Genomic DNA, 227,200 nt, shown 5'->3' with positions numbered 1-227,200 from the left:
TCGTGAAGTACTCGTGACCCCAGTCCACGCTGTCGCCCAAACGGCGCATCTGCGTGGTGATGGTGTTGCCGGATTTCTCCTTCCACTCCCAGACCTTGGCGACGAAGTTGTTGCGACCCAGGTCGTGGCGGCTGACCTTCTGCTCCTGCAACTGGCGCTCCACCACGATCTGGGTGGCGATGCCCGCGTGGTCCGTGCCCGGCACCCACAGCGTGTTGTGGCCGCGCATGCGGTGGTAGCGCGTCAACGAGTCCATGATGGTCTGGTTGAAGGCATGGCCCATGTGCAGCGTGCCCGTGACGTTGGGCGGCGGCAGCTGGATGGCGAAGGACGGGGCGCCGGCCTGCGGCTGGCCCGTGCCACGGACACCCGCCTTGCCGTAGCCGCGTTGTTCCCACTCAGGGCCCCAGTGCGCTTCCAGCGCGGAGGGTTCAAAGGACTTGGACAGACTGGCAAGGCCGGGTTGCTGGATGGCTTCGGTCATGGTGTGGATGCCGTGAGACGAGAGATATGGGAAGAGTGGGGAAAGATGCGGCCAGGCTGGCTGGCATCGCGCAGGGACGGGCGCTTTCTGCGCCGTAGGTGCACCCTCGAAGCAAGGGATTTTAGGACATGGGCCAAAGTCCCTTCCTGGGTGCACGGCCCCAGCCAGACCTGGAGCAGGGCGGGCGGGCATCGGTTTTGAAATAATCCCACCATGCCCTCCCCTCTGGCGCCCTGGCGCGCACGCCTGCCCGCCCTTTTCCCCTTCCTGAACTGGCCACGCCCCACGAGCGCGCTGCTGCGCGGCGAAGCCCTGGCCGGGCTGACCGTGGGCCTGATGCTGATCCCGCAGAGCGTGGCCTATGCCACGCTGGCGGGTATGCCGCCCGTGACCGGCATCTACGCGGCCATCCTGCCGGCCATCATCGCCGTGCTGTTCAGCTCCTCGACCCGGCTGGCCGTCGGCCCCACGGCGCTCACCGGCCTGCTGGTCGGTGCCGGGCTGGCGGGCGCGGTGCCCGGCCTGCAGCCCGGTTCGGCACAGTGGGTGCAGCTGGCCGTCTGGCTGGCCCTCCTGTCCGGGCTGCTGCAGCTGCTGCTGGGCTTCATGCGTTTCGGCTGGTTGCTCAATGTGGTCAACGCCCCCGTGCTGACGGCCTTCACCCAGGCTGCGGCCCTGCTGATCATTGGTTCCCAATTGCGCGCCTTGCTGGGCCTGGGCGCCGGATCGCATGGTGCCTCCGACTGGCTGTCCTTGCTCGCCACGCCCCAAAACGTCATCACCGCGATCGACGGGCGCGCCCTGGCCTACGGCGCGGGCACGCTGGCCTGGCTGCTTCTGGCCCGGCGCTGGCGCCCGGGTTTCCCGGCGGTGCTGCTGGCCGTGCTGGCCACGGCCAGCCTGTCTTACCTGATGGGCTTCGAGACCTCAGGGGGCGCCGTGGTAGGGGCCCTGCCCGCCGGCCTGCCCGCGCTGACCTTGCCCGGTTGGCCGGGCTGGGAGCTGCTGGGCGCCTTGCTGCTGCCCACCTTGGTGATCACGCTGATCAGCTTTCTGGAAACGGCTTCCAGTGCGAAGGTGGACCATGAGCGCAGCGGCACCCGCTGGGATCAGGACCAAGACCTGATCGGCCAGGGCCTGGGCAAGATCGCCGCGGGCTTCTCGGGGGCCTTCCCGGTCAGCAGTTCTTTCTCGCGCTCGGCGCTCAACCTCTACGCGGGCGCGCGCACCGGCTGGGCCACCGTGTTCAGCGCCGTGGTCGTGCTGCTGGCCCTGCTGTTCTTCATACCGGTGCTGCACCATGTGCCGCTGGCCGTGCTGGCGGCCATCGTCGTGGTCGCGGTGCTGGGCCTGCTCAAGCCCCACGAGTTCACGCGGGTCTGGCGCATGGCCCGGGTGGAGGCCGCGATCGCCGCGCTCACCTTCGCCGTCACCCTGCTGGCCGCGCCCCAGCTCTACTGGGGTGTGTTGACGGGTGTCGTGCTCTCGCTCGGCCACTTCCTCTACACGCGCCTGCACCCGCGCATCATCGAAGTGGGGCTGCACCCCGACGGCAGCCTGCGTGACCGCCACCTCTGGCAGCTGCCGCCGCTGGCCCCGCACACCAGCGGCCTGCGCATGGACGCCGCACTGGATTTCGCAAGCGCGGCCGAATTCGAACGTGCCATCGTGGAACACCTGGCCGCCCACCCCGACACCCGACACCTGGTGCTGTTCGCCCAATCCATCAACCGGCTCGACGCCACGGGCGCGGAGACCTTTCTGAAGCTGGCCCAGCATCTGCGCGAGCGCCAGGTGCTGCTGCACCTCAGCGGTTTGAAACTCCCCGTGGAGCAAACCCTGCTGCGCGCGGGCTGGCGAGCGGACGACCCGGCCCACCGGCTGTACCGCACGGACGCGGAAGCGCTGGCCGCCTTGGCCCTGTTGCGTGACGCGGCCGCGCCCTGACGCTCCGGGCAGGGTCGCGGCCTTCGGCTACACTCCCGCCCCAAATTCACTCGATCAGGTTCGCGCATGGCGCTGCCATCCAGCATCACCCCTGCCTTTTCGCCCGATCGGCCAGCACGCTGCACCCTGTCCTGCGTGGTCCCAGCCTACAACGAGGCGGGGCACTTGGCCGCCTTCATCGATGACTTGGCCCGGGCTCTGCAGCCCCTGTGCGCCTCCCTTGAAATCATCGTCGTGAACGATGGCAGCACGGACGCAACGGACAGCGTGATGGCCTCCCTGCTGCCCCGGCCCGGTCTGCGCTACCTGTCGTTGGCGCGCAATTTCGGCAAGGAAGTCGCGCTGACAGCGGGCATCGAACATGCGCGCGGCGACGCGGTGATCCTGATCGACGCAGACTACCAGCACCCGCTGACGCTGCTGCCCGAGATGATCCGGCTCTGGCGCGATGGCTATGACATGGTGTACGGCGTGATGGCCAGCCGGGAGAAGGAAGGCCTGTGGCGACGCTGGGGCGTGGGCATGTTCTACGGCCTGATGGAACTGAGTTCTTCCATCCGCATGCCACGTCATGCGGGGGACTTCCGACTGCTGGACCGCAAGGTCGCCGACGCGCTGCGCCAGTTGCCCGAACGCAACCGCTTCATGAAGGGGCTCTACGCCTGGGTGGGCTACCGCAGCATCGGACTGCCCTTCACACCGGCCGAGCGGGCTTCGGGCCATTCCAGCTTCAACCTGCATCGGCTGGCGCAATTGGCGGTCAACGGCATCATGGCCTTCACCACCTTGCCGCTGCGCGTCTGGAGTGGCATAGGCGCGATGATCTCCTTGGGGGCCTTCTGTTACGGCCTGTACATCGTGGTGGAACACCTGATCTGGGGCAACGATGTGCGCGGCTGGCCCACGCTGGCGGCGGGGCTGATGTTCTTCTCCGGCATCCAGCTGATCTCGATCGGCATCGTCGGGCAGTACCTGAGCCAGGTGTACGACGAAGTCAAGCGCCGGCCCTTGTACCTGCTCGCACGGGACGTGGACGGCGGTGTGGCGGCACATGCGAATCCGGATGCGGGTTCGCATGCAAGTGCCCAAGCCGAAGCGAAACAAGGCCGGGGGCCATGACCCCCATCACCGTCTGCGCGGATGACTACGCGCAGAACACCGCGATCAGCACGGGCATACTGGAACTGCTGGACCGAGACCGCCTGAGCGCGATCAGCTGCTTCAGCACGGCCACGCGTTGGCACGCATGGGCGGCCCCCGCCTTGCGTGAGCGCTTGGCCGAGGACGGGAGCACGCAACCCGTGGCGGACCTGGGCCTGCACTTCAATCTCACGGAGGGTTTCGGCGCGCCCGCCATGGCCTCCCTGCCGGGCCTCGTCTTGCGCAGCCTGGCGGGCGAACTGCGCCGCAAAGCCGTTCGGACGATGATCTCCACGGCCTTGCAACGACAACTCGACGCCTTTGAACAGGGTTTGGGTCGCGGACCGGATTTCATCGATGGCCACCAGCATGTGCACCAGCTCCGAGGCGTGCGCGAGGTGCTGCTGGAGGTTCTGGCGCGACGCTACCCCCGGGGGAGTCCGTCTGGTTCGGGCCTCGCCACGCAGGGCGTGGGCGGCCTCGCCGCTACCGGCCCCTGGGTGCGCAACACGGTGCCGGCCGACCCAGGCTGGCGCGGCAAACCCAGGGTCCTGGCACTGCTGGGCGGTCATGCCTTCGCGACCGAGCTGTCACGCCACGGCGTGCCAAGCAACCGGGGCTTCGCAGGCGTCTATGGGTTTGACCGCCCGGACTATGGCGCCTGCTTCGCGCAGTGGTTGCAAGCCGCCCAGCCGGGGATGCTGATCATGTGCCACCCGGCGCGCGAGGCGCAAGAAGCCGATGGCGCGCCCGACTCGATCGCAGCCCAGCGGCTCGTGGAGCACCGGTATTTCATGTCTTCGGCCTACCCCGAAGCACTGCGCGCCGCGAACGTGCAACTGCGCAAACTGTCGGCCCTGCTGCCATGACGCGGCCAGCGCTGTACCAACCCTTTCAGGATCGTCAGGCACGCAAGACCTGGATGCTCATGTCGTTGGCGCTGCTCGCCTGCTTCGCGCTGATGTGGCCGCTGCAGTGGCTCACGCCCATGCATTCGGACGATTACGCCTACACGCACAAGGGCATCGGCTGGGCCGCGACCTGGAAGCACTACACCAGCTGGAGTGGTCGGCTGGTGGCCGACTTCCTGTCCAGCGCCGTGCTCAGTCAGCGCAGCCATGGCTTTGCCGCCACCGTCAACACCCTGGCCTTTGTCGCATTGATCGCGCTGCTCTGGTGGCTCCCGCGTTTTGAGTGCGCTCCACGCGCTCAGGCCACCCCTGCGGGTCCCTCGTCGTCGCCCTCATCCCAAGCCGCGAACGCAGTCCAGACTTTCGCCCTGCTGTTCCTGCTGTATTGGCTGGGCAACCCCGCTCTGGGTGAAATCAATTTCTGGCTCGTCGGCTCAGCCAACTACGTGTGGACGAACGTGCTGCAGCTGCTGTTTCTCGGCCTCTACCTCCGCGAGGCGCTGGCAGTCAGGGCGGTGGCGCCTGCGAGCCGCGCGGGCAACTCCTGGCGCTCGGTTCTGACGCTGCTGCTCTCCCCCATCGCGGGATGCACCAACGAAAACACCAGCCTCTCGACCCTGCTGCTGATGGGCCTGGTCGGTCTTCATGTGCTGTTGGTGCGGGACGGCGGACGCTGGCGGGCCGTGCATGGCAGGCTCCTGGCCTACGGCGTGGGCTACGCGCTGGGCATGGCAGCCCTGCTGCTCGCGCCGGGCAATGCGGTCCGTCAGCAGATCTTCATCAAGTGGAACAAGCTGGGCTGGGACGACCGGATCCTGCTGCACTTCACCGAGCGCGTGCCCCTGGCCCTGCACCATCTGGGTCTGGTCTTGTTGACTGTGCTGGTGCTCTTGCTGATCACGCAACGACTCACGGCGGCACCCAACCGGCAACACCGTGCCCTGAGCTGGCTTTTCATGTTGGCGGCGGTGTTTTCCTTGGCCATCATGGTCGCGTCGCCGGTGCTGCCGCAACGGTCGCTCGCCGGCACCCACATGTATCTGTTGTTGGCCATCAGTGCCCTGTTGGTCTCCTGGGAACAACACGGCGGCGATGCCGGTACCACGCGTCGCTTGCGGCGTGGCTTGAACGTTTTCACGGTGGGCCTGGCGCTGGTGTTCGCGCTGTCTCATGGCCTGATGCTGCGCGCCTACCACCAGGTGGCGCAGCAGAACACCGTGCGTCAGCAGATCATCCACGAGGGCATGGCGCGCGGTGATGTCTACATCTTCATTCCGAAGTACCACTGGCTGCCACTCTTGCGCGACGAGTCCGAACCATTCACTGAGTTCTTCAATGACGAAATGATGAGCTGGTACGAAGGCACCTGGGCCGCGATACGGCAGTTCGAGGTCTCGGGGCCTTACCGCACGGCCGAGCAGGCGCGGGCCATGCTATCGCCCGGGCAAAAGGCCGCGCAGCAGGCGATGCAAGCCTGGGGCCGGGACATCCGCAAGAGGCCACGTTGATGACACGCAGGACCCAATTCGCCCAGCTCGTCCGACAGTTGACCAGCTTCGTCGCCGTGGGTGTGACGGCCGCCCTCACACATTGGAGCGTGACTGTGCTGCTGGTGACCTGGCTGGACTGGACGCCCCCGCTGGCGAACGTCGCCGGTTGGTTGATCGCCTTTGTCGTGTCCTTCGCAGGCCACCACTTCCTGACCTTCCGCTCCTGTGGGGCACGCTGGAATGTGGCCGCGCGTCGCCTCTTCCTGATTTCGTCCGGCAATTTCGTGCTCAACGAAATCGCCTACGTCGCGTTGCTGCGCGGCACCGACCTGCCTTACGACGGGCTGCTGGCCGGCATTCTGATCGTGCAGGCCGTGCTGACTTTCCTCGCCAGCCGCTACTGGGCGTTCAGGTCTGGGCCCCGTCGTGAAGCGCCCTGAGTCATCCGCATAATCCGCTCCATGCTGTTTCTTCTTTCTCCCGCCAAGTCCCTGGACTACGACAGTCCGGTCGACAAAGACCTGCCCCACAGCCAGCCCCTGTTCATCAAGCAGGCCACCGAGCTCATCCAAGTCCTGCGCGGCTACGCACCGCAGCAAATCGCCGAATTGATGGACCTGAGCGATGCGCTCTCGCAACTCAATGTGGCACGCTACGCGGCCTGGACACCGAAATTCACCGCCAAGAACTCGCGCCAGGCCGTGCTGGCCTTCAACGGCGATGTGTACGAAGGGCTGGACGCGAAGACGCTGCCACGCGAAACCCTGGATTGGATGCAAGACCATGTCTGCATCCTCAGCGGCCTCTACGGCGTGCTGCGTCCGCTGGACTGGATGCAGCCTTACCGCCTCGAGATGGGCACGGCCCTGCCGACAGAAAAAAACGGCAAAGCCTGCAAGAACCTCTACCAGTTCTGGGGTCGCGCGATCGCCGACCACCTGAACCTGCGCCTTGAAGACGAAAAGAACCCCATCGTCGTCAACCTGGCCTCGCAGGAGTACTTCAAGTCCGTGGACCGCAAGGTGCTGCAGGCCCGTGTCGTTGAATGCGTGTTCGAGGACTACAAGGGCGGCCAGTACAAAGTGATCAGCTTCAACGCCAAGCGCGCGCGCGGCCTGATGGCCCGCTACGCCGCCAGCAAGCGTGTCACCACGCCCAAGCAGTTGGAAAAGTTCAAGGTGGACGGGTATGGCTTCGACGCCGCGGCGTCCGAGCCGGACCGCCTGGTATTCCGTCGCAGAGTCCAGGACTGACCCTCATGGCCATGACCCCCCCCGCACCCACGCCCGAAGACTCCCAGCTCGGCAAGGCCTCCGCCTACACCGACCAGTACGACCCCCGTCTGCTGTTCCCGCTGCCGCGCGCGGCCAAGCGCGAAGAGATTGGCATCCCCCAGCTCAAGAAAGGCAGCACCCTGCCCTTCCTGGGGGCGGACCTCTGGACCGCGTATGAGCTGAGCTGGCTCAACGCGCGCGGCAAACCGCAGGTGGCCATCGCCCACGTCACCGTGCCCTGCGAGACGCCCAACATCGTCGAGAGCAAGTCCTTCAAGCTCTACCTCAACAGCTTCAACAACACCAAGTTCACCGACGCCGACGAGGTGAAGGTCAGGCTGCGCATGGACCTGAGCGAGGCTGTCTGGCGCGGCTCGGGCAAGTCCGGCTTCGTGGGCCTGCGCCTGCTCACGCCCGAGCAGTTCGACCAGGAACCCATCCACGAACTCGACGGCCTGAGCATCGACCGCCTCGACGTGGAATGCACGCAGTACCAACCCGCGCCCGAACTGCTGAGCGCCGCCTTCGACGAACAGCCGGTGACGGAAACGTTGACCAGCGGTTTGCTCAAGAGCAATTGCCTGGTGACCGGGCAACCCGATTGGGGCAGCGTGCAGATCAGCTACAGCGGCCCGCAGATCGACCAGGCTGGCCTGCTTCAGTACTTGGTGAGTTTCCGCCAGCACAACGAATTCCACGAGCAATGCGTGGAGCGCATCTACATGGACGTGATGCGCCGCTGCAAACCGACCAAACTGACGGTCTACGCGCGCTACACGCGCCGCGGCGGCCTGGACATCAACCCCTGGCGCAGCAGCCACCCGCAGACCTTGCCGCCCAACGTGCGCACGGCGCGGCAGTGAGGCGGTTCTCGCGCTGCGCGCAGATACCCCGTGAGGCGACCCCACGCCAGGCCCGCGCCTATCGTTTTCCGTGTTCGGCGCCTTTGCCAGCCAGGGCGGAGAAGGCCCGGATGATGTCCCCGACCAGTTTGCGTTGCGACGGGGGCAGATTCAGAAAGGCTTCGAAGGTTTCACGCTCGGTGTAGCCGACGCCATCTTCCCAGCGCTGCTCCCTGGCCTGCAGGCGGGCTCGCGCCTGGACCCCGAAACGCAAGACGCTGGGCTCGACACGCAACAGCTCGGCCAGCACCACCAGCTTGTCCTGGGCGGGAATCGCCTCGCCCTTCAACCAGCGCGACACCGCCTGGAAGGTGACCGAGCGGCCCCAGTAGCGGCTGTTGAACAAGTTCAACAGCACGCTGGGTCTCGAGTCCAATCCCGCCGCCAGCATGGCCTCGCGCAGGCGCCGGGCGAATTCGAGCTTGTTGTCCATGCCCGGAAACTAAATTTCGACGGCATGGGAAATGCACTAGCTGTTGAACCATAAATTCAATTGATAGTTTCAACAAACATGCGTGGCCGCGGTTGAACCCGCTGGCGCGCAGCCACTGCGCGGCACGTCGCTCACGCCTGCGCCAGCGGGGCCAGGCGCCAGCACACGCGCAGGGTCATGCTCTCGCCCTGGCCCAGCACCCGCAGGCCCGGACGGCCTGGCAGGTGGAAGGCATCAATGGGCTGGGTGATGGGCTCGAAGCAGAAGGCCGGCCCCTGCGGCGGGCGATAGATCAGGCAGAAATGCTGGGCCGCGCCGCCGTCCTGCTCGAAATCCGGCATGTGGACGTCCAGCGCCAAGCCGTGCTCCGGCCATTCGATGCGGGCCTGGCCACCCCAGCCCGAGTAGCCGTTGTCAATCAGATCACCATGGGCCAAGACGCCCTGGTTCAGATCCCAACCGTCGGGGTACTGCGTGGTATGGCCCACGGGCAAGGGGTCCTTGCCGCTGAGCCACACCCCCTGCACCGGGGCCGTGACCCGCGTGCGGGGCGTGCGCGGAAACCAGGGGTGCAGGCCGATGCCATGCGGCAGGGGCTGAGCACCGAGGTTGCTCAGCCGCACCTCCTGGTCCAACCCGCCCTGAACCAGACGGAAGGTCTGCACGGCCTCGTAGTCGTAGGGGTTGCCCTGGAAGCCGCGTGAGCGCAGCGACATCTCCAGCGTGTCGGGCGCGGGCTGGCTCAGCGTCCAGGGCTGCAGCCAGCCATCGCCATGGATGGGGTAAGGCTCGCCCGCGCGGTTGGGCTGCATGGGGTGGAAACGGCCGTCCTGCTCGAAGCCACCGCCACTGATGCGGTTGGACCAGGGCACCATCGCGAAGGAGGCGAGGCTGTTCTGGTCCGGCGTGTGGCCGTCCCAGGGACGCAAGAGGTCCAGCCGACCTTGGGGAGCCGAGGGATGGTCCACCTGCCAGGCGGCCATGCCACCACCCAGGGTAGGGACCAGGCCCAGATGCTGCCCCGCGTGGTGCAGCCAGACGACGGGATGGGCGGGGGTACTCATGCAATCACTTTCATCAAGACAAGAAGGTTAAAAACACAATAAGAAAGAAGCAGCGCGAAACCCAAGCGACCTGGGCACACAAAACGATGGGCCAAGTGAGGCCACGGACAGCACCGGCGCGCGAACCGGCTAACCACCGTAGAGGTGGGCGGGCAAGCCCGGACTGTCCACCTCCACCGCGAACAGCCCCCCGGCCAGCGGTTCGGCTGCCAATTGCGCCGACCCCATGCCAACCCGGGCCGTGGAGATGTAGAGCGTGCGCAGGTCCGGGCCGCCGAAGGCGCAATTGGTGACCTGGGCCGTGGGCAAGCTCACGCGGGCCAGTTCATCCGCGGTCTGCGGGTCATGGCAAGTCACCCGGGCGCCGCCCCAATGGGCGATCCAGAGGCGGCCCAACGCGTCCGTGGTCATGCCGTCGGGCAGGCCCTCGTCGGGCGCGAACCGCTTCCAGAGCACCTTGTGGGACAGGGAGCCGGCGACAGGGTCGTAGTCGTAGCGGTAGACGCAGCCCTGCACAGTGTCGTTGAAGTACATGAAACGAGGACGCTGCGGTCCGCCCCCGCTCCAGGTCGGCCCGTTGGTGACGGCAAAGCCGTCTTCGTGGCGCGTGCAACGGCCGTCCGGGTCCAGGCGATAGAGCGCGCCACTGGGCGCCTCGCAGGCGAAATCCATGGAGCCGGCCCAGAACCGCCCCTGGGCGTCGCACTTGCCGTCATTGAAGCGGTTGCCGGTGCGCTCGGGTTCGGGTTGGTGCAGATAACGGGGTTCGCCACCGCTGGCCGGGTCGAACAGGGCGTAGCCCCGGCGCAGGGTCACCACCAGGCCAGGCCCATGAGCGCGTTCGGCCAGGGCAGAGATTTCCTCGGCGAAAGTCCATCGGGTCTGGACGCCGCTGCGCGGGTCCCAGCGGTGCAGCTGGCGCGACAGGATGTCCACCCAGTACAGCACCTGCTCGCGCACCGACCACAGCAGGCCCTCGCCGAGTTCGGCGCCGGCGGCCTGCACACAACGCGGCGCACCGATCACGGGCGCGAGGGACTCAGGCCGCCAGGGCGTGGCGGGAGGATGTTCCAGGGCCGGCATGCATGTCTCCATCTGTTGTTTTGACCTGTTCCGGGCAAGGCTCCGGCGCAGGCCTCTTGACACGGCCCATCTTATCAACGCACATTAATACACGGAATCTATTTTTTTCCTATTGATTGATAACTTAATTGATATGACCACTCTTGCTACCTCTTCTGCTCCCCGCCAGTTCAGCCAGTTTCCCAGCCTGAAAGGCCGCAACGTCTTTGTCACTGGCGGCGGCAGCGGCATTGGCGCCGCCATCGTGAGCGCCTTCGCCGAACAGGGTGCGCGCGTGGCCTTCGTGGACGTGGCCCGTGATGCCAGCGAGACGCTGGCCCAGCAACTGGCCGATGCCGGTCATGCCCGCCCATGGTGGCGCGTGTGCGATGTGCGGGACGTGCGGGCGCTGCAATCGGCGGTCCACGATGCCGAGAAAGAGTTGGGGGACTTCTCGGCCCTGGTCAACAACGTGGCCAACGACGACCGCCACACCCTGGAATCCGTCACGCCTGAGTACTACGACGAGCGCATGGCCATCAACGAACGACCGGCCTTCTTCGCCATCCAGGCGGTGGTGCCGGGCATGCGCCGCCTGGGCGGCGGTTCGGTGATCAACCTGGGTTCCACGGGCTGGCAGGGCAAGGGCGGGGCCTACCCCTGCTACGCCATCGCCAAGTCCTCGGTCAACGGCCTGACGCGCGGGTTGGCCAAGCCCCTGGGGCTGGACCGCATCCGCATCAACACCGTCTCGCCCGGCTGGGTCATGACCGAGCGCCAGATCAAGCTCTGGCTGGACGCGGAGGGCGAGCAGGAAATCAAGCGCAACCAGTGCCTGCCCGACAAGCTGCAGCCGCACGACATCGCGCGCATGGTGCTGTTCCTGGCCTCGGACGACGCGGCCATGTGCACCGCCCAGGAATTCAAGGTGGACGCAGGCTGGGTTTGAATTCGGCTCAACCCCCTGAGGCGCTGCGCGCCTTCCCCCTTCTCTCGAAATGCTGCGCAATTCGGGAAGGGGACACCGCCAGCGCGGCGGGGCGGCCCTTGCGCGGCGGTTCTGGCCTGGGCCGCGCCGCTACCAAGCAGCGTCGACCGGCGTGAGGTCCGGATGAAGGCAACGCCTAGTCGCCAGCGTCCAGCCGGCGCCCATATTGCGCCAGACTGGTCTGCTTGATCGCCTTCATCATCACCTTGGCCGCGGGCGAGAGCAGGCGGTCGGTGCGGGTGATGATGCCGAAGTCGTCCATGTGGCAAGGCAGGTCGATGGGCAGCACCGACATGAGGCCGTGCGCGGCGTAATACTGCGCCACATCGACCGCCAGCACGGCCACCATGTCGCTTTGCTGCAGCATGCGGGTGATGAAGAGCAGCGACGAGGTTTCCACGGTGTTGAGCGGCGGGGGCAGGCCCTCCTGCTGAAACATCAGGTCGAAGCGGTGGCGCAGCACGCTGCCCGAGGGCGGGACGATCCAACCCGCCGACACCACGTCGCGCAAGGTCAGACCGCTCATGCCCAGCAAGGCATGGCCGGGCCGGGCCACGGCGCAGACCTGTTCGCTGGTGAGCGGCTCGTAGCGCAGGTGGGCTTTGTCGTGCTCGGCGAACAGGCGCCCCACCAGGATGTCCAGCCGCCCCTGCTCCAGGCGCTCCAGCAGCACCGGGCTGGTCTCGATGTCCAGAGACACGCGCAGGGTCGGGTGCTCCTGCTTGACCAGGGCCACGGCCGCCGGCAGCACGCGCAGGCCCGGCGAGGTGATGGCGCCCACGCCCACCTGACCGAAATGCCCGGTCTTGAGCGCGCCCAGCTCGTCGTGCGCCTGGTTCAAGCTGGCCAGGGCCATACGGGCGTGCCGAATCATGGTTTCCCCGTACCAGGTCGGCCGCATGCCGCGCGGCAGGCGCTCGAACAGGGGCACCTCCAGCACATCCTCCAGATCCTTGAGCAATTTGGAGGCGGCCGGCTGGGTCATGCTGAGCACTTGCGCGGCCCGGTGGATATTGCCCTCTTCGGCCAGGGCCACCAGCAGCAGCAGCTGGCGGGTTTTGAGGCGGGCGCGGATGAACCAGTGGTTGTAGGTGCTCATCTGGTTTTCCAGAATGCAGATAGTGATATGTATTTTGCACAAAAATCTATTGGATTGATATCAAAATCAACCCTAGACTCCGCCGCCATACCCCGCAAAGGCGACCGTTTCATGAAACCTGGTGAGATCCAACCCAACCCCCGGCACTACATCAACGGGCGCTGGGTCAGTGGCAGCACCACGGGCATCAGCAGCAACCCCTCGGACACGCGTGAAGTGGTGGCCGAATACGCGCGGGCCGACCGCAACCAAGCCGAAGAAGCCGTGCGGGCCGCCGCCGACGCCCTGCCTTCCTGGAGCCTGAGCACGCCCCAACGCCGCGCCGATGCGCTGGACCAGATCGGCGGTGAAATCCTGGCGCGCAAGGACGAGCTGGGCAAACTGCTGGCGCGCGAAGAAGGCAAGACCCTGCCCGAAGCGGTGGGCGAAGTGGCGCGCGCCGGGCAAATCTTCAAGTTCTTCGCAGGCGAGGCGCTGCGGGTGCCGGGTGACACGATCGCCTCGGTGCGCCCGGGCGTGCAGGTGGACGTGACGCGTGAACCCGTGGGCGTGGTGGGCCTGATCACCCCATGGAACTTCCCCTTCGCGATTCCCGCCTGGAAGATCGCGCCCGCCCTGGCCTACGGCAACACCGTGGTCTTCAAGCCGGCCGAGCTGGTGCCGGCCTGCGGCTGGGCGCTGACCGAGATCATCAGCCGCAGCGGCCTGCCCGCTGGCGTCTTCAACCTGGTCATGGGCAGTGGCCGTGAAGTCGGCCAGACCCTGGTGGACCATCCCCAAATCAACGCACTGAGCTTCACCGGTTCGGTACCCACCGGCGAGCGCATCCTGCAGGCGGCCAGCGCGCGACGCGCCAAGGTGCAACTGGAAATGGGAGGCAAGAACCCGCTGGTGGTGCTGGCCGACGCCGAACTGGACCAGGCCGTGGAATGCGCGCTGCAAGGCGCGTATTTCTCCACGGGCCAACGCTGCACGGCATCCAGCCGATTGATCGTGGAAGCCAAGGTGCACGACGCCTTCGTGGCCAAGCTGCGCCAGCGTCTGGTGGACCTGAAGGTCGGCCATGCCCTGGAGCGCGGCATCGAGATGGGACCGGTGGTCGACAAATCCCAGCTGGACCAGGACCTGGCCTACATCGAGATCGCGCGCAACGAAGGCGCCGAACATGTCTGGGGCGGCGAACGCCTGCAACGCGCGACCCCCGGGCATTACATGAGCCCGGCCCTCTTCCTGGCGCGGCCCGAGCACCGCATCGCCCGCGAGGAAGTGTTCGGCCCCGTGGCCTGCGTGCTGCGCGCCGACGACTATGACCACGCCCTGGCCTTGGCCAACGACACGCCCTTCGGCCTGTGCGCGGGCATCTGCACCACCTCGCTCAAGCACGCCATGCATTTCAAGCGGCACGCGGACGTGGGCATGACCATGGTCAACCTGCCCACGGCGGGGGTGGACTTCCATGTGCCCTTTGGCGGACGCAAGGCCTCCAGCCATGGGCCGCGCGAACAGGGCCGTTACGCCGCCGAGTTTTTCACCACGGTCAAGACCGGCTATATGCTGGCTTGATCATTTTTTCTCACTTCAACAACCTAGGAGACAAGACCATGAGATTCAACCGCCGCATCCTCACCATCGCCCTGGCCTGCGCGCCGCTGGGCGCCCTGCTGCCCGCGAGCGCCTGGGCTCAGAAACCGCTGGTGATGGGATTCAGCCAGGTGGGCGCCGAAAGCGAATGGCGCACGGCCAACACGGAGTCCATCAAGTCCGCCGCGAAGGAAGCGGGCATCGAGCTCAAGTTCTCGGACGCCCAACAAAAGCAGGAAAACCAGATCAAGGCCATCCGTTCCTTCATCGCGCAAAAGGTGGACGTGATCGCCTTCTCGCCGGTGGTGGAGTCGGGCTGGGAGCCGGTGCTGCGCGAAGCCAAGGCCGCCAAGATCCCGGTCATCCTGACCGACCGCGCGGTCAACGTGAAGGACACCTCGCTGTACGTCACCTTCATCGGCTCCGACTTCGTCGAGGAAGGCCGCAAGGCGGGCCGCTGGCTGGTTGAGAAGATGAAGAACGAGAAGGGCGCGGTCAACATCGTCGAGCTGCAAGGCACCGTGGGTTCCGCGCCCGCGATCGACCGCAAGAAGGGCTTCGAGGAAATCATCAAGGCCGATCCGAAGTTCAAGATCATCCGCTCGCAGACCGGTGACTTCACGCGCGCCAAGGGCAAGGAAGTCATGGAAGCCTTCCTGAAGGCCGAGGGCAAGAAGATCAACGTGCTGTACGCGCACAACGACGACATGGCCATCGGCGCCATCCAGGCCATCGAAGAAGCGGGCCTGAAGCCGGCCAAGGACATCATCATCATCTCCATCGACGCGGTGAAGGGAGCCTTCGAGGCCATGATCGCCGGCAAGCTCAATGTGAGCGTGGAATGCAGCCCCCTGCTGGGCCCGCAACTGATGGCCGCCGCCAAGGACATCAAGGCTGGCAAGCCGGTGCAAAAGCGCATCGTGACCGAGGAAGGCATCTTCCCCATGGAAATCGCCGCCCGGGAATTCCCCAAGCGCAAGTACTGATCGACTTGATCAAGCGGTGGGCGCAGGCATCGCCCCGCTGATCCACGGATCGGCGGGGTGCGCCGATTGCGCTCCCGAATGAATGGACAGAGCTGGCGCGCCCGCCCGGGCACGCCTGAAACACACCGCCTCGCGCATTCCGCGCGATCAGGCACCAAGAACAACATGCAGGAGATCAAGCCATGAAACGAACCACTCTTCAGGCCATGCTGGCCACCCTGACCCTGGGCGTGCTCGGCACCCTGGGCCTCGCGCACACCGCGTCCGCGCAGGACAAGGGCAGCATCGGCATCTCGATGCCCACCAAGTCCTCGTCGCGCTGGATCGCCGACGGCAACAACATGGTCCAGGTGCTGAAGGCGCGCGGTTACCGCACCGAGCTGCAGTACGCGGAAGACGACATTCCGAACCAGCTGGCCCAGATCGAGAATATGATCACCAAGGGCGTGAAGGTGCTGGTGATCGCCTCCATCGACGGCACCACCCTGTCGCGCGTGCTGCAAAACGCGGCCGACAAGGGCATCAAGGTCATCGCCTACGACCGGCTGATCCGCGGCTCTAAGAACGTGGACTACTACGCCACCTTCGACAACTTCCAAGTCGGTGTGCTGCAGGCCACCTCCATCGTCGACAAGCTGGGCTTGAAGCAGGGCAAGGGCCCGTTCAACATCGAGCTGTTTGGCGGCTCTCCCGACGACAACAACGCCTACTTCTTCTATGACGGCGCCATGAGCGTGCTGCAGCCTTACATCGACAGCGGCAAGCTGGTGGTGCGCAGCAAGCAGACCGGCATGAACAAGGTCGGCACGCTGCGCTGGGACGGCGCGGTCGCGCAGGCCCGCATGGACAACCTGCTGTCCGCCTACTACGGCAAGGACAAGGTGCATGCCGTGCTCTCGCCCTACGATGGTCTGTCCATCGGCATTCTGTCCTCGCTCAAGGGCGTGGGCTACTGCACGGCGCAACAGCCCTGCCCGGTGGTCAGCGGCCAGGACGCGGAGATTCCGTCCATCAAGTCCATCCTGCGTGGCGAACAGCATTCCACCGTGTTCAAGGACACGCGTGAGCTGGCCAAGGTCGCCGCCAACATGGTGGACGCCGTGCTGTCGGGCAAGACCCCCGAGATCAACGACACCAAGACCTACAACAACGGCGTCAAGGTCGTGCCCTCCTACCTGCTCAAGCCGGTGGCGGTGGATGCCTCCAATTGGAAACAGGTGCTGGTGGGCAGCGGTTATTACACCGAAGCCCAGCTCAAGTAATCCGGTACTGTTCGACGGAGCGTTTTCCTCATGCTGCTCGAGATGCGGAACATCCGCAAGACTTTCGCGGGCGTGGTCGCCCTGGACCGGGTGAACCTGCGGGTCCAGGCCGGCGAGATCCATGCCATCGTCGGCGAGAACGGCGCCGGCAAGTCCACGCTGATGAAGGTGCTGTCGGGCATCCATCCCCACGGCAGCTACGAGGGACAGATCTTCTTCGATGGGCAGGAACGCCGTTTCGAAGGCGTCCGTGACAGCGAGCGCCTGGGGATCATCATCATCCACCAGGAGCTGGCGCTGGTGCCGCTGCTCTCCATCGCCGAGAACATCTTCCTTGGCAAGGAAACGGCGCGCCACGGCGTGATTGACTGGATGGTCGCGCACGCCAAGACACAGGCCCTGCTGAAGAAGGTTGGCTTGCGCGAACCCACGGACGCGCTGGTGGGCCACCTGGGCATTGGCAAGCAGCAATTGGTGGAGATCGCCAAGGCGTTGTCGCGCGAGGTCCGACTGCTGATCCTGGACGAACCGACGGCCAGTCTCAACGAGGAGGACAGCCAAGCCCTGCTGGACCTGTTGCTGGAACTCAAGGCGCAGGGCATCACCTGCATCCTGATTTCCCACAAGCTCAACGAGATTGCCCGCGTGGCCGACGCCATCACCGTGCTGCGTGATGGCAGCACCGTGGAGACGCTGGACTGCCGCGCCGGACCGGTCAGCGAGGACCGTGTCATCCAGGCCATGGTCGGCCGCACGATGGAAGACCGCTACCCGCGCCGCCAGCCCCGAATCGGCGAAACGGCCTTCGAAGTGCGCGACTGGTGCGTGCACCATCCGCAACGCGGAGATGTCTTCATCAAGGGCGTCAACCTGCAGGTGAAGCGCGGCGAGATCGTGGGCATCGCGGGGCTGATGGGCGCGGGCCGCACCGAGTTGGCCATGAGCATCTTCGGCCGTTCCTGGGGCCAGCGCATCAGCGGCCAGGTGCTGCTCAACGGCCAGCCCATCGACGTGAGCACGGTGGGCAAGGCCATACGCCACGGCCTGGCTTACCTCACCGAGGACCGCAAGGGCTACGGCCTGGTGCTGGACGAGGACATCCGCTTCAACCTGCCACTGGCTCGCCTGGAGGGCGTGTCCAGCGCTACGGTGATCGACGAGGCGCGCGAGCACCAGATCGCGCAGGACTACCGCGAGCGGCTGCGCATCCGCTGCTCGGGCGTGGACCAGAAAACGGTCCACCTCTCGGGGGGCAACCAGCAGAAGGTGGTGCTGAGCAAGTGGCTCTTCACCAACCCCGAGGTGCTCATCCTCGATGAACCCACGCGCGGCATCGACGTGGGTGCCAAGTACGAAATCTATACCCTCATCGCGCAACTGGCCCAGGAGGGCAAGTGCGTGATCGTGATCTCCTCGGAGCTGCCGGAACTGCTCGGCATCTCGGACCGCATCTACGTGATGGACGAAGGGCGCTTCGTCGCCGAGATGCCCACGGCCGAGGCCTCCCAGGAAAAAATCATGCGAGCCATCGTGAAAACCGCCTGACCATGTCCCAGTCTCCTGCTTCCACCCATTCCTCCATGCCCCAGGCCGCCGCGCCCAAGGCCGCAGCCGGTCGGTCCGCGCTCGATCATCTGAAGCACAACTTCCGCGAGTACGGCATGCTGATCATGCTGATCGCGATCATGGCCTTCTTCCAAGTCATGACCGAGGGCACGCTGATGCAGCCCTTGAACCTGACCAACCTGGTTCTGCAGAACAGCTACATCGTCATCATGGCGCTGGGCATGCTGCTGGTGATCGTGGCGGGCCACATCGACCTCTCGGTGGGCTCGGTCTGCGGCTTCATCGGCGCGCTGGCGGCGGTGCTGATGGTGGAGTTCGAGTGGCACTTCCTGCCCGCGACCCTGGTCTGCCTGCTGTGCGGCGGCCTGATCGGTGGCATCCAGGGTTGGTTTGTCGCCTACTCCCACATTCCCTCTTTCATCGTCACGTTGGCTGGCATGCTGGTCTTCAAGGGCCTGGCGCTGGCCCTGCTGGCGGGCCAGTCGGTGGGCCCCTTCCCCGACGCCTTCCAGATGCTCAGCTCGGGTTTCATCCCCGACCTCTTCAACGCGGAAAACCTGCGCCTCACCTCCCTGCTGCTGGGCGTGGCCGCCGCGGCCGCGCTGGCCCTGGCCGTGCTGCGCACGCGCGCCAAGCGCCTGCGCCATGGCATGCAGGTCGAGCCCGCTTCGCTGTTTCTGCTCAAGACGGCGGTCTTCGTCGCCCTGCTGGTCTATTTCAGCTACCTGCTTGCGTCCTACAAAGGCTTGCCCAATGTGCTGGTCGTGATGGCCGTGCTGATCGTGCTGTTCGACTTCGTCACCAGCCGCACCACCATCGGCCGGCGCCTCTACGCCATGGGCGGCAACGAGAAGGCCGCCAAGCTGTCCGGCATCAAGACCGAGCGCCTGGCTTTCTACGCCTTCGTCAACATGGGTGTGCTGGCCGCGCTGGCGGGCCTGGTGTTCGCCGCGCGCCTGAACACCGCCACGCCCAAGGCCGGCCTGGGCTTCGAGCTGGACGTGATCGCAGCCTGCTTCATCGGCGGCGCCTCGGCTTCGGGCGGCGTGGGCAAGGTGCTGGGCGCGGTGATCGGCGCCTTCGTGATGGGCGTGATGAACAACGGCATGTCCATCCTGGGTATCGGCATCGACTACCAGCAGGTCATCAAGGGCGTGGTGCTGCTGGCGGCCGTGCTGGTCGATGTCTACGGCAAGAACAAGGCCTGAGCCATGACCCCCATCGACCGAGTGCCCGTACTGGAACTGAGCGGCATCCACAAGCACTTCGCTGGCATCCCCGTGCTGCGCGATGTGCAGCTGCGCCTCTACCCCGGCGAGATCCACGCGCTGATGGGCCAGAACGGCGCGGGCAAGTCCACGCTGATCAAGGTGCTCACCGGCGCGATCCCGCCCAACGGCGGGCAGATGCGGCTGGCGGGAGCTGAGTCAGCCGGCGAACCGATCTCCGCTTGGCCCGAATCGCCCCTGGCGGCGCAACGCCTGGGCATCAGCACCGTCTACCAGGAGGTCAACCTCTGCCCCAACCTGACGGTGGCGGAAAACATCTACGCCGGCCGTTATCCGCGCAAGGGCTGGTTCCAAGGCCGACGCATCGACTGGGCCCGGGTGAACCGGCAAGCACGTGAGCTGGTGGCCCGCGTCGGCCTGGACATCGACGTGACACGCCTGCTCTCGGACTACCCCGTGGCCGTGCAGCAGCTGGTGTCCATCGCCCGCGCCCTGAGCATCGAATCGCGCGTGCTGATTCTGGACGAGCCCACGTCCAGCCTGGACGACGAGGAAGTGCGCAAGCTCTTCGAGGTGCTGCGCCGCCTGCGCGACGACGGCTTGGCGATCGTGTTCGTCACACACTTCTTGAATCAGGTCTATGCCATCTCGGACCGCATCACCGTGCTGCGCAATGGCAGTTGGGTGGGCGAGTGGCCGGTTGCGGACCTGCCCGCACCCGCCCTGATCGCGGCCATGCTGGGCCGTGAGCTGGCCGCTTCTTCGTCCAGCAAACCCGACGCACCTGCCTTCGACGACGCCACGCCCGCGCTGCTACAGGCCGAAGGCCTGGGCCAGAGCGGCCAGCTCCAGCCGGTGGATCTGCGCCTGCGCCCCGGCGAAGTGGTCGGTCTGGCCGGGCTGCTGGGCGCCGGGCGCACCGAGCTGGCGCGCCTGCTGTTCGGCCTGGAACTGCCCGACCGGGGCGTGCTGCGTGTCGACGGTCAGGTGGTGACCTTCTCCAACCCCATGGACGCCATCCGTCAGGGCCTGGCCCTGTGCCCGGAAGAACGCAAGACCGATGGCATCGTCGCCGACCTGTCGGTGCGCGAGAACATCGCGCTGGCCCTGCAGGCCCGCCAGGGCATGGGCCGCTTCCTCTCGCGCGCCGAACAGAGCGCGCTGGCCGAGCGTTACGTGCAGCTGCTGGGCATCAAGACCGCCAGCGTGGAGACGCCCATCGGCCTGCTGTCCGGCGGTAACCAGCAGAAGGCCATCCTGGCGCGCTGGCTCGCCACCGAACCCCGGCTGCTGATCCTGGACGAACCCACGCGCGGCATCGACGTGGCCGCCAAGCAGGAAATCATGGAGCAGATCCTGCGCCTGGCGCAGGCCGGCATGGCGGTGCTCTTCATCTCGTCGGAGATGAGCGAAGTGGTGCGCGTGGCGCACCGCATCGTGGTGCTGCGTGACCGCCACAAAGTCGGCGAACTGCCCGCGGGCAGCAACGAGGATGCCGTCTACGAACTCATCGCCAACGAACATGCCTGAAGAACGCAACTCCCCCTCTTACATCGGCGTGCTGCTGCGCCATCGCCTGGCTTGGCCGATCATCACCTTGCTGCTGCTCTTGGCCGTGAACACGGCCTTCAACGACAGCTTCCTGCGCATCGAGTGGCGTGACGGCCATCTGTACGGCAGCCTGATCGACATCCTGAACCGCGCAGCACCCCTGGTCCTGGTCTCGCTGGGCATGACCATGGTGATCGCCACGCGCGGCATCGACATCTCGGTGGGCGCCGTGGTGGCCATCGCCGCCGCCGTGGCGGCCTGGATGATCGGCGGCTCGGTCGCGGGCGACGAAAGCCGCTTTCCCCTGCCCCTGGCCTTGCTGGCCGCGGTGGGCGTGGCCACCCTGTGCGGCCTGTGGAATGGCGTGCTGGTCGCGCGCATCGGCATGCAACCCATCATCGCCACGCTGATCCTGATGGTGGCGGGCCGCGGCATCGCGCAGCTCATCACCGACGGGCAGATCATCACCATTTACTACAAACCCTACTTCTTCCTGGGTGGGGGTTATCTGGCCGGTCTGCCCTTCTCGCTCTTCATCGTCGCCGCCGTCTTCGTGCTGCTCTACCTGGCCGTCACGCGCACGGCGCTGGGCCTGTTCATCCAGGCCGTGGGCATCAACCCGTCCGCGGCCCGCGTGGCCGGCGTGCGCTCCAAGCGCCTGATACTGGGCGCTTATGTCTTCTGCGGCCTGTGCGCCGGCATCGCCGGGCTGCTGATCAGCTCCAACGTGAAAAGTGCGGACGGCAACAACGCCGGACAGCTGCTGGAGCTGGACGCCATCCTGGCCGTGACCCTGGGCGGAACCTCGCTGCTGGGCGGGCGCTTCAGCCTGGTGGGCAGCGTGATCGGCGCACTGATCATCCAGACCCTGACTTACGCCATCTACTCGCTCGGGGTTCCACCCGAGATCAACCTGGTGGTGAAGGCGGCCGTGGTCTTCCTGGTGATGCTGCTGCAGTCACCCGAGTTCCGCGCCGAGCTGGGTCTGCTCATCCGCCGCAAGACGACGCGGGAGGCCTGGTGATGCACACCGCCTCCCCCCGCACTTCCACGATGGCCGCGAGCAGCCCCGCGGCCACCGAGGCCCAAGCTCTTGCCTCCCCCGTCCGGTCCTCCAGCATGAACGCCAAATACCTGCCGCTGGTCGCCACGATGTCCCTCTTCGTGCTGATGGCCACCCTGGGCTCGCTGCTCTACCCCGGCTTCTTCTCGACCCAGGTGTTCCTCAACCTGCTGATCGACAACGCCTTCCTGATCATCGTCGCCATCGGCATGACTTTCGTGATCCTCACCGGCGGCATCGACCTCTCGGTGGGCTCGGTGGTGGCCCTGAGCACCATGGTGCTGGCCACCCTGGTCGAGCACCATGGTTGGAGCCCGGCGGCGGCCATTCCCGTGGTGCTGCTCATGGGCTCCAGCCTGGGCGCCTTCATGGGTTTCCTGATCCAACGTTACCGGCTTCAGCCCTTCGTCGTGACGCTGGCCGGCATGTTCCTGGCCCGCGGCCTGTGCTACCTGATCAGCATCGACTCGATCACCATCACCCACGAAGGCTATTCGGATTTGGCCCAGTGGCGCCTGTACTTCGGCGAGAGCGCCTCACTGTCGCTGGGCGCGCTGATCGCGATTGCCCTGCTGCTGGTGGCGATCTTCGTCGCGCACAACACGTCCTTTGGACGCGCGGTGTATGCCGTGGGCGGCAGCGAACAATCCGCCCTGCTGATGGGCCTGCCCGTGGGTCGCACCCTGGTGGGCGCCTACCTGCTCTCGGGTTTCTGCTCGGCGCTGGGCGGCGTGGTCTTCACCTTCTACATGCTCTCCGGCTACGGCCTGCACGCGACCGGCATGGAGCTGGACGCCATCGCGGCCGTCGTGATCGGTGGCACCTTGCTCACCGGCGGTGTCGGTTACGTGGCAGGCACCCTGTTCGGCGTGCTGACCCTGGGCATCATCCAGACGCTGATTTCCTTCGACGGAACGCTCAGCTCCTGGTGGACCCGCATCGTGGTCGGCGTGCTGCTGCTCATCTTCTGCCTGCTGCAGCGCGTGCTCGCGCGCCGGCCGGCCCAACACGTCTGATTTCCATCGTCCTTTTTTGTCCCATCATGACCACCCCCACGAAAAAGAAACTCCGTTCCACCGAATGGTTCGGCACCGCCGACAAGAACGGCTTCATGTACCGCAGCTGGATGAAGAACCAAGGCATCCCGGACCATGAGTTCGATGGCCGCCCCATCATCGGCATCTGCAACACCTGGTCGGAGTTGACGCCCTGCAACGCGCATTTCCGCAAGATCGCCGAGCATGTCAAGCGCGGGATCTTTGAAGCCGGCGGTTTCCCGGTCGAGTTTCCGGTGTTCTCCAACGGTGAATCCAATCTGCGCCCCACGGCCATGTTGACGCGCAACCTGGCCAGCATGGACGTGGAAGAAGCCATCCGCGGCAACCCCATCGACGCGGTGGTGCTGCTGGTCGGCTGCGACAAGACCACGCCCGCGCTGCTGATGGGCGCGGCCAGCTGCGACGTGCCGGCCATCGTGGTCACCGGCGGCCCCATGCTCAACGGCAAGCTCGACGGCAAGGACATCGGCTCGGGCACGGCCGTGTGGCGCTTGCATGAATCGCTCAAAGCGGGCGAGATCAACGAGCACCAGTTCTTCGCGGCCGAGGCCGGCATGTCTCGCTCGGCCGGCACCTGCAACACCATGGGCACAGCCTCCACCATGGCCTGCATGGCCGAGGCGCTGGGCACCTCGCTGCCGCACAACGCGGCCATTCCCGCCGTGGACGCGCGCCGTTACGTGCTGGCCCACATGTCGGGCCGGCGCATCGTGGAGATGGCGCACGAAGGGCTCACGCTGTCCAAGATCCTGACGCGCGAGGCCTTCGAGAACGCCATCCGCACCAACGCGGCCATTGGCGGCTCGACCAATGCGGTGATCCACCTCAAGGCCATCGCCGGGCGCATCGGCGTGCAACTGGAGCTGGAAGACTGGACGCGCATCGGCCGTGGCACGCCCACCCTGGTGGACCTGCAGCCCTCGGGCCGTTTCCTGATGGAGGAGTTCTATTACGCCGGTGGCCTGCCCGCCGTGCTGCGCCGCCTGGGTGAAAACAAGCTGCTGCCGCACCCGAACGCGCTGACCGTCAACGGCAAGAGCCTCTGGGACAACGTGCGCGAAGCGCCCCAGTACAACGACGAGGTGATCCGCCCGATCAACAAGCCACTGATTGCCGACGGGGGCATCTGCATCCTGCGCGGCAACCTGGCGCCGCGTGGCGCGGTACTCAAGCCCTCGGCCGCTTCGCCCGAACTGCTCAAGCACCGGGGTCGTGCCGTGGTGTTCGAGAACCTGGAGCACTACAAGGAACGCATCGTCGACGAGAACCTGGACATCGACGCCAGCTGCGTGATGGTGATGAAGAACTGCGGCCCGCGCGGTTATCCGGGCATGGCCGAGGTCGGCAATATGGGTCTGCCCCCGAAGCTCTTAAGACTGGGCGTGAAGGACATGGTGCGCATCTCCGACGCGCGCATGAGCGGCACGGCCTATGGCACGGTGGTGCTGCACGTCGCACCCGAAGCCGCCGCCGGCGGACCGCTGGCCATCGTGCGTGACGGTGACTTCATCGAACTCGATTGCGAGCAGGGCCGACTGCACCTGGACATCAGCGAGGCCGAACTGGCTCAACGCATGCAGGCGCTGCAGAAAACCGACATGGGCGGGCGTGGCGGCTACCAGCGCCTGTACGTGGACCATGTGCTGCAGGCCGATGAAGGCTGCGATTTCGATTTCCTGGTCGGCTGCCGCGGGTCTGCTGTGCCGCGCCATTCGCATTGAGGCAATGAGACACCCCCCTGAGTCGCTTCGCGCCTTCCCCCCGCTCTCGCAACGCTGCGCGTTGCGGGCAGGGGGACGCAGCCAGCGCGGCGGGGCGGCCCTTGCGCGGCTGCCGCGCCTGTTTCGTGGACTACGGGCAGCGCTTAGCGCTCTCGAAAACTGATTGAGCAACAACTCCGCAACCCCATGCCAGCAACACCCCCCTCTCTGTCATCCCCTCGGTATCGAGGCATCTTTCCCGTGGTGCCGACCATCTTCCATGAGAACGGCGAACTGGACCTGGACGGCCAGAAACGCTGCCTGGATTTCATGATCGATGCAGGCGTCGATGGCCTGTGCATCCTGGCCAATTTCTCCGAGCAGTTCTCGCTGTCCGACGAGGAACGCGAAATCCTCACGCGCACCTCGCTCACCCACGTCGCCGGTCGTGTGCCGGTGATCGTCACCACCACCCACTACGGCACCGGCGTCTGTGCGGCGCGCAGTCGTCGCGCGCAAGACATGGGCGCGGCCATGGTGATGATCATGCCGCCCTACCACGGCGCCACTTTCCGGGTGCCTGAAGCGCAGATTCACGAGTTCTACGCGCGGGTCTCGGACGCCATCGACATTCCCATCATGGTGCAAGACGCCCCCGCCAGCGGCACGGTGCTGACGGCGCCCTTCCTCGCGCGCATGGCGCAGGAAATCGAACACCTGGCCTATTTCAAGATCGAGGTGCCCGGCGCGGCCAACAAGCTGCGCGACTTGATCCGCCTGGGCGGCGCGGCCATCGAAGGCCCCTGGGACGGCGAGGAAGCCATCACCCTGCTGGCCGACCTGGACGCCGGCGCCACCGGTGCCATGACAGGCGGTGGCTTTCCCGACGGCATCCGCCCCATCATCGTGGCGCACCGCGAGGGCAAGGCGGATCTGGCTTTCGAGCTGTACCAGCGCTGGCTGCCCCTGATCAACCACGAGAACCGCCAAGGCGGCATCCTGACCGCCAAGGCCCTGATGCAGGCCGGTGGCGTGATCGCCTGCGACGCGGGCCGTCACCCCTTCCCGCCCATGCACCCCGAGGTGCGCCGCGGTCTGCTGGACATCGCGCGCCGGCTCGACCCCCTGGTGCTGCGCTGGGGACGCTGATCGGTCATGGCTCCACGCGACGCGCCCCACGGCAACGGTCTGATCGGACTGGACTGGGGCACCACGTCCCTGCGCGCCTACCGCATGGACACGACGGGCCAGGTACTGGAAACCCGCCAGCGCCCCTGGGGCATCATGCGCCTGCCCCAGCCCAACGAAACGCGCGCCAAGACGGACTCCCCCACATCGGGCTTTGAACTGGCCTTCGCGGAAAGCTGCGGTGACTGGCTGGACGCCGATCCCACGCTGCCCGTGATCGCCTGCGGCATGGTAGGCAGTGCCCAGGGCTGGAAGGAAGCCGCCTACCTGGAACTGCCGCTGCCGTTGACGCGCATCGGCGAACGGCTGACCGTGATCGAACGCCCAGGCCACGCGCCCGTGCATGTCGCACCCGGGTTGATCCAGCGCCAGGGCCTGCCCAATGTGATGCGCGGCGAGGAGACCCAGATCCTCGGCGTGGTGGACGGCTTGGGCAACGAAGCCTCCGCCGACGAGGAGCTGCTGATCGGCCTGCCGGGTACGCATTCGAAATGGGTGAGCGTGAGCCTCGGATCGGCGCCAAGCCGGACCGTGCAAGACGCCCGCGTGACCCACTTCGAAACCTTCATGACCGGCGAGGTCTACGCAGCGCTGCGCGGGCACACCATCCTGGGCCGCACGATGAGCGCGACACCGGACGCCGATCCCGCCGCCTTCGAACGTGGCGTGCGCGTGGCCGCTGAACCCACTGGCGCGGCTGGCCCCTTGTCGACCATCTTCAGCACCCGTACCCTGGGCCTGACCGGTGCGCTGGCTCCGTCCTCCCAGGCCGACTACCTCTCCGGCCTGCTGATCGGCCACGAAGTCGGCGCGCTGGCGGGCTTGCTGCGCGCACGGGGTGCGCACCCCCGCCTGCTGCTCTGCGGTGAACCTGATCTGTGCCAGCGCTACATGCTGGCCTTGCGCCTCCACGGCCTGCCCGAGCCGACGCTGGCGGAGCAGGCCACGGCACGCGGCCTCTGGCGACTGGCTCTCGCGGCCAGACTGATCGAAGCGAGCACCACCGAGACCCCACCATGAAACACCCTGCCCTGCACACCGCCCTGGCCCAATGCGGCTTGATCGCCATCCTGCGCGGGCTGCGTCCGGTCGAAGCCGCCCGTATCGGGCTGGCGCTCTACGATGCGGGCTTGCGCCTGATCGAGGTACCGCTGAATTCGCCCGACCCGCTGGAGAGCATCCGCGCCCTGCGCATCGGGCTGCCCCTGGACTGCCTGATCGGCGCGGGCACGGTGATCGACCCCGCTGACTGCGCGCGCATCCACCGCGCCGGTGGCGAGTTCATCGTGATGCCGCACAGCGACGCCGCCGTGATCCGCGCCGCCCAGGCCGCCGGCCTGGCCTGCTGCCCCGGCGTGGCGACGCTGACAGAGGCCTACGCCGCGCTGGCCGCGGGCGCGGACGCGCTCAAACTCTTTCCCGCCGAACAACTGAGCCCCAAGGTGCTGCAAGCCTGGCGCTCCGTGCTGCGCCCGCCGGTGGCCCTGCTGCCGGTCGGGGGCATCACGCCCGCGCACCTGAACGCCTACGTGCAGGCCGGCGCCAGCGGTTTTGGACTGGGCTCGGCCCTGTACAAACCCGGCTTCGACGCGATGGAAGTGGGGCGGCGTGCCCGCGATTTCGTCGCGGCCTGGCGAGAGACACGCGGCGAACACGAGATACAAGCATGAAGATCACCCGACTCAGCACTTTCATCGTCCCGCCGCGCTGGTGCTTTCTGAAGATCGAAACCGACGCGGGCATCGTCGGCTGGGGCGAACCGGTGGTCGAAGGCCGCGCCCATTCCGTGGCCGCGGTCGTCGAGGAACTGGCCGACTACCTCGTCGGCAAGGACCCGCGCAACATCGAGGACCACTGGACGGTGCTCTACCGCGGTGGTTTCTACCGAGGCGGCGCCCTGCACATGAGTGCGCTGGCCGGCATAGACCAAGCGTTGTGGGACATCAAGGGCAAGCACCTGGGCGTGCCCGTCTCGCAGCTGCTGGGCGGCAATGTGCGCGACAAAATCCGCGTCTATTCCTGGATCGGTGGGGACCGGCCGGCCGACACGGCCGCGGCGGCACTGCGCGCGGTCGAACGCGGCTTCACCGCCGTCAAGATGAACGGCACCGAGGAACTGCAGTACATCGACAGCCACGACAAGGTCGACAAATGCCTGGAAAACGTGGCTGCGGTGCGCGAGGCGGTCGGCCCCTTGGTAGGCATCGGGGTGGACTTCCACGGACGCGTGCACAAGCCCATGGCCAAGGTGCTGATCAAGGAACTGGCGCCCTACAAGCTGATGTTCATCGAGGAGCCGGTGCTCAGCGAGCATTACGAGGCCCTGAAGGAACTGGCGCCGCTGAGCGCCACACCCATCGCCCTGGGCGAGCGCCTGTATTCGCGCTGGGATTTCAAGCGCATCCTGTCGGAAGGTTACGTCGACATCATCCAACCCGACCCGTCGCACGCAGGCGGCATCACCGAGACCCGCAAGATCGCCATGATGGCCGAGGCCTACGACGTGGCCCTGGCCCTGCATTGCCCGCTGGGCCCCATCGCGCTGGCCACCTGCTTGCAACTCGACGCCGGGTGCTACAACGCTTTCATCCAGGAACAGAGCCTGGGCATCCACTACAACGCGAGCAACGACCTGCTCGACTACGTGGTCAACCGCGAGGCCTTCGCCTACGAGAACGGCATGGTGACCATCCCGCAAGGCCCGGGCTTGGGCATCGAGATCAATGAGGACTATGTGAAGGAGCGCGCCGCAGTCGGCCACCGCTGGCGCAATCCGATCTGGCGGCACACGGACGGCAGCTTTGCGGAGTGGTGACGGGGGGGCGCGAGAGGCGCTGCCCCGGGAAGCGATTGCTTGCGATCCAAGTCGAAAGCACTCCGACAGCGCGGCCGACTAGATCCTAGGGGCTGCTTGGCAGCGGTTGCTGCCGTAGGGCGAGGTCAGGTATGCTTACCCTGTTCCCACGAAGCGGCTGTTCAGTTTGTCAACTTCGTGTTAAGACACGTCAACCTGCTCAAATGCCGATGCGTAGATGCCTCACCCACGGGGAAACGTCGCAACCCGTTTTCCCTGGAACAACCGTTTGTAGTGCCCCGGCGTTTGACCCGTCTCGCGCGCAAACAACCTGGAGAATGTCGCCAGGTCGTGGTAGCCAACGGCAACCACGACTTCAGCGACGGACATGGAGCTGAGTTCCAGCAAGTGCTTGGCCTTTTCGATACGGGCCTTCTGCAGCCACTGAAGAGGTGTCATGCAGGTTTCCTGGCGGTAACGTCGAAGTACCGTACGTGAAGTGACGTTGAAGGCGTCGGCCAGAGCGCAGAGGTTGTACGTTTCACTGAGGCGTTGTGCCAGCCACCGATTGACCTGCGTTGAAAACGGCGCGCGGTTCTGTGGAATCAACGCCGTGTCAACGTAGGCCCGCTGACTGACGCGCCCCCCATCGATCAGCGCCAGCTTGCTCACCGCGCGGGCCACAGCGGAGCCCATGCTCTCACGGATCAGGTGCAGGCCCAGATCCATCACGCTGCTCACAGCTCCGGTGGTCGTGACACCACCGTCTGACAGGATCACAGCATCCTTCTCAATCTGTACGTCGGGATACCTGTCTTGGAACTCACTCACAAAGGGCCAGGCGGTGGCGGCGCGTCGACCCTGGAGTACGCCCGCCTCCGCCAGGACGAAGCTGCCGATGCAGACCGAGGCCAGCTCTGTGCCTTGCCCATGGAAGCGGCGAATTGCCTTCAGTTCCTGGCCTAGCCGAGCAAAGCGCTCGTCCCACTCACCGAACCGGGAGACCTCCAAACCGGGAACCACGATCAGATCCGGCTTGCCCCGCAGGCGCTGCGCCGCCACCTTGAACCCGCCTGCGATGGCCACAGGGTTTGGCCGGAGTGTGACGAGCTTGACCCGCAGCGCAGAGAATTTTCCCGGGTGCATGTTCTTGGCCAGGTGATTGGCCATGAGCACCAGGTCCGTCAAGGCAAACACTTCCATGCCCATGCAGCCCGGGTAGACGAGGATGGCGATCTCCTTGATCATTTATTTGTCCGAATGTCTTAAATGCACAAAATATAGTCTGAAACGACACTGGCTGATCACGCTGGGAACGAACAAGATGAAGCCTCACTCAACCACTGAGCAAAGGCCTTGTTATGCGATTGACGATTGTTCTTTTTGATGGATTCACTGCGCTGGACATTGTTGGCGGCTACGAAGTCTTGGCCAACATACCTGGGGTAGAAACAGAATTTGCAGCTTTGCAATGCGGCCCCGTTTGGGCCGATACAAGACGCCTGGCGTTGACAGCGTACAGAAGCTTCGCCGACATCGACAGCACCGACATCCTGTACGTACCTGGTGGCCCGGGTGTCATTCCTGCTATGAGCGACCAGGATGTACTCGACACCATCCGGCGACTGGCCGTCAGTGCCAAATGGACGGTGGGGATCTGCAACGGCGTTGAGCTGCTCGGCGCGGCTGGGCTCTTGTATGGCAAGCAGGTCACCACGAACTGGGCGGTGCGCGACAGGGTTGCCGACTATGGTGCGAATGTCAGCACAAACCGGTTCATCCGCGATGGCCAGCTCATCACCGGTGCCGGCGTCTCGGCCAGCATCGACGCAGGACTGTTTCTGGCCGGTCTGCTGGCCGGCGAGGAGTTGGCCAAGACGCTGCAACTCGGAATCGAGTATTACCCCGACCCTCCCTTTGGCAACGGAACGCCCGACAGTGCATCGGACTTTGCCAAGTCCATCGTCAAGCAATTCGAAGCCGAAGGCGCCGAGCGCATTCGCAGCCTGACCCCGCCGGCCTGAGCCGGGCAATCACTCTGCGGGAACTCCATGGACTACTTCTTCTCGCCTATGGCGTGCTCTTTCGCGGGGCATGTGATCATTCTCGAAGCCTCGTTACCCATCAAGATGCAGCCTGTATCGCTGTTGCGAAAGCAGACAAGCGATGGCCTTGCGTTTGAGACCATCTCGACCAAGAGCCAGGTCCCGGTGCTGCGTTTCGACGATGGTCGCATCCTCACCGAAAACAGCGTTGTGTTGCAGGTGCTCGCCGAGATGGCTCCCGAATTCGGTCACCTTCCGGCGCGATCAAGCCCGAACGGACAGGCCACTCTTGAATGGCTGAACTTCGTGGCTTCGGAATTACACAAGCACTGCCTTTACCCGATCTTCACGAAAGGCGTGCCGGCAGAAGTACAGGCGTGGGCGAAGGTCAATTTGGGAACGAAGCTCGCCTTCGTTTCCAAGCGTCTTTCCCACACCCCTTATCTGGCCGGCAATGCCTTCTCGGTCGCCGACGCCTACTTCGGCTGGGCGCTGATGCTCACCCTGCGCGGCGGGCTGTGGGAGCCGAAGGGCGATTTGCTCGCCTACTGGGGCCGCCTGCTGGAGCGGCCTGCCTTCATAGCGGCCATGGAAAACGAAGAAGAACTGTTCAATCAATTCGCCTGAACCGGGAGACGACCTGTGCCTACCGTGATCGAAGAATTCACCGTCGCCATCGAGCGTTCAAAAGCGCTGAAGAGCCGGCCCGACAGCCCCATGCTGCTCAAGTTGTACGGTCTGTACAAGCAGGGCACGGCAGGAGATAACGCCACTCCAAAACCCGGGTTTGGCGACATGATGGCGCGCACGAAGTGGACAGCCTGGACGGAATGCAAAGGACTGTCTCAAGAGGAGGCGATGCAGCGTTACATCGACTTGGTCGCCGGACTCGAGTGAGTGTTCTCGAAGTAGTTTTTATCAACTGATTTCGCGGTGTGGTCAGGAGATCCGGTCCGGATCGGGCAAGAGAGTAGAGCGGTCATTGGGCATGGCGCAGCTCGTATGACTCCTTCCAGCCTGAAACTGTCATCGCTTTGACAAAGAGTCTGGCGGCAGTAGTCGGCGATAGACTTGGAGCATGCATCGCGCGGTCTATGCCCGAAAAGGGACTCAGGAACAGCAGCGCGCCGGGGGGGCCATGCCCCCAGCCACTTCCACCTACAGCCGGAACACCTGCACCGCGTGCGCCAGCGTGTCCGCACCGGATTTCAGATCGGCAGACGCCGCAGCGGATTGCTCCGCCAGCGCCGCGTTCTGTTGCGTGAGTTCGTCCAAGCGGTTGATGGCGTCGTTGACCTGCGCGACACCCAGGGTCTGCTCGTGCGCGGCGGTGCTGATCTGGTTGATCAGCGCGCCCACCTCGCGCACGGCGGCCACCACGTCGGCGATGGTCTGGTTGGCATGCTGCATGCGTTGCGCGCCGTTGCCGATCTGGGCGGAGGACTGGGCGATCAAGTCGCGGATTTGCTTGGCGGCGGCGCCGCTGCGCTGGGCCAAGGCGCGCACCTCGCTGGCCACGACGGCGAAGCCTTTGCCCGCGTCGCCCGCGCGCGCGGCTTCGACGGCGGCATTGAGCGCCAGCAGATTGGTCTGAAAGGCGATGCCTTCGATGGTGTTGACGATGTCGCCCATCTTGCTGGCCGAGCGCTGGATTTCACCCATCAGCTGACTCAGTTCTTGCACGGACGCGCCGCCCTGGGTCGCGACCTGGGTGCTGCGCTCGCTGTGGCCCAACACCTCGGAGGCGATCTGCGCGGTGTTCTTGATGGTGCCGGAGATTTCCTCCATCGAAGAGGCGGTTTGCTCCAGGCTGCTGGCCTGAGACTCGGCGCGCAAGGCCAGGTTCTTGCTGCCGTCGGCCATCTCGCTGGCAGCTGTGTAGAAGCTGGCGGCCTGTCGGTTCACGTCGCCGATCACGGCCCGCAGGTTGATCTGCACCTGGCGCAAATTGCCCAGCGTGCGCGCCATGTCGCTGTAGGGGCTCGGGTCCAGCTCGGTCTTGAGGTTGCAGGCCGCCAGGTCACGTGCGAAGCGCTCCACCTGCCGCATCGGATGCACGAGGAATTTCTGGAACCAGGCCAGCATGATGCCGACCCCCAACAGCAGACCGAGCAGTTGCACCCCGCCCGTGAGCCCTGGTCCCCAACCCAGCCAAGTGCCGAGACCCCAGGGCAGCATGCCCAGCGCCACCACCATCAGCAAGGCCGCACCCATGCGCAGGGACAGACTGCGCTCGAACCAACCCACCGTCAAGCCACTGACCAGGCCCTTGAACCCGTGCCAGCGTACATGGCCGTGTTCCAGATAGAAGCTGGGCCGACCGGCCTGGGTCTCTTCGTTGAGGCGCTGGTAGAGCGCGGCCGTGGCCTCGATCTCGGCGCGGGAAGGTTTGGTGCGCACAGACAGGTAGCCGATGGGCTTGCCGTCTTCCATGATGGGGGTGACGTTGGCGCGCACCCAGTAGTAACGCCCATCCTTGCGGCGGTTCTTGACCAGCCCCGTCCAGGGTCGACCGCGCCCAATGGTGCGCCAGAGGTCACGAAAGCCTTCGGCGGGCATGTCCGGGTGGCGCACGATGTTGTGGTTCTGGCCGATCAGCTCCTCGGCGGCGTAGCCGCTGATCTCGAAGAAAGCCGCGTTGCCGTGCACGATGTGGCCGCGCGTGTCGGTCATGGACACCAGCATCAAGTGGGCTGGGTAGTCGTACTCCTGATCGATGACGGGCAGATTGACGCGCACGCGGACTCCTTGTTGCTGTTGATACGGCGACTGCTTATCGCTCAGACATTTTCGCTTGGGCGATGTGCAAATTTCTCCTCAGGAATCGATGCTAATGAGGAAATGCCTTGCCGTAAAACCACTTCAGGTCTTGGCGCCAGCAGGGTTTGATCCACGTCAAACTTTGCGCAAACCTCCCACGCGCACGCCGAGCAGGCGAAACCGGCGCTCCAGGTCCACGCGCTTGAGGCACAGCCCCGCGGCGCGGCGGATGGCCCGCGGGTCGGCGGTGTGAAAGTCCAGGGTCTGGTCACGCGTGACGCTCTTGAAGTCCGCGTAGCGCAGCTTGACGCCGATGGTGCGGCCTTCGTAGCCCTTGCGCTGCAGGTCGGCGGCCACGCGCTCGCACAGGCTGGTGAAGATGGCGGCCAGCTCGGCCTTGTCGCGCACGGCGTGCAGGTCGCGCTCGAACGTGGTTTCGCGACTCACGGACACCGGCTCGCTCTCGGTCACCACCGGGCGCTCGTCACGCCCCCAGGCGGCCTCGTGCAACCAGGCGCCATAGCTTTTGCCGAAGCGTTCAATCAGCTCAGCCCGCGGACGCGCCGCCAATTCGCCGATCGTGTGGATGCCCAGGGCCTGCAGCTTCTCGTCGGTCTTGGGTCCGATGCCATTGATCTTGCGGCAAGGCAGGGGCCAGATTTTTTCCTGAAGATCCTCCACCTGCACGATGGAAATGCCGTTGGGCTTGTTGAACTCGCTCGCCATCTTGGCCAGCAGCTTGTTGGGCGCGACGCCGACGGAGCAAGTGAGGCCTGTGGCCTCGACGATGCTTTTCTGAATCAGGCGCGCGAGCACGCGCCCGCCCTCGCGCTGCCCCCCCGGCACCTCGGTGAAATCGATGTAGACCTCGTCCACCCCGCGGTCTTCCATCACAGGCGCGATCTCCCGGATGATTTCCTTGAAGCGGCGTGAATAACGGCGGTATTCATCGAAGTCCACCGGCAGCAGGATGGCTTGCGGGCAGAGCTTGGCCGCCTTCATCAGCCCCATGGCCGAGCCCACGCCAAACTGGCGCGCCGGGTAGGTGGCGGTGGTGATGACACCACGCCCCGTGTAGTCCTTCAACAGCGGAAAAGCCTCGACGGGAATCTCCGACAGCGGCAGGCCCTCGTGCTGTTTCAGCAGCGCGTCGTCGGCGCGCCGGCGCGAACCACCGATGACCACGGGCAGGCCCTTGAGCTGCGGGTAGCGCAGCAGTTCCACGGACGCGTAGAAAGCGTCCATGTCCAGGTGGGCAATGCGCCTCGACGTCGCCTGCGCGGAAGCGGCTCGCTCCGTCAGAGGCGCGTCGTCCTCCGCGTCGAACAGACTAGGCTCGGGCACCTGCACCGTCGCGCTCAGGCCACGGGATAGGTCCCTGGCACCAGGATGCTGCGGTCCACGCCCTGCAGATTGCGATGGCCGCAGAAGGCCATGGTCGTGTCCAGCTCCTTGTGCAGCATCTGCAAGGCCTTGGTGACACCGGCCTCGCCCATGGCACCCAGGCCGTAGACCATGGCACGGCCGATCATGGTGCCCTTCGCGCCCAGGGCCCAGGCGCGCAGCACGTCCTGGCCCGAGCGGATGCCGCCGTCCATCCACACTTCGATCTTCGATCCGACCTCACTCACGATGGCGGGCAAGGCCGCGATGGACGAGGGCGCGCCGTCGAGCTGGCGCCCGCCGTGGTTGCTGACCACGATGGCGTCGGCGCCGCTGGCCACGGCCAGCTTGGCATCTTCCACGTCCATGATGCCTTTGAGGATGAGCTTGCCGCCCCACTGCTCCTTGACCCAGGCCACGTCGGCCCAGGACAGGCGCGGGTCGAACTGCTCATTGGTCCAGACCGCCAGTGACTTCATGTCGCTGACCGCCTGCACGTGGCCCACGAGGTTGCGGAAGGTGTGGCGGCGCGTGCCGGCCATGCCGAGGCACCATCGCGGCTTGGTCGCGAGGTTGAGGATGTTCTTCAGCGTGGGGCGCGGTGGTGCGGTCAGGCCGTTCTTCAAGTCCTTGTGGCGCTGGCCGATGACCTGCAGGTCCAGGGTGAGCACCAGGGCCGAGCACTTGGCGTCCTTGGCGCGCTGGATCATGCGCTTCATGGCCTCGCGGTCGCGCATCATGTAGAGTTGGAACCAGAAGGGCGCGCTGGTGTGCTCGGCGATGTCCTCGATGGAGCAGATGCTCATGGTCGAGAGCGTGAAGGGGATGCCGAACTTCTCGGCCGCGCGCGCGGCGTGGATCTCGCCATCGGCGTGCTGCATGCCCGTCAGCCCCACCGGCGCGATGGCCACGGGCATCTTGGCATCGATGCCGATCATCTTCACCGCCGTGCTGCGGCCTTCCATGTTCACTGCCACGCGCTGGCGGAACTTGATGGCCTGGAAATCCGCTTCGTTGGCGCGATAGGTGCTCTCCGTCCACGAACCGCTGTCCGCGTAGTCGTAGAACATGCGCGGCACGCGCTTCTCGGCCAAGCGGCGGAGGTCTTCAAGGTTCGTGATGACGGTCATGGGAGCTGCGAGGTGATCGAGGAAGCGCGCATTATGTCCGTAGCGGCACGGGCTCCGGACGCGCCCAGAACACGCCTTGAAATGCCACCAAGCGACGATCAGGCCGTCCGCGACACAGCGCCTGGCGCCGCATCCGGCGCGGTCCGGCCCCGGCAGACCGCGGCCAACTTGTTGCCATCCGGGTCGCGCACATAGGCGGCGTAAAAATCGTCGTTGTACTGGGGGCGCAGGCCCGGCGCGCCTTCAGATACACCACCTTGCGCCAGCGCCGCCGCATGGAAAGCGTCCACCTGCAACCATGACGCGGCCTTGAAGGCAACCATGGTGCCATTGCCCGCGCTGGGCGGCTGGCCGTTGTAGGGGCGGCACAACCACAGCGCCACTTCCTGCTGGCCCTGGTCTTCGTAAGTGCCCCAGCCCACCCAGCCGTCCCAGTCTTCCTCACCCGTTGTTGCGCAGCGTTGCAGGCCCAAGGGGCCGAGCACGGCGTCATAGAACCGCGCGGAGCGCTCCAGGTCCGAGGCACCGAGGCAGACGTAGGTAAACATGATCAACACTCAAGAAGAAACGCCGTATCAGCCAAACTGAAGCACTGCGCCGAAGACGAGCACCAATAGCTCTAAAGTGTCCGCTCAACCGAGAAACGGCTTACTTGGCGAGCTGAAACAGAGGCATCTTCTTGCCGTGACAGGCACCGTGGAATGAAAAATCAACCCCTCCGTTGTTCGGCCGCTGCCTCAAGACAAGGGACAGGGCTGTTTTCTTGTCATCACGCTCGGATAGCGGGTCATCAAAAACCCAGACTTCATAGAAAACGGGTACAGCGTATTTCACGACCCTGGTTTCAGAAAGCTGCACGGCATCCAGCCCACATTTGCTCTTGAAACCTCCAAGCACGTCTGCCTTCAACAAGGTGGCGTTCTCAACAATGCTGGGGCCGGGCGTACCAGCCCATTCGGCGGTGGCTTTGCCAGACTGGTTTGCTCCCGCACTGGTAACCAAACGGATGGGCGAAAACTGTTTCTCCAGTTTCTGATTCGCCGCCTGAAGACTCACGTCAGCAAAGGGCATGCCTCCGCACTGATGCGGGCTCTCGCTCTGGATCTCTTGCCCCGTCTTCGCATCCTTGATCGTTATGACGGCCCCCGGCTCCGACATACAGATGGCGTTCTTCACGGTGTAGATACCACTACCTTCCGCCATCATGCTGTTGAGAGGGGTTCCGTCAAAACGATGCGCAGTGATGAGGTATGTACCCGACATCGTGACGCAACCAGACAACAGAAAAATCACGATGAAACTGGCGCCAGCAGCCCAGCATTTCCTCATATCCATGCTTTCCTCTTCGTCAGATTCATTTCGAATGACTTATCTGCTGGCCAAGTGAGGGACAGGTCCCATCTCAAGCGCAGGACTCCCCCGGTGCATGGTGCGTGCAAGCCAGGGTGGCGGATTCGCCCGCCTCACCCGCTTTCGGCGGCCCCGCATGGAAGGCCTCCGCGCTGGTGTCGTAGCCTTTCTCCTGCAGATAGGCCACCAGCCCCGCATCCATCGAATTCGCATGGCCCGGGAACCATTCGACCAGGGCTTCGATCATGCTGCCGATGTACTCGGTCTCTCCGGCCAAGGCACGGCGCTCGACTTCCTTCATCACTTCCAGCACGTTCTTGTGCTGGCTGAAGTGGCAGAAGTCGGGGGCAATGCCGCAAGCCAGCATCCACCGCTCTTCCTGCCCGAAATGCTCGACCGTGTGCGCAAGCAGTTGCTGGTAGACGATGAGCTTGTCCGTGGGCGCGGCGGCGGTCGTGGCGTTGACCAGGTCCACGAACTCTTGGTGCGTGTGGTCGGTGCGGGCGTCGCCGAGCGCGAGTTCGTCGCTCCAGCTCAGGGTGTTGGGAGAGAGAGACATGGTTCCTCCGATGTCGGGTTCAGGCTGCGCCTAGCGGATCGCCTTAGCCCAGGCGCGCGCGGTGACGCGCGATCTGCTGGCGCACCTGGGCTGGCGCGGTGCCGCCCACGGTGTTGCGTGCGTTGAGCGAGCCGCGCAGGCTCAGCACCTCGTACACGTCTTTGTCAATGCTCTTGTTGAATTGCTGCAGCACCGTCAAGGGCAGTTCGGACAGATCGCAGCTGTGGCTGACAGCGGCTTTGACGGCGTGGGCCACGGTTTCATGCGCGTCACGGAAGGGCAGGCCTTTCTTGACCAGGTAGTCGGCCAGGTCGGTCGCGGTCGCGTAGCCTTTGAGCGCGGCCTGTTCCATGGCGGGCGCGTTGACCGTGATACCACCTTCGAGCTTGCCCGTGGCGGGGTTGACCTGGCCACCGACCATCTCGCTGAAGATGCGCAGCGTGTCCTTCAAGGTGTCCACGGTGTCGAACAGCGGCTCCTTGTCTTCCTGGTTGTCCTTGTTGTAGGCCAGAGGCTGGCCCTTCATGAGTGTGATCAATCCCATCAGATGACCGACCACACGCCCGGTCTTGCCGCGCGCGAGTTCCGGCACGTCCGGGTTTTTCTTCTGCGGCATGATGGAACTGCCGGTGGTGAAGCGGTCCGCGATTTTGATGAAGCCAAAGTTCTGGCTCATCCACAGAATCAGTTCCTCACTCAGGCGGCTGACATGCACCATGACCAGCGAGGCGGCGGCGCTGAATTCGATGGCGAAGTCCCGGTCGCTGACCGCATCCAGGCTGTTCTGGCAGATGCAGGCCTGGCCTTGCTCGTCCACCATGCCCAGGGTCCTGGCCACGCGCACACGGTCCAGCGGGTACGTCGTGCCGGCCAGGGCCGCGCTGCCCAGGGGCAAGCGGTTGACGCGTTTCCTCACGTCGGCCATGCGCTCGGCGTCACGCGCGAACATCTCCACATAAGCCAGCAGGTGGTGGGCGAAGCTCACGGGCTGGGCTACCTGCAGGTGGGTGAAGCCCGGCAGGATGGTGTCCACGTTCTGCTCCGCGACGCTCAGCAAGGCTTTCTGCAGGTCGGACAGCAGGCCGGTGATGAGGTCGATCTCGCCGCGCAGCCACAGGCGCACGTCGGTCGCGACTTGGTCGTTGCGGCTGCGGCCGGTGTGCAGGCGCTTGCCCGCGTCACCGACCAATTGCGTCAGGCGCGCCTCGATGTTGAGGTGCACGTCCTCCAGATCGAGTTGCCACTCGAACTGACCACCCTCGATCTCGGCGCGGATCTGGGCCATGCCTTTCTGGATCGCGGCCAGGTCGTCGGCGCCGATGATTTTCTGCGCCGCCAGCATGTCGGCGTGGGCCAGACTGCCCGCGATGTCGGCCTGCCACAGGCGCTGGTCGAAGAACACGCTGGCCGTGTAGCGCTTGACCAGTTCGCTCATGGGTTCGGAGAACAGGGCCGACCAGGCCTCGGATTTTTTGTCGAGTTGATTGGGGGTGGACATAATTGCGTGGATTCTATCGACCCCCCAGCCAATACAAGGAGACAACCATGCTGGAACTCTTGACGGACCCCCAGGCCTGGATCGCATTCGCCACGCTGACCGCGCTGGAGCTGGTGCTGGGCATCGACAACGTGATCTTCATCTCCATCCTGGTGGACAAGCTGCCACCCGCGCAACGCGCGCTCGGTCGCCGCCTGGGCCTGTTCATGGCCATGTTCATGCGGATTGGCCTGCTGCTGGTGCTGTCCTGGATCATCGGCCTCGTGGCACCTCTGTTCACCGTGCTGGGCCAGGAGATTTCAGGGCGCGATCTGATCCTGATCAGCGGCGGCCTGTTCCTGATCTGGAAAAGCACAGGTGAAATCCACCATGCGATGGAAGGCGCCGAAGGCAAGGCCTCGAGCACCGTCAAGACCACCTTCGGCGCGGTGATCCTGCAGATCATGCTCATCGACCTGGTGTTCTCGCTGGACTCCATCATCACCGCCGTGGGCATGGTGGACGAGGTCGCCATCATGATCGCGGCCGTGGTGGTGTCCGTGGCGCTCATGATGGTTTTCGCCAGCGCCATCGGCAACTTCGTGTCCGCCCATCCGACCGTCAAGATGCTGGCCCTGTCCTTCCTGGTCGTCGTCGGCGTGGTGCTGATCGCCGAGGGCTTCGACAACCATGTGCCCAAGGGCTACATCTACTTCGCGATGGCGTTCTCAGTGGTGGTGGAAATGCTCAACATCCGGGTGCGCAAGCGCCTGGGCACACCCGCGCAATCCCCGGCCGATCGCTGAGCGGCAAGCCACTCCTGCCGGAGCGACCTCAGGATTTCAACAGACGCTCACAGCTGCTCAGGGGCGGATGACGTCCGCGCCCGCCGGTGGCGTGAAGCGGAAGGTGTCGGCCGACAGGCTCACATTGACCTGCATGCGGCTGAAGGTCAGCAGAGAGCGCTGCCCGAAGCTGTCCAGGATTTCAAAGGCGCCCAGCTCGACCTGGTTGGGCGTGACGGCACGCAGGCCGACGCGCAGTTGCTGGGTCTGCCCGTCGCGCGCCTTGGGCGTGGCCCGTACCCAGAGCAGGCCATCTTGCGCGCCATCGTTCGCCAACTCGTAGCTCTTCTGCAAGGTGTTCAGGTCCGCAGCGCCCGCGATCAGGGCTGCGGGCGTATCGTCCAGGGCACCCGCCTGAGCGCGCACGGTGACCTGGTTCAGATCCTCGTCGTACAGCCACAGCGTCTTGCCGTCGGCCACGATGGTCTGCGGCAGGGGCGCGGCGTAGACGAAACGGAAACGCCCCGGTCGCTGGAAAGCAAAACTGCCGCTGGAACTGCGCGTGCGCGCCACGCGGGTGCCGCTGTCGCTGGCGCGCGGCGGCAAGGTCACGACCTGGGTGAAATCGGCGCGGCCACTGCGCGTGCTCTGCAAAAACACGGAGAGGGCGCTCAATCCGTCTTGGGGTTTGCTGTCCTGCGCTTGGGCCGCGCCAGATGCGAACATCTGCAGCAGCAAACCCATCAAGACCAAGGCACCGGCCCGAGCGCATGCACCGGTGCAGCGGGCGAGCGCTCCATGCGCGGCAGAGAAAAAGAAATGTCGCTGCATGCTGATGGCAACAAAAGATGGGTTCATCGTCACTCCGAGCGCGCGGGCACCAGGATGTCGCGCTGACCGTTGGTGTTCATGGGACTGACCAGGCCAGCGTTTTCCATGTCCTCGACCAGGCGCGCCGCGCGGTTGTAGCCAATCTTCAGGTGGCGCTGCACCAGGGAGATGCTGGCCTTGCGGTTCTTGAGCACGATCTCCACGGCCTGGTCGTACATCGGGTCTTTCTCGCCGCTGGGGCCACCCTCGCCCCCAAGGCCCAGACCGCCGTCCTCGCCCTCGACCGTGCCACCTTCGAGCACGCCCTCGATGTAGTCCGGCTCGCCCTGGGTCTTGAGGTAACTCACCACACGGTGCACTTCTTCGTCGCTGACGAACGCGCCGTGCACGCGGATCGGCAAACCAGTGCCACTGGGCATGTAGAGCATGTCGCCCATGCCCAGCAGCGCTTCAGCGCCCATCTGGTCGAGGATGGTGCGGCTGTCGATCTTGCTGCTGACCTGGAAGGCGATGCGCGTCGGGATGTTGGCCTTGATCAGACCCGTGATCACGTCCACGCTCGGGCGCTGGGTGGCGAGGATCAGGTGGATGCCCGCCGCGCGCGCCTTCTGCGCCAGGCGGGCGATCAGTTCCTCGATCTTCTTGCCCACCACCATCATCAGATCGGCCAGTTCGTCGATGACCACCACGATGTGCGGCAAGCGCTTCAGAGGCTCTGGGCTCTCGGGCGTGAGACTGAAGGGGTTGTAGATGAAGGCCTCTTTCGCGGCCGCTTCGTCGATCTTGGCGTTGTAGCCCGCCAGATTGCGCACGCCCAGCTTGCTCATCAGGCGGTAGCGTTTTTCCATCTCGACCACGCACCAGTTCAGGCCGTGCGCGGCCTGCCGCATGTCCGTCACCACCGGGGCGATCAGGTGCGGAATGCCCTCGTAGACGCTCATTTCCAGCATCTTGGGGTCGATCATCAACAAGCGCACGTCCTTGGCCTCGGCCTTGTAGAGCAGACTCAGGATCATTGCGTTGATGCCCACGGACTTGCCAGAACCCGTGGTGCCGGCCACCAGCACGTGGGGCATCTTGGCCAGATCGGCCACCACGGGCAAACCCACGATGTCCTTGCCCAGGCCGATGGTCAGCAGACTCTTGGCTTCGTTGTAGACCTGGGAACCCAGGATTTCGGACAGGCGGATGCTCTGGCGCTTGGCGTTGGGCAGTTCCAGCGCCATGTAGTTCTTGCCGGGGATGGTCTCGATCACGCGGATGGACACCAGGGAGAGCGAGCGCGCCAGGTCCTTGGCCAGGTTGACGATCTGCGAGCCCTTGACGCCCGTGGCGGGATCAATCTCGTAGCGCGTGATCACCGGGCCGGGCTGGGCCGTCACCACGCGCACCTGCACGCCGAAGTCACCGAGCTTCTTCTCGATCAGGCGGCTGGTCATCTCCAGCGTCTCGGGCGAGACGGTTTCCTGTCGGCCCTGCGCGCTGTCGAGCAGATCGACCTGAGGCAGCTTGGTGTCCGGCATGTCCGCGAACAGGTTCTTCTGCCGTTCCTTGACCACCCGTGCACTGGGTTTGACGGGCGAGACCACGGGATCCAGCATGGGCTCGGCACGTGCCACGGCCGACCGCGTGGCTTGTGGCACGGTGGACACGGCGAGCGGAACGGGCGCCACCGGGTCCACCCCCTCGTCTTCATCGCTCAGGGCCTGCGGCGCCTGCGCGAACCGCGCGGCCGAGGCGCGGGCCGCTTCTTCGCGTTCGCGTTCACGTGCGGCCTGGGCGCCCAAGGCACGATCCTGCGCGCGCTCGCGCCAGGCGCGCCGCGCATCCACCAGCATCTGCACGAGGGCGCCGAGCCGTTCGGCCACCTCGCCCCAAGAAAAACGGAAGACCCAGGCGACGGCCAGCACCCAAAGGCCAATGGCCAGCAGGGCCGAGCCTGTCGGACCGAGCCAATGGATGGCCAGCGGCCCCATCCAGTAACCGAGCACCCCGCCCGCGTGACCAGGCAGCAGGGATTCGTGGCTGTAAAAGCGCGACCACTCCAAAGAGCTGCTGGCCAGCATCAGCAAGGTCAACCCGCTCCAGAAGCCCCAGCGTCCGGCGATGAACTGGGTGGCGCGACGAGCCCAGCCTGTGGGCGCCTGACCCTCGGCATCGGTGACCTCCTCGTCCCAGCCATCGGCTCGCCTGGCCTCCAGTCGGGGGGAGCGCAAGGCCCGCGCCAGGGCCGAGAACCAGCTGCGCACCGCAGCCGCCCAGCACCACCAGACCGAAAAGCCGAACAGGTAATAACTGGCATCCGCCACCCAGGCCCCCAGCAGGCCACCTTGGTTGCGCACCGATCCCACACCGCTGCCCGAGGTGGACCAGGCGGGGTCGCTCAGGCTGTGCGTGCCCAGCGCCAGGCCCCAATACACCAGCAGTACCAGGCCGAGGAACAGCAGCAGCTCGCCCGCGTAGCGGCTGCGCAAGGCGCCCAGAGCCGTGGGGCCGGGACTCAGCGTGTCGGATCGATCAGTCATGCAAACGAAAAAAACAAACGGCCGGCAAACCGGCCCGGACCGCGCCCCAGCACCAGGCTCAATGACGCGGGGTGGTGCGGCGCTCCTTCACGTAGAGCGCGCCCCCTTCGAGCGGGATCACGAACCCCTGCTCCTCGAAATCCTTCATCACGCGACTCACCATCTCGCGCGAAGCTCCCACCATCTGGGCCAGATCCTGGCGCGAGAAGCGCACGCGGATGATCATGTCGCCCGCCGGCGCGGCCTTGGCCATGTCCAGCAGCACGTTGGCCACGCGACCGTAGACGCTCATCAAGGCCAGCGTGCCGATTTTGCGGTCGGCCTGACGCAGACGCCGCACCAGTCCGCGCATGATGCCGTGCGCCATGGCCGCGCTCTCGCCCAGCAATTGGATGAAGGCCGCCTGCTCCAGCGCCAGCACGTCGAGTTCGGACTCCGCGTCGACCGAGGCCGAGTGGGCCTCGCCGTCGATCAGGCTCATCTCGCCGAAATAGTCGCCCGTCTGCAACGAAGCCAGAATCACCTCGCGGCGCCGGCTGCCACTGCTCATCAACACCCGCGCCCGACCCGAAAGAATCACGAACAAGGCGCCGGTCTTCTGGCCCTGGACGACGACCCGGTCGCCACGCTTGTAGCGCCGCTTGGACACGGAGTCCGCCAAGGCCTGCAATTGTGCTTCGCTCAACAGGGAAAACAACGACACCCTGCGCAACAGATCCAGATTGCTCAACATCGACATGGGTACTACTCGTTTTTCTGCTCACTCGCCAGCCTGGCGCGTCCCGCGAGCATAGACTGACAGACAGCGATGTCTTGCAAGGATTCTTACAATGACAGGTCTGTTGCATCACGACACGAAGTCCATGCACCGGGCTGAATAAAACACCAGTCTACCCTGCCTCGAGGCATGCGCCTCTCAGCCAGGCCCGACCCCGCTTTCCCCATCCATCTCAAGAGTTCCTCCATGACCGCCACCCGCCACGCACAGGTTCTGATCCTCGGTTCCGGCCCCGCCGGCTACACCGCCGCCGTCTACGCGGCGCGTGCCAACCTCAAGCCCCTGCTGATCACCGGCATGGCCCAGGGCGGCCAGTTGATGACGACCACCGAAGTGGACAACTGGCCCAGCGCGGTCGACGGCATCCAGGGTCCTGAACTGATGCAAAAGCTGCTCGAGCACGCCGAACGCTTCAAGACCGAGGTCGTGTTCGACCACATCAACAAGGTCGACTTCAGCAAGCGCCCCTTCACGCTCTGGGGCGACAGCGGCGCCTACACCTGCGATGCACTCATCATCGCCACCGGCGCCTCGGCCAAGTACCTGGGCCTGCCGTCGGAATCGGCCTTCATGGGCCGGGGTGTCTCGGCCTGTGCCACCTGCGACGGATTTTTCTACCGTGACCAAGTCTGCTGCGTGGTGGGCGGTGGCAACACGGCGGTGGAGGAAGCGCTGTACCTGTCCAACATCGCCAGCAAGGTCTATCTGATCCACCGCCGCGACAAGTTCCGCGCCGAACCCATCCTCGTCGACAAGGTGATGGAGCGGGTGAAGGAAGGCAAGATCGTCCTCAAGACCTTCCGCACGCTCGAAGAAGTATTGGGCGACGCCAGCGGGGTGACGGGCATCCGGCTCAAGAGCACGGTGGACGGCAGCACCGAGGACTTGGAACTCAAGGGTTGTTTCATCGCCATCGGCCATTCGCCCAACACGGAAATCTTCCAGGGCCAGGTGGACTTGAAGGACGGCTACATCGTCACGCGCTCGGGCCTGCTGGGTTTCGCCACCATGACCAGCGTGCCGGGCGTGTTCGCGGCTGGCGACGTGCAGGACCATGTCTACCGCCAGGCCATCACGAGTGCAGGCACGGGGTGCATGGCGGCCTTGGATGCGCAACGTTTTCTGGAGCAGCAGGAGTAAGCGGTACTCCGCCCAATCTTGGCGCTTCACGACGCGTATCGGGGGCGGGGCGGGCCGTCCGCCTCATGAGATTTGCTGCGCAAATCAAAATCGGCGGCGCGACCCGCCCCGCCCCCGATACGCTTGAGCCCGCACGACTTTTGCCGTCGCACTTCTGAACCGCGCCCACCCTCTGGCTGGCACCCGGTGCGGTGGGCTTGGGGATCCCGACGATTTCTGATTTGCGCAGCAAATCTCATGAGGAGGGTCCCCAAGCCCGCCGCGCCGGGTGCCCGCAACGGCCGTCTCCCCGCGCCCTGCTCAACCCATCCAGCGCATGCCCCAGCCATCCGCCAAATTGGCTATAATCGCCGGCTTTGCTGGAACTGCAGGCAGTTTTGGCAGCTATGGGGCCACCGCCACCCTACTTGGCGAGGTGAGGCGCTTGCGATTGAGATCGGGTCAACCGGTTTCGGGCCAGCAACCGCCGTTTTGAAGAAAGTGAAAAGTCCACATGGCACGCGTCTGCGAAGTCACGGGCAAGAAGCCCATGGTCGGGAACAACATTTCCCACGCCAACAACAAAACCAAGCGCCGGTTCCTGCCGAACCTGCAATACCGCCGTTTCTGGGTCGAGAGCGAAAACCGTTGGGTGCGTCTGCGCGTTTCCAGCGCCGCCCTGCGACTGATTGACAAGAACGGCATCGACTCCGTGCTCGCCGACCTGCGTGCGCGCGGCCAAGCCTAATCAAGGAGAAGCACCATGGCCACCAAAGGCGGACGCGAAAAGATCAAGCTGGAATCCACGGCCGGCACCGGTCACTTCTACACGACCAGCAAGAACAAGAAGACCATGCCCGAGAAGATGTCGATCATGAAGTTCGACCCCAAGGCTCGCAAGCATGTGGAATACAAGGAAATCAAGCTGAAGTAATTCAGCCCCGGTTTCTCTCTGGGCCCGCCCACCGTTCCGGTGCGCGGGCCTTTGTGTTTTTGGAACTTACCACACGATTCCTCTCCAGGTTCAGGGTCATTCTTATGATTGAGAATAATTCTCAATACAATGACTTCAACTTCTGGAGACCTTCATGTCCTGTGCCACCGATGACCTGACCCCGCCTTGTCTTGAAGCCCTGGTGGCCGGCACGGTGGCCCTGATTAGCTGTTGGGCCGCGCCCCTCGACAGCGGACCGACCTCGCCACGCCAGCAGCGCACGGCCATGGCGCGCAAGATCGTCGCCAACCTCTACCTGCTCAAGCACCACCCACACGCCAGCCCGGGCCTGCGCCACGTGATGGCCATGGCGCACGAGCGCTGGATCCTGGCCAGTGACGCCAGCAGCGACGCCTCGGTCGTCACGCCGCCGGACCCGGCACTGGCTGACCCAATGGGCCTGCTGTCCACCAGCACGTTGATGCACTGAGAGGAACCCCAGCATGTGTGACATCCGTCCCTCGGCGCCCATCGTGGCACTGCCCCAACCCAGCACCGCCGCCCTCGGCGCACCCTTGACCACGACCTCGCCTGCCCTGGGCACACCCTCGGGTTCGCGGCGGCGTCGACTTTGGGAACTCGAAGGCCACGCCTTCTGCCCCATCATCGGCGTCTGCTTGCCTCTGCCCCTGCTTCGCCGCCTGACCGCCAAGTCGCTGGGCACGGTGCCGGCCCACAGCGACTACGAAGTCCACTGCATGGCCGTCACCGAATGCCGGCGCCGCTCCCCTCTGGCCGAGGCCGTGCAAAAAGACCTGGACCAGCGGTATGCCTTGGTGATCAAGGCCGCGCAGCCCCTCAAATCCACCGAAGCCCTGGCCCGCTGGTGGGACGACTGCCGCGACCGCGCCCACGAAGGACGCGCCGACCTGGCCAGCGCGCTCTGGGCTGCCCTGACGCACCCGCGTTGCGACTACCTGCTGGAACAGCGCATCCTGGGCGAAGTGCACATGCTGCAGCACCAGGTGGGCACCGCCAGCCGCGCCGACCTGAGCCGGTTGGAAGCCCTGCAGGACGAAAACGCCATCCTGGCGCGCGAGCTGGCGGGCGCGCAGCAACGCAGCCAGCAGCAGGCGCGTCACTACGGCGCGCAACTGGAAGCGCAACAGGCCGCCGCCTTGCGCCTGCGCGCCGAGCTGATCCAAGCCCAGACCCGTCTGCAGCAGTTGCAGGAAGAACATGAAGCCCTGCGCGCCGCCTCACCCCATCTGCCGGAACGGCAGGCACTGGCACAACGCAACCGGGCCCTGCAGGAAGAACTGCGGCAAGCCCGGCAGGAGCTGCGCGAAGCCCGGGAACTGCGCGAGCAGGAACGCGAGCGCGCGGACCGGGCGAACCGGGCGAACCGGGCGAACCGGGCACTGCAAGAAAGCGCGGAGCTCACGCCCAGGGCAGCGACCACCTCGGACACCACCGACCTGCCTCCCATTCCTCTGCAAGGCTGCGCCGTGCTCTGCGTGGGCGGCCGCCAGGCCAGCGTTCCGGTCTACCGCGAACTGATTGAGCACCGTGGCGCGCGTTTCTTGCACCACGACGGCGGCGCGGAAGACAACGCCAGCCTGTTGGACGCCACCCTGGCCGCGGCCGACCTGGTGATTTGCCAGAGCGGCTGCATCAGCCACAACGCCTACTGGCGCGTGAAGGATCACTGCAAGCGCACCGGCAAGCGTTGCGTCTTCCTGGACCAACCCAGCCGCAGCGCGCTGGAGCGGGCCCTGGGCGACATCGGCTGGGAACTTCCGCCCGAAACACAGACGGCCAGCGGAGCCTGAACCCCCACCCCTAGATGACCACCGGTTCCGGCTCCAGCCGGATGCCGAAGCGCTCGTAGACGCTGGTCTGGATGGCGCGTGCCAGGGTCATGACTTCTCCCCCCGTGGCGCCGCCCGGGGCCTGGGTGGCCGCGCCGCCCCGGTTGACCAGCACCAAGGCCTGCTTTTCATAGACGCCGGCCTGGCCAATGCTCTTGCCCTTCCAGCCGCAGGCGTCGATCAGCCAGCCTGCGGCCAGCTTGACCGTGCCGTCGGGCATCGGGTAGTGCACGATGTTGGGCTCTCGGGCGATGATGTCCGCGCACTGCTCGGGCGTGACGGTCGGGTTCTTGAAGAAGCTGCCCGCGTTGCCGATCACAGCCGGGTCCGGCAGCTTGGCGCGGCGGATCTCGCAGACCCAGTCGAAAATCTGGCGTGGGCTGGGCTTGGTGATGCCGGTTTCGGCCTGCTTGCGTTGCAGGTCCAGGTAGCCCAGGTCAGGCTTCCAGGCCTTGGGCAGGCGCAGGCGCACGCGGGTGATCAGGGCACGGTCCTTCAGGCCCAGGCTGTTCGTCTCCGCCGAGGCGCCGGCCACCGGTCCGTGCTTGAACACCGAGTCCCGATAGGCAAACCCGCACTGCGTGGCGTTCAGCGTGAAAGTGCGCCCGGTCTGCAGGTCAACGGCATCCAGCGACTCGAAGCGGTCCTGCAGTTCCAGGCCGTAGGCGCCGATGTTCTGCACCGGGGCCGCGCCCATGGTGCCAGGGATCAGCGCCATGTTCTCCAGCCCTGGCCAGCCCTGGGCCAGGGTCCAGTCCACCACCTCGTGCCAGGACTCGCCGGCGCCAGCCTCGACGATCCAGGCCCGCTCATCCTCGGCGACCAGGCGGCGGCCCATGATTTCCACCTTGAGCGTGACGGCCTTGACGTCGCCCGTGAGCACGATGTTGCTGCCCCCGCCCAGCACGAACTTGGGCGCGGGTCCCAGCACCGGATCGGCCAGCACTTCGGCCACGTCGGCTTCGCTCCTGACGCGGATCAAGGTTTGCGCCTTGGCGACGATGTGAAAGCTGTTGTAGGGTTCCAGCGCGACGTTGTTCTCGACTAACATAAAGGGCGGCTCATCGTAAGCCCCTGATTTTCTCACCCAGCTACCCCCAAAAACACAATATGCCTTCATTCGACACCGTTTGCGAAGCCGACATGGTCAAGGTCAAGAACGGCGTGGACAACGCCGCCAAGGAGATCGGCACACGCTTCGACTTCAAGGGCACCTCGGCCAGCATCGAGATCAAGGACAAGGAAATCACCCTGATCGGCGACGCCGACTTCCAGATCGAACAGATTCTCGACGTGCTACGCGGCAAGCTGACCAAGCAGTCGGTGGACGTGCGCTTCCTCGACATCGGCGATCTGCAGAAGATCGGCGGCGACAAGGTCAAGAAGATCGTCAAGGTGAAGAACGGCATCGAATCCGAACTGGCCAAGAAGATCCAGCGCCTGATCAAGGACAGCAAGCTCAAGGTGCAGGCCAGCATCCAGGAGGACAAGGTGCGTGTCACCGGCACCAAGCGCGACGACCTGCAGGCCGCGATCGCCCTGCTGCGCAAGGAAATCAGCGACACCCCGCTGGACTTCAACAACTTCCGCGACTGAGGCGAGCATGACGCGCCGCCGCCCCTCCCCCCCTCGGGACGCCGCCGCGCCATGAGCGTCCAGGACGAGCACGAATACGAAGACCTGCTCGGACTCTGGTCCGACCTGGAATCCGGCCTGGGCGTCCTGCTTTCCAACCCGTTGTCCGTGCGCGAGTTCGAGCAGCGCGTGCTCCAGTACGACCGCTGGCTGCGCGACCTGCTGCGACGCGACGCGGACCTGGGCCTGTACCTGCTGTTCCAGCTGGCCACCAATTCCTGGGTCGGCTACAGCGCCTCGCACAGCCTGGTCTGCGCCACGCTCTGCCATCTGCTGGCCAGCGAGCTGCAGCTGGACGAAGGCGAGCACGACAGCTTGGTGCACGCCGCGCTGACCATGAACATCGCCATGACCGAGCTACAGGACCAATTGGCGCTGCAGACTGATAAACCCAGCGCCGAGCAGCAGGAAGCCGTGAGCACGCATGCGCCGCGCGGCGCCCACCTGCTGGCCGAACGCCTGGGCGTGCGCGACCCCCTCTGGGTGGAAATCGTGCGGCGCCACCATGACGTGGACAAAACGCCCCTGCCCCTGCAAGCGCTGCCGCCACTGCGGCGGCTGGTGCGCATCCTGCACGCAGTGGACCGCTACGCGGCGATGATTTCGCCGCGCAAGTCACGCGCCGGACGCAGCACCACCGAATCCGTGCGCGCCATTATGGACGGCGCCCACGCCGCCGCCGACGAAGTCGGCCATGCCCTGGTGCGCGCCGTGGGCCTGTGCCCACCGGGCACTTATGTGCAACTGGAAAACAATGCGCTGGCGCTGGTGGTGCGGCGCAGCGAGCGCGCCAACCTGCCCCATGTGGCGGTGCTGACCGGACCGGACGGCCAGACCCTGCCCCAGCCGCGCCTGCACCACACCTTGCAGGGCCGGCCAGCCATCAAGTCCGCGTTGGCCACCGCCCTGGTGCGATTGCGGCCAAACCACCACCACATCCTGAGGCTCGGCGCGCAGACGCCCTCGCGTTGAGAGTCGGCGCGAAACGGCGCACGGACATCGTGCAAGCGCCTGCCACAGCCCGATGCGGGAGGCTTATTTCTTCTTCTGGCCGAGCCGGCCTTCCTGCCCGCGCGCGAGTCGCCCGATGTTCTCGGCGTGGCGGTAGATCAGCAACAGCGACATCAGGCAGACCGTGAACAAGACGGCCGGATCCATGATCCAGAGTTCACCATTTCCGAGCATGTAATAGAGCGGCGCGGCCACGGCCGCGATCAGCGCCGCCAGCGAGGAATAACGCGACACCACGGCCACCAGCACCCAGGTGAACAGCACCGCCAGGCCCAGCACCCAGTCCAAACCCAGCAACACACCGGCCGCCGTGGCCACGCCCTTGCCGCCGACGAAGCGGAAAAACACCGGGTACAAATGGCCCAGGAAAGCGCCCAGGGCCGCCAGCGCCTGCGTGCCTTCACCCAGGCCATGAGACGGGCCGAAGCTGACCACCAGTGCCACTGGCAACCAGCCCTTGGCGCCGTCCAGCAGCAAGGTGACCACGGCCGCCTTCTTGGAACCGGAGCGCAGGACATTGGTGGCGCCCGGGTTCTTGCTGCCATAGGTGCGCGGATCGTTCAGCCCCATGACACGGCTGACGATGACGGCGAAAGACAAGGAACCGAGCAGGTAAGAAGCAAGAGCCACCAGCGCGGGCAGCAGGTAGGAGGTATAGGTAGCAGTAGTCAAGATGTGACAAGCCGACAAAGAAAGGCCGGTATTGTGCCCGAGCCGCCAGCACCGCCCCGGATTTCAGGCCCCGAGCGGCGCGCCAAGGAGCGGGCGGTCGCAGGGCCGAATGCCACAATCCGTCCCATGACCGATTTTGTTGATTCCCCCCCTGAAAACACCCGAGCTGTGCATGACAAGGTGCCACCGCTCCTGCGCCACAGCCTGGCCGAAGACGCCCTGGCCCTCTTGTTCGGCACCGCGCTGATCGCCCTGGCCGTGGCCCTGTTCCAGCACGAGCGCCTGCTCGGCGGCGGCGTCGCCGGACTGTCTTTTCTGTTGCACTACGGCCTGGACTGGAACTATGGCCTGGTGTTCTTCGTGCTCAACCTGCCCTTTTATCTCCTGGCCTGGCGCCGCATGCCGCGCGCCTTCCTGGTCAAGACCATGATCGCCGTGGCCCTGCTGTCCGCGCTGACGGAAATCACGCCACGCTGCATCGATTTCGGGGAGGTTCAACCGCTGTACGCCGCGCTCATCGGCGGCGTTCTGCTGGGCGTGGGTTTCCTCATCCTGTTTCGCCACCAGGCCAGTCTGGGCGGCGTCGGCATTCTGGCCTACTGGCTGCAGGAAACGCGCGGCTGGCGCGCGGGCCAGGTGCAGATGGCCACCGATGGTCTGGTGCTGCTGCTGGCCTTGCTGACCATGCCAATCGCGCAGGTACTGCTGTCCGTGATCGGCGCCGTGGTGCTCAACCTCACGCTCATCGTCAACCACAAGGCCGGACGCTACATGGCCCATTGAACAAGGTTCACAAACCACATCCAGGCACCGCCAGAGGAGACTGCCATGACCGTCACCCCCCCCAAGCTGCTGCAAGCCGCGCTGCAGACCCAGCGCGACGCTTACCTTGCCGACCCCGTTCCGAGCTACGCCAGGCGCCTGGCCGACCTGAAGCAGCTGGAGCGTTTCGTGCGCGAACAGCAGGAGGCGATCTGCGCAGCCATCAGCGCGGACTATGGCCACCGCTCGCGCCATGAAACACTGGTGACCGAGGTGCTGCCCACACTCCACGCCATCCACCACGCACGCAAGCACCTCAAACGCTGGATGCGCCCCCAACGCCGCGGCATCGACCGCCTGGCCTTCGGCCTGGCCGGCAACCGGGTGATTCCGCAACCCCTGGGCGTGGTAGGCGTGATCGTGCCTTGGAACTTCCCGCTCAACCTGAGCCTGGTACCGCTCTCGGCCATCCTCGCGGCGGGCAACCGCGCCATGGTCAAGATGAGCGAGAACTCGCGCCACTTGGCCGCGCTGATGATGCGCGAGCTGCCGCGTTATTTCCCGGCAAACCAGTTGCAGGTGTTCGATGAAACCGGCGGCGTCGGCATCGAGTTCTCCAAGCTGCCCTTCGACCACCTGCTCTTCACCGGCTCGGGCCAGACGGGCAAGGCCGTGATGGCGGCTGCGGCCGCCAACCTCTGCCCCGTGACGCTTGAGCTGGGCGGCAAGTCGCCCGCCATCGTGCTGGACGACTTCCCGCTGCGCACGGCCGCGGAGCGCCTGGTCTACGTGAAGTTCCTGAACGCAGGACAGATCTGCACCACGGTGGACCATGCCTATGTGCCACGCGCCCGGGTGGAGGAATTCGTGCGACTGGCGCGCGAGATCGTCGCGCAACGCTACCCCGCGCTGGACACGCCGGACTACACCAGCATCATCGACGCCCGGGCCTATACACGCCTGAAGAACGCGATGGACGAAGCACAGGCACGCGGCGCGCAACTGATTCCGCTGATTCCTGGCCCAGCTTTCGACGAGGCGAAGCACCGCATCGCGCCGCACCTGTTGCTGAACGCGCCCGCCGATTGTGAACTGATGCTGCGCGAAATTTTCGGCCCCATCCTGCCCGTCATCGCCTACGACGATCTGGAGACCGAGGTGATCCAGCGCGTCAACGCCGGCCCCCGCCCGCTGGCGCTTTACCCCTTCACGAACGACAAGGCGCAGCAGGAGAAACTACTGACTCGCATCATGTCCGGTGGCGTCTCCCTCAACGATGCCTTGTTCCATGTTGCCCAAGACGAGCTGCCCTTCGGCGGCGTGGGCGCCTCGGGCATGGGGCATTACCACGGGTTCGAAGGTTTCCTCACCTTCTCAAAATTGCGGCCTGTGTTCATGCAGGCACGGTTCTCTACTGCCGCCTTGCTGGCGCCGCCTTATGGGAAGCTGGCGAATCGCTTGCTGAAGTTTCTGCTTCGCTAGCGTTTGGGCGGGCCTGACTAGGTGTTCACACTTGGTTGGCTGTGCGCGAGCTGGGCTGTGTGCCGAGGCGCTCATACGGGAGCGGTCGGCTTTGCCGACTTCGCATCGCCAGGGTGGCACACGCCTGTCCGGCATAACTCGCTGCGCGCTCTACGAGCGCTACGCTCAGACAGTTGCCGGAAATCAGATCACAAAGCGCGCTGACTTCAGCGCGCCACGGCGTGCACCACCCTGACGATGCCGCCCCCGAAATCGCACCACGGCACACAGCCCAGCTCGCGCACGGCAAGAACGCAGGCACGCAGTTGTAGGAACTCCCCCTGGCAGAAAGCGTGAGCCGGGCCGGCCGCCGGGGCGCGATTTCGGGGATGGCCTTGCCCAAAGGGCGAAAAGCCGCTGCGCGCCGAAGTCGGCGCGCTTTGTGATCTGATTTCCGGCATCTTGTCTGAACGGAGCGCTCGCAGAGCGCGCAGTGAGTTATGCCGGAGCGGCTTTTCGCCCTTTGGGCAAGGCGAAGTCGGCGCAGCCGACCATCCCCGTATGAGCGCGCTGGCGGCCGGCCCGGTTCACGCGCCCGCCACTCACTCAAGCACCCGACCTAAAACGTCAATCCCCAATCGCGCAATTCACCACTTTGGCATTCAGCAATTCAAGGCACACCGACGGCGCAATCCCCACCAGATACCCCCGCCGCCCGCCGTTGATGGCGATCTTCGGCAAGGCCAAGATGCTCTCCTCGATGTAGACCGGCATCTCCCGCTTCGTGCCGAAAGGCGAGGTGCCACCCACCAAGTAACCGCTGTGCCGGTTCGCCACCTCGGGCTTGCAGGGTTCGACCGACTTGGCGCCGATCTGCCGCGCCAAGTTCTTGGTGGACACCTTGCGGTCGCCATGCATCAACACAATCAATGGCTTCGCGTCCTGGTCCTGCATGACCAGGGTCTTCACGACCTCGTGCTCCGGGAACCCGAGCTGCCGCGACGATTCCGCCGTGCCGCCGTGCTCCACGTAGTCATACAGGTGCTCGGTGAACGCCACCCCCCGCGCCTTCAACAAGGCCGTGGCGGGCGTTTCCGAAACATGCTCTTTCTTCGCCATGAAAAAACGTCCACTCACACCGCCGGATCGCGGATCTCCTTGCGGATATGGTCGATCGCCTGCAACAACTCGGGCGACAGCGTCGTGCCCCAGGCGTCCAGATCCTCGTCCAACTGCGCCACCGAGGTCACGCCGATGATGGTGCTCGCCACCTGCCACTTGGTGTAGCAGAAGGCCAGCGCCAAACGCGTGGGCGTCAGACCGTGCGCACGCGCCAGTGCGTTGTAACGGCGAGCGGCCTCCAGCGCCTCAGGGCGTCCCCAGCGCTGCTTGCGCGATGACTCGAACTTGGTCAGGCGAGCCTCCTCGGGCGCACCCGGGCCGATGAAACCACTCGCGTCGTACTTGCCCGTCAAGGCGCCAAAACCCAGCGGCGAATAGGCCAACAGGCCCACGTTCAGACGGTGCAGCGTTTCATCCAGGCCATTCTCGACCGTGCGGTTGCTCAGGCAATACGGGTTCTGCACCGTCGCCACGCGCGGCAGTCCGTGCTGTTCGGCCAGGCGCACGAACTCATGCACACCGTAGGGCGTTTCGTTCGACAGGCCGATGGCGCGGACCTTGCCGGCTTTCACGAGCTTGTCCATGGCCTCCAGCTGGGCGAGGATGGGCGTGAGCGCCGCGTCTTCCTTCCTGGACTTCTCCACGTCGAAGTACATGGCACCGAAAGCCGGCACGTGGCGCACCGGCCAGTGGATCTGGTAGAGGTCGATCACGTCCGTCTTCATGCGCTTCAAGCTGCCTTCGCACGCCGCAATGATGTCCTCCGGGGTCAGGTTCGTGGAGCCATTGCGCACCCAGGGCATGCCACGCGAAGGCCCGGCCACCTTGGTCGCCAGCACCATCTTCTTGCGGGCATCGGGGCGCTTGGTCAGCCAGTTGCCGATGATCTTCTCGGTCGCATTGAAGGTCTCGGCCCGCGCGGGCACCGAGTACATCTCGGCGGTGTCGAGGAAATTCACGCCCCGCTCCAGGGAACGGTCCAGGATGGCGTGCGCGTCCGCCTCGTTCACCTGCTCGCCAAAGGTCATCGTGCCCAGACAGATGGGCGTGACGCGCAGGTCGCTGGTGCCTAGCGGGACGAGGTTCATCGCAGGGGTCATGGTGTGTTTCTTTCTCGGGTTCGTAGGAATGCCCGGCGAGTTTACGACCTGCCCTGGGGCCACGCCGAAGTCACGCCATTGACTGAGCCGGCCCTGCGGCCTTCGTATGATCGGTGCCATGTACCAGCCTCGTCGCATCGCCCGCAGCGGCCACGTTCCCGTCCGCACCCTGAACTACCACGTGCTGCGTTGGGGACCCGATTCCCTGCAGGCCGCCGCCCAGCCTCCCCTGGTGTTGATGCATGGCTGGATGGACGTGGCCGCATCCTTCCAGTTCGTGGTTGACGCCTTCGGCGAGGCCTTTGTGCAGGGCCGCCCCATCATCGCGGCGGACTGGCGCGGCTTCGGCCTGACCGAAGGCCCGTCGCAAGACCACTATTGGTTTCCCGACTACCTAGCCGACCTGGATTTCCTGCTCGACCAGATTGCCCCCGGCCAACCCGTGGACCTCCTCGGCCACAGCATGGGCGGCAATGTGGTCATGCTGTACGCGGGGGCTCGACCCGAGCGTATCCGCCGTCTGATCAACCTTGAAGGCTTTGGCCTGCCGGCGACCCGGCCCGAGCAAGCCCCCGCGCGTCACGCGACCTGGATGGACGAACTCAAGCAATTTCATCGCGGCGACATGGCGCTCAAGACCTACGCCGATGCCGATGGGGTGGCCCGCCGCCTCATGAAGACCAACCCGCGTCTGCCTGAGGACAAGGCGCAATGGCTGGCACGGCAATGGGCTCGGCCGATCACGCAGGGGCCGAACCAGGGAGCCTGGGAAATCCTGGGTGACGCGGCGCACAAGATCGTCAACGCCCAGCTCTACCGCGTGGACGAGGTGCGAGCCGCCTATGCCGCCATCACAGCCCCTGTGCTCGTCGTCGAAGCCTCCGACACGCAGATGGAACAGTGGTGGCAAGGACGCTATAGCCTGGCGGAATTCCACGAACGGCTGCAAGCTGTGCCAGGGTTGCGGCGCGAAGTCATTCAAGACGCGGCGCACATGTTGCACCATGACCAGCCCGCGCAATTGGCGGCCCTGATCGAGGACTTCCTGTCCAACTAAAATACCCGGTTCACGGGCGCATGGCATGGAATGGCGCGCCCACTCCTCCCGGACCGCCTCAGAACACGACAGGATTGCCCACCATGGACGCAGAACAGATCAACGCCATCGGCGCTCAACTGGCCGACCTCAGCCAGCGCACGGTTGAACTTCGGGGGTATCTTTGACTACGATGCCAAGGCTGAACGACTGAGGACGGTCAACGCGTCCCTGGAAGACCCCACGGTCTGGAACGACCCCAAGAAGGCGCAGGAACTCGGCAAGGAGAAAAAGTCGCTGGACGAGGTGGTCGTCACGCTCAACCGTCTCACCAGCGAACTGGCCGACAACTCCGAGCTCTTTGAAATGAGCAAGGAAGACGGTGACGAGGCGGGCCTGCGCACCATCCAGGCCGAGGCGGGCAAGCTCGCGGAGATCGTCGAGAAACTCGAATTCCGCCGCATGTTCAACAACCCGGCAGACCCCCTGCCCGCCTTCCTGGACATCCAGGCGGGCGCGGGCGGCACCGAGGCCTGCGACTGGGCCAGCATGCTGCTGCGCCAGTACCTCAAGTACGCCGAGCGCAAGGGCTTCAAGGCCACGGTGGAAGACGAAACCCCGGGTGACACCGCCGGCATCAAGAGCGCGACCATCAAGATCGAAGGCGACTACGCCTTCGGCCTGCTGCGCACCGAAACCGGCGTGCACCGCCTGGTGCGCAAGTCGCCCTTCGACAGTTCGGGGGGGCGCCACACCAGCTTTGCGTCCATCTTCGTCTACCCGGAGATTGACGACACCATCGAGATCGAAATCAACCCGGCCGATGTCCGCACCGACACCTTCCGCGCCAGCGGCGCGGGCGGCCAGCACATCAACAAGACCGACTCGGCCGTGCGCCTGACGCACATCCCCACCGGCATCGTGGTGCAGTGCCAGGACGGGCGCAGCCAGCACAGCAACCGCGACGTGGCCTGGCGCCGTCTGCGCAGCCGCCTGTACGACCATGAGATGAAGAAGCGCATGGCCGAACAGCAGAAGCTCGAGGACACCAAGACCGACGTGGGCTGGGGCCACCAGATCCGCAGCTACGTGCTGGACCAGAGCCGCATCAAGGACCTGCGCACCAACTACGAGACCTCGGCCACCCAGAAGGTTCTGGACGGTGATCTCGACCCATTCATCGAAGCTTCACTGAAGCAGGGAGTCTGAAATCATGCGTGAAGGACAAACCACCGTCATCCGGCGCGAGGACTACACGGCCCCCGCCTTCTGGATCGACAGCGTCGAGCTGACCTTCGACCTGGACCCGGCCAAGACCCGTGTGCTCAACAAGATGCGCCTGCGTCGCAACCCCGAGGTTGCCGCGCAGGCCCTGAAGCTCGACGGCGAGGAACTGAACCTCGCCCGCGTCTTGGTGAATGGCCAGGGAACGAGCTTCAAGACCGAAGGTGACCAGCTCGTGCTGGAAAACCTGCCCACGGGCACAGACGCCTTCGACCTGGAAATTTTCACCACCTGCACGCCCGAGAAGAACAGCAAGCTCATGGGCCTGTACGTGAGCCAGGGCACCTTCTTCACGCAGTGCGAAGCTGAGGGCTTTCGCCGCATCACCTACTTCCTCGACCGTCCGGACGTGATGGCCAGCTACACGGTCACCCTGCGCGCGGACAAGAAGAAATACCCCGTGCTGCTGTCCAACGGCAACCTGGTCGAGCAAGGCGAGCTGGAAGGCGGCCGCCACTACGCCAAGTGGGTCGATCCGCACAAGAAGCCCTGCTACCTCTTCGCCCTGGTGGCGGGCCAGCTGGTCGCGCGTGAACAGCGCATCAAGGCCCGCAACGGCCGCGAACACTTGCTGCAGGTCTATGTGCGCCCTGGCGACTTGGACAAGACCGAGCACGCGATGAACTCGCTGATGGCCTCCATCGCCTGGGACGAGGCACGCTTCCAGCTGCCGCTGGACCTGGACCGCTTCATGATCGTCGCCACCAGCGACTTCAACATGGGCGCGATGGAGAACAAGGGCCTCAACATCTTCAACACCAAGTTCGTGCTGGCCAGCCAAGCCACGGCCACCGACGTCGACTACGCCAACATCGAGAGCGTGGTGGGTCACGAGTACTTTCACAACTGGACCGGCAACCGCGTGACCTGCCGCGACTGGTTCCAGCTCTCGCTCAAGGAAGGCCTGACCGTCTTCCGCGACCAGGAATTCAGCATGGACCTGGCGGGCGAGGCCAGCGCCCGCGCCGTCAAGCGCATCGAGGACGTGCGCGTGCTGCGCACCGCCCAGTTCCCGGAAGACGCGGGCCCCATGGCCCACCCGGTGCGCCCCGACAGCTACATCGAGATCAACAATTTCTACACGGTCACGGTGTACGAAAAAGGCTCGGAAGTCGTGCGCATGCAGCAGACGCTGACGAGTCGCGAGGGTTTCGCCAAGGGTATGGCGCTGTACTTCCAGCGCCATGACGGCCAGGCCGTGACCTGCGACGACTTCGCCCAGGCCATCGCCGACGCCAACCCCGGCTCTGAACTCGCGCGCCTGCTGCCGCAGTTCAAGCGCTGGTACAGCCAGGCGGGCACGCCCCAGGTCGCGGCGCACGGCCGCTACGACGCGACGGCGCAGCGCTACACGCTGACGCTCACGCAGAGCTGCCCGCCCACGCCAGGCCAGGCCGAGAAACTGCCGTTCGTGATCCCCGTCGCCCTGGGCCTGCTGTACGCCGATGGTCGTGAAATCCCCGACAGCGCCCGCACGGTCGTGCTCAGCGAGACGCAGACCGAGGTGGTGTTCGAAGGCGTGGTGTCCGAGCCCGTGCCCTCGCTGCTGCGCGGCTTCAGCGCGCCCGTGGTGCTGCGCTACGACTACAGCGATGCCGAGTTGCTGACCCTGCTGGCGCACGACAGCGACCCCTTCAACCGCTGGGAAGCCGGCCAGCGCCTGGCTCTCAAACGCGCCCTGGCTGCCATCGAGAGCGGCACCGTCGAACGACCGCTGGACGCGGCCTACCTGGACGCGATGGGCGCCGTGCTGCGCCACCCGCAGCTCGACGCCGCCTTCAAGGAACTCGTCCTCACCCTGCCCTCGGAGACCTACATCGCCGAGCAGTTGGACGTGGTGGACCCGCAGCGCGTGCACGCTGTGCGCGAGGCCATGCGTGGCCAGCTCGCGCTGGAGTTGCGCGAGGACTGGGCCTGGGCCTACGAACAGCACCAAGACACGGGCGCCTACCGGCCCGATGCCCTGTCATCCGGCCGGCGCGCGCTGGCGGGCTTGTCGCTGGCCATGCTCTGCCTGGCCGCGCGCGAGACCGGCGACGTGGTCTGGCCCGGCAAGACCTACCAGCGCTTCAAGGACGCGGGCAATATGACAGACCGCTTCAACGCCCTGGCCGCCCTGGTGCAGAGCGGTCACACGCTGGCGCGCGACGCCCTACAGCGCTTCCACACCCTGTTCAAGAACGAGGCCCTGGTGTTGGACAAATGGTTCGCGTTGCAAGCCGGCGCGTCCGACCGCAGCGGCGACGTGCTGCCCGCCGTCAAGCAGCTCATGAAGCACCCGGACTTCACGCTCAAGAACCCCAACCGTGCGCGCAGCCTGATCTTCAGCTACTGCAGCGCCAACCCCGGCGCCTTCCACCGCGCCGACGCGGCCGGTTATGTGTACTGGAGCGAGCGCGTGCTGGAACTCGACGCCCTCAACCCACAGGTCGCCGCCCGCCTTGCGCGCGCGCTGGACCGCTGGAAGAAGCTGGCCGAGCCCTACCGCCACGCCGCCCGCGAGGCCATCGCCCGTGTCGCCGCCAAGCCGGACCTGAGCAACGATGTGCGCGAGGTGGTCACGCGTGCGCTGGCCGAAGAATGAACGAGAACCGAACCATGAGTCAGAAGATTTCCCTCAGCCGATACCTCGTCGAGCAACAGCGCGTCCACGGCCATATCCCGTCCGAGCTGCGCCTGCTGCTCGAGGTGGTGGCGCGCGCCTGCAAGAGCATCAGCCACGCCGTCAACAAGGGCGCTCTGGGCGGCGTGCTGGGCAGCGCCGACAGCGAGAACGTGCAGGGCGAGGTGCAGAAGAAGCTGGACATCATCGCCAACGAGGTGCTGATCGAGGCCAATGAATGGGGCGGCCACCTGGCCGCCATGGCCAGCGAGGAGATGGACAGCATCTACGCCGTGCCCAACCGCTACCCGCAAGGCGAGTACCTGCTGCTGTTCGACCCGCTGGACGGCAGCAGCAACATCGACGTGAACGTCAGCATCGGCACCATCTTCAGCGTGCTCAAGAAGCACCACGATGACCCGAACAAGATCGAACCCGTCACCGAAGCCGACTTTCTGCAGGCCGGTAAGCAGCAGGTCGCGGCCGGCTACTGCGTGTACGGTCCTCAAACCACGCTGGTGCTGACCGTGGGTGACGGCGTGGCCATGTTCACGCTGGACCGCGAGCAGGGCTCCTTCGTGCTCACGCAGGAAAACGTGCGCATCCCCGAAGACACGAAGGAATTCGCCATCAATATGTCGAACATGCGCCACTGGGACGCCCCGGTGAAACGCTACATCGACGAATGCCTGCAAGGCAAGGAAGGTCCACGCGGCAAGGACTTCAACATGCGCTGGATCGCCAGCATGGTGGCCGACGTGCACCGCATCCTCACGCGCGGCGGCGTCTTCATGTACCCCTGGGACAAGCGCGAGCCGGACAAACCCGGCAAGCTGCGCCTGATGTACGAGGCCAACCCCATGAGCTGGCTGGTCGAGCAGGCCGGTGGCGCAGCCACCAACGGCCGCCAGCGCATCCTGGACATTCAACCCAAGAAGCTGCACGAGCGTGTGAGCGTCATCCTCGGCAGCAAGAACGAGGTGGAGCGCGTGACGACTTACCACCAGGCCTGAGGCCGAGGCCACCGTTCCCACCCCGAGGCAGTCCCTGAACGCCGCAGCAAATATCCTATAATCCAGGGCTTCGCCGGTGTAGCTCAGTTGGTAGAGCAGCTCATTCGTAATGAGAAGGTCGAGGGTTCGATTCCTTTCTCCGGCACCAGGTTCAAGCCCGGAAGCGTCCAAGCGCTTCCGGGCTTTTCCTTTTCCCCCGGAAAAACGGCCTCTCGCATTCCGTTTGTGCTCATCAAAGTTTGCCGGTATCCATGGGTATGCGAAGTACAAGCACAGACGGCGCTATGAAAATGAAAAAGTCGGCAAACGCCGACTTTTTCATTTCCCACTCCACCCACGACATCAAACTGTCTTCCATCCGGTGAATGGAACGAATTTCCCATCCCATACGGACCCTCGTTGCGCAGCGGCGTCCGTCCCCATCTCGTAGCGGTTTTCACCCGCTGCTCGCAATTGAGTCTCCCAGCGCCACGTAGGAACGACGAGCATTTTGGGTCGGCTGGGATCGCTATTGTTCATTGCAATCGCAATGCTGAAGGCCGCTTCCGTATTGAATTGCCGACCCAGATCGATCATCTGACTGAAGTTCTCGACATCCAGATGAAATCTCCCCAATCCGGCGCGACCACTCGTGTTGTCACTCATCCCGACGTACTCGATGATGGATTTCGCCAAGTCCCGAGCGTTGTCAGAAAACTCCTTGGACTGATTGGCGAGTGTTTTGATGCTGTCCCTTTGCATCCACGTCAGTTTGGTGTTCTTGCCATCGGTAATGACGACGGAACCATCCTGGGCCAGCGTGAAGCCAAAATCCGTGTTGACGAAGCCATTCTTCACCTTGAAGGCTTCCCACGCATCGCCCGTCGTACTCGTCAATTCCTCGAGTTCAAGTCTCTTTTGCTTGTAGACGGCCTCTTCTTCTGCGTTGCGAGGTCCGGTATAGACCAAAGCCTTGATGGTCGCCTTGGAATATGTCACTTCCGGCACTTGCTCGAGGTTGATCTTCAGGATGGCGCTGCGCTTATCCTCGACCAGTTGCTCCAGTGAGAGCCCATCGGGTGTGGTCTCGGTTTCCGCTACGGTCACCTTGCTGCTGGCGGCCCTGGCCTGCGTCGCCCGCAGTTCCGAAGCCCAATCTTTCACTGCGCTGCTGAATGCAGCAATACTTGTACTCACGCTCATTTTCGTCCCCCTGTATGAGCCTGTTATCAGGTTTCGTCATCGGAGATCGGCACCTTGCGCTGAAACTTGAGTGCATCAACAAATCAAAAGCCCGCCATCCTCGCGGATGACGGGCTTTTTCTTGGTCCTGATCAATGCATCCGGCTTACTCGGCCGTGATCCCCGCTGCCTTGATGACCTTGCCCCATTTGCCGGTCTCTGCCGCCTGGAAGCGCGCGAGTTCGGCGGGGGTGGTAGTCCAGGCCACACTGCCGCTGGACTCAAAGAAGGCTTGGGTCGATGCGCTCTTGACCGCGGTCACCAGCAACTGGTTGAGCTTGGACACCACGGGCGCGGGCGTGCCGGCGGGCGCATAGGCCGCGAACCAATAGCCCATGTCGTAGCCCTTGACGCCGGCCTCTGCGATGGTGGGCACGTCAGGCAGCATGGCACTGCGGGTCGGCGTCGAATAACCCAGGGCGCGCAACTTGCCGGCCTTGACCTGGGGCACGCCGGTGGAGGCATCGGTGATCATCAGGTCGATCATGCCGCTCAGCAGATCGGTGATGGCCAGCGGGTTGCTCTTGTAGGGGATGTGCAGCAGGTCGATGCCCGCCATCTGCTTGAGCATTTCCCCGGCCACGCGGCTGGAGGAGCTGCCGCTGCCGAAGGTCAGCTTGCCCGGCGATTGGCGCGCCGCGGCCAGCAGATCGCCCAGGTTCTGGTAGGGCGAATTGGCGTTGACCACCAGCACCTGCCCACCCTTGCCCAGACCGGTCAGGGGCACGAAGTCCTTGACGGGGTCGTAGGGCAGTTTCTTGTAGAGGTGCTCGTTGGCCGCATGCGTGGTGTTGGTCGTGATCAGCACGGTGTAGCCATCGGCCGTGGCGCGCGCCACGCCAGACGCCGCCGGCATGCCGCTGGCGCCGGCCTTGTTCTCGACCACCACCGCCTGGCCAGTCTGTTCGGTGATGGATTTGCCCAGCGCGCGCGCCAACAGGTCGGTCGCGCTGCCTGCGGCAAAGGGCACCACGAAGGTGATGGGTTTGTTCGGGTAGCTCTGCGCATGGGCTTGGCCCAGGCCAAGGCCCAGCAGCGTGGTAGCCGCCACCAAGGCGAGTTGTCGGGTCCAACGGGACATGTTCATCAAAGTCTCCTCAGGGTTGTGGTGAAAGAAAACACAATCAGTCATCCCTTGCCGGACCGACCAGGTGAGCGGCGTGTTCCACCGGCACCTCGACCACCAGATCCAACAGCAGGTAGGACAGCGCCTTGCCATGGCTGTCCAGGTTGAGCGCATCGTTGACACCGCCGTCCAGCACCTGGTCGATCACGAAGTTCATCGCCTGCAGGCGCGGCAACAGATGGCGCCGCACCGAGGCCGGACGACGGTGCGCGAACTGGCGGGCCACGACTTCTTCCGTGACTTGTTCGACCAACAGCGGCCAGAACACCGGGTGCCAAGCGATCACGCTGATGTTGGAACGGTCGCCCTTGTCGCCGGTGCGGCCATGGGCCAGGCGGTGCAAGGGCACGTGGATCGTGGGCGCGCTCATGCGGCCTCCTCAATGAAGCGGTGTGAGGCCGGCACGCTCTCGCGCGGCACCAGGCAGGACACCGTGCCCAGGCGAGGCCGCAAGGCCGTGCGCACGCCCCCCCCGCCAGCCGGACCGCAGGTGTAGAGCGCCGTGACTTCGCGCGCCAGGCGCTCGGCGCTGCCCTTGTCGGCATGGCGCAGGGCCACCCGCAGGCGCACGTCCCGCGCGTCGCCTGGGGCCTGCGTGTCCAGCCAGCGGCCGGCGTCGTCGCCGAAGATGCTGCTCACGCCAATCAGGTCCACGCGCAACGGCCCCAGGCCCTGCAGGCGCTCGCGCAGCACCTGCGCGGCCAGCCGCGCGCGCGCCTCAGCCCGGGCGCCAGCGTAGGAAATCTCGCCCTCGGCCAGCCAGCCGGTCTCGTGGCAGATATTGACTTTCAAGGTGGCAGGCCGGGGGTGGCCGCGCACGCCCGTCAACCGCACACGGTCGGTTGCAAGCTGCGTGACCTCGGCCTCGCTCAGGTCGGCCACCACGTCGGGCGTCAGGTAGGCCTGCGGGTCGTGCACCTCGTAGAGCAGTTGTTCCTTGACCGTGTGTTCGTCGATGCGCCCGCCCGTGCCGGGCGGCTTGGTGAGGGTGCAATGGCCCTCGGCGTCGATCTCGGCGATCGGGTAACCCAGATTCGCCAGACCGGGCACATCCTTGAAACCGGGGTCGGCGTAATACCCCCCGCTGACCTGGGCGCCGCATTCCAGCAGATGGCCCGCCATGGTCGCGCGGGCCAGGCGATCCCAATCGTCGCGCCGCCAGCCGTAGTGGGCCAGGGCAGGCCCGACGGTGAGCGAAGGGTCCGCGACACGGCCACAGACCACGATCTGCGCGCCCTCCAGCAAGGCGTCGGCGATGGCCTCGGCGCCAAGGTAGGCATTGGCCGAGACCACCTGCAGGCCGGTGGCCGAATCCGCCCACAGTGAGCGGCGGTTGGCCGGACTCAGATCGTCGCCCTCCACCACGGCGATGCGCGGCGGCGGCAGGCCCAGCTCATGCGCCAGGGCATGGATGCGCCGGGCGGCGCCGACCGGGTTGGCCGCGCCAAAGTTGCTGACGATGCGCACGTTGGCACCCAGGCAGCGCGCCAGCACGGGCCGCAGCAATTCGTCGAGCAGAGGCTCGTAACCCCCGTCCGGATTGCCGCGGCGTGCCAGTTGCGCCAGCGCGAGCGTGCGTTCGGCCAGGGTCTCGAAGATCAGCACGGACGGGCCGCCGCTGGCGATCAGCGCCTCCACGACGGGGGCCGCCGCGTCCACGCGGTCGCCGGAAAAGCCGGCGGCGCAGCCGATGCGCAACAGGGGTTGGTTCATGTCTCCTCGCCACCACTGCCCGGCAAGGGCGGAACTCTGGGTGCTTGTCGGAGGAGGACTCTAGGCGCTACGCTGTCATCCGTGAAATCGAATATTCAAATCAATTCATCCACCATTCAGATGAATATCTCATCCCGCGACCTGCGCGCCTTCATGGCCCTGGCCACCGAACGCAACTTCACGCGCGCCGCCGCGGCCTGCCATCTCTCACAACCGGCTTTCAGCGCCCTGGTGCAGCAACTGGAGGAGACCCTGGGCGTGCGCCTCTTCGACCGCAGCACGCGCCATGTCGCGCTGAGCCAAGATGGCGTGGAGTTCGAGCACGCTGCCCGCCGCGTACTTGCCGAACTCGATGCCCTGGTTTCCGGCATGCGCGAGCGGGCCGCGCGGGAACGCGGGCGGGTCTCGATCGCGCTGCTGCCCTCCCTGGCCGCGGACTGGTTGCCGCAGGTGCTGGCGGGTTTTCATGCCGCCTACCCGGGTATCGAGATCGAAGTGGCCGATGTGCTGTCCGAACCCTGCATCGAACTCGTGCGCGGCGGGCGCTTTGACTTCGCGCTCGCGGCCACGCGCGCAGAAACGCCGGAGTTGCGTGCCGAGAAGTTCTGCGGCGACGGCTTCCATCTCGTCTGCCCAGCCGGCCATCCGCTGGCCCAGTTGCGCAATCCACGCCCGCGTGATGTGGCAGCTTGGCCCTTCATCCACCTGTCCCGCACGTCCAGCGTGCGCCAGTACCTGGACGCAGCAACACACCCGCAGCCGCTGCGTGCGGTGCTGGAAGTCGAACAACTGGCCACGGTCGCGGGCATGGTGCGCTCCGGCCTCGGCGTCAGCATCGTCCCGACGCTCACGCTCTACCAATTCCGATCCCCTGGGCTGGAGATCCGTGCCCTGCGCTGGCCGGGTCTGACACGCCAGATCTACCTGGTGCGGCGCCGCGATCGTGGCCTCTCACCCGCCGCGCAGGGTCTGTACGACTGGGTCATGACGCACAAACCGCGGGAAGAAAAATCAGCGCGGCAAGCCTGAGCGACGGCGCGCACCTCAGTGCGTACGGGACGGTGGTGCCTTGTCGGACGAGAGCTTGCCCAGGGCACCGATGGAATGCAGGTGGGCGTAAATCCAGGCCACCCAACTCTTGGTGAACCAGAGCTCCAGCGTGTCGCCGCGCAGCTCGGAAAACTTCTGCGTGTTGACGGCGTGCAGGCCTTGCAGCCTGACAGGGCGCCCTCCATCCCGGGGCCGGACTTCGACCTCGAAGGGCGCCAGCAGTCCTTTCTGTGCCAGGGCGTCGCAGAAGTCACGCGTGCGTCGCATCTCGGTGTCGAACTGACGCAGGAAGGCCAGCACTTTCTCAAGCGACTCGGACTGGCCACTCTCCGTGAACAGCAATTCACCCTCGCTTTCAGAGAGCGCCTGGCTTTTTTCGTCGACACAGACCGTGCCGTCCGCCGCCAGGGCAAAGGGGTAACGCCGGATGAAAGCGGGCACGTAACTGCCCTGCCAATTGCCCTGGACGTCCACCAGCTCGTGACCGCTGTTGGACAGGGACATCATCACCACGGGGAAGAAACGGCCGTCGTCGCCCTTCTTGAACAGCACCGTCATGTCGCGACTGGCCTCGAAGAATTCGATGCCTGCCAGCGGCACGGAATTCACGCCCGCGGAAAACGCAAAACCATCGTCCAAGGCCTTCAAGCGCAGCTTCTTGTGCCGTTCGCGGTTCAGAGCCACGAGTTTTTCGTAAAACAGCAGTTCACTCATCGTCTCAGCCTCTTTCTTTGCTTCGGTTCCTCATCCGTCCCCGTGCATCGCCCCGGGTCAGTTCAGGCGCATCCGCTCCCGGTGCGTCAGTGCGCCTTGTCCCAGTTCACCCCGACGCCGACCTCGGCCAGCAGCGGCACCTTGAGTTGGGCGACACCGGCCATGAGTTTCGGGATTTCACGCTTGAGCCAATCCACCTCGTCCTCGGGCACCTCAAACACCAGTTCATCGTGCACCTGCATGATCATCTTGGTTTTGCGCCCCTCGGCGTCAAGCACGCGCTGCACCGCGTTCATGCTGAGCTTGATGAGGTCGGCCGCCGTTCCCTGCATGGGCGCGTTGATGGCGGCGCGCTCGGCGCCGCTGCGGCGCGGGCCGTTGGGTGAGTTGATCTCGGGCAGGTAGAGGCGGCGCCCGAACACGGTCTCCACATAGCCCTTGGCCTTGGCCGAGGCGCGGGTCTCGTCCATGTAGCGCTTGACGCCAGCGAAACGGTCGAAGTAGCGCTCGATGTAGTTCTTGGCCGCGGTGTTGTCGATGCCCAGGCTCTTGGCCAGGCCGTAGCTGCTCATGCCGTAGATCAGCCCGAAGTTGATCGTCTTGGCGTAACGTCGCTGCTCGCTGGTCACGGCGCTGGTGGGCACACCAAACACCTCCGAGGCGGTGGCGCGGTGTACATCCATGCCGTCATGGAAGGCCAGCAGCAGGGCCGCGTCGCCACTGAGGTGGGCCATGATGCGCAGCTCAATCTGCGAGTAGTCCGCGCTGGCGATGAGGCAGCCGGGCGAAGCGATGAAGGCCTCGCGCACGCGGCGGCCTTCGGGCGTGCGGATGGGGATGTTCTGCAGATTGGGGTCATTGCTGGACAGCCGCCCTGTCACCGCCACCGCTTGCGCGTAGTGCGTGTGTACCCGCCCCGTGCCGGGCAAGGCCATCTGCGCCAGCTTATCGGTGTAGGTGCCCTTGAGCTTGGACAGGCCGCGGTGTTCCAGGATCTTGGCGGGCAGCGGATAGTCGTCGGCCAGCTTCTCCAGCACCTCCTCGTCGGTGCTGGGCGCGCCGGTCGCGGTCTTCTTGATGACCGGCAGGCCCAGCTTGCCGAAGAAGATCTCCCCGATCTGCTTGGGACTGCCCAGGTTGAAGGGCTGGCCGGCCAGCTCATAGGCCTCCTGCTCTAGTTGCAGGATGCGTTGCCCCAGCTCGTGGCTTTGCTGCGCCAGCGTGGGCGCGTCGATCAGCACGCCGTTGCGCTCGATGCGGTAGAGCGTCTCGCTGCTGGCGATCTCCAGCTCGTAGATGCTCTTGAGCTTGCCGCCCTCCTGGGCGTCCTTTTCCAAACGCGGCCAGAGCGTGCGGTGCACGTCCAGGGTCTGGTCGCTGTCCTCGCAGGAGTACTCCGCCGCCTTGTCGATGGCAACCTGGCTGAATGGAATCTGCTTGGCGCCCTTGCCGCACAGGTTTTCGTAGTTGATGCCTTTGCGCCCCAGGTGGCGTTCGGCCAAGCTGGCCAAGCCGTGCGGCTTGTGCACTTCCAGCACGTAACTCTGCAACATGGTGTCGTGCACATACCCTTGCACTTCGATGCCATGGTTGGCGAACACGTGGCGGTCGTACTTGACGTGCTGGCCCAGTTTCTTCTTCGCGGGGTTTTCGAGCCAGGGTTTGAGCTTCGCCAGCACTTCGTCGCGGGGCAACTGCGCGGGCGCATCGGGGTAGTCGTGCATCAGCGGGATGTAGGCCGCCTCGCCGGGCGTCACACTGAAGCTGATCCCCACGATCTCGGCCACCATCTCGTCGAGCGAGGTGGTTTCGGTGTCCAGGGCCACGAGTTCCGCAGCCTCGATGCGCGCCAGCCAGGTGTTGAAGGCCTCCCAATCGAGGATGGTGTCGTAGACCACCTGCGTGATCGATGGCGTCACCGGCGCGGGCTCGTCGAACAGGCCTGGCGCTTCGGCAGCGGTTCTGGCTGCCGAGGCCTTGTCCGCCAAGGCCTTGGCCAGGCCCTTGAAACCATAGCGCTCGTAGAAGGTCTTGAGCGCATCATTGTCGGGCGTGCCGACGCGCACCGCATCCAGCGCGGGCAGGCCCGGCACCCAGCCGTTCAGGTCGCAATCCGTCTTGATGGTCAGCAGTTGGCGGCCCGTGGGCAACCAGTCCAGCGCCTTGCGCAGGTTCTCGCCCGCCGCACCCTTGACCTCGGCCGCGCGCGCCACCAGGGCGTCCAGCGAGCCGTATTCCGTCAGCCACTTGGCAGCAGTCTTCGGTCCGACCTTGTCCACGCCCGGCACGTTGTCCACCGCATCGCCCACCAGGGTCTGGTAATCCACCATCAAGGCGGGCGGCACGCCAAATTCCGCCGTCACGCCCGCCACGTCACGCCGCTTGCCGTTCATGGTGTCGACGATGACGATGTGCTCGTTGACGAGTTGGCTCAGGTCCTTGTCACCGCTGCTGATGAACACCTCCACGCCCTGGGCGGCGGCGGTCACGGCCAGGGTGCCGATCACGTCGTCGGCCTCCACGCCGGGCACGTCCAGAACGGTCCAACCCATCAAGCGCACGACTTCGTGGATCGGTTCGATCTGCGCGCGCAGATCATCGGGCATGGGCGCGCGCTGGGCCTTGTACTCGGGGTAGATCGCGTCGCGGAAGGTGGGGCCCTTGGCATCGAACACGCAGGCCGCGTAGTCGGCGGTGACTTCTTTGCGCAGGCTCTGCAGCATATTGATCATGCCGCGGATGGCCCCCGTGGGCGGACTGGCCGGATCGCCCGGCACGGCGCGCAAATCCGGCATGGCGTGGAAGGCGCGGTAGAGGTAGCTGGAGCCGTCCACCAGCAGCAGGGTTTTCTTGTCGCTCATGGGCGAGGATTGTGCCTGCGCCGAAGGAAGAAGCCCAGGCGCTCGCGGGCGCCGCCCCCGCGGCCGCACTCTACAATTGCTTCATGTTCGCCCGCCACCTTCTACTCCCCTTGCTGACCCTGGGCTTGGCCTGCGCGCAGGCGCAGACGGCGCCCGCGCCGGAAGTTGCGGGCAAGGCGTCAACCGCCCCGTCCGCTGAACGCGGCACCGACCAGCGCGTCGAGCAGATCCAGCACGAGGACAAGGGTTCGCGCATCGAGGAACTGCGCGTGGGCGGCGAAACACGCAACATCACCGTCAGTCCCAAGGTTGGCAAGGGCACAGCCCCGGCCTACGAGGTCACGCCCGAGAGCAACAACCGCAGCCCCGCCACCAGTGACGGCAGCGGCGAAGGCCGCGCGCGTTGGAAGGTCTTTTCCTACTGACCGCGCTCGTACACCGCTCGATCCCCCTCACCGCCCACCCGACGCCGCGCCTCACCCCGGCCCCGCGCCCTCCTCTTCCAAGTTCCAGCATGGCCGTTTTCACCGAAGTCACGCCCGACCAGGCCCGCGAATTGATGCAGCAACTCGGCCTGGGCGAGTTGCAAGAACTGCGCGGCATCCAGGGCGGCATTGAGAACACCAACTACTTCGTGACCACGGAGCAGGTTGGCCCCGACGGCCAAACCCGACGGGGTGACTACGTGCTCACCCTGTTCGAGCGCCTGAGCGCCGCGCAATTGCCCTTCTACCTGCACCTGATGAAACACCTGGCGCGGGCCGGCATCCCTGTGCCAGACCCGGCGGCCCGGCCGAAGGCGGATGCCGCGCCTGGCGCCGCCCCCGAGAGCGAGGACATCCTGCACGAACTCTGCGGCAAGCCCGCCGCCGTGGTGAACCGCCTGCGCGGCGCCAGCGAACTCGCCCCGGACGTGGCGCACTGCGAGGCGGTGGGCGCGATGCTGGCGCGCATGCACCTGGCGGGTCTCGACTACGGGCGCCGCCAACCCAATCTGCGCGGCCTGCCCTGGTGGAACGAGACGGTGCCTCTGGTGCTGCCGCACCTGAATGCCGCGCAACGCACGCTCATCCTCGCCGAGCTGGCCTACCAGAACCATGTCGCGGCCTCCTCGCAATACGCTGCCTTGCCGCGCGGCCCCATCCACGCCGACCTGTTCCGCGACAACGTGATGTTCGACGGTCCGCGCGAGGCGCCTGAACTCACGGGCTTCTTTGATTTCTATTTCGCGGGCGTGGACACCCTGCTCTTCGACCTGGCAGTCTGCCTCAATGACTGGTGCATCGACCTGGCCACGGGCGCCAGCGACCTGCCCCGCAGCCTGGCCTTGCTGCGAGCCTACGCGGCTGTGCGCCCGCTGAGCGCTGCCGAGCGCGCGCTGTTGCCCGCGCTGCTGCGCGCGGGTGCCTTGCGTTTCTGGATCTCCCGCCTGTGGGACTTCTACCTTCCCCGTGAGGCCAGCCTGCTGAAACCCCACGACCCCACCCACTTCGAGCGCGTGCTGCGCCAGCGCGTCACGCGCCCCCTCTTGACCGCCGACCTGCTGACTGCTCCGGCGCCCGCTGCCGCTCTTGCCGAATGAAACTCCACCTCGTCCCCGCCCGCACGGGCTTTGCCTGGTTCCGGGCCGGCCTGCGCACCTTCTGGCGCCAGCCCCTGGCCTTCGTCGGTCTCTTCATCCTGTTCATCGCGATCGTCTCGGTCGTCAGCCTGATCCCCTACCTGGGCGGCGTGCTGGCCCTGGCCCTGCTGCCGGCCGCCACCCTGGGTTTCATGGCGGCCACGCGCGAAGCCGCCTCTGGCAAATTCCCCATGCCCGCCATCCTGCTCAGCGCCTTCCGCGCCGGCCGGCAACGTGCGCGCGCCATGCTGGTTCTGGGCCTGGCCTACGCCATCGGCCTGCTGCTGTTGCTGGGCCTGTCGGCCCTGGCCGATGATGGTCAGTTCGCGCGCATGTACCTCTTCGGCAGCCCGATGACAGCGGAGCTCGTCAATTCCAGCGCCTTTCGCAACGCCGTCTGGATTTCCATGGCGCTCTATGTACCGCTGAACATGCTGTTCTGGCATGCGCCAGCGCTGGTGCATTGGCACGATGTGCCGCCGGTGCGCAGCCTCTTCTTCAGCTTCGTGGCCTGCACGCGCAATTTCTGGGCTTTCGCGCTCTACACCCTGGCCTGGTCGGGCCTGAGCCTGCTGGTGGCCTTCGGCCTGGTCCTGCTGACCGCCCTGCTCAACCAGCCCGCCTTGCTTGGGCTGGCCATGATGCCCGTGTCCCTGCTGATGGGCGCCATGTTCATCACCTCGATCTGGTTCACCTTCCAGGACAGCTTTGTCGTGTCGGAAACCGCCTCGGCCGAGGCATGAGGCAGCACGCTGCATGACGAGCGAAACCCTGCCCCCGCTGATCGAGATCCGACCCGGCCTGTACCGGCACTACAAGAACCTGCCCTACGAGGTGCTGGGCACCGTGCGCCACAGCGAGACGCTGGAGCCCATGACGCTGTACCGCGCGCTGTATGGCGAGCGCGGCCTGTGGGTGCGGCCTGCAGCCATGTTCCAGGAAGAGGTGGTGGTGAACGGCGTGCGCCAAGCCCGCTTCACCTGGATCGGCGAGGCGGACGGCGGGAGTGACATCAGTGCGTCGGTGCGGCCCCAGACCTGAACCCGCCGCCCACCCAACGACACCACGGCCGCGCCCCGCGCGGTTTTTTCACGCCTGTTCCAGCGCCGGCGCCTCGGTGCGACCATCGGGGTGGCGCGCGAAGCGCCCTGCCTCGGCGCCATGCACCGGATCGGAAGCCGGCCAGGGCCAGCCGCCGAACTGGGTGCGGCGGTAATCCGTGAAGGCCTGCTGAATCTCAGCCTGGGTGTTCATCACGAAGGGGCCGTATTGCGCCACCGGCTCCGCGATCGGCCGACCTTGCAGCACCAGGATGTCCGCCGGCACTGGGCCGTTGACCAGCGCCACGGGCTGCGCCACCGAGGTCTCGATGCCTGCGCGGCCCTCGACCGTCTCACCATTGAGACTGAGGCTGTGCCCCTCGAAGAAATAAAGCACACGGCGCGTGCCCGGCCGCGCGGGCGGCAGCGTGAGCCCGGCGCCCGGCGCCAGCTTGAGGGTCCAGATCGCCACGTCACCCTCGGGCTGCGAAGCCCAGGAATCGGGCGGCGGCGCCAGAGGCTGACCGACGTTGGGGAACACGCCCGCGATCACGCGCAAGTTCACGCCCTCGGCCTCGATGCGCGGAATCTGAGGGCCCCACAACATAGTGAAGTGCGGCGCCACCATCTTGTTGCGCGCCGGCAGGTTGAGCCAGATCTGGAATAGCTCGGCCGGGTTCTCACGATCGCCGTGCAGCAAGGGAAACATTTCGGAATGGACGATGCCGCGCCCGGCGGTGAGCCATTGCACATCGCCCTCGCCGAATCGGGCGGCCGCGCCCAGGGAGTCTGAATGGTCGATCAGGCCATCGCGCACGATGGTCACGGTCTCGAAGCCACGGTGCGGGTGGGCGGGAAAACCAGGCACGGTCTCGCCGTGGTACATGTTCCAGCCATCCTTGTTGGCGAAGTCCTGCCCGATGGCACGACCCGCCAGCGAGGCCGCCGGCCCGAATTCACCATTGCCCTTGGGATAGGCGTCCTTGTGGTGGACGCAGAACAAAAAAGGGTCCAGGGTAGGCCACGGCGGCGCGCCCAGGGGGAACTGTTGCAGGATGGTCTTATCGTTCATGCGGATGTCCTCGATGCCTAGCCCAGGAATGGGCTTTTCCCGTACATGCGGCCTGAACCGCCTGCATCAAGCCCGCATTGTCCCCCGCTCGCGCGACCCATGCGGGCTGAAGGGTTCTGCGGCGCAAGCACCGCGATCCCCATTCGCCACAGCCACCGTCACGCGCGGCCAACAGGCCTGGGACTTGGCGATGCTGAGTCTCTGGGCAGCTCGATCACCGCCTGCAAACCGCCCTGCGCCAGATTGTGCAAGCTCAAGCGACCACGCTGCCGGCGCACAAGATCGCGGGCGATGGCCAGACCCAGGCCCACGCCGCCGGTGTGCCGGTTGCGCGAGGCCTCCAGACGGTAGAAGGGCTCGAACACCTGTTCGAGCCGCTGCGGCGGGATGCCCGGCCCGCGGTCGGAGATTTCAATGCGCAGGCACGCGGCGTCGTCACGCAGACGGACATGGGCCTGCTCTCCGTAGCGGACGGCGTTGTCGATCAGATTCACCAGCGCTCGCCGCAGCGCCGAGGCCTGGGCGCGCACCGGACGCGCCGTGCCCTCGACCCGCACGGCGTCTGGCCCGGCCGGATGGTCGTCGGCCAGGCTGGTCAACAAGGCCACCACGTCCAGCAAGACGAAAGGCTCCTCGTCGGCCACGCCGCGCAGGTAGTCCAGCGTGGCGCGGATCATCTCCTCCATGCCCGCGATGTCGTGCTGGAAGCCTTGCCGCTCCCGCGGATCGGCCAGGGACTCCGCGCGCAGGCGCAAGCGCGTGAGTGGGGTGCGCAGATCGTGCGAGACAGCGGCCACGAAACGGTCGCGCTCCTCCAACTGCCGGCGCAGCTGGGCCTGCATCTGGTTGAAGCCCCGACTGGCCTCCCGGAACTCCTGGGCACCCTCCTCCGGCAGCGGGGGCCGGTGCACGTCCTGTCCCAGCTCCCGCGCGGCATGGGCCAATCGACGGATCGGACGGGACAACCAACGCGCGCCCACCCACGCGGCCAACATCAGCGCGCCCAGCCGTACCCCAATGTCCAGCAACATGCTGGCACCCAGATGCAAGAGCCCGCCGGGCGGCGGGGGTGGCCCAGCCGGCCTCGGGGGCGAGTTCGGCCACGATGGGGGCGCGGCCCCCTGGAAACCCGGCGCGAACTCAGGATGGCCCGGCGGTGGCGTGCGCCACTCGGGCACGGGACGCAACTCAAACATCAGCGTCAAGGCCAGCAAATGACTGGCCAGCACCGCGACAAAGAGCAGCAAGGCCAAACGCCCAAAGAGTGTGGCGGGCAGCAGGCGCGATGCCAAGGCGGATAGCCAGCGCAACCACGCTGGCATCACCACGACGCCATCCCCTGCACCGAATGCACGTTGAACAGGTAGCCCGCCCCGCGCACGGTTTTGATCAAGGAGGGCGCCTGCGCGTCCTCGGCCAGCTTCTGGCGCAGGCGTGACACCAGCAGATCGATGCTGCGCTCGAAGCTGTCCATCGCCCGGCCACGCGCTTGCTCCATGAGTTGGTCACGCGTGCAGACCCGCCGCGGCATGCGCAAAAAGGTGCTGAGCAAGCGGAACTCGGCGTTCGACAAGGGCACCACGACACCGCGCGGCGACAGCAGGTTTCTCTCCTGCAAGCGCAGCTCCCAGCCGTCGAAGCACACGCGCCCGATGAGGGGCGGCTCGCCCGTGGGTCGACTGGCGCGGCGCAGCACGGTGCGTATGCGCGCCACCAGTTCTCGGGGCTCGAACGGTTTGCAGAGGTAATCGTCCGCGCCCATTTCAAGGCCGATCACCCGGTCGTAGGCCTCGGCACGGGCGGTGAGCATGATGATGGGCAAGCGGGCGCGCTGACGACGCAGGTCACGCGACAGCAACAAGCCATCCTCGCCCGGCAGCATCACGTCCAGCACCACCAGGTCCGCTTCGCCTTGCGCCAGCGCGGCGCGCATGGCCACGCCATCACCCGCGGTGCGTACCTCGAACCCAAAGCCCGCGAGGTAATCAGAAAGCAGTCCGGTGATGCTCTCATCGTCGTCGACGATCAGGACGCGCGGCTTGGAACTCATGGCACGGGGCTACGGAATGGACAAGAGGAATGGCGGCGAGGTCGGAAAACGCCGCAGCTGGGCCAAAAGTGTAGGCAGCGCGACCGGCCGAGAACCCAAAAACTGGACGCGGACCGCCCGGCTGTTCATGGCTTAGGAAGGGCTTTCGTATCGGCCTCGATACAAGGCGCACAACAGGGCTTTACGGCCTCTTCGAACAATCGATCAGTCGCCGTGCGTCCGCTCGGAACCGGCGGCGCAACCCTCTTGGAACTGAAAGGAATCACCATGAGTAGCATCAGTGGAATCAGCGGCGCAAGCAGCGCCTGGTCTTCCATGATCGCCATGCGCGGCAACCGGCCGCCCGGCGGCAAAGACCCCGCCGAAATGTTCGCCAAGGTCGACACCGATGGCAATGGCAGCGTGGACGAGGCCGAGCTGCAAACCATGCTGGACGACATCTCCCAGAAAACCGGCACGAGCTTAGACGCCAGCGCCAGCGAGCTGCTGAGCAAGATGGACAGCGATGGCGACGGCAGCCTGAGCCAGGCCGAACTCGACGAAGGCATGCGCAACCTGCTGCCCCCGCCCTCGACGATGGACTTCGCCCAGTCGCGCGGCGCTGAAGGCGGCAGTGGCGGCGACGACCTGTTTGGCAAGATCGACACGGATGGCGACGGCAAGGTCAGCAGCGACGAACTGCAAACGCTGTTCGACAAAATGGGGGTCGAGGAAGACGCCACCGAGCGCTTCGCCGAGTTGGACACCGATGGTGATGGCAGCCTCAACCAGGCCGAGTTCGAAGCCGGCCGACCCGAGGCTGGCGGCATGCCACCGCCGCCTCTGCCAAGCGCGGACGCCAGCGACAGCACGACCGATGCCTTGCAAGCGCTGCTCGATGCCCTGGACAGCAATGGCGACCATCAGGTCAGCGACGACGAAGCCCAGAGCTTTCTGGACCAGCTGAACGAAGAGCAAAAGGCCGCCCAAAGCGGCCAAGGCTCGGGCTCCAGCACGCAGCGCTTGACCCTGTTGGTGCAGCAAGCCTATGCCCAACTCAGCGCCACGTTCAGCAGCACCGGCAGCACGGTGAACGCCACGGCCTGAACGCTTGGAACGAAGGACCGTCCGCCGCAACGGCTACTTGCGGCGGCCGTCCGCCCAGGCCGACTCAGCGACTCAGAGACTCAGCGCGCCACCGCCACGTGGGTGCGTCGCGTGTGCCGCACGCGCAAGGCCGTCACGACCAGGGTCAGCTGCACCAGGGCGAGTCCGACGAACACAGCGCGCCAGTCCTGGTGGTCCATCAGCCAGCCGAAGACCAGGGGCGACACCGCCTGCCCGATGTCCAGGCCCGCATACACCACACCGTAGACCCGGCCGCTGGCGTGTTCCGGCGTGGAACGCTTGATCAGCAGGTCACGCGCGGGGCCCGCGAAACCCGCCGCCAGCCCCATGCCAGCGAACAGCACCGGCACTGCCAGCGCAGGCAAGGGCGCAAAACCCAGCACGAGCGAGATGCAGGCAGCCACCCCGAACCCCGTCCCCACCAGACGCTCGCTGCGCACGGCATCCGTGGCCAGAAAGCCGCCCGCCACCATCCCGCAGGCACTGGCCACCATGTAGGCCGTCAGGCAGACCGCCACCCAGGCCTGGGGCATGGCGTGCAACTGGCGGGCCGCTTCGGGTGCGTAGGCCTGCACCACACTGAGCGCCGTGGCGAAGATGAAGAAAAAGGCAAAACACATCCAGACCGCCGGGATGCGCAGAAAATCCAGCGCGCCCTCGGACCGCGTGGCCTGCGCGACCTGAGCACGCGCAGCCCCGACGGGCGGCGGCGCAGCCAGCCGCTGGCCCTGCCAGACGCAGAGCAGCAGCACGCCCAGCACCACGCAGCCCGCGACCGCCAGGGCCACGCGCCAGGAATGCAGCATGGCCAGCGGCACCACCAAGGCCGAGGCCACGGCCCAGCCCAGATTGCCGCTGATGCCGTGCACGCTGTAGGCATGACCCAGGCGCGGTCCGCTCACCTTGCGGTTGATCAGGGTGTAGTCCACGGGATGGAAGACGCCGTTGCCCAGACCACCGACCACCACGCAGACCAGCAACATCGCATAGCTCGTGCTGGAAGCGTAGCCAAACGCCGCGAGCGCCAATAAGCCCAGACCGGCGTAGAGCACGGGGCGCGGACCGAAGCGGTCCACGAAAAAGCCCGACAGCGTCTGTGCCACGCAGGACACGACAAAAAACACCGACATCAGGAAACCCAGCTCGGCGTAGCTGACGCCGAACTCGGTGCGCAGCCACGGGAACAAGGGCGGCAGCAAGAGCTGGCTGAAATGACTGATCAGGTGGGCCACGCCGATCAGGCCGATCAGGCTGGCGTCCTGGCGCAAGGGAACCGGCGCGGCGGCAAGGCTGGCAGTACTCATGGTGCGAGGCTCACCGCGTGGCGTTCAGGAATTGCGCGATCGCGCGCGGGTAGATCAGGTGCTCCTGCGTGAGCACGCGCGCGGCCAGTGCATCTTCGTCGTCGTCTGGCAGCACGGGCACCACGGCTTGGGCGAGGATGGGACCGTGGTCCAGTTCCGCGGTGACCTGGTGCACCGTGGCCCCGGCGAACTTGCAGCCGGCTTCAATGGCGCGGCGGTGGGTGTGCAAGCCCGGAAACGCGGGCAACAAGGAGGGGTGGATGTTGAGCAGGCGCCCAGCGTAATGGTCCACGAAGCCGGGCGTGAGGATGCGCATGAAACCCGCCAGCACGACGAGCGCGGGCGCATGGGCGTCGATGGCCTGCATCAGCGCCGCGTCAAAGGCCTCGCGATCGGGGTAAGCCTTGTGGTCGAGCACAGCGGTGTCGATGCCCTCACCCTGCGCGAAGACCAGGCCCTTGGCGTCGGCCTTGTTGCTGATCACGGCGGACACCTGGGCATTCAAGCGCGTCTTCCAGTCCTCGCGCGCGGCGGTCCACACGATGGCGGCCATGTTGGAGCCGCCCCCCGAAATCAGGATCACGATGTTTCTCATGCCCGGGATTATCCTTGTCGCAGCCTGGACAGCCCGAAGCGAACGGTCGTGCTAAAACCTCGGCCTGCGCCAACTAGACGATTCAGGAGACAGCCCATGGACTTGGCCTTCACCCCCGAGGAACAACGCTTCCGCGACGACATCCGCGCCTGGGTGCGCACGCACCTGCCCCAGGACATCGCCCACAAGGTACGCAACGCCCTGCACCTGAGCCGCGACGACCACCAGCGCTGGGCCAAGCTGCTGGGCAAGCAGGGCTGGCTGGGCTACGGCTGGCCCAAGGAATTCGGCGGTCCGGGCTGGACCGCGGTGCAAAAACACTTGTTCGAGGAGGAATGCGCGCTGGCGGGTGCGCCGCGGATCATTCCTTTCGGACCGGTGATGGTGGCACCCGTGATCATGGCCTTCGGCTCGCCCGAGCAACAACGGCGCTTTCTGCCCGGCATCGCCAGCGGCGAGGTCTGGTGGAGCCAGGGTTACAGCGAGCCGGGGTCAGGCTCGGACCTGGCCTCGCTCAAGACCCGCGCCGAACGGCAGGGCAACAAGTACATCGTCAACGGCCAGAAGACCTGGACCACGCTGGGCCAGTACGGCGACTGGATCTTCTGTCTGGTGCGCACCAGCACCGAGGGCAAGCCGCAGACCGGCATCTCCTTCTTGCTCATCGACATGAAGAGCAAAGGCGTGACGGTGCGGCCCATCATCATGCTCGACGGCGGGCACGAGGTGAACGAGGTCTTCTTCGACAACGTGGAAGTGCCCGCCGAGAACCTGATCGGCGAGGAGAACAAGGGCTGGACCTATGCCAAGCACCTGCTGAGCCACGAACGCACCAACATCGCCGACGTGAACCGCGCCAAGCGCGAGCTGGAGCGCGTCAAGGCCATCGCCAAACGCGAAGGCGTCTACGACGATCTGCGTTTCCGCGACCAGATCGCCTTGCTGGAAGTGGATGTGGTGGCGCTGGAAATGCTGGTGCTGCGCGTGCTCTCGGCCGAGAAGAGCGGCAAGAACTCGCTGGACATCGCCGGTCTGCTCAAGATCAAGGGCAGCGAAATCCAGCAGCGCTACACCGAGCTGATGATGCTGGCCGCCGGCCCCTTCAGCCTGCCCTTCATCCTGGAGGCCATGGAAGCGGGCTGGCAGGGCGACTTCCCGGGCGGGTATCCCGGTGGCGAGGTGGCCAACGCCCCATTGGCTGCCACCTACCTCAACACGCGCAAGACCACCATCTACGGCGGCAGCAACGAAGTGCAGCGCAACATCGTGGCGCAGACTGTTCTCGGCTAAGGCCGTAGAACAGTCCGCGCCTTGCGCGACAGAACTGCTCCCCCGCGCCCCCTCCAAGAGGGGGCACCAGCAAGAGCTACGCTAGGAGTTAAAAATGGACTTTGATTTTTCCGACGACCAGGAACAACTGCGCGACGCCGTGCGCAAATGGGTGGGCCGTGCCTACGGCTTCGAGCGCCGCCGCGCCATCGTCAAGGAAGGGGGCTTTTCCGGCGAAGCCTGGGGTGAGCTGGCCGAGTTGGGCCTGACGGGCCTTTACATCCCCGAAGACGAGGGTGGCCTGGGCATGGGCCCCATCGAAGGCATGGTGGTGATGGAAGAACTCGGGCGCGGCATCGTGCTGGAGCCGTTGGCGCAATCGCTGATCGCGGGCGGCATCCTGGCCGGGTATGGGCCTGCCGAGCTGCGGCAAGCCTGGCTACCAAGCATTGCGTCCGGCGAACGCATCGTGGTGCTGGCGCATGTGGAACGCAAGGCCCGCTACCGGCTGGATCTCTGTACGGCCACGGCCACGCAAACCGGCGGCCACTGGGAAGTCAGCGGCCTCAAGAGCCTCGTGCCCGTGGGTGACCAGGCGGACGCCTTCCTCGTGCCGGCCCAGGTGAACGGCAAGATCGGCCTGTTCCTGGTCGAGCGCACCAGCAGCGGCGTGACCGCGCAAGGCTACGGCACGGTCGACGGTTCACGTGCGGCGGAAGTGACCCTCAAGTCGGCCTCCGCCCAACTCGTCAGCGCCGACGGCCTGCCCGCGTTGGAACACGCGGTGGACATCGGCGTCGCCGCGCTCTGCGCCGAGGCGGTGGGCGTGATGGACCAGACCCTGGCCGCCACGGTGGACTACATGAACACCCGCAAGCAGTTCGGCGTCACGCTAGCCACCTTCCAGGCCCTGCGCCACCGGGTAGCTGACATGAAGATGCAGCTGGAGCTGGCGCGTTCCATGAGCTATTACGCCAGCCTCAAACTCAACGCACCGGCCGACGAGCGCCGGCGGGCCCTGGCCCGTGCCAAGGTGCAGTTGGGGCAGTCCATGCGTTGCATCGGGCAACAGGCCGTGCAGCTGCACGGCGGTATCGGCGTGACCGAGGAATTCATCGTGAGCCACTACTTCAAGAAGCTCACGCAGCTGGAACTCACTTACGGTGACACCCTGCACGCGGTCAGCGAAGTGTCAGCGCGGATGCAGGACACGGCGGGCGTATTCGCCTGAGGCATCGCGCATGGCCTCTAGCTCGAGCGCGGCAGCCCACATCGATCACCTGGTGATCGCGGCGCACAGCCTGGCTCAGGGCGTGGCGTGGTGCGAAGCCGTGCTCGGGGTCGAGCCCGGCCCGGGCGGCGAACACCCGTTGATGGGCACGCACAACCGGCTGCTGGCCCTGGGCAATGGCACGCATCCGAACGCTTATTTGGAAATCATCGCGATCAACCCGCAGGCCCCCGCCCCCGGACACCGCCGCTGGTTTGACCTGGACGATCCGGGCCTGCAGGCGGCCTTGCGCGACGCACCGCGCCTGATTCACTTCGTCGCGCAATGCGCCGATGCCGCGCAGGCCAGCCGGGCCTTGTCCGCGCACGGCATCGATCGTGGCGCCTTGCGCGACGCCTCGCGCCAGACGGCGCAGGGCCTGCTCGAATGGAAGATCACGGTGCGCGAGGACGGGCAGCGCCTCTTCAATGGCGTCCTGCCCACGCTGATCCAGTGGGGTGAAATGCATCCCTCGGCTTCCTTGCCTGACCGGGGCCTGCGCCTGCAGTCACTGCGCGCGACACATCCCCAGGCCAAGGAACTGCGCGCCGCCTGCGCGGCCATAGGGCTGGGCCAGCTGGCCGTGAAGGAGGGGGAGGCGAATCTGAGTGCCCTGCTGCAGACGCGCAAAGGCCCGGTCGTGCTCGATTCGGGCGGACTGTGAGCGCGCCCCCGCGCAGCGGGGCAGACAGGGCACGCGCCCTCAGGCCAGCAGTCGCGAGGACTTGGGCACGTGGGCCATCAGGAATTCCATCTGGTCCGCCAAGATGCGGCGATTGCGCAGGATGAAGTCTTCCCACAGACTGGGCACATAAGGCGTGTACAACAAGGGCATGCCGGCCTGCTCGGGGGTGCGGCTGCTCTTGCGGTGGTTGCAGGCGCGGCAGGCCGTGACCACGTTCATCCAGGTGTCGATGCCGTTCTGGGCGAAAGGAATGATGTGCTCGCGCGTCAATTCCTCTTCGTGGTAGTGCTGGCCGCAATAAGCACAGACATTGCGGTCACGGGCGAAGAGCTTGGCGTTGGTCAGGCTCGGACGCAGGTCAAAGGGGTTGATGTTGGGCACGCCCTTGGTGCCGATGATGCTGTTGACCGTGACCACGGACTGCAGGCCCGTGATGGCGTTGTGCCCACCGTGGAAGACGGCCACTTCCCCGCCTGCCTCCCAGCGCACCTCGTCGGCGGCATAGTGCAGCACCGCTTCTTCCAGCGAAATCCAGGACTGGGGCAGTCCCTGGGCCGAGAGCTTCAATACCTTCAACACGTGCCTCCTGATGGTCAGACCAAGCCAGCAAACGGGAATGTCGGGCGATGCGACAATATACCCCCAATTCGTGACTGTGGCGCGACGGGGCCCTTTGATGGCCCGTCATCACTCGCCGCGCCGCTATCAAAACCGTATCAAACCCCTGCGGTCCACCGACCGTCCCCGCCTTGAAAATCTTTCGCGGTTTACACCAACCGGGTCTCGCCGGCATGCCCGCGCCCGAGGAACCAGGCCGACCCGTCGGCACCGCCGTCACCATTGGCAACTTCGATGGCGTGCACCGGGGCCACCAGGCCATGCTGGCCCTGCTGCGCAGCGAGGCCGAGCAGCGCGGCGTGCGCAGCTGCGTGCTGACCTTCGAACCTCATCCGCGCGACTTTTTCGCTGCGCAGGCGCGCAAGCCCGAGCTGGCGCCGGCGCGCATTTCGACCTTGCGCGACAAGCTGGCCGACTTGCAACGCGCCGGCATCGATCAGGTGGTCGTTCTGCCCTTTGACGCCCGACTGTCCAGCCTGTCCCCTCAAGCTTTCATCGACGAGGTGCTGCTGCGCGGCCTGAACACCCGCTACCTGCTGGTGGGCGACGACTTCCGCTTCGGCGCCCGACGCGCGGGCGACTACGCCCTGCTCGACGCAGCCGGTCAGGCCCAGGGCTTTGACGTCGCGCGCATGAACAGCTATGAGGTGCACGTGCCCGGCCCGGGCTCGGGCGGCGCGGGCCAACGGGTCTCCAGCTCCCTGGTGCGTGCTGCCCTGTCCGAAGGCCGCATGGACGACGCGGCCAAGCTGCTGGGCCGGCCGTACCACATCAGCGGCCATGTGCTGCACGGACGCAAGCTCGGCCGCGAACTGGGCAAGAACCTGGGGCCCAGCGCGCCGGGCGGTGGCCAGGGCTTTCGCACGCTCAACTTGCGCTTCGCACACTGGAAGCCTGCCGCCAGCGGCATCTTCGTGGTGCGGGTGCATGGCTTGGTTGAACACCCGCTGCAAGGCGTGGCCAATCTGGGCGTGCGGCCCTCGCTGGACCCGAACGACGTGAACGGTGGCCGGGTGCTGCTGGAAACCCATGTCTTCGACTGGCCCGCCGAACTGGGCCCCGAAGGGGGCTACGGTAAAATCATCCGGGTGGAACTGCTGCACAAACTGCACGACGAACTGAAGTACGACGGCCTGGACGCCCTGCAAGCGGGCATCGCCCGGGACTGCGAGGACGCGCGCGCCTGGTTCGCCACCCACGCCCAGACACGCCGCCAGACCACGCGCGACCGAATTTGAGGTTCCGCACCGGGCCGCCGCCTCGTGCCTGCCTACGCGCAGGCGCCCTTCGACAAGCTCAGGGCGAACGGCCTCCTTCCTCGCGCGAACCCTCGCCCCGTTCGGGCTGAGCCTGTCCAAGCCCACTCACAAGCTAGCCATGTCTGAACCCAACACTTCGAACACGTCCGACCTTCGCAGCACCCTCAACCTGCCTGACACACCCTTTCCCATGCGCGGCGACCTGCCCAAGCGAGAGCCCGGTTGGGTAGATGGGTGGAACTCCAAGGACGGCGATGCGGGCTTGTACAAGCGCCTGCGCGTGGCGCGCGCAGGCAAACCGAAGTTCATCCTGCATGACGGCCCACCCTACGCCAATGGCCAGCTGCACATGGGCCACGCGGTCAACAAGATCCTCAAGGACATGATCACCAAGGCGCGTCAGCTCGAAGGCTATGACGCGCTCTACACGCCGGGCTGGGACTGCCATGGCCTGCCGATCGAAAACGCCATCGAGAAAAAGTTCGGACGCAACCTGTCGCGCGACGACATGCAGGCCAAGAGCCGCGCCTTCGCGACCGAGCAGATCGCGCAGCAGATGGCCGACTTCAAGCGCCTGGGCGTGCTGGGCGAGTGGGACCGACCCTATAAGACGATGAACTACGCCAACGAGGCGGGTGAGATCCGCGCCTTCAAGCGCGTGATCGAGCGCGGTTTCGTCTACCGCGGCCTCAAACCCGTCTACTGGTGCTTCGACTGCGGCTCCTCGCTGGCCGAGTTCGAAATTGAATACGCCGACAAGCAGAGCCAGACCATCGACGTGGCCTTCAAGGCCCACGACCCGGCCAGGTTGGCCGCAGCCTTCGGCCTGCCCGCCCTGGCCAAGGACGCCTACATCGTCATCTGGACCACCACGGCCTGGACCATCCCCGCCAACCAGGCACTCAACCTCAACCCCGAGTTGCCCTACGCCTTGGTGGACACCGAGCGTGGCCTCTACATCGTGGCCGAAACCCTGGTCGAATCCTGCATGACACGCTGGGGCCTCCAGGGCAACGTGCTGGCCGTGGTGCCGGGCGAGAAGCTCGCCGCGCTGGAATTCGAGCATCCCTTGCACGACGTGGACGCCGGCTACCGGCGCGTGGCACCGGTGTACCTGGCCGAGTACGCCACGGCCACCGACGGCACGGGTGTCGTGCACTCGTCGCCCGCTTATGGCCTGGATGACTTCAACTCATGCGTCTCGCACGGCATGAAGTACGAGGACATCCTCAACCCAGTGCAGGGCAACGGCGTCTACGCGGCTGACCTGGCCCTGTTCGGTGGCCAGCACATCTGGAAGGCCGTGCCGGTGATCATCGAGGCGCTGAAGAACGCGGGCCGCCTGCTGCACACCACCACCATCACCCACAGCTACCCGCATTGCTGGCGGCACAAGACGCCGGTGATCTACCGCGCCGCCGCGCAATGGTTCATCCGCATGGACGAGGGCGAGGGCGTGTTCACCAAGGCGGGCGACAAGCCGGCCAAGACCCTGCGCCAGCTCGCGCTGGACGCCATCGAGCAGACCAGCTTCTACCCCGCCAACGGCAAGGCGCGCCTGCACGACATGATCGCCAACCGGCCCGACTGGTGCATCTCGCGCCAGCGCAGCTGGGGCGTGCCGATTCCCTTCTTCCTGCACAAGGCCACAGGTGAACTGCACCCGCGGACCATGGAGATCCTGGACCAGGCCGCGGACATCGTCGAACAAGGCGGCATCGAAGCCTGGAGCCGCGTGACGACGCAAGACATCCTGGGTGCCAGCGACACGCCAAACTACGACAAGAGCAGCGACATCCTGGAAGTCTGGTTCGACTCAGGCTCGACCTTCTGGCACGTACTGCGCGGCACGCACGCTCCGGGTTTCCACGAAACCGGGCCGGAGGCCGACCTCTACCTCGAAGGCCACGATCAGCACCGCGGCTGGTTCCACAGCTCCCTGCTGCTGGCCTGCGCCATCCATGGCCGCGCGCCTTACAAAGGCCTGCTGACCCACGGTTTCACCGTGGACGCGCAAGGCCGCAAGATGAGCAAGTCGCTGGGCAATGGCATCGACCCGATGGAGATGAGCAAGAAGCTGGGCGCGGAGATCATCCGCCTCTGGGTCGCGGCCTCCGACTACTCAGGCGACATCGCGGGCGACGACAAAATCCTGGCCCGCGTGGTGGACGGCTACCGCCGCATCCGCAACACCCTGCGTTTCCTGCTGGCGAACATCAGCGACTTCGACCCCGCGAAAGACGCGGTGCCGGCCGACCAGTTGCTCGAGATCGACCGCTACGCACTGGCGCGCGCGGCCGAACTGCAGGCGGAGATCCTCGCGCACTTCAAGGTCTACGAGTTCCATCCCGTGGTGGCCAAGCTGCAGCTCTACTGCTCGGAAGATCTGGGCGGTTTCTACCTGGATGTGCTCAAGGACCGGCTCTACACCACGGCCCCCAAGAGCCTGGCGCGCCGCAGCGCCCAGACCACGTTGCACCAGATCACCCACGCCATGCTGCGCTGGATGGCACCCTTCCTTTCCTTCACGGCCGAGGAGGCCTGGAAGATGGTCGGCCAGCCGGAAACCGGCAACGATTCCATCTTCTTCGAGACCTTCAGCAGCTTCCCCGCGCCAGATGCCGCACTGCTGACCAAGTGGCAGCGCATCCGCGAGATCCGCGACGCCGTGAACAAGGAAATCGAGGCCCTGCGTGCCGAGGGCAAGGTTGGCGCCTCGTTGCAGGCGGAAGTCGCCTTGACCGCCAACGCCGCTGACCACGCGCTGTTGGCCAGCCTGGGCGAGGACCTGAAGTTCGTTTTCATCAGCTCTGCGGTGACGCTGCAAGCCGGCGCCGACTTCACCGTGCGCGTCGCACCCAGCGAGGCGATCAAATGCGAACGCTGCTGGCACTACCGCGAGGACGTGGGCCACAACCCCGCGCACCCCACGCTCTGCGGCCGCTGCACCAGCAATCTGTACGGCGCCGGCGAAACACGCGTCCACGCCTGAACCCACAACCCGAAAGAAAGCACTCTCCGCCCATGTCCTCCCGTGGAAGCCAAGGCCTGCTGCAGTGGCTCGGCGTCGCCGCCCTGACCCTGCTGCTCGATCAGTTCACCAAGCTGCTGATCCTGATGAACTACAACTACGGTCAGTCCACCTACGTGACCGATTGGTTGAACATCGTGCGCGTGCACAACCGCGGCGCGGCGTTTTCCTTCCTGGCCAACGCCGATGGCTGGCAGCGCTGGTTCTTCATCGGCCTAGGCATCGTGGCCGTGCTGTTCATGCTCTACCTGCTGCTCAGCCACGCGGGCCAGCGCCTGTTCTGCTTCGCCCTGTCCCTGCTGATGGGCGGCGCCCTGGGCAATGTGCTGGACCGGATGATCCACGGCTACGTGGTGGACATGATCGATTTCCACATCGGGCGCTGGCATTTCCCGGCCTTCAACCTGGCCGACGCCGCCCTGACCCTGGGCGTGGTCTTCCTGCTGATCGATGAGCTGCGCCGGGTGCGACGCACCCGGTGAAACAAGCGGCCCGCGCACGCCGTACAGGCGTATAGTCCCAAGTCCGCCGTCTTATGAAACACCTGCTGAATCTGCTCGCAGCCATCGCGCTGCTGGTCTGGGGCACCCACCTCGTGCGCACCAACGTGCTGCGGGTCCTCGGCAGCAACCTGCGGCACTTCCTGGCCGCCAGCATGGGCAACCGCTTCACGGCCATGCTCTCGGGCCTGGGCGTCACGGCGATCGTGCAGTCCAGCACGGCCACCGCCCTCATCACCTCGGCCTTCGTCGGCCAGGGTCTGATCGCCCTGCCCGCCGCGCTGGCCGTGATGCTGGGCGCGGACATGGGTACCAGCCTGATGGCGGTTGTCTTCTCCTTCGATCTGTCCTGGCTGTCGCCGCTGTTCATCTTCCTGGGTGTCACACTCTTCATCGCGCGCCAGGGCACCACCACGGGCGACATCGGCCGCGTGCTGATCGGCCTGGGCCTGATGCTGCTGGCCCTGCAACTGGTGGGCGAGGCCACCACGACGCTGACCCGCAACCCGGCCGTGCAGCTCATGCTGGGCCAGCTCGCCAGCGACCGACTGCTGGAAATCGTGATCGGAGCGGCACTGACCGTGCTGGCCTATTCCAGCCTGGCGGTGGTGCTGCTGGTGGCCACCCTGGCCCTGCAGGTCATCACGGTGGACGTGGCGCTGGGCCTGGTGCTGGGCGCCAACCTGGGCAGCGGCCTGCTGGCCGTGCTGACCACCCTGCGCGCCAGCCCCAGCACGCGCCAGGTGCCACTGGGCAACCTGATTTTCAAGGTCCTGGGCGTGCTGGCGGCCATTCCGCTGGTGCCGTATTGGCTGCGCGGCGCGCAATTGCATGTGCAGGACCCGGCCCTGCTGACCGTGCTGTTCCATCTGAGCTTCAACATCGCCACGGCGCTGATCTTCGTGGGGCTGACCCACCCCGTCGCGCGCTGGGTCGAGCGCCTGCTGCCGCGCAACAAAACCTCCGCACTGGAACGCCCCCAGCACCTGGACCCGTCCGCGCTGGCCACGCCCTCGCTGGCGATTTCCTGCGCGGCGCGCGAGGCCATCCACCAGGCCGACGTGGTCGAAACCATGCTGCGCGGCGTGCTCGCCGTCATCAAGGACAACGACCTCAAGCTGGCCGAGGAACTGCGCAAGATGGACGACACGGTGGACAGCCTGTACTCGTCCATCAAGTACTACCTGACCAAGCTCTCGCGCCAGCAGTTGAACGAGGCCGACAGCCGCCGCTGGACCGACATCATCAGCTTCACGATCAACATGGAGCAGATCGGTGACATCGTGGAGCGCATCCTGCTCGACATCGAGGACAAGAAAATCCGCTCCGGACGTACTTTCTCCGAAGCCGGCATGGCCGAGATCACCGAGATGCACGGCCGCCTGATCGCCAACATGAACCTGGGCATGAGCGTCTTCCTCAACGGCAATATGCGCGACGCGCAGCGGCTGTTGGAGGAGAAGATGCGCTTTCGCGATCTGGAGCGCGCCTACGCCACCACCCACCTGGAGCGCCTGAGCGACCAGACCGTGCAAAGCATGGAAACCAGTTCCCTGCATCTGGACCTGATCAGCGACCTCAAACGCATCAACTCACATATCTGCTCGATCGCCTATCCCATCCTGGATTCGGCCGGTGCGCTCGCGCCCAGCCGGCTGCGCCCGCCGCCGCGCAAGTCCGAGCGGGATGAAGACGATCCGGGCAATTCGGTGCTCGGCAAATAAGTCGACGCGCTCCGCCGCGGACCACCGGAACGGTCGCGGCCCTCGGCTTGCCAGGATGACGCTGCTCATTCGGGCTTGAAACCGGATTCACGGATCGGCCTGCGCCAACGCTCGTAGTCCGCCTTCATGATCTCCCCGAGCCTGCCGGGTCCGTACCCGGTGGGCTCCACGCCCATCTCCTGCAGGCGCTGCTGGGTGGCCGGGTCCTTGACGGCATCGATGGCTGCTTGCGCCAGCCGCTGCACCATGGCCGGCGGCGTCCCGGCCGGTGCGAACAATCCATACCAGGGGGTGGCCACCAGGTCGTAGCCCTGCTCACGGAAGGTCGGCACCTCGGGAAACTGCGGGCTGCGTGCCTCACCCGCGACGGCCAACAGCCTGGCCCGGCCCGCCCGCACCAGAGCCTGGATGTCGGCGGTCACGGTGGACAGCGCGGCGATCTCGCCGCCGCCGATTGCCTGCATGGCCGACGCCGTGCCGCGGTAAGGCACATGCTCCAGCTTCAGGCCAGCGGATTGCGCGAACATCACGCCGAAAAAATGCGGCAGGCTGCCGGCGGCGGCCGAACCGTAGAAGCCGTTCTTGCCGGGATCGGATTTCACCCAGCTCACGTACTCGGCCAAGGTACGCGCGGGTACGGTGCTGGCCACGCCCAGGCCCAATTGGAAATTGCTCAGGTGCGCCACCGGCGCGAAATCCTTGAACGGGTCGTACTTCAGGCGCTCGCCGTAGCTGTGCGGAAAAATGGACATGGTGGCCACGGGCGTCATCAGCAGCGTGGTCCCATCGGCGGGCGCGGCCTTGACGAACTGGTTGGCGATTTGCCCGCCCGCGCCCGTCTTGTTCTCAATCACCACGGCCTGCTTGAGCCGCGCCGACATGGCTTCGCCCACCACCCGTGCCAGCGCGTCCGAGGTCGCGCCCGGCGGATACCCCACGATGATCTTGAGCGGTCCGGATTGCGCCCAGCACAGCGGAAGCAAGAGGCTGGACACGACGAGCAAGGCAAATCTTCGGGCCAGTGTGTTCCTGTTCAACATGGCTTGTCTCCTCGACAGATGGTGTTGTGTGACCGACAGCGTAGGATGCAAGCCTTGAATTGATCTAATCCATCATGATCAGGGGAAACCCGCCCATGAACGCGCTGCGTGAGCCCCAGCGACTCGACGAACTGCTGAACTTCCGGCTGCACCGCCTGCACACCCTCAGCGGCGCGCCCGTCGTGCGCCTGCTCGAAGGCCGCCACGGCATCACCCGCCGCGAATGGCGGCTGCTGGCCCTGCTGGCCGACCGTGGCCCGCTCTCTCCCTCCGAACTGGCGGAGCAAGGCCAACTCGACCGAACACGTACTTCGCGCTCCATCGGCCTGCTGGTGGACAAGGCCCTGGTGCTGCGGCAGACCTCGCCGGCCGACCCCCGACGCGCCCGGATCAGCCTCACGGCGGCGGGGTTGCGTCTGTATGAAGACGTGTTCCCGCAGGTCGCCGATCTCAACAGACAATTGGTGTCGGTGCTGGACGAGACCACCCTCGACGCGCTGGACCGCGCCCTGCGGACCCTGACCGAACAGGCACGGGGTCTCAACCTGAGCTTCGCCACCGACGTCAAGACCCAGCGCCGGCAGGGTGGCTCCAGGCGACTGCTGGCACAACCCCGGACGCATACCTAGCCTCTGGGCAATACCGCTAGTTTTGAACGCCAACCGCTCAGGTTCCACGTCAGGGTGCCGAAAACGATGATGAGCCCCCGGCTTGCGCCTCGCCCGGTCCCCTGGGCGAGGCTTGGTCGTGGTCAACGCTTTTTGGACGACGCAGTCAACTCGAAGAAAAAAAACGGCATTTCCCGTGACCCTGACGATCAACACCAACCTGCTGTCGCTGACGGCCCGGAGGAATCTGGCCAGCAGCGACGCATCGTTCACGACCACGATTGAACGCCTGTCCAGCGGCCTGCGCGTCAACAGCGCCCGCGACGACGCGGCGGGACTGGCGATTTCGGACCGATTCACGAGTCAGATCCGCGGTCAGAACCAGGCCATGCGCAACGCCAACGACGCGGTGTCCTTGCTCCAGACGGCGGAGGGCGCCATTTCGAACGTGTCCGGCAGCCTGCAGCGGATACGTGAACTGGCCATCCAGTCCGCCAACGCCACCAACTCGGTCTCCGACCGGCAGGCCCTGCAGCAGGAGGTCAGCCAATTGCTGGCCGAAATCGACCGGGTCGGCGTCAGCACCGAATTCAACACGCTCAAGGTCTTCGACCAGTTCCGCAACAAGATGGTGGCTGGAGGCACCACGGGTGATCCGGACAAGGACGCGGTGATCGAAGGTCTGCAAGGCGGTTGGCTGGAGAACACCGAAGCCATGATCCAGGCGGCCTATGGCATCGGTGGCAGCGGCAACAGCTTCACCATTGACTTGAGCGTCTTCTCGGACGGCGCGGGCGGCACCGCGGCACGGGTGACCTCGCTGGTCGGCCCCAGCGGCCCAGGCACCAACATCACGTTGGAAATCGACATGGCGGACTTCGTGCCGCCCAACCTGCCCAACGGTGGAACGGCGCCGTTCTACAGCGATCGCATCATCGCGCATGAGATGGTGCATGCCATCATGGCCACGGGCCAGAGCTGGGGCGAATTGGCCAACGATGGCACCGCCACCTGGTTCCTCGAAGGCGTGGCCGAGTTCATCCATGGCGCGGACGAACGGGTTCAGGCCGATGGCGTGGCCGCGACGTTGGCGGACAATATTCTGGCCTGGGGTAGCACCAGCGTGGACTATTCATCCGCCTACACCGCCGTGCGTTATCTGCACGCGACGACCGGAGGCACGGGTGTCACGAACATGCTGCAGCACCTGCAAAACACGCCGGGCCAGACGCTGAGCAACGCATTCGCCGCCGTCACACCCTATGCCAGCACGGCAGCGTTCGTCGCGGACTACAACGCCAACAAGGCGGCCTTCATCGCGGGCTTCAATTTCGGCAACGCAGACACTGGGGCAATCGGCGGCGCGGACGTGGATGGTGGCCCAGTCATGAATGCCGAGGACATCGTCAACGACGCGGGCAGCACCATCAGCACCAATGTGCTGTCAGGTTTCAACGAGATCTGGAATGAGTGGGAGGAAGGCAGCGGCGGTGGTACCGGCAACATCCTGCGCTTTCACGTCGGCGCCAACGCGAACCAGACCATCGACACCGCCATCGGCGGCATGAACCTGGGTGCGCTCAACCTCACGGACGTGGACATCAGCGACGTCAACGGCGCCAACAAGGCCATCCTGCGCATGGACCAGGCGCTGGAGTACACCAGTCGCCTGCGAGCCAACCTCGGCGCGCAGATGTCGCGTTTCGAGCAGACCATCAATAACCTGCAGATTTCGGCGGAGAATCTGACGGCCAGCCGCTCGCGCATCGTGGACGCGGACTTCGCCCAGGAAACCGCAGCGCTGTCACGCGCGCAAGTGCTGCAACAGGCCGGCACGGCCATGGTGGCGCAGGCCAATCAGATACCGCAAGGCGTGCTGGCGCTGCTGAGGTAGGTTGAAGATGCGCGCTCACGCGCGTGGCTGAACCAGGTCCGGCGCGAGTATCAGCGCGGCCTCCAGCGTGTAGCGCCCCGACCTCACGTCCGCGCGCACGCGTTCGGGCGACACAAGCTCGAAACGCTCCACCTCGCCATCCTGGTTCACGGGCAGGACCTCGGTCGGCACGGTGCAGCGGTACCAGTCGATGCGCTCCACCGTGTAGCCCACGCCGCTGGGGCTGTCACTGGGCTTTCGGATTTCGAGCACGCCAGCATGCGCCAGGTCACGCAGCGCATCCAGGCGCAGACCGGCTTCCTCCCAGGTCTCACGGGCCAGGGCTTGCTCCAGCGTGTCGGCCGCGCTGACCATGCCGCCCATCAGCGTGTCCCAGAGGCCCGGGTCGTTGGCCTTGTTCAAGGACCGCAGCTGCACCCAGACGCCGTGCGGCCCTTGCACCTGAGGCGACACACCATGCAGATGCACCGCCCGCGTGGCGATGCCCAGGGCACGCACGGCGGCGCGTTCGATGCGACCCACGGGCTCACCCAACTGCGCCCCGCCCGACTCGGCATGCACCGGCAGCAGCTCATCGCGCCAGGCGCCGAGCAGGCCACGTTCGCGCAGCGTCTGCGCCAGGGTGGCCAGGGTGGCGTCGGGACGGCTGAAGGCATGGATGCACCAGCCCGCGTCGAAGGAAGCCAGGGCCAGCGCCTGCGCCACCTCGGGCTCGACCGAACCGATGCGCAGCGGCGGAGCAGCGCCGATGCGCAGCCACAGCGGGTCGCGCGGCCGCAGCGGCGCGCGCTCGTAGCGCAACAACGATGCCGCCGGCGCGCTCGTCACAGGCCTCTCCCTCTCGCCATCCAATTCACGGTCACAGCGTCAGGATGGTGCTGCCCGTGGTCTTGCGCGCTTCCAGGTCGCGGTGCGCCTCTTGCACGTCTTCCAGGCGGTAGCGCTGGTCGATGTTGATCTTCACCTTGCCACTGGCCACGACCGCGAACAGATCGTCCGCCATGGCCTGGGTACTCTCGCGCGTGGCGATGTGCGTGAACAAGGTCTGCCGCGTCACGTAGAGGGAGCCCTTGGGCCCCAGCATGCCCGGGGCGAAGGGCGCGGGCGCGCCGGAGGAATTGCCGAAACTCGCCATCAGGCCGAAGGGACGCAGGCAGTCCAGGGACTTGTCCCAGGTGTCCTTGCCCACGCTGTCATAGACCACCTTCACGCCCTGGCCGCCGGTGATCTCCTTCACGCGCGCGAGGAAGTCCTCGGTGTTGTAGTTGATGACGTGGGCCGCGCCATTGGCCTTGGCCAGGGCGCACTTGGCGTCCGATCCTGCCGTGCCGATCAATTGCAGACCCAGTTCACGCGCCCACTGGCAGGCGATCTGGCCCACGCCGCCTGCGGCTGCGTGGAACAGCACGAAGTCGCCCCGGGTCAAGCCTTCCACCGGCAGCGTTTTCCGCAGCAGGTACTGCGCGGTCAGGCCCTTGAGCATCATGGCCGCGCCGGTTTCGAAGGAAATGCTGTCGGGCAGCTTGCAGACGCACCGGGCGGGCATCACGCGCACGTCACAGTAAGCCCCTGGCGGCTGGCTGGCATAGGCGGCGCGGTCCCCCACCTTCAGGTGCGTGACGCCCGCGCCCACGGCTTCCACCACGCCCGCGCCTTCCATGCCCAGCTGCAGGGGCATGGGGAAGGGATAGAGGCCACTGCGTTGGTAGACGTCGATGAAGTTCAGGCCCACCGCGTGGTGGCGGATGCGGATTTCACCCGGCCCGGGTTCACCCACCGTGACCTCGATGACCTTCATCTCCTCGGGGCCGCCGGTTTGATCGATGCGCACGGCGCGGGAACGGATCTGACTCATGGAAAACATCTCCTCGGTACACAAGCCGGGGCATTCTAAGGCGCCGCCTGCTGTTGCCCGGGCGACATACGCAATGCCCCGGGGCAGTGGTAGGCGCGCGAGGTGAGGCGGCGCTTGCTACAGTGCGGCAATGTCAGACATTTCACTCTCCCGTCCCCATCGGCTCACCCTCTCCACCCTCGCGCTGCTCACCCTGCCCCAGATTCTCTGGGCCGGCAACGCCATCGTCGGTCGCCTGGTCGTCGACCTGGTGCCGCCATTGATGTTCAACTTCCTGCGCTGGTCGCTGGCCAGCCTCCTGCTACTGCCTCTGGCGGCCTGGGTGCTGCGGCCTGGCAGCGGCCTGTGGGCGCATCGCTGGCGCTTTGCCTGGCTCAGCCTCTTCAGCGTGGGCGCCTACAACGCCCTGCAGTACATGGCGCTGCAGACCTCCTCACCCATCAACATGACCCTGGTGGGCAGCAGCATGCCGATCTGGATGCAGCTGGTGGGCCGCGTCTTCTTCAAGGAACCGGTCTCGCGCCGCCAGATGGTGGGTTCACTGCTGTCCATCGCGGGGGTCGTGCTGGTGCTCAGCCGCGGCGACCTGGAGACGCTGCGCAACTTCCACCTGCTGCCTGGGGATTTCTACATCCTCATGGCCACCCTCTGCTGGGCCGTCTACAGCTGGATGCTGGTGCGGCCCCAAGGTGAACCGCAGGCCATACGCGGCAACTGGGCGGCCTTTCTGTTCGCGCAGACCCTCTACGGCTCGGTCTGGGCCGGCATGTTCGCGGTGGGCGAAACCGCGCTGTCCGACCACGCGATCGTCTGGGGCTGGCCGCTGGCCGCGGCCCTGCTCTACGTGGTCATCGGCCCGGCCATCCTGGCCTACCGCGCCTGGGGCGCGGCCGTGCAGCGCGCCGGCCCCACCATCGCCAGCTTCTTCATCTGCTTCATCCCCTTCTTCACCGCCCTGCTCTCGGCCCTGCTGCTGGGCGAGCTGCCGCAGCTCTACCACGGCGCGGCCTTCATCCTGCTGGTCGGCGGCATCGTGGTCGCGTCGAAACGGTAAGCCCCCCTGAGTCGCCTGCGGCGCCTTCCCCCCAGGGGGACGACACCAGCCGCCCGGCCAAGCCGGATCGGCGGTGTCCCCCGACCAGATCCCGAGCCCATGCCCTGGCGTACGCACCCAACGAGGCGCACAGCCTGGGGGTGTTTTAAATTAATACGTGCCTGGGTAAGCGCCGCCGTCGGCCAGAACGTTCTGTCCGTTGATGTAGCCCGCGTGCAAGCTGCACAGGAAGGCGCAGATCGCGCCGAATTCCGCAGGCGTGCCAAAGCGCTGCGCGGGAATGGTCTGTCGACGGGCATCGGCGATGGCTTCGATCGGCTTGCCGGTTTTCTGAGCCGCGCCAACCATGGTGACCCGCAGGCGATCGGTGTCGAAGGCACCGGGCAGGAGGTTGTTCAGCGTCACGCCCTTGCTCGCGATCTGAGGGTTGCGGGCCAGCCCCGCGACAAAACCCGTCAGACCGCTGCGCGCGCCGTTCGAAAGCCCGAGGATGTCGATCGGCGCCTTCACCGCGCTGGAGGTGATGTTGACGATGCGCCCGTAACCCCGCGCTGCCATGCCGTCGATGGTAGCCTTGATGAGTTCAATGGGCGTGAGCATGTTGGCGTCCACGGCCTTGATCCAGGCCTCGCGATCCCAGGTGCGGAAGTCACCAGGCGGCGGACCGCCCGCGTTGGTGACCACGATGTCGTAGTCCTTGCGCTCGGCGAAGATGGCCGCGCGCCCCTCGGGCGTGGTGATGTCCACCGGCACGGCGATCACCTCCACGCCGGGACATTCCGATTTCAGACGGGTCGCCGCGTCCAGCAAGGCGTCCTTGCCGCGCGCGACGATGACCACGTTCACGCCCTCCTGCGCCAGCGCTTGTGCGCAGCCGTAGCCCAGGCCCTTGCTCGCGCCGCCGACCAAAGCCCATTTGCCCTTGATGCCCAAATCCATGGTGTGCCTCTTTGAAAAATTAGAAGGATGATAAATAAGGCTTGAACACCCACACCCGACCCAGTGCACTCGCGGAGCCGGCTTTGCCTGGCCGCTGAGTGCGCCCCCTCCGCGTGCGGGAGGGGACCGGCCTAGCGCCCAGTGAGGCGCGCAGCCTGCGGGTAGTTGGTCTTATTTCTTGCCAAAGAGAAAGATGCCCGTCAATACGAGCGCAGTGCCCGCCAACACCCACAAGGTCAGCGGCTCATCGAGCAGCAGCGCCCCCATCAGGATGGTGGACAACGGCCCGACCATGCCGGCCTGTGCCGCCGCCGCCGGGCCGATGCGCTTGATCGCCATCATCACCAGCAGCACCGGCACGGCCGTGCAGGCCGTGGCGTTGAGCAGTGAAAGCCAGAGCACCGGGGGCGCCACCTGCATGGCCGACGAAACCGGTCGCAACAGCAGGAACTGCGCGATGCAGAACAGACAAGCCGCCGAGGTCGCCCAACCCACCAGGCGCAAGGTGCCCAAGCGCTGCACCATCTGGCCGCTGTAGACCAGGTAGACCGCGTAGCTCACCGCGCTGCCGAAGACCAGCAGCACACCCAACAAGACGTGGCTGCCCTGCAGGCTCACTTCATGGCCGAAGACCAGGAACACACCCGCGTAGCTGATGGCCATGGCCAACATCTGCCGCGTGGACACTTCCTTGCGGTAGAACAGCCAGCCCAGCAGCATGACCAGGGTGGGGTTGAGGTACAGGATCAGGCGCTCCAGCGAGGCTGTGATGTAGGCCAGCCCAGCGAAATCGAGAAAGCTCGCGAGGTAATAGCCCGTGAGCCCCAGGCCCAAGATTCCGAGCCAGTCCTTGCGGGTCAGCGGGGCCTGGCCCCGGCCGCTCCACCAGGCCATGCCCAGGAAGATGGGCAGCGCAAACAGCATGCGGTACATCAGCAGCGTGACTGCGTCCACGCCGTGGCGGTAGGCCAGCTTGACGATGATGGCCTTGCCGCTGAAAGCCACCGCGCCCACGGTGGCATAGACCAGACCGGTGGCCCGGTCTCCCTTGTGCGCGAGCGCCGCCTGCATCAGGACACTTTCAAGCTGCGCACAGGTTCAATAACCCGCAGCCAGGCCATCGCGTCGCGCGTCGCTGGCAGCCATGTAGCCCTCGACAGCCGGATCGCCCATGCGCCAGATGAACTGGCCCGCGCCGAAATCCTGGTAGTTGTCGTTGATGACCTCCATGCGGTGGCCCAAGGCGGCCAGACCAGCCACGGTGTCGGCGCGCATCTGCTGCTCGACGTTGATCTCCAGCCCCGCGTTGTAGCGCCAGCGCGGCGCGTCGCAGGCAGTCTGCGGGTTCTGGCGGTAGTCCAGCATGCGCACCAGGGTCTGCACATGGCCTTGCGGCTGCATGTTGGCGCCCATCACGCCGTAGCTCATCACGGGCTGGCCATTCTTGGTGAGGAAGGCAGGGATGATGGTGTGGAAAGGCCGCTGGCCCGGCGCGACCAGATTGGCGGGGTTTGCGGCCTTGGCGTCCAGCGTGAAGCCGTGGCCGCGATTCTGCAGGCTGATGCCAAAGGTCGGCTCCACGCAGCCCGAGCCAAACCCCATGAAGTTGCTCTGGATGAAGCTGACCATCATGCCGCTCTCGTCCGCCGCGGTCAGGTAGATGGTACCGCCCTTGACCGGGTTGCCGGCGCCGAAATCCTGCGCCTTCTTCATGTCGATCAGCTTGGCACGCTGGGCCAGGTAGGCCGGGTCCAGCAGCTGCGCCGCCGTGACCTCCATCTTGCCCGGCTCGGCCACGTAGCGGTAGACATCCGCGAAGGCAAGCTTCATCGCCTCGATCTGCAGGTGCTGAGAGGCGGTGCTGTCCACTGGCAGGCTCTTGAGGTCGAAATGGGCAAGGATGCCCAAGGCGATCAGGGCCGTGATGCCCTGGCCATTGGGTGGAATCTCGTGCAGGGTGTGGCCACGGTAATCCTGCGCGATGGGCGTCACCCATTCCGGCTTGTAGTTCGCGAAGTCGCTCACCGCGTGGCTGCCGCCGTTCTGCGCTGAGAACTTCACGATCGCCTCGGCGATTTCACCACCGTAGAAGGCTGCACCCTTGGTGCCGGCGATGGCGCGCAGGCCACGCGCGGCGGCCGTGAACTTGAACAGCTCGCCCACCTCGGGTGCACGGCCCCAGGGCAGGAAGTTCTGCGCGAAACCCGGCAGGTCTTGCAGCTCGGGCGTGGCGGCAGCCCATTTCTGCTGCACCACCACGGGCATCAGGTAACCACGCTCGGCAATATCGATGGCAGGCGCGAGCAGATCGGCGAAGGGCAGCTTGCCGAAGCGCTCGCTCAGGGCCACCCAGCCAGCCACCGCACCCGGCACGGTCACGCTGTCCATGCCCCGCTTGGGCGGGTTCAGCGCATCGGCGCCGTATTTGCGGCGGAAGTAGTCGGGTGTCCAGGTCTGCGGGGCACGTCCCGAGGCATTGAGACCGTGCAATTGCTGACCGTCCCAGAGGATGGCGAAGGCGTCGCTGCCCAGGCCATTGCTGACCGGCTCCACGATGGTCATGGCGGCGGCGGCGGCGATGGCGGCGTCCACCGCGTTGCCGCCTTGCTGCAGGATGCGCAGCCCTGCCTGGGCCGCCAGCGGGTGCGAGGTGGAAACGATGTTGCGCGCGAACACCGGCAGGCGCGTGCTGGGATAGGGGTTGCTGTAGCCGAAGGACATGGCAGGGGTCTTCAATAAAGGAACGACGGAAGAAAAAACGGCGCCTGCAGCGCCGTTTTCACTGAGGGTCTGCTCGCCCGAGCTTATCAGTCCTCGACGAAGGCTTCCGCCCGCTTGGACTTGACCGCCGGCAAAAGCACGATGGTGAGCAGCAGCAGGGCCGCCAGCAGCAGGCCGGCCGAGATCGGCCGGGTGGCCAGCACGGACCAATCCCCGCGCGACAGCAGCAAGGCACGCCGCAGGTTTTCTTCCATCATCGGCCCCAGGATGAAGCCCAGCAGCAAGGGCGCGGGTTCCACGCCCAACTTGATGAAGCCGTACCCGACGATGCCGAACATGGCCACCATCCAGATATCCCAGGTGTTGTTGTTGGTCGAGTAAACACCGATGGCGCAGAACAGCACGATGGACGGAAACAGCCAGCGGTACGGCACCGACAGCAGCTTGATCCACATGCCAATCAGCGGCAGGTTCAGGACGATCAGCATCAGGTTGCCAATCCACATGGAGGCGATCAGGCCCCAGAACAGCTCGGGGTTGCTGGTCATGACCTGTGGACCCGGCTGGATGTTGTGGATGGTCATCGCGCCCACCATCAGCGCCATCACCGGGTTGGGCGGAATGCCCAGCGTCAGCAACGGAATGAAGGAGGTCTGCGAACCTGCGTTGTTGGCGGACTCGGGCGCCGCCACGCCGCGGATATTGCCCTCACCGAAGGGCACCTCACCCGGCTTGAGCTTGGTCTTCTTTTCCAGCGTGTAGGCGGCAAAGGACGACAGCAACGCGCCGCCGCCGGGCAGGATGCCCAGACAGGCGCCGAGCGTGGTGCCACGCAGCACTGCGGGCGCCATGAGCTTGAGATCCTGGAGCGTCGGGTAGATGTTCTTGACCTTGCCCGTGAAGACTTCCCGCTTCTCTTCCGAGTGGGAAAGATTCTGGATGATCTCGCCGTAGCCGAACACGCCCATCGCGATCACGATGAAGCCGATGCCGTCCGTCAACTCAGGGATGTCGAAGCTATAGCGCGCGACACCCGAATTGACATCGGTGCCGATCAGGCCCAGCAGCAAGCCCAACACGATCATCGCGATGGCCTTGAGCAGCGAACCCGAAGCAAGCACCACGGCGCCAATCAGGCCCAGCACCATCAGCGAGAAGTATTCGGCCGGACCAAACTTGAAGGCCACCTCGGTCAGCGGCACGGCAAAGGCCGCCAGCACCAGGGTGCCCACGCAGCCTGCGAAGAAGGAGCCCAGGCCAGCCGCCGCCAGCGCGGGGCCCGCGCGGCCCTTGCGTGCCATCTGGTAACCGTCGATGACGGTGACGACCGAGGACGACTCACCCGGCAGGTTGACCAGGATGGCCGTGGTCGAGCCACCATACTGCGCGCCGTAATAGATGCCCGCCAGCATGATGAGGGCGGCCACCGGCGGCAGGGCATAGGTGGCGGGGAGCAGCATGGCGATGGTGGCCACCGGCCCCACGCCCGGCAACACACCAATGAGGGTGCCCAGAACGCAACCGATCAGGGCGTAGATGAGGTTCTGAAAGGTGAAGGCGACGCCAAAACCCATCGACAGGTGATCAAACAATTCCATGATGCGGACCCTTTAACCGGTGATGAAAGCAGGCCAGACCTGGAACTGCAGATTGAGCAGCTTCACGAACGCCACGTAGCTGGTGATTGCCAGGATGGTGGCCAGAATCAGTGCACCCTTCAGGGAAAACCGCTCACCAGCCAGGCTGGCGACGACGGTCAGCGCGTAAATGGCGACGATCAGCCCGAAGGACGGCAAGCCAATGCTGGGCAAGCCACCCAGCAACACGCCAAAAAGCAAGTTGGCACCAATGACGAACACCAATGGTTTCCAGGCCACCCCGCCCAACTTGTCGCCCTTGCCATCCTGGGATTTGCGTAAGCCCTTGAGCATGACGAACAGGCCAAGGACCGTCAGCAAAATGCCCAGCAGCAACGGAAAGTATCCCGGCCCCATGCGAGCGCCCGTTCCGATGGTGTATCCCGTTGCGCCGATGGCAAAGGCGCCGCCCACGATGACGAACATCAGGCCCGAGAAGAAGTCCTTCTCGCTCTTGATCACTTTCACGCACTCTTCTCCTGAACCCGCCGGGGACGAAATACCCCGGCCCAAAAAGGGGGGCATTGTGCACCTGATTGCCAGGCTGGCTTGTTCTGGATTCCACCTATTCGGACCGCTTCTTCCGTCAAGGGAATTCATCTTGCAAAAAATATCCCGGCTTCTGTCGTCATCTCACATGAACCGGGAGCCTATTGCGGGGTGAATTGGCGCTCTCTTTACGCATCTTTACCGATCCATGTGGCGCCCAGCGCTGCAACTGTGGCATTTCATCCACCGAATCGCTCTTGCTGCATGCGACATGCAACTACCGCGCGCCTGTGTGCCTCAGGCGGCATCGGACACCGGTTCCAAGCCTTTCAACCACTTCAACGCGGGCAGGCCCCAGCGCGCCTCGATGGCCTCGGCGCGCGCGCTCAGACCCGCGCGTGCCGTGCGGTCTCGCGATCTCAGACCCGAATCCAGCCCCCGCGCGGCCTGCTTGAAAGCCAGCACCACGGTGTTGCCTTCGCGCGTGGCCTTGAAGCGCCACAAGGCCTGCGCGCCAAAAGCCTCGGCCATGCGCGCCAGGCTCTGCTGGAAACTCGCGCGCCGGCCGAACAGATTCACCGTCATGCAGCCGTCCTCCGTCAACAGGCGCCGGCAGGCCGTGTAAAAAGCCACGCTGTCGAGCACCGGTGCGGCGGCCTCGTGGTCGTACAGATCAACCTGCAGGGCGTCCACCGTGCCCCACCACTTCGGGTTGTTGATTTCCTGCTCCGCGTCCGCGAGCACGATGTCGAGCAGGGGCCCTGGCTCGGGCAGATGGAACCAGCCCCGGCAGGCATGCAACACGCCGGGATTCAGCTCGATCACCGTGGTTGGCATGCGCAGCATCTTCACGCAGAACTTCGTCAGCGAGCCCGCGCCCAGGCCCAGCTGCATGGCGCGGCGCCCTGGCACGCTGTCGGGTTCCACGAACAACAACCAGACCATCATGCGCTGCACGTACTCGTGCACCAGCCGGACCGGGTCGCGCGTGTCCATGGAGCCCTGAATCCAGATGCTGTCCAGATGCAGATGGCGGATGCGCCCCTCGTCGGAGAACTGGACTTCGGGAAAAGTGGGGCGGGCTGAATTCACGGTGCGTGGGGAAATGGGATGCGGCACGGGCAGGGAGCCCGCACTCTAATGCCTTTGATGGGCATTCCCGTAGGCGCCCAGCGCCTCTCTTTCTGGAAGACCTCAGCATGGCTGGCTCAACCGAACGGGAATGGCGTCGTGATGACTGTATTTATATACAGTAAAATACAGACCCGCTTTCCTGCCCGCGCCGCCACACGACAACCTGGGTCCATGTCCTTGTCCCTCCCCGGTTACGTCGAACTGCACACGCTGAGCAACTTCAGCTTCCAGCGCGGGGCCTCGCACCCCGAGGAACTGGTGGCGCGGGCAGCGGCGCTGGGTTACGGGGCACTGGCGATCACGGACGAGTGCAGCATGGCCGGCGTGGTGCGCGCGCACGGCGAGGCCAAACGCCTGGGTCTGCCCTTGGTGATCGGCACCGAGTTGCGGGTGGAGGCCGATGGTGATGAGCACAGCTTCACCCTGGTGCTGCTCGCGCGCAGCCGCGCGGCTTACGGGCATCTGTGCGAGCTCATCACGCGACTGCGAGCGCAAGCGGACCCGAAACACCACCGCCGCTACCGCCTGCATGCACGGGACTGGGACCGCCTGGCGCTGGACAGCCGCGAGGTGTTGGCCCTGCTGTTGCCAGACCGCGCGGGGTTGCGCCCCGAACATCCAGCCTTCGCGCCCCTGTTGACCGCTCGCCTGAGCTGGCTGCGCCAGCGCTTCGCCCATTGCTGGCTGGCCGTCGAACTGCAACAACGGCTGGATGACGCGCTGTGGCTGACCAGCCTGACGACCGCGGGCGAGGCCACGGACGTGCCCTTGGTGGCCACGGGCGGCGTTCACATGCATCTGCGTTCGCGCAAGCCGCTGCACGATGTGATGACGGCCATCCGCCTGGGCCGGCCCGTGGCCGAATGCGGCTTTGCGCTGCAAGCCAATGCCGAGGCCCACCTGCGCTCGCGCCAGCGTCTGGCCGCCCTTTACCCGGCCCAGCTGCTGGCCGAGACACAGCGCGTGGCCCAGCTCTGCCACTTCAGCCTGGACGAGCTGCAGTACGAGTACCCCGAAGAAGTGGTGCCTGCGGGCGAGACGCCGGCCTCCTACCTGCGCCGGGTCACGGAAGAAGGCGCGCGGCGGCGCTACCCGCAAGGCATGCCAGCGGTGGTGCGCCAGCAGGTGGAGCACGAGCTCGCCTTGATCAGCGATCTGCGCTACGAGAAATACTTCCTCACGGTCTACGACATCGTGCGTGTCGCGCGCGACAGAAACATCCTTTGCCAGGGCCGGGGCTCGGCCGCCAATTCGGCCGTCTGCTACTGCCTGGGCGTGACCGAGGTGGACCCGGCGCGCACCAGCGTGCTGTTCGAGCGCTTCATCAGCAAGGAGCGCAATGAGCCACCCGACATCGACGTGGATTTCGAACACCAGCGTCGCGAAGAGGTCATCCAGTACCTCTACAAAAAATATGGCCGTGACCGCGCCGCGCTGACAGCGGCCGTGCACACCTACCACGCGCGCGGCGCCATCCGCGACGTGGGCAAGGCGCTGGGCCTGGAAGAGGAATTGATCGACGCGCTTGCCAAGGCGCATCAGTGGTGGGACGGACGCGAAGTGAACCACGAACGCCTGCGGGAACTGGGACTGGACCCAGACAGCCGCCCGATCCGCCTGCTGATGGAACTCACGCGCGCCCTGCTGCGGTTTCCACGCCATCTCTCGCAGCACAGCGGCGGTTTCGTGCTCACGGGCGACAAGCTCACGCGCACGGTGCCCGTGGTCCCCGCCGCCATGGAAGGGCGCACCACCATCGAGTGGGACAAAGACGACATCGACGCACTGGGCCTGCTGAAGGTCGACGTGCTGGCCCTGGGCATGCTCAGCGCCATCCGCCGCAGCCTGGATTTCGTCAGTCAATGGCGCGGCCGGAATTTTCGCTTGCAGGACATCCCACCCGAGGACCCCGAGACCTACGAGATGGTCTGCCGCGCCGACGTGGTGGGCGTGTTCCAGATCGAGAGTCGCGCGCAGATGAGCATGCTGCCGCGCCTGCGGCCGCGCTGCTTCTACGACCTGGTGATCGAGGTGGCCATCGTGCGCCCCGGCCCCATCCAGGGCGGCATGGTCCATCCCTTCCTCGAACAACGGGAGCGCCAGAGGCGTGGCGAGCCCCTCAGCCTGCCCAATGAAGCATTGCGCCCGGCGCTGGCGCGCACCCTGGGCGTGCCCATCTTCCAGGAACAGGTGATGCAGATCGCCATCATCGCCGCAGGCTTCACGCCCGGCGAAGCCGACCAGCTGCGCCGCGCCATGGCGGCCTGGCGGCGCAAGGGCGGCGTGGACAAGTTCCAGCAGCGCTTGATCGATGGCATGACGGCGCGCGGTTACGAGCGCGATTTCGCCGAGGCCATCTTCCGACAGATCGAGGGCTTCGGCGAGTACGGCTTTCCTGAAAGCCACGCGGCCAGTTTCGCCCTGCTGGTCTACAGCAGCGCCTGGCTCAAGCGCCACGAGCCCGCAGCCTTCCTGGCCGGACTGCTCAACTCCCTGCCCATGGGGTTTTACGGTCCCGCGCAACTGGTGCAGGACGCCCGGCGCCATGGCGTGGCCGTGCGCCCCCCCGATGTGCTGCACAGCGACTGGGACTGCACGCTGGAGCCGCCGGACGACGAGGCGCCGGTTGACGCCGTTGCGGAGCTACCCAACCCAGATCGCCACACGACCCCGACCCAGCCCGCCGTGCGCCTGGGCCTGCGCCTGGTCGCGGGCCTGGACGAAAGCAGCGCCCGGCGCATCGTGCAGGCACGTGCGCTAGGGCCCTGCCCCGACACCGAAACGCTGGCGCTGCGCGCCGGACTGAACGCCGCGACCTTGCGCGCGCTGGCCAGCGGCGATGCGTTGCTGGGCCTGGCGGGCCACCGCCGCCAGCAAGTCTGGGACGCAGCGGCGCTGCACGCCACGCCGGCCCTGCTGCGTGACGCGCCGGTGGCCGAAGCAGCGCTGGTCCTGCCCGCCGCGCCCGAGGGGGAAGAAATCGTCTTCGACTACGCCGCCCTGGGGCTGACCCTGCGCCGCCACCCACTGGCCCTGCTGCGCCCGCGCCTGGCGCGCCGGGGCTTGCAGACGGCCCAGGCTCTGCAGACTTGGGCGAACGGACGCCCCGCGCAAGCCTGCGGCTTGGTGCTGGCGCGGCAACAACCGGGCACGGCCAAGGGCGTGGTTTTCGTGACGCTGGAAGACGAGACCGGTCACGTGCAGGTCATCGTCTGGAAGGCACTGCGCGAGCAGCAGCGCGCGACCTTGCTCACGGCCCGTCTGCTCGCGGTGCGCGGCACCTGGCAGCGCGAGGGCGAGGTCTGCCACCTGATCGCGGCGCATTTGGAAGACCTGACACCCTGGCTGGGCCGCCTGAGCACACACAGCCGGGACTTCCATTGACCCACGGTCCCCACATGCTCAGTGCACGCACCTCCACATGGCCCCCACATAACTCTCACATGGCCCTTACCTTGCTGCATGCTTGCGACTTGCCTATCATCGCCGATTCGGTGCCACCCCCAAGGCCCGCCCCGGCCTGGTTCTGACCACCGTTCTTACGGACACATCGCTGCCCATGCAGCCTCTCACGCATTCGGCGCGTCCCTAGGCGCATTCAAAGACATATTCACAGGCACAAGGCCAGACGCATGCATTGCTGGCGCACCGCACGCGCCCTGTCTCTTTCCTCCCACCATGCCCAACTCCCGGACCACGGAACCCGCCCCTCCCCAGAGGCCGATCGCCATGCCAGCAAACAGCAGCAGGCCGGCGGGTCCGCAGTCCCGGCTGCGCGCTTGGCGCCGCCTGGGTGCAGGCTTGCGGGACCCGCGCCTGCTGGGCCTGGGCGCCTTGCTGGTACTGGTGCTGATCGGGGTGTTCCTGCCCTCACCACCCGCCACGCCAGACTTCCGCGACCCAGCCCAGGTACGCGGCGAAGGCCATGCCGCAGGCAGGCCCAGCCCCACGCTCCCAGGCGCGATCCCGAGTTCTGGCTCGGCCCCTCTCACCCTCGCTTGGCAGGCGCTGGCAGCCGAGATGTCGCCACGGCAGCGCGAGGTACTGGAACGGGTACGCGCGCAGTCGGCCTTGGCAGACGATGATCCGCGCGCGGTGGCGCTTTACGCCGAGCTGCGCGAAGCGGGAGAAAGCGCACCGGCCAACCCGGCCATGGACGGCCAGCGCATCCGCATCCCCGGTTACGTCGTTCCACTGGAGCGGGCGGACGGACGCCTGAAGCAGTTCCTGCTGGTGCCCTACCACGGCGCCTGCATCCACACGCCGCCACCGCCGGCCAACCAGATCATCCACGTGCACACCGCCACCGCGCCAGCGGGCCTGCGCACCATGGACGCGGTGTGGATCGAGGGCGTGCTGCGCGTCGAAAATTCGTCGAACCCGGTCGAGGCCCAGGGTCAGGTGGCCGTGCGCTACCAGATGGCGCAGGCCCGCGTCGTGCGCTACTGAAAAGAGAGCACCGGACCAGTTCAGCGGAACATCAGGGACTGGTGCGTGGCCACGCCCGCCTGTGCCCCGTCACCCACGGCGAAGGCCACGTTGCCGGCCGCGCGCGCGGCGTCACCACAGGCGAAGACGCCAGGCACGGTGGTTTCCTTGAGGGCGTCGGTGCGGATGTAGCTACCCAGCGGGCCGGTCTCGAAGGCGCAGCCCAGTTGCTCTGCGATCGGACTGCCCACGCGGGTCTGACTCGCGGTGAACAGGCCGTCCATCTCGACGCGCGTGCCGTCCGCGAGTTCCACGGTCGCCTGGTCCACGATGCGGGCGATGGGTCGTGGCTCGAGCGTGACACCCCGCGCGGCCAATTGGGTCCGCTGGGTGTCGTCCAACGCACAGGCCCCGTTGTTGGTGAAGAAAGTGACCTGGCCCCAGTCCGGCAGCATCAAGGCCTGGTGCAGCGACAAATCACCAACGCCCAGCACGCCGATGCGCCCCTGTCCCAGTTCGTAACCGTGGCAGTAGGGGCAATGGAAGACGCTGCGGCCCCAGCGCGGTGCCAGGCCCTCGATGGAGGGCAGTTGATCCACCACGCCCAGCGCCAGAATCAGCCGCCGGGCCCGCACGCTTCGGCCCTGGCCCGTGCGCAAGACAAATCCCTCGGCATTGCCGGCGCCATTGCCATGCTTTTCCGCCTGGAGCACCGTGTCTTCCAGCCAGGACACAGTGGGGTAGGCCAGCAGTTGGGCCTTGCCCTCGGCCGCGATCTCCGCTGGCGCGCGGCCGTCCTGCCCCAGAAAACCGTGGGACGCAGCGGCGTAACGGTTGCGACGCTGTCCCGCGTCGATCACCAGCAGGCGCCTGCGCGCGCGGGCCAGTTGCATCGCGGCCGACAGGCCAGCGTAGCTGCCGCCGACCACGGCCACGTCAAAAAACATTTGGGGGACATCGGCGCCCAAGTCCTTGTTGCTCATGTTCATTTCCTCGGGGCTGACCCCGCTTGTTGCGAGAATGCGGGCGTGCGCGCTCGGATCGATTTGGCGCAAGAAAACGGACGGGTTCCAGTCCATTTTCTTTTCTACACACACCCCTCACAAATGATAATGAATAATTGATAACGTTATCGACTTGTCGTTTTTCAACCCTACAGGAGCCTCCATGTCCGCATTTCCCTCCCGCCACGCAGTCCGTGCTCTCGCTCTGCTCACGACAGCCTTGGCCCTGGCGCTGCCGTCCCTGGCCCAGCAGCACGCTCACACCCATGGTCGCCTGTCCATGGACGTGGCGGTCGACGCGCAGACCCTGACGCTGACCATCGAATCGCCGCTGGACGGCTTCCTCGGCTTCGAGCGCGCGCCGCGCAACGATGCGGAGCGCCAGCGCGTGTCGGACATGGTGGCCCGCCTGAACGCCGCCGACCAGCTGTTCCTGCCCGACCCGGCCGCTGCCTGCACCTTGTCGAAGGTGACGCTGCACTCGGCCGTGCTGGGCCTGGGCGAGGAAAACAAGGAGGGCGTCCATGGCCAAGGTCATGGTCACGATGACAAGCCAGGCCACGCCAAGGACGAGCACGCCGACATTGACATCGACATCGTCTTCAACTGCGCCCAGGCCCCGCAGGCCCGCCATGTCGACGTCAAACTGTTCGAGGCCTTCCCGCGCATCCGCGCCATCGATGCCCAGGTGGCCTCGCCCCAGGGTCAGTTCAAACGCACATTGCGCCCCAACGCACCCCGCCTGCAGTTGGGCCGCTGAACCACAGTCATGGCACGCCTGCTCCTCGAATTGAAAGACCTGCGCTACGCTTGGCCGCGAACAGAGCAGGACTGCCTGGACATCACCGAGCTCGGTGTGGCGCCCGGCGAGACCGTGTTCCTGCATGGCCCCAGCGGCTGCGGCAAGAGCACCCTGCTGTCGCTGATGGCTGGCATCCTGCTGCCCCAGTCCGGGCGTGCCGCCCTGTTGGGCACCGACTGGCGCGCCTTGCGCCCCATGGCACGCGACCGGCACCGGGTTGACCATGTCGGCTACATCTTCCAGCAGTTCAACTTGCTGCCCTACCTGACCGCGCTGGACAATGTGCTGCTGCCTTGCCGCTTCTCCGCGCGGCGCCACGCGGCGGCTGAGCAAGCGAACGGCTCCTTGCTGGCGGGGGCCGAGCACTGGCTGACGGGCATGGGGCTGGACGCCTCGGTGTGGCGCCGGCCCGCGCACACCCTGTCGGTCGGCCAGCAGCAGCGCGTGGCCGCCGCGCGCGCGCTGATCGGCCAGCCGGACCTGGTGATCGCCGACGAACCGACCTCGGCGCTGGACGAGGACCGCCGCGACGTTTTCCTCGACCTGCTGCTGTCGGCCTGCGCGCGCGCGGGCAGCGCGCTGGTGCTGGTCAGCCATGACCGGCGCATCGCCACGCGCTTCGGGCGGCAAGTGCTGCTGCCTTCGATCAACCGGGCCACGCGCCCCGAGGAGGTCCTGGCATGAGACGCGGCTTTCTGCTGGGCTTGGCCTGGCGCAGCGCCTGGAACCGGCGATTCACGCTGGCGCTGACCGTCTGCTCCATCGCCCTGTCCACCTTCATGCTGCTGGGTGTGGAGCGCGTGCGCACGGACCTGCGCGGCAGCTTCTCCTCGGCCGTGTCCGGCACCGACCTGATCGTCGGGCCGCGCACCGGTTCCGTTCAACTCTTGCTGTATGCGGTGTTCCGCGTCGGCGCGGCCACCAACAACATCCGCTGGAGCAGCATCGAAGCACTGCAACAGTTGCGCGGCGTGGCCTGGGTCGTGCCCTTGTCCCTGGGCGACTCGCACCGGGGCTTTCCGGTGCTGGGCACCACCACCGGGTATTTCGACCATTTCCGTCACGGCGAGCAGCAGCCGCTGCGGCTGCAGGCGGGCGAGCGCTTCCGCGATCTGTACGACGCCGTGATCGGCGCGGAGGTCGCGGACCAGTTGGGCTACCGCGTGGGCCAGCGCATCACCCTGGCCCACGGCACGGGCGAGATCAGCCTCTCCGAGCACGCGGACAAACCCTTCACCGTGGTGGGCGTGCTTGCGCGCACCGGCACGCCGGTGGACCGCACGGTGCACATCAGCCTGGAGGCCATGGAAGCCCTGCATGTGGACTGGATCGCGGGCGCCCCACTGCCTGGCTTGCGCGTGGGCGCCGAGGAGGCGCGGCGCATGAACCTGCAGCCTCGCAGCGTCACCGCCGCGTTGGTGGGACTGCAAAACCGCGCCGCGGTGTTCTCGGTGCAGCGCCAGGTGAACAACTTCGGCGGCGAACCGCTGATGTCCATCCTGCCCGGCGTGGCGCTGGACGAACTCTGGGACGTGGTGGGCGCCGGCGAACGCGCGCTGATGCTGATGTCCGGGCTGGTGGCCCTGGTCAGCATGGCGGGCCTGATGTCGGTGGTGCTCGCCGGCCTGAACGAACGGCGGCGCGAGCTGGCGGTGCTGCGCGCGGTCGGGGCCAGCCTGCATCATGTGCTGCTGCTGCTGGCGCTCGAAGGCATGCTGATGACCCTGGTCGGCACCGGCCTGGGCATCGCTGCGCTGGCGGCTTGTGTGTTGGCGCTTGGCCCCTGGCTGCAATCGGAATTCGGACTGACGCTACAGTTGGCGCAACCCACGCTCGCGCAGGGCTGGCTGCTGGCCGGTTTGCTCATCGCGGGCTGGCTGGCCAGCCTGCTGCCCGGCTGGCGGGCCTACCGCCTGTCGCTGGCCGATGGCCTCTCCCCAAGGATCTGACAACACCATGCGCCCTGCCCTCCCCTCCATCGCCCCGATCTCCCGTCGCCTGCTGACTGGCCTGGCCCTGGCCCTGCTGAGCCTGGGTGCGCTGGCGCAAGGCAGCAAGGCCGCCGATTACCCGGAAATCCAGTGGGAAGAATTGGTGCCGCGGGACTGGAACCCGGCGGACTCCTTCCGGGACCTGCAGCACCTGGCGGGGCTGCCCGATTCCGACGACCGCGTGCAGGAACTCTACGACCGCATGCGCAAGGTCTGGGACGAAGCGCCCACGGTGCCCCAGCTCGAAGGCAAGGCGGTGAAGATACCCGGCTTCATCGTGCCACTGGAAGGCAATGCAAATGGACTGCGTGAGTTCCTGCTGGTGCCCTACTTCGGCGCCTGCATCCACACACCGCCGCCGCCCGCGAACCAGATCATCCTCGTGCGCTCTAAGACCCCCCTCAAGGGCTTCGAGACCATGAGCGCGGTTTGGGTCAGCGGCACCCTGGGTCGGGAACGCAAGGGCTCGGACATGGGCGTGAGCGGCTACAGCTTGCAGGCCGCGCGTGTCGTGAAGTACACGGGCAAATGAAACGCCCTCGAGGTGACTCACCCAGGGCCTGAATGCCTCGGGCCGGCGCTCTCCCATCGACCTCGCCAAGCCGCCCCGGACCACCTGCCACAATTGCGCCATGGAACGCTCTACCCGCCAACGCCACGCGATCCGCGCCGCCCTGGACGTCGCAGGCCGCCCCTTGCTGCCGGTGGAGATCCAACTGGCCGCCCAACACGAGGTGCCAGCCCTCGGACTGGCCACGGTCTACCGCAATCTCAAGCAGCTGGTCGAAGCCGGGGAAATCCGGCCCGTGGAGCTGCCGGGCGAGCCGCCGCGCTACGAACTCGCCGGCCACAAGCACCACCACCATTTCCGCTGCCGCCATTGCGATCGGGTCTTCGACGTGCACGCCTGCCCGGGCAATATGCAGAAACTGGCGCCCCGAGGTTTCGTGGTGGACGACCACGAACTGACCTTGTACGGCTCCTGCAGCGACTGCCGACAGCAAGCACGCACCGCGACTCGCAGCGCGGCCCACGCCTGAAGCTGGCAGGGCGCTGACTAGAAGGACTCCCACTCTTCGCTGGCCCCACCTGTGGTGGCACGCGCCTTGGCAGGCTCGGCCGCCAGGAAAGGCTGTGGCGCCTGTTTCAGAGCAACCTTGGGCCTGGGAACTGCGGGTTTGGATGCAGTCACAGCTGGCGGTACCTTCATGGGCTCAGGCGCATGGCTGCCTGAGCCTGCGCGTGCCAACGGGTGAGGTGCCGTTGTGAGGGAATTGGGATGCTCCGCCTGCCCTGACATCGACGAAGGCGTGGACGCGCGAAGTTCAACGCCATGCGCCAGCTTGAACACGGCCACTGCGTCGACCAGTTCCTTGGCCTGGGTTTTGAGGCTGTTGGCAGCTGCCGCCATTTCCTCGACCAGTGCCGCATTCTGCTGGGTCACCTGATCCATCTGCTGCACGGCCTCGCCGATCTGCGCCACGCCCTGGCTCTGCTCGGTGCTGGCCGCGCTGATGTCACCCACGATGTCGGTCACGCGCTTGATGCTGTTGACCACATCCTGCATCGTCGCCCCCGCCTGATCCACCAGCGTGGTGCCGGCTTCGACCCGGTGCACGCTGTCGGATATCAGTGCCTTGATCTCCTTGGCCGCATCCGCGCTGCGACCCGCCAGGCTGCGCACTTCGCTGGCCACCACGGCGAAACCGCGACCCTGTTCGCCGGCACGTGCGGCCTCCACCGCCGCGTTCAGGGCGAGGATGTTAGTCTGGAAGGCGATGCCGTCGATCACGCTGATGATGTCGGCGATCTTCTTGCTCGCGTCGCTGATACCCTTCATGGTCTCAACCACCTGCGAAACAACTTCGCCCCCCTGCAGGGCGACGGAGGAAGCGTTCTGCGCGAGCTGATTGGCTTGCCGAGCGTTGTCCGCGTTCTGCGTCACGGTGGATGACAGCTCCTCCATCGACGCCGCTGTCTCTTCCAGGGAACTGGCCTGGCTTTCGGTGCGCGCGCTCAGATCCTGGTTGCCCTGCGCGATCTGTGCGCTGGCCGTCGCCACCTCGTCCGAACCCTGGCGCACAATGCCCACCACCCTCACCAGGCTGTGCTGCATCGTGCCCAGTGCCTGGAGCAACTGCCCCGTCTCGTCCCGCTGCCTTGAACTGACTTCACGACTCAAATCACCGGCCGCGACTGCTTCGGCGAAGGCAACGGCCTGCGCGATGGGGCGGGTGATGGAGCGGACGATCCAGACGCCGAGGCTGAAAGCCAGCACCAGCGCGATGACGATGGCCACAGCCACAGACAGCCGCAAGGTCTTCACCTCTGAAAGCGCGACGGCTCCCGCTTCATGTGACAGCGTTTTTTGGAGCTCGATCTGCTGATCCAGCGCCGCCAGATAGGCCAATTGAACCGGACGCACGCCTGACAGCAAATAGGCCACCGCAGCGTCGCGCTGACCGGCTTCGAGCATCGCGACATACCGGTCCACGCCATCGCGGAACTTGCCCCGCCCATCGGCCGCGAGGGCAAGCAGTTCACGGCCTTTGGGTGACTCGATTCTGGCTTCGACACGCGAGACCAACTCATTGACCATGCGGCGTGATTCCGCCAGTTCCGCGAGCTCGGCCTTGATCTGCTCTGGATTGGTGAAAAGCGCCAGGTTGCGTATGCTGCGCGCCTGCTCATTGACTTCCAGGCGCAGGTCGTTCACCTCCTCGATGATGACCATGCGCCGATCAACGATGTCTACGAGTCGCTTCTGAATGTCCGTTGAGCCCAGAATGCTCTGCAGACCGACCACCATCAACAAAAGTGTCAGCGCGGCCAAGGCGAGCGACAGGCGCGTGCCTATCTTCAGGTGACTGAAGTAATCCATTTTTCTCTCCATCCCTTTGAATCTGGCCCGGTTCTCGCCGGGTGCCCTCCATGAGCATCCGTACGATCATGGGCATCAAACCCACTCCTCCCGAGCGCGCATCAGGCTAGCCACGCCCACACGCGGGCGTAAGGCGATTCAAGTTTTGGAAGTTTTGCCGTGGCGCAGGCGCAGCGGCCGCGCCTCGGCCTGACGCGCAGCCCCCTGGATTTCACGATTCTTGACACAGGTCAAGGGCGCGGGCGACACGCAATGTTGGTGTACCCGCCGATGGCTCTGGCGCAAGAAGGAGAAAAAAGACTAAGGCGCAAGGCAGGAGCCGCTGGACAGCGGCTCCTGCCTTGCGCACTGAACGCGCAGAAACAGGTTCAACCCGTCGCGTCAGAAGCTTTCCCAGCTCCCGTCGTCCGTGGTCGCGCCCTGGCCCGCCACGGCGTCCTTGCGCCCCTCGGTCTTGGCTGCGGGCAAGGAAGGTGCGGGGCGGGGCGAGATGCCGGGCGTCGATTTATCGGCGGCCGAAGGGCGGGCAATGGCACCAATCGAAGCCACCTTCCCAGTGCTTGTTGGCGGCGTCGCCGGCAAACGGGATGGCCGACTCGATGCCGTGGTCGAGGGGGGTTGGGTCGGCGGGGTCGTCGTCTGCTGCGCCAGGGTATTGGTCCCGACCTTGAAGACCGCCACCACCTCCGCCAGCCGCTGGGCCTGGTCGCGCATGCTGGTGGCCGCGGCCGTGGATTGCTCCACCAACGCGGCATTCTGCTGCGTCATCTGGTCCAGACCACTGATGGCCTGGTTCACCTGGTTGATGCCGTCGCGCTGCTCGGCAGAAGCCGTGCTGATCTCGCCGATCAGGTCACTGACACGGCGCACGCTGCTCACGATCTCGTCCATGCGCTGACCGGCCTGAGCCACCTGGATCGAGCCCATCTGCACGGCATCGACCGAATCGCCGATCAGGCCCTTGATTTCCTTGGCGGCTTCCGCGCTGCGCCCCGCCAGATTACGCACCTCCCCGGCCACCACCGCGAAGCCACGACCCTGCTCACCCGCACGGGCCGCTTCCACCGCAGCATTCAGCGCCAGGATGTTGGTCTGGAAGGCGATGCCGTCGATGACACCAATGATGTCGCCGATCTTGCGGGACGATTCAGTGATCTGGGCCATGCTGGCCACGACTTGCTGCACCACCTCGCCGCCGCGCTGGGCGGCCTGGGCGGCGCCGCTGGCCAACTGGTTGGCCTGCAAGGCGGTGTCGGCGGACTGCACCACGGAACTGGTGAGCTGCTCGATGCTGGCGGCGGTCTCCTCCAGGCTGGCCGCCGTCTGCTCGGTTCGGGCCGACAGATCCTGATTGCCCGAGGCGATCTGGCCGGAGGCGGAGGAGACCGATTCAACACCACCACGAACCTCCGACACCACGGTGCGCAAGCGTTCGCTCATGGTGCCCAGGGCACGCAGCAACTGTCCCGTTTCGTCCTTGGCCTGCGATTCCATGCGCTGACTGAGATCCCCCGCAGCCACGGTGTCGGCCAGGCGCACAGCCTCGGCAATGGGCCGGGTGATGCTGCGGGTCAGGGTCAGGCCCAACGCCAGGCCAGCGCTCAGCGCAATGACACCACACAGAATCAACACGACACGACCGCGCTGCCAAGTGGCGCGCGCGTCCTCGCCCGCTGCGGTGGCCTCGGCCCCGGCCACTTCGGCGAGCTTGCCCACCTGGGCGGCATAGGCCTGCAAGCCAGGAACGATGCGCGTCTGGTTCAGGTTTTCCAGTTGGAATAGGTCTTCCTGGCTGAAGTTCTTCTTCAGCTTCATCAGATCGTCACGCGCGTCACGGTAGGACTGGGCGACCTGGTTGACAACCGCCAGCGCCGCACGGCCCTCCTCGGTGGACAAGGCGTTCAGTTGCTTGTCGATCGCCAGCACCCGCTGGGCATGGGAGGCGATCACGGTTTCCAGCCGACTGTTTTCGGCGGGGTTGAAACTGCGCACGTAGGCTGTCAAGACCTCTTGGTGCGCCTCCAGGGTGCGCACCCAATCCGTGGCCAAGGTGACGCGTTGCTGCGATTGGTAAATCGCGTAGGCGGCCTCATCCATCTTCTTCAGGCTGATGTAGCCCATCAGCCCCATGACGACCATCAAGAGCAGTTGGATGCCGATGGTCACGCCCAAGCGCGTGCCTATCTTCAGATGGGAGTATTTCATGTTGTAGTTCCTTGTCGTATGCCGCGAAAGACGAATCATTCTCTCAAAAACGGCTTAGGCTCAGGCAGCCCCGGTCTGCAGGCGTTCCAATTCGGTGTCGGTGAAGCCTGCGGCACGGCGCGCCTCGAGGTTGAAGGGTTGCTTCAAGCGTGGGGCCTGGTAGCGCGTCGTCAACTCGGCATACGTGACCAGCGGGTCCAGCCCACGCTGCGCGCAGACCCAGGCGTACCAGTGGTTGCCGGTGGCGACATGGCCGATTTCCTCGCGCAGGATGAGGTCCAGGATCTCGCCACCGCGCAGGTCACCGATGGACAGCAGCTTGGCCTTGACGCCGGGCGAGGCATCCAGACCGCGCGCTTCCAGCGTGCGCGGCACCAGCGCCACGCGGGCCAGCAGGTCGTCCCGGGTGCGTTCGGCCATCTCCCACAGGCCGTTGTGGGCCGGGAAGTCGCCGTAGTCAAAACCCAGGGTTTGCAGATGCGCGCGCAGCAGGGTGAAATGCTTGGCCTCTTCCCGCGCCACCCGCAGCCAGTCGCGGTAGAAGGCCTCAGGCAGGCCCGGGAATCGCCAGCAGATGTCCAACGCCAAGTCGATGGCGTTGCGCTCGATGTGCACGATGGAATGCACCAGGGCGGCATGGCCGCGGGGTGTGTTGAGGCTGCCGAATTTGATTTGTGTGTGCGGCAGCAATGGCGGTTTGTCAGTCCGGCCCGGTTGGCCATGCGGTGCCTGGGTGCTGAACACGGTGTCCGTGTCGAGGTGGCCAGCGCGGACGTCGAGCGTGAGGACTTCGGCGGCCTTGCCAACAGGGTCGGCAAGGGTGAGCAGGCGCAGGCAAGTGGCGCGGAGTTCGGGGGCGCTGTCGCTGTTCATGGCTGCAAATGGTAGCGGTGCACGCGGCAAGGTCATGATCCGGGCAACGCACGCAAGCAGGCAGGCGGCGGGCCGTCCGCCTCATGGAGCGCTGCGCGCTCCGAAATCGGCGGCGCGGCCCGCCGCCTGCCTGCTTGCTCAGAGGGTTGGAACACCGCGAAAGAACGCCCTCGGCCACAGGCTCACCCTCGCGGGTGATGCTGGGCGTGCAGGGTCTTGAGCCGCTCGCGCGCCACATGGGTGTAGATGGTGGTCGTGGAAATGTCGGCATGCCCGAGCAACATCTGCACGGCCCGCAGATCGGCGCCGTGATTGAGCAGGTGGGTGGCGAAGGCATGGCGCAGGGTGTGTGGCGAGAGGGGCGAGGTGACGCCTGCGACCCGCGCATATTTCTTGACCAGCGCCCAGAACATCACCCGGGTCATGGCCTCGCCCGCGCGGCTGCCGCGCAGGGTCACGAAAAGGTCATCGGTCTGTTTCGCCGCGTGCGGCGTCGCGCCGACCTGACCCAGCAACTCAGGGCGCGCCTCATGCAAATAACGCCCCAGCCAATCCGCGGCCACCTCGCCGAAAGGCACCAGGCGCTCCTTGCTGCCCTTGCCGGTCACGCGCAGCACATGCTCGTTCAGGCCGACGTTGAAGGTCTTGAGTCCCACCAGTTCGCTCACGCGCAGGCCGCTGGCGTACATCAACTCCAGCATGGCGCGGTCGCGCAGACCCAGTGGCGTGCCCAGGTCGGGCGCGGCCAACAAGGCCTCGACCTGGGCTTCGCTCAGGGTCTTGGGCACGCGCAGGGGCTGCCGGGCAGCGAGCAGGCGCAAGGTCGGGTCGGCTTGGATGCGACGTTCGCGCACGGCCCAGCGGAAGTACCGCTTGAAAACGGTCAGACGCCGGTTGGCGGTGGTGGCTCGGGTCTGGGCGTGTCGGGCAGCGAAGTAGGCGTTCAGATCGGGCTCGCCGCTGGCATCCAAGTTTTTGGACGCCCGCCCCTCGCCGGGTTCCGCCAGCCAGCGGGCGTACAAGGCGAGATCGCGTTGGTAGGCGTCGAGGGTGTTGCGCGACAGCCCTTCCTCGAGCCAGAGCGCGTCGATAAAGGCCTGCACGGCATCGAGAGAAGCGGCAAGCGACTCGGAGTTCATGGGTGCGATCATAAAAAAACGCCGCGCTGCGAGCAGCAGCGCGGCGTTTGCGTGCGCGGAAACGTGATCAGTCCAGCGTAAGCTTCTGGGTCTCCACGACCTTCTTGTAAACAGCGAGCTCGGCCTTGATCTGGTCGGCGAACTGCGCGGGCGTATTGCCGATCACGAAGGAGCCGGTGTCCTCGATGCGCTTGCGCACGGCCGGGTCCTGCAGGGCCTTGAGCGTGGCAGCGTTGATCTTGTTGACGATGGCAACCGGCGTGCCCTTGGGCGCCAGCAGTCCGTAGTAGGCCGGGCGGTTGACTCCCTCGAAACCGACCTCCTTGAAAGTCGGCACGTTGGGCAAGCTGGCCACACGCTGGGGCGAGGCCACGGCGATGGCCACCAAACGGCCGCCCAGGATGTGCGGCAATGCCGAAGGCAGGTTGTCGAACATGATCGGCACATGGCCGGCGACGATGTCATTGAGCGCTGGGCCGGCGCCAGTGTAGGGAATGTGAACGATGTCCAGGCCACTCTGGCTCTTGAACAATTCGGTCTGCAAGTGACCGATGCCGCCCGTTCCCGACGAGGCGTAGGAGTACTTGCCGGGGTTTTTCTTGATTTCCTCAACGAAGCCCTTGAAGTCCTTGGCCGGGAAGCTCGGGTGGACCATGATCACGTTGGGCGTGGCCGCGATGTTCACGATGGGCACGAAGTCCGTCAACGGGTTGTACTGGATCTTGGTGTTGATGGCCGGGTTGGCCGCCGTGGTGGACACGGTGGCCATGCCGATCAGGTAACCATCAGGCGTGGCGCGCGCCAGTTCGGTCGCACCGACCACACCGCCACCGCCGGCCTTGTTGAGCACCACCACGGCCTGACCCAGTTCCCTGCCCAGCGGCTCGGAGATGACGCGGGCGATGATGTCCGTCGTGCCACCCGGCGCGAAGGGCACCTGCAAGTTGACCGGTTTGGCCGGCCAAGCCTGGGCCTGGGCCACCGGACCGTAGGCCAGGGCAGCCAGGGCGGCGGCGCAGGAAAGAGCGGTGACGAAGGAACGTCGCAGCAGCATGATCGGGTCTCCTGAAAACAAGGATGGAAGTGAAGCGGGCATTCTAGGGCGCAGAACTGCCTCGCGCACTCCGCAGAAACGCGCGTGACCGAGGGGGACACCACACCGCCTGCTATTCTCCCGCGCGTGAATTACGCCGTCCTGCTCTTCCCCGACTTCTCCATGATCCTCTGCGGCTGTCTGTTGTGCCGCTACACCGCGCTGAACCGGCGGGTCTGGGAGCCGGTGGAAAGCCTGGTCTATTACTTCCTGTTTCCGGTGCTGCTGTTCCACAGCATCGTCAAGAGCCCGATCCAGCTCGACGCCGACGCCAGCCTGGTGCTGGGCGGCCTGCTCATGACGGCCGCAGGCGTCGCCTTGACCCACACCCTGCCTTGGCTGCTGCGCGCGTGGCAAGGCACGCGCGCGGCTTACGACCCGCGCGACCACGCGGCCAGCGCGCAAGTGGCGTTCCGTTTCAACTCCTTCATCGCCCTGGGACTGGCCGAGCGCCTGGCCATGCAGGAATCGGATGGGCGCGGCCCCCTGCTGATGGCCCTGCTGATCGGAGTCTGCGTGCCCTTCGTGAACGTGGCCGCGGTCTGGCCCATGGCGCGGCATGCGGGGCGCGGTGTGCTAAGGGAACTGGTGCGCAACCCGCTGATCATTGCCACCGTCTCAGGCCTGGCCTGCAATCTGGCGGGCCTGCGCATCCCGGACTGGATCGCGCCCAGCCTCTCGCGCATCGGCGCGGCCTCGCTGGCGCTGGGCTTGATGGCTGCGGGCGCGGGCATGCAGTTCGGCACGTTGGCGCGCAGCAAGGCCCTGGCCGCTGGGGTGCTGACGGTACGCCACTTGCTGCTGCCCCTGGTGGCACTGGGCCTGTGCGTCGTGCTGAGACTGGACACGATGCAAGCCGCGACGCTGCTGCTCTTCTCGGCGCTGCCCACCGCTTCCAGCGCCTATGTGCTCGCGGCACGCATGGGCTACAACGGGGCCTTGGTGGCGAGCATGGTCACGCTGTCCACCGCGCTGGGTGTGCTGAGCCTTCCCTATGCCCTGAGCCTGCAGCGTTACTTATAAGGCGCAGGAACGGAAGCCGCAGAAGAGGTGGTCCGCCTCGGGCGCAGCATGGTGGCGGAACTTCGGGTGCTCCAGGCGCAGGCGCGTGGCCAGGGAGGCCCCGCGCAAGACTTTGTGTCGGCCGAAATACGGCTCGGAATAAGCGCGCCAGGGTCCGGACGCGAAACCCGGGTAGCCCTCGAAGGTGGTGGCGGTCCACTCCCAGACATCGCCCCAGCGAAAGCCGCGGCCCGCAGCCTGGTGCGCAGCCAGTTCCCACTCCACCTCGGTCGGCAGGCGGCGGCCCGCCCAGCGGCACCAGGCATCGGCCTCCCACCAGGACAGGTGCATCACGGGTGACCACAGGGCCATGCGCAGGGTCTGGCCAAACCAGGATTGGAAAACGCCGCCGTTGAGCGCATCGCCCCGCACCGCGCCGATTTGCTGCACATGGCGCGGCGCTCGGCGGCCTTCGTCCTGCTTCTGCTGCACCTGCAGCCATTCCCAGCCAGCGGGCAACCAGAACTCAGGCCGGTCATAGCCACCGTCCATCACGAACTCGACGTACTGGTTCCAGCCCACGGGCTGGGCGTCGATCTCGAACTCGGGCACAGCGACCTCGTGCGCAGGAACTTCGTTGTCGAAGACGAAAACGCCGCCCCCCTTGCGTTCTTCGTCCCAGCCCAACTGCCAGCGGGTCGCCGGCACGGTGATCGGGTCCAGCACCAGGCCGGGCTTGGGCAGGGGAACGCGCAAGGGCAAACCCAGGGTCTGCGCCAGATTGACCAGAACCTCGCCGCACATGTCTTCGTGGAACAGCGCGAGACGGTAAAAATACAAGGCGTCGGCCTCGTCCGGTGTCATGGCCAGCAAATCGAGCGTGCTTTCCAGTGTGGACAGCAGATACGCCTTGATGTCGTCCAGGGGCGGCAATGTCGCCTCCCAGCGGCGCGCGGGCGGCAGGCCGGGTTCGCCCCAGAGCGCATCGCCTCGCGGGAAAACCGAGGCCAGGGGCGGCGCCTGCGGATCGGCACGCGGCCCCTGGTGACGTTGCAGATTGCGACCGATCCAGCGCTCCTGGAACCAGCCGATGCGGCCCAGTTCCCACAAGGGCGGATTCAGCGCGGGCGACAGGCCTGGCAAGTGCAGATCGGGGACATTCGGCAGTTCCAGCTCCTCCCCGCCTTCTTCCATGGCCTTCTGGAATTCGCCCACGAGGAAGAGGGTGTGGTTGCGCGCATCCATCAGGGCCAGGCCCAGCACATCACGCCCCGCGTGGCGCAGATCGGCCCGGCTCAGGTGCGGCGTGGGGGAAGGCAATGGGGTTGCTTGCGCCATGCGAACCATTATGGGGGGATTCACCGCGCATTGTTTCTCCGGCGGCTCCTAGCTCCCGATACACCCCCTCGCCCCCTGTAACGCACCCGTAAAAACCCCAACACTCTGTCTCGTAGAATGACAGGTTTGCCCGCCGGGCCGTTCTCTCTTCACAAAAGAGGCAAGAAACGGTCGCTGCGGTTTTCAGTCACCCTTACAGTGGGATTTCCCATGCAGCAACTCCTGAAGTTCTCCAGGCTCATGGACAGCCTGAGCAGCAAGCTGGGCAGCGTGCTCATCTGGCTGATTCTGGCCTCGACGCTGATCAGCGCCACCAACGCCGTCGTGCGCAAGACCTTCGACACCAGCTCCAACGCATTCCTCGAGATCCAGTGGTATCTGTTCGCGGCCTCCTTCCTGCTGGCCGCTGGCTACACCCTGCTGAACAATGAGCATGTGCGCATCGACGTGATTTCCAGCCGCTTGTCCAACCGCGCGCGCGCCTGGATCGACGTCTTCGGCTTCACCGTGCTATTCACGCCGGTGTGCCTGGTGGTGCTGTATTTCAGCCTGCCCTTCTTCTGGCAAGCCTTCCAGTCGGGCGAGGTGTCGAGCAACGCGGGCGGGCTGATCCGCTGGCCGGTCTACCTGATGATGCCCCTGGGCTTCACGCTGCTGCTGCTGCAGGGCTGGTCGGAACTGATCAAGCGCTTGGCCTTTCTGCAAGGCCTGATCGACGACCCCATGGTCAAGAAGGGCGAGAAAACTGCCGAGGAAGCGCTGGCCGAAGCCATCCGCCAGCGCGAGGCCGAAGCTGCCGCCGCAGCCAAGAACTAACGCGACGGAGCCACATTCATCATGGAATTCTTTGCAAACAATCTGGCCCCCATCATGTTCGCGGGGCTGATCGCCTTTCTGCTGATCGGCTTTCCGCTGGCCTTCAGCCTGGGGGCTTGCGGCCTCTTCTTCGGTTTCATCGGCATTGAACTGGGTGTGCTACCCGAGGCGCTGCTGCAGGCCCTGCCGCTGCGCATCTTCGGCATCATGCAGAACGACACCCTGCTGGCCATTCCCTTCTTCACGCTGATGGGCCTCATCCTTGAGCGCTCCGGCATGGCGGAGGATCTGCTGGACACCATCGGTCAGGTCTTCGGCCCGGTGCGCGGCGGCCTGGCCTTCGCGGTGATCCTGGTTGGCGCGCTGCTGGCGGCGACAACCGGCGTGGTGGCGGCCTCCGTGATCTCGATGGGTCTGATCTCCCTGCCCATCATGCTGCGCTACGGCTACGACCGTCGCATCGCCTCGGGCACCATCGTGGCCTCGGGCACGCTGGCGCAGATCATTCCGCCGTCCCTGGTGCTGATCGTGCTAGCCGACCAGCTGGGCCGCAGCGTGGGTGACATGTACAAGGGCGCCTTCATTCCGGGCTTCATGCTGGTGGGCTTCTACGTGCTCTGGGTCGCCTTCCTGGCCATCTTCAAGCCCAAGATGGTGCCAGCCCTGCCGCCTGAGGCGCGCGTGTTCCGCCAGCCCAATGGCACGAGCGGCTACACCTCGCTGGCGGTGCTGGCCCTGCTGTGCACGACCGTCGCCCTGCTGTTCGCCGAGAACTATGTCGCCGTGCACAGCTGGTGGAAAGGTGAAGTCGTCGAGAGCGTGGCGCTGGACGAGACCATCGTCGTTTCGCTCTGCGCAGGCGTGGCACTGGCCTTCGTGCTGGCCCTGATCAACAAGACGACCAAGCTGGGCCTGCTGTCCCTGTTGGCCGAACGTGTCACCTTCGTGCTGGTGCCACCGCTGTTGCTGATCTTCCTGGTTCTGGGCACCATCTTCCTGGGCGTGGCCACGCCGACCGAGGGTGGCGCCATGGGCGCGGTGGGCGCGCTGATCCTTGCCCTGGTGCGTCGTCGCCTGTCCATGCCCCTGCTCAAGCAGGCGCTCAACGCCACGACCAAGCTGTCCTGCTTCGTGCTGTTCATCCTGGTCGGCGCGACCATGTTCAGCCTGACCTTCCAGGGCGTGGATGGCCACCGCTGGGTGGAACACCTGCTGTCCGACCTGCCTGGCGGCCCGACGGGTTTCCTGATCGTGGTCAACATCATGGTCTTCCTGCTGGCCTTCTTCCTTGACTACTTCGAGCTGGCCTTCATCGTGGTCCCGTTGCTGGCCCCGGTGGCCGACAAGCTGGGCATCGACCTGGTGTGGTTCGGTGTGCTGCTCGCGGTCAACATGCAGACCAGCTTCATGCACCCGCCCTTCGGCTTCGCGCTGTTCTACCTGCGCAGCGTCGCTCCCGACAAGGAATACACCGACAAGGTGACGAAAAAGCGCATCGCGCCGGTCACCACGGGCCAGATCATCATGGGCGCCCTGCCCTTCGTGTTCATCCAGTTGGTGATGGTCGGGCTGATCATCGCCTTCCCGGGCATCGTCTCGCGCGACCAGCCTCAGGTGCTGGACCTGGAACATGTGGAGATCAACATCCCCAGTGCCGACTTCGGTACCTCGAGTGGTTTCGAGTCTTTCGATCCGGATGCCAAACCGGGCGAAGGTGCGGAACCCGAATTCGAGGAACAGAACCTCAACGACGATGCGCCGCTGGAGATCCCCAAGGACTAAGTTCCGCCCTCCGATGGGCCAGCGCCCATCGCCAGGGGCGTGCTGAACGCTCCATCCAGGACGCCGCGAGGCGTCCTTTTTTTTGCCGCCGCATGGTCACCGCTCCAGGCCCATGATGTGAGCGGGGCGCGCAATTGGAAACGCCCCGCCGGCATGATGCCGACGGGGCGCTGGGTCGAACCTGAGGATCGGGCCGTTGCCGGCCCGCGCCATCAGAAACCCTTGATGCTCTGCATGAAGCCGTCGAAACGCGCTTCGTTCACACGGAACCAGAACAGCTGGTCACGCTGGAACTTGCGGTAGTCGTCGTAGATCTTCTTCCACTGCGGGTTCTTCTTGTCCAACTCCGCGTAGACCTCCATCGACGCCTTGTACGAAGCCTGCAGCACGCTGGTCGGGAAAGGCAGCACCTTCACGCCCGAGGCGGCGATCTGCTTGAGCGCGACCGGGTTGAAGGCGTCGTACTTGGCCTGCATGTCCACATGCGCGTAGGCCGAGGCCGCGTTGATCATCGCCTTGTACTCGGCCGGCAGCGCCTCGTAGGCCTTGTTGTTGACGAAGAAATCCACTTCCGGACCACCTTCCCACCAGCCGGGGTAGTGGTAGACCGGCGCCACCTTGCCCAGGCCCAGCTTCTGGTCATCGTACGGACCCACCCACTCGGCGGCGTCGATGGTGCCTTTTTCCAGCGCCTGGTAAATCTCGCCGCCCGGGATGTTCTGCGGCACGCCGCCCATGCGTTCGATCACACGGCCCGCGAAACCGCCCACGCGGAACTTCAGACCCTTGATGTCGGCCGGGCTCTTGATTTCCTTGCGGTACCAGCCACCCATCTGCGCGCCGGTGTTGCCGCCCGCGAAGCTGACGAGGTTGTAGCCAGCGTAGAACTCGTTCATGAGCTTACGACCATTGCCGTGGTACATCCAGGCCGTCATCTGGCGGCTGTTCATGCCAAAGGGAATGGCAGCGCCGATGGCGAAGGCTTCGTTCTTGCCGAAGAAGTAATACGGCACGGTGTGGCACATCTCCACGGTACCGTTGCCCACGCCGTCCACCACGCCGAAGGCGGGCATCAGTTCACCGGCCGCATGCACCGAGATCTCGAACTTGCCACCGGACATTTCCTTGATCTTGTTGGCGAACACTTCGCCACCACCGTAGATGGTGTCCAAGGCCTTGGGAAAGCTCGAGGCCAGGCGCCAACGGATGGCGGGCGTCTGCGCCTGCACGGCCGGGGCCACACCTGCGGCCAACACACCAGCAATGCCGGCGTTTTTGATGAGGGAACGACGATCCATGCATGTCTCCTTGGAATCAAAACCAGAAAATGGATAACCCGGAAAGGTTGCGGGATTCTATCGGTGCGAGGTGCGCCTACCAGCCGCCTCGTGCTAGATCGGCATTGGGGCTTACCCGCGAGCCGAAGCCGAGCCCGCACCAAAACAGGACATGGGGACTCCCCGCACAGGAAAACAAGAAAAAGCGCCCCGCCGGCATGATGCCGACGGGGCGCTGGGTCAAACCTGAGGATCGGGCCGTTGCCGGCCCGCGCCATCAGAAACCCTTGATGCTCTGCATGAAGCCGTCGAAACGCGCTTCGTTCACGCGGAACCAGAACAGCTGGTCACGCTGGAACTTGCGGTAGTCGTCGTAGATCTTCTTCCACTGCGGGTTCTTCTTGTCCAACTCCGCATAGACCTCCATCGCCGCCTTGTAGGAGGCTTGCAGCACGGGGGTCGGGAAAGGCAGCACCTTCACGCCCGAGGCGGCGATCTGCTTGAGCGCGACCGGGTTGAAGGCGTCGTACTTGGCCTGCATGTCCACATGCGCGTAGGCCGAGGCCGCGTCGATCATCGCCTTGTACTCGGCCGGCAGCGCCTCGTAGGCCTTGTTGTTGACATAGAAGCTGACTTCCAGGCCACCTTCCCACCAGCCGGGGTAGTGGTAGACCGGCGCCACCTTGCCCAGGCCCAACTTCTGGTCGTCATACGGACCGATCCACTCGGCCGCGTCGATGGTGCCTTTTTCCAGCGCCTGGTAAATCTCGCCGCCCGGAATGTTCTGCGGCACGCCGCCCATGCGTTCGATCACACGGCCCGCGAAACCGCCCACGCGGAACTTCAGACCCTTGATGTCGGCCGGGCTCTTGATTTCCTTGCGGTACCAGCCACCCATCTGCGCGCCGGTATTGCCGCCCTGGAAGCTGACGAGGTTGTAGCCAGCGTAGAACTCGTTCATGAGCTTGCGGCCATTGCCGTGGTTCATCCACGCCGTCATCTGGCGGCTGTTCATGCCAAAGGGAATGGCACCACCGATGGCGAAAGCTTCGTTCTTGCCGAAGAAATAGTAGGGCGCCGTGTGCGCGATTTCCGTGGTGCCGCTCTGCACGCCATCGACCACGCCCAGCGCAGGCATCAGCTCACCGGCCGCATGCACCGATATCTCGAACTTGCCACCGGACATTTCCTTGATCTTGCGAGAGAACGCCTCGGCGCCACCGTAGATGGTGTCCAAGGCCTTGGGGAAACTCGAAGCCAGGCGCCAACGGATGGCGGGCGTCTGCGCCTGCACGGCCGGGGCCACACCTGCGGCCAACACGCCAGCGAGGCCGGCATTTTTAATGAGGGAACGACGATCCATTCAAACAATCTCCAGAGAGATGAGACAAAAGAGCGTCGATTTTATTAGTGCCGTTCACGCCGCAGCATTGACACCCAAGGTGTCACCATCCAGGCAAGGGACTTGAGTTATCAGTCGTGGCGCGCGCACTCGTGCGGCGCACATGCATGAGCGATCTCAGCGCGCCACGACTTTCAAGGCGGGCTTCTGTGCCGCGTTGGCGCTCAGTTGGGGGTAGCGGGCCAGGATGGCGGCCTCGATGCCCGACGCATCCAGCCCCTGCAGGGCCAGCAGTTTGGCCGGATCACCATGCTCGATGAAGTGGTCGGGCAGGCCCAGTTGCAGTAGGGGCTTAAGCACCCCCGCAGCCTGCAGCGCCTCGCTCACGGCACTGCCCGCGCCGCCCATGACCACGCCCTCTTCGACCGTCACCAACGCTTCATGCTGCGCGGCCACCTGGAGCAGAAGCTCGGTGTCCAGTGGCTTGGCCCAGCGCATGTTGACCAGGGTGGCATCGAGTGATTCGGCCGCCGTCAGCGCAGGGTACAGCAGGGTGCCGAAGGCGAGGATGGCGATGCCCTTCGGCTTGTCCTGCGTCGTGCCACCCGAGCGCCAGCGTCGGACTTCACCCTTGCCATAGGGCAAGGGTGCCAGATCGGTCAAGGGCGACACACCCGCGCCCGCACCACGCGGGTAGCGCACGGCCACCGGATGGTTTTGCCCGTAGGCCGTGCTCAGCAACTGGCGGCACTCACGTTCATCGGCCGGACAGGCCACGGCCATGTTCGGAATGCAGCGCAGGAAGGGAATGTCGAAGGCGCCAGCGTGGGTGGCACCGTCCGCGCCGACCAGACCAGCGCGGTCCAGGGCAAACACCACGGGCAGGTTCTGCAGCGCCACGTCGTGAATCAGTTGGTCGTAACCGCGTTGCAGGAAAGTGCTGTAGATCGCCACCACCGGCTTCAGCCCCTCGCAGGCCATGCCGGCCGCGAGTGTGACGGCGTGCTGCTCGGCGATGCCCACGTCGTAATAACGACCTGGGAAGCGCTGGTGGAACTCCACCATGCCCGAGCCTTCACGCATGGCCGGCGTGATGCCGACCAGGCGCATGTCCTGCTCGGCCATGTCACACAGCCACTGGCCAAAGACCTGGGTGAAGGTCTGCTTCGGTGGCGTGCTGGGCTTGACCAGGCCAACCGCCGGATCGAACTTGCCGGGGCCGTGGTAGGCCACCGGATCGGCCTCGGCCAGCTTGTAGCCCTGGCCTTTTTTAGTGACAACGTGGAGGAACTGCGGTCCCTTGAGCTGCTTGATGTTTTCCAGCGTGGGGATCAAGGAATCTAGATCATGCCCATCAATGGGGCCGATGTAGTTGAAACCGAATTTCTCGAACAAGGTCGCGGGCACAACCATGCCCTTGGCCTGCTCTTCCAGGCGCTTGGCGAGTTCGAACAGCGGCGGCGCGGCCTTGAGCACGCTCTTGCCCACCTGTTTGGCCGCCGCGTAGAAACGGCCGCTCATCAATTGCGCGAGGTAGCGGTTGAGCGCACCCACGGGCGGGCTGATGCTCATGTCGTTGTCGTTGAGGATGACCAGCAGGCGGCAGTCTTCGACGCCGCCGTGGTTCAAGGCCTCGAAGGCCATGCCGGCGGTCATCGCACCGTCGCCGATCACCGCGATGGCGTGGCGGTCCTCGCCCTTCTGCCGCGCGGCCAACGCCATGCCCAGGGCGGCGGAAATCGAGGTGCTGCTGTGCGCCGTGCCGAAGGCGTCGTACTCGCTCTCGCTGCGCAGCGGAAAGCCACTGATGCCACCGAGCTGGCGCAACCCCGCCATGCGCTCGCGCCGACCCGTCAGGATCTTGTGCGGATAGGTCTGATGGCCCACGTCCCACACCAGCCGGTCATGCGGGGTGTTGAAGACGTAGTGCAAGGCAACGGTCAGTTCCACCGTGCCGAGATTGGAACTCAGATGGCCGCCGGTCTTGGACACGCTGTCCAGCACGAAGGCCCGCAACTCGTCGGCCAGGGGCTTGAGTTGTGGGCGCGACAGCTGGCGCAGGTCCGCCGGGTCGTTGATGCTTTGCAGCAGGGAATTGCTCATGTCGGGTACCTCGACTCTCAGTGCGCGCGCTCGACCACGAGATCGGCCAACGCCCGCAGCGCCCGGGTGTCGTCCAGGCCAGCGGTCGGCGCGAGACTCAGCGCCTGGAAACGCGCCAGCGCGGCCAGGGCCTGCGCGTGCAGCTCATGCGCATGGGCCTGGGCGCGCGCCAGGCCCAACAGGGAAACATAGGTGGGCTTGTCCTGGACCGCGTCCTTGCCCGCCGTCTTGCCCAGGGTCGCGCTGTCAGCCGTCACGTCCAGGATGTCATCGACGACCTGGAAGGCCAGGCCGATGGCCGCGCCGTAATCACTCAGCGCCGCTTGCTGGGCCGGGGTCGTCTCGCCACAGGCGGCCCCCATCACCACGCTGGCCTGCAGCAAGGCTCCGGTCTTCAGGCGATGCATCTGGCGCAATTGGTCCTCGTCCAGCTTGACGCCCACGCTGGCCAGGTCGATCGCCTGGCCACCGGCCATGCCCGCACTGCCTGCCGCGCGCGCAAGCAGACGGCACAAGCGGGCCTGCATGGCGGCGGGCACGGCGGCCTCGTCCACAGGTGTCAACAGTTCGAAGGCCAGGGCCTGCAGAGCATCGCCCGCCAGCAAAGCCTGGGCCTCGCCAAATTTCACATGCACCGTGGGCTTGCCGCGGCGCAGCACATCGTTGTCCATGCAGGGCATGTCGTCATGGACCAGGGAATAGGCATGGATCAACTCCACCGCGCACGCGGCGCGCAACGCCGCCTGTTCCTCGCCGCGCACCGCCTCGCAGGCGGCCAGCACCAGCAGCGGCCGCAGGCGCTTGCCGCCGTCCAGCACGGCATAGCGCATGGCCTCGCCCAATCCCACGTCGGGCTGCCCAGGCGCGTCTACGCCGACCCAGCCCTGCAACGCGCTTTCCACGCGCGCCAGTCGGGCGTCCATCCACACGCGCAGATCCCATTCGGTCACGGTCTTCACTCGGGTGTCCATGGCTTGAGCATGCCCTCGTCCAGCACCTTGATTTGCGACTCCACGGCTTCAAGCCGACCATTGCAGAACTGCAGCAACTCGGCGCCACGCTGGTAGGCCGCGAGCAATTGCTCCAAGGGCAGTTCCCCCGATTCCAGCTGGACCACCAGTTGCTCAAGTTCCCGCATGGCCTCTTCGTAGTTCGCCGGCAACGGCGGGGTACCTGGTTCGGACGCAGGAGGAGAAGATGGGGAGGGAGCCTTGGGCATGGATACGGCTTTTCATACAAAGGTCGGGCATTTTAGGCGCTGGGCGGGCCGCAGGCCTAAATCCTCCACAGCCCACAGCGCCCGGCAGTGCAAACAGCGGCGCCATCAGGGATCGCAGCTCTGACGAAAGGCATCATCCAACTCCAGCGGCAGCACCAGCGTGCGGATATTCAGCACCCGCGAGGCTTCGCACATGATTTGCCGGTCCGTGGCATTGTTCACATAGCGGTCCGCGTACTCGGCATTGAACACCGGCTTACCCTTCGTGATGAAGATCTCATAAGCCTCGCATTCTTCGTATTCGTGGCATTGCTCGTTGACCGCGAAATCCACGTCGTCCACCAGCGAATTCAGCTGCGCCACATTGTTCTTCAGGCCGATGGCCAACCCGCGCGCATGCGCCTCGGCCGCGAGATGGCGGATGTAGTCCAGTTGGGTCGCCTCCGTCAACGGGAACCCCGTGTCGTTGTCATAGCCGTCCACATTGTCCGGCTCGACGCCATCGCAGCCTTTGGTTTGCGCCAGATCCAGCCGTTTGCGCATGATGTTCCGCACATTGGACGAACGGGTATCCAGCCACTTTTCACCGACCCAGACACTGTCGAGTGGATTGCCCATGTCGGCGGCCTCGAAATCCTGGAAATCGTCGCGCCAATCTTCGGAACTGCCGGCCGAGAAATAACACACCACCTTTTTCCCAGCCGCTTGCAAGGCAGCGATCTGCGCGGTGCTGGTATCGAAGAGGTCGATGTCGTACACCGCGACGTCGTAGCCAGTGTTGATCGTGTCCTTCAGTTGCCATTGCCAGGTATCCGTCACCGAGGGCTTCCACCAGGAAGCATCGCCCCCCGATGAACCATCGCCGCACCCAGCCAGCCATGCGGCACCGAGCAATACAAGCACTCTGAATCTCGTCATACGCCCCATTCCTTTCGGACTCGGAGTATCCATCCCTGCCCAGGCCTCAGCCTGGGGCGCGTCGATACCCGCGCTGCACAGACCCGATGGGCAAGCCCCAAGGACACACAGCGCACAATGTGCAAAGCCCTTGTGCTCCGCTGCGAGATAAAGCTTGCCCCTGACAACCCCGGGGGTACAATCGCGCTCTTTTTTCGCCACGGTTCGCGGCGCGCCCAGGACTTCTGCTGACACAGAGCCCCGAGGGTCTAAGCTCCGCAAACCATCCCCTCACTCTCACGCTCCCAAGCGTGCCAACCTCCCTGTGGGGAGCTTTAGGTCAGGACACCATGTCTGATTTAAGCCTTCGACTGCAGCAGGCGCACAGCCAGTTACCCGTCAACAGCTATTTCGACGAGGCGCTGTTTCAGCGTGAGATGACAGAGCTCTTCGGCCGTGGCCCACGTTACGTGGGTCACGCCGCCAGCGTGCCCGAGGTGGGCGACTACCATGTGCTCGCCCACGAAGGCAACGGTCGTGTGCTGGTGCGCCAGCGTGATGGCTCCATCACCCTGCAATCCAACGTCTGCCGCCATCGGCAGGCCGTGATGTTGCAGGGCCGCGGCAATCTGCAAGCCGAGGGCAAGGGCCATGCCGGGGGCAACATCGTCTGCCCGCTGCACCGCTGGACCTATACGGGCAGTGGTCAGTTGATCGGCGCCCCGCATTTCGCCGAGGACCCCTGCCTGCACCTCAGCCAGTACCGGCTGCAAGAATGGAACGGCCTGTTGTTCGAGGACGGGCTGGTCAACGGCCCACGCGGTGGCCGTGACATCGCCACCGATCTGGCCGGTATGGGCCCGCGCGCGGAGCTGGACTTCAGCGGCTACACCCTGGACCGCGTGGAACTGCACGAGTGCAACTACAACTGGAAGACCTTCATCGAGGTCTATCTGGAGGACTACCACGTCGGCCCCTTCCACCCGGGCCTGGGCCGTTTCGTGACCTGCGACGACCTGCAGTGGGAGTTCAAGGAGCATTACTCCGTGCAGACCGTGGGCGTGTCCGAGGCCTTCGAGCGACCGGGTTCGCCGACCTACCAACGTTGGCACGATGCCTTGCTCAAGTACCGCAACGGACAGAAACCCGAGCGCGGCGCCATCTGGCTGACCTACTACCCACACATCATGGTGGAGTGGTACCCGCATGTGCTGACGGTCTCCACCCTGCACCCCATCAGCGTGGACAAGACACTGAACAAGGTGGAGTTCTACTACCCCGAGGAGATCACCGCCTTCGAGCGAGAGTTCGTCGAGGCTCAGCAGGCCGCCTACATGGAGACCTGCATCGAGGACGACGAGATCGCCGAGCGCATGGACGCGGGCCGCAAGGCCCTGATGCAGCGCGGGCAGAACGAAGTCGGCCCCTACCAGAGCCCCATGGAGGACGGCATGCAGCACTTCCACGAGTGGTACCGCAGGCAGCTGGGTCTGTAAGGCGCGTCATTGCCCCGACCCCGCCGCAGGCGGGGTCAAACGGACGCGCGACGTGTCCACGACGGCAGACCCGTCCGTCGCAGCGATCCAGGGTCGGAAGCCAAACGAAATTCCGGGTGTAATACGGGCTTCGCAACTCTGCGGCGCCGCCCTGGGCCGCTTTCCTATGCAAGCCCTCTGGATGGTTCTGGGCGCCTTCTTCTTCGCCACCATGGGTGTGGCGGTGAAGTACGCATCAACGTCGTTCAACACCTTTGAACTTGTTTTCTACCGCAGCATCGTCAGCCTGATCTTCCTGGGCCTGGTGCTGCGCAGGCAAGGGGTCAGGCTCGCCACGCCGGTACCCGGCATGCATGTCTGGCGCAGCCTGATCGGCGGTTTCTCGATGATCGCGTGGTTCTACGCCATCGCCCACCTACCCCTGGCCACGGCCATGACGCTCAATTACATGAGCAGCATCTGGGTGGCGGCTTTCATCATCGGCGGCGCGCTGCTGACCACATTCAGCCTCACCCAGGCGCAACGTCAAGGCCCCATGCTGTTCATTGTCCTGCTGGGCTTCGCGGGCGTGGTGCTGGTGCTGCGTCCCACCATCGACCACGACCAGTTGCTGGCCGGACTGATTGGCTTGCTGTCCGGCATGAGCGGCGCGCTGGCCTATATGCAGGTGACGGCCTTGGGACGCGTGGGTGAGCCCGAGGGGCGCACCATCTTCTACTTCGCCTTCGGCACCCTGGTGATGGGCCTGATCGGCTGCTTCATCGTGGGCTTCACGCCTTGGGCCCACGCGCAATGGGAGGCCGCTGTCTGGCTGGTGCCCATCGGCATCCTGGCTTCGCTGGGCCAGTGGTGCATGACCCGTGCCTACAGCCGCGGCCACACGCTCACGGTGGCCAGCCTGCAGTACTCCGGCATCGTCTTCGCGTCGATCTACAGCCTGATGCTGTTTGGCGACCAATTGCCGCTGTCGGGCTGGCTGGGCATCGCGCTCATACTCGCAACCGGCGTCGCCGCCATCCTGCTGCGCGAGCGCACCGTGCCGAACACGCCCGCCGAAGACCACTAAGACCACGCGCCACACCCCCCACATGTCCTACAGCACACTGATTTCCGCCGCCGAACTCCAAAGCCTGCTGCGCGAGCGCAAGCCGCTCATGATCTTCGACTGCAGTTTCGACTTGGCCCAACCCACCGAAGGTGACGCCCAGTTCGAACGACTGCGCATCGCCGGCGCCGTGCGCGCCGACCTGAATCGGCACCTGAGTGCCCAGGACCCGGCCCAGGCAGTCAACGCAGGCCGCCATCCGCTGCCCCAACGCGAGGTCTTCGCGCAATGGCTGACCCGTGTCGGTTTTCATGCCGGCATGCAGGCCGTGGTCTACGACCGCCAGAGTTCGAGTTTCTGCGTGCGCCTGTGGTGGATGCTCAAGTGGGTGGGCCACGAGGCCGTGGCCGTGCTCGATGGCGGCCTGCCCGCCTGGCAGGCGATCCAGGGCCCCGTGGCCAGCGGCCCGGTCGTAGCGGCAACCCCAAGCGGCAACCCGCCCTTCCAGCCAGGCAAGCTGCTGGCACGGCTGGCCACGGTGGAAGATGTGCGCACCCACCTCAACCAGTCGAGCCTGCAAACCCTGATCGATGCCCGCGCCCCGGCCCGCTTTCGCGGCGAGTTGGAACCGCTCGACCCGGTGGCCGGCCACATTCCGGGCGCGCTCAACCGGCCTTACAGCGACAACTTCGGCCCGGACGGCAGATTCAAGTCGCCGGCTCAGTTGCGCGCGGAGTTTGACGCCCTCCTGGGCGGGCGCCGCCCGGCCACGGTGGTGCACCATTGCGGCAGCGGCGTCACCGCCACGCCCAATCTGCTGGCCATGGAACTGGCCGGGCTTGGACGCGCCGCGCTGTACGCTGGCAGTTGGAGCGAATGGTGCAGCGACCCGGCACGCCCCGTTGCCAAGGGCTGACGCTGCAGCGCCCGTGAAAGCCCGGGGCGGCAGCGCCCTGGCCTCTTTGATGCACCGTGCGCGCTCGTGCCCCGTCAGCGCCCCAACCGGTCGGAAGGCGAGGCATCGACCTCGCGTGAGTTGACGTCGATGACCTCACCGGCATCGCGCGCATCGGACCGAGCGCCTCGCCGAAAAAACTGCGCCTGCGTCTGACGCAGGATGGTGAAGGCCAGGGGCTGCACGGACCGTCCCATCAGGCGGGCGACGAGTGCATACACGCCCCAGCCCAGGATCATGAAGAGGCTCAGCGCCAGCACGAACACCATCACCAGCAGACCGAGCAGCAGCAGTCCGAGGCGAAGGAAAAAACCGAAGACGGCGAAAAAGAGACGTTCAAAACGCATGAAGGAAGCCTCGGAGTTCAATGGGCATGGGCCATGGTACCCGTCAGCATGACCAGCCCGATGCCCGCCAGCAGCCAGCTGATCTGGGCCAGGGTCGCGGTCAAGCTCAGGCGCTTTTGCAGTTGAGGAATCAGATCGGCCAAGGCGACATAGATGAAGCTGCTGGAGGCAATCACAAGGAAGTACGGCAAATAATCGTGCAACCAGTCCAGCAGCCACCAGCCCAGCACGCCACCCAGCGCGGTGATGGCTCCGGCCAATGTCACCTTGAGCAAGGCGGCACGGCGGGTGCCACTGGCGGCCCGCAGAACCACCAGGTCGCCCATGTGATGCGGGACCTCGTGCGCCAGCACGGCCACGGCGGCGATCACGCCCAGGCGCAGATCGGCCATGAAGGCGGAGGCGATCAGGATGCCGTCGCCAAAGCAATGCACGCTGTCGCCCGCCAGCACGGTCCAGCCCCCGGACATCGGAGCGACCCCGGTGCGGCCATGGCCGTGCCCGGCGTCATGGTCTGCATGGTGGGAGTGCCCGCCGCCATGCCCCTCCTCATCATGGGCGTCGTGGTGATGCGCATGCCCATGGTGATGTTCATGGCCGTGGTGCCAAAGTTCCGCCTTGTCGAGCAGGAAAAAGAACAGGACACCACCCAGCAGGATGATGAACAGGGTGTGCGCATCGATGCTGTGCACATGGGCGTCTTGCACAGCCACCAGCCGCGCCAGATGGGCGGCGCTTTCAAAGGCTTCAGGCAGCAGGTGCAGGAAGGCGGCCCCCAGCAAGGCCCCTGCGGCCAGGCTGAGCATGTGCTGGGTGTAACGCGCCAGGCTGTGGCTGAGCGCGGCGGCCAGCCATACGCTGCCGATGCCGGCCGCCAGCGTGCCAAGCAGAATCGCGAAAAAGGTCGTCATGTCCGGGATTGTCCCAGACCTGTCAAGCCCCTGAGGTCTGCACCGACGCTGCGCCTGGGTGGCGTGCTGCCCGCACCGCCCCAGCGGGCGCTAGGGCTTTAGACCACGCCGTTCAGCTTGAACCAGGCCAGGGCGCGCTTCCAGCCGTCCTCGGCCGCTTCCTTGCGGTAGCTGGGCCGATAGTCGGCGTGGAAGGCATGCGGCGCATCCTTGTAGACCACGAATTGCGAGGCCTTGGCGTTGGTGTTGCCCGCCGCGAGCACCTGTTTCATCTGGGCGATGCTGTCCTGGGGAATGCCGGTGTCGGCCTCGCCATAGAGCCCCAGCACGGGGCCCTTCAACTGTCCGGCCACGTCCACGGGTTGTTTGGGTGTCAGGTCGCTGCTCGCGCCCACGAGTCGGCCATACCAGGCCACACCGGCCTTGATGGCGGGGTTGTGGGCGGTGTACAGCCAGACCTGCCGGCCGCCCCAGCAAAAGCCCGTGACACCGACGCGCCTGAGGTCACCGCCATGCGCGCCGGCCCAGGCCAGCGTGGCGTCCAGATCAGATTGCACCTGCGCATCCGGCACCTTGGAAATGACCTCGCTCATGAGCTTGCCGATCTCGGTATAACTCTTGGCATCGCCCTGGCGGACGAACAGCTCGGGCGCGACGGCCAGATAGCCCGCGTGCGCGAAGCGTCGGGCCACGTCGGCAATGTGCTCATGCACGCCGAAGATCTCGGACAGCACCAGCACCACGGGCAGGCCCGTCTTGCCCGCAGGCTGCGCCCGGTAGGCTGGAAGCTTGAAGCCGCCTTGCGCGGGAATGGTGACCTCGCCCGCAGTCAGCCCATCGGCTGTCGTGGTGATCACGGTCTGCGCCATGATGGGCAGCACCGAGGCCGCGTAACCGACCCCCAGGGCGGTCTTGATGACTGTGCGCCGACTGGCGCCGGCCTGGGCAGACGGGTCGGCGGGCATCGACAAAAGGGACTTGAATTCGCTGTCGAGATCGGCATTCAACATGGGAACCTCCTGCACATGCGTGGTATGGGCGCCCAGTGTAGGGGCCAGCCAAAGCCCTGAGCGCAGAAGGCGTAAACCCACCGTCAACCGCACAGCGCCATGCATCCCGAAAAGCCCGCCACCGTCACCGGACGACAGGCTTTTCCAACCTGGTCAGCGGTAAAACGGCTCGACTTTGCCCTTGAGCTTGAGCAGCAGGGGCTGGCCCTTGCGGTCCAGCGTCTTGCCGGCGGGCACCTTGATCCAGCCCTCGCTGACGCAGTATTCCTCGACGTCGTGACGCTCCTTGCCGTTGAAGCGTATGCCCACATCGTGTTGAAACACAGCCGCCACATGATGCGGGCTGCGGGCATCGATGGACAGATGGTCCGGCAATTCGGGGCGGTTGGCCTGAGACCCGGCCTGGGGTTCGGTGTTGGTGTTCATGCCCCAGATTGTCCTTCAGCAGCTCAGGCTGCCTCGACCTCGATCATGGGCAGGGCCCGCATGGCCGCCGCCGTCAGTTCCAGCGAGCGCAGCCGCAACTCGGCCTCGTAGACATCGGACACCACGATGAATTCGTCGGCTTGGGTCAGCCGCGCCAACTGCGCCAAGCCTTCCCGCAAGGTCTGCGGTCCGCCAATCACGGCCACGCCCAGAAAATCCGCGATGGCGGCACGCTCCTGGGGGTGCAGGTTGTCCATGTAGTTCTCCACAGGACGTGGCAAGAGACCGCGCTTGCCAGTCACGATGCCCAGCACGCGCTGGAAGGTGCTGCTGGCCAGGTAATCAGCCTCGTCGTCGCTGGGTGCAGCCACCACCGGCACGCCGATGGCCACATAAGGGCGGCTCAGGACCGCCGAGGGGCGAAACAAGCTGCGGTACAGCTCCAGCGCCTGCGAGAGATACCGCGGGGCGAAATGGGACGCGAAGGCGTAGGGCAGGCCCAGCTCCGCAGCCAGGCGAGCTGAGAACAGGCTGGAACCCAAGAGCCAGATCGGCACATTGGTGCCCGCGCCAGGCGTGGCCGTCAGGCGCTGCCCTGGCTGGGCCGGGGCCAGCAGACGCTGCAGCTCGGCCACATCCTGGGGAAAATCTTCCTCGCGCTCCACACGATCACGCCGCAAGGCGCGCATGGTCATCGGGTCCGTGCCGGGGGCGCGCCCCAGACCCAGGTCGATGCGGCCCGGGTACAACTCGGCCAGGGTGCCAAAGGCCTCGGCCACCGTCAAGGGCGCATGGTTGGGCAACATCACGCCGCCCGAGCCCACGCGGATGCGCTGCGTGGCGCCCGCGATGTGGCCAATCAGCACGGCCGTGGCCGAACTCGCGATGCCGGGCATGTTGTGGTGCTCAGCCAGCCAGTACCGGGTGTAGCCCAGGGTTTCGATGTGCTGCGCCGTGCGCACTGCGAGGTCCAGGGCTTGGCGCACCGTGCCACCTTCGCGCACGGCCACCAGGTCCAGCATGGAATAGGAAGGAAGGCGCGACGCGCCATCGGATGCGCCAGCCGGCGCCAAATGCTGCTGCGAGGTATCCATGGCCGAAGATTGTCGGCCAAGCCCTTCGTTTGCGCAGAGGCTGGGCGAACAACCCTGCCCCGGGCAGTTCATCCCTGCCAGTCGAGTTGCGCCGCGCGACGATAACGGTACAAGAGCACCCGCACGCGCTGCACGTAAGCGCGCGTTTCGCCATAGGGCGGCACGCCCGCATGGGCCTGAACGGCCTGCGGTCCAGCGTTGTAGGCGGCTGCGGCCAGGCTCACGTCGTTGCGGAAGCGCGCCAGCATCTCGGCGAGATAACGAGCCCCTCCGTCGATGTTCTCGCGCGGATCATGGGGCCGTCGCACACCCAGGGCACGCGCCGTCGCGGGCATGAGCTGCATCAAGCCGCGAGCGCCTCTGGGTGAGCGTGCATGGGTGTTGAAGCCAGACTCGGCGTGGATCACCGCGCGCACCAGGGCGGGGTCCAGTCGGTGCCGACGGGCCGCGGCGTCGATTTCCCGGGTGTACACCCTTGGGTAGAGCGGCGTGGTGTGCCAGTCCCCGCGGTCGTGCAAGGAATGGGTGTCGCAGGCAACGCAGACCGCCCCGCCCACCGGATGCGGGCTACGGGTGATGACCCGATCAGGAAACAGTGCCAAGCCACCTTCGACCGGCCCACGCACCTTGAGCAGCACGGGCAAGGCCGCAGGCCGGACCTCGGCTTTCGCAAACCCCGCCAGTGTGACGACGGACATCGCCATCAGCAACCAGCCAGCAATGGACAAGAACGGGCGCCGCCGCCAGACGAGCAGGCCACGAAACACGGCAATGGACAGGCGCATGACGATGCTGGTAGTTCGTTCGCGAAAGGGGCCGGCTCAGGACAAAAGAAAAGGGCTTGCCACTGGTGAGCGGCAAGCCCTTGTATCTTGGCGGAGTGGACGGGACTCGAACCCGCGACCCCCGGCGTGACAGGCCGGTATTCTAACCAACTGAACTACCACTCCGCGTTGGTGTGACGTTCGCCCATGGTGCTTGATTGCTCTCGCACTACGGGCCAAGTGCCACAAAACTTGGCGACCCTACGGGGATTCGAACCCCGGTACTCACCGTGAAAGGGTGATGTCCTAGGCCTCTAGACGATAGGGTCAAAACCTTGGGACTCGAAACTCAAGGAGTTTCTTAACCATCTCTCGACGCTTAGGTGGTGGAGGTAAGCGGGATCGAACCGCTGACCTCTTGCATGCCATGCAAGCGCTCTCCCAGCTGAGCTATACCCCCTTAAATTTCTTTAAGGTATCTACCCCGCCGAAGCGTCGTGAGCCTCAAATTATAGGGGAAAAATCACACCTTCTGCAAGCGGGCCAAAACTTTTTCGCGCGGTAGCAGCGCCAGCACGGCGTCGAGCGACGGCGTCTGCGGCGTGCCCAGCACCAGCACGCGCACAGGCATGGCCAGTTGCGGCATCTTCAAGCCCTGCTCCTTGTTCTGGGCCAGCACATCCTTGATGGCCGCCGCAATGGTCGTCTTGTCCCAGACCGTCAAGACCTGCAGCTTGTCCACCAATTGCGACAAGGCCGGGCGGATCGCATCGGTCAGGTGCAACGCGCGGTCTTCCGCCCGAATCTCCACCGCATCGCCATAGAATTTTTCAGCCCAGTCCGCCAACGCCACCGTGGTATCACACCGGTCCTTGAACAGACCGCAGATGCCGGCCAGGCGAGCGTCCACCGCGACACCCCGCTTCTGGAGTTGCGCCGCCACCAACTCGGCCAGCGCATCGTCCGACATCACCTTCAAGTGCTGGGCGTTGACCCAGCGCAGCTTGGCTTCGTCGAACTGAGCCGCGCTGCGGCCCAGGTGGTCGAGGTTGAACCATTCCAGGAACTGCGCGCGGCTGAAGATCTCGTCGTCTCCGTGGCTCCAGCCCAGGCGCGCGAGGTAATTGACCATCGCATCGGGCAGGTAACCCTCGTCCCGGTACTGCGTGACGGGCTTGGCGCCGTTGCGCTTGCTCATCTTCTCACCCTGCTCGTTCAGCACGGTGGGCAGATGGGCATAGACCGGGGGCTCCTTGCCCAGCGCGCGGAAGATGTTGATCTGGCGCGGCGTGTTGTTCACGTGGTCATCGCCCCGGATGACGTGGGTGATGGCCATGTCGATGTCATCGACCACGACGCAGAAGTTGTAGGTGGGCGTGCCCACGGCCTCGCCGTTCTGAGCCGGGCGGGCGATCACCAAATCGTCCAACTCCTCGTTGCTGATCTCGATGCGGCCTTTCACCTTGTCATCCCAGACGACCGAACCGCCCAGGGGGTTCTTGAAGCGCAGCACCGGCAACACGCCCTCGGGCACGGGAGGCAGTGTCTTGCCCGGCTCGGGCCGCCAGGTACCGTCGTAACGCGGCTTCTGCTTGGCCGCCATCTGGCGTTCGCGCAGGGCATCGAGCTCTTCCACGCTCATGTAGCAGGGATAGACATGGCCCGCCGCCTGCAACTCGGCCAGCACCTGCTTGTAGCGGTCCATGCGCTGCATCTGGTAGAACGGACCTTCGTCGTGGTCCAAGCCCAACCACTGCATGCCTTCGATGATCACATCCACGGCAGCTTGGGTCGAGCGCTCAAGGTCGGTGTCCTCGATGCGCAGGATGAAGGTGCCCTGATTCGCGCGCGCAAAGGCCCAGGGGTAGAGCGCGGAACGGATGTTGCCGAGGTGGATGAAGCCCGTCGGGGACGGTGCAAAACGGGTTCTAATTTTTGTCGTCATATCAGACCAAGGTGTTCAGGCCGCGCGCAATGTCATCCTGCACGTCTTGCGGATGTTCCAAGCCCACAGCCACGCGGATCAGTCCCTGGCCAATGCCGGCGGCCTGGCGCTGTGCTTCGGACAGCTTGCCGTGCGAGGTGCTGGCGGGATGGGTCAGCAAGGTCTTGGTGTCGCCGAGATTGGTGCAGAGCGACAAAACCTGCATGGAGTCCAGCACGTGGAAGGCTCGCGCACGGGCCTGCTCGGGATTGCTGGCTTTGACCTCGAAGGACAACACGGCGCCGCCCAGGCTCATCTGCCGCATCGCCAGAGCATGCTGCGGGTGGCTGGCCAGGCCCGGGTAATAGACCCGCGCCACGGCGGGGTGCTGTTCCAGCCACTGCGCCAGTTCCAGCGTCAGCGCGCTTTGCGCCTTCATGCGGATGTCCAGCGTCTCCATGCCCTTGAGCACGACCCAGGCGTTGAAGGGCGAGAGCACCATGCCGCTGTTTTTCTGCACCGGCAGGAACTTCTCGATCACCATCTTCTCGGTGGCGCACAAGGCCCCCGCCATGACACGACCCTGGCCATCCAGGTACTTGGTGCCGGAGTGCATGACGATGTCCGCACCCAGCGCGATCGGGCGTTGCAGGGCGGGCGTGGCGAAGCAGTTGTCCACGGCCAGCAGCGCACCGGCGTTGTGCGCGAGTTCGGCCAGCGCGGCGATGTCGCAGACTTCGGTCAGCGGATTGGTTGGCGTCTCGGCGAACAGCAACTTCGTGTTCGGACGGATGGCCGCCTTCCAGGCGGCCAGATCTGTCTGCGGCACCGTGGTCGATTCCACACCGAAGCGCGCGAACTCGGAACCGATCAGCTTGATGGTCGAGCCGAACATGGACTGCGAGAACACGACGTGGTCACCCGACTTGAGCAGGGCAAAGCACATCAGCATGATGGCCGACATGCCCGTGGACGTGGCCATGGTCGCCTCGCTGCCTTCCAGCGCGGACAGGCGCTGCTCGAAGCTCGTCACCGTGGGGTTGCCGGAGCGGCCGTAGGTGTAACCTTCTTCCTCGCCCGCGAAACGGCGCGCCGACGCCTCGGCGCTGGGCTGCACATAGCCAGTGGTCAGGTACAGGGCTTCGGAGTTCTCACCGTACTGGCTGCGCTCGACGGCGGCGCGCACCGCCAGGGTCTGGAGCCGCAGGCCCTCGTGTCGATGGCCGCTCATCTAGTCGCCTCGATGGTTGGGCAAGGCCAGTCGAGAAGTGTCCACATCGTCCTCCTCGGCCTTGACCCGGTTGGAATTCATGCGTTCGATGTCCTCGGCCTGGATGTCGCCGGTGACGTACACACCATCGAAGCACGAAGCCTCGAAACTCGCCAGCTTGGGGCCAAGCTTGCCTATGGCCTGCTTCATGCCATCCACATCCTGGTAGATCAGCGCATCGGCGCCGATGATCTGGCGCACCTCCTCCACCGTGCGACCATGCGCCACCAACTCCTCCACCGTCGGCATGTCGATGCCGTAGACATTGGGGTAACGCACGGGCGGGGCGGCGCTGGCCATGTAGACCTTGTTGGCCCCAGCCTCGCGCGCCATCTGCACGATTTCCTTGCTGGTTGTTCCTCGCACGATACTGTCGTCCACCAGCAGCACGTTGCGTCCCTTGAATTCGCTGGTGATGCAGTTGAGTTTCTGGCGCACGCTCTTCTTGCGCACCCCTTGGCCGGGCATGATGAAAGTACGGCCGACGTAGCGGTTCTTCACGAAACCCTCGCGGTAGGGCAGGCCCAGCAGTTGCGCCAGTTGCATGGCGCTGGGGCGGCTGGATTCCGGAATCGGGATCACCACGTCGATCTCGCTCGGCGGCACCGTGGAGATCACGCGCTTGGCCAACGACTCGCCCAGATTCAAACGGGCCTGGTAGACCGAAATGCCGTCCATCACCGAGTCGGGCCGGGCCAGGTAGACGAACTCGAAGATGCAGGGGTTGAGGCGCGGCAGGTCCACGCACTGTTGGGCGCTGATCTGACCTTCCAGGTTGACGAAGATCGCCTCGCCGGGCGCGATGTCGCGCTCCAGGGCATGGCCTGTGCCATCCAAGGCCACGGATTCGCTCGCGATCATCACGCCACCCTCGGCGTTGCGGCCGAAGCAGAGCGGGCGGATGCCATAGGGGTCGCGGAAGGCCAGCACGCCATGGCCCGCGATCAAGGCAATCACGGCGTAGGAACCACGGATGCGCTTGTGCACCTGGCGCACTGCGGAAAACACATCGCCCACGCGCAGCGTCTTGCCGCGCGTGGCTTTTTCCAGCTCATCGGCCAGAACATTCAGCAGCACCTCGGTGTCACTCTCGGTGTTGATGTGGCGGTGGTCGGTGCTGAACAGCTCGGCCTTGAGCGCCTGCGCGTTGGTCAGGTTGCCGTTATGCACCAGCACAATGCCAAAGGGCGCGTTGACGTAGAAAGGCTGGGCTTCCTCCTCGCTGTAGGCATTGCCAGCAGTGGGATACCGCACCTGGCCCAGGCCGCAGTTGCCCGGCAGCGCGCGCATGTTGCGCGTGCGAAAGACGTCCCGTACCATGCCCTTGGCCTTGTGCATGAAGAACTTGCGGTCCTGCTGGGTGACGATGCCCGCAGCGTCTTGCCCGCGGTGCTGCAGCAACAGCAAGGAGTCGTAGATCAGTTGATTGACGGGCGCGTTGCTGACAACGCTGACGATTCCACACATAAGGCATCCCCCTTCAGGGCAACTTTCCCAACGAAAACAAACAGCCGCGATCGATCACGGCAGATATTGGGCCACACCTGCGGGCAACAAGGGCTTGAGCTGCTGCAATGCCCAGGTAGAGGCATGGGCTGCGCGGGATTCCTCCCACCAGGCGCTTTGACGGAACGAAGTCATCAACACCCCCACCGTCAGTGCCAGCATCAGGATAACGGCGCGCAGCACGCCGAAGGCTCCGCCCAACATGCGGTCCACCGGGCGCAGGCCAGCCTGCTCCACCAACTTGGGGATGGCCCAGACCACCAGCCCGCCCACGAACACCGACACCACGAACACCAGCACATAACCCACGACACGCACCAGTGCCAAGGGCTGCCCATCCAGCGGCAACCAGTGGCCGACATCCTCGCCCAGCCATTGCGCGAGCAACAAGGCCAGCAGCCAGTTCAACACAGCCAGCACCTCGTAGACGAAACCGCGCCACAGACCCAAGCTGATCGAGACCAGCAGGCCAATCAGGAAAAAAGTGTCGAGCAAGGCCATGGCGATGGACTACGGTGCCGCGTAGCGGCGCTCACAGACTCAGCACGTCGGCGGCCATGTCCAGCTGCCGGATCTTGGCGGCGGCACGATCGGCCTCGGCCTTGCTGTCGAATGGCCCCGCACGAACCCGGATGCGCTGGCCTTCCTTGGTTTCGATCACCTGGGTGTAGTGGCGCAGGCCCGCGCGCTCGAGCTTGCCGCGTGCGGCCCGGGCACGGGCCGCGTCACCAAAGGAACCGACCTGCACCACGTAACGCACCTGGGCCTCAGTGGCTGATGGGCTCTTCGCGTCCTGGTTCGCCGTGACGGCGGGCGCCTCATCCTCAATAGATCGGGCCGTGCCGCTGGGGCGCGCTGCCTCCGCACGCGCCGAGCTTCCACCTGGCCCGGCAGGGCCGGACGGCAAGCCCAGCGGCGCCAGTTGGTCACGCGCGGGAATCAGGATGGGCAGATCCTGGGCCACGGGGCGCGGCTCCTTATCGACCAGGAGAGGAAATCCCACGATGCCCGCCACCACCAGGATGGTCGCGCCGATCAGGCGATTCTTGGCGCGGCGGCGCAACGCCTCCACGCTTTCGGGCTGCGCAGCCGGTGCGGGCTGCTCATCACCGCCCTTGCGGAACTTGAAAAAGGCCATGCGTTCAGGCTAGAGGGCCAGGCGGGCTGGCGTGCGAAGGTACGGACTCGGGGGCAGACTCAGGGGGCGGACGTCAGGTGTCGTGCCGGCAAGCGCGGCACGCCATCTCTAAGTACGCCGCCCACGGTGTGGAAAGACCCGAAGACCACGATTCTATCAGCGGGGTCTGCCGCAGCCATGGCTGCGTGCAGGGCCTGCAGGGGATCGGCATGCAGCGTTGCCACAGCCTGGGCCGGCCAGGCCGGGCCAGCCGGGCGTGTCGCCTTCACAGCCTGCCAGCCGGCTTGCAGCTGCGCCGCCGTGGCGGCGCGCGGCGTGGGTAAATCGGTGAAATACCAGTGATCGACCAGGGGCATGATGCGCGCGAACATGGGGGCCAAGTCCTTGTCCGCCATGGCACCGAACACCGCGTGGGTACGGGGGAAATAAGCCATGGCATCCAGATTGGCGGTGAGCGCGGCCACAGCGTGCGGGTTGTGCGCCACGTCCAGCACCAGGGTGGGTTGGCCCGGGATGATCTGGAAGCGCCCCGGCAAGGCCGCCAAGGCCAGGCCATTGCGCACGGCCTGCGCGGTGACGGGCAGACGATCGCGCAAAGCCGTCAGTGCGGCCAGCACGCCCGCAGCGTTCACAAGCTGGTTGGCGCCACGCAGGGCAGGGTAAGCCAGGCCGCTGTAGCGCCGGCCACCCTTGGCCGCGCTGGAGGCCCAGTTCCACTGCTGCTTGTCCCCTGCATAGTGAAAATCAGATCCTGAGCACCAAAGCTCGGCCCCAATGGCGCGCGCGTGGTCAATCACGCTCTGGGGCGGCATCGGATCGCTGACCACCACCGGCCGCCCCCCGCGCATGATGCCGGCCTTTTCACGACCGATGCTCTCGCGGTCTGGCCCGAGCAACTCCATGTGATCCAAGTCGATGCTGGTGATGACGGCGCAATCGGCGTCCAGGATGTTGACGGCGTCCAGGCGACCGCCCAGCCCCACTTCCAGGATCGCCACGTCCAGCCGGCCGTCGGCATGGGCCTGGGCCATGCAGTCGAGGATCACCAGCGTGGTGAATTCGAAGTAGCTCAGGGTGATTTCGGCGCCCTCGCCCATGCGGGCGCGCTCGACACGCGCGAAACCAGGGAGCAGGGCCTCGGCCCGCGCGATCTCACCACCCAGGCGCAAGCGTTCCTCGAAGTGCACAAGGTGCGGCGAGGTGTAAACCCCAGTGCGGTAGCCCGCCTGGCCGAGGATCGCCTCCAGCATGGCACAGGTCGAACCCTTGCCATTCGTGCCAGCCACCGTGATCACGGGGCAATCCAGCTTCAGGCTCATGCGCCGAGCGACGGTCCGCACTCGTTCCAGGCCCAGGGTGATGCCGTCCACGCCCTTGGGATGCAGGCGCTCGCAGTGCGCCAACCAGTCTTGCAATGTGTTCAATTCCGACATAGGCCAGAATTGTCCCCCATGAAGAAAAGCATCACTCTTTACGGCATTCCCAACTGCGACACGGTGAAGAAGGCCCGTGCCTGGCTGGCTGAACAGGCCGTGGAAGTCACCTTCCACGATTTCAAGAAGCAAGGCGTACCCGAGCAGCGGCTGGATGCCTGGATGGCTGCCGTGGGCTGGGCAAAGCTCGTGAATCGCCAAGGCACGACCTGGCGCAAGCTGGACGCCGCCGCGCAGGCAGCCGTCACGGACGAGCAAAGCGCCCGCGCCTTGATGCTGGCTCAGCCCAGCATCATCAAACGGCCGGTGGTGGAGTGGTCAGCCTCAGAGGTGACTGTGGGGTTTGACGCGACCGATTGGGCGCGGCAGCTCTAGCAGCCCCAGGCAAAGTCGACAGGGCTCACGGGCCTGGGCGAAGGCACGAGCCGACGGCGGCCCATGCCTTGCACGGTCGAGTTCAGAACGTCATGGACGAACTGAGGTTGAGCATGAAGCTCTGCGGTACCGTGTCGCCTTCGTACTTGATCTCCTTCAAGCCGTAAGCCAGGTCCAGGTTCACGCCGAACCAGGTCAGCCCGGCGGTTAGGTAGCTCAGCTGTGTGCCCACCTGGTTGGCGCGGTAACCGGCACGCAGGCCCGGAACCCAGAAAGTATTGCTCACATACCCAGCACCGACCGAGAACCACTGGTACTCCCGACCCATCGGGTCCTTGATGGCATTGACGTCAGTCGCCAGGTCGAGCACCCAATGCTGGTCCGCACTGTGCAGCGCGCCCGCGAGTTGCATCTGCGGCTTCATGGTGTAGGTCGCACCGGATTGCAGCTCAGCCCTTACATCGGGATCGCTGTAGCCGGACAGGTCCAGCCTGTTGAACTTGAATTGGGGGCTGTTGAGGTTGTTCACCCAGGCTCCAGCCGTGTAGTGACGACTGGTCCACTGCGCCCCCAGGTCCAGCCCCAAGCCGGTGCTGTCGCGCGACTGTGCATCGTCCAGCGCGTCTTCGGCGTCATCTTCGTCAGTGAGTCTGACTGTGGCCCGCACCAAGCGGAGATCGTAGTACTTGAGCCGTCCACCGACCGTCAACCATCCTGACGCCCATGACTCCGGTGAGGCCGCCGATTTCCAGACATTGTGGCTGTAACCCACGCCATACTGCTTCACCAGCGCGCCTTTGACGAGCACCGAACTTTCATTGTTTTCTGCGTCTTCGTAGTCAAAGTCGGCATTTGCTTCGTACACATCATCCGATGTGCCGGGCGTTGCGTCTGGCCCCGGCCCTACATAGCTTGCAGACACCGTGATGGCGCTGGAATCCAGCGCGGCCAGCGATCGCGTCACTACACTTGTATTGGCAACAGCCTGAAAGCTCGCGTCGAAAACTACGCTCCCGCCAAGGGCCTCCACCGTCATCACAAAAGGTGTCAGCGGGACCTGGGCCTCGCCAAAAACGGTCACATGGCCTTCTCGAGCCAGGGACCGCAGCACTGGATTGACCACATCGATGACGTCGGTGTTGACTCTGTTGACGACGTAATTCTTCAGTGCCGTTTCTGCCTCGGCCTGGCTTGAATTTCCGCTTAATTGGGAGGTCAACTCAGCCTCGGTGATCGTGAACCGCTCCAAGCGCTCACTTGCGTCATCGATTTGATCCTCAACATCATCTAGCGCCCCAATCTCGTACCCCAGGCCAAACGACAGGAGACCTGCGCGGAACTGACCACCCCGCCCCTGCTGAAGCACTGCTGCGGGCGAGGCCGGGTTGCGAGTCGCGGCCCGCCCGAAAGGGCTGACCAGAGGCGCCGACACCGGCGAGGGTCGATCACCGCCTTCGACGGTTTTAACCGTTGCGTCCGGCAAAGGGGCCGGCTTGGCAGCCACGCCTGGAACAGCAGATTCCTGCGCCTTCGGCGCTGCAAGCTGAGCCAAGAGGATGCCAGTTGGCGCACTTTTTTCTACAAGTTGAGGAGAGCGCTCTTGATCGGCCGGCGTGTCCGAGAGAACAGAAACATCGGGATCAGACCGGCCGCACGCCAACCAGCCCTTGCAGGCGGAAGTTTGTGCAGCGGTATTGACGGCCTTGGGCTCTGGGGCCGCTCTCGCGGCATCGGCGGGACCGCAAGCCAGCCAGCCCTTGCAGGCCGTGCTCGAAGCATACAAAGCGCGGACTGGAGCCGCAACGGGTTCAGCGGCCAACGCATAGCCACCAGCCGACAACGTGGCGGCGGCCAATGCATGTTTTAGTTTGATCATGGGGTTCATACGTCCTCTATCGGCATCTGGTCAAGTTTGCTTGAGACTGCTGTGTTCCATCAACAGCCACGTTTTACCAGCCAATCGAGGTCTTTAGAATCGGGTTTCCGTCTTTATTTCCCCCTTGCATCTGCCGCTCCTCATTCATCCATGACCACTGCAACCCTCAACAGCGTTTCCGTCACCACCCAAGCCAACGTCTATTTCGACGGCAAATGCGTCAGCCACAGCATCTCCCTGGCTGATGGCACCAAAAAATCGGTGGGTGTGATCCTGCCCGCCACCCTGACCTTCAACACCGGGGCGCCCGAAGTCATGGAAGGCGTCGCGGGCTCCTGTGAATACAAGCTCAAGGGCAGCGAGACCTGGGTCAAATCGGGTGCTGGGGAAAAATTCAGCGTTCCAGGCAACACCTCTTTCGAGATCCGCGTGAGCGGCCAGCCGTACCACTACATCTGTCATTTCGGCTGAGACCAGCCCTATTTGCCCTCCGCTGACGCCTCACGAAGAACAACCCCCATGGCCACCATCCTGCAATCCCTCCCCACCGGCCAGAAGGTCGGCATCGCCTTTTCCGGCGGACTGGACACCAGCGCCGCCCTGCTCTGGATGAAGAAGAAGGGCGCCGAGCCCTATGCCTACACGGCTAACCTGGGCCAGCCCGACGAGAGCGATTACGACGCCATTCCCAAGAAGGCCATGGCCTATGGCGCCAAGCTCGCACGCCTGATCGACTGCCGCCGCCAGCTCGCACACGAGGGCATCGCCGCGCTGCAGTCCAACGCATTCCACATCAGCACGGGCGGCGTGACCTACTTCAACACCACGCCGCTGGGCCGCGCCGTGACCGGCACCATGCTGGTGGCGGCGATGAAGGAAGACAACGTCAACATCTGGGGCGACGGCTCGACCTTCAAGGGCAACGACATCGAGCGCTTTTACCGCTACGGCCTGCTGACCAACCCCTCGCTCAAAATCTACAAGCCCTGGCTGGACCAGACCTTCATCGACGAACTCGGTGGTCGCAAGGAGATGAGCGAGTTCCTCATCGCCAACGGCTTCGACTACAAGATGAGCGTGGAAAAGGCCTACAGCACCGACAGCAATATGCTGGGCGCCACGCACGAAGCCAAGGACCTGGAACACCTGAACAGCGGCATCCGCATCGTCAACCCCATCATGGGCGTGGCGTTCTGGAAAGACGACGTGGTGGTCAAGCCCGAGGAAGTGACCGTGCGCTTCGAGGAAGGCCAGCCCGTGGCGCTCAACGGCCAGTCCTTCAACGACCCGGTGGCCCTCATCCTCAAGGCCAACGAAATCGGCGGCCGCCACGGCCTGGGCATGAGCGACCAGATCGAGAACCGCATCATCGAGGCCAAGAGCCGCGGCATCTACGAAGCCCCCGGACTGGCCCTGCTGCACATCGCCTACGAGCGCCTGGTGACCGGCATCCACAACGAGGACACCATCGAGCAGTACCGCATCAACGGCATGAAGCTGGGCCGCCTGCTCTACCAGGGCCGCTGGTTCGACCCGCAGGCCATCATGCTGCGCGAGGCCGCGCAGCGCTGGGTGGCGCGTGCTATCACCGGCGAGGTCACGCTGGAACTGCGCCGTGGCAATGACTACAGCATCCTCAACACCGAGTCGCCCAACCTGACTTACGCGCCCGAGCGCCTGAGCATGGAAAAGGTGGAGGACGCGCCCTTCAGCCCCGCCGACCGCATCGGCCAGCTGACCATGCGCAACTTGGACATCACCGACACCCGCGCCAAGCTGGGCATCTACACCCAGACCGGTCTGCTGTCGGCCGGTGAAGGCGCGGAGCTGCTGTCCTTCAAGGGCTCCAAAGCATGAGCACGGGCGACGAGCAGCTAGGCGACATCCGGCGCCTGGGCGTCGGACCGCGCCTGAGCGAGGCCGCCATCCACAACGGGGTGGTCTACCTCGCCGGCCAGGTCCCCGACGATGCCACCAAGGACATCCAGGGTCAGACCGCCGAGGTGCTGGCCATGGTGGACAAGCTGCTGGCCGAGGCGGGCAGCGACAAGACCCGACTGCTACGGGTGCAGATCTACTTGGCCGACATGGCGGATTTCGCGGGCATGAACGCGGTCTGGGACAGCTGGGTCAGCCCAGGACACACGCCGCCGCGCGCCACCGTGCAGGCCAGGCTGGGCAATCCGGATTGGCGCATCGAGGTGGTCGTGACAGCGGCAATTTGACGACCGTCCCGCTCCCCTGATCCGTCTGGGGCGGTTGGTCATCACCGCCTCGCCGATGGCCGCAATACCCTTTACCCGCCTTAAACCCAAGGCTGCGCCGCAAACACCAAGGCCCGCGACCTTGCGGTCGCGGGCCTTGCTGCTGAGAGAGACGAGGCCGAAGCCTGGTCTCAGGCCGTGTGCAGGATCAGGTACGGACCATGCGCAGTTTGCGCGCGAACTCCTGCAGCGCGGCAATGCCACTTTCCTCGGCGCGGTGGCACCAGGCTTGCAGATTCGCGAGCAACTGCTCGCGGCTGAGTGAGGTGTTGAGCCAGAGCTGGCGCAGTTCCTCGCGCATCGTGACCATCTTGTCCAGCACGGGCGAAGCTGCACGGGCCTGGGCCAGTTGCGGCGCGGCGGAGGCAGGGGCCTTTTCCGCGTCGCGGTGCAGCCAACGGGCGGCAGCCTTGAGCGCGGAGCTGTCGGTCACACGGGTCTTGAGCGCGGTCAACTCACCACGGAAGGCTCGCTTCATGCCGTTGGCGTACTCCGCCATGATCTCATAGCGGTGGGCGATCAGCGCCTCCAGGGTCTTGTCGTCGGCCACGGGCTTGATGTCGCCCAATTCGAGCTTGGGCGGCGTCTTCTTGACCTTGGCCAGGCCTACGGCACTCAGCATGCGGATGTAGAGCCAGCCGATGTCAAATTCATAGGGCTTGACCGACAGCTTGGCCGAGGTCGGGTAGGTATGGTGGTTGTTGTGCAACTCCTCGCCGCCGATGATGATGCCCCAGGGCGAGATATTGGTGCTGGCGTCGACCGCTTCGAAATTGCGGTAGCCCCAGTAATGACCGATGCCGTTGATGATGCCCGCGGCGGTGATCGGAATCCAGGCCATCTGCAAGGCCCAGACAGCCGCGCCTGCCGCGCCAAACAGGGCGAGGTTGATGATCAACATCAGGCCCACGCCTTGCCAGGAGTAACGGGTGTAGAGGTTGCGCTCAATCCAGTCATCAGGGGTACCGTGGCCGTAGCGGGCCATGGTTTCCTTGTTCTTGGATTCGGCACGGTACAGCTCGGCGCCCTCGGTCAGAACCTTGCGAATGCCGTAAATCTGCGGGCTGTGCGGGTCTTCCGCCTGTTCACACTTGGCGTGGTGCTTGCGGTGGATGGCAGCCCATTCCTTGGTCACCATGCCCGTGGATAGCCACAGCCAGAAGCGGAAGAAGTGGGAGGCGATCGGGTGCAGGTCCAGCGCGCGGTGCGCCTGATGGCGGTGCAGGAAGATCGTCACGCTGGCGATCGTGATGTGCGTCGTCGCCAGGGCATACAGAATGATCTGCCACCAGCTCAGATTCAGCAGGCCGTTCGCCAGCCAATCGACGATGGCGTTGAACACAACCGAGTCAGTTACGAACATAGAATTCTTTCAAGATATGGAAATTGGATACGGGGGCAACTTCCCAACCCCCCGTTGGAGTCTCCGACCCTCTTTTGGTTTCATTCTGGATCTGTTTGGTGAGCCATTTTAGAAGACCCCACGGGCTCTTTCTGAATTCTCCCCGTTTTAGGGTGGAAAACATTAACTTAGATCAAATACTTACTTTTTGCGCCAAACAGCGGCGAAAAAGCCATCCGTATTGTGTTGGTGAGGCCACAAACGAAGGTAATTTCGGCCGTTTTCGCCGCCTGAGCACAGCCCGGCCACAGCCCCAGCAGCCGAAGGCGCCAGCAGCCGCTCCAGCAGATCGGCCACCGGGACCGCCTCGAAATCCGGGTGCGCGGTCGCAAACGCTTCGGCCACGGCTTCGTTTTCCTCCTTCAGCAGGCTGCAAGTGGCATAAACCAAGCGCCCGCCCGACTTCAGCAAGCGCGCCGCGCTGGTCAGGATCGCGGCCTGCTTGGCGGCCATTTCCTGGACAGCTTGGGCGGATTGCCGCCACTTCAAGTCCGGATTGCGCCGCAAGGTGCCCAAACCGGAACAAGGCGCATCCACCAGCACCCGGTCAATCTTGCCCGAGAGGCGCTTGACCCGCTCATCGCGCTCGTGGGCGATGGCCGCCGGGTGCACATTGGACAGACCGCTGCGCGCCAGCCGGGGCTTGAGCGCATCCAGCCGGTGGGCCGAGGTATCGAAAGCATAGAGCCGCCCGGTGTTGCGCATGGCCGCGCCCAGGGCCAGGGTCTTGCCGCCCGCGCCTGCGCAAAAGTCCACCACCATCTCGCCACGCTTGGCCTCCACCAGCAAGGCCAGCAGTTGAGAACCTTCGTCCTGCACCTCGATCGCACCGCGCGTGAAGACGTCCAGCTTGTTCAAGGCGGGCTTGTCCGCGATGCGCAAACCCCAGGGGGAATAGGGCGTGGGCTGCGCGGTGATGCCCGCCGCCTTCAGTTCGCGCTGTACGTCCTCGCGCTTGTCGCGCAAGGTGTTCACGCGCACATCCAACCCCGCGTTCTGGTTCAGACTCTCGGCCAAGGCCCAGAATTCCTTGTCACCCAGTTGTTCTTTCAGCGGCTGGGCCAGCCAATCGGGCAGGCTGTGGCGGTGCAGGTCCAGCAGCTCATCGGGCTTCACCCCATCGCAGGCGTCCAGCCACTGCTTTTCCTGCTCGGACAGCACGCTTTTGATGAAATCGCGTGAACCGTGAAAACCCAGAATGGCGAGGCGTCGCTCCTTCGGCCCGCTGCCCGACAGCGCCAAGCGCTCGAACAACAACTTCTTGCGCAGCACGGCGTACGCGGTTTCCGCCAGCGTGGCGCGCTCGCGCGGGCCCAGGCCACGGTGATCACGGAAGAAATGCGACACCACGGCGTCAGCCGGGTGATCGAACTTGAGGGTCAACCGGACCAGTTCAGCGCAGAGGTCCAGCAAAGTTTGAGGGTGCATAGGCCGAGATTGTCCCATGTGGCTTTGCACGGGATCGGTCATCGCAGAGCAAAGGCGACGAAATGCCTTGCCCTTGCGTCTAGCTCGCGTGATCCAGATGAGCACGGAGCGACATGGCGATCACTCCACCACCGTCAACTTCGCCACCGACAGCGCCAGCCACTTCACCCCATGCCGGGGAAAATTGATCTGCGCGCGCGCATCATCGCCCGCGCCTTCGAGCGTCAGCACCGTGCCTTCCCCGAACTTGTTGTGGAAGACGTTCATGCCGATGCGCAGGCCGGTGGCAGCTTCCTGGGCTTGCTCGACCACCTTGCTGGTTGAGAGGCTCGCATCACGTCCAAACACACCACCCGAGCGGGTCGTGTTGGCCCAGCCGCTGTTCCAGGCACCGCCTCCACCAGCACTATTTCCACGCCCTGGCCCGTAGCTGTTCTGCGGCGTGAAGCCGCTGCCGAAACCCTGGTTTCTGGGAGTGACCCACTTCAACGTTTCCTCGGGCAGTTCGTCCAGGAAGCGACTGCGGATGTGATAACGGGTCTGGCCATGCAGCATGCGCGTCTGGGCCAGGCTGAGGTAGAGCCGCTTGCGCGCGCGCGTGATGGCCACGTACATCAGGCGGCGCTCTTCTTCCAGGCCATCGAAGTCGCTCAAAGAATTCTCGTGCGGGAACAGGCCTTCCTCCAGGCCCGTGATGAAGACCACGTCGAACTCCAGGCCCTTGCTGGCGTGCACCGTCATCAGCTGCACGGCGTCCTGACCGTCCTGTGCCTGGTTGTCACCGGCTTCGAGCGCGGCGTGCGTGAGAAAAGCCGCCAGCGGGGACAGTACTTCGCCATCGGCGTCGGGCGCCATGTTCTCCGATGCGGCGGTCGCATCCGACTCGCGACCGAAACCCTCGATGCTGACGAAGCTCTCGGCGGCCGTCACCAGTTCCTCCAGATTCTCAATGCGGTCCGCGCCTTCGCGCTCATTGCGGTAATGCTCGACCAGGCCGCTGTGCGCCAGCACGAGTTCGATGATCTCGCGCAGGGTCAGGCCCTGGGTCTGCTCGCGCAGCACATCGATCTTGGCGACGAAGGCCGAGAGATTGGCGCCCGCCTTGCCACTCATGGCGTTGACTGCGGCATGCAGCGACGATCCAGCACCCTGGTTCGCGGCCCGTGCCGCGTCCTGCAACTGCTCGATGCTGCGCGCGCCGATGCCGCGCGGCGGGAAGTTCACCACGCGCAGGAAGCTGGTGTCGTCGTTCGGGTTCTCCAGCAGGCGCAGATAGGCCAGCGCATGCTTGATCTCGGCACGCTCGAAGAAGCGCAGGCCGCCATAGACCTTGTAGGGGATGCCGCTGTTGAAGAGCGCTGTTTCGATGACGCGGCTTTGCGCGTTGCTGCGGTACAGCACCGCCATCTCCTTGCGTGGCACATCGTCACGAATGAGCTGCTTCATCTCGTCGATCAGCCACTGGGCTTCGGCGAAATCGCTGGTGGACTCGACCACGCGCACAGGCTCGCCCGCGCCCTGCTCGGTGCGCAGGTTCTTGCCCAGGCGGTGCTTGTTGTGGCTGATCAGCGCATTCGCGCTGTCGAGGATGTTGCTGTAGCTGCGGTAGTTTTGTTCGAGCTTGATCTGGTGACGCACCTCGAACTCGCGCACGAAGTCGGCCATATTGCCCACGCGCGCGCCACGGAAGGCGTAGATGCTCTGGTCGTCGTCGCCCACCGCGAAGACGGCGTTTTCATGCGCCGTGCCCTGCGCCGCGAGCAGCTTGATCCAGGCGTACTGCAGCTTGTTGGTGTCCTGGAACTCGTCGATCAGGATGTGGCGAAAACGCCGCTGGTAGTGCTCACGCACGGGGGCGTGATCGCGCAGCAATTCATAAGAACGCAACAACAGTTCACCGAAATCGACCACGCCCTCGCGCTGGCATTGCTCTTCGTAGAGCTGGTAGATCTCCACCTTCTTGCGCGTGTCGGGGTCGTGTGCCTGTACATCGCCAGGCCGCAGACCGTCCTCCTTGCAGCCGCCGATGAACCATTGCAACTGCTTGGGCGGAAAACGCTCTTCGTCCACATTGAACTGCTTGCACAGGCGCTTGATGGCGCTTTGCTGATCCTGGGTGTCGAGGATCTGGAAGGTCTGGGGCAAGCCCGCCGTCTTGTGGTGCGCGCGCAGCAGGCGGTTGCACAGGCCGTGGAAGGTGCCAATCCACATACCCCGAACATTGACGGGCAGCATGGACTGCAACCGGGTCATCATCTCGCGCGCGGCCTTGTTGGTGAAGGTCACCGCCAACACCCCACCGGGGGAAATCTGCCCTGACTGCAACAGCCAGGCGATGCGTGTGGTGAGCACCCGGGTCTTGCCCGAGCCCGCGCCCGCGAGGATGAGCGCGGGTTCGGCGGGCAGCGTCACGGCGGCGCGCTGCTCGGTGTTCAGCCCCACCAGCAGAGGCATCTCGGCGGAGGGAGGAAAGGTTGGGCGCGGACCGGTGCCAGGCAAATCAAAGGACATACCGGGATTGTAGAAAGGCGTCTTGGGCCACCCCCTCGGCCAGTCGACGACAAATGCAGAAGGAAAAATCCGCGCTCATGACCAGCATGACCTACCGGAGCGGTAACAGGGATGGAAATTCAATGCAAATCCATCACAATCCCGTACCGGCATCGCAGCACGCGCATGCTGCCTGCACCACCGCGCAGCGCCCCACAACCCGGTTGTGGGCACGCCATGCGAGTCATAACAAACAAGGGGAAATTTGATGAACATCGCGCTGCTGGGCACTGGCCTGATGGGTTACCCGATGGCGGAACGTCTGTGCGGCCTCTGCAAGGCAGGTCACACGGTCAGCGTCTGGAACCGCACCCGCGCCAAGGCGGACAGCCTTGCTGCGCTGGGCGCGCAGGTCCACGACAGCCCCGCAGCGGCAGCGCGCGATGCGGAATTCGTCATCACCATGCTGACGGACGGCGCCGCAGTGGAAGACCTGCTGTTTTCCCAGGGCGTGGCCCGCGCCATGCACCCGGGCACGGTGCTGCTGGACATGTCTTCCATCCAGCCCGCCCAGGCCCGCGCCCATGCCGAGCGCCTGGGCAGCATGGGCATCGTGCACATGGACGCGCCGGTCTCAGGCGGCACCCTCGGTGCGGCGGCCGGCACGCTGGCCATCATGGTGGGCGGCAAGGCCACCACCTTCGAGCGCGCCCGCCCTGTTTTCGCGCCGTTGGGCCGCGCCACCCTGGTGGGTGGCAGCGGCACCGGGCAGCTCACAAAACTGGCCAACCAGATGATCGTGGGCATCACCATCGGTGCAGTGGCGGAAGCCCTGCTGCTGTGCGAAAAAGGCGGCGCCAACCCGGCCAAGGTGCGCGAGGCCATCACTGGCGGCTTCGCCGACAGCCGCATCCTGCAGGTGCACGGGCAGCGCATGGTGGAACAAAGCTACACGCCCGGCGCGCGCATGAGTGTCCAACTCAAGGACCTGCGCAACGCGCTCACCACCGCCCAAGACCTGGGGCTGCAAACCCCCATCACCACCCTGCTGGAGCAGTTGTACGCCAGCGGTGTCAACACCGGCCTCGGCGATCTGGACCATTCAGCCCTGCACCTCGCGCTGGGTCAGCGCAACGGCATGGCATGAGCCCCGCGTAAGCACAACCCGGGTTCGAGCTCCGGGCCATATCGCCTGTATTCAACACCAGGGCTCATGCTTGCGACGCTGGGGCCGAGCGCCGACCCCAAGGCACCCAGGCGAGCACGACACACACCATCAGCGCGGCCAACAAGCCCCACTGCCAGCGCGCGGGCACCGGGCTGTGTGCACGTTCTGCCTCGTAAGCCGACCTGAAGTCCTCGTAGCCCTGATGAACCGGCCCGCAATGCAACTCCCAGATGCGGAAGCGGTCCGGCGCGCCTACCCCGCGCAAGACCTGCCCGCGCACATACCCCATGCAGCCCGGCAACTTGCGCAAGGCCGACTCATCCGGGGCCAGGCTGCGCTGGCCTGGCCAAGTCAAGGGCACGGGAAACTCCATGCCTTGCTGCCTGTCATCGGCCAAGCGCACGCTCAAGGCCGGCCGGGCGCCGGCCAACCATCCGCGAGCCCCGTCCGTGCCCTCCTCCAGCACATGCAAGACTTCGATCGGCACCACCGGCCAGCGCGCCACGTCCTGCGCCGACTCAGGCAAGGGATTGAGCCCCTGCGCGCGCAAGGTGTACCCCATCTGCACGCCACAGAGCAGGAACAACAACAGACTCACGATGCGCGAGCCCCAGACAGCCAGCGCAGGCCCCGCCATGCGGCCACGCCCAGAATGGAAAAAGCGAGCGAGAAACATCGACCGGGATGATAACGAGCACGGCGACCGGACTCTTGTGACCGCTGGTCCCAGCACAGTACGCACCGCTGAAACGCACCATGGCACAGCACGCACCAAATCAGGGCATTCTTCGCTCAACCATCCCCACGCCCCCGCGAAAACCCGGTCCGCCAACCAACCCATACCGGACCCAATTTGTATACATTCATGTTTCCAAAGAGGTTTTCGATCCGGTGTCGATCTGGCATCGTTTTTGCTGATTCACCGTGCTGATTCCTGCGCGTCGTTCGACACGCGGCCTTCACTCCCGCGCGGTCCGCCGCGCCGTCATTCCAACAGGAGCCACCTCATCATGCGCAAGCGTTCCTTCCTGCAAGCCTCCGCCGTGCTGGCCGCTACATTGACCCTGGGCCTGGCCCAGGCCCAGACCCCGGTCAAGTTCCAACTCGATTGGCGCTTCGAAGGCCCCTCGGCCCTGTTCCTGCAACCGGTGGCCAAGGGCCACTTCAAGGCCGCTGGGCTCGACGTCACGGTGGATGCGGGCAATGGCTCGGGCGGCACGGTCACGCGCGTGGCCTCGGGCGCCTACGACATGGGCTTTGCCGACATGGCCTCGCTGATGGAGTTCCACGCCAACAACCCGGACGCCCCGAACAAGCCCGTGGCCGTGATGATGGTCTACAACAGCACGCCCGCCGCGGTGCTGGCGCTCAAGAAATCGGGCATCAGCAAGCCGGCCGACCTGTCGGGCAAGAAACTGGGCGCGCCCGTCTTTGACGCGGGCCGCAAAGCGTTCCCCATCTTCGAAGCCGCCAACAACATCACCGGCGTCACCTGGACGGCCATGGACCCACCGTTGCGCGAAACCATGCTGGCGCGCGGCGACGTGGACGCCATCACGGGTTTCTCCTTCACCTCGCTGCTGAACCTGGAAGCCCGCGGCGTCAAGGCCGAAGACGTGGTCATCCTGCCCTACCCGCAACATGGCGTGAAGCTCTACGCCAACGCCATCATCGTCTCGCCCAAGTTCCTGCAGGAGAAGCCTGAGGCCGTGAAGGCTTTCCTCAAAGCCTTCGCCAAGGGCGCCAAGGAAGTCATCGCCGACCCGGCCGCATCCGTGGCCTACATCAAGGAACGCGACGGCATCATTGACGTGGCCCTGGAAACACGCCGCCTCAAGATGGCCATCGACTCCACCATCGCCACGCCCGACACCTACAAGGAAGGCTTCGGTCAGGTTGATGCCAAGCGCCTGGCCCTGATGGCCACGCAGGTGTCGGACGCCTTCAAGACCAAGACCCCGGTCGACGCCAAGGTGATTTGGAACGGCAGCTTCCTGCCCGCCAAGGCCGATCTGGACGTCCTGCCCAAGAAGTAAGCAACCGTCGCTTTTTCTCTTCTGATCTTGCGGCCAGCCAGTTCCCGGGACTGCTGGCCGTTTTTTCAAGCAGCGCCTCCGCCGACATGCCCAACGAAGCCCCCTACCCCGACACACCCTTCGTCGACTTCAGCGACGTCTGGCTGGCCTACAACGACGAACTGCTGGCGCAGAACCAGTTCGCCGTCGAAGCGATCAACCTGAAGGTCCACCAGGGTGAGTTCATCGCCATCGTCGGCCCCTCGGGCTGCGGCAAGTCCACCTTCATGAAGCTGACCACCGGCCTGAAGATGCCCAGCATGGGCCGCATCCGTGTCGATGGCCAGCCCGTGACCGGGCCGCTGAAGATTTCGGGCATGGCCTTCCAGGCACCATCGCTGCTGCCCTGGCGCACGACCTTGGACAACGTGCTGCTGCCGCTGGAAATCGTGGAGCCCCATCGCTCGCTGCTCAAGAAGAACCGCAAACAGTACGAAGAGCGCGCCCGCAATCTGCTGGCCACCGTGGGGCTGGCCGGCTACGAAAAAAAGTTCCCCTGGGAACTCTCGGGTGGCATGCAGCAGCGCGCCAGCATCTGCCGCGCGCTGATCCACGAACCCAAGATGCTGCTGCTGGACGAACCCTTCGGCGCGCTCGACGCCTTCACGCGCGAAGAGCTCTGGTGCACGCTGCGCGACCTGCATGCCGCCCAGAAATTCAACGTCATCCTGGTCACGCACGACCTGCGGGAAAGCGTGTTCCTGGCCGACACGGTGTACGTGATGAGCAAGGGTCCTGGCCGCTTCATCGTCCAACGGGAGATTGATCTGCCGCGTCCCCGCGAACTGGATGTGACCTACACCCCCGAGTTCACCAACATCGTCCACGAACTGCGCGGGCACATCGGCGCCATGCGCAAAGCCGGGACCGTGATCAACCAATAAGCGCGAGCCGGACCCATGAACCACCGCAAGAACGTCGAACGTTGGGCCCCGCTGCTGCTGCTGGCCTTCATCGTCATCCTCTGGCAGATCATCTGCTCGGGCTTCAACATCTCGGAATTCATCTTCCCCAGCCCGCTGCGCATCTGGGAACAGACCCTGGAGCACAAGGCCACCATCGCCGGGCACGCATGGCGCACCTTCTGGGTCACCATGGCGGGCTTCGGCATCGCCATCGTGGTGGGCGTGCTGCTGGGCTTCCTGATCGGCAGTTCGCGCCTGGCCTACGCCGCCGTCTACCCGCTGATGACGGCCTTCAACGCCCTGCCCAAGGCGGCGTTCGTGCCGGTGCTGGTGGTCTGGTTCGGCATCGGCATCGGCCCGGCCATCCTCACGGCTTTCCTGATCAGCTTCTTTCCCATCATGGTCAACATCGCCACCGGCCTGGCCACGCTGGAGCCGGAACTGGAAGACGTGCTGCGCGTGCTCGGCGCGCGCCGCTGGGACGTGCTGATCAAGGTCGGCCTGCCGCGCAGCCTGCCCTACTTCTTCGGTTCGCTCAAGGTCGCCATCACCCTGGCCTTCGTCGGCACCACGGTGTCGGAGATGACCGCAGCCAACGAGGGCATCGGCTACCTGCTGATCTCGGCCGGCTCGGCCATGAAGATGGGCCTGGCCTTCAGTGGCCTGCTGGTCGTGGGCGTGATGGCCATGCTGATGTACGAGCTATTCAGCTTCATCGAGAAGCACACCACGGCCTGGGCGCATCGCGGCTCGCAAAATGGTTGACCCCCACGCTCCGCCGCTGCGCGGGTCGCTGCCCCCCGAGGGGGTCCCGGCCTCCTTGGGAGCGGCCCGGCGCAGGCCAGTACCATGAACCCGGAACAAGTGATCCGCCACCTGGCGCGCGCCAACGAAGTCGCGCGTCGCGCACGCGATCAACTCGGTCGCCACCCCTTCGGCGCCATCCTGGTCGCGCCGGATGGCGAGACCGTGCTGGCCGAGCAGGGCAATGTGGACACGGTGAACCATGCCGAGTCCGTGCTCGCGCGCACGGCGGCGCTGAACTACCCGGCCGAATACCTGGGCCGCTGCACCCTGGTCACGACGGTCGAGCCCTGCGCCATGTGCGCCGGCACGCAGTACTGGGCCGGCATCGGCCGCCTGGTCTACGGCCTGAGCGAACGTCGGCTGCTCGCCCTCACGGGTAGCCACGACGAGAATCCCACCATGGACTTGCCCTGCCGCACGGTTTTCGCGGCGGGCCAAAAGCGCATCGAAGTCATTGGCCCGGTCAGCGCCGTGGAGGAAGACATCGCCGCCCTACACCGTGATTTCTGGCAAGCCCCCAGCCCGCACCACTGACCTTGCACCCAGACCCGCGCGAACTCCAGCCCCGATCACGATGGCCACTGCATGGATCGAGTGTCACAGGCACGGCATGGATTTCGCTTCTCACCTCCACAACCTTCCATCGATAGGAGTTCCCTGATGCAACGCCGCCCCTTCGTCCACGCTGCCCTCGGCATTGCCGCCATGGCCCTTACCCTGCTGGGCACGCCCGCCCAGGCGCAGGACGCGCTGAGCCAGGTCATGCAAACCAAGAAGATCAAGATCGCCGTGCCCACCGATTACCCGCCCTACGGTTTCGTCGGCCTCGACCTGCAGCCCCAGGGCCTGGACATCGAGGTTGCCAAGCTGATCGCCAACAAGCTGGGCGTGGGGCTGGAACTCGTGCCCGTGACCAGCGCGAACCGTATCCCCTACCTGCAGACCGGGCAGGTGCAACTCGTCATCTCCACCCTGGGTAAGAACCCGGATCGCATGAAGGTGATCGACTTCACGCATGCCTACTCGCCCTTCTTCCAGGCCGTCTACGCGCCCAAGAGCCTGAGCATCAAGAGCTTCGCCGATCTGGGCGGCAAGACCATCGCCGTCGCCAAGGGCGCGATGGAAGAACAGGAACTGGTCAAGGCCGGCCCGTCCAGCATGGTGTTCAAGCGCTATGAAGACCAGGCCGCCAGCACCGCCGCGTTCGTCGCCGGACAGACCCAGGTGATCGCCACCAGCGTCTCCAACGCCGGCCTGATGATGCAGAAGAACCCACAGCTCGGCGCGGAATACAAGCTGCTGATCAAGGACAGCCCCAACTTCATCGGCGTGGCCAAGGGCCAGGACGCGCTGCGCATCAAGGTCAACGAAATTTTGCTGGCCGCGCGCAAGGACGGCACCATCAACAAGCTGTCCCAGCAATGGCTGGGCCGCCCGGCTGGCGATCTGCCGCTATCCGAGTAAGGACCGCTCGGTCCTCGACCACGACCTACACATCGCCCCACCATGGCCACCGCCACCACCCTCGACTTCAGCCTGCTGCTCACCCAGTGGCCTTTTCTGCTCAAGGGCGTGGCCTGGACGCTGGGGCTGACCGCGATCGCCATGGCCTTGGGCCTCGTCGTCGGTATCGCCTGCGCCTGGGCCCGGACGACCCACGCGCGCGGCCTACTCTGGCTGCGTGCCCTCACGGGCGCCTACGTGGAACTGATCCGCAACACGCCCTTCATCGTCCAGCTCTTCTTCATCTTCTTCGGTCTGCCTTCGGCGGGGCTGCGGCTCTCGCCAGAGGCGGCTTCCATCCTCGCGATGGTGCTCAACCTTGGCGCTTACTCCGCCGAGATCATTCGCGCCGGTGTGCAGGCCACGCCGCGCGGACAGATCGAGGCCGCCTTGAGCCTCGCGCTGAACCGCTGGCAGGTCTACACGCGCGTGGTGCTGCCGCCCGCGCTCCAACGGGTCTGGCCCGCCCTGGTCAGTCAGATCATCATCGTGATGCTGGGCTCCGCCGTGTGCGGGCAAATCTCCACCGAGGAGCTGAGTTATGCCGCCAACGTGATCTCGGCGGCGAGCTTCCGCACCTTCGAGGCCTACATCGTGGTCACGGCGGTCTATCTGCTGCTGGCCATCGCGCTGCGCCGCCTGCTGCATTGGGCCGGTCCGCGTTTCATCTTCGGACGCTGAAGGAGTTGCAAGCCCATGCCTGAATTCAGTCTGTGGGACATCCTGCGCAACCTGCTGCTGGCCGCGCGCTGGACGGTGGCGCTGTCACTGATCGCCTTCATTGGCGGCGGCCTGGTGGGTGGCCTGCTGCTGGTGCTGCGACTGTCCCGCTTGCGCGGTGTGGGTCCGCTGGTCAGTGCCTATGTGCAGGTCTTCCAGGGAACGCCGCTGCTGATGCAGCTTTTCCTTGCCTATTTCGGCTTCGCCCTGCTGGGCCTGCAGACCTCGCCCTGGACGGCAGCCGGGCTGGCACTCACGCTCTACACCAGCGCCTTCCTGACCGAAATCTGGCGCGGCTGCGTGGCCGCTATTCCCCGAGGCCAATGGGAAGCCGCGCAAAGCCTGGCCCTGAGTTTCGGCGAGCAGTTGCGCCACGTCATCCTGCCGCAAGCCCTGCGCATCGCGATCCCGCCCACCGTGGGTTTCCTGGTGCAGGTGGTCAAGGGCACGGCGCTGGCATCCGTGATCGGTTTCGTCGAACTCACGCGCGCGGGCAACATGATCTCCAACGTGACCTACCTGCCTTTCACCGTCTTCGCCTGCGTGGCCCTGCTGTATTTCGCGCTGTGCTGGCCCATCAGTCTGTACGCCCAGTCTCTCGAAAGAAAACTCCATGCAAGCCGCCGCTGATACCCCCGTTGTCCATGCGGACCCCATCGTTCGCATCACTGCCCTGCGCAAAAGCTATGGCAGTAACGAAGTCCTCAAAGGCATCGACCTCGATGTGCGGCGCGGCGAGGTCATCGCCATCATCGGCAAGAGCGGTTCGGGCAAGAGCACGCTGCTGCGCTGCATCAATGGGCTGGAGGAATTCCAAGAAGGCTCACTCACCGTCGACGGCAAGCAGTTGTTGCACGACAGCGCCATGGCCATGCGCGAATTGCGCCAACGCGTGGGCATGATCTTCCAGAGCTTCAACCTCTTTCCACACCTGACGGTGGGCCACAACATCATGCTCGCGCCCACGCTGGTGAAGGAGCGCGGCAAGGCCGACGCCGCCAAGCAGGCGCGCGCCCTGCTCGCGCGCGTGGGCCTGGCCGAGAAATTCGATGCCATGCCCGACCAGCTCTCCGGCGGCCAGCAGCAACGCGTGGCCATCGCCCGCGCGCTGGCCATGGAACCGGCCGTGCTGCTCTGCGACGAAATCACCTCCGCGCTGGACCCTGAACTGGTCGGCGAAGTGCTGCGCGTGGTGGAGTCCCTGGCCCAAGAGGGCATGACGCTGCTGATGGTGACGCACGAAATGAGCTTCGCGCGCAAGGTCAGCGACCGCGTGATTTTCATGCACCAGGGCCGTGTGCATGAATCCGGCCCGCCCGCCCAGATCTTCGGCCAGCCGCAGACGCCGGAGTTGCAACAGTTTCTGTCCTCGCTGCACGGTTGAGCGCCGAGCCCCGCAGAGGGCCACGGCTCTGGGAAACGTGCGACAATACGCCCCGTCGCGCTCTTCAGTTGGCCGCGACACCAGCAATCCGCTGGGGGCTGTCACCGCACTGGCTGACCCGCCCGCTCTTGTGAACCCATGTCTGCCTTAGACTGACCGTCGACCGGAATGTCCTTCCGAGCGCCGTACTGGCCGATATCCCTGCGCCCCGGACCGGGCGCGACCATCCCAATGAACTTTGAAGAACTGAAACTGGCCCCGGCCATCCTGAAGGCTGTCCGTGAACAGGGTTATGAAACGCCCACCGCGATCCAGGAACAGGCCATCCCACTGATCCTGCAGGGCAACGACCTGCTGGGCGGCGCCCAGACCGGCACCGGCAAGACTGCGGCCTTCACCCTGCCCCTGCTGCACAACCTGAGCATGCGCCGCAGCGTGCAGAACAAGTGGGGCGGCAACGGCATCCGCGCCCTGGTGTTGACCCCCACACGCGAACTGGCCGCGCAGGTCGAGGAGTCCGTGCGCAACTACGGCAAGTACCTGCAGCTCGAATCCACCGTGATCTTCGGCGGCGTGGGCATGAACCCGCAGATCGCCCGCATCAAGAAGGGCGTGGACATCCTGGTCGCCACGCCGGGCCGCCTGCTGGATCTGCAGCAGCAAGGCTTCATGGACCTGTCCCAGGTGCAGATGCTGGTGCTCGACGAAGCCGACCGCATGCTGGACATGGGCTTCATCCACGACGTGAAGAAGGTGCTGGCCCTGATGCCCAAGGAAAAGCAGAGCCTGCTGTTTTCCGCCACCTTCAGCGACGAAATCCGCGCGCTGGCCGAGGGCCTGCTCAAGAACCCGCAGAGCGTGCAGGTCACGCCGCGCAACACCACGGTGCAGCGCATCACGCAGAGCGTGCACACGGTGGGCCGCAGCAAGAAAAAAGCCCTGCTCGCGCACATCATCAACGCGCAGGACTGGAGCCAGGTGCTGGTGTTCACGCGCACCAAGTTCGGCGCCAACCACGTCGCTGAGTACCTGAACAAGAACGGTGTCACCGCCATGGCCCTGCACGGCAACAAGAGCCAGGGCGCGCGCACACAGGCTTTGGCTGGCTTCAAGAGCGGCGAAATCCGCGCCTTGGTCGCCACCGACATCGCGGCGCGCGGCATCGACATCGACGAGCTGCCACACGTCGTCAACTACGAAATCCCGAACATTCCTGAGGACTACGTGCACCGCATCGGCCGCACGGGCCGCGCAGGACGTGAAGGCCAGGCCGTCAACCTCGTCTGCCTGGACGAGCAAGGCTTCATGGCCGAGATCGAGCGCTTCACCAAGCAGCAGATTGCCGTGGTGGACACCCCCGCCGAATTCGCCCCAGAAGATGGTGAACGTGCCGAGCCCATCGCCATGGGCCGCCAGACCCTGTGGGGCGGCCTGGGCAAGCCGCCGAGCCGCGAGGTGATGGCCGCCGCCGCCAAGGCCGCGCGCCAGGAGATGGTGCAACGCATTCGCGAGAACAAGGCTGGCCAGGGTGAACGCGGCGCCAGCGGCAACGGCGGTGGTGGCCGGAGCAACGGCAACGGCCAAGGCCGTCAGAACCAGAACCGCTCGGACCGTCAGGATCGCCCTGAAGGCCAAGGCCAGCGCCAAGGCAGACCGCAAGGCGGCGGCCAGGGCGGCAACCGCAACAACGAGCAGCGCCGTGCCAACAGCGGCGGTGGTGGCCGCGGACAAGGCGGCGGCAGTGGTGGCGGTTACGGCGGCGGCGGTGGCCAGCCCGATCCGCTGCGCACCCGCACCGACGCCCTGAGCCAAGGCAATCGCCGCCGTGGCGGCGGCGGTGGCAACCGGGGTGGCCAAGGTGGTGGCAAGGGCCAGGGGGGCGGCGGTGTTGATCCGCTGCGCACGAACTTCGGGCGCATCAGCCACTGACGCCGACACCGACACAAAAAACGGCCCGGAATCCCCCGGGCCGTTTTTTTCATCCATGCAAGGCGTGGCAGTCCGAAAGGTGACGCGTTCCACCTCGAACTGGCCAATCCGCGACGCCCGCGCGCGGATGGCGGGCCGCGTGATCGGCGCTGTCAGTACAACGATCAGCCGACCCTGCCGCAGTCAACGCTTCACAGATCGGTGCGCAGTTTCCAGATTTCGGGGAACAGCACCACGTCCAGCATCTTGCGCAGGTAGCTCACACCGCCGGTGCCGCCGGTCCCGCGCTTGAAGCCGATCACGCGCTCCACCGTGGTCACATGGCGGAAGCGCCACAGGCGAAAGGCGTCTTCCAGGTCGGTGAGTTCCTCACCCAGCTGGTACAGGTCCCAGTGCTTTTCAGGCGCGCGGTACACGGTGAGCCAGGCCTGCGTCACACCCTCGCTCTCCCCATAAGGCTGGGTCCAATCACGCTCGACATGGCTGGCCGGCACGGGCAGGCCGCGGCGCGCGAGCAAGCGCAGCGCCTCGTCGTAGAGCGACGGCGCCTCGTACGCCGCCTGCACCCGCGCCAGCAGATCCGCCCGGTGCTCGTGCGGTCGCAGCATGGCGCGGTTCTTGTTGCCCAGCGCGAACTCGATGCAACGGTACTGGTAACTCTGGAAACCGCTGGAATTGCCCAGGGCAGGACGCATGGCGCTGTACTCGGGCGGCGTCATGGTGGCCAGCACGTCCCAGGCATGCACCAGCTGCTCCATGATCTTGGAGACACGCGCCAGCATCTTGAAGGCCATCGGCAGTTCATCCCGCGCGACGTGGCCGATGGCGGCCTGCAGCTCGTGCAGCATGAGCTTCATCCACAACTCGCTGGTCTGGTGCTGCACGATGAAGAGCATCTCGTCGTGCGCGGCCGACAGGGGCTGCTGCGCTGCGAGGATGGCGTCGAGCCGCAGGTAGTCGCCGTAGCTCATGCTTTGACTGAAGTCGAGCTGGGCCTGCTCCTCGTGCACGATGGACTCGGGTGTACCCGCGACCGGATCGCTGGCGCCGGTCATGCCGGCGCCGGGCGTTGCATTCGGGTTGGAATGGGGGCACATGCTCAGGTCACCGCGTGGATCTGGTTGAACTCAGGGCGTTGCCACTCCCCCGCGTCGAGCACCTGGCGCAGGTGCTCCACCGCGTCCCAGACATCCTCGTAGCCGATGTAGAGCGGCGTGAAGCCGAAGCGCAGGATGTCCTTGTGCGGCCTTGGACCGCCATCCCCTTTTCCCGCATCAGAAGCCGCACCGGACCCGGCGCGGTAGTCCCCAATCACGCCACGCGCGATCAGCGCCTGCACGATGGCGTAAGCACCGCTGCCTTGTCCCCGCACACCCATGCCCTCCTCGCGCGTCAGGCACACCTGGGAGCCGCGCTGGGCATGAGGGCGGGGCGTGGCCAGCCCCAGGCCGTGGCCCGCGCAGCGCTCTTCCACCAGTTGGATGAACAGGTCCGTCAGCGCGAGCGACTTGGCGCGCAGCGCGGCCATGCCGCCCAGCGCCTCGGCGGCGGTGAACACGTCGAGCCCGCACTGCAAGGCCGACAGGCTGATGATGGGCTGCGTGCCGCACAGATAGCGGTGGATGCCAGGCGCGGGCTGGTAATCCGGCGTGAACTGGAAGGGCGCGGCATGGCCCCACCAACCCGACAGCGGTTGCCAGAAACGGTCGGCGTGGCGTGGGTGGACCCACACAAAGGCCGGCGCACCCGGGCCTCCATTGAGGTACTTGTAGCCGCAGCCGATGGAGAAATCCGCCCCCGCGCCGTTCAGGTCCACCGGCACGGCGCCCGCGCTGTGCGCCAGGTCCCACACTGTGAGGGCACCCGCCGCGTGCGCCGACGCGGTGATCGCGGCCATGTCGTGCATGGCCCCGGTGCGGTAGTTCACATGCGTGAGCATCAGCACCGCCACATCGCGCGTCAAGGCGGCCGTGATCTCCTCGGGCTCCACCAGCACCAGCTCCAGGCCACGTTCCTTGCACAGGCCTTCGGCGATGTACAGATCGGTCGGGAAGTTGCTGCGCTCGCTCACCACGCTCTTGCGCTCGGGGCCGTCCTCGCGCGCGATGTTGAGCGCCGCGCTCAGCACCTTGTAGAGGTTGACCGAGGTGCTGTCGGTGCACACCACCTCGCCGGGACCGGCGCCGATCAGCGGCGCGAGCTGGTTGCCCAGGCGCTGCGGCAGGTCAAACCAGCTGGCGGTGTTCCACGAACGGATGAGGTCTTGCCCCCACTCCCGCGTGACCACATCGGCCACGCGGGCGGCGGTGGCCTTGGGCAGCACGCCCAGGGAGTTGCCGTCCAGGTAGATCACGCCGTCCGGCAGGGTGAAATGCCCGCGCAGCGGGGCCAAGGGGTCTTGCGCGTCGAGCGCGCGGCAGTCTTGTCGTGTTGTCATGGGAGAGTCGCGGGAAAAACTTGTTCTGCCGGGAATGGGACTGGGCTGCGATGTGCTCAGGCCAAGGCGCGCAGCACGGCACGCACAGGCGAGGCATCGGCCGTGGTGAGCTTCAACGGCAGGGCGATCAGCTCGTAATCGCCTTCGGGCACCTCGTCGAGCACGAGGTTTTCGAGCACGCGTAAGCCTCGCTGGCGGATAACTTGGTGGCTGTCCAGCGTCTTGCTATTGGCCGGATCGATGCTGGCCGTGTCGATGCCCACCAGCAAGACGCCCAGGTCGGCCAGGCGCGCGATGGTGTCAGGCGCGTAGGCGGTGAGCGCCCCGTCCCAATGGTCCACGGGCATGCGCTCGTAGGTGCGCACCAGCACGCGCCGCGGCAGGTGGGCATCGATCGCATGGGCCACATGGTCCCACTCGATCAAGGGGCCACGCCCGATGGCATGGATCACGCGGCAGGGGCCAAGGAAGGGATCCAGCGGCAGGTCGCCCACGGAGGCGCCGCCTGCGTCATAGTGCAGCGGTGCATCGGCATGCGCGCCCACATGGGGTGACAGGGTGATGGCGCTCACGTTCACCGGGCATCCGGGTCCGATGGTAGCGCTCCATTGCTGGCTGTAGCGCGTGTCGCCTGGAAATACGGGGCTGCCCGGGTGCACGGGCGGTGAAATGTCCCAGAGTCGGGACCCGGCAGGTGTGGGTTGGACAAGCATGGAAGAAAGTTTGCATGCCCCGTAAAACTCATGGTGTCGGTTATTTCCAACAGGTGGCAGATTTTTTTCAGCCTGAACTACCGCACGAACCACCTTCGACCGGTATTCGCGTCGACGCATGACATGGGTTCCGATCCTTGCCTGCACCTTCATCGCGCTGTCATCGCCCCTGCCTAGGCTGCGGGACTTCTCTCTCTCGGAGTCGTTCCATGCCACTGCACCCTGCCCATCGGTCCTCCTCAATCAAACCCCTGCTGTACGCCTTGGTCTTGCTCAGCAGCATTCCCGTCGCACAAGCCCAGCAGGCCGTGAGCGCCACGCTGGTCGGCCACGCCGCGCTCCCCACCGACACCAGCACACCCGCACCGCGTGACGCGGGCGCCTTCTTCGCAACCTCCGGCAAGTTCGCCAACAGCGCACGCGCGCGCAACGAGAAGCTCGGCAGCGAACCGGCCTTCACCGCCGTGGGCGGTTCCAAACCGCGCGCCACCGGCGGCGCACTGCCCATCCAAGGGCAGGCCGTGCAAGGCTTTTCCGGCATCGTCGCGCTGGACCGCGAGCATTACCTGGTGCTGACCGACAACGGCTTCGGCAGCAAGATCAACTCGCAAGATGCGCTGCTGATGGTGCACACCGCGCAGGTGGACTGGAAAAGCGGCAAAGTCACGCTGCGCAAAACCGTCTTCCTGCACGATCCGGACCGCAAGGTGCCCTTTGCCATCCAGAACGAGGCCAGCGAGCGGCGCTACCTCACGGGCGTGGATTTCGACGTCGAATCGATCCAGAAGGTCGGCAACACCTTGTGGATCGGCGACGAGTTCGGCCCCTACATCCTGCAGACCGATCTGAACGGCAAGGTGCTGGGTGTGACCGAGACCGTGGTCAACGGCAAGGCCTACCGCTCGCCCGACCATTACCTGAACAGCCGCCTGCCGAATCTGCCCAGCGACGCGATGCCGTTATGGGAAGTGCGGCGCTCGGGTGGCTTCGAGCCCATGGCCCAGTCACCGGACGGCAAGACGCTGTACCCCGCCTTCGAGTGGCCGCTGTACGACGCTCAGACCAAGACCTTCGAGAAGACCAATGACCGCATCTACACCCACATCCTCGAATTCGACGTAGCCAGCCGTCGCTACACCGGCAAGCAATGGAAATACGCCTTCGAGGAAAGCGGCCACGTGATGGCCGACTTCCAGATGCTGGACGCCACCACAGGCCTGGTGATCGAGCGTGACGATGCGTCCGAAGGCGTCGCACCTGCGTGCGCTGGCGAGGAACGGCCGGACTGCTTCGCGCGGCCCGCGAAGTTCAAGCGCGTCTACAAGATCGATCTGAGCAGCATCGATGCCAATGGCTTCGTGCGCAAAGTGGCCTACATCGACCTGCTCAAGATCACCAACCCCCAGCGGCTCGCCAAGCGCGGCCCCAACGAAGAGGTGTTCAGCCTGCCGCACCTCGGTCCGGAAGGTCTGGCCATCGTCGACGCCCGGCACATCGTCGTCGTCAACGACAACAACTACCCCGGCTCCTCCGGCCGCCAGCTCGGCAAGCCGGACGACAACGAACTCACCCTGCTCGACATCCAGGCCTTGCTGGACGTGAAGTGACGCGGTGCCGTTGCCACCTGAGGATGGTGGCGCGCCGGCCCCAGGGCCAGGGGCCACTCACTCCAGCGCCGCGTACACCATGCTGCGCAAGAGGTTGCGGTAATAGATCCGCTGCCCCGGCGCCTGCGTGAGCAGGATGACAAACAGGTCTTCCTGCGGGTCGACGAAGAAGGTCGTGCCACCGATGCCACTCCAGTGGTACATGCCCACCGATCCCGGCGTGGGAGCCAGGCCCGGCGCGGTGCGCACCGCCACGCCGAGTCCGAAACCATGGCCTGGCGCCAACAAGTCACCCTCGATGCCGATGCTCCCCAGATGGTCGGCGGTCATCCACGCGAGGGTCTGGCGCGACACCAATCGCACCCCCTCCAATTGGCCACCGTTGAGCATGAGCTGCAGAAAGCGCGCGTAGTCCGCTGCGGTGGAGACCAATCCGCCGCCACCCGACTCGCCGGCGGGCGGTTCGCGCACATCAATCAGGTTCACCGTCGCGCCACTGTCGGGGTCGGTGGCGAAGGCCTGGGCGATGCGCTGCTGTTTCTCGGGCGGCACGTGAAAACCGGTGTCGCGCAGGCCCAGAGGCTCGAAGATGCGCTGGCCCAGCAGCTCGCCCAGCGTGCGCCCACTCACCACTTCCAACACCGCGCCCAGCACGTCGGTGGAGCGGCTGTACAGCCACGCGGCGCCCGGCTGCCGCGCCAGCGGCAGGGTGGCCAGCAGCCGGCACATGTCGCGGTTGCTGCGTGCACGGGACGCGACGTCCGCCTCGCGGTAAAGCCGCTGGACTGGGTCATCGCCCAGGAATTCGTAAGTCAGGCCGGAAGTGTGGCGCAGCAGGTCCTGCACAGTCATGCCCCGCACAGTGGGCTCGAGCTGCAAGGTGTCGCCCTGCTGCACGGCCACTTTCAGCGTGCCGAATTCAGGCAGGTAACGGGCCACGGGGTCGCTCAACATCAGCCGGCCTTCCTCCACCAGCATCAGCGCCGCGAGGGACACGATGGGCTTGGTCATCGAGTAGATGCGGAAGATCGAGTCCTCCCGCATGGGCTGGCCGGTCACCGCGTCCTGCCAGCCCAGCGCCTGGAAGCAGCGCGCCTCGCCTCGATGCGAGATGTACAGCACCGCGCCGGGCAGGCGGCGCGCGGTGATGGCAGCCTCGAAGGTCGCGCTCAGGCGCTGGAGGGCAGCGGTATTCATCAGTGGCGGCCTGTGTCAGAGTAGTGGAACATGCGGGGGAGTGTGCTGGTTGCTGGCACGACGCGAAGGGCATCGTAGCCGAAGTGGGCGCACGAGGCCCCGCCAGCAGCGCTCCCCGTCAGCGCTGCATGCCCCACCGCCGTACCGTCAAGCGCTCCAGCGTCTGGAAGCCCAGGCCTTCCACCAGCAGGCCGATGAGGATCACCATGGCCAGGCCTGCGAAGACCTTGTCGGTGTAGAGCTCGTTGCGGTTCTGGAAGATGTACCAGCCCAGGCCGCCCTTGCCCGAGGACGCGCCGAACACCAACTCCGCAGCGATCAATGTGCGCCAGGCGAAGGCCCAGCCGATCTTCAGACCCGACAGGATGGCCGGCAAGGCCGCGGGCAACAGGATCTGCAACACGTAGCGCAAACCTAGCCACTGCTGATGCAAGCCGTAGTTGCGCCCGGTCATGCGCAGGGTTTCGGGCACGCTCTGAAACCCCGCATAGGTATTGAGCGCCAGGGGCCAGAGCACGGAATGCACGAGCACGAAGACCAGGCTCGGCTGCCCCAGGCCAAACCACAGCAGGGCCAGCGGCAGCAGCGCAATGGCGGGCAAGGGGTTGAACATCGAGGTCAACGTGCTCAGCAGGTCGCGCCCGATGCGCGTGGACACCGCGAGCGTGGTGAGGGCGAGCGCCGCGATCACTCCAATGGCGTAGCCTTGCAGCAGAACGGCCAAGGAAATGCGCAGCTTCACCAGCAACTCGCCGCTGGCCAAACCATCGATCAGCGCACGCGCGGTCTGCAAGAAGGTGGGCAGCAGCAGCTCATTGTCCTGCCAGCGTGCCACGCCTTCCCAGAGCAGGGCCAGCAGCAGCAGGATGACACTCTTGCGCAGCCAGCCCTGTCCCCACAGACGCTGGGGCCAGGACAGTTCACGCTCGACCGAGACCGCGTTCAGAGGCTCGAGCGCGCGCTCGTACTCGGGACGCACGGGGGGCTGCGGCAAGGCCGATGGCAAGGACGAAGACGAGGGCGTGGCAGACAGCGTGCTCATGCGTACCTCCGGGTCTCGGCGCCGGTCTGTCCGGGTGCCTCACCCTCACCCACCGGCGCCTCGAACAACAGGCCGTGGATGCGTTGGGCCGTGGCCTGGAACTCCGGGCTGCCAGCGCTATGCAGGTCAAACTGGTGGCTGTTGATTTCAGCCCGCATGCGCCCCGGGTGCGGCGACAGCAGGCCGATGCGATTGCCCACAACCAGCGCCTCTTCAATCGAGTGCGTCACGAACAGCAGGGTGAAGCGACCACCATCCGCGGCATGGCCGTCCCACAGCGCCAGCAGTTCCTCCTGCATCTTGCGGCGGGTCAGCGCGTCGAGTGCGGCAAAGGGCTCGTCCATCAGCAGCACGCGCGGCTGCATGGCCAGCGCGCGGGCGATCGCGACGCGCTGCTTCATGCCGCCAGAGAGTTGATGCGGATACACGTCGGCGAAAGCCGACAGGCCCACCTTGTCCAGGTAGTGCGCGGCGCGCTCAGCGGCTTCCTTGCGGCCCAGCTTGCGCGCCGCGAGCAGCGGGAACATCACGTTCTGCCGCACGGTCTTCCAGGGCGGCAACTGGTCGAACTCCTGGAAGACGACGATGCGGTCCGGGCCCGGCCCCCGCACGACCTGGTCATCCAGGCGTATCTCTCCCTCCACCGGCGCGATGAAACCCGCCACCGCCTTGAGCAGCGTGGACTTGCCGCAGCCCGAGGCCCCGAGCAGCACAAAACGATCGGCAGCGTGCACGTCGAAGCTCACGCGGTGCGTGGCGCGCACGACACGGCCCGGGGTGCGGTACTCGAGGCTCACGCCATCGACCGCGAGCAAGGGAGAGGGATGCAGGGGTGTCACAGCAGTCATGTCCGGGCCTCGACCGATGTCCACTCAGCTGCCCGGATGGGCCCAAGCTTCCTCGAAGAAATACTCCTTCCAGGACGTTGCCTTATTCTTGAGCACGTCGATGGCGTGCAGCTTGTCAGCGTAGATGTAGGTGTTCTGGGGGTTGGCGCTGAAGTCGTTCTCAGGGTCCTCGATGATCTTCTTCACCAGCGCCGGGTCCAGCTTGGACTTCTGCACACGGATGAAGATGTCGGCGGCGGCAGCTTTGTCCTTGCGGACGAACTCCGCCGCTTCACGCACCGCGGCGTAGAAAGCTTTGTAGGTCTTGGGGTTCTCGTCGTGGAACTTCTGCGTGCTGTACAGCACGTTGAAGGTGGCGGGACCACCCAGGATGTCGTAGCTGGACAGCACCTTGCGCACCTTGGGGTTGCCCGCCAGAGCTTGGTAATAGAAGGGCGCGCTGGAGAAGTGCGCATTGATTTCCGTGCCGCCCGCGATCAACGCCGCCGTGGCATCCGGGTGCGGCAAGCTGACCGAAATGGCGTCGTACTTCTTGGCGTTGTCCTTGCCAAAGAGCTTGGCCGTCTCGATCTGCAAGGTCCGTGACTGGAAACCCGTGCCGGCGGCGGGCACCGCGATGCGGTCCTTCTCGCCGAAGTCGGCCAGCTTCTTGATGTTCGGGTTGGTGGTGATCAGGTAGTTGGGCAGCGATCCCAGGGCGGCCACGGCCTTGACGTTCTGTTTGCCCTTGGTACGGTCCCACAGTGTGAGCATGGGCGGCACGCCGGCCGACACCACGTCCAGCGAACCGGCCAGCAAGGCCTCGTTCATGGCGGTGGCGCCCGAAATCTGCGCCCACTCGACCTGGATGTCCAGGCCCTGGGCCTTGCCGTGCTTCTCGATCAGCTTCTGGTCTTGCACCACGTCCAGGATCAGGTAGGCAATACCGAACTGCTGGGCGACGCGGATCTTGCCTTCGGCTTGCGCGGCCGTTGCGCCGAGCAGCAGGCCGAGACCCGTCAACAAAGAAAGGGAGGTGCGGAAGAGGTGCTTCATGTTCTTGCTGGTGGAGTTTGTGGAATCAAAAAACTGTGGCATCAGAAAACAGCGTCGCCTTCGATGGTGCTACGGTATAGCTTGCGGCGCAGGTGCTCGGGCGTGCCTGCGGCCAGGTGCATGACGGAACGGTTGTCCCAGAACACCATATCGTGGGCTTGCCAGCGGTGGCGGTAAACGAATTCGTCGCGGGTGCTGTGCGCGAAGAGTTCATCGAGCAGCGCGCGGCTTTCGTCTTCGGGCAGGCCGACGATGCGGGTCGTGAAATGCTCGCTGACGAACAGCGCCTTGCGACCTGTTTCCGGGTGCGTGCGCACCACAGGGTGGACGTGGGGCGGCACCTTGGCGATCTGCTCGGGCGTGAGCTTGGGCCGCCAGGGGCTGCGCGCGCGCAGTTCCTCGTACTTGCAGAGGTAGGAATGCTCGGCGCGGAGATGCGCGATGCGCTGTTTCGTCTTTTCCGGCAACGCGTCATAAGCCGCATGCTGATCGGCGAACAGCGTGTCGCCACCTTCGGCCGGCAGTTCCTGCGCGTGCAGCATGGAGCCCAGGCTGGGCTTCTCGACGTAGGACAAGTCCGAGTGCCAGTAATGCCCGGCGTCGCCCAGGCCGATAGGTTGGCCGTTCTCCTTGATGTTGGAGACGATCAGGATCTCCGGGTGCCCGGCCAGCGCGAACTGGTGCAGCACATGGATCTGCAGCGGCCCGAAGCGGCGGCTGAATTCGACCTGCTGCGCGGGCGTGATGCGCAGATCCCGGAAGACCAGCACATGGTGGTCCAGGTGCGCCTGGTGGATGCGGCGAAAGTCGCTGTCCGACAGCGGCCGAGACAGATCCAGGCCCAGCACCTCGGCGCCCAGCCGACCGCGCCCCTGACCCGCGGTCAAGGGACGGATTTCAATCGGAGAGGTCGGCACCGCCGTGGCGGCTGGCCGATCCAAAGCGGCGGAGAGACTCATGGCGTGACTGCAATGCGATGAAGGCTCGCACTGTAGGCATGCGGAATCTCATTGGGAACGAATTAAAAATTGCTTGCTTATAAGCAAAACATCCATTGATCAGATTCCGGCTGATTTAAATGTCTCACTCAGTCGCTTGAACGCTGCGATTCCGAGTATTTACAACTTGACTGCCGTGAAGGCCAGTGACAACCCCAGCCCCATCAGCGCCCCGCCGATCACCCGGTCCACGGCTTTTTGCTGGCCGAGCAGAATCCGGCGCAGCCCATCCGATGAGAAGAACACGGCGACCAGGCTGAACCAGGCCCAATGCGCGAACGACATGAAAAATCCATAAGCGAGATTCAAGCCCAAGGAGCTTTCCGGACGCACCACCTGCGTGTAGGTGCTGACGACAAACAACATCGTCTTGGGATTCAGCGCATTGGTCAGGAACCCTGAGCGCAGAGCTGCCCACGGGCTCCAGGCATCGGCGGCCTGCTCCAACGAGAGCGACATGGGCGTCTTGTTCGTGTAAGACTTGAAACCGACATAGATCAGATAGGCAGCGCCCGCATACTTCATGAACGCGAAGGCCAGCGGCGTATGGGCGATGACGATGGCGATGCCGAACACGGTATAAAAAACGTGCACTTGCACGCCCAAGGCAATTCCCAGCGAAGCCAGCAAACCCGCCTTGCGCCCATGAGCAAAGCTGTTGCGCGTGACCATGGCGAAGTCGGGCCCGGGGCTGACCACGGCGAGAACGGTGATGAGGGCGACGGACAGCAGCTCAGTCATGGTCTTGCGGGGGTTTCCCGGTAAAAGTGACGACCAGCACATCGCGGCAGGCCGGGAGGCTCGCGTCCAGCGGCGCGATGGGGGTCACGCCATGCAGCACGCGCTCGTCATTGACGATGGCCGTGTCCATGGGTGCGGACAGTGTGTGATCAACCAGCGGACGACCTGCCTGATCGTGGATACGGGTCTCGCCACCACGGACGTTCAGCCGCTGGACCAGCATCATGAAAACGAAGTTCACCCCATCCCGATGGACACCCTCGGGCGTGGGCTTGGCGATGCTCCCACTGGCGTCGATGCGGAACTGGTGAACCTCGATGTGCCAGGCCAGAGACGGCGCAAGACGGCCGAACAGATCAGCACAGAACGACAGCACGGCATTCAGCACCGGGCCCTGTGCGACCTCGGTTTCGAGCGGCGCGAAGTGCCGCGCGATGCCCCCGTTCAGGCGGTTGTAGGCCAGGCTCTGGTAGTGCGGCTGGTGAGGCTCCTGCCGGATTGAACGGCCGGAAGGTGGCGCGCTGAAGGTGCCATGACGTCGATAACGATAAGTGCCGCCATCGGCCATGTAACGGTCGCGCTCCAAACGGTCCCAGCTGGCCTGGAACAAGCGCCAGTCTTGCGGCGAATAAGCGTTGACGCCACGCAGCAGCGGTTCGGCCGCATCGGCGGGCAAGAGGACGTAACCCTGCTCCGCCAGGACTTCAGCGGAATTCAATAGGGGTTCCATCGGTGAATGATCGTGATTCATGCATCTGCCTTGTCGTGAATTCTTCCCGCTTTCGTCGCTCGGGAAAATCGATTTATAGTCACCGCATCCTGTGAATTTTTCTCACCGATCACGGCATTCATGCAACTCCCCTCCTTGAGCGCCTTGCGCGTTTTCGACGCTGCGGCCAAGGCCGGCAGCTTCGTCAAGGCTGCTGAGCAGCTGCATGTCACGCATGGCGCAGTCAGTCGGCAAATCCGCCAGCTCGAGGAGAACCTGGGCCTGCCCTTGTTCGAACGCCGCAATCGTGCTGTTTTTCTCACGGATGCGGGGCGCGCGCTCCAGGGAACCACGGCCTCGGTCTTTGAGCAGCTGGACAGCGTGGTGCAACGGCTGCGGCAACGGGCGCATGACGATGTGCTGGTGCTGTCATGCGAACCCACCATCGCGATGAAGTGGCTGATTCCCCGCTTGCCGGCTTTCCAGCAGGCGCATCCCGACATCCGGCTCCATCTGTCGGCCGCAGGCGGGCCGATCGATGTGCACAAGTCCGGCGTGGATCTGGCCCTGCGCCGGGATGATTTCAAATGGGAAGGTGATGTGCATGCCCTCACGCTGTGCGAGGAGTGGATTGGCCCCGTCTGTTCCAAGGCGCAAGCCCGTTCCTGGCAGACGCTGCCTTGCCTGCACACCCAAAGCCGCGCCTCCGCCTGGAAGACCTGGCTGCGCAGTTCCGGCTCGGCTCCGTGGGAAAGCGGCCGGATTCAGTACGAACATTTCTACCTCTGCATCCAGGCCGCCCTGGCCGGACAGGGTGTGGCGATGGCCTCATTCTTCATGGTCCAGGATGAGCTGAGTGGCAAGAACCTGGTCGCGCCGCAGGGCTTCGTGCAGGATGGCTCGCACTACTGCCTGCTGTCCTCGCGCCCTCTGGCGGAAGACCCCAAACGCCAACGCTTCGCGTCCTGGGTGCAGCGGGAAATGCAGCAATGCGCGGCGCAGGCGACCCAGGCCGCAACGACCACGAAGCCCCGCGCCCGCGCCTGAACCGCCTGCGGCGCTCCTGGCGTCGGCGCCGCTGGGTGTCATCCCCGCACGAACAGCGTGTACAGCGGCTGGTCGCCCACCTGGCGGCTCCAGTGCCCGTGCACCTTGTCGTCAAAGGTCGCGCCTGCGGGCAGCAGGTCGGCCGAATAGAAATGCTCACCCGGCTTGAAGATGCGCGAGCTGCCGTCCTGCAGGCCGATCTCCATCTGCCCGCCGAGGATGAAGCACCATTGCGGCGCGCCCGTGCAATGGAAGCTGCTGCGAAAGCCCACGGGGCTCATGCGCAGCTGGTAACCGCCACTGGCGTAAACCTCGGACAACATGGACTGCGGCGTGCCCTGCGTGAGCGGCACGCTTTCTTCGCGGAAACGCGCGCGGCCATCGGTGTCGGTGTAGAGAATGGTTTTGGTGAAGGTGGACATGCGCTGCTTGGGCCTGTGGCCGAACGGGAAAGAAACGAAAAGGAATGGTGGGGATTATCGCCAGCGCTCGAACAGGCCGTGGCAGGACGTGAAGCAGCCCCGCCTGGGGATGCGTATTGGCGCCATCGGAGCGTCCACGCCACGCGCGCCGAAGCAATCAGGCCAGTGACTCCAGATCCAGCGCGAACTGGCCAACGGGTGCACGGGCCATGGCCTGCAGGTGGTACAAAAAGGTCGGGCGCGGTTCGGGCTCCAGCTCCCGCTGGATGGCACCGAGCTGCTGGAACGAGTCCAGCCGGGCGGACAGCATGCGGGGCGTCACGGGGTCCAGCGCCTTGCCGATCTGCTGGAAACGCTCGTTCCCATAGTGCAGGGCCAGCAGCAGCGGCATGTTCCAGGCCTGGGCCGAAAGGCGCCCCAGGCCCAGGCGTTGCTCCGTCAGCTGCAGCGCCTGAGCGGCCTCGCGCACGCGCTGCCCTTCTTCGGTCAGCACGTACTCCGGCAGGGCCGGGTGGCGGCGCTCCTGGGGCGAGAGTCGGACCAGCAGGCCGTTGGCTTCCAGACGCCAGAGGTTGTCGCTGAGGCGCGCGGGCGTGATGCCCAGCGCTTTCTGCAAGGGCGAGAAACGCCCGCGCGCCGGCGCCATCGCCAGCAGCAAGGGCACAGTCCACTGGCCGGACAACGCCTGCGCCAGTTGCAGAACGGTCTTCTGCTCGGTCAAGGCGCGGTCAAGACTGCGTCAGGTCTTCCGACAGCATCAGGCTGTGGCCGTCGGGGTCGGTGAAAGTGGCGAGCTTCACCATGTCCGGCACGGTCTCGATCTCGCCTTGGAAATTCACGCCCCGGCCTTCCAGGGCCTGGCGCGCCGCCACGATGTCCGGCACCTCGAAGACCGTGGACGAAGTCGAGGGCACAACCTCCTGCGCCTCGGAAAAACCGATCAACACGCCGGGGGTGTTGGTGTCGACCATGGCCATGCTGGACTCCGGGTCGTGGAAAGTGACGGAGAAACCGAGTTTCTGGGTGTAGAAGTCCAGGCTGCGCTGCAGATCCTTGACGCTGTACCAGACGGTGATGCCGGGCTTGAACATGGTGGTGCCTCCAAGTTTATGTAGCGGCAATATAGCAGGTATATTTTCGATATCAAAATGCCGCTCACCCGGCCGCCGGCGCTTCCCACCTCGCGCCGGCCTCACGCTCACTTCACCCGGACGACCACCTTGCCCTTGGCACGGCCCGCTTCGACATGGGCCAGGGCCTCATTCGTCGATGCGAACGGAAAAACGCGGTCTAGCTCCGGGTGGATGGCCCCGGCCTCGATCAGCTGGGTGAGTTCACCGAGTTGCTGCCCGTTCGCCCTCATGAAGAGGAAGGCGTAATTCACCCCCAGGTGTCGCGCCCGGCGCCGCACACCGGCGCTCAGCAGCCGCACGGCCAAGCGCAAGGGCCAGGACGCGGCAATGGCCTGGCCGAACGCGGGATCGGGCGGTCCGGACAGGGAGACCAGCGTGCCGCCGCGTTTCAACACGCGCAGCGATGACTCGAGCGCCATGGTGTCCTGACTGTGCAGCACCACGTCATAGCCGTGCAGCACCTCCTCGATGTCCTGGGTCTTGTAGTCGATGACGACGTCCGCGCCCAGCCGCCGCACCAAGGCCGCGTTGGCCGCGCTCGCCGTGGTGGCGACGGTGGTACCCAGATGGCGGGCCAGTTGGATGGCGAAGGTTCCCACTCCGCCAGAACCGGCCTGAATGAACACCCGCTGCCCCCGCTGCAAGCGAGCCCTTTCGACCAGCGCCTGCCAGGCAGTCAACCCGGCCAGGGGCACCGCCGCAGCCGATTCCATGGAGAGGCCGCGCGGCTTGAGCGCCAGCGACGCTTCCTTGATCGGGATGAACTCAGCCAGGCTGCCGATGCGGAAATCATCGGCCCGTGCATAGACCTCATCACCCGGCTTGAACCGCCGAACCTCTGGCCCTGTCTTGACCACGACACCGGCAACGTCATGCCCCAACACCAGCGGCAGGCGATAGGGCAGGATGAGCTTGAACGCCCCACTCCTGATCTTCACGTCCAAGGGGTTCAGGCCAGCCGCGTGGACTTCGACCAGCACCTCGTCGTCGTGCAAGTCGGGTTCGGGCAGTTCCGTCGCGCGCAGCAAACGCCCCGGTCCATAGGCGTCGAGCACAAATGCTTTCATGTCCGCTTCACTCCGCTGTTTCAAACAAGCGCCATGCGCTCATGGCTGGTGATACCAGAGCCACCATTCCGTGGGTGCGGCGCAAAGCCCGATGTCCCCCGAATTTGAGTAGCAGTCGAGCTTACGACGCCCGATGTCCGACCTGAATTTACTGAAATAAAAAAAGCCGAGCAGTATTTGAGACTGCTCGGCTTTTCTGAAACTAGAAGAATTACTGTGCGTAAGCCTTCACCGTGCCTTTGACAAGGTTGGCAATCGAATCATTGACGGCGTTGGAAGCGATGCGAGTTTTAGGATCAAAACCAAGTCCATTGCTGTCGAGGTATTTCACTTCAAAACTTTCTGCATCATAAGTTACCGATAGAACAAGATCAAAGCTCTTGCCGAAGCGCTTCCATGAGTTTTGCAGATGAAGTTGCCCTGACTCATCGCGTTTCACAGTCCAGGGTACATCGGCGGCTGCTTTCAGAATGGCGCCCCTCACTGCCTCGACACTTTGAGGCTTTCCTTTGGATGACTTCAGAAGAATGACACCAGACTCCTGCAATGGTGTCGAGAGCATGGCGTCAATGAGCCCCCCAACTCGGCGGAATGGAAGCACGGGGTTGCCGGCGGAGGTAAGGTTCTTTTGCAACATCTCTTCAGCAGTCATTCCGCCGAGTTCCTGGCATGACAGATTGGTTGGTTGATGCCACCTGATCGCCTGCCCGGTAACGAATGCATGTGGAGCTCCAATTGTGTCTTTGTAGAGAACGCTGTCGTAGGATATGAGAGCGTCGGCATTGAGCTCAGTCGCTTGTTGAATCAGCTTTGGAACGTAAACCGTATTGGTGGCTACACCAATGCCTCTGAAGATGGGTTTCAGCGCTTGAATGACTTGATAGCGTTGTGCGGGTGGTTTGGCACGGTCAAAAATGCAAAGCCGGCGATCGCGTTCAGAAAGTTCATCCAAGAGCTTGACGCTGCTGCTTTGATCTGGCTTTTCTTCTGATGCCGAGTTTTGTGATGCCGGTGAATCTTTGGGGTTCGAACCGCACGCTGAAAGCACCAGCATGGCTGCAAGAGTGATGCAAAAAATGAACGGGCGCTCGGCAGATGCGACCGGGATGATTTTCATTCTTCCTCCTTTATGAGCCTAGGTCTTCGACCGGGCTATTTGGTTTAAGTTGAGACAGCAATAGCAAGCCGGAATACCTGCTTGTATTAGTCTGGACGAGCTTTGGTTGCCAAATGTTTCAAAAAGCATCCGTAGACCGTGCAATGGGATGGTTCTGCGGATAGATGCTTTTGGTCTTTATCCATAAAGGTGTGCGCTCGGAAACTTCGAAAGCAATTTGCAGGCAATGACGTATCCCTGCATGTCGAGTTCTTCTTGTTACACCACGAGACCATCTGTAGCGACTTGAATCTCCAAGACGCCCCAGTGCTTTTCCGCGACGGCAATCCGAGCCCCGCTGCTTTGCCCTTCACTACAAGCAGCGACCCACCGGTCATTGCGGGTGCCTTCAACATCCTCTTCAGTGGCGTGTCGATCAAATGCGATAGGTCATGGCGGTAGAAACTTTGCGGGCCGATAAAACTCTCGGCAGCCGCGTGGAGCCGAGCCAAGCCATGCAGCCCCTGGACGTTCAGATGGTCGAGCAGCGCGGCTTCGTACTCGAGATTTGGCAGGCCCCGCGGACGATCCGAAGCAAGCCTGGCGATGACCCCCGCTCCCCATTGGCAAAACGCAAGCCATAGACTTGGTTGAAGCTACGCCGTAGGAACTCCGCGTGCACCACGGCACCCCGGTGCGCGTTCAAAAATCGCGGCAATTGCATGGGCAGTGGGTGTTGTTTGCGCGATCTCCAATGCCATGACTGCCCCCTGATTTTCAAAGGGGCGGGATTATTCCCGAGCAGAAAATACCGAAGTCAATCCCGCTTGCGTGCAAGCACCGCATAAAGATATGCGATGCATCGGCCTGCAAGTGTGCAGTCACTCGAACAAACTAGGCCTTGGCCCTGGGCTTCATGCGAAAACTGATGCCCATGCGATTGATGGCATTCATGGTCGCGATGGTGATGGTGAGGTCCACCAGATCCTTTTCGCCGAACACCTTGAGCGCGGCGGCATAGGCTTCGTCCGACGCGTGCGTTTCGTTGACCCGCGTGACTTCTTCGGCCCACGCGAGCGCTGCGCGCTCCTTTTCCGAGAACAGGTACTCCGCCTCATGCCACACGGGCACCAGCAGCACCTTGTCGACGGACATGCCCTCGGCCACGAGGTCCCGGGCGTGGATGTCGATGCAGTGGGCGCACCCGTTGATCTGAGAGACGCGCAGAAACACTAGGTGCGTCAGCAAGCTTGGCAAGGCGGTTCCCGTCGTGGTGAAGTTGTGCAAGACGGTCACGGCCTTGGCACCTTCCGGGGATGTTTGAAACCAGACAGCGCGATTCATGAGTCACGTTTCCTTTCATGGGAGGTATGAAGAGGGACAGAGATGTCCGACCCTCACCAGAAAGACGTCTGACTGCATCATCTTGTGACAGAAACCCAGATAAGCGCTTCTGGTTTGGCGGGACCAACCCGATGCTGGTGTTGCAGCGGGTAAGAGGCCGATGGCGCGGACGCGGGCTACCTGAAAGCCTGGGCGACGCACCAGCCGCCGAAGGTCAGCATGGGCAGAAAGGTCAGGATCATGCCGAGGGCCCTGGGCAGGCCCCAACCCCTCAAAATGAGAACGGCCGCGTGCATCAGTCGCCCCACCAGCAGGCTGACGCCACCGGCCCACAACAACCATTGCGGGGCCTGCGCATGCTCTGCCGCGGCCATCGCCAGAAGCACGATGGGCACGTTCTCCGTGTAATTGGCATGGGCGCGCATCCTGCGCAGCAGCGTCTGATCGCCCCCATCCAGGAACTGGATGTTGGTCTGCACCCGTCGGTAACCGACCATGACGGTGAGCGGCACCTGGATGAGTGCAAACACACCGATGAAAAGGATCGTTGTGTGGATCGTCATAGAACCTCCAAACCGAAGTTGCGTGCGCGCCTTCGTGACAAACAACGCTCTGACCGATGGCCGGACGGTGCCGCGTCAGGTCGCCTGACGCAATTGGAGCCGTTTCGTGCGGTCGATGTCAAACTTCCGGGGCAGTTGGTGCGTCGCGCTCTGGCGGGCGATTGCGGTTTGAGGCTGAGTGCAGCGGTCGAGCAGGGCTGCACGGATGATGGGCCAGTTCCAGGTGCGTCAGCTGCCCATCATGGACAGCAACAAACGGCTGGTAGGGATTGTCTCTCTGGGTGACTTCGCCCTTGATGGTCAGGAAACTCGCGCAGTGTCCTGCGCATTGACCAACATTTTCACGTCTGTCGCCGGCGAGCAATAGGGCCGTGAGAATGTGCACCATCCAACTTCAGGCAGCTATGTGATGCCCTTGCCAGTCGTCTGAATCGACCCGCTGGCCAAGTGACTTCTGTAATCGGCGATGGGAATGGCCGCTGACCCGCGCGAGTCCCCCTCCGTCCAGCTGATCGTCACGTCCAGCGCCGCCACATGCACTTCGCAGGGACCCAGTCGAATGGTGATGTTGACCCCATCGCCTTCTCGGTACTGAACGTGTCCTGTAATACGTGCGTTCTGTTTCATGGTGACCCCCTTGTCTGGGCGCGGAGTGCACGCCACGACCGAAAGAACAGGTAGAACCGATCGTCAGTCATGCGAAAAGCGCCTCTCGCCGTGCGCGCCTGTTGCCACGCATTCAGAAGTTTCTGGAAGTGGGCTTTCCGCCTGCACCGGGCACAAGGCGTGCGCGCGCCGCTGCATCCACGCCCGGGGTCGCACGCATGTCGGTGTCCACCAACCCCGCCTCAATATCGCGTTGGGCCTGAAGCATCATGGGGTCTGGCTTCACGGCAGTCGCTCCTGTGGCCGACTCGTCCCGTTCGTGAGGCAACGCCAAACCCGGTACGGACAGCGGCGCCTTCGCGCCACGGGGTTGGGTGGCGATCTGGCGCTTGCTTGGGCGTTTTCCTGACCACTCCGTGTCGCTTTTCTTGGGAGGTGGCGTTCTCTGGTTCATGGCGATGGAGGTCCTGATGGTTGATCTGGGGCACATTCCCAGTCTGTGCAATCGATGGCAATACGTTTGCGAGGGGTTCTCAGCGATGTCTGCAACCGTCGAACTGCCTCATGCTGGCGTCGCCGGGCGACATGTTTCGGGCTGGACAAGGCAATCTTCACGTCGAAGCAGCTCATGGTCTGTGCGGCAACCCACGGCCTCAGAGGTGGGCAGGTTTCGAACTGACCTGAGCGACTACGACAATCGATGATGCGGGCTCACATCGTGAATGGCCGCTGGTCCTGTTGGTCGGTCAGGCTCGTTCGCTCGGCTCGCGGGGATTTGGAGATGTTGGACCCATCGCCTTCTCGAGGTTGAACTCCTCCCTTGATGCGCGCGTTCATTGCCATGTCGACTCCGATGTCTGGCTTAAGGGTCAATGCCGGGTGTGTGAGGCCGTACAGACTTAGAGCTACTCCGAGCGCAATGATCTCGACCCAATCCGCGGATCGTTCTGGCCGAAATCCAGCAATCTGCAGGTTCTGCGTCCCAGAGGAGATCTCATGAATCCATGCAATACCCCGCGGTCCGCGCTGGTACCCGTCGACCCGGATCTCTCCAAGCAGGCCAAGCCCGGGTACGGCATTCCTTCCCAGGATCCAGACCCGGCGGCGCAGGTGCCACAAAAACCCGGGGAAGCCAGGCGCGAAGCCAATTCAGTGCTGGCTGGCGGCGGCGTGATCGTTGGTACTTTCACAGGGGTGGTCATTGGAACTGTGGTTGCAGGACCAGTGGGAGGAGTGGTGGGAGCCACGGTGGGCGCCGTTGCCGGGGCGTTGGGTGGTGCTGCGGCAGGGCCTATGGTCCAGCTTGAAACGCTCAGTGCTACCGATGCAGAGGTCGCGTCTGAGCAGGTTGGCCGAACCGGAAGCGGTCATTGAGGGAGCAGATGCAACTATCCAACCAAGGACGTTTCTGAGCGCCCGCCTCCCGCGTTCTCGACGAGCGTAGAGCGTAGAGCGTAGAGCGTAGAGCGTAGAGCGTAGAGCGTAGAGCGTAGAGCGGCATATAGTAGCCAGTCAGCACATGATTACGACCGGTTGAATCCGCCCTGCATTCACGTCATTCATTGGCCAACGCCCGATCTGTCCCTCTCAGTCCGCAGTGCCCCCGCAATCTCAGACCGTTCGCCACATGGATGGGCAGACCCCACGGGCAACCCGCTTCTTCCATGCCTGCTGTATATTGAATTGCGCAACACGCCATTCAAGAGGACCGCATGTCGATCAAATCCATACTGAAATCCACCGTGGTGACCCTGGCAATCGTCACAGGTGGCTCGCTTTTCGCGCAGGGCACGCCCATTGATGCGGCGGCGTTTGACGCGCTGATTGCGCGGGGTCCGGTCGCCAGCGCCACGACCATTGCATCGAACAACTGGGCGCGCAAGATCAAGCAGGCGGGCACGCTGCGCCTGGGTGGCTTGCAAACCTCGAATCTTTTCGCGCTGCTCAACGAGAAAGACGGCAAGACCCGCGGCTTCGACGCAGGTCTTGCCCAACTGATCACGCGCTACATCCTGGGCGATGGGGCCAAGGTCCAGTTCAGTCAGGTGACCTCGTCCACGCGCGAGCAGGTACTCCTCAACGATCAGGTGGACATGGTGCTCGCCACCTACTCCATCACCCCCGCCCGCGCCGAGAAGATTTCGTTCGCGGGGCCTTACTACAGCTCGCAGGCCGGCGTGCTGGTCAAGGCCAACAACAAGACGATCCAGTCCTACAACGATCTGGCCGGCAAGAAGGTCGCCACGCAAGCAGGCTCCACGGGGCCCGCGATCCTGGCGCAGTACGCGCCCAAGGGGGTCGTGCAAGAGTTCCAGACGCACCAGGAAGCGCTCGACGCACTGCGCCAGGGGCGAGTGGATGCCTACGTGACGGACTACACACTGCTGCTCAACGCCCTGAGCCTCGGAACCGGCGATGCCAAGCTGGCCGGCGCGCCCTTTGGGGCGCAGGACTTCTATGGCATCGGACTGCCCAAGGGCTCGGACGGCGTGGCTTTCATCAATGCCTTCCTGAAGAAGCTGCAAGCCGATGGCACCTGGGCCAAGCTCTGGACGATTTCCATCGGACAGCGCACCGGCAGCACGACGGTCCCAACGCCGCCCGCCATTCCCTGAACGCAATGTGAACATGTGAACAATGGGCGAGGTATCCAGGCTCCTGGCCGACCATGGGCCTGCCTTCGGGCAGGCCCTTTTGCTGACCTGGAAGCTCACGGTCCTGTCCTTCGTGCCAGGCTTCTTGCTGGGCCTGATCGTCACGGTGCTTCGGCTCCTGCCGCTGCCGCCGCTGCGCTTTGTCTTGACCGTCTACGTCGAGATCTTCCGCAACATTCCCAGCGTGGCCCTGCTGATCTTCATCGTGTTCGCGCTGCCCGATCTCGAGGTCGTGATCGACTATGAACCCAGCGTGATCCTGACCTTGGTGCTGGTCTGCTCCGCGTTCACGGCGGACTACCTGCGCGCGGGCATCAACACCATCGCCGGTGGCCAGATCGAGGCCGCGCTCAGCTTGGGGCTGCGACCGATGCAGATCATCCTTGCGCTGGTGTTGCCGCAGGCGCTGCGCGCGGTGGTGCAGCCCATGACCTCCCTGCTCATCGCGCTGATGTTGTCAACCTCGCTGGCGTCGCAGGTGCCGTTGCCAGGCCGGGAACTCACGGCGCTCGCATCCAAGATCGCCACCGACTCCGCGGCCGGCATGGCTGCGTTCGCGCTGGCGGCCGCGATGTATGTGGCGACGGGCTTGCTCATCGCCTGGGCCGGTGCCGCCCTGGAAAAGAAAGCACGGATACTGCGATGAGCCGCCCGCTGGAAGACATGCTGTTTGCCGCGCCCAGCCCCAGGGCCCAGGCCGTCACGCGGGCGGCGAGCGTGATCGCGGCGATGCTGCTGCTCCTGCTGGCTGCGGGTGTCGTGTCCGGGTTCCATGCCGCAGGTCAGCTCGACGCCCGATTCTGGAATTTCTTTGCCTGGCCAACGACCTGGGCCTTCCTGAGCAAGGGCCTGCTGGGCACGCTCGCATCGGCGGCGATGGCCGCCGTCATCGCGCTGACGCTCGGGTTGCTCTTGTTGCTGGGGCGCATGGCTCAACCGCGACTGCTGCGTTGGCCGAGCATCGCGGTCATCGAGTTGCTGCGAGGCACGCCCACGCTGCTGCTCATCTATGTGTGTTTTCTGGTACTTCCGCAGGTCGGCATCAAGCTGAGCACCTACTGGATGTTGACACTGCCCGTCGGTCTCAGCACCGCCGCCGTGGTGGCCGAGGTCTACCGCGCCGGCGTGCTTGCCGTTCCACGGGGCCAGACCGATGCCGCGCGCAGCCTGGGCTTGACCGAAACCCAGGTGTTCTTCCACGTCGTCTTTCCCCAGGCCCTGCGCTACATTGTTCCGGCACTGGTCGCGCAGTTGGTCATCGTGGTCAAGGACACCACTTTCGGTTACGTCGTCACCTATGGTGAACTCATGCAGAACGCCAAGGTGCTCATCGCCAACTACCACTCGCTGGTGCCCGTCTACCTCGTGGTGGCCGTGCTCTACTGTCTTGTGAATTACACGATATCCAGGGTGAGCAAGCGGCTCGGCCAGCCGATGCACTGACTGTGGCCAAGAAGCTCACGCCTCAGTGACTCGGCACGTAGGCCAAGGAAACACGCGTGGGCCCGATCAGCCTGGTCTCTGCGGTGTCCGCAGGGCCTACGCTGTGCGCAGCGCCTGAGCGGCGCTCACGACTTCGCCCGAGTCAGCCTTGTCATCAGTACAGCGCCGAGAACTTCTCGATCAACGGTGTTGGCCCGGCCACGATCAGGTGATCCCCTGGTTTGATTTCTGTTTCGGGCTTGGCATAGATGAAATCCTGGTGCCGGCGCTTGATGCCCACCACCGTGATCCCATGCTTCTTGCGCACGTTCGACATCGCCAACGTCTTGCTGTGTGTCTCCATCGGTGCGCGCGTCTTGGCGATGGCAAAGCCGTCATCAAACTCGATGAAGTCCATCATCTTGCCCGTCACCAGGTGCGCCACCCGCTCGCCCATGTCGGCCTCGGGATAGATCACATGGTGCGCGCCCACGCGCTCGGTGATGCGCCCGTGCTGAGGGCTGTTGGCCTTGGCCCAGATGTCCTTCATGCCCAATTGCGCCAGGTTCAGCACCGTCAGCACGCTCGCCTCCAGGTTGGCGCCGATGCTCACCACCGCGTGCGAAAAATCGGTCACGGACAGTTGCTTGAGCGCGCCCAGGTCCGTTGCATCGGCTCTCACCACATGGGGCAGCTCGGCGGCAAGCGACTGCACTGTGTCCTCGTCGGTGTCCATGGCCAACACCTCGTGCCCTGAAGCCACCAATGAGCGCGCCACGCTGGCGCCAAAACGCCCCAGACCAATGACGACCACGCTGTCGCGTCGCGTCGAGTTTGATTTAGCCAACAATCGGTTTCTCCTCGGGGTAACGGTAAGCCCTGGGCACTTGGTTGATCGCCAGCGCCAGCGCCAGCGTGACCACGCCCACCCGGCCAGCGTACATCAGCGCAATGAGCACGCCTTGCGCGCCAGGCGGCAGCTCGGTGGTGATGCCGGTGGACAAGCCCACCGTCGCGAACGCCGACACCACTTCGAACATCAGCTTGTCCAGCGGCAGGTGATCAGCCAGCGGAACAATGAGCATCAGCCCCAGCGAAACCGCCGCGCCGCTGAGCACCAGGATGGACAGCGCCTGGCGCTGCACCTGCGTGCCGATGCGGCGTCCGCGCAGTTCCACATCGGCCCGGCCACGGATCTCGCTCCACACGATCAGCAGCAGCAGAAACACCGTGGTCACCTTCACGCCGCCTGCCGTGCCCGCGCTGCCCCCACCAATGAACATCAGCACGTAGTGCATCACGAGCGATTCGAGTTCCAGCGCGCCGATGTCCACCGCATTGAAACCCGCCGTGCGCGCCGACACGGAGGTGAACAGAGCCGCAAGCCACTGGCCCCCAAGCCCCAGCGTGCCCAGTGTTTTGGGGTTGTTGTGCTCCACCAGCCACAGCATCAGCGTGCCCAGCAGCACCAGCGCCGCCGAACCCCACACCGTCAGCGTGGTGTGGATCGACCAGCGCGCATGCCGCTTGCGCCGGTTCGCCCACAGTTCAGTGATGACGGGGAACCCTAGCCCCCCCACCACAATAGCCAGCATCAGCGGCGTCAGCACCCAGCCGTCGGTCGCATGGCGCATCACGCTGTCGGGCCAGGTCGAAAAGCCCGCGTTGTTGTAGGCCGAGACCGCGTGGAACGCGCCCTGCCACAGCGCCTCGCCCCAGCCCAGGTCCATCGTCGTGGCGAAGCGCACCGCCAGCCACAGCGCCACCACGCCCTCCACCAGCACCGTCACCACCAACACCATGCGCGCCACCGACCGCACATCACCCAGCGACAGCGCGTGCGTTTCCGTCTGCAGCAGCAGCCGCGTGCGCAACTTCATGTAACCACCGATCAACAAGCCCATGAGCGTTGCCGAGGTCATCATCCCGAAGCCTCCCAGCTGGAACAGCGCCATCACCAGCCCCTGGCCCAGCGGGCTCCAATAGGTGCCTGTGTCCACCACGACCAGGCCGGTGACACACACCGCCGACGTGGCCGTGAACAGCGCCGTCAGCCACGGGGCACTCTCACCGCTTGCACTGGCCCAGGGCAACATCAGAAGCGCCGTGCCCAAGCCGATGGCGGCCAGGAAAGCAAGCGCCAGCACGGCGGCCGGGTGGGTGGGCAGGTGGTTCCTCATGGGTGACGCGGGCACTCGGGGGCATCGAGTCTAGCAACACCCTTGCGTGCGACCTTGCAGACCCTCACCGCCCGCCTCAACAAACACCCCGCCAATTCCCGGCCGCCCCACGCACCCATCCTCTGCGCGCTATGCTCCTTCCCTTCGTTTTTTGCTTCAACCTCAGGGGATCTCTCTCATGCGCCTCCTCCACACCATGCTGCGCGTCGGTGACCTGCAGCGCTCCATCGACTTCTATACCCAAGTGCTCGGCATGAACCTGCTGCGCACCTCGGAAAACCCCGAGTACAAATACTCGCTCGCCTTCATCGGCTATGGCAACGGCAACCCGGACCAGGCCGAGATCGAGCTGACCTACAACTGGGGCGTGGACAAGTACGAGATGGGCGGGGCCTACGGGCACATCGCCATCGGCGTGCCGGACGCCTACGCGGCCTGCGAGAAGATCAAGGCCGCCGGTGGGAACGTGACGCGCGAGGCCGGCCCGGTCAAGGGTGGCACGACGGTGATCGCCTTCGTGACGGACCCGGACGGCTACAAGGTGGAGCTGATCCAGCGCGCCGAACACGCCGAAGGCGCTGGCCTGCGCTGAATACCGGCGCCGGGTAGGATGAGGGCTGGCCAGCGTCTTCCGCAGGCCAGTCCAACGCGAGGTTCCGCCCCTTGAAAGCGACCACCCTGCTCCAGCGCGCCCTGGCTTCGACTGCGTCCGAGCCGGAGGTACTGCACGACTGGCGCGCGCGCATCCTCTCCACCATCCTGGCCTTCGTGGCCGTGTTGGGCGTGCTGACGGCCGCGCCGGGCATCTGGCTGGCCGCGCAGCAGGACCTGTGGGGCATCGCCTGGGTCGATCTGGCCGCGCTGATCTGGGTGCTGGTGCTCTGGAAATCACGCCGCCTGAGCTACGAGGCGCGCACCTGGAACCTGCTGGCCCTGATCTACCTGATCGGCGTCTGGTTTCTGTTCTTCGTCGGTCCCGTCAGCCAGATCTATCTGATCGCTTTTCCCGTCATGGCGGCGCTGCTGCTGGGTCTGCGGCCGGCCTTGTTCGCGCTGGTCGTCAACGCGGTCACGCTGATGACCCTGGGCTACCTGGGCAACACCGACCTGCATGTGGCCGGTTTTGACGACCGCCCCTTCATCGAGTGGGTGGTCATCACCATCAACTTTCTCTTCGTCAACGCCGTCATCACGCTCTCCTGCGCGGTGTTGCTGCAGCAGTTGGAACGCTCACTGGAACGCCAACGGGAGATCGCCCAGTCACTGGCGCAGGGCCAGGACGATCTGCGGCGCCTCAACACCGAGCTGCAGCAGGCGGCCCAGGCCCTGAACCGACTGGCCTATTACGACGAGCTGACCAGCCTGCCCAATCGCCGCCTGCTGATGGACCGGCTCAACCAGGCTCAGAACAGCGCGCGGCGCGGAACCCAGGGGGGCACCCTGCTCTACCTGGACCTGGACCGCTTCAAGAACATCAACGACGCACGTGGCCACGCCGCCGGCGACGCGCTGCTGGTCGCAGTGGCGCAGCGCCTGGTCGGCCTGCTGCGCGAGGAAGACACGGTGGCGCGCCTGGGCGGCGATGAGTTCGTCATCCTCTCGCCGCACAGCCCCACCGACGCGCTGGGCGAGGCGCGCGCCGCCCGCGTGGTGGCGGACAAGGTGCGCGAGGCGTTCGAGCGGCCTTTCATCCTCGATGGTCAGCCCTACGACACCCAGGCCAGCATCGGCGTGGTCGTGCTGGGCGGCACGGCCCAGCACGCCGAGGAATTGCTGCGCAATGCCGACACCGCCATGTACCGCGCCAAGTCGGCGGGCCGCAACCGCGTGGCCTACTTCGAGGCCGAGATGCAGCGGGAGGTGGAGGCCAAGCTCAAGCTCGAAAGCGAGCTGGTCCAGGCGATTGAGCAGAACCAGCTGGACTTGCACCTGCAGTCTCAGGTGGACGCCAGCGGCGAGATCGTGGGCGTGGAACTGCTGCTGCGCTGGACTCACCCCACGCTGGGCGCCATCCCGCCCTCACGCTTCATCCCCATCGCCGAGGAAAGCAACCTCATCCTCAGCCTGGGCGACTGGGTGCTGGAACAGGGTTGCCGCATTCAGCGCCAGCTGCGCGAAGCTGGCCACCCAGTGCCCGTGTCCATCAACGTCAGCCCGCAGCAATTCCACCAGCATGATTTCGTCGAGCACGCGCTGGCCCTGCTGGACCAGGCGCAAGCCGACCCCACGCAGCTGATCTTCGAAGTCACCGAGGGCCTGCTGCTGGACGACCTGGAGCAGACCATCGAGCGCATGGAAGCCCTGGCCGAGCGCGGCATCCGCTTCTCGATCGACGACTTCGGCACCGGTTACTCCAGCCTGGCCTACCTCAAGCGCCTGCCACTGCACGAGCTGAAGATCGACCGCAGCTTCATCACCGACACGCCGGACGACCCGGGCGACACGGCCATCGTGCAGATGATCCTGTCCATGGCCCGCCACCTCGAACTCAAGGTCGTGGCCGAAGGCGTGGAGACGCGTGCCCAGTCGGACTTTCTGTCGTCCCACGGCTGCACGGCACAGCAGGGTTATCTGCACGCGCGGCCCCAATCGCTGGAGCGCTGGCTGGCCAATCGCGGCCGCCTGGAGCGGGCCTGAAACTGAACACCTCTTTCGCATGAACGCCACCCGGCCCCGCCCGCTGCGCGACCCCGGCCCCATGCTCGCGCGCACGCTGCACGAGTGGCAGCACCATCACCCCGAACACGGCCACCACCAAGGAGACTTCTGGCTCTTCGGCTACGGCTCGCTCATCTGGCGGCCCGACTTCGACCACGTCGAGCGCCGCATGGCCCGGGTGCGCGGCTGGCACCGGGCGCTGAAGATGTGGAGCCGCATCAACCGCGGCACGGTCGAGCAGCCCGGCCTGGTCTTCGCCCTGCTCTCGGGCGGCAGTTGCCAGGGCGTGGTCTACCGGATCGCACGCGCGCAGGCCCCCGCCACGCTCGCGCAGCTGTGGCAACGCGAAATGGCCACCGGCGTCTACGACCCGCGGTGGCTGCGTTGCGAGACGCCGCAAGGCCCGGTACAGGCCCTGGCCTTCACCTTGTCACGCCGCAGCCCCAACTACACGGGCACGCTGAGCGAGGGACAGTACCGGCACATCTTCCAGCATGCCCAGGGCATCTACGGCAGCACGCAGGACTATGCGCGGCAGACCCTGGACAGCCTGCGTGCCCACGGCATCCGAGACCGGGCGCTGGAGGCGCTGCTGAAGCACGCGACTTGAGTGCTTGAACTGGCAAACGCCCGTTCAGGTTGGTTGACTCAGTGTCGCGCCCGCAGCAGGGCCTCGGCACGAGCCAGGTCCGCCACCGTGTCGATGTCGGTGATGCAGCCCAGGTCATCCACCTCGATCGCCCGCGGCGGGCCGTGGCGGCGCGCCACCGACGCCGCCCCCGCGTCGCCTGACAAGGCCAGCAGTTCGGGCGTGCAGGCGCTGCCGAACCGTACCGGATGCCCGGCCTCACCCTGGTGGACCGGCCGAACCACTGGCCAGGCAAGAGGCGCTTGGGCCACATGACGCAAGGTCTCGGGCCGGATCAGGGGTAGATCGGCCGGCAGGATGAGCCAGCCTTGCGCGTCCGGGTAGGCCACCAAGGCAGCGCGCACGGCGGCGGCAATGCTGTCGCCCATGCCCGAGTGGTTGCTCTGTTCCAGATGCCAGGGCAGGCCGCTGGTCTGCACGGCACCCAGCGTGCGCTGCAGCACGGTCTGGCCACCCAACGGTGCCTGCAGCTTGTGCGGCGCCAGCGCGGCGCCGCCCGAGGCGAGGAAACGTTCGCCCCGGCCTGAGGCAAGAACCAGGACAACAAAACTCATCGCTCGGCCAGGCTCAGCGCGCGACCGCGCAGGTGGAGGCCACGATGCCGGGCGTGGCAACGACGGCGGTGTCCAAGCTGGCACGCGATGCCGCAGCGGCCTCGCGCCGCGCGCGCAGGTAGGTGGCGTTGCGCACCTGCACGATCTCCGCCAGGATGGACACGGCGATCTCCGCCGGGGTGCGCGCGCCCAGGTCCAGGCCGACCGGGCCATGCAGGCGCGCCAGTTCCTCGGCGCTGAGGTCGAAGTGCTCGGCCAAGCGCTGCTTGCGCACGCCCTGGTTGCGGCGCGAACCCAGCGCGCCCACGTAGAAGGCGGCGGACTTGAGCGCTTCCAGCAGCGCCATGTCATCCAGCTTGGGGTCGTGGGTGAGCGCGACGATGGCGGTGTGGGCGTCGGGCATCAGCTCGCGCACCACATCGTCCGGCATGCCGGCGATGCGCCGCACCACCGCGCCGTCGAAGCTGCCCGCGTATTCCTCGCGCGGGTCGCAGACCAGCACCTCGAAATCCAGCAAGGTGGCCATCTGCGCCACGGCCTGCGAGAGCTGGCCCGCGCCGATCAGCAGCAGGCGCCAGCGCGGGCCGAAGAGCGTGGTGAGTTGCCGCCCATCGAAGACCAATTCCTGACCACGCACGGCCGGGGCCAGGGTGACGGTACCCGTCTCCAGGTCCAGCGTGCGCGCCACCAGTTGGTGGGCTGCCGTGCGGGCCAACACGTCCTCGATCCAGCCCACCGCCTGCAGCGGTTCGTGCACCAGGCGCAGCGTGCCGCCGCAGGGCAGGCCAAAGCGCGCGGCTTCGGCTTGGTCCACGCCGTAGACGATGAGTTCGGGGCGGCTTGCATCCGCCCGCGCACCCGAGGCCAGAGCTGCCTTGGCGCGAGCGATGAGGTCATCCTCGACGCAACCACCCGACACCGAGCCGCTGACCAGGCCGTCGCCGCGCACGGCCAGCAGCGCGCCGGGCGGGCGCGGCGCGCTGCCCCAGGTCTGCACCACGGTCACCAGGGACACGGCATGGCCAGCCTGCTTCCAGGCCAGTGCATCGGCCAGCACGCGCAAGTCCAGACTGTCCATGCTCTGCTCCTCGTCGTTGCGTCAGCGCCTGCTCGAACCTCAGGCCGCGTCCAGCTTGAAGGGCAGCTGGCGTGGTGTCTTGCCCGTCAAACGCGCGATCGCGTTGGCGAAGGCCGGCGCCAGCGGCGGCAGGCCGGGTTCGCCCACGCCGGTCGGCGCATCGGCGCTGGGCACGATGTGCACGCTGATCTGCGGCATGTCGGTCATGCGGGCCACCGTGTAGTCGTGGAAGTTGCTTTGCTCGACCACGCCGTCCTTGAGCGTGATGGCCGCACCGGGCAAGCACATGCCCAGACCCATCAGGGCCGCGCCCTGCACCTGCGCCTCCACGCTCTTGGGGTTGACGGCCAGATTGCAATGCACACCCGCGGTCACGCTGTGCAGCTTGGGCATGCCGTCCTTCACCGAGGCTTCGACCACGTAAGCCACCACCGTGCTGAAGGACTCGTGCACGGCCACGCCCCAGGCGCGGCCAGCGGCGAGTTTTTTCTTGCCGTAGCCGGACTTCTCGACCGCGAGTTGCAGCGCCGCCTGGTGGCGCGGGTGCTTGCCTTCCATCAGCTTGAGGCGGTAGGCCACCGGGTCTTGCTTCGTGGCGCGGGCGATCTCATCGATCAGTGTTTCCATCACGTAGGCCGTGTGGGTGGAGCCCACGCTGCGCCACCAGAGCACGGGCACGTTCTGCTGCGGGTGATGGACCGAGAGCTTCATGGGCAGGTCATAGGGCTCCTTCATGCCCTCGACCATGGTGGCATCCACGCCGTTCTGCACCATGAAGGCCTCGAAAGGCGAGCCCTTGAGGATGGATTGCCCAACGATCACGTGGTTCCAGCCCAGGATCTCGCCCTGGGCGTCAAAACCGATCTCGGCGCGGTGCAGGTGCATGGGCCGGTAATACCCACCCTTGATGTCGTCCTCGCGGCTCCAGAGCGTGCGCACCGGGGCGGCCAGACCGGCAGCACGCGCGGCCTTGGCCACCTGGCAGGCATGGACCACGTACTCGCTGCTCGGCACGGCGCGGCGGCCGAAACCGCCACCGGCCATCTGCACATTCATCTTGAGGTTCTGCGGTGTGACGCCCAGGGCGGCAGCGGCGGCAAGTGCATCCAGCCCCGGCATCTGCGTGCCAGTCCACAGCTCGGCCCGGGCAGTCGCACCCTGGCCCGTGAGCTGAACCGTGCAGTTCAGCGGCTCCATGGGTGCGTGGGCCAGGTAGGGGAACACGAATTCGGCGCTGATCTTGCGGGGTGCGCCGTCCAGCTTGGACAGGTCGGCGTCGTACTTCAGCGCGCCCGGCTTGGTCGCCAGTTCACGGTACGCGGCCAGTTGGCGCGCGCTGTCCACCTTGTCGACGGCACTGGTGTTCCAGTCCAGCTTGAGCGCGTCGCGCCCTTGCTTGGCGGCCCAGTAGCCCTCGGCGACCACGACCACGCCCTCGGCGCCGCGGTCCAGCGGCACCCGCAGCACGGCACGCACACCCGGGACGGCCTTGGCCGCCGCGTCGTCCACCGACTGCAGCTTGGCGCCAAAGACGGGCGGGTAGGCCACCACGGCGGTCAGCATGCCAGGCAGCTTCAGGTCAATGCCGAAGTCCTGCTGGCCGCTGGACTTGGCTCGCGCGTCCAGCCGCCCCGTCGGCAGGCCGATCAGGCGGAACTGCTTCGGGTCCTTCAGCGTGACCTGCTCGGGTACGGGCAGCTGCATCGCGGCCTCGGCCAGTTCACCGTAACCCAGCTTGCGGCCGCCGGGGCCGATCACCTGCCCAGCCTGGGTACGCAGCGCGGAAGGTGCCACCTTCCATTGCTGCGCCGCCGCGGCCAGCAGCATGGCGCGGGTGCGCGCGCCCAGTTCACGGTACTGGGTGTAGCTGTTCTTGAGCGCGTTGGAGCCGCCCGTGAGATGGATGCCGAAAGCCGGATCGACGTAGGCCGGGTTGGCATCACCATGCACGGCCCGTACCTGGGACCAATCGGCGTCCAGCTCCTCGGCCAGCACCATGGCCAGGCCGGTGTGTGTACCCTGGCCGAACTCCAGGCGATTGACCGTCACGGTGACGATACCGTCGCGCGTGATGCGCACGAAGGCCGCAGGCAGTTGCGTGGGCTTGAGGCCGCTGGCCGCAGCGCCGGACGCGCCCTGTGCCGATGCGACCAGGGGGAAGGCGCCCAGCGCGAAGCCCGAGCCGGCCGCCAGCTTGAGGAAGCTGCGGCGCGGCAGGCCGTCGTCGGCGTCGAGGGCATCTCCGGCCTGGCGCTGGACCAGGGCCTGCAGACCCTTGGGCAGGGCACCGATCAGTTGGGCATCGATCAGTCGGGAATGGAAGGGGGTGTGGGTGGTCATGTTGGTTTCTCCCTTCGTTCAGGCCAGCGAGCGGGCCGCGTCGTGGATGGCGGCGCGAATGCGCGCGTAGGTGCCGCAGCGGCACACGTTGCCGGCCATGGCGGCGTCAATGTCTGCGTCGCTCGGCTTCTTGTTGCTGGCCAGCAGCGCGGTCGCGCTCATGATCTGGCCGCTTTGGCAGTAACCGCACTGAGCCACGTCGTGCTTGACCCAGGCGTCCTCCACCGCGCGGCCAACCTTGTCGGTGGCCAGCGCTTCGATGGTGGTGACCCGTTGGCCCTCGGCCGAGGCCACCGGGGTGACGCAGGAACGGATGGCCGCGCCGTTGAGGTGCACGGTGCAGGCGCCGCACAGGGCCATGCCGCAGCCGAACTTGGTCCCGGTCATGCCCAGGGTGTCGCGCAGCGTCCAGAGGATGGGGGTGCCAGGGTCGACATTGACCGAGGCGGGCTTGCCGTTGAGGGTGAATGAGACAGCCATGGAGGCTCCTTGTGCTGTAGGGGTCTGCGGAAAAGTGGACCAGGCGAAACGTCCGAGCGAGGGAGAGGCCGCGGACGCAAGAAACGGCGGCAGTGTGCCGCAGCACGTCGCAAAGAGAAATACCAAGTGTCTACCTAGGTTATCAACTTCCACTTAACAATCGCACCCCATGCAATCCGAAGTTCTGGCCGCGCTGGCGGCCTTTGAGCAAGTGGCCGCCCACCGCAGCCTCACGCAGGCCGCCCATGCCCTGGGCGTGACCCCCGCGGCTTTGTCACAGACCATCAAGAAGCTGGAAACCCGCCTGGGCGTGCGCTTGTTCGAGCGCACCACCCGCAGCGTCAACCTCAGCGAGGCTGGCCACGCCTACCTGGCCCGCGTCGCGCCCGCGCTGGCCAGCTTGAAGGCCGCCACCGAAGACCTGCAGTCCAGCGCCGGCGTCGAGGGCGGAACCCTGCGCCTGACGCTGGGCTACATGACCGGCAACTTTCTGATCGAGCCACTGCTGCCAGAGTTCTTCGCGCGGCACCCTCACATCGGCTTGGAACTGGTGTACGACGATGGCTTCGTGGACATCGTGCGCGACGGCCTGGACTTGGGCATGCGCATCGGTGAATCGCTGGAACGCGACATGGTCGCCGTTCCGCTGACGCGTGAATTCCGCATGCGCTGCGTGGCCTCGCCCGCTTACCTGCGAGCACATGGCACGCCGCAGCACCCGCAAGAACTGGCGGCGCACCGCTGCATCAACTACCGCATGCGCAGCAGCGGCGCGATCTACAAATGGGAGTTCCTGGTCGACGGCGCGATCACCGAGTACGCGGTGCGCGGCCCGCTGATCATCAGCCACTGGCAAACCGGCATGAACGCGGCCATCGCGGGCCTGGGGATCACGATGGGGTGGGACCTGACCCTGGTCGAGCCGCTGCGCACCGGCGCACTGGTCGAAGTGCTGGCCGACTACAGCGCGGGATTTCCTGGCTTCTACGCTTACCACCCCCAGCAGGCGCACCTGCCACTCAAAACCCGCGTGTTCCTGGACTTCCTGCGCGAGCGTCTACCTACAATCTCGCCATGAGCCCGACCCGACCCGCCACGTCCTTGAACGCCACCGAGTTGGCGGCACTGCGCAAAAGCTACGAGCGCGCCGAGCTCAGCGAAGACGCCTCGCAGGCGGACCCTCTGCGCCAGTTCGCACTATGGCTGAACGAGGCGGTGCAGGCTCAATTGCCCGAACCCAATGCGATGACGCTGGCCACCGTGGGCAGTGACCTGCGGCCCTCATCGCGCGTCGTGCTGATCAAAGGCTATGACGAGCGCGGCATCGTCTGGTACAGCAACTACGACAGCCGCAAGGGCCGCGAACTCGCGGGCAACCCTTACGCCGCCCTGCAGTTCCACTGGGTCGAGCTGGAGCGCGTGGTGCGCATCGAAGGCCGCGTGGAACAGGTCAGTGCCGAGGAAAGCGACACCTACTTCCACAGCCGCCCGCTCGATTCACGCATCGGCGCCTGGGCCAGCCCGCAGAGCCAGGTCATCAGCGGACGCGGCGTGCTGGTCACCAATGCGGCCCGTTACGGCGCGCAGTACCTGCTGAACCCGCCTCGCCCGCCGCATTGGGGCGGTTTCCGCCTGGTGCCAGACCGCTGGGAATTCTGGCAAGGCCGACCCAGCCGGCTGCACGACCGGCTGCGCTATCGCTTGGAGCGGGGCGCGACGGGCACAACCTGGGTGCGCGAGCGGCTGGCGCCCTGAGGCTGAATACCGCCACAAACCATGTCGCCCCAGTCCGCCCATTCGGACTGAGCTGGTCGAAGTCTTCTGCCTGTGCTTGATACGCAAGAGCGCGTTTCGACGGGCACAACGCGAACGGACGGGTACGGCGCGGCCCTGACCGGCTGTTGAACTTCGTGCTTGCCGCACCCTTCCCCGGTCAGCTGGTTCAAACGTCAGCGCCGCGCACGCGCCCATGCTCGCCCGGGCATCACTCGCCGTAAGGGTGGCCGCAGCGGCCAGCCCCCTCTTTTTTTCGCCCGTGGCCCACCCTCGCAAAGGCCCTTGACAGGGCGCTTTTCCTCATTAAAAATCCAAACAGTTATAAAACCAATTGGTTATAAAAATGCACATGGACGCCTTGAGTACGACCTTCGCCGCCCTGGCGGACCCGACGCGCCGCGCCATCCTCGCCCGTCTGGCCGCCGGGGAAGCCAACGTCACGGAACTGGCCGAGCCCTTTGCCATGAGCCAGCCCGCCATCTCCAAGCATCTGAAGGTGCTGGAGCGCGCCGGCCTCGTCACCCGCTCACGCGCCCGACAGTCACGGCCCTGCCGCCTGGAAGCGGTGCCGCTGAAGGCCGCAGCCGACTGGGTGGCCTACTACCGCCGCTACTGGGAACAAAGCTTCGACCAGCTCGCCGCCCACCTCGATGAACTTCAACAGCAGGAGCCATCCCATGAACGCAAGGACTGAGGCCCTCACCTCCGCCGACAGCGAACTCACCATCACGCGCATCTTCGAAGCCCCACGTGCCCTGGTGTTCCGCGCCTGGACCGACCCCGAACAGATGGCGCGCTGGGCCGCCCCGCGCGGCTTCAGCCGCGGCGCAGCCAGTTCCGATGTGCGGGTGGGTGGCAGCTACCGCGCTTGCATCCGCTCGCCCGAAGGACAAGACCACTGGGTGCATGGCGTGTACCGCGAGATCGTGGAACCCGAACGCTTGGTCATGACCCACGGCTGGCTCGACGAGCGGGGCCAGCCCGGCCACATGACGCTGATCACCGTGACCTTCGAGGCACTGGGGCCACGCAAGACGCGGATGCACTTCCTGCAGACCGGCTTCGATTCCGTGGCCTCGCGTGACGGCCACGACGGTGGCTGGACCAGCAGCTTCGAGCAATTGGTCGATCTGCTGGCCGCTGAGCAAGGCGCATGAAGCTCTTCTACGCCGAAACGCTGAACCCGCGCAAAGCCTGCGCGGCGGCCCGGTACATGAAGGCGCCGGTGGAATTCGTGCGCGTCGACCTCGCCCAGGGCGAGCACCTGCGGCCCGACTTCCTGGCGCTCAACCCGAATGGCAAGGTGCCGGTGCTGCAACACGCCAGCGGCACACTGTGGGAATCCAACGCCATCATGTGCCACCTGTCCGACCTGACCGGTGCCGACCTCTGGCCGCACGATGCGCGGCAGATCGAGGTGCTGCGTTGGCTCAGCTGGGACATGGCGCACTTCACGCGCCATGGCGGCACGCTGTACTTTGAGTATCTGATCAAGCCGGCGCTGGGCCTGGGCGCGCCAGATGCGGCGGCGGTGAAAAGCGCCACCACTTTCTTCGAGACCAGCGCCCAGGTGCTCGACGCGCATCTGCGCACGCACAGCTTCCTGGTCGGTGAAACCTTGAGCGTGGCCGACTTCGCTGTGGCCGTGACGTTGCCCTATGCCGAGCGCGCCCAGCTTCCGCTGCAGGAATTTCCCGCGATTCGCCGCTGGCACGAACGGATGAATGAACTCGCGGCGTGGCGCGAACCTTTTCCCGTGAGCGCACTGGCACCGGCCTGACCGCGCGGCGCGCACCGGTCTGTACCTTCAGACGTCCACACCGCGCGCACGCGTCCCCACCCGACGGATCGCGCCCGCGAAAGCCTGCACCAGCGGCGCAGGGCTTTCGGTGGCACGACGTGTGTACAAGCCCAGCGAGGGCAGTGGGATGGCGGGCGTGAGGGTCAGGCGGCGCACGCCGGCGCGCGACAGTTCGTCCTGCGCGTGCTCCAGGCGCACCGCGCCGAGCAGCGCCGCATCCATGCGCAGGAGGCTGCCCACGCTCACCGACGAAAGCACCTCGATGGCCGGTTCCGGCGGCTCCAGTCCCTCATTGAGGAAGGCGGTCATGAAGGCCTGGCGCACCAGGGTGTCCTTGGGTGGCGCCACCCAGGCCGTGGTGCGCAGGTCGGCCCAGCGCAGACGGCGGCGCCGCGCCAGGGGATGGTCGGCCCCGCACAGCACGCAGAGTTCGTCTTCGAGCAGCACTTCCGGGCGCAGTTGCGGCAGCAGATCGCTGGTCAGCAGCTCGGGCGTGATGGCGCCAAAAACGCAATCCAGTTCTCCGTCCAGCAGCCTCTGGATCAGTTCCCGGACGCGTCCCTCCAGGATCTGCACGCGCGCGGCGGGCAGGCCACGGCGCAAGTGCACGACCGCCTTGGGCACCGCGGAGGTCACCGACAAGGTCCCGACGCGCAACACGCCGGTCGCGCCCGTGCGCAAGGCGTCGACCTCGTCCTTGCCGCGCGACAGTTCGCCGAGCATCACCCGCGCCCGGTACACCACGGCATCCCCCAGGGCGTTGGCCCTCACGCCCTGCGGGCTGCGTTCGAACAGGCGAGCGCCAAACCCGGTCTCGATCTCGCCCAGCATCTTGCTCAGCGCGGGCTGGCTCAGATTCAGGCGGGTGGCCGCGGCACGCAGGGTGCCCGCGTCGGCCAGCGCCACCAGCAATTCGAGATGGCGCAGGCGCAGGCGGCGCACCAGGTAGTCGGCGTTGGGTGTCACGGCGGGTCCTTGGTCTTCAGTTCCGGGTGATCAGCTTTGGTGATCGTGTTATCAGCATTATTCAATTTCCAGGAATGCCACCCGCACCTATCGTCGTGCCCCATATGTCGCCTTCTCCTTCTTCCCTTGGCGCCCAGGCACCTGCCGCTCCCCTGGCCGGGGTGCGGGTGCTGGACTTCGGCCAGTACATCGCCGGCCCCGGTGCGACGATGGCGCTGGCCGAACTGGGCGCCACTGTCATCAAGGTTGAACCGCTCACCGGCGACCAGGCACGCCACATCGGTCGTTACGGCGAATCGATGATCCGGGCCTACAACCGGGGCAAGCGCTCGATCGCCCTGGACCTCAAGAACACCTCCGGCCGGGAAGTCGCGCTGCGTCTGATCGCGCGCAGCGACATCGTCATCCAGAACCTGCGCCCCGGCGTGATGGACAAGCTCGGTCTCGGCCCCGCCGAAGTCCGGACCTTGCATCCACGCCTCATCTACCTCTCCATCTCGGGCTTCGGCAGCAGCGGCCCCTCGCACGCGCGGCCGGGCTACGACATCGCGGCGCAAGCCGAAAGCGGCCTGATGTCGGTGACAGGCGAGCCCGACCGGCTGCCGCAAAAGGTGGGCGTGCCCATCGTGGATGCGGCGGCCGCGCAGCTGGGCGCGCAGGCCGTGCTGGCGGCGCTGTATGGACGCGAGCGCAGCGGCGTGGGCGAGACGCTGGAGGTGTCGCTGCTGGAAACGGCCTTGCACCTGCAGGCCGCGACCTGGTGCGAGTACCTGGGCGGCGCCCCCGAACCCACGCGCCTGGGTGATGGCCAGCCCCACAATGCTCCGGCGGCGGAAGTGGTCGCTACGCGCGATGGCCACATCGTGCTTTCCGCTTATGCGGAAGACCATTGGCGGCGCTTCTGCCGGGCCGTGGGCCGTGAAGAATTGGCGGACGACCCACGCTTTTGCAGCAACGAGCGCCGCGTCGCCCATCGTGCCGAATTGCGCGCGGTATTGAGCGATTGCCTGGCCGGCTACACCAGCGAGGAATGCGTCGCCCTGCTCAGCCGGCACCAGATCGTGGCCGGCGCGGTGCGCCGTTACAGCGAGGTGCTGGCGAGCCAGGATGTGGCCACCAGCGGCCTGCTCGTCGAGGCCGCATCCGCCGACGGCGAGCGCTACCGCGCCCTGGGCCTGCCCTACCGCTTGGGCGCCGCACCCCGGCCCGCCCCGCCAGCCGCGCCAGACTGTGGCGCCGATGGCGCCGCCGTGCTGGCCGAAGCCGGTTACTCCGAAGCAGACATCGCGACCTTGCGGCAAAACCGCGTGGTCGCCTGAACACCATGACTTCCTCCGTCCTTTCCATGCCCGTGACCGACGACACAGCCGCCCGCGCGGCAGTCATCCAGACCTTGCCGCTCTTCGAGATGATGCGCATGCGCGCAGCCACCACCGCGCGACGCCATCCCACCCTGGGTTTCGCCTCGGTCGATCGTGATTCCAGATTGCGCTGGGTCAACCAGTTCACCCACACCCACCGCCGTCTGGGCCCCGACGACAGCGAAGTGGTGAGCCCGAACAACGACACGGTGTTCAGCAACGCCTGGCTGGATTTGTCCCAAGGCCCGGTGCTGATCGACACCCCCGACATGGGCGATCGTTACTGGACGCTGGGCCTGCTCGACGCCTGGACCAACCCCTTCGCTTATGTCGGTCGTCGCACCACGGGCAACCGCCGCCAGCGCACGCTGGTGCATGGGCCGCAATGGCGCGGCGAGGTGCCGGCCGATGTGTCGAACGTGATCGCCGCGCCCGGCCTGGACATCTGGGTGATCGGCCGTGTCCTGGTGAACGACAGTGCCGCCGACCTGGAACAGGTGCGCGGCCTGCAGACGCAGATCACGGCCCGCCGCCTGGACGGCAGCGATGCGGCCCTGCGGGTGGACACGCGGCTGAACGGCCGATCCGGCGCCACGACTGCTCCTTCGGTCGCGCTCTACCGCGCCATCGTCGAGGAAGCCCTGGAACGCAACCCGGTTCCCGACGGAGAGCGCCTGCGCTGGACAGACAGCGATGCCGACCTGATGGCGGCACTGCCGAGGGTCTTCGAGGAACTGCGCGAGAAGGATCAGCCCCACGCCCTGGGCGGCGGCTGGGCCTTGCCCGTGGCGGTGCGCAGCCATTGGGGCGACGATGTGCTGACGCGCGCGCGCGTGGCGCGCAACTTCATCGGGGCGCTCGGCATGGAGGAGGCGATGTACCCCACGGCGGAGGTGGACGCCGAGGGCCAGGCCCTGCACGGATCGAACACCTACGAACTGCGGTTTGCCGCGGACGGCGGCCCGCGCGTGGATGCCTTCTGGTCCTTGACGGTGTACCGCCGCAGCGACTGCCTGCTCGTGGCCAACCCGATCCACCGTTACTCCATCGGGGACCGCACGCCCGGGTTGCAGCGGGAAGCGGACGGCAGCCTAGTGATCCGCCTGCAGGCGGACGATCCCGGCCCGGGCCGCAACTGGTTGCCCACGCCCCCCCGCGAGCGGTTTTACGTGGTGCTGAGGCTCTACCAGCCGCGAAGCGAACATCTGGATTACCGCTATGCCTATCCCGCCCTGCGCCGCACCTAGGGCCAGGGCACGACAACGAGGACAACAAGGAGACAACCATGACAGACAGAAACATCACCCGCCGCCATCTGCTGGGCGCCGCCGCCGCGGCCAGCCTCGCCCCCCTGGGTGCACCCGCCTGGGCCCAAGCCTGGCCCAGCCGACCGATCCGCCTGATTTCGCCCTACAACGCAGGCGGGCCCAGCGACATCCTGACCCGGGTGCTCGGTGACTTCATGGCCCCCCGGCTGGGACAGCCCGTCGTGGTGGAGAACAAGGCCGGCGCCGGAACGCGCATCGCCAACGAATACATCGCCAAGGCGGCGCCCGATGGCTACACCCTGCTGCACGCGGCGGCACCCATCGCCATCGGGGAAGCGCTGTATCCCAACCTGCCCTACGACCTGCGCAAGAGCTTCACGCCCATCGTCAGCACGGCCATCGCGCCGCTCTTCCTGGTGGTCAATGCCGAGGCACCCTACAAGACCGTGGCCGAGTTCCTGTCATGGGGCAAGGCCCAGGCCGGGGGCCTCAACTTCGGCTCGCCGGGGTCCGGTTCGGCACCGCATCTGACCGCCGAGCTGTTCATGCGCGCGGCCGGCGTCAAGGGCGTGGTGGCGCAGTTCAAGGGCGATGCACCCGCCTACACCGAGCTGCTGGCCGGCCGCATCGACGCCACCTTGACCGCCATCTCGACCGCCGTGCCGCACATCCAGGCCGGCAAGCTGCGTGTGCTGGCCGTGGCCAATGAAACGCGCTCGCCCTCGTATCCTGACACGCCGACGTTTGTGGAATCGGGCCTGCCCAGCGTCGTGGGCTACGGCTGGTACGGCCTGATGGCGCCCGCCGGCACGCCGGCCGCGATCGTCCAGCGGCTCAATGCCGAGACCAATGCGGCCATCGCCGATGCCGAAGTGCGCAGGAAGACCGAGGCCGCCGGCCTGCAACTGCGTGGCGGCACCGCAGCGGAGTTCCGGGCCTTCCTGGACCGGGAAGCCCGGAAATGGTCGCAGGTGATCAAGGCGGCCAACATTCAGCCGGAATGACACCGGCGCCCGAGCCAGGCAGGCTGCAGGCGCAGCCTGTGCCCAGTGACCGGAGGCCTCCTGTCCTGGCCTGGTTCAACCCAATCGCACCGCCAGCGCCATCACCAGCGGCACAGTCAGCAGCGCGGTGAGGGTGGAGGCGGTGATGCCGGCCGTCACCAGATCCTCGGCCACCTTGTAGCGCTGCGCGAACAAGAAGGCATTGGCACCGGCAGGCAAGGAGGCGGCCACCACCATCACCACCAGCGGCAGGCCCGAGACGCCGTAGAGCAGGCCGAAACCCGCCACCAGCGCGGGCAGCACGAGGTTTTTCACCATGGCCAAGGCCAGGGCGCCACGCAGGTGTTCACGCGCCTTGGCCCCGGCGAGCGTCACGCCCACCAGCAGCAGGGCTAGCGGGCCCATGGCGTTGCCCAGCCATAACAGGGGTTTGTCGATCATCTCGGGGATGCCCCAGCCGGTCTGGCCGTAGAGCAGGCCGGCGACGATGGGGATGGGCACGGGGTGCAGCAGGGAGTTCTTCGCCGCCAGCAGCACCGTGCGACCCAGCGAGCGCATGCCGAGCCGCCCTGCCTGCGCGGCACCCGATGGTTGAGGCGCCCGCAGCGCCTCGTGCGCCACAGCCAGTTCCAGCACCACCGCGCCCGTGGTCAGCAGCACCAGGGCATTGACGGACACGATGGACAGCAGCACCACCAGCCCCGCTTCCCCGTAGACCAGGCTCATGAAGGCGATGCCGATCATCACCAGGTTGCTGAAGGTCGCGGCCACACCCAGCACGGCCCCCCTGACGAGCGAGAGTCGGCGCAGGCCGTGGTAGCCCAGCATCAACGCGAACAGCAGCAAGGCGGCGCTGAAGTAGCCCAGCAGCGGCAACGGGTCCAGGTGCGCGATGTCCACCTTACCCATGGTGCGAAACATGAGCGCGGGCATCAGCAGGAAGAAGACCAGGTTGGACAGGTCCTTCGCGGCCTCGGCCCGCAGCACGCGCAAGCGCCCGGCCGCATAACCCAGGGCCACGAGCAGGACGACGGGGGCCAGCGCGGCGATGACGGGATGGTTCATGAGAAAAAACAAAAACGGGAATGGGCGCCGTCAGGCTGGAGGTGCCTGCCGCAGCTGTCGGCGCACATCGGCAATATGACCACGCAAGTCGTAGAACAGGTCACCGAAGGCCGAGGGCACGCGGGTGTTGAACACCGAGGCGTCGATGCGGTCCAGGCGCTGGAGCAGCTCCACGCGCCGCGCCGCGTCCGCTCCGGGCCATTCCTTCTCCAGCTTCTGCAACTCGCCGTAATAGCGGTAGATGCGCCGGGTCATGCTCCAGCGGTAGAGCGCGGGCAGCACGCGCATGCCCGGGATCAGCACGATGAGGATGGGCACCAGGATGGCCGCCACCCGCGCAATCAGGCTCGCCACCCAGAACGGGAAAGTGCGGTAGAGGAAATTGCGGCCCGAGCTGTAGTAGCGCTGCGCGTCCTCGCTGATGCGGAAGTCGCGCTCCAGCGGCGCGGGAAACTCGCCCGGCCGGGCATACAGGCCAGGTCGCGCATGCACCGCGCGCGCCGTCTCCAGCAAGAGGTCGGACAGGGCCGGGTGCAGCCCCTCGCGCGCCACCAGTTGCACGGTGGGGCCGACCAGCCGCACATCGGCGGCGGGGATGTCCTCGCCCAGGTTGATGGCGCCGCGCGGCAGGACCAGCTTGTTCAGGTAGGGCAGGCGCCGTGTGTAAGCCTCCGACTGCGCGACGTCGAACAGATGCACCTTGCCGCTGCGCAGCAGACTGCGGATCATGGCCGTGGGCGTGGATTCACTCATCGCGAAGACGGCATCCACCTGACCGCTGTCCAGCACCTTGGCGATGTCCGGGTCGGGGGTTTCGACCAGCACGGTATTGTCCCCTTCGCTGCCGGGCTTGATCCCGTTGGCCGCCAGCAGCGCCAGCGCCAAGGTGCGGGTGCCGCTGCCCTCCTCGCCGATGTCCAGCCGCAAGCCCTTGAATTCCGACAGCAGCTTCTTGGGCTGGCCCCGGTAGAACACCATCATGGGCTGGTAGGACACGCTGCCCAGCGACACCAGTTTTTCGACCTCGGCCTCACCAGCCTGGCCACCGAGCACAAAGGCCACGTCCACCTTCTGCGTGGCGTCCATCAGCAAGCGCAGGTTGTCGCGCGAGCCGCCCGTGGTCAGGATGTTGAGGGTGACGCCCTGCTGTTCCAGAATCTTCTGGTAACGCGCCGCGGTGCGGGCGAAGTTGCTGTCCTTCGGCCCGGCGGCGATGGTGAGCGTGTTGCTCGGCGCGGGACTGAAGCCGAAACCCAGCACGGCCACCACCAGCACCAACACGGCCAGCACCGTCATGCCGATCAAGGGGGCGCGGCCGCCCATCATCAGCAATCGCTTGAGGAAAGTCATAGGATCGAATCAGTATAAGGGGTGGCTGTGATGGCCAAAGGCTGAGAGCGGACCTTCAGCCTCGGTAGATGCCCGGCAGATCTCGACCCGTTGCGGTCGGTCACACGTCAAGAATCAAGATACTCAGTCCGAAAATTCGACCTCATACAATTTTCGTGCGGCAGTAACCCGGCGATTGCCCAAAACAGGCCTCACATTCTCGAGGTGCCAAGCAAAGAAACCTGGCTGCCAACCGCTTGAGCACGCTGCCTCAACCTCTGTGGGCAACCATGGCTCAACATGCGAAACATCCACAATGGCAACAGCCCTTCCGTTGGGATCGATATCACCTTCTGCATGTAAGTAGCGTTCATTCTCTACGATGAGGATGCTCTTGAGAGGAAGACTGGGAGGTTGCCATGATCTGACCTCTAGTGTCTTGATTCCACGCGCGATATTTTCACCGTGAGGGGCAACAATCGATAACGCCAAATGCTTTGCCATTGATTCCTACGTGATATTGAATAACCTACGGACGACTCATCCATGGCTTATAGGACGCTTCCGACCCGTTGCGGACGGTCAGGCTTTTAGAAAGCAGACGTTCAACGTCAAAGCTCAGCGGGGAGCCGATGGCGTCCGCTGCAGTGACGTGTTGTGCAGCAACTTGTCATAGAGAAGCCCACACCTTGTTTACCTCGATCAAACAACTACTCAGCTTGGCAGCGACGGATTTCGGAACAGAACGACCTTCTGTCTGCAAGAAGTCTTTAATGGCAAGGCCCGTTTCACCCAGAAGCTCAGCCGAGGTTGTGTATGCCGCAAACGCTCGTGCCTCTAACCTAGATGCAGCGTCACTTAAGCCTGCCGCCTTTGCTTCAGCGATCGCCGCATGGAGCATTGGCTGGAAATCCGCGACGTGGCTAATCATGGCTTGTTGATTCACAACGTCGAAGTTGTGCGGTTCATTCGAGAGAGACGAGTTGTTCGGGTCTTGGAATGGCACTGGGTGTTTCTGCTCCGTCAACAGACCACAAGTCCAAGCCTCCAAGAAGGCCATCTTGCTCGAATACAAACGCGCCGAACAGGTTACCTGCCTCATTCTTCCACTGGAAATCACCCAAGATGTGCATCCGAAAATCCGTCGGTGTCTTTCCGTCGATCGTGAGGTCAATGCTTGCGCATCCACACGGACAGCGCGCGTGCACACGTGCGCGTTCCAGTTGGCCTAGGAACTTGCGGCCGCCTTTGTTTCCGTTCTCAAGCATCCAGCGGATGAGGTCACGCTCTTCGCTAGTCAGGTCGCGGTCGTCGAGTATCGGTGTGTTTTGGTGCGTCATGATCTGAGGTGAATCGTCCTTGTCTGACTAGACACTTACGACCCATAGCAGCCGGTCGGAAAGTATGAAAGCGGACGTTCAACGTTTGAAGTAAGCCGACGCCGTAGGCGATCGGCGCTTGATAGTTAGGTTTTGAGTTTTGAACACTGACCAGTAAACATTCCGCCGAAAGTTTCCAGAACCAAGGTGTTGCTCAGTGATGAGTAGTAGCCCCACAAGCCTTTTAGTTCCTCGTCGGTGCGAGAAATCTGTAGTTGATCGCCAACGGTAGTGAGACTCGAGTAGTAGTCAAAACCTCGGCCAGGAATTTCCACCCATAACGCTCCATCCGAAGGAGACCACAGCTTCACCCACCATCGATAACGATTGATTTTGATGAAAATCACGTCCTTCGACGTGGCCTCTTTCTTTGAAAACGTGCCGGAGCACTCATACCTTGATTCAACACTTGAGAAGAATATGGCAACCGCGAATAGCACCGTGGCGATCAAACCAAGCGCACCGAGAGTAGTCAAAACCTTCACGCGAGTCATACGGATCTAACGCCCAGGTTAACCGGCGCCGGAAGCCGAAGGCTGGAGGGTACCAACATTGGCCATAAAAATGGCGAAGCCATGGCCAGTGTTGGCGTCCGCGTTGAACCGACAGTTAGGCTGGGGCGCGGAGGCAGGGTGCAAGAGTGAGCACCGAACGTTATTCATAGAATTTTCCCGCGTGCAATAGCTGCGCCATGCGCTGCCATGGGTTGTCCGGCTTCTTGTAATGGGCTAATCCGTTGATGGATGCACTTCCCCAACGGTAAGTGGCATCTAGGAACGCCCCAATGGTTCCGTTCTCCCACCCAAGCGCGCCGGAACTATGGGGCGAGGATGGCTTCATGCTTTCAATGTCGCGCTCCTCTTGCCAGTCATCCGCCAGCAGAGCTACGAACTCCAGAAAGCCATGTTCATCTGTGATCCTCTCGATCACGGCATATAAATCCTCGGCCATGAATCCTTACCCTGGTTGCATCGTGTGTTTGAAGAGGCCTAACTTGATATAGACGTCAAACCTGTCTGTATAACAAAGCCGTAGCTCATCAAGTTTCCTCCTGTGATTTGTTCTAAGTAACTGATTTATATCAGGCATTTTTGGCTTCATCGCCTGGCCCAGGCTATGAACAAAGTCCACAAACCCAGCAAACCTGTCTTACTAATATGTTCGACTGACGAATAGCAAAGTCGGCGGACCAAACGAAATCCCTTTTGGAGTCAATGGGTTGTTTGGTTTTGACGGAAATTCAGTAGTGTTAACAAACAGGCCAAACCCGTCAATCCAGCGTCTGCTTTGCGCCTCCAGGGCCAACTTCCGCTTCTGGCCGTGAGCCGTCCCCCGGCAGCGTTGTCTGACAGAAAGCCACCGCTGCACTTCTGCCATCCCTCACTGCACAGCCGGCCTGCGACTGGCTGCTGGCACCGAATCGTCCTCTGCAAGCGCCTGATAGACCTCGAACCAGGCCAACCAGGCACGCCATGCCGCGTCTCGCTCGGGCCGTTGGGCGAGCACGCGGCGCGCCTGTTCCAGCCGGGTCGGCAGGTCGAACGGCAGGCGGGCCTTTGCAGTTCCCGGCCCCGCCGCCTGCACCCCCACCTGCCATTGCGCGGCGAACCAGAGCGTGTTCAATTGCCCGGCGTCGACCGGGGCACCGGTGCGTTTGGCCAGTGTGTCGGCATGGCGCATGGCCCGGCCCAGCCAGCGTGCCGTCTGCGTCGCATCGCCACGGTCCACGGCGTTCTCGGCCAGCTGCAGTTCGACCAGGGTGAGCTCGCTCAGGTCCTGGTCGCGGTCCGTTTCGCTGAACTGCGCGGAGAATAAATCGCGCCGCTGCTCCAGCGCGAGCGCGGCCTCGTCCAGCTGGCTCAGCCGCGTGTGGGCCTGGGCCCGCAGGCCTGCGGCGACGATGCGTTGCGCGCGCAGCGCCTGTGCGGGCGTGGCGCGGGAGCCGGGCATTTGCAGAGCGGCCTGCGCTGCGGGCTGGGCCAGTTCACGCTCCAGCTGCGTCAGATCCGCCAGCGCGCGCTTGGGCTGATTCGCGCCCAGCGCGGCGGCGCTGCGGGCCAGGCGCTGCACCAGCGCATTGCGGGGGGATGACGACGGCGCCGCCGCAGGCTCGCGCGCGGTGTCGCGCAGGGGCTCAAGCGGTGATGAGGCCGCCGCCTCGTCCCCTGCCCCTGCGGCCGGCGCGGGCAACAGACGGTCGTAGAGGGCCAGCGCACGGTCAAAGTGCCCCGCCGACAGGTTGTAGAGGGCGGCGCGGTCCAGCACCAGAGGGCTGTAACGAGCCGCCAGCCGTGAGCCGGGATTCTGGGACGCGGCATCCACCATCTCCAGGGCGTCGTCGGCCGCCCGCGCCGCCTCGGCATCGCGGCCTGTGTGCAGCAGCGCGCGGGCGCGCGCCAGCGAGACCGCCAAGCCCGCAGCGTCGTCGGTGTAGGGCAGTTTGTCGCGCTCGTCCAGGTAGCCCAAGGCGATGGCAAAGTTGCCGGCCTCGGTATGCAGCAGCCCCAGGGCGCCCAGCAGCATGGCCCGGTAACGCAGGTTGTTGCGCACCAGGTCCAGCGCCACCCGGTAATGCCGGTTGGCCCGCTCGGCCGAGGCGGCATCACGGTTGCGCAGAAAGTCCTCGTGCCAGATGGCGCCTTGCAGCGCCTGCGCCTCGCGCCGGTTCTTCAGCACCGGCCAGGCGGCACGCAGTTCGGCCAGCGCCGACGCGGTGGCTTGCTGGTGCACCAGCGCGTACTCGATCCGGCCGAGCTGGCGCGTGATGACATAGGCCTTGACGAAGCGCTGCAAGGGCTCGGCCATGCCCGGCACGGTGGTTGTCACCTCCTGCTCGATTACCGCCGGGGCCACCCCGGCGCGCAAGCGCAGGTTGACGGATTCGACGGCAGCCTCCAGCGCGCCGGTGCGTTGCGTCACCAGGTCGAAGTCGGCGCGGGCCTCGTCATGGCGCTGGTTGGCGAGACGCCGATAGGCGCGGCCCAAGAGCGCGCGGCTGTAGAGCCGCTCGGCGCGGCGGCGTTCCTGGGTGCCAACGCGGGTGTCGTCCACATAGGCCGAAGCCAGCAACTCGATCACCGTGTCCGCCCCCAGTTCCGAGGCGCGGGCCACGGCGTCCTGCACCAGGGCGCGCTGGCGCAAAACCGCCACGGCAGCGTCAGGGTGCTCGCCCTGCTGGCGGTAGAAGGCCAGCAAGCGCTCGCGCTGGACGCGGGGCACGCGCTCCTCGCGCAGCGCGATGAGGTGACGCCCCAGTTCCAGGGCGAAAACCCAGGCTGAATCCGAGCCCTGACCGGCCCCCGCCGGGCCGGATGGAGCCTGCGCCTTCGACTGCGCCAACGCCTCGACCAGCGCCGCATCGGCCTCGCTGTAGGGGCGGCCCCGGTACAGGGCGCGGACGGCGGCGCGCGCATGGTCCAACTGGTCATCGGCGTTAAGAACCGGGTGTTGCGACAACCACCGGCTGGCCGCCACCAGCGCCGCGCGCTCGCCGAGCAGGCGGTAGAGCGCGTCGGCCCGTTCGTGCCAGGCTTCCAGCACGGCACGCGGGGTTCTGTCGACCGAGGCGTTCATCAAGATCTTGGTGGCCGCTTCCAACTCCCGGCGTGCCCGGCCGAAATCGCCCGCAGCTTGCGCCAATTCGCTGCGCACGACGTGCCGCAGGGCGGCGGCGGATGGGCTGGGCGCGGCGGCCGTGTCGAGCGCGGCCCCTTGCTCGGCCTGCGTCATGCGCCCCGCTGCGGCCAGCGTGCGCCCCTGCTCGGCCAGCTTGAGCCCGTGCCGGTGTTCGATCAAGACCCGCAGCGGCGCTTCCAGCCCAGCGGTGGCGGGGTCTTCCACGGCGCCCATGCGGCGGGCATAGAAGGCGGCGGCATCAAAGTCCTCCAGCCCCAAGTGCAATCGGGCCATGCGCATCAGCAGCAAGCGGCGCGGCCTGGGGCGGGTTTCCAGTTGCGTGCGATGGCGGTACAGCAGGATTTCGTCGGCCTTGCGGCCCGCCATGCCCAGTTCGGTGCGCAGGCGCGGGATGTCCCACTCGGCGGGGACCTGCCCGTCCAGCGGCAATTGGTAGACATCCAGCGAGCCACCACGCTCGCAGGTCGCCACCAGGGTTTCGGCCGCCGGGGCGGGGTACTGGCAATTCCATGCCTGGCTGGTGAGTTGGTCCGGGCTGGCCGCTGCGGCTTGTACGGCCGCATCGTCGCGGCGGGTGTCAAAAGGCAGACGGAACAGCACGCCGCGGTCGTCGGCGTCGATCACGCCGTCGGCGTTGGAATCGGTGAAGAACTGCGTCACATAGAGCCAGCGCCCGTCGGGCGAGAACACGGGCTGGCCGCTTTGCCCCGGCAAGTCCAGGGCCAAGGGCATGGGCGCGGCGCCGGGCAGGTCCAGGCGCAAGGCCTCCAGCTGGGCGCTGGCGCGCGAAGCGAAACCCGGCCCCACCGGCTTGGCCGACCGCTGAACCGGCACATAGACCAGCCAGCGCCCGTCGGGCGAGACGGCGGGGCTGCTCAGGTTGCGGCTGGGCATCGGGCTGGCCTTCAGTTTGCCAACGGGCTGGCCGTCTCCTTCCCCGTCCACCTCGCCGTCTTTGTCACCGTCATTCGCGCGGACGACCTCGACGAGCGACAACTGCAGGTCGTCCTGGATGGTCGTGCGGTGCAGCAGCACGATCTGCGCGCTGTCCTTCCATTCGGCCTGCAAGGCCAGCACTTCCGCGCCCAGGCAGCGGCGGTTGCCAACCGCGTCGTCCTGGCTGCCCTCTTTGGGCAGCTCACGCACGCACAACTGCCCGCCCGCCTCACGGCGAAACGAGATGTAGAGCAGGCGCCGGCCGTCCGGGCTGATGCGCGGCCAGGTCACGTCAGCGCCTTCGTCGAACAGGCGGCGCTCACGCCCCTGTTCCAGGTCCTGCACGTAAATCTCGGTGACGATGCTGCGGTTGGAGACGAAGAGCAGCATGTTGCTCAATGGAGAGTTGGGGGGCGCGAGCTGGCCCAGGAACTGGTCCCCCACGCCCACGGTCAGCCGCGCCGGGACGCGCAGGCCTCCATCATCGGCATCCTGGGCATGGGCGATGCCGATGCAAGCGGCCCACGCCGTGCAGATGACGGCGATGGTGGCGCACAGCAACCGCGGCAAGCGGCGCGCCCACGGCATCAGCATGTCTTCTCGCCCCAGCTGCCGTCCACCGCCTGCACCCGCGCGCCGCAGACCAGGCCCTCGGCATGCACGCGCTGCCAGCGTCCGCGCAGGTCGTCCTCGCTCACCCCCGGCGTGGTGCGTGATTTTTGCGCGCGCATCCACGCCCACAGCTGCTGGCGCGCGCGGTTCACGCGTTGCACCAGCGCGGTGTCCTCCGCCGTCATGCGCCCGGCCTTGCAATGCCGGCGCGTGTCGACCAGCAGGCCCTCGTTGCCTTCGCCGATGCAGTGGCGCAGCAGCAGTTCATCGACCCGTTCGGCGGGAGTCTTGTTCAGCGGGTCCACCAGCGGCGACGGCTGCATGCCCAGATCTTCCAATTGGTTGGGCGTGAAAGGGATGGGCGTGGGGTTCATGCCCGCGCGCGCCAGGCGCTGCTCCAGATCGTCGAACGAACCCGCGGCCTGTTCTTCGAGCGCCGTGGCCCGGTCCACCAGCACCACCTCTGGCGCGCTGATGCAGCCCGTGAGCGTCCAGGCCACGGCGCAGACCATCAGTGTCACGGTGGGAATTTTCATGGCATGCATCATGGCTCAGTCCGTCGAAAGTTGTACCGTGTGGAGGGCCCGGTCCACGATGGGGCCCATCGGAATGCCGCGAATCTCGTCGATGCGGACCAGCCCCGCCCCGCCGCCCAGCTTGACCAGCAGGCGGCCGAAGCCCTGGTCAAACCGCAGCCGCACATGCTCGGGGTAACCCAGCCCCAGCGCGAAGCGCACCCGGTTGATGCTGGGGTCGGCGGCTTGCGGGTCCACCAGGTCGAGCAAGTCCAGCAGGTGACGGCTGCCGATGCGCAGGATTTCCGCGCGCCCGTTCACGCTGCGGTCGCGGGCGGCGATCACCACCGCCGCGTGGCCATCAAAAGGTTCGCCATGCGAGGACCGCACGCCGGTGGCGCGCAGGCGCAGCTCCAGCACCGAGTCGCGCCCGCGCCAATCCAGGCGACTCTGGCCGGTGACGCGGCCTTCGCGCACACCCATTTCGAACTGGTTCAGGGCCAACACGTTCTGCCGCACCGACAGATTGCCCGCGAGCGGCGCAATGCGGACCCAGGGCGTGTTGATGCTGCGCGCTGACACATAACCGCCGCGCGACAGCAGCGGGGACTGGTCGGTGTGGCGCAGCATGGCATAGGGGTTGAGCGCGAGATTGCCCAGCAGTTCCAGGCGGCCGCCGGTCCATCGGACGTCCTCGTCCACGGGGATGTCGCCGTCCAGCCCCTCGACCACGACGCCCAGCCCAGGCAGGCTGAGGTTCACGTCGTCCAGCCGCAAACTGGCCTGCGTGCGAAAGGTGGTGAGGTCGGGTGAGGCCAGATCGAAATCGACGCTGGCATGCCCACGGCCTTCCACCACACCGGGCTGGCTCAGGCCCGCCAGGTCCTGCGACAGAACGCCCTGCAGCGCGAACCGCCGCCGCTCGGGCGCGAGGTCGAGCCGCCCTTGCGCGGTGAGGCGGCTGCGGGTGGCCGCATGCGTCAGCGCGAATTCGGGCAGATGGAAGGTGCCCTCTGCATCGCGGCGGGCGCGCACCCGCCATTCCAGCTGTCGCACCGGATACGGCAGCGCGGGTTGCTGCTCCAGCGAGTCGACCTTGAGGTGCAGCGCGAGCTCGGGTTCGTCCTCGGGATTCGCGCCGAAGCTTGTTTCCGTGGTGGCGGTCACGCGGGTGAGTGTCAGCCCGCGCTCGGCCAGGGTGACGCTCACGCGCTCGGCGCTCAGTTCGGTGCTGAGTTGGCGGCGCACCTTGGCGCTTGCACCCGGATGCGACACGAGCTGCCAGCGCACGGAAGGCAGTTGCAACTCCAAGCCGTCCTGCTGCCAATGCAAGCCCCCGGCCTCGATCAGCGCGCGCCCCTCGAACCCGGCGCTGGCCATCGGATCGGGGGCAAGCTGGGGCAAGCCGTCGTCGCCAATGCGGGTGAAAACGCCGGTGAGCGCGCCCTGCGCATCCAGCTCCAGCGCCAGCCCTTCGGCATCGAGCGCAGCAGGCAGGTAGGCCCGCAAGGGCGCCAGCAGCGGCTGGGCGGGCCACCGCGCCTTCAGACGGCCGCGCAAGGCGTGGGCCTGCGGGTCGAAGGCCAGCGCGGCGTCGAACATGAGCTGCACCCCGGCCTGGTTGGACAACCGGGCGCGCGCCTCGAATTTCGCGGCGCTGGGTGCGCCTGGGGCCGCCGGCCGGCGGTCGACCTCGAAGGCCAGCGTGTGCCGCTGCGCGCCCGCGTCCTGCTCATGCACGCGCAAGCCCTCGGCACGTAGGTGCAATTCGCCCCGGTGCTGCCAGGCATCCCCTTGCGAGTCCAGCACGGCAACCAGCTCCCGGGCCGACACGGTGCCATCCCAGGCCGGGCGCAGCAATTGCAGCTCGGTGCGGTGCGCGATGCGCGGCGCGGATGACCACAGCGCCTCGACCCGACCTTGGGACTGCAGGTTCACACCGAGGCGCCGCCAGGGCAGACGGGCCAGGAGGGCATCGGACAGGAAGGGCCGGGCCAATGTCAGATCGGGCGCCTGGGCGGTGGCCGTCCAGCGCAGTGCGTCCCCCGTCTGTTCCACCGCCAACTCGGCATGGGCGGCATCGGCTTGCAGGGTCACACGCCCGCGTGCAGGGCCCGTCGCAGGGCCGCTCCCAGCCCCCTTCGCCAAGCCGCCTTGCAGGTCCCCCAGCGCCAGCGCCAAGCCGGTGACTTCCAGATGCAGTTGGCCGCGTTCCAGCGTGAGAGGACGCAAGTCGGCGGGGAACAGCCGCAGCACCCGCGCCAGATCGGCATCGACCCGGGCCTGTGACACGACGATGGGTGCCTTGGGGTCGTCGGGCAGGAACAGGCTGGCCTGCGCGTCGGCGCTGTCGGCCAGGCGCGTGGGGTGCAGCGCGATGGCCAGCCCTTGCCGTGCGGCATCCACGTTCGCCGTCACGGCACCGCGCAACAGCGTGCCCGCCGGAATGCGCGCGTCGAAGTTGTGCCGCCTCAGGTCCAGGCTGATCTGGGCCTGCGCTCCCGCTGCACTGGCTTGCAGGCCGAGCGACAGTGCCAATTGGGCCCAGGCCGGGGGCTTGCCCGCCCCCTCGCCCTGCGCCAGGACGCGCTGCAGCGCCAAGACCAAGGGCGCGTCGGGCCGACCCAGCTCCGCCTGCAGCTTCCAGCCCCGGTCTTCTTGGGGCTGCACCTGCACAGCCAGGCCCAGCCCGCGCAAGGACCAGCGCTCAACCACAGCCCCGCCGCGCACCCGCACGACATCGAGCGCAAGGCCGGACAGCTCGACCTGGCCGACCGGCGCAACCGCAGAGAACAGATCGGCGAATTGCCGCGACGCGCCTGGCGACGCGTCTTGGTCTTGGTCGATCGCTTGCTGCGAGGGCGGGTCCGGCGCCAGCACGGACAACGAGTTCGCGCCCGCCTCATCGGCCACCCAGACCACGGCCACGTCGTGCACGGCCACGCGCGCCACCCGCACCGGGCCCCACAACAGCGCGCCCAGGGACCAATCCGCCTCCAGCCGGCCCACGCGCAGCAATTCGGGCGCGGCACCGTCCAAAGGCGCGGGGGTCAACACGACCAGTTGCTCCAGCCGCAGGCCGGAAGTCAGGGACAGGCTGGCATGCTGGTAATCCATGCGCAGGCCCGTGGCCGCTTCCACTGCAGCGAGGACGCGGGGCTTGAGCCAGGGGTGGTCAAGCTGCTGCAAGAGCAGCGCCGCCACGGCCAGCACGGTTGCAGCCAGCAGCCCGAGCGCCAGCAGCGCACCCGCCACGATCTTGGTCCACCGCGGCATGGAAACTCAACCCTCCGTCTGCCGCTGCATGCGCAGGGGAGGAGCCGCCGTGGCGGGCTGCACGCAAGCGCGACACCCACCTTGCCCGGGGTGCGGAGTCATAGCGAGTTGATTCACGGCGGTGATCGTACCCGAGGCGACAAGGGGCCGAAGCGACAACCGGACGACGGCTGAGGCCTGGCCGCGCACCCGCAAGGCCGGCCGCCGCCGTCGCCCTCGGCGGGCGTCACGGCAGCGGCCCACGCTCAGCTCAGAAGTTCAGCTGCATGCCCACCTTGAGGCTGCGCCCTGGCAGCGGCGACTTGCCCGGCGCGGTCTGCGTCAGGATGGACGAGGCCGAATAGGCCTCGACATCGCCGATGTTGTCCACCCGCGCATACCACAGAGCCGGCATGCCGCCGAGCTTGTCCTTGTAGTTGAGCGAGGCGTTCCAGAGCGTGTAGCCGTCGGTCGTCTCCTGGCCATCGGGCACACGGTCCTGCTCGGCGTAATGGTCCACGCCCAGGCCCGCGTTCCAGGCGGCGCGGCTCCAGCGCAGCGTGGCGCCGACGCGCAGGGGCGCGATGCGCGGCAGCGGTTCGCCCGTGCTGGTGTTCTCGGCCTCCACGCGGTCGGCGCTCAGGCCCAGGTCCAGCTTGTGCAGCGCATCCAGCAGCCGCGCATTGCCGCTCACCTCCACGCCCGTGAAGCGCGCGCGCACCCCGGTGTAGGTGTACTGCGGCGGGTCGCTGGCCGGGTCCGTGCTCTCCAGCGAGATGTAGTTGCTGAAGCGGTGCTGGAACAGCTGCACTTGCGCGCGGTGCGCGCCGCGCCGCCATTGCGTGCCCACGTCCACGTTCACCGAACGCTCCAGGTCCAGGTCCGCATCGCCGATTTCCTCGGCGTTGGTCGCGACATGCTCGCCGTTGGCGTACAGCTCGTAGTGCCGCGGCGCGCGTTCGTTCAGCGAGACGTTGGAGGTCAGCTTCCATTCGGACGCCACGTTCCACAAGGCACCCAGGGCGTAGCTGGTCGGCGTGAAGCTGCGCGAACCCGGCGTGAAGGCGGGGTTGCCATCCATGCCGAAGGACTCGACCTTGACCGATTCCACGCGCGCGCCCGCGCTGAGCTTGCCCCAGCCCAGGCCCAGTTCCTCGTAGGCGAAGACCGCGCTCTGGCGCGTGCGGCTGCTGGGCGCGTAGGCCTCGTCGCCATCGGCCGAGAAGTCCGTGCGGTCGAACTGCAGGCCGACCACGCCGTCCAGCGCGCCGCCCAAGGCTTGGACCGGCACATGCCGCGCTTCCAGGCGCAGATCCTGGCCGTCGGTCTTGAAGCGCGTGCCGACTTCGTCACCCTCGTACTCGGTGTGCTGGTAGTCGGTCTGGCTGAACTGGGCCTTCACGCTGCGCAGCACGGGCCCCAGGTCCCGCAGCTCACCTTCCAGCGCGACGCGGTCGGAGAACATCCGGATCGTGACTTCGTCCTCGGCCACGGCGCCGTAGTCCTTGTCGTAGGTGGAGACCGAGGCACCGAGGTAACCACGGTCGAAGAACAGCGTGCCGCCCACGGCCCCGCCGCTGGACTCGCTGGCCGAGTTGCAGATGCGCTTGGCGCTGCGCGTCACGCCGTCGGGCGTGCACTCGCGCGACACCGGAATGTCCACGTCGTCGGACTTGCGCGCCATCGCGTCCACGTGCAGGGCGTAGCGGTGGTTGCCACCATCCAGGGCAACGACCCCGCCGCGTTCATCACCGGCGGTGGCATAAGACGCGCCCAGCCGCCCTTCGACGCCGCCCTCCTCGCCAAACTCGGGGGTGCGCGGGATGCGGTTGTCGATCACGTTGACCACGCCACCCACGGCGCTGCCGCCGTACTGCAGCACGCCCGGACCGCGCAGGACTTCCACGCGCTCGGTCAGCAGCGGATCCAGCGTGAGCGCGTGGTCATAGCTCAGTGCGGACAGGTCCAGGCTGGCACCGCCGTTGTTGAGGATGGCGATGCGGTCGCCATCCTGCCCGCGGATCACCGGGCGGCTGGCGTTGGGGCCGAACCAGGTGCTGCTGACGCCGGGCAGGCCCTTGAGCGTCTCGCCCAGGGTGGACTGCCCGCGCTCCAGCAGCTCGGTGCCGGACAGTTGCTCGGCCGGCGCGATCTGCTCGGCCGTGCCCAGCGGGTTGCCCGTCACCACGATGGGCGGGAGGGTGGCGTTTTCCTGCGCCCAGGCCTGGCAGCTGAGCAAGACCAGAGCGGCGACGGGCGCCAAGGCAAAAACCCCGCGCCGCGAGGGCCGGGAAGAAAACAAGGTATTCATGGATGCGTCTCGGTAATTCCTATGCACGGCCCAGCCGCCTGGCCGGCCCGTGCGGGCGGCCTGGTGACTGGAACAAAAGGGGAATCAGCGAGACGCAGGCGGCGCGCGCGCCGCGAAGGGCACGCAGGCCCGTGGCTGCAAGGACTGCAGCACGACCCAGGCCGACATCCGCGGCAAGGCATGGACCAGCAGGCCGAAGGGGGCCGACACCGGGCCGGCATGGCCCAGCTGGTCGTACAGACGGCAGTCCTGCGCGTCGTCGACCGGAGCATGCAAATGCCCCAGCACGCCCGTATCCAGGCCATGCGCATGCCCCCCATGCGTGACGCCGAACGCGTGCAGGTGCGCATGGCCTGGCGCTTGGGCCAGACCATGAGCGTGGCGCACGCTGTGGACCAGGCCCAGCACCTGCGCCCAAAGCAGGGCCAGCACCAGGCCCCATGCCCAGGCCGCCGCCAGCAGCGGTCGACCCAGGCCGCTGCGCGGGCCCGGGGCAGGCGTGAGAAGGGATAGGCGCGGCATGGACAAACGGGTCAAATCACGAAGAGGCGAGGACAAACGTGCGAGCCAAGCTGGCATGGGATTGCGACATCAATCCACCGCACGGGCGTCACTCAGGCGGTAAAAAAAGCCCATCGGGTCCTGCTGCAACACGGCCAGGCGGCCCCACACCACGACGGGCGCCAGGGCCTTGTAAGGCACGGGCGTGTCGGCGCGGACCTCGATCAGGCTCTCCGGCCCACCCGGCAGGCAGACGGGGCAGTTGGTCGGCACGGCGCTCAGCAGGAAATGGGTCTGCCTGTCCCCTGGCTCCAGCGGCATCATGTACCCCTGGACGCGCTGGAACCGGCCGTCCAGCGCGCGCAGCTCGGCGGGAAAGAGGACGCGCACCTGGCCTCGGTCCCCGACTTTCTCGAACTTCGTGCGCACGCTGCCCAACAGCTCCCAGGGCACGACGTCGCCACGCGCCGCGAGCGGCTCCACCACGAGGTGTCCGCCGAACAGGCCCTGGCGGCTGCCGAAGCCGCCGTTCGGCGCCGACCCTGCGGGCGCATCGGACAGCATGGGCCGCGACGAAGGCGCAGGTGCCTGCGCCCAAGCCCCTGGCGCGCCAGCCCACAGGCCCAGGCACAGCAACGCAGCCCCAGGCAGGGCAGCCGCGCGGCCGGGTGCATCACAACGCTGGAACAACATGGCAATAGCCTAGCAAAGCTGTCAAGCCCCCCGCCCTTGCACCGTCACGGTCGCCCCGCCTGAGGGACGCGCTGCGGCAGGCAGGCAGGCCGGTGTCGCCCGCGCTCAAACCGTCGGCTTGAGCAGGCCGACGAAGTGCTTGCGGAATTTGTCGACCTTGGGACCGACCACGAAGGCGCAATAGGACTGTTCGGGGTGGTGCTCGAAATAGTCCTGGTGGTAGTCCTCGGCCGGCCAGTAGTTGCTCAAGGGTTGCACCTCGGTCACGATGGGCGCGTTGAAGACACGGCCCTGCCCCAGGTCGGCGATCATCTCGCAGGCGACACGCTCCTGCTCCGCAGTGGTGGTGTAGACGCCACTGCGGTACTGCGGACCCACGTCATTGCCTTGCCGATTGAGCGTGGTCGGGTCATGGATGGAAAAGAACACGCCCAGCAGCTGCTGCAGACTGACCTGCGCCGGGTCGTAGACCAGGCGCACGACTTCGGCGTGGCCGGTTTCGCCGGTGCAGACGTCTTCGTAGCTGGGCCGCTTCACATGGCCGTTGCAGTAACCGTTTTCGACATCGATCACGCCGCGCACGCGAGTGAAGATGGCCTCGGTGCACCAGAAGCAGCCGCCGCCGAGCGCGATGGTTTCGGTCGCGGGCGCCGATAGGCCCGAAGTGGAAGGGTGTTCCATCTGTGTGTGGTTCGCCAAGGGTTCATGGGTCATACAGTCGCTTGACAAGCTTGTGGCTCGCAAGGCAAGCCGGATAGTCTGCCATGATGCGAGGTCGTTCCTTGCCCCGCCCCGCAAAAGACCTATCTGATGCACGCCCGCTGCATCACAAACTCAGGTTGCACAGTCAGGGCCCGAAACACCCGCCCCACCTTGTTTAATGACCAGTTAGTCATTAAAATGCAACGATGACCCGAAAAGCATGCCCCATCGCGGCCACCCTTGTTTCCGCGCTGAACTTGTGCGGAAAAGATGGCCAGGATGCGACCGCGCCCGCCAAGCGCGCACGGCGCAAGGAAGCCCGCCCAGGCGAACTGCTGGCTGCGGCGCTGACTCTGTTCGTGGAAAAAGGCTATGCGGCGACCCGTGTCGAGGAGGTGGCCCAACTCGCTGGCGTGTCCAAAGGCACGCTGTTCCTGTACTTCGCCAACAAGGAAGAACTCTTCAAGGCCGTGGTGCGCGAAAACCTCGCCGGTCACTTTCCGGAGTGGAACGCCGAGTTCGACGCTTGGTCCGGCAACGCCTCCGAACTGCTGGAGTTTGCCCTGCGGGCGTGGTGGGATCGGGTCGGCAGCACCCCGGTCGCGGGCATCACCAAGCTGATGATGAGCGAGGCCGCCAATTTTCCCGAGCTCGCGGCGTTTTACGAGAACGAGGTCATGGTGCCTGGGCGCTTGCTGGTGCAACGCATTTTGCGACTCGGCGTGGCCCGGGGCGAGTTCCGCCCCATCGCCCCCGCCGACATGCAGTACGCAGCCTACGCCGTGATGGCGCCGATGCTGTTCCTGATGACCTGGAAGCATTCCTTCGGCGCCTGCGCCGCGCCGATCGAGGTCATCGACCCCTTGCGCTACCTGGAGCAACAAGCGCGCATCCTGCTGAATGGGCTGTGCGCGAGCACCGCGCCCGCGGCGGCGTGAGCTGGAGCCACGACGGCCGCCCATGACCATGACCCCGCTGCGTCCCAACTTGCCCACCCGATCGCGCACGCGCCGGGGCCGATGGCTTATCGTCGCCCTGGTCCTGCTGGTCGCGGGCGCGCTCACGATCAAGCTGCTGCGCTCCACGCCCCGCTCGCCCGCGAATCCGGCGCCAACGCCCTCTGTCCCCGCCAACGCCGGCGTGGTGATCGAGCTGCAGGCGCAGGACCACACGGAACTGCGACGACGCACCCTGCAGCGCAGCTTGCCGGTGTCAGGCACGCTGCGGGCGGTGCATTCCGCCCTGGTCAAGGCCCGCGTCTCCGGCGAGCTGCAGGAGCTGACGCTGCGCGAAGGCGACACCGTGCAGGCCGGTCAGGTCATCGCCCGCATCGATCCGGCCGAGTACACGGCCCGTCTGCGCCAAGCCCGGCTGCAGGCCGATGCAGCCAAGGCCCAGCTCGACATCAACCAGCGTCAGTACGACAACAACGCAGCGCTGGTGCAGCAAGGTTTTATTTCCTCGACGGCGCTGGACGCATCCCTGGCCCAGCTCAACGCGGCGCGCGCCAGTTACCAGGCGGCCCTGGCCGCCGCCGACGTGGCGCAAAAGAGCGCGGACGACACGGTGTTGCGCGCGCCCATGGGCGGCCAGATCGCGCAGCGGCTGGTGCAGCCCGGCGAGCGTGTGTCCATCGACGCGCGCATCGTCGAGATCGTCGACCTGTCGCGCATGGAAATCGAGGCGGCCATCAGCGCCGCCGACTCGGTCAGCGTGCGCGTGGGCCAGCAGGCGCGCCTGCTGGTCGAGGGCGTGGCCGAACCCCTGCCCGCGCGGGTGGCGCGCATCAACCCCAGCACGCAGACTGGCAGTCGCAGCGTGCTGATCTATCTGCAGCTCAACCCCAAGGACGCTGGCAAGGCCAGCTTGCGCCAAGGCCTGTTCGCCCAAGGCGCGCTCGCGACCGAGACGGTGCAGGCGGTCGCCGCGCCGCTGTCTGCGGTGCGTCAAGACAAACCGCAACCCTATCTGCAGGTGCTGGACAACGGCCAGGTGCGGCATGTCGGCGTGAACCTGGGCCTGCGCGGCCGCGAGCCGGGCCCGGCCGGTCGCGAGGACGAGGAAGAATGGGTCGCCGTGCAGGCGCTGGACGGCAGCCCGCTGGAAGGGCGCCGGGTGCTGCAGGGCGTGTTCGGTGCGCTGCGCGAAGGCACGGTGGTGCGCGAGGCGGGCGCCACGCCCATGCCCACCCCGCAACTCACGCCCGGTCGCTGAACGCCGACGCCACCCAGTCAACGATCCGCCATGTGGTTCACCCGAGTCAGTCTACAGAACCCGGTCTTCGCCACCATGATGATGCTGGCGCTGGTGGTGCTGGGCCTGTTCTCCTACCAGCGCCTGCAGGTCGACCAGTTCCCCAACATCGAATTCCCGGTGGTCGTGGTCAGCACCACCTATCCGGGCGCATCGCCCGAG

General features: G+C 65.5%; 211 protein-coding genes and 4 tRNA genes (2 of these 215 only partly in view). 102 read left to right on the top strand and 113 right to left on the bottom strand.

Going from position 1 to position 227,200, the window contains the following annotated elements; translation table 11 throughout:
• Positions 1-484, bottom strand: the 5' end (the start) of a protein-coding gene (locus AZ34_RS06260; RefSeq protein ID WP_035606034.1) for a valine--tRNA ligase. The gene continues 2,471 nt to the left of window position 1, outside the view; only the first 484 of its 2,955 coding nucleotides appear in the window; the start codon lies at positions 482-484; its stop codon lies beyond the left edge, outside the window.
• A gap of 213 nt (positions 485-697) precedes the next feature.
• Here AZ34_RS06260 and AZ34_RS06255 point away from each other — a divergent pair, with 213 nt between their 5' ends.
• The 7 genes from AZ34_RS06255 (at position 698) to queF (ending at position 8,109) form a co-directional block, all read left to right on the top strand.
• Complete coding sequence (locus AZ34_RS06255) at positions 698-2,431, top strand: SulP family inorganic anion transporter (protein ID WP_051509571.1); 1,734 nt, start codon at positions 698-700, stop codon at positions 2,429-2,431.
• A gap of 66 nt (positions 2,432-2,497) precedes the next feature.
• On the top strand, positions 2,498-3,550 hold the full coding sequence (locus AZ34_RS06250) for a glycosyltransferase family 2 protein (RefSeq protein WP_051509570.1): 1,053 nt from the start codon (positions 2,498-2,500) through the stop codon (positions 3,548-3,550).
• Positions 3,547-4,440: a ChbG/HpnK family deacetylase gene (locus tag AZ34_RS06245; protein ID WP_035606032.1), complete on the top strand. Its 894-nt coding sequence runs from the start codon at positions 3,547-3,549 to the stop codon at positions 4,438-4,440. The genes AZ34_RS06250 and AZ34_RS06245 overlap by 4 nt, the downstream gene beginning before the upstream one ends.
• On the top strand, positions 4,437-5,990 hold the full coding sequence (locus AZ34_RS06240) for a DUF6056 family protein (RefSeq protein WP_035606029.1): 1,554 nt from the start codon (positions 4,437-4,439) through the stop codon (positions 5,988-5,990). Before AZ34_RS06245 ends, AZ34_RS06240 begins: the two co-directional genes overlap by 4 nt.
• Entirely contained in the window at positions 5,990-6,412 is a 423-nt protein-coding gene (locus AZ34_RS06235; RefSeq protein WP_035606026.1) for a GtrA family protein, read from the top strand. Before AZ34_RS06240 ends, AZ34_RS06235 begins: the two co-directional genes overlap by 1 nt.
• Before the next feature lie 21 nt (positions 6,413-6,433).
• Positions 6,434-7,225: a peroxide stress protein YaaA gene (gene yaaA, locus AZ34_RS06230; RefSeq protein ID WP_035606023.1), complete on the top strand. Its 792-nt coding sequence runs from the start codon at positions 6,434-6,436 to the stop codon at positions 7,223-7,225.
• Positions 7,226-7,230: 5 nt separating this feature from the next.
• Entirely contained in the window at positions 7,231-8,109 is an 879-nt protein-coding gene (queF, locus tag AZ34_RS06225) for an NADPH-dependent 7-cyano-7-deazaguanine reductase QueF (protein WP_231495472.1), read from the top strand.
• 58 nt (positions 8,110-8,167) lie between these two features.
• Here the strand turns inward: queF and AZ34_RS06220 are convergent, their stop codons facing one another.
• The 3 genes from AZ34_RS06220 to AZ34_RS06210 form a co-directional block, all read right to left on the bottom strand.
• A complete protein-coding gene (locus AZ34_RS06220; protein WP_035606020.1) occupies positions 8,168-8,581 on the bottom strand; it encodes a transcriptional regulator in 414 nt (137 codons plus the stop codon).
• A 131-nt stretch (positions 8,582-8,712) separates the two neighbouring features.
• A complete protein-coding gene (locus AZ34_RS06215; RefSeq protein WP_035606016.1) occupies positions 8,713-9,645 on the bottom strand; it encodes an aldose 1-epimerase in 933 nt (310 codons plus the stop codon).
• A gap of 129 nt (positions 9,646-9,774) precedes the next feature.
• On the bottom strand, positions 9,775-10,728 hold the full coding sequence (locus AZ34_RS06210) for an SMP-30/gluconolactonase/LRE family protein (RefSeq protein WP_035606014.1): 954 nt from the start codon (positions 10,726-10,728) through the stop codon (positions 9,775-9,777).
• 133 nt (positions 10,729-10,861) lie between these two features.
• On the opposite strand from AZ34_RS06210, the gene AZ34_RS06205 reads away from it, so the two are divergent.
• Positions 10,862-11,656 carry an SDR family NAD(P)-dependent oxidoreductase gene (locus AZ34_RS06205; RefSeq protein WP_035606010.1) on the top strand — a complete coding sequence of 265 codons (795 nt, stop codon included), beginning with the start codon at positions 10,862-10,864 and terminating at the stop codon, positions 11,654-11,656.
• Between the two features lie 175 nt (positions 11,657-11,831).
• Here AZ34_RS06205 and AZ34_RS06200 read toward each other — a convergent pair whose 3' ends face one another.
• Complete coding sequence (locus AZ34_RS06200) at positions 11,832-12,794, bottom strand: LysR family transcriptional regulator (protein ID WP_035606007.1); 963 nt, start codon at positions 12,792-12,794, stop codon at positions 11,832-11,834.
• A gap of 111 nt (positions 12,795-12,905) precedes the next feature.
• Here AZ34_RS06200 and AZ34_RS06195 point away from each other — a divergent pair, with 111 nt between their 5' ends.
• From AZ34_RS06195 to dgoD, 13 genes are all read left to right on the top strand, one after another.
• The gene (locus AZ34_RS06195) at positions 12,906-14,357 is read left to right on the top strand and encodes an aldehyde dehydrogenase family protein (protein WP_035606006.1); all 1,452 of its coding nucleotides are present in this window, start codon (positions 12,906-12,908) and stop codon (positions 14,355-14,357) included.
• 38 nt (positions 14,358-14,395) lie between these two features.
• Entirely contained in the window at positions 14,396-15,361 is a 966-nt protein-coding gene (locus AZ34_RS06190; protein ID WP_035606004.1) for an ABC transporter substrate-binding protein, read from the top strand.
• A gap of 182 nt (positions 15,362-15,543) precedes the next feature.
• Positions 15,544-16,623, top strand: coding sequence for a multiple monosaccharide ABC transporter substrate-binding protein (gene chvE, locus AZ34_RS06185; RefSeq protein WP_035606002.1), 1,080 nt, complete (start codon positions 15,544-15,546; stop codon positions 16,621-16,623).
• Positions 16,624-16,653: 30 nt separating this feature from the next.
• Entirely contained in the window at positions 16,654-18,168 is a 1,515-nt protein-coding gene (mmsA, locus tag AZ34_RS06180; protein WP_035606000.1) for a multiple monosaccharide ABC transporter ATP-binding protein, read from the top strand.
• Positions 18,169-18,203: 35 nt separating this feature from the next.
• Complete coding sequence (mmsB, locus tag AZ34_RS06175; protein ID WP_197026601.1) at positions 18,204-19,397, top strand: multiple monosaccharide ABC transporter permease; 1,194 nt, start codon at positions 18,204-18,206, stop codon at positions 19,395-19,397.
• A 3-nt stretch (positions 19,398-19,400) separates the two neighbouring features.
• Complete coding sequence (locus AZ34_RS06170) at positions 19,401-20,948, top strand: sugar ABC transporter ATP-binding protein (protein WP_035605995.1); 1,548 nt, start codon at positions 19,401-19,403, stop codon at positions 20,946-20,948.
• On the top strand, positions 20,941-21,993 hold the full coding sequence (locus AZ34_RS06165) for an ABC transporter permease (RefSeq protein ID WP_035605992.1): 1,053 nt from the start codon (positions 20,941-20,943) through the stop codon (positions 21,991-21,993). The genes AZ34_RS06170 and AZ34_RS06165 overlap by 8 nt, the downstream gene beginning before the upstream one ends.
• Before the next feature lie 95 nt (positions 21,994-22,088).
• Positions 22,089-23,048, top strand: coding sequence for a galactofuranose ABC transporter, permease protein YjfF (gene yjfF, locus AZ34_RS06160; RefSeq protein ID WP_051510077.1), 960 nt, complete (start codon positions 22,089-22,091; stop codon positions 23,046-23,048).
• Between the two features lie 26 nt (positions 23,049-23,074).
• Positions 23,075-24,811 (top strand): IlvD/Edd family dehydratase, encoded by a 1,737-nt coding sequence (locus AZ34_RS06155; RefSeq protein ID WP_035605986.1) that lies wholly within the window; start codon positions 23,075-23,077, stop codon positions 24,809-24,811.
• 186 nt (positions 24,812-24,997) lie between these two features.
• Positions 24,998-25,939, top strand: coding sequence for a dihydrodipicolinate synthase family protein (locus tag AZ34_RS06150; protein WP_035605983.1), 942 nt, complete (start codon positions 24,998-25,000; stop codon positions 25,937-25,939).
• A gap of 6 nt (positions 25,940-25,945) precedes the next feature.
• Positions 25,946-26,998 (top strand): 2-dehydro-3-deoxygalactonokinase, encoded by a 1,053-nt coding sequence (locus tag AZ34_RS06145; protein ID WP_035605980.1) that lies wholly within the window; start codon positions 25,946-25,948, stop codon positions 26,996-26,998.
• Entirely contained in the window at positions 26,995-27,648 is a 654-nt protein-coding gene (locus AZ34_RS06140; RefSeq protein WP_035605977.1) for a 2-dehydro-3-deoxy-6-phosphogalactonate aldolase, read from the top strand. Before AZ34_RS06145 ends, AZ34_RS06140 begins: the two co-directional genes overlap by 4 nt.
• A complete protein-coding gene (gene dgoD / locus AZ34_RS06135; RefSeq protein WP_035605975.1) occupies positions 27,645-28,793 on the top strand; it encodes a galactonate dehydratase in 1,149 nt (382 codons plus the stop codon). The genes AZ34_RS06140 and dgoD overlap by 4 nt, the downstream gene beginning before the upstream one ends.
• Positions 28,794-29,015: 222 nt before the next feature.
• Here the strand turns inward: dgoD and AZ34_RS06130 are convergent, their stop codons facing one another.
• On the bottom strand, positions 29,016-30,020 hold the full coding sequence (locus AZ34_RS06130) for a GlxA family transcriptional regulator (protein ID WP_035605972.1): 1,005 nt from the start codon (positions 30,018-30,020) through the stop codon (positions 29,016-29,018).
• Positions 30,021-30,133: 113 nt separating this feature from the next.
• Here AZ34_RS06130 and AZ34_RS06125 point away from each other — a divergent pair, with 113 nt between their 5' ends.
• The 3 genes from AZ34_RS06125 to AZ34_RS06110 are packed head-to-tail and all read left to right on the top strand — an operon-like array spanning position 30,134 to position 31,714.
• Positions 30,134-30,796, top strand: coding sequence for a DJ-1/PfpI family protein (locus AZ34_RS06125; RefSeq protein WP_035605969.1), 663 nt, complete (start codon positions 30,134-30,136; stop codon positions 30,794-30,796).
• A 27-nt stretch (positions 30,797-30,823) separates the two neighbouring features.
• The gene (locus AZ34_RS06120; protein ID WP_051509569.1) at positions 30,824-31,444 is read left to right on the top strand and encodes a hypothetical protein; all 621 of its coding nucleotides are present in this window, start codon (positions 30,824-30,826) and stop codon (positions 31,442-31,444) included.
• A gap of 24 nt (positions 31,445-31,468) precedes the next feature.
• Positions 31,469-31,714, top strand: a complete 246-nt coding sequence (locus tag AZ34_RS06110; protein ID WP_035605966.1) for an acyl-CoA-binding protein — start codon at positions 31,469-31,471, stop codon at positions 31,712-31,714.
• Positions 31,715-31,975: 261 nt separating this feature from the next.
• Here the strand turns inward: AZ34_RS06110 and AZ34_RS06105 are convergent, their stop codons facing one another.
• The 7 genes from AZ34_RS06105 to argH form a co-directional block, all read right to left on the bottom strand.
• Positions 31,976-33,556: a methyl-accepting chemotaxis protein gene (locus AZ34_RS06105; RefSeq protein WP_035605964.1), complete on the bottom strand. Its 1,581-nt coding sequence runs from the start codon at positions 33,554-33,556 to the stop codon at positions 31,976-31,978.
• A 156-nt stretch (positions 33,557-33,712) separates the two neighbouring features.
• The gene (gene dinB / locus AZ34_RS06100; protein WP_231495471.1) at positions 33,713-34,822 is read right to left on the bottom strand and encodes a DNA polymerase IV; all 1,110 of its coding nucleotides are present in this window, start codon (positions 34,820-34,822) and stop codon (positions 33,713-33,715) included.
• Positions 34,823-34,935: 113 nt separating this feature from the next.
• Positions 34,936-36,090, bottom strand: coding sequence for an alpha-hydroxy acid oxidase (locus AZ34_RS06095; protein ID WP_035605960.1), 1,155 nt, complete (start codon positions 36,088-36,090; stop codon positions 34,936-34,938).
• A gap of 98 nt (positions 36,091-36,188) precedes the next feature.
• Positions 36,189-36,638, bottom strand: coding sequence for a VOC family protein (locus tag AZ34_RS06090; RefSeq protein WP_035605957.1), 450 nt, complete (start codon positions 36,636-36,638; stop codon positions 36,189-36,191).
• A 100-nt stretch (positions 36,639-36,738) separates the two neighbouring features.
• A complete protein-coding gene (locus AZ34_RS18540) occupies positions 36,739-37,425 on the bottom strand; it encodes a hypothetical protein (RefSeq protein WP_197026508.1) in 687 nt (228 codons plus the stop codon).
• 67 nt (positions 37,426-37,492) lie between these two features.
• On the bottom strand, positions 37,493-37,999 hold the full coding sequence (locus AZ34_RS06075) for a hemerythrin domain-containing protein (protein ID WP_051509566.1): 507 nt from the start codon (positions 37,997-37,999) through the stop codon (positions 37,493-37,495).
• Between the two features lie 43 nt (positions 38,000-38,042).
• Positions 38,043-39,497 carry an argininosuccinate lyase gene (gene argH, locus AZ34_RS06070; RefSeq protein WP_035605953.1) on the bottom strand — a complete coding sequence of 485 codons (1,455 nt, stop codon included), beginning with the start codon at positions 39,495-39,497 and terminating at the stop codon, positions 38,043-38,045.
• Between the two features lie 47 nt (positions 39,498-39,544).
• Here argH and AZ34_RS06065 point away from each other — a divergent pair, with 47 nt between their 5' ends.
• Positions 39,545-40,282 (top strand): TerC family protein, encoded by a 738-nt coding sequence (locus AZ34_RS06065; RefSeq protein WP_035605950.1) that lies wholly within the window; start codon positions 39,545-39,547, stop codon positions 40,280-40,282.
• A 57-nt stretch (positions 40,283-40,339) separates the two neighbouring features.
• Here the strand turns inward: AZ34_RS06065 and lolA are convergent, their stop codons facing one another.
• From lolA to AZ34_RS06050, 3 genes are all read right to left on the bottom strand, one after another.
• Positions 40,340-40,987, bottom strand: a complete 648-nt coding sequence (lolA, locus tag AZ34_RS06060; protein ID WP_035611032.1) for an outer membrane lipoprotein chaperone LolA — start codon at positions 40,985-40,987, stop codon at positions 40,340-40,342.
• Between the two features lie 134 nt (positions 40,988-41,121).
• Positions 41,122-43,617, bottom strand: coding sequence for a DNA translocase FtsK (locus AZ34_RS06055; protein ID WP_035605948.1), 2,496 nt, complete (start codon positions 43,615-43,617; stop codon positions 41,122-41,124).
• A 58-nt stretch (positions 43,618-43,675) separates the two neighbouring features.
• Complete coding sequence (locus AZ34_RS06050; RefSeq protein WP_035605945.1) at positions 43,676-44,356, bottom strand: Crp/Fnr family transcriptional regulator; 681 nt, start codon at positions 44,354-44,356, stop codon at positions 43,676-43,678.
• A 225-nt stretch (positions 44,357-44,581) separates the two neighbouring features.
• Between AZ34_RS06050 and trxB the strand changes: the two genes are divergently transcribed.
• The 5 genes from trxB (at position 44,582) to AZ34_RS06025 (ending at position 48,280) form a co-directional block, all read left to right on the top strand.
• A complete protein-coding gene (gene trxB, locus AZ34_RS06045; protein WP_035605942.1) occupies positions 44,582-45,535 on the top strand; it encodes a thioredoxin-disulfide reductase in 954 nt (317 codons plus the stop codon).
• A 493-nt stretch (positions 45,536-46,028) separates the two neighbouring features.
• Positions 46,029-46,262 carry a 50S ribosomal protein L28 gene (rpmB, locus tag AZ34_RS06040; RefSeq protein WP_006298736.1) on the top strand — a complete coding sequence of 78 codons (234 nt, stop codon included), beginning with the start codon at positions 46,029-46,031 and terminating at the stop codon, positions 46,260-46,262.
• 15 nt (positions 46,263-46,277) lie between these two features.
• Positions 46,278-46,448 carry a 50S ribosomal protein L33 gene (rpmG, locus tag AZ34_RS06035; protein ID WP_006298735.1) on the top strand — a complete coding sequence of 57 codons (171 nt, stop codon included), beginning with the start codon at positions 46,278-46,280 and terminating at the stop codon, positions 46,446-46,448.
• A gap of 154 nt (positions 46,449-46,602) precedes the next feature.
• The gene (locus tag AZ34_RS06030; RefSeq protein ID WP_035605938.1) at positions 46,603-46,938 is read left to right on the top strand and encodes a hypothetical protein; all 336 of its coding nucleotides are present in this window, start codon (positions 46,603-46,605) and stop codon (positions 46,936-46,938) included.
• Positions 46,939-46,951: 13 nt separating this feature from the next.
• On the top strand, positions 46,952-48,280 hold the full coding sequence (locus AZ34_RS06025) for a DUF2325 domain-containing protein (RefSeq protein WP_051509565.1): 1,329 nt from the start codon (positions 46,952-46,954) through the stop codon (positions 48,278-48,280).
• A 10-nt stretch (positions 48,281-48,290) separates the two neighbouring features.
• On the opposite strand, the gene murB is transcribed toward AZ34_RS06025, so the two are convergent.
• Complete coding sequence (murB, locus tag AZ34_RS06020) at positions 48,291-49,370, bottom strand: UDP-N-acetylmuramate dehydrogenase (protein WP_035605936.1); 1,080 nt, start codon at positions 49,368-49,370, stop codon at positions 48,291-48,293.
• Positions 49,371-49,429: 59 nt separating this feature from the next.
• Between murB and AZ34_RS06015 the strand changes: the two genes are divergently transcribed.
• Positions 49,430-49,915 carry a YajQ family cyclic di-GMP-binding protein gene (locus tag AZ34_RS06015; RefSeq protein ID WP_035605932.1) on the top strand — a complete coding sequence of 162 codons (486 nt, stop codon included), beginning with the start codon at positions 49,430-49,432 and terminating at the stop codon, positions 49,913-49,915.
• A gap of 51 nt (positions 49,916-49,966) precedes the next feature.
• Positions 49,967-50,926: an HD-GYP domain-containing protein gene (locus tag AZ34_RS06010; RefSeq protein ID WP_035605929.1), complete on the top strand. Its 960-nt coding sequence runs from the start codon at positions 49,967-49,969 to the stop codon at positions 50,924-50,926.
• Positions 50,927-50,989: 63 nt separating this feature from the next.
• On the opposite strand, the gene plsY is transcribed toward AZ34_RS06010, so the two are convergent.
• On the bottom strand, positions 50,990-51,637 hold the full coding sequence (gene plsY / locus AZ34_RS06005) for a glycerol-3-phosphate 1-O-acyltransferase PlsY (protein WP_035605926.1): 648 nt from the start codon (positions 51,635-51,637) through the stop codon (positions 50,990-50,992).
• 126 nt (positions 51,638-51,763) lie between these two features.
• On the opposite strand from plsY, the gene AZ34_RS06000 reads away from it, so the two are divergent.
• Entirely contained in the window at positions 51,764-52,420 is a 657-nt protein-coding gene (locus AZ34_RS06000; protein WP_035605922.1) for a YitT family protein, read from the top strand.
• 45 nt (positions 52,421-52,465) lie between these two features.
• On the top strand, positions 52,466-53,881 hold the full coding sequence (locus AZ34_RS05995; RefSeq protein ID WP_035605920.1) for a coniferyl aldehyde dehydrogenase: 1,416 nt from the start codon (positions 52,466-52,468) through the stop codon (positions 53,879-53,881).
• 606 nt (positions 53,882-54,487) lie between these two features.
• On the opposite strand, the gene ybaK is transcribed toward AZ34_RS05995, so the two are convergent.
• Both ybaK and AZ34_RS05985 read right to left on the bottom strand, forming a co-directional pair.
• Complete coding sequence (gene ybaK / locus AZ34_RS05990) at positions 54,488-54,979, bottom strand: Cys-tRNA(Pro) deacylase (protein ID WP_035605915.1); 492 nt, start codon at positions 54,977-54,979, stop codon at positions 54,488-54,490.
• A 14-nt stretch (positions 54,980-54,993) separates the two neighbouring features.
• Positions 54,994-56,070 (bottom strand): aldo/keto reductase, encoded by a 1,077-nt coding sequence (locus AZ34_RS05985; RefSeq protein WP_035605913.1) that lies wholly within the window; start codon positions 56,068-56,070, stop codon positions 54,994-54,996.
• Between the two features lie 130 nt (positions 56,071-56,200).
• Here AZ34_RS05985 and AZ34_RS05980 point away from each other — a divergent pair, with 130 nt between their 5' ends.
• The 5 genes from AZ34_RS05980 (at position 56,201) to AZ34_RS05960 (ending at position 62,165) form a co-directional block, all read left to right on the top strand.
• Entirely contained in the window at positions 56,201-57,139 is a 939-nt protein-coding gene (locus AZ34_RS05980; protein WP_035611028.1) for an alpha/beta fold hydrolase, read from the top strand.
• 83 nt (positions 57,140-57,222) lie between these two features.
• A protein-coding gene (prfB, locus tag AZ34_RS18235; protein ID WP_155831732.1) for a peptide chain release factor 2 occupies positions 57,223-58,327 on the top strand; the annotation gives its coding sequence in 2 pieces (ribosomal slippage) (positions 57,223-57,303 and positions 57,305-58,327; 1,104 coding nt in all).
• A gap of 4 nt (positions 58,328-58,331) precedes the next feature.
• A complete protein-coding gene (gene pepN / locus AZ34_RS05970; protein WP_035605909.1) occupies positions 58,332-60,986 on the top strand; it encodes an aminopeptidase N in 2,655 nt (884 codons plus the stop codon).
• 14 nt (positions 60,987-61,000) lie between these two features.
• Positions 61,001-62,017: a class 1 fructose-bisphosphatase gene (locus AZ34_RS05965; protein WP_035605906.1), complete on the top strand. Its 1,017-nt coding sequence runs from the start codon at positions 61,001-61,003 to the stop codon at positions 62,015-62,017.
• A gap of 72 nt (positions 62,018-62,089) precedes the next feature.
• Positions 62,090-62,165: transfer RNA gene (locus AZ34_RS05960), tRNA-Thr, on the top strand.
• 194 nt (positions 62,166-62,359) lie between these two features.
• Here AZ34_RS05960 and AZ34_RS05955 read toward each other — a convergent pair.
• The 4 genes from AZ34_RS05955 to AZ34_RS05940 form a co-directional block, all read right to left on the bottom strand.
• A complete protein-coding gene (locus AZ34_RS05955) occupies positions 62,360-63,199 on the bottom strand; it encodes a hypothetical protein (protein ID WP_155831731.1) in 840 nt (279 codons plus the stop codon).
• 145 nt (positions 63,200-63,344) lie between these two features.
• The gene (locus tag AZ34_RS05950) at positions 63,345-64,319 is read right to left on the bottom strand and encodes a Bug family tripartite tricarboxylate transporter substrate binding protein (RefSeq protein WP_419670227.1); all 975 of its coding nucleotides are present in this window, start codon (positions 64,317-64,319) and stop codon (positions 63,345-63,347) included.
• Positions 64,320-64,362: 43 nt separating this feature from the next.
• Entirely contained in the window at positions 64,363-64,734 is a 372-nt protein-coding gene (locus tag AZ34_RS05945; protein WP_035605898.1) for a hypothetical protein, read from the bottom strand.
• Positions 64,731-66,077, bottom strand: a complete 1,347-nt coding sequence (locus AZ34_RS05940) for an acyclic terpene utilization AtuA family protein (RefSeq protein ID WP_035605894.1) — start codon at positions 66,075-66,077, stop codon at positions 64,731-64,733. Before AZ34_RS05940 ends, AZ34_RS05945 begins: the two co-directional genes overlap by 4 nt.
• Before the next feature lie 120 nt (positions 66,078-66,197).
• On the opposite strand from AZ34_RS05940, the gene AZ34_RS05935 reads away from it, so the two are divergent.
• Positions 66,198-67,106 (top strand): LysR substrate-binding domain-containing protein, encoded by a 909-nt coding sequence (locus AZ34_RS05935; RefSeq protein WP_035605891.1) that lies wholly within the window; start codon positions 66,198-66,200, stop codon positions 67,104-67,106.
• Positions 67,107-67,121: 15 nt separating this feature from the next.
• Here AZ34_RS05935 and AZ34_RS05930 read toward each other — a convergent pair whose 3' ends face one another.
• Positions 67,122-67,841: a SapC family protein gene (locus tag AZ34_RS05930; RefSeq protein WP_035605888.1), complete on the bottom strand. Its 720-nt coding sequence runs from the start codon at positions 67,839-67,841 to the stop codon at positions 67,122-67,124.
• A gap of 86 nt (positions 67,842-67,927) precedes the next feature.
• Positions 67,928-70,702 (bottom strand): DNA polymerase I, encoded by a 2,775-nt coding sequence (gene polA, locus AZ34_RS05925; RefSeq protein ID WP_035605886.1) that lies wholly within the window; start codon positions 70,700-70,702, stop codon positions 67,928-67,930.
• Positions 70,703-70,785: 83 nt separating this feature from the next.
• Between polA and AZ34_RS17555 the strand changes: the two genes are divergently transcribed.
• From AZ34_RS17555 to AZ34_RS05905, 4 genes are all read left to right on the top strand, one after another.
• Positions 70,786-71,127: a hypothetical protein gene (locus AZ34_RS17555; protein ID WP_081767307.1), complete on the top strand. Its 342-nt coding sequence runs from the start codon at positions 70,786-70,788 to the stop codon at positions 71,125-71,127.
• Positions 71,128-71,216: 89 nt separating this feature from the next.
• The gene (locus tag AZ34_RS05915; protein ID WP_035605884.1) at positions 71,217-72,284 is read left to right on the top strand and encodes a homoserine kinase; all 1,068 of its coding nucleotides are present in this window, start codon (positions 71,217-71,219) and stop codon (positions 72,282-72,284) included.
• On the top strand, positions 72,281-73,066 hold the full coding sequence (locus AZ34_RS05910; RefSeq protein ID WP_035605881.1) for a BPSS1780 family membrane protein: 786 nt from the start codon (positions 72,281-72,283) through the stop codon (positions 73,064-73,066). The genes AZ34_RS05915 and AZ34_RS05910 overlap by 4 nt, the downstream gene beginning before the upstream one ends.
• Positions 73,067-73,079: 13 nt before the next feature.
• On the top strand, positions 73,080-73,364 hold the full coding sequence (locus AZ34_RS05905) for a DUF1653 domain-containing protein (RefSeq protein WP_035605878.1): 285 nt from the start codon (positions 73,080-73,082) through the stop codon (positions 73,362-73,364).
• Positions 73,365-73,412: 48 nt separating this feature from the next.
• On the opposite strand, the gene AZ34_RS05900 is transcribed toward AZ34_RS05905, so the two are convergent.
• The 3 genes from AZ34_RS05900 to AZ34_RS05890 form a co-directional block, all read right to left on the bottom strand.
• Positions 73,413-74,435, bottom strand: coding sequence for a pirin family protein (locus AZ34_RS05900; protein WP_035605875.1), 1,023 nt, complete (start codon positions 74,433-74,435; stop codon positions 73,413-73,415).
• A 158-nt stretch (positions 74,436-74,593) separates the two neighbouring features.
• Positions 74,594-75,727, bottom strand: a complete 1,134-nt coding sequence (locus AZ34_RS05895; RefSeq protein ID WP_231495470.1) for an ATP-binding protein — start codon at positions 75,725-75,727, stop codon at positions 74,594-74,596.
• Between the two features lie 29 nt (positions 75,728-75,756).
• Positions 75,757-76,485: a response regulator gene (locus tag AZ34_RS05890; protein WP_035605870.1), complete on the bottom strand. Its 729-nt coding sequence runs from the start codon at positions 76,483-76,485 to the stop codon at positions 75,757-75,759.
• A gap of 267 nt (positions 76,486-76,752) precedes the next feature.
• On the opposite strand from AZ34_RS05890, the gene xopAW reads away from it, so the two are divergent.
• Positions 76,753-77,571, top strand: a complete 819-nt coding sequence (xopAW, locus tag AZ34_RS05885) for a XopAW family type III secretion system calcium-binding effector (RefSeq protein WP_035605868.1) — start codon at positions 76,753-76,755, stop codon at positions 77,569-77,571.
• A gap of 80 nt (positions 77,572-77,651) precedes the next feature.
• Here the strand turns inward: xopAW and AZ34_RS05880 are convergent, their stop codons facing one another.
• Together AZ34_RS05880 and purN are read right to left on the bottom strand one after the other, a co-directional pair.
• Positions 77,652-78,896, bottom strand: a complete 1,245-nt coding sequence (locus tag AZ34_RS05880; protein WP_035605865.1) for an MFS transporter — start codon at positions 78,894-78,896, stop codon at positions 77,652-77,654.
• 10 nt (positions 78,897-78,906) lie between these two features.
• A complete protein-coding gene (gene purN / locus AZ34_RS05875; protein ID WP_035605862.1) occupies positions 78,907-79,491 on the bottom strand; it encodes a phosphoribosylglycinamide formyltransferase in 585 nt (194 codons plus the stop codon).
• Between the two features lie 96 nt (positions 79,492-79,587).
• On the opposite strand from purN, the gene AZ34_RS05870 reads away from it, so the two are divergent.
• The 3 genes from AZ34_RS05870 (at position 79,588) to AZ34_RS05860 (ending at position 82,694) form a co-directional block, all read left to right on the top strand.
• Positions 79,588-80,781, top strand: coding sequence for an acyl-CoA dehydrogenase family protein (locus AZ34_RS05870; protein WP_035605859.1), 1,194 nt, complete (start codon positions 79,588-79,590; stop codon positions 80,779-80,781).
• 94 nt (positions 80,782-80,875) lie between these two features.
• Entirely contained in the window at positions 80,876-81,991 is a 1,116-nt protein-coding gene (locus AZ34_RS05865; protein ID WP_035605856.1) for an acyl-CoA dehydrogenase family protein, read from the top strand.
• Positions 81,992-82,001: 10 nt separating this feature from the next.
• Positions 82,002-82,694 (top strand): VOC family protein, encoded by a 693-nt coding sequence (locus tag AZ34_RS05860; protein ID WP_035605854.1) that lies wholly within the window; start codon positions 82,002-82,004, stop codon positions 82,692-82,694.
• 39 nt (positions 82,695-82,733) lie between these two features.
• Here the strand turns inward: AZ34_RS05860 and AZ34_RS05855 are convergent, their stop codons facing one another.
• A complete protein-coding gene (locus tag AZ34_RS05855) occupies positions 82,734-83,291 on the bottom strand; it encodes an HNH endonuclease (protein ID WP_035605851.1) in 558 nt (185 codons plus the stop codon).
• A gap of 173 nt (positions 83,292-83,464) precedes the next feature.
• On the opposite strand from AZ34_RS05855, the gene AZ34_RS05850 reads away from it, so the two are divergent.
• The 4 genes from AZ34_RS05850 to AZ34_RS05835 all read left to right on the top strand — a co-directional run bounded on the left by AZ34_RS05850 (position 83,465) and on the right by AZ34_RS05835 (position 89,847).
• Entirely contained in the window at positions 83,465-84,571 is a 1,107-nt protein-coding gene (locus AZ34_RS05850; protein WP_035605848.1) for a bifunctional riboflavin kinase/FAD synthetase, read from the top strand.
• Between the two features lie 139 nt (positions 84,572-84,710).
• A complete protein-coding gene (ileS, locus tag AZ34_RS05845; RefSeq protein WP_035605845.1) occupies positions 84,711-87,584 on the top strand; it encodes an isoleucine--tRNA ligase in 2,874 nt (957 codons plus the stop codon).
• 32 nt (positions 87,585-87,616) lie between these two features.
• Positions 87,617-88,105: a signal peptidase II gene (lspA, locus tag AZ34_RS05840; protein ID WP_035605843.1), complete on the top strand. Its 489-nt coding sequence runs from the start codon at positions 87,617-87,619 to the stop codon at positions 88,103-88,105.
• A 53-nt stretch (positions 88,106-88,158) separates the two neighbouring features.
• Positions 88,159-89,847, top strand: coding sequence for a Na/Pi cotransporter family protein (locus AZ34_RS05835; RefSeq protein ID WP_051509562.1), 1,689 nt, complete (start codon positions 88,159-88,161; stop codon positions 89,845-89,847).
• A gap of 65 nt (positions 89,848-89,912) precedes the next feature.
• On the opposite strand, the gene AZ34_RS05830 is transcribed toward AZ34_RS05835, so the two are convergent.
• On the bottom strand, positions 89,913-90,887 hold the full coding sequence (locus AZ34_RS05830) for a Bug family tripartite tricarboxylate transporter substrate binding protein (protein WP_035605840.1): 975 nt from the start codon (positions 90,885-90,887) through the stop codon (positions 89,913-89,915).
• Positions 90,888-90,982: 95 nt separating this feature from the next.
• Between AZ34_RS05830 and AZ34_RS05825 the strand changes: the two genes are divergently transcribed.
• Positions 90,983-91,516 carry a MarR family winged helix-turn-helix transcriptional regulator gene (locus AZ34_RS05825; protein WP_035605836.1) on the top strand — a complete coding sequence of 178 codons (534 nt, stop codon included), beginning with the start codon at positions 90,983-90,985 and terminating at the stop codon, positions 91,514-91,516.
• 175 nt (positions 91,517-91,691) lie between these two features.
• A complete protein-coding gene (locus AZ34_RS05820; RefSeq protein WP_035605832.1) occupies positions 91,692-93,389 on the top strand; it encodes a flagellinolysin in 1,698 nt (565 codons plus the stop codon).
• Between the two features lie 15 nt (positions 93,390-93,404).
• On the opposite strand, the gene AZ34_RS05815 is transcribed toward AZ34_RS05820, so the two are convergent.
• Entirely contained in the window at positions 93,405-94,217 is an 813-nt protein-coding gene (locus AZ34_RS05815) for an NUDIX hydrolase (protein ID WP_231495469.1), read from the bottom strand.
• 31 nt (positions 94,218-94,248) lie between these two features.
• The gene (locus tag AZ34_RS05810) at positions 94,249-95,244 is read right to left on the bottom strand and encodes a quinone oxidoreductase family protein (protein WP_035605826.1); all 996 of its coding nucleotides are present in this window, start codon (positions 95,242-95,244) and stop codon (positions 94,249-94,251) included.
• Between the two features lie 130 nt (positions 95,245-95,374).
• Here AZ34_RS05810 and AZ34_RS05805 point away from each other — a divergent pair, with 130 nt between their 5' ends.
• Positions 95,375-96,298: a DMT family transporter gene (locus tag AZ34_RS05805; protein WP_051509559.1), complete on the top strand. Its 924-nt coding sequence runs from the start codon at positions 95,375-95,377 to the stop codon at positions 96,296-96,298.
• Positions 96,299-96,448: 150 nt separating this feature from the next.
• Here AZ34_RS05805 and AZ34_RS05800 read toward each other — a convergent pair whose 3' ends face one another.
• The 6 genes from AZ34_RS05800 to AZ34_RS05775 form a co-directional block, all read right to left on the bottom strand.
• Positions 96,449-97,237, bottom strand: a complete 789-nt coding sequence (locus AZ34_RS05800) for an SDR family oxidoreductase (RefSeq protein WP_035605823.1) — start codon at positions 97,235-97,237, stop codon at positions 96,449-96,451.
• Positions 97,238-97,408: 171 nt separating this feature from the next.
• Positions 97,409-98,308, bottom strand: coding sequence for a DMT family transporter (locus tag AZ34_RS05795; RefSeq protein ID WP_035605816.1), 900 nt, complete (start codon positions 98,306-98,308; stop codon positions 97,409-97,411).
• Positions 98,309-98,335: 27 nt separating this feature from the next.
• The gene (locus AZ34_RS05790) at positions 98,336-99,958 is read right to left on the bottom strand and encodes a gamma-glutamyltransferase family protein (protein WP_035605814.1); all 1,623 of its coding nucleotides are present in this window, start codon (positions 99,956-99,958) and stop codon (positions 98,336-98,338) included.
• Between the two features lie 86 nt (positions 99,959-100,044).
• Positions 100,045-101,556 carry a tripartite tricarboxylate transporter permease gene (locus tag AZ34_RS05785; protein WP_035605813.1) on the bottom strand — a complete coding sequence of 504 codons (1,512 nt, stop codon included), beginning with the start codon at positions 101,554-101,556 and terminating at the stop codon, positions 100,045-100,047.
• A gap of 12 nt (positions 101,557-101,568) precedes the next feature.
• Complete coding sequence (locus tag AZ34_RS05780; protein ID WP_051510075.1) at positions 101,569-102,021, bottom strand: tripartite tricarboxylate transporter TctB family protein; 453 nt, start codon at positions 102,019-102,021, stop codon at positions 101,569-101,571.
• A 360-nt stretch (positions 102,022-102,381) separates the two neighbouring features.
• Positions 102,382-103,176 carry a spermidine synthase gene (locus AZ34_RS05775; protein ID WP_035611012.1) on the bottom strand — a complete coding sequence of 265 codons (795 nt, stop codon included), beginning with the start codon at positions 103,174-103,176 and terminating at the stop codon, positions 102,382-102,384.
• A 213-nt stretch (positions 103,177-103,389) separates the two neighbouring features.
• On the opposite strand from AZ34_RS05775, the gene AZ34_RS05770 reads away from it, so the two are divergent.
• Both AZ34_RS05770 and AZ34_RS18635 read left to right on the top strand, forming a co-directional pair.
• Positions 103,390-106,602, top strand: a complete 3,213-nt coding sequence (locus AZ34_RS05770; RefSeq protein ID WP_035605811.1) for an error-prone DNA polymerase — start codon at positions 103,390-103,392, stop codon at positions 106,600-106,602.
• A gap of 345 nt (positions 106,603-106,947) precedes the next feature.
• On the top strand, positions 106,948-107,667 hold the full coding sequence (locus AZ34_RS18635) for a DUF3299 domain-containing protein (protein WP_051509558.1): 720 nt from the start codon (positions 106,948-106,950) through the stop codon (positions 107,665-107,667).
• A gap of 20 nt (positions 107,668-107,687) precedes the next feature.
• Here the strand turns inward: AZ34_RS18635 and AZ34_RS05760 are convergent, their stop codons facing one another.
• Entirely contained in the window at positions 107,688-108,629 is a 942-nt protein-coding gene (locus AZ34_RS05760) for an NAD(P)/FAD-dependent oxidoreductase (protein WP_231495468.1), read from the bottom strand.
• 184 nt (positions 108,630-108,813) lie between these two features.
• Here AZ34_RS05760 and AZ34_RS05755 point away from each other — a divergent pair, with 184 nt between their 5' ends.
• From AZ34_RS05755 to AZ34_RS05735, 5 genes are all read left to right on the top strand, one after another.
• Positions 108,814-109,410 (top strand): DUF2796 domain-containing protein, encoded by a 597-nt coding sequence (locus tag AZ34_RS05755; RefSeq protein WP_035605807.1) that lies wholly within the window; start codon positions 108,814-108,816, stop codon positions 109,408-109,410.
• A 9-nt stretch (positions 109,411-109,419) separates the two neighbouring features.
• Positions 109,420-110,136 carry an ABC transporter ATP-binding protein gene (locus AZ34_RS05750; RefSeq protein ID WP_035605796.1) on the top strand — a complete coding sequence of 239 codons (717 nt, stop codon included), beginning with the start codon at positions 109,420-109,422 and terminating at the stop codon, positions 110,134-110,136.
• Positions 110,133-111,401, top strand: coding sequence for an ABC transporter permease (locus AZ34_RS05745; protein ID WP_035605793.1), 1,269 nt, complete (start codon positions 110,133-110,135; stop codon positions 111,399-111,401). The genes AZ34_RS05750 and AZ34_RS05745 overlap by 4 nt, the downstream gene beginning before the upstream one ends.
• Before the next feature lie 7 nt (positions 111,402-111,408).
• Positions 111,409-111,975 carry a DUF3299 domain-containing protein gene (locus AZ34_RS05740; RefSeq protein ID WP_035605792.1) on the top strand — a complete coding sequence of 189 codons (567 nt, stop codon included), beginning with the start codon at positions 111,409-111,411 and terminating at the stop codon, positions 111,973-111,975.
• Between the two features lie 100 nt (positions 111,976-112,075).
• Entirely contained in the window at positions 112,076-112,483 is a 408-nt protein-coding gene (locus tag AZ34_RS05735) for a Fur family transcriptional regulator (RefSeq protein ID WP_035605789.1), read from the top strand.
• Positions 112,484-112,500: 17 nt separating this feature from the next.
• Here AZ34_RS05735 and AZ34_RS05730 read toward each other — a convergent pair whose 3' ends face one another.
• From AZ34_RS05730 to AZ34_RS05710, 5 genes are all read right to left on the bottom strand, one after another.
• Complete coding sequence (locus tag AZ34_RS05730; RefSeq protein WP_035605788.1) at positions 112,501-114,324, bottom strand: methyl-accepting chemotaxis protein; 1,824 nt, start codon at positions 114,322-114,324, stop codon at positions 112,501-112,503.
• Between the two features lie 381 nt (positions 114,325-114,705).
• The gene (locus AZ34_RS05725) at positions 114,706-116,529 is read right to left on the bottom strand and encodes a methyl-accepting chemotaxis protein (protein ID WP_035605785.1); all 1,824 of its coding nucleotides are present in this window, start codon (positions 116,527-116,529) and stop codon (positions 114,706-114,708) included.
• Positions 116,530-116,589: 60 nt separating this feature from the next.
• Positions 116,590-117,402 (bottom strand): ferritin-like domain-containing protein, encoded by an 813-nt coding sequence (locus tag AZ34_RS05720; RefSeq protein WP_035605783.1) that lies wholly within the window; start codon positions 117,400-117,402, stop codon positions 116,590-116,592.
• A gap of 182 nt (positions 117,403-117,584) precedes the next feature.
• Entirely contained in the window at positions 117,585-118,541 is a 957-nt protein-coding gene (gene xerD / locus AZ34_RS05715; RefSeq protein WP_035605780.1) for a site-specific tyrosine recombinase XerD, read from the bottom strand.
• Between the two features lie 67 nt (positions 118,542-118,608).
• Positions 118,609-119,595, bottom strand: a complete 987-nt coding sequence (locus AZ34_RS05710; RefSeq protein ID WP_197026506.1) for a tripartite tricarboxylate transporter substrate binding protein BugE — start codon at positions 119,593-119,595, stop codon at positions 118,609-118,611.
• 126 nt (positions 119,596-119,721) lie between these two features.
• Between AZ34_RS05710 and AZ34_RS05705 the strand changes: the two genes are divergently transcribed.
• Positions 119,722-120,657: an AEC family transporter gene (locus AZ34_RS05705; RefSeq protein ID WP_035605777.1), complete on the top strand. Its 936-nt coding sequence runs from the start codon at positions 119,722-119,724 to the stop codon at positions 120,655-120,657.
• On the opposite strand, the gene AZ34_RS05700 is transcribed toward AZ34_RS05705, so the two are convergent.
• Complete coding sequence (locus AZ34_RS05700) at positions 120,652-121,983, bottom strand: SUMF1/EgtB/PvdO family nonheme iron enzyme (RefSeq protein WP_081767101.1); 1,332 nt, start codon at positions 121,981-121,983, stop codon at positions 120,652-120,654. The genes AZ34_RS05705 and AZ34_RS05700 overlap by 6 nt on opposite strands.
• A 201-nt stretch (positions 121,984-122,184) precedes the next feature.
• On the opposite strand from AZ34_RS05700, the gene AZ34_RS05695 reads away from it, so the two are divergent.
• Complete coding sequence (locus AZ34_RS05695) at positions 122,185-122,790, top strand: TRAP transporter small permease subunit (protein ID WP_035605772.1); 606 nt, start codon at positions 122,185-122,187, stop codon at positions 122,788-122,790.
• Between the two features lie 21 nt (positions 122,791-122,811).
• Positions 122,812-124,572, top strand: coding sequence for a TRAP transporter large permease (locus AZ34_RS05690; RefSeq protein WP_035605769.1), 1,761 nt, complete (start codon positions 122,812-122,814; stop codon positions 124,570-124,572).
• Positions 124,573-124,784: 212 nt separating this feature from the next.
• Here the strand turns inward: AZ34_RS05690 and AZ34_RS05685 are convergent, their stop codons facing one another.
• The 6 genes from AZ34_RS05685 to AZ34_RS05660 all read right to left on the bottom strand — a co-directional run bounded on the left by AZ34_RS05685 (position 124,785) and on the right by AZ34_RS05660 (position 131,407).
• Positions 124,785-125,870 carry a TRAP transporter substrate-binding protein gene (locus tag AZ34_RS05685; protein ID WP_035605762.1) on the bottom strand — a complete coding sequence of 362 codons (1,086 nt, stop codon included), beginning with the start codon at positions 125,868-125,870 and terminating at the stop codon, positions 124,785-124,787.
• 256 nt (positions 125,871-126,126) lie between these two features.
• The gene (locus AZ34_RS05680) at positions 126,127-127,212 is read right to left on the bottom strand and encodes a TRAP transporter substrate-binding protein (RefSeq protein WP_035605760.1); all 1,086 of its coding nucleotides are present in this window, start codon (positions 127,210-127,212) and stop codon (positions 126,127-126,129) included.
• Positions 127,213-127,368: 156 nt separating this feature from the next.
• The gene (dxs, locus tag AZ34_RS05675) at positions 127,369-129,294 is read right to left on the bottom strand and encodes a 1-deoxy-D-xylulose-5-phosphate synthase (protein WP_035605757.1); all 1,926 of its coding nucleotides are present in this window, start codon (positions 129,292-129,294) and stop codon (positions 127,369-127,371) included.
• A 17-nt stretch (positions 129,295-129,311) separates the two neighbouring features.
• Positions 129,312-130,265, bottom strand: a complete 954-nt coding sequence (locus tag AZ34_RS05670; protein WP_035605755.1) for a polyprenyl synthetase family protein — start codon at positions 130,263-130,265, stop codon at positions 129,312-129,314.
• Positions 130,250-130,513: an exodeoxyribonuclease VII small subunit gene (locus AZ34_RS05665; protein WP_035605753.1), complete on the bottom strand. Its 264-nt coding sequence runs from the start codon at positions 130,511-130,513 to the stop codon at positions 130,250-130,252. Before AZ34_RS05665 ends, AZ34_RS05670 begins: the two co-directional genes overlap by 16 nt.
• A gap of 105 nt (positions 130,514-130,618) precedes the next feature.
• On the bottom strand, positions 130,619-131,407 hold the full coding sequence (locus tag AZ34_RS05660; RefSeq protein ID WP_231495467.1) for an endo alpha-1,4 polygalactosaminidase: 789 nt from the start codon (positions 131,405-131,407) through the stop codon (positions 130,619-130,621).
• A 353-nt stretch (positions 131,408-131,760) separates the two neighbouring features.
• Between AZ34_RS05660 and AZ34_RS05655 the strand changes: the two genes are divergently transcribed.
• The 3 genes from AZ34_RS05655 (at position 131,761) to AZ34_RS05645 (ending at position 134,867) form a co-directional block, all read left to right on the top strand.
• Complete coding sequence (locus AZ34_RS05655; RefSeq protein ID WP_035605742.1) at positions 131,761-132,906, top strand: aromatic ring-hydroxylating oxygenase subunit alpha; 1,146 nt, start codon at positions 131,761-131,763, stop codon at positions 132,904-132,906.
• A 166-nt stretch (positions 132,907-133,072) separates the two neighbouring features.
• A complete protein-coding gene (locus AZ34_RS05650) occupies positions 133,073-133,972 on the top strand; it encodes a DMT family transporter (protein WP_035605740.1) in 900 nt (299 codons plus the stop codon).
• A gap of 22 nt (positions 133,973-133,994) precedes the next feature.
• Positions 133,995-134,867 carry a sulfurtransferase gene (locus tag AZ34_RS05645; protein WP_035605738.1) on the top strand — a complete coding sequence of 291 codons (873 nt, stop codon included), beginning with the start codon at positions 133,995-133,997 and terminating at the stop codon, positions 134,865-134,867.
• Positions 134,868-134,941: 74 nt separating this feature from the next.
• On the opposite strand, the gene AZ34_RS05640 is transcribed toward AZ34_RS05645, so the two are convergent.
• The 15 genes from AZ34_RS05640 to folC form a co-directional block, all read right to left on the bottom strand.
• Positions 134,942-135,253, bottom strand: coding sequence for a hypothetical protein (locus tag AZ34_RS05640; RefSeq protein WP_035605735.1), 312 nt, complete (start codon positions 135,251-135,253; stop codon positions 134,942-134,944).
• A gap of 17 nt (positions 135,254-135,270) precedes the next feature.
• Positions 135,271-136,164 carry a ZIP family metal transporter gene (locus tag AZ34_RS05635; protein WP_035605733.1) on the bottom strand — a complete coding sequence of 298 codons (894 nt, stop codon included), beginning with the start codon at positions 136,162-136,164 and terminating at the stop codon, positions 135,271-135,273.
• Positions 136,165-136,262: 98 nt separating this feature from the next.
• Complete coding sequence (locus tag AZ34_RS05630) at positions 136,263-137,174, bottom strand: dienelactone hydrolase family protein (protein ID WP_035605730.1); 912 nt, start codon at positions 137,172-137,174, stop codon at positions 136,263-136,265.
• 153 nt (positions 137,175-137,327) lie between these two features.
• Entirely contained in the window at positions 137,328-137,600 is a 273-nt protein-coding gene (locus AZ34_RS05625) for a DUF3297 family protein (protein WP_035605728.1), read from the bottom strand.
• A 23-nt stretch (positions 137,601-137,623) separates the two neighbouring features.
• On the bottom strand, positions 137,624-138,694 hold the full coding sequence (locus AZ34_RS05620; protein WP_419670199.1) for an LLM class flavin-dependent oxidoreductase: 1,071 nt from the start codon (positions 138,692-138,694) through the stop codon (positions 137,624-137,626).
• 68 nt (positions 138,695-138,762) lie between these two features.
• Complete coding sequence (locus AZ34_RS05615) at positions 138,763-139,479, bottom strand: lytic transglycosylase domain-containing protein (protein ID WP_051509557.1); 717 nt, start codon at positions 139,477-139,479, stop codon at positions 138,763-138,765.
• A gap of 88 nt (positions 139,480-139,567) precedes the next feature.
• Positions 139,568-139,644, bottom strand: a tRNA-Asp gene (locus AZ34_RS05610).
• A gap of 67 nt (positions 139,645-139,711) precedes the next feature.
• Positions 139,712-139,787, bottom strand: a tRNA-Glu gene (locus AZ34_RS05605).
• A 55-nt stretch (positions 139,788-139,842) separates the two neighbouring features.
• Positions 139,843-139,918 (bottom strand) — tRNA-Ala (locus tag AZ34_RS05600).
• 63 nt (positions 139,919-139,981) lie between these two features.
• A complete protein-coding gene (gene gltX / locus AZ34_RS05595) occupies positions 139,982-141,403 on the bottom strand; it encodes a glutamate--tRNA ligase (RefSeq protein ID WP_035605725.1) in 1,422 nt (473 codons plus the stop codon).
• A 1-nt stretch (position 141,404) separates the two neighbouring features.
• Positions 141,405-142,613 (bottom strand): O-succinylhomoserine sulfhydrylase, encoded by a 1,209-nt coding sequence (locus tag AZ34_RS05590; protein WP_035605722.1) that lies wholly within the window; start codon positions 142,611-142,613, stop codon positions 141,405-141,407.
• Entirely contained in the window at positions 142,614-144,119 is a 1,506-nt protein-coding gene (purF, locus tag AZ34_RS05585; RefSeq protein ID WP_035605719.1) for an amidophosphoribosyltransferase, read from the bottom strand. It lies immediately after the preceding gene.
• A gap of 54 nt (positions 144,120-144,173) precedes the next feature.
• Complete coding sequence (locus AZ34_RS05580) at positions 144,174-144,659, bottom strand: CvpA family protein (protein ID WP_035605716.1); 486 nt, start codon at positions 144,657-144,659, stop codon at positions 144,174-144,176.
• Positions 144,660-144,690: 31 nt separating this feature from the next.
• The gene (locus tag AZ34_RS05575; RefSeq protein ID WP_035605714.1) at positions 144,691-145,296 is read right to left on the bottom strand and encodes an SPOR domain-containing protein; all 606 of its coding nucleotides are present in this window, start codon (positions 145,294-145,296) and stop codon (positions 144,691-144,693) included.
• A gap of 59 nt (positions 145,297-145,355) precedes the next feature.
• Positions 145,356-146,729: a bifunctional tetrahydrofolate synthase/dihydrofolate synthase gene (gene folC / locus AZ34_RS05570; RefSeq protein ID WP_035605712.1), complete on the bottom strand. Its 1,374-nt coding sequence runs from the start codon at positions 146,727-146,729 to the stop codon at positions 145,356-145,358.
• An 18-nt stretch (positions 146,730-146,747) separates the two neighbouring features.
• Here folC and AZ34_RS05565 point away from each other — a divergent pair, with 18 nt between their 5' ends.
• The gene (locus tag AZ34_RS05565; RefSeq protein ID WP_035605710.1) at positions 146,748-147,104 is read left to right on the top strand and encodes an ArsC family reductase; all 357 of its coding nucleotides are present in this window, start codon (positions 146,748-146,750) and stop codon (positions 147,102-147,104) included.
• Between the two features lie 82 nt (positions 147,105-147,186).
• Here the strand turns inward: AZ34_RS05565 and traF are convergent, their stop codons facing one another.
• Entirely contained in the window at positions 147,187-148,989 is a 1,803-nt protein-coding gene (traF, locus tag AZ34_RS05560) for a conjugal transfer protein TraF (RefSeq protein ID WP_081767099.1), read from the bottom strand.
• Positions 148,990-149,130: 141 nt separating this feature from the next.
• Between traF and AZ34_RS05555 the strand changes: the two genes are divergently transcribed.
• Genes AZ34_RS05555 through AZ34_RS05545 form a run of 3 tightly spaced genes read left to right on the top strand, consistent with a single transcriptional unit; the run spans position 149,131 to position 151,205 of the window.
• Positions 149,131-149,451: a pyrimidine/purine nucleoside phosphorylase gene (locus tag AZ34_RS05555; RefSeq protein WP_035605702.1), complete on the top strand. Its 321-nt coding sequence runs from the start codon at positions 149,131-149,133 to the stop codon at positions 149,449-149,451.
• Between the two features lie 48 nt (positions 149,452-149,499).
• Positions 149,500-150,837 carry an argininosuccinate synthase gene (gene argG, locus AZ34_RS05550; protein WP_035605699.1) on the top strand — a complete coding sequence of 446 codons (1,338 nt, stop codon included), beginning with the start codon at positions 149,500-149,502 and terminating at the stop codon, positions 150,835-150,837.
• Positions 150,834-151,205, top strand: coding sequence for a RidA family protein (locus AZ34_RS05545; protein WP_035605696.1), 372 nt, complete (start codon positions 150,834-150,836; stop codon positions 151,203-151,205). Before argG ends, AZ34_RS05545 begins: the two co-directional genes overlap by 4 nt.
• A gap of 187 nt (positions 151,206-151,392) precedes the next feature.
• Here AZ34_RS05545 and AZ34_RS05540 read toward each other — a convergent pair whose 3' ends face one another.
• From AZ34_RS05540 to AZ34_RS05530, 3 genes are all read right to left on the bottom strand, one after another.
• Positions 151,393-152,607 (bottom strand): fatty acid desaturase, encoded by a 1,215-nt coding sequence (locus AZ34_RS05540; RefSeq protein WP_035605693.1) that lies wholly within the window; start codon positions 152,605-152,607, stop codon positions 151,393-151,395.
• Positions 152,608-152,787: 180 nt separating this feature from the next.
• The gene (locus AZ34_RS05535; protein ID WP_035605691.1) at positions 152,788-154,074 is read right to left on the bottom strand and encodes an RsmB/NOP family class I SAM-dependent RNA methyltransferase; all 1,287 of its coding nucleotides are present in this window, start codon (positions 154,072-154,074) and stop codon (positions 152,788-152,790) included.
• Positions 154,075-154,194: 120 nt separating this feature from the next.
• Positions 154,195-156,585, bottom strand: coding sequence for a UvrD-helicase domain-containing protein (locus AZ34_RS05530; RefSeq protein WP_035605690.1), 2,391 nt, complete (start codon positions 156,583-156,585; stop codon positions 154,195-154,197).
• Positions 156,586-156,832: 247 nt separating this feature from the next.
• Here AZ34_RS05530 and AZ34_RS05525 point away from each other — a divergent pair, with 247 nt between their 5' ends.
• Positions 156,833-157,711 (top strand): NAD(P)-dependent oxidoreductase, encoded by an 879-nt coding sequence (locus AZ34_RS05525; RefSeq protein WP_035605687.1) that lies wholly within the window; start codon positions 156,833-156,835, stop codon positions 157,709-157,711.
• Between the two features lie 64 nt (positions 157,712-157,775).
• On the opposite strand, the gene AZ34_RS05520 is transcribed toward AZ34_RS05525, so the two are convergent.
• The gene (locus tag AZ34_RS05520; RefSeq protein ID WP_035605684.1) at positions 157,776-158,408 is read right to left on the bottom strand and encodes a hypothetical protein; all 633 of its coding nucleotides are present in this window, start codon (positions 158,406-158,408) and stop codon (positions 157,776-157,778) included.
• A gap of 334 nt (positions 158,409-158,742) precedes the next feature.
• Here AZ34_RS05520 and AZ34_RS05515 point away from each other — a divergent pair, with 334 nt between their 5' ends.
• The 9 genes from AZ34_RS05515 to AZ34_RS05475 all read left to right on the top strand — a co-directional run bounded on the left by AZ34_RS05515 (position 158,743) and on the right by AZ34_RS05475 (position 167,055).
• Entirely contained in the window at positions 158,743-159,768 is a 1,026-nt protein-coding gene (locus AZ34_RS05515; RefSeq protein ID WP_035605681.1) for an ABC transporter substrate-binding protein, read from the top strand.
• A gap of 86 nt (positions 159,769-159,854) precedes the next feature.
• Complete coding sequence (locus tag AZ34_RS05510) at positions 159,855-160,691, top strand: ABC transporter ATP-binding protein (protein WP_035605678.1); 837 nt, start codon at positions 159,855-159,857, stop codon at positions 160,689-160,691.
• A 15-nt stretch (positions 160,692-160,706) separates the two neighbouring features.
• Positions 160,707-161,477 carry an ABC transporter permease gene (locus tag AZ34_RS05505; RefSeq protein WP_035605675.1) on the top strand — a complete coding sequence of 257 codons (771 nt, stop codon included), beginning with the start codon at positions 160,707-160,709 and terminating at the stop codon, positions 161,475-161,477.
• 84 nt (positions 161,478-161,561) lie between these two features.
• The gene (locus AZ34_RS05500; protein WP_035605673.1) at positions 161,562-162,053 is read left to right on the top strand and encodes a nucleoside deaminase; all 492 of its coding nucleotides are present in this window, start codon (positions 161,562-161,564) and stop codon (positions 162,051-162,053) included.
• Positions 162,054-162,179: 126 nt separating this feature from the next.
• Complete coding sequence (locus AZ34_RS05495) at positions 162,180-162,983, top strand: transporter substrate-binding domain-containing protein (protein ID WP_035605672.1); 804 nt, start codon at positions 162,180-162,182, stop codon at positions 162,981-162,983.
• A gap of 42 nt (positions 162,984-163,025) precedes the next feature.
• Positions 163,026-163,703 (top strand): amino acid ABC transporter permease, encoded by a 678-nt coding sequence (locus AZ34_RS05490; RefSeq protein WP_035605668.1) that lies wholly within the window; start codon positions 163,026-163,028, stop codon positions 163,701-163,703.
• 15 nt (positions 163,704-163,718) lie between these two features.
• Positions 163,719-164,372, top strand: coding sequence for an amino acid ABC transporter permease (locus AZ34_RS05485; protein WP_035605666.1), 654 nt, complete (start codon positions 163,719-163,721; stop codon positions 164,370-164,372).
• Complete coding sequence (locus AZ34_RS05480) at positions 164,356-165,126, top strand: amino acid ABC transporter ATP-binding protein (RefSeq protein ID WP_035605663.1); 771 nt, start codon at positions 164,356-164,358, stop codon at positions 165,124-165,126. Before AZ34_RS05485 ends, AZ34_RS05480 begins: the two co-directional genes overlap by 17 nt.
• Before the next feature lie 231 nt (positions 165,127-165,357).
• The gene (locus AZ34_RS05475) at positions 165,358-167,055 is read left to right on the top strand and encodes a DEAD/DEAH box helicase (RefSeq protein ID WP_035605660.1); all 1,698 of its coding nucleotides are present in this window, start codon (positions 165,358-165,360) and stop codon (positions 167,053-167,055) included.
• A gap of 191 nt (positions 167,056-167,246) precedes the next feature.
• Here AZ34_RS05475 and kynA read toward each other — a convergent pair whose 3' ends face one another.
• From kynA to kynB, 3 genes are read right to left on the bottom strand one after another with little or no spacing between them, the layout of a single operon-like run.
• Complete coding sequence (gene kynA / locus AZ34_RS05470) at positions 167,247-168,152, bottom strand: tryptophan 2,3-dioxygenase (RefSeq protein WP_035605658.1); 906 nt, start codon at positions 168,150-168,152, stop codon at positions 167,247-167,249.
• Between the two features lie 2 nt (positions 168,153-168,154).
• Complete coding sequence (gene kynU, locus AZ34_RS05465; protein ID WP_035605656.1) at positions 168,155-169,492, bottom strand: kynureninase; 1,338 nt, start codon at positions 169,490-169,492, stop codon at positions 168,155-168,157.
• A 56-nt stretch (positions 169,493-169,548) separates the two neighbouring features.
• Complete coding sequence (kynB, locus tag AZ34_RS05460) at positions 169,549-170,205, bottom strand: arylformamidase (RefSeq protein WP_035605653.1); 657 nt, start codon at positions 170,203-170,205, stop codon at positions 169,549-169,551.
• A 209-nt stretch (positions 170,206-170,414) separates the two neighbouring features.
• Between kynB and AZ34_RS05455 the strand changes: the two genes are divergently transcribed.
• Positions 170,415-171,812 (top strand): esterase-like activity of phytase family protein, encoded by a 1,398-nt coding sequence (locus AZ34_RS05455; RefSeq protein WP_051509556.1) that lies wholly within the window; start codon positions 170,415-170,417, stop codon positions 171,810-171,812.
• A gap of 57 nt (positions 171,813-171,869) precedes the next feature.
• Here the strand turns inward: AZ34_RS05455 and AZ34_RS05450 are convergent, their stop codons facing one another.
• The 7 genes from AZ34_RS05450 to AZ34_RS05420 all read right to left on the bottom strand — a co-directional run bounded on the left by AZ34_RS05450 (position 171,870) and on the right by AZ34_RS05420 (position 178,403).
• Positions 171,870-173,009, bottom strand: coding sequence for a serine hydrolase domain-containing protein (locus AZ34_RS05450; protein WP_035605651.1), 1,140 nt, complete (start codon positions 173,007-173,009; stop codon positions 171,870-171,872).
• Positions 173,010-173,127: 118 nt separating this feature from the next.
• Positions 173,128-174,051: an ABC transporter permease gene (locus AZ34_RS05445; protein ID WP_197026505.1), complete on the bottom strand. Its 924-nt coding sequence runs from the start codon at positions 174,049-174,051 to the stop codon at positions 173,128-173,130.
• Entirely contained in the window at positions 174,048-174,899 is an 852-nt protein-coding gene (locus AZ34_RS05440) for an ABC transporter ATP-binding protein (protein ID WP_035605648.1), read from the bottom strand. The genes AZ34_RS05445 and AZ34_RS05440 overlap by 4 nt, the downstream gene beginning before the upstream one ends.
• Positions 174,900-174,923: 24 nt before the next feature.
• Positions 174,924-175,934 carry an ABC transporter substrate-binding protein gene (locus AZ34_RS05435; RefSeq protein WP_035610998.1) on the bottom strand — a complete coding sequence of 337 codons (1,011 nt, stop codon included), beginning with the start codon at positions 175,932-175,934 and terminating at the stop codon, positions 174,924-174,926.
• Positions 175,935-175,975: 41 nt separating this feature from the next.
• Positions 175,976-176,893 carry a TauD/TfdA dioxygenase family protein gene (locus AZ34_RS05430; RefSeq protein ID WP_035605645.1) on the bottom strand — a complete coding sequence of 306 codons (918 nt, stop codon included), beginning with the start codon at positions 176,891-176,893 and terminating at the stop codon, positions 175,976-175,978.
• Positions 176,894-177,052: 159 nt separating this feature from the next.
• Positions 177,053-177,673, bottom strand: a complete 621-nt coding sequence (locus AZ34_RS05425) for a LysE family translocator (protein ID WP_035605642.1) — start codon at positions 177,671-177,673, stop codon at positions 177,053-177,055.
• Positions 177,666-178,403 carry a 2OG-Fe dioxygenase family protein gene (locus AZ34_RS05420; protein ID WP_035605638.1) on the bottom strand — a complete coding sequence of 246 codons (738 nt, stop codon included), beginning with the start codon at positions 178,401-178,403 and terminating at the stop codon, positions 177,666-177,668. The genes AZ34_RS05425 and AZ34_RS05420 overlap by 8 nt, the downstream gene beginning before the upstream one ends.
• Positions 178,404-178,523: 120 nt before the next feature.
• On the opposite strand from AZ34_RS05420, the gene AZ34_RS05415 reads away from it, so the two are divergent.
• On the top strand, positions 178,524-179,429 hold the full coding sequence (locus tag AZ34_RS05415) for a LysR substrate-binding domain-containing protein (RefSeq protein ID WP_051509555.1): 906 nt from the start codon (positions 178,524-178,526) through the stop codon (positions 179,427-179,429).
• Between the two features lie 38 nt (positions 179,430-179,467).
• Here the strand turns inward: AZ34_RS05415 and AZ34_RS05410 are convergent, their stop codons facing one another.
• The 7 genes from AZ34_RS05410 to AZ34_RS05370 form a co-directional block, all read right to left on the bottom strand.
• Entirely contained in the window at positions 179,468-179,851 is a 384-nt protein-coding gene (locus AZ34_RS05410; RefSeq protein WP_035605635.1) for a hypothetical protein, read from the bottom strand.
• 157 nt (positions 179,852-180,008) lie between these two features.
• Positions 180,009-180,572 (bottom strand): winged helix-turn-helix transcriptional regulator, encoded by a 564-nt coding sequence (locus AZ34_RS05405; RefSeq protein ID WP_035605632.1) that lies wholly within the window; start codon positions 180,570-180,572, stop codon positions 180,009-180,011.
• Between the two features lie 7 nt (positions 180,573-180,579).
• Entirely contained in the window at positions 180,580-180,942 is a 363-nt protein-coding gene (locus AZ34_RS05400; protein ID WP_035605630.1) for a VOC family protein, read from the bottom strand.
• Positions 180,943-181,049: 107 nt separating this feature from the next.
• On the bottom strand, positions 181,050-182,051 hold the full coding sequence (locus AZ34_RS05395; RefSeq protein ID WP_035605627.1) for an NADP-dependent oxidoreductase: 1,002 nt from the start codon (positions 182,049-182,051) through the stop codon (positions 181,050-181,052).
• Between the two features lie 211 nt (positions 182,052-182,262).
• The gene (locus AZ34_RS18230; RefSeq protein ID WP_155831729.1) at positions 182,263-183,168 is read right to left on the bottom strand and encodes a hypothetical protein; all 906 of its coding nucleotides are present in this window, start codon (positions 183,166-183,168) and stop codon (positions 182,263-182,265) included.
• An 873-nt stretch (positions 183,169-184,041) separates the two neighbouring features.
• Positions 184,042-184,491 carry a carboxymuconolactone decarboxylase family protein gene (locus tag AZ34_RS05375; protein ID WP_035605616.1) on the bottom strand — a complete coding sequence of 150 codons (450 nt, stop codon included), beginning with the start codon at positions 184,489-184,491 and terminating at the stop codon, positions 184,042-184,044.
• Between the two features lie 176 nt (positions 184,492-184,667).
• The gene (locus AZ34_RS05370) at positions 184,668-185,054 is read right to left on the bottom strand and encodes an MAPEG family protein (protein ID WP_035605613.1); all 387 of its coding nucleotides are present in this window, start codon (positions 185,052-185,054) and stop codon (positions 184,668-184,670) included.
• A gap of 205 nt (positions 185,055-185,259) precedes the next feature.
• Between AZ34_RS05370 and AZ34_RS18880 the strand changes: the two genes are divergently transcribed.
• A complete protein-coding gene (locus AZ34_RS18880; protein WP_155831728.1) occupies positions 185,260-185,421 on the top strand; it encodes a hypothetical protein in 162 nt (53 codons plus the stop codon).
• A gap of 35 nt (positions 185,422-185,456) precedes the next feature.
• Here AZ34_RS18880 and AZ34_RS17925 read toward each other — a convergent pair whose 3' ends face one another.
• Positions 185,457-185,681: a hypothetical protein gene (locus AZ34_RS17925; RefSeq protein ID WP_081767098.1), complete on the bottom strand. Its 225-nt coding sequence runs from the start codon at positions 185,679-185,681 to the stop codon at positions 185,457-185,459.
• A gap of 1,691 nt (positions 185,682-187,372) precedes the next feature.
• On the opposite strand from AZ34_RS17925, the gene AZ34_RS05365 reads away from it, so the two are divergent.
• From AZ34_RS05365 to AZ34_RS05355, 3 genes are read left to right on the top strand one after another with little or no spacing between them, the layout of a single operon-like run.
• Positions 187,373-188,275 (top strand): glutamate ABC transporter substrate-binding protein, encoded by a 903-nt coding sequence (locus AZ34_RS05365; RefSeq protein ID WP_035605610.1) that lies wholly within the window; start codon positions 187,373-187,375, stop codon positions 188,273-188,275.
• Positions 188,276-188,297: 22 nt separating this feature from the next.
• Positions 188,298-188,960, top strand: a complete 663-nt coding sequence (locus tag AZ34_RS05360) for an amino acid ABC transporter permease (RefSeq protein WP_035605607.1) — start codon at positions 188,298-188,300, stop codon at positions 188,958-188,960.
• Positions 188,957-189,757: an amino acid ABC transporter permease gene (locus AZ34_RS05355; protein ID WP_035605604.1), complete on the top strand. Its 801-nt coding sequence runs from the start codon at positions 188,957-188,959 to the stop codon at positions 189,755-189,757. The genes AZ34_RS05360 and AZ34_RS05355 overlap by 4 nt, the downstream gene beginning before the upstream one ends.
• 154 nt (positions 189,758-189,911) lie before the next feature.
• On the opposite strand, the gene AZ34_RS05350 is transcribed toward AZ34_RS05355, so the two are convergent.
• Both AZ34_RS05350 and AZ34_RS05345 read right to left on the bottom strand, forming a co-directional pair.
• A complete protein-coding gene (locus AZ34_RS05350; RefSeq protein WP_051509554.1) occupies positions 189,912-190,586 on the bottom strand; it encodes a potassium channel family protein in 675 nt (224 codons plus the stop codon).
• Positions 190,576-191,916, bottom strand: a complete 1,341-nt coding sequence (locus tag AZ34_RS05345) for a TrkH family potassium uptake protein (protein WP_035605601.1) — start codon at positions 191,914-191,916, stop codon at positions 190,576-190,578. Before AZ34_RS05345 ends, AZ34_RS05350 begins: the two co-directional genes overlap by 11 nt.
• Before the next feature lie 178 nt (positions 191,917-192,094).
• Here AZ34_RS05345 and gloA point away from each other — a divergent pair, with 178 nt between their 5' ends.
• The 3 genes from gloA (at position 192,095) to AZ34_RS05330 (ending at position 195,184) form a co-directional block, all read left to right on the top strand.
• A complete protein-coding gene (gene gloA, locus AZ34_RS05340; protein ID WP_035605599.1) occupies positions 192,095-192,508 on the top strand; it encodes a lactoylglutathione lyase in 414 nt (137 codons plus the stop codon).
• A gap of 71 nt (positions 192,509-192,579) precedes the next feature.
• Complete coding sequence (locus AZ34_RS05335; protein ID WP_051509553.1) at positions 192,580-194,553, top strand: putative bifunctional diguanylate cyclase/phosphodiesterase; 1,974 nt, start codon at positions 192,580-192,582, stop codon at positions 194,551-194,553.
• Positions 194,554-194,572: 19 nt separating this feature from the next.
• Positions 194,573-195,184 (top strand): gamma-glutamylcyclotransferase, encoded by a 612-nt coding sequence (locus AZ34_RS05330; RefSeq protein ID WP_035605596.1) that lies wholly within the window; start codon positions 194,573-194,575, stop codon positions 195,182-195,184.
• A 38-nt stretch (positions 195,185-195,222) separates the two neighbouring features.
• Here AZ34_RS05330 and AZ34_RS05325 read toward each other — a convergent pair whose 3' ends face one another.
• Genes AZ34_RS05325 through AZ34_RS05310 form a run of 4 tightly spaced genes read right to left on the bottom strand, consistent with a single transcriptional unit; the run spans position 195,223 to position 199,675 of the window.
• Positions 195,223-195,777: a nucleotidyltransferase family protein gene (locus AZ34_RS05325; protein WP_035605593.1), complete on the bottom strand. Its 555-nt coding sequence runs from the start codon at positions 195,775-195,777 to the stop codon at positions 195,223-195,225.
• Positions 195,778-195,790: 13 nt separating this feature from the next.
• Entirely contained in the window at positions 195,791-196,855 is a 1,065-nt protein-coding gene (locus AZ34_RS05320; protein ID WP_035605590.1) for an XdhC family protein, read from the bottom strand.
• A 39-nt stretch (positions 196,856-196,894) separates the two neighbouring features.
• Positions 196,895-199,195 (bottom strand): xanthine dehydrogenase family protein molybdopterin-binding subunit, encoded by a 2,301-nt coding sequence (locus AZ34_RS05315; protein ID WP_051509552.1) that lies wholly within the window; start codon positions 199,193-199,195, stop codon positions 196,895-196,897.
• Between the two features lie 18 nt (positions 199,196-199,213).
• Positions 199,214-199,675 carry a (2Fe-2S)-binding protein gene (locus AZ34_RS05310; RefSeq protein WP_035605587.1) on the bottom strand — a complete coding sequence of 154 codons (462 nt, stop codon included), beginning with the start codon at positions 199,673-199,675 and terminating at the stop codon, positions 199,214-199,216.
• A 169-nt stretch (positions 199,676-199,844) separates the two neighbouring features.
• Here AZ34_RS05310 and AZ34_RS05305 point away from each other — a divergent pair, with 169 nt between their 5' ends.
• The 5 genes from AZ34_RS05305 to AZ34_RS05285 all read left to right on the top strand — a co-directional run bounded on the left by AZ34_RS05305 (position 199,845) and on the right by AZ34_RS05285 (position 203,231).
• Positions 199,845-200,753, top strand: a complete 909-nt coding sequence (locus AZ34_RS05305; protein WP_035605584.1) for a LysR family transcriptional regulator — start codon at positions 199,845-199,847, stop codon at positions 200,751-200,753.
• Positions 200,750-201,430, top strand: coding sequence for a pyridoxamine 5'-phosphate oxidase (gene pdxH / locus AZ34_RS05300; RefSeq protein WP_035605582.1), 681 nt, complete (start codon positions 200,750-200,752; stop codon positions 201,428-201,430). Before AZ34_RS05305 ends, pdxH begins: the two co-directional genes overlap by 4 nt.
• Positions 201,431-201,800: 370 nt before the next feature.
• Positions 201,801-202,145: an ArsR/SmtB family transcription factor gene (locus AZ34_RS05295; RefSeq protein ID WP_419670197.1), complete on the top strand. Its 345-nt coding sequence runs from the start codon at positions 201,801-201,803 to the stop codon at positions 202,143-202,145.
• Complete coding sequence (locus tag AZ34_RS05290) at positions 202,129-202,608, top strand: SRPBCC family protein (RefSeq protein WP_051509551.1); 480 nt, start codon at positions 202,129-202,131, stop codon at positions 202,606-202,608. Before AZ34_RS05295 ends, AZ34_RS05290 begins: the two co-directional genes overlap by 17 nt.
• A complete protein-coding gene (locus AZ34_RS05285; protein WP_035605576.1) occupies positions 202,605-203,231 on the top strand; it encodes a glutathione S-transferase family protein in 627 nt (208 codons plus the stop codon). Before AZ34_RS05290 ends, AZ34_RS05285 begins: the two co-directional genes overlap by 4 nt.
• A 27-nt stretch (positions 203,232-203,258) precedes the next feature.
• Here the strand turns inward: AZ34_RS05285 and AZ34_RS05280 are convergent, their stop codons facing one another.
• Positions 203,259-204,218 (bottom strand): LysR family transcriptional regulator, encoded by a 960-nt coding sequence (locus tag AZ34_RS05280; RefSeq protein WP_035605574.1) that lies wholly within the window; start codon positions 204,216-204,218, stop codon positions 203,259-203,261.
• Between the two features lie 74 nt (positions 204,219-204,292).
• Here AZ34_RS05280 and AZ34_RS05275 point away from each other — a divergent pair, with 74 nt between their 5' ends.
• Genes AZ34_RS05275 through AZ34_RS05265 form a run of 3 tightly spaced genes read left to right on the top strand, consistent with a single transcriptional unit; the run spans position 204,293 to position 207,851 of the window.
• Positions 204,293-205,537 (top strand): CoA transferase, encoded by a 1,245-nt coding sequence (locus tag AZ34_RS05275; protein WP_331280897.1) that lies wholly within the window; start codon positions 204,293-204,295, stop codon positions 205,535-205,537.
• Between the two features lie 5 nt (positions 205,538-205,542).
• Positions 205,543-206,826, top strand: a complete 1,284-nt coding sequence (locus AZ34_RS05270) for a DUF1254 domain-containing protein (RefSeq protein WP_051509549.1) — start codon at positions 205,543-205,545, stop codon at positions 206,824-206,826.
• A 38-nt stretch (positions 206,827-206,864) separates the two neighbouring features.
• Positions 206,865-207,851 carry a Bug family tripartite tricarboxylate transporter substrate binding protein gene (locus AZ34_RS05265; protein WP_035605569.1) on the top strand — a complete coding sequence of 329 codons (987 nt, stop codon included), beginning with the start codon at positions 206,865-206,867 and terminating at the stop codon, positions 207,849-207,851.
• A 75-nt stretch (positions 207,852-207,926) separates the two neighbouring features.
• On the opposite strand, the gene AZ34_RS05260 is transcribed toward AZ34_RS05265, so the two are convergent.
• The 14 genes from AZ34_RS05260 to msrA all read right to left on the bottom strand — a co-directional run bounded on the left by AZ34_RS05260 (position 207,927) and on the right by msrA (position 224,764).
• Positions 207,927-208,916, bottom strand: coding sequence for an AEC family transporter (locus AZ34_RS05260; RefSeq protein ID WP_035610984.1), 990 nt, complete (start codon positions 208,914-208,916; stop codon positions 207,927-207,929).
• Positions 208,917-208,946: 30 nt separating this feature from the next.
• Positions 208,947-210,266: a TAXI family TRAP transporter solute-binding subunit gene (locus tag AZ34_RS05255; RefSeq protein WP_035605566.1), complete on the bottom strand. Its 1,320-nt coding sequence runs from the start codon at positions 210,264-210,266 to the stop codon at positions 208,947-208,949.
• 123 nt (positions 210,267-210,389) lie between these two features.
• Positions 210,390-210,749: an ASCH domain-containing protein gene (locus AZ34_RS19015; protein WP_081767096.1), complete on the bottom strand. Its 360-nt coding sequence runs from the start codon at positions 210,747-210,749 to the stop codon at positions 210,390-210,392.
• Positions 210,750-210,915: 166 nt separating this feature from the next.
• A complete protein-coding gene (locus AZ34_RS18220; protein WP_155831727.1) occupies positions 210,916-211,176 on the bottom strand; it encodes a hypothetical protein in 261 nt (86 codons plus the stop codon).
• A gap of 34 nt (positions 211,177-211,210) precedes the next feature.
• Positions 211,211-211,585 carry a hypothetical protein gene (locus tag AZ34_RS05250; RefSeq protein ID WP_035605563.1) on the bottom strand — a complete coding sequence of 125 codons (375 nt, stop codon included), beginning with the start codon at positions 211,583-211,585 and terminating at the stop codon, positions 211,211-211,213.
• Positions 211,586-211,710: 125 nt separating this feature from the next.
• Positions 211,711-212,118, bottom strand: a complete 408-nt coding sequence (locus AZ34_RS18215; protein WP_155831726.1) for a hypothetical protein — start codon at positions 212,116-212,118, stop codon at positions 211,711-211,713.
• Positions 212,119-212,278: 160 nt separating this feature from the next.
• Entirely contained in the window at positions 212,279-212,575 is a 297-nt protein-coding gene (locus AZ34_RS05245) for a DUF7660 family protein (RefSeq protein ID WP_035605560.1), read from the bottom strand.
• A gap of 429 nt (positions 212,576-213,004) precedes the next feature.
• Entirely contained in the window at positions 213,005-216,790 is a 3,786-nt protein-coding gene (locus tag AZ34_RS05240; protein ID WP_035605557.1) for a PD40 domain-containing protein, read from the bottom strand.
• Positions 216,784-217,344 carry a DUF1318 domain-containing protein gene (locus tag AZ34_RS05235; RefSeq protein ID WP_035610982.1) on the bottom strand — a complete coding sequence of 187 codons (561 nt, stop codon included), beginning with the start codon at positions 217,342-217,344 and terminating at the stop codon, positions 216,784-216,786. The genes AZ34_RS05240 and AZ34_RS05235 overlap by 7 nt, the downstream gene beginning before the upstream one ends.
• 15 nt (positions 217,345-217,359) lie before the next feature.
• Positions 217,360-220,599: a hypothetical protein gene (locus AZ34_RS05230; protein ID WP_035605554.1), complete on the bottom strand. Its 3,240-nt coding sequence runs from the start codon at positions 220,597-220,599 to the stop codon at positions 217,360-217,362.
• Positions 220,600-220,849: 250 nt separating this feature from the next.
• A complete protein-coding gene (locus AZ34_RS05225) occupies positions 220,850-222,889 on the bottom strand; it encodes a TonB-dependent receptor (RefSeq protein ID WP_035605551.1) in 2,040 nt (679 codons plus the stop codon).
• A gap of 84 nt (positions 222,890-222,973) precedes the next feature.
• Positions 222,974-223,411: a hypothetical protein gene (locus AZ34_RS05220; RefSeq protein ID WP_035605548.1), complete on the bottom strand. Its 438-nt coding sequence runs from the start codon at positions 223,409-223,411 to the stop codon at positions 222,974-222,976.
• Between the two features lie 69 nt (positions 223,412-223,480).
• Positions 223,481-224,083 carry a DUF3299 domain-containing protein gene (locus AZ34_RS05215; protein WP_231495466.1) on the bottom strand — a complete coding sequence of 201 codons (603 nt, stop codon included), beginning with the start codon at positions 224,081-224,083 and terminating at the stop codon, positions 223,481-223,483.
• A 105-nt stretch (positions 224,084-224,188) separates the two neighbouring features.
• A complete protein-coding gene (gene msrA, locus AZ34_RS05210) occupies positions 224,189-224,764 on the bottom strand; it encodes a peptide-methionine (S)-S-oxide reductase MsrA (protein ID WP_051509547.1) in 576 nt (191 codons plus the stop codon).
• Between the two features lie 227 nt (positions 224,765-224,991).
• Between msrA and AZ34_RS05205 the strand changes: the two genes are divergently transcribed.
• The 3 genes in view from AZ34_RS05205 to AZ34_RS05195 are tightly spaced (at most 30 nt apart) and all read left to right on the top strand, a layout consistent with a single transcriptional unit that may run on beyond the window.
• On the top strand, positions 224,992-225,723 hold the full coding sequence (locus tag AZ34_RS05205; RefSeq protein ID WP_081767095.1) for a TetR/AcrR family transcriptional regulator: 732 nt from the start codon (positions 224,992-224,994) through the stop codon (positions 225,721-225,723).
• Between the two features lie 22 nt (positions 225,724-225,745).
• Positions 225,746-226,999, top strand: coding sequence for an efflux RND transporter periplasmic adaptor subunit (locus AZ34_RS05200; protein ID WP_231495465.1), 1,254 nt, complete (start codon positions 225,746-225,748; stop codon positions 226,997-226,999).
• A 30-nt stretch (positions 227,000-227,029) separates the two neighbouring features.
• On the top strand, positions 227,030-227,200 hold the start of the coding sequence (locus AZ34_RS05195) for an efflux RND transporter permease subunit (protein WP_035605546.1). The gene runs 3,147 nt beyond the window's last position; 171 of the gene's 3,318 nt are visible here — the first part of the coding sequence; it begins with the start codon at positions 227,030-227,032; its stop codon lies off the right edge, out of view.

This window comes from Hylemonella gracilis str. Niagara R (genome assembly GCF_000600295.1).
GTDB classification, from domain to species: Bacteria; Pseudomonadota; Gammaproteobacteria; order Burkholderiales; family Burkholderiaceae_C; genus Hylemonella; species Hylemonella gracilis_A.
The sequence above is the reverse complement of the archived record's forward strand: the minus strand, read 5'-3'. Positions and strand labels throughout refer to the sequence as shown.

Coding starts and splice junctions, on each gene's coding strand:
- AZ34_RS06255 (WP_051509571.1), top strand. CDS start 698: ATGCCCTCCCCTCTGGCGCCCTGGCGCGCACGCCTGCCCGCCCTTTTC.
- AZ34_RS06250 (WP_051509570.1), top strand. CDS start 2,498: ATGGCGCTGCCATCCAGCATCACCCCTGCCTTTTCGCCCGATCGGCCA.
- AZ34_RS06245 (WP_035606032.1), top strand. CDS start 3,547: ATGACCCCCATCACCGTCTGCGCGGATGACTACGCGCAGAACACCGCG.
- AZ34_RS06240 (WP_035606029.1), top strand. CDS start 4,437: ATGACGCGGCCAGCGCTGTACCAACCCTTTCAGGATCGTCAGGCACGC.
- AZ34_RS06235 (WP_035606026.1), top strand. CDS start 5,990: ATGACACGCAGGACCCAATTCGCCCAGCTCGTCCGACAGTTGACCAGC.
- yaaA (WP_035606023.1), top strand. CDS start 6,434: ATGCTGTTTCTTCTTTCTCCCGCCAAGTCCCTGGACTACGACAGTCCG.
- queF (WP_231495472.1), top strand. CDS start 7,231: ATGGCCATGACCCCCCCCGCACCCACGCCCGAAGACTCCCAGCTCGGC.
- AZ34_RS06220 (WP_035606020.1), bottom strand. CDS start 8,581: ATGGACAACAAGCTCGAATTCGCCCGGCGCCTGCGCGAGGCCATGCTG.
- AZ34_RS06215 (WP_035606016.1), bottom strand. CDS start 9,645: ATGAGTACCCCCGCCCATCCCGTCGTCTGGCTGCACCACGCGGGGCAG.
- AZ34_RS06210 (WP_035606014.1), bottom strand. CDS start 10,728: ATGCCGGCCCTGGAACATCCTCCCGCCACGCCCTGGCGGCCTGAGTCC.
- AZ34_RS06205 (WP_035606010.1), top strand. CDS start 10,862: ATGACCACTCTTGCTACCTCTTCTGCTCCCCGCCAGTTCAGCCAGTTT.
- AZ34_RS06200 (WP_035606007.1), bottom strand. CDS start 12,794: ATGAGCACCTACAACCACTGGTTCATCCGCGCCCGCCTCAAAACCCGC.
- AZ34_RS06195 (WP_035606006.1), top strand. CDS start 12,906: ATGAAACCTGGTGAGATCCAACCCAACCCCCGGCACTACATCAACGGG.
- AZ34_RS06190 (WP_035606004.1), top strand. CDS start 14,396: ATGAGATTCAACCGCCGCATCCTCACCATCGCCCTGGCCTGCGCGCCG.
- chvE (WP_035606002.1), top strand. CDS start 15,544: ATGAAACGAACCACTCTTCAGGCCATGCTGGCCACCCTGACCCTGGGC.
- mmsA (WP_035606000.1), top strand. CDS start 16,654: ATGCTGCTCGAGATGCGGAACATCCGCAAGACTTTCGCGGGCGTGGTC.
- mmsB (WP_197026601.1), top strand. CDS start 18,204: ATGCCCCAGGCCGCCGCGCCCAAGGCCGCAGCCGGTCGGTCCGCGCTC.
- AZ34_RS06170 (WP_035605995.1), top strand. CDS start 19,401: ATGACCCCCATCGACCGAGTGCCCGTACTGGAACTGAGCGGCATCCAC.
- AZ34_RS06165 (WP_035605992.1), top strand. CDS start 20,941: ATGCCTGAAGAACGCAACTCCCCCTCTTACATCGGCGTGCTGCTGCGC.
- yjfF (WP_051510077.1), top strand. CDS start 22,089: ATGAACGCCAAATACCTGCCGCTGGTCGCCACGATGTCCCTCTTCGTG.
- AZ34_RS06155 (WP_035605986.1), top strand. CDS start 23,075: ATGACCACCCCCACGAAAAAGAAACTCCGTTCCACCGAATGGTTCGGC.
- AZ34_RS06150 (WP_035605983.1), top strand. CDS start 24,998: ATGCCAGCAACACCCCCCTCTCTGTCATCCCCTCGGTATCGAGGCATC.
- AZ34_RS06145 (WP_035605980.1), top strand. CDS start 25,946: ATGGCTCCACGCGACGCGCCCCACGGCAACGGTCTGATCGGACTGGAC.
- AZ34_RS06140 (WP_035605977.1), top strand. CDS start 26,995: ATGAAACACCCTGCCCTGCACACCGCCCTGGCCCAATGCGGCTTGATC.
- dgoD (WP_035605975.1), top strand. CDS start 27,645: ATGAAGATCACCCGACTCAGCACTTTCATCGTCCCGCCGCGCTGGTGC.
- AZ34_RS06130 (WP_035605972.1), bottom strand. CDS start 30,020: ATGATCAAGGAGATCGCCATCCTCGTCTACCCGGGCTGCATGGGCATG.
- AZ34_RS06125 (WP_035605969.1), top strand. CDS start 30,134: ATGCGATTGACGATTGTTCTTTTTGATGGATTCACTGCGCTGGACATT.
- AZ34_RS06120 (WP_051509569.1), top strand. CDS start 30,824: ATGGACTACTTCTTCTCGCCTATGGCGTGCTCTTTCGCGGGGCATGTG.
- dinB (WP_231495471.1), bottom strand. CDS start 34,822: ATGGACGCTTTCTACGCGTCCGTGGAACTGCTGCGCTACCCGCAGCTC.
- AZ34_RS06095 (WP_035605960.1), bottom strand. CDS start 36,090: ATGACCGTCATCACGAACCTTGAAGACCTCCGCCGCTTGGCCGAGAAG.
- AZ34_RS06090 (WP_035605957.1), bottom strand. CDS start 36,638: ATGTTTACCTACGTCTGCCTCGGTGCCTCGGACCTGGAGCGCTCCGCG.
- AZ34_RS18540 (WP_197026508.1), bottom strand. CDS start 37,425: ATGGATATGAGGAAATGCTGGGCTGCTGGCGCCAGTTTCATCGTGATT.
- AZ34_RS06075 (WP_051509566.1), bottom strand. CDS start 37,999: ATGTCTCTCTCTCCCAACACCCTGAGCTGGAGCGACGAACTCGCGCTC.
- argH (WP_035605953.1), bottom strand. CDS start 39,497: ATGTCCACCCCCAATCAACTCGACAAAAAATCCGAGGCCTGGTCGGCC.
- AZ34_RS06065 (WP_035605950.1), top strand. CDS start 39,545: ATGCTGGAACTCTTGACGGACCCCCAGGCCTGGATCGCATTCGCCACG.
- lolA (WP_035611032.1), bottom strand. CDS start 40,987: ATGTTCGCATCTGGCGCGGCCCAAGCGCAGGACAGCAAACCCCAAGAC.
- AZ34_RS06055 (WP_035605948.1), bottom strand. CDS start 43,617: ATGACTGATCGATCCGACACGCTGAGTCCCGGCCCCACGGCTCTGGGC.
- AZ34_RS06050 (WP_035605945.1), bottom strand. CDS start 44,356: ATGTCGATGTTGAGCAATCTGGATCTGTTGCGCAGGGTGTCGTTGTTT.
- trxB (WP_035605942.1), top strand. CDS start 44,582: ATGACCGCCACCCGCCACGCACAGGTTCTGATCCTCGGTTCCGGCCCC.
- rpmB (WP_006298736.1), top strand. CDS start 46,029: ATGGCACGCGTCTGCGAAGTCACGGGCAAGAAGCCCATGGTCGGGAAC.
- rpmG (WP_006298735.1), top strand. CDS start 46,278: ATGGCCACCAAAGGCGGACGCGAAAAGATCAAGCTGGAATCCACGGCC.
- AZ34_RS06030 (WP_035605938.1), top strand. CDS start 46,603: ATGTCCTGTGCCACCGATGACCTGACCCCGCCTTGTCTTGAAGCCCTG.
- AZ34_RS06025 (WP_051509565.1), top strand. CDS start 46,952: ATGTGTGACATCCGTCCCTCGGCGCCCATCGTGGCACTGCCCCAACCC.
- murB (WP_035605936.1), bottom strand. CDS start 49,370: ATGTTAGTCGAGAACAACGTCGCGCTGGAACCCTACAACAGCTTTCAC.
- AZ34_RS06015 (WP_035605932.1), top strand. CDS start 49,430: ATGCCTTCATTCGACACCGTTTGCGAAGCCGACATGGTCAAGGTCAAG.
- AZ34_RS06010 (WP_035605929.1), top strand. CDS start 49,967: ATGAGCGTCCAGGACGAGCACGAATACGAAGACCTGCTCGGACTCTGG.
- AZ34_RS06000 (WP_035605922.1), top strand. CDS start 51,764: ATGACCGATTTTGTTGATTCCCCCCCTGAAAACACCCGAGCTGTGCAT.
- AZ34_RS05995 (WP_035605920.1), top strand. CDS start 52,466: ATGACCGTCACCCCCCCCAAGCTGCTGCAAGCCGCGCTGCAGACCCAG.
- ybaK (WP_035605915.1), bottom strand. CDS start 54,979: ATGGCGAAGAAAGAGCATGTTTCGGAAACGCCCGCCACGGCCTTGTTG.
- AZ34_RS05985 (WP_035605913.1), bottom strand. CDS start 56,070: ATGAACCTCGTCCCGCTAGGCACCAGCGACCTGCGCGTCACGCCCATC.
- AZ34_RS05980 (WP_035611028.1), top strand. CDS start 56,201: ATGTACCAGCCTCGTCGCATCGCCCGCAGCGGCCACGTTCCCGTCCGC.
- pepN (WP_035605909.1), top strand. CDS start 58,332: ATGCGTGAAGGACAAACCACCGTCATCCGGCGCGAGGACTACACGGCC.
- AZ34_RS05965 (WP_035605906.1), top strand. CDS start 61,001: ATGAGTCAGAAGATTTCCCTCAGCCGATACCTCGTCGAGCAACAGCGC.
- AZ34_RS05955 (WP_155831731.1), bottom strand. CDS start 63,199: ATGAGCGTGAGTACAAGTATTGCTGCATTCAGCAGCGCAGTGAAAGAT.
- AZ34_RS05950 (WP_419670227.1), bottom strand. CDS start 64,319: ATGTCCCGTTGGACCCGACAACTCGCCTTGGTGGCGGCTACCACGCTG.
- AZ34_RS05945 (WP_035605898.1), bottom strand. CDS start 64,734: ATGAGCGCGCCCACGATCCACGTGCCCTTGCACCGCCTGGCCCATGGC.
- AZ34_RS05940 (WP_035605894.1), bottom strand. CDS start 66,077: ATGAACCAACCCCTGTTGCGCATCGGCTGCGCCGCCGGCTTTTCCGGC.
- AZ34_RS05935 (WP_035605891.1), top strand. CDS start 66,198: ATGAATATCTCATCCCGCGACCTGCGCGCCTTCATGGCCCTGGCCACC.
- AZ34_RS05930 (WP_035605888.1), bottom strand. CDS start 67,841: ATGAGTGAACTGCTGTTTTACGAAAAACTCGTGGCTCTGAACCGCGAA.
- polA (WP_035605886.1), bottom strand. CDS start 70,702: ATGAGCGACAAGAAAACCCTGCTGCTGGTGGACGGCTCCAGCTACCTC.
- AZ34_RS17555 (WP_081767307.1), top strand. CDS start 70,786: ATGTTCGCCCGCCACCTTCTACTCCCCTTGCTGACCCTGGGCTTGGCC.
- AZ34_RS05915 (WP_035605884.1), top strand. CDS start 71,217: ATGGCCGTTTTCACCGAAGTCACGCCCGACCAGGCCCGCGAATTGATG.
- AZ34_RS05910 (WP_035605881.1), top strand. CDS start 72,281: ATGAAACTCCACCTCGTCCCCGCCCGCACGGGCTTTGCCTGGTTCCGG.
- AZ34_RS05905 (WP_035605878.1), top strand. CDS start 73,080: ATGACGAGCGAAACCCTGCCCCCGCTGATCGAGATCCGACCCGGCCTG.
- AZ34_RS05900 (WP_035605875.1), bottom strand. CDS start 74,435: ATGAACGATAAGACCATCCTGCAACAGTTCCCCCTGGGCGCGCCGCCG.
- AZ34_RS05890 (WP_035605870.1), bottom strand. CDS start 76,485: ATGAGTTCCAAGCCGCGCGTCCTGATCGTCGACGACGATGAGAGCATC.
- xopAW (WP_035605868.1), top strand. CDS start 76,753: ATGAGTAGCATCAGTGGAATCAGCGGCGCAAGCAGCGCCTGGTCTTCC.
- AZ34_RS05880 (WP_035605865.1), bottom strand. CDS start 78,896: ATGAGTACTGCCAGCCTTGCCGCCGCGCCGGTTCCCTTGCGCCAGGAC.
- purN (WP_035605862.1), bottom strand. CDS start 79,491: ATGAGAAACATCGTGATCCTGATTTCGGGGGGCGGCTCCAACATGGCC.
- AZ34_RS05870 (WP_035605859.1), top strand. CDS start 79,588: ATGGACTTGGCCTTCACCCCCGAGGAACAACGCTTCCGCGACGACATC.
- AZ34_RS05865 (WP_035605856.1), top strand. CDS start 80,876: ATGGACTTTGATTTTTCCGACGACCAGGAACAACTGCGCGACGCCGTG.
- AZ34_RS05860 (WP_035605854.1), top strand. CDS start 82,002: ATGGCCTCTAGCTCGAGCGCGGCAGCCCACATCGATCACCTGGTGATC.
- ileS (WP_035605845.1), top strand. CDS start 84,711: ATGTCTGAACCCAACACTTCGAACACGTCCGACCTTCGCAGCACCCTC.
- lspA (WP_035605843.1), top strand. CDS start 87,617: ATGTCCTCCCGTGGAAGCCAAGGCCTGCTGCAGTGGCTCGGCGTCGCC.
- AZ34_RS05835 (WP_051509562.1), top strand. CDS start 88,159: ATGAAACACCTGCTGAATCTGCTCGCAGCCATCGCGCTGCTGGTCTGG.
- AZ34_RS05830 (WP_035605840.1), bottom strand. CDS start 90,887: ATGTTGAACAGGAACACACTGGCCCGAAGATTTGCCTTGCTCGTCGTG.
- AZ34_RS05825 (WP_035605836.1), top strand. CDS start 90,983: ATGAACGCGCTGCGTGAGCCCCAGCGACTCGACGAACTGCTGAACTTC.
- AZ34_RS05810 (WP_035605826.1), bottom strand. CDS start 95,244: ATGAGTCAGATCCGTTCCCGCGCCGTGCGCATCGATCAAACCGGCGGC.
- AZ34_RS05805 (WP_051509559.1), top strand. CDS start 95,375: ATGTCAGACATTTCACTCTCCCGTCCCCATCGGCTCACCCTCTCCACC.
- AZ34_RS05800 (WP_035605823.1), bottom strand. CDS start 97,237: ATGGATTTGGGCATCAAGGGCAAATGGGCTTTGGTCGGCGGCGCGAGC.
- AZ34_RS05795 (WP_035605816.1), bottom strand. CDS start 98,308: ATGCAGGCGGCGCTCGCGCACAAGGGAGACCGGGCCACCGGTCTGGTC.
- AZ34_RS05790 (WP_035605814.1), bottom strand. CDS start 99,958: ATGTCCTTCGGCTACAGCAACCCCTATCCCAGCACGCGCCTGCCGGTG.
- AZ34_RS05785 (WP_035605813.1), bottom strand. CDS start 101,556: ATGGAATTGTTTGATCACCTGTCGATGGGTTTTGGCGTCGCCTTCACC.
- AZ34_RS05780 (WP_051510075.1), bottom strand. CDS start 102,021: ATGTTCGTCATCGTGGGCGGCGCCTTTGCCATCGGCGCAACGGGATAC.
- AZ34_RS05770 (WP_035605811.1), top strand. CDS start 103,390: ATGTCCTTGTCCCTCCCCGGTTACGTCGAACTGCACACGCTGAGCAAC.
- AZ34_RS18635 (WP_051509558.1), top strand. CDS start 106,948: ATGCCAGCAAACAGCAGCAGGCCGGCGGGTCCGCAGTCCCGGCTGCGC.
- AZ34_RS05760 (WP_231495468.1), bottom strand. CDS start 108,629: ATGAGCAACAAGGACTTGGGCGCCGATGTCCCCCAAATGTTTTTTGAC.
- AZ34_RS05755 (WP_035605807.1), top strand. CDS start 108,814: ATGTCCGCATTTCCCTCCCGCCACGCAGTCCGTGCTCTCGCTCTGCTC.
- AZ34_RS05750 (WP_035605796.1), top strand. CDS start 109,420: ATGGCACGCCTGCTCCTCGAATTGAAAGACCTGCGCTACGCTTGGCCG.
- AZ34_RS05745 (WP_035605793.1), top strand. CDS start 110,133: ATGAGACGCGGCTTTCTGCTGGGCTTGGCCTGGCGCAGCGCCTGGAAC.
- AZ34_RS05740 (WP_035605792.1), top strand. CDS start 111,409: ATGCGCCCTGCCCTCCCCTCCATCGCCCCGATCTCCCGTCGCCTGCTG.
- AZ34_RS05735 (WP_035605789.1), top strand. CDS start 112,076: ATGGAACGCTCTACCCGCCAACGCCACGCGATCCGCGCCGCCCTGGAC.
- AZ34_RS05730 (WP_035605788.1), bottom strand. CDS start 114,324: ATGGATTACTTCAGTCACCTGAAGATAGGCACGCGCCTGTCGCTCGCC.
- AZ34_RS05725 (WP_035605785.1), bottom strand. CDS start 116,529: ATGAAATACTCCCATCTGAAGATAGGCACGCGCTTGGGCGTGACCATC.
- AZ34_RS05720 (WP_035605783.1), bottom strand. CDS start 117,402: ATGAACAGCGACAGCGCCCCCGAACTCCGCGCCACTTGCCTGCGCCTG.
- xerD (WP_035605780.1), bottom strand. CDS start 118,541: ATGAACTCCGAGTCGCTTGCCGCTTCTCTCGATGCCGTGCAGGCCTTT.
- AZ34_RS05710 (WP_197026506.1), bottom strand. CDS start 119,595: ATGCTGCTGCGACGTTCCTTCGTCACCGCTCTTTCCTGCGCCGCCGCC.
- AZ34_RS05700 (WP_081767101.1), bottom strand. CDS start 121,983: ATGGTTCGCATGGCGCAAGCAACCCCATTGCCTTCCCCCACGCCGCAC.
- AZ34_RS05695 (WP_035605772.1), top strand. CDS start 122,185: ATGCAGCAACTCCTGAAGTTCTCCAGGCTCATGGACAGCCTGAGCAGC.
- AZ34_RS05690 (WP_035605769.1), top strand. CDS start 122,812: ATGGAATTCTTTGCAAACAATCTGGCCCCCATCATGTTCGCGGGGCTG.
- AZ34_RS05685 (WP_035605762.1), bottom strand. CDS start 125,870: ATGGATCGTCGTTCCCTCATCAAAAACGCCGGCATTGCTGGTGTGTTG.
- AZ34_RS05680 (WP_035605760.1), bottom strand. CDS start 127,212: ATGGATCGTCGTTCCCTCATTAAAAATGCCGGCCTCGCTGGCGTGTTG.
- dxs (WP_035605757.1), bottom strand. CDS start 129,294: ATGAGCAATTCCCTGCTGCAAAGCATCAACGACCCGGCGGACCTGCGC.
- AZ34_RS05670 (WP_035605755.1), bottom strand. CDS start 130,265: ATGGACACCCGAGTGAAGACCGTGACCGAATGGGATCTGCGCGTGTGG.
- AZ34_RS05665 (WP_035605753.1), bottom strand. CDS start 130,513: ATGCCCAAGGCTCCCTCCCCATCTTCTCCTCCTGCGTCCGAACCAGGT.
- AZ34_RS05655 (WP_035605742.1), top strand. CDS start 131,761: ATGTCTGATTTAAGCCTTCGACTGCAGCAGGCGCACAGCCAGTTACCC.
- AZ34_RS05650 (WP_035605740.1), top strand. CDS start 133,073: ATGCAAGCCCTCTGGATGGTTCTGGGCGCCTTCTTCTTCGCCACCATG.
- AZ34_RS05645 (WP_035605738.1), top strand. CDS start 133,995: ATGTCCTACAGCACACTGATTTCCGCCGCCGAACTCCAAAGCCTGCTG.
- AZ34_RS05640 (WP_035605735.1), bottom strand. CDS start 135,253: ATGCGTTTTGAACGTCTCTTTTTCGCCGTCTTCGGTTTTTTCCTTCGC.
- AZ34_RS05635 (WP_035605733.1), bottom strand. CDS start 136,164: ATGACGACCTTTTTCGCGATTCTGCTTGGCACGCTGGCGGCCGGCATC.
- AZ34_RS05630 (WP_035605730.1), bottom strand. CDS start 137,174: ATGTTGAATGCCGATCTCGACAGCGAATTCAAGTCCCTTTTGTCGATG.
- AZ34_RS05625 (WP_035605728.1), bottom strand. CDS start 137,600: ATGAACACCAACACCGAACCCCAGGCCGGGTCTCAGGCCAACCGCCCC.
- AZ34_RS05620 (WP_419670199.1), bottom strand. CDS start 138,694: ATGGATACCTCGCAGCAGCATTTGGCGCCGGCTGGCGCATCCGATGGC.
- AZ34_RS05615 (WP_051509557.1), bottom strand. CDS start 139,479: ATGCGCCTGTCCATTGCCGTGTTTCGTGGCCTGCTCGTCTGGCGGCGG.
- gltX (WP_035605725.1), bottom strand. CDS start 141,403: ATGACGACAAAAATTAGAACCCGTTTTGCACCGTCCCCGACGGGCTTC.
- AZ34_RS05590 (WP_035605722.1), bottom strand. CDS start 142,613: ATGAGCGGCCATCGACACGAGGGCCTGCGGCTCCAGACCCTGGCGGTG.
- purF (WP_035605719.1), bottom strand. CDS start 144,119: ATGTGTGGAATCGTCAGCGTTGTCAGCAACGCGCCCGTCAATCAACTG.
- AZ34_RS05580 (WP_035605716.1), bottom strand. CDS start 144,659: ATGGCCTTGCTCGACACTTTTTTCCTGATTGGCCTGCTGGTCTCGATC.
- AZ34_RS05575 (WP_035605714.1), bottom strand. CDS start 145,296: ATGGCCTTTTTCAAGTTCCGCAAGGGCGGTGATGAGCAGCCCGCACCG.
- folC (WP_035605712.1), bottom strand. CDS start 146,729: ATGTCGGAATTGAACACATTGCAAGACTGGTTGGCGCACTGCGAGCGC.
- AZ34_RS05565 (WP_035605710.1), top strand. CDS start 146,748: ATGAAGAAAAGCATCACTCTTTACGGCATTCCCAACTGCGACACGGTG.
- traF (WP_081767099.1), bottom strand. CDS start 148,989: ATGAACCCCATGATCAAACTAAAACATGCATTGGCCGCCGCCACGTTG.
- AZ34_RS05555 (WP_035605702.1), top strand. CDS start 149,131: ATGACCACTGCAACCCTCAACAGCGTTTCCGTCACCACCCAAGCCAAC.
- argG (WP_035605699.1), top strand. CDS start 149,500: ATGGCCACCATCCTGCAATCCCTCCCCACCGGCCAGAAGGTCGGCATC.
- AZ34_RS05545 (WP_035605696.1), top strand. CDS start 150,834: ATGAGCACGGGCGACGAGCAGCTAGGCGACATCCGGCGCCTGGGCGTC.
- AZ34_RS05540 (WP_035605693.1), bottom strand. CDS start 152,607: ATGTTCGTAACTGACTCGGTTGTGTTCAACGCCATCGTCGATTGGCTG.
- AZ34_RS05535 (WP_035605691.1), bottom strand. CDS start 154,074: ATGCACCCTCAAACTTTGCTGGACCTCTGCGCTGAACTGGTCCGGTTG.
- AZ34_RS05530 (WP_035605690.1), bottom strand. CDS start 156,585: ATGTCCTTTGATTTGCCTGGCACCGGTCCGCGCCCAACCTTTCCTCCC.
- AZ34_RS05525 (WP_035605687.1), top strand. CDS start 156,833: ATGAACATCGCGCTGCTGGGCACTGGCCTGATGGGTTACCCGATGGCG.
- AZ34_RS05520 (WP_035605684.1), bottom strand. CDS start 158,408: ATGTTTCTCGCTCGCTTTTTCCATTCTGGGCGTGGCCGCATGGCGGGG.
- AZ34_RS05515 (WP_035605681.1), top strand. CDS start 158,743: ATGCGCAAGCGTTCCTTCCTGCAAGCCTCCGCCGTGCTGGCCGCTACA.
- AZ34_RS05510 (WP_035605678.1), top strand. CDS start 159,855: ATGCCCAACGAAGCCCCCTACCCCGACACACCCTTCGTCGACTTCAGC.
- AZ34_RS05505 (WP_035605675.1), top strand. CDS start 160,707: ATGAACCACCGCAAGAACGTCGAACGTTGGGCCCCGCTGCTGCTGCTG.
- AZ34_RS05500 (WP_035605673.1), top strand. CDS start 161,562: ATGAACCCGGAACAAGTGATCCGCCACCTGGCGCGCGCCAACGAAGTC.
- AZ34_RS05495 (WP_035605672.1), top strand. CDS start 162,180: ATGCAACGCCGCCCCTTCGTCCACGCTGCCCTCGGCATTGCCGCCATG.
- AZ34_RS05490 (WP_035605668.1), top strand. CDS start 163,026: ATGGCCACCGCCACCACCCTCGACTTCAGCCTGCTGCTCACCCAGTGG.
- AZ34_RS05485 (WP_035605666.1), top strand. CDS start 163,719: ATGCCTGAATTCAGTCTGTGGGACATCCTGCGCAACCTGCTGCTGGCC.
- AZ34_RS05480 (WP_035605663.1), top strand. CDS start 164,356: ATGCAAGCCGCCGCTGATACCCCCGTTGTCCATGCGGACCCCATCGTT.
- AZ34_RS05475 (WP_035605660.1), top strand. CDS start 165,358: ATGAACTTTGAAGAACTGAAACTGGCCCCGGCCATCCTGAAGGCTGTC.
- kynA (WP_035605658.1), bottom strand. CDS start 168,152: ATGTGCCCCCATTCCAACCCGAATGCAACGCCCGGCGCCGGCATGACC.
- kynU (WP_035605656.1), bottom strand. CDS start 169,492: ATGACAACACGACAAGACTGCCGCGCGCTCGACGCGCAAGACCCCTTG.
- kynB (WP_035605653.1), bottom strand. CDS start 170,205: ATGCTTGTCCAACCCACACCTGCCGGGTCCCGACTCTGGGACATTTCA.
- AZ34_RS05455 (WP_051509556.1), top strand. CDS start 170,415: ATGCCACTGCACCCTGCCCATCGGTCCTCCTCAATCAAACCCCTGCTG.
- AZ34_RS05450 (WP_035605651.1), bottom strand. CDS start 173,009: ATGAATACCGCTGCCCTCCAGCGCCTGAGCGCGACCTTCGAGGCTGCC.
- AZ34_RS05445 (WP_197026505.1), bottom strand. CDS start 174,051: ATGAGCACGCTGTCTGCCACGCCCTCGTCTTCGTCCTTGCCATCGGCC.
- AZ34_RS05440 (WP_035605648.1), bottom strand. CDS start 174,899: ATGACTGCTGTGACACCCCTGCATCCCTCTCCCTTGCTCGCGGTCGAT.
- AZ34_RS05435 (WP_035610998.1), bottom strand. CDS start 175,934: ATGAAGCACCTCTTCCGCACCTCCCTTTCTTTGTTGACGGGTCTCGGC.
- AZ34_RS05430 (WP_035605645.1), bottom strand. CDS start 176,893: ATGAGTCTCTCCGCCGCTTTGGATCGGCCAGCCGCCACGGCGGTGCCG.
- AZ34_RS05425 (WP_035605642.1), bottom strand. CDS start 177,673: ATGACTGAGCTGCTGTCCGTCGCCCTCATCACCGTTCTCGCCGTGGTC.
- AZ34_RS05420 (WP_035605638.1), bottom strand. CDS start 178,403: ATGGAACCCCTATTGAATTCCGCTGAAGTCCTGGCGGAGCAGGGTTAC.
- AZ34_RS05415 (WP_051509555.1), top strand. CDS start 178,524: ATGCAACTCCCCTCCTTGAGCGCCTTGCGCGTTTTCGACGCTGCGGCC.
- AZ34_RS05410 (WP_035605635.1), bottom strand. CDS start 179,851: ATGTCCACCTTCACCAAAACCATTCTCTACACCGACACCGATGGCCGC.
- AZ34_RS05400 (WP_035605630.1), bottom strand. CDS start 180,942: ATGTTCAAGCCCGGCATCACCGTCTGGTACAGCGTCAAGGATCTGCAG.
- AZ34_RS05395 (WP_035605627.1), bottom strand. CDS start 182,051: ATGAAAGCATTTGTGCTCGACGCCTATGGACCGGGGCGTTTGCTGCGC.
- AZ34_RS18230 (WP_155831729.1), bottom strand. CDS start 183,168: ATGAAAATCATCCCGGTCGCATCTGCCGAGCGCCCGTTCATTTTTTGC.
- AZ34_RS05375 (WP_035605616.1), bottom strand. CDS start 184,491: ATGAATCGCGCTGTCTGGTTTCAAACATCCCCGGAAGGTGCCAAGGCC.
- AZ34_RS05370 (WP_035605613.1), bottom strand. CDS start 185,054: ATGACGATCCACACAACGATCCTTTTCATCGGTGTGTTTGCACTCATC.
- AZ34_RS18880 (WP_155831728.1), top strand. CDS start 185,260: ATGATGGGCCAGTTCCAGGTGCGTCAGCTGCCCATCATGGACAGCAAC.
- AZ34_RS17925 (WP_081767098.1), bottom strand. CDS start 185,681: ATGAAACAGAACGCACGTATTACAGGACACGTTCAGTACCGAGAAGGC.
- AZ34_RS05365 (WP_035605610.1), top strand. CDS start 187,373: ATGTCGATCAAATCCATACTGAAATCCACCGTGGTGACCCTGGCAATC.
- AZ34_RS05360 (WP_035605607.1), top strand. CDS start 188,298: ATGGGCGAGGTATCCAGGCTCCTGGCCGACCATGGGCCTGCCTTCGGG.
- AZ34_RS05355 (WP_035605604.1), top strand. CDS start 188,957: ATGAGCCGCCCGCTGGAAGACATGCTGTTTGCCGCGCCCAGCCCCAGG.
- AZ34_RS05345 (WP_035605601.1), bottom strand. CDS start 191,916: ATGAGGAACCACCTGCCCACCCACCCGGCCGCCGTGCTGGCGCTTGCT.
- gloA (WP_035605599.1), top strand. CDS start 192,095: ATGCGCCTCCTCCACACCATGCTGCGCGTCGGTGACCTGCAGCGCTCC.
- AZ34_RS05330 (WP_035605596.1), top strand. CDS start 194,573: ATGAACGCCACCCGGCCCCGCCCGCTGCGCGACCCCGGCCCCATGCTC.
- AZ34_RS05325 (WP_035605593.1), bottom strand. CDS start 195,777: ATGAGTTTTGTTGTCCTGGTTCTTGCCTCAGGCCGGGGCGAACGTTTC.
- AZ34_RS05320 (WP_035605590.1), bottom strand. CDS start 196,855: ATGGACAGTCTGGACTTGCGCGTGCTGGCCGATGCACTGGCCTGGAAG.
- AZ34_RS05315 (WP_051509552.1), bottom strand. CDS start 199,195: ATGACCACCCACACCCCCTTCCATTCCCGACTGATCGATGCCCAACTG.
- AZ34_RS05310 (WP_035605587.1), bottom strand. CDS start 199,675: ATGGCTGTCTCATTCACCCTCAACGGCAAGCCCGCCTCGGTCAATGTC.
- AZ34_RS05305 (WP_035605584.1), top strand. CDS start 199,845: ATGCAATCCGAAGTTCTGGCCGCGCTGGCGGCCTTTGAGCAAGTGGCC.
- pdxH (WP_035605582.1), top strand. CDS start 200,750: ATGAGCCCGACCCGACCCGCCACGTCCTTGAACGCCACCGAGTTGGCG.
- AZ34_RS05295 (WP_419670197.1), top strand. CDS start 201,801: ATGGACGCCTTGAGTACGACCTTCGCCGCCCTGGCGGACCCGACGCGC.
- AZ34_RS05290 (WP_051509551.1), top strand. CDS start 202,129: ATGAACGCAAGGACTGAGGCCCTCACCTCCGCCGACAGCGAACTCACC.
- AZ34_RS05285 (WP_035605576.1), top strand. CDS start 202,605: ATGAAGCTCTTCTACGCCGAAACGCTGAACCCGCGCAAAGCCTGCGCG.
- AZ34_RS05275 (WP_331280897.1), top strand. CDS start 204,293: ATGCCACCCGCACCTATCGTCGTGCCCCATATGTCGCCTTCTCCTTCT.
- AZ34_RS05270 (WP_051509549.1), top strand. CDS start 205,543: ATGACTTCCTCCGTCCTTTCCATGCCCGTGACCGACGACACAGCCGCC.
- AZ34_RS05265 (WP_035605569.1), top strand. CDS start 206,865: ATGACAGACAGAAACATCACCCGCCGCCATCTGCTGGGCGCCGCCGCC.
- AZ34_RS05260 (WP_035610984.1), bottom strand. CDS start 208,916: ATGAACCATCCCGTCATCGCCGCGCTGGCCCCCGTCGTCCTGCTCGTG.
- AZ34_RS05255 (WP_035605566.1), bottom strand. CDS start 210,266: ATGACTTTCCTCAAGCGATTGCTGATGATGGGCGGCCGCGCCCCCTTG.
- AZ34_RS19015 (WP_081767096.1), bottom strand. CDS start 210,749: ATGGCAAAGCATTTGGCGTTATCGATTGTTGCCCCTCACGGTGAAAAT.
- AZ34_RS18220 (WP_155831727.1), bottom strand. CDS start 211,176: ATGATTAGCCACGTCGCGGATTTCCAGCCAATGCTCCATGCGGCGATC.
- AZ34_RS05250 (WP_035605563.1), bottom strand. CDS start 211,585: ATGACGCACCAAAACACACCGATACTCGACGACCGCGACCTGACTAGC.
- AZ34_RS18215 (WP_155831726.1), bottom strand. CDS start 212,118: ATGACTCGCGTGAAGGTTTTGACTACTCTCGGTGCGCTTGGTTTGATC.
- AZ34_RS05245 (WP_035605560.1), bottom strand. CDS start 212,575: ATGGCCGAGGATTTATATGCCGTGATCGAGAGGATCACAGATGAACAT.
- AZ34_RS05240 (WP_035605557.1), bottom strand. CDS start 216,790: ATGCTGATGCCGTGGGCGCGCCGCTTGCCGCGGTTGCTGTGCGCCACC.
- AZ34_RS05235 (WP_035610982.1), bottom strand. CDS start 217,344: ATGAAAATTCCCACCGTGACACTGATGGTCTGCGCCGTGGCCTGGACG.
- AZ34_RS05230 (WP_035605554.1), bottom strand. CDS start 220,599: ATGCCGCGGTGGACCAAGATCGTGGCGGGTGCGCTGCTGGCGCTCGGG.
- AZ34_RS05225 (WP_035605551.1), bottom strand. CDS start 222,889: ATGAATACCTTGTTTTCTTCCCGGCCCTCGCGGCGCGGGGTTTTTGCC.
- AZ34_RS05220 (WP_035605548.1), bottom strand. CDS start 223,411: ATGCCGCGCCTATCCCTTCTCACGCCTGCCCCGGGCCCGCGCAGCGGC.
- AZ34_RS05215 (WP_231495466.1), bottom strand. CDS start 224,083: ATGTTGTTCCAGCGTTGTGATGCACCCGGCCGCGCGGCTGCCCTGCCT.
- msrA (WP_051509547.1), bottom strand. CDS start 224,764: ATGGAACACCCTTCCACTTCGGGCCTATCGGCGCCCGCGACCGAAACC.
- AZ34_RS05205 (WP_081767095.1), top strand. CDS start 224,992: ATGACCCGAAAAGCATGCCCCATCGCGGCCACCCTTGTTTCCGCGCTG.
- AZ34_RS05200 (WP_231495465.1), top strand. CDS start 225,746: ATGACCATGACCCCGCTGCGTCCCAACTTGCCCACCCGATCGCGCACG.